Genomic DNA, 221,443 nt, shown 5'->3' with positions numbered 1-221,443 from the left:
GCGGCGCCCGTCACGAGCAGCCCGAGGCAGTCGTCGAGCGACCCCGCGAGCCGATCGGCGAACTCGCCGCCGGCGTACGAGTCGAGGAAGCCGCCGGTGAGCGGGGACTTGGTCACCGCGGCGTAGCGCGTCTCGCCGGGGAGGTAGCCCGCGAGCGGCCCGACGAAGAATCCGAGGCGGTTCGCCGGGGCCGTCGGGTCGGTCCCCGGGGACAGCTCCTCGTAGAGGTAGCGCGCCCCCAGTCCCTTCCCGCCCACGTAGTCGCGTCGCCAGTCGCGGGGGACGCGTTCACGGGCGGTCTCACCCGTCGAGAGGTCGACGCGGAGGACGTGGGTGCGGCGCCGACTCATTTGGATGCCCTGCGCGGCGAGGACGTATCAATCTGTTCGCCGCGGGGGTCGAGCGCCCGCGGGGGTCGAGTCCCTCGCGGTTCCCCCTCCGCCCGAGGGTCCGACCGTTAGAGTGAGGCCGCCGGCGGGCGAACGTCCGGGTATGGACTTCACGACCGCGCTCGACGCCCGCGACGCGACCGTCTGCGTCGTCGGCGCGGGCGGCAAGAAGTCGACGCTGTTCGCGCTCGCCGACCGGCTCGATCGGTCGGTCGTGACCGCGAGCGTGCGGATACCGATATTCGACGACCGGGTCGCCGCGGTCCGCGTGACCGAGGACCCGGTGGGCGCGCTCGACGAGGCGGGAGACGGCGACTGGCCGCTCGGGCTGGTCCCCGAACGCGAGCGCTCGGACCGGTACCTCGGGTACGACACCGAGGCCGTCGCCGAGATCGCCGACGCCGCGCCCGGCGCGACGCTCGTGAAGGCGGACGGGGCGCGGCTCCGGGAGTTCAAGGCGCCCGGCGACCACGAGCCGCAGATCCCGTCGAACGCGGACGTGGTCGTCCCGATCGCGAGCGCGCACGTCGTCGGAGAGCCGCTCACCGAGGAGCTCGTCCACCGGCCGGAGGAGGTCGCCGCGATCACGGGCCGCGAGATCGGCGACGAGATCCGCCCCGCCGACGTCGCGACGGTCCTCGCGAGCCCCGCGGGCGGGCTGAAGGGCGTCCCGGGCGACGCGACCGCGATCCCGGTCGTGAACAAGGTCGACGACGAGGCGGACGCGGACGCGGCCCGAGCGATCGCCGGTGAGATCCTCTTCCGCGCGAACGTGCCGCGCGTCCTCCTCACGCGCCTGATCGCGGACGACCCGGTCGTCGAGGTCGTCGAGTAGATCCCCTACGAGTCCTCCCCCGGAACCTCCTCGAACGAGCGCCACAGCGCCCGGTACAGCGTCCACGCGTCGACGCCGGTCCGGTCCATCACGGCCCGACAGGCCTCGTCGAACCGCCGGTAGTCGGCGACCGAGGGCGGGTCCGGATACGGGTCGTCGAGCTCGCCGGCGGCGGCCAGCACCTCCCAAGTCCGGCGGTCGACCGCGACGAACCGCGAGGGGGCGAGGAACTGGAGGAACCCGGACGCGACCGCGACGTCGACCCCGTCGAGCGCGGTGAGCGCGTCGAGCGCGGCGGCGACGTCCGGCTCCGTCGCGTCCGCGGGGCCGCCCTCGCTTCCCCCGACGCCCACCGCGTCGACGGCGGCGTCGAGGGCGTCGATCACGTCGTCGAACTCGTTGTCGCGGAACGCCTCCTCGCGCTCGCGCCGCTCGCGGTCCGGGTACTCGCCGAGGTACCGGCGGAAGTACCACCGGACGATCCACTGGGCGTCGCGGCGCCCGTACTCGTCGCCGGCGAACGTCTTCGGGACCGTCTCGACGTGCTGGCGCTCCACGTCGTACAGCGGTTCCGTCTCCGCGTACGCTCGGGCGCGGTCCCGGAGGGTCGACTCGCTCAGGTCCATCGCCTCGCGGTACGGCGGTGGGACGGATGAACGTTCGTCTCGATCGTCCCGATCGATCGTTTGATACAGGCGTGGACACTGGTAGCACACATGACAGACGACCGGATCCCGGTCACCGTCCTCAGCGGCTACCTCGGCGCCGGGAAGACGACCATGGTGAACCACCTGCTCGCAAACCCCGGCGACAGGCGGATCGCGGTCATCTTAAACGACATGGGAGAGGTGAACGTCGACGCCGAGCTCGTCGCCCGCGAGAACGACGAGGAGGGCGTCGTCGACCTCTCGAACGGCTGTATCTGCTGCCGGCTCCAGGACGACCTGCTCTCGGAGGCCGCGGCGCTCGCGGAGTCGCGCGAGTTCGACTACCTGCTCGTGGAGTCGTCGGGCATCTCCGAGCCGATCCCGGTCGCGCGGGCGTTCACAGAGGGGACCGAGGACAGCGAGGTCGACCCGACCGAGCGCTTCCGGCTGGACACGATGGTGACCGTCCTCGACACCTACGGGTTCTGGAAGGAGTTCGACGCGGGCGAGAGCCTCCCGGGCGACGGCGAGCCGGCGGCCGACCGCCCCCTCGCGGACGTGCTCGTCGAGGGGATCGAGTTCTGCGACGTGCTCGTGTTGAACAAGACTGACATGGTCCCCGACGACGTGCTCGACGAGATCGAGTCGGTCGCCGACCGGCTGGGGCCGCGTGCGAAGCGGATCCGGACGAGCTACTCCGAGGTCGACCCCGGCGACGTGCTCGACACCGGGCGGTTCGACTTCGAGACGGCCAAGCGGTCACCGGGGTGGAAACGCGAGATCGCCGCGAGCGAGGGCGACGCGGCGGACGAGGGCGACGCGGCGAGCGAGGGCGACGCGGCGGACGAGGGCGATGCGGCGGGCGAGGGCAGAGAAGGAGGAGGCGGCCACGCGCACGACCACGACCACGCCGAGGGGGCCGCCGCGGCCCACGGGGTCGACTCGTTCGTCTACCGCTCGGCCGACGCGCTCGACCCGGAGCCGTTCGCGGACTGGCTCGACGACTGGGACGGCGCGATCGTTCGGGCGAAGGGCGTCGCGAACGTCGCGGGCACCGACGAGGTGATCGGCGTGAGCCAGGCCGGCCCCTCGGTACAGGCGGGTCCCATCGGCGAGTGGGAGCCCGACGACGACAGGCGGACGCGGCTCGTGTTCATCGGCAGCGAGATGGACGAGGCGCGGATCCGCGGCGAGCTCGACGGCCTGACGACGGCCGACGCCGACGGGGAGACCGCGGCCGCCGAGGAGGCGGCTGCGGACGCGTTCCCGCTGTGAGGCCGACGAGTCAGATCCCGAGCTCGGCCTGTAGGTCGTCCCACTCCTCGTGGAACCCGTGGGTGGACTCGGTCTCGGCCCCGACCGCCGACTGGTAGACGTCGTCGTACTTCAGCAGCTGCCCCCACTCGTCGTGGAACGCCCAGTTACAGTACTTACACATACGAGTAGCCACGAGAGGGATCGACATACGGGTTTCGGCGGGAGCGACGGGACGGGCGAGGCGGGACGGACGGGACCGCCGCCGCGCGTCCCGAACGCCGACAGAGTGAACTCCGTTCGTGGCGTACGGTAACTATCGACGCGGACCGGCCGCGGCGGAAATCTCATCATGGTCACATACAGACGCGGCGGACACGTTCAGGGCGACGACGAGGCGGTCGAGCGGGGCTGCGACCACTGCGAGTGGCACTGCGTCGCCGACGGGTATCCGGAGCTGGTCTCGCGGTACCAGTCGCATCTTCGGGCGGAACACCCGAAGGCGTGGCTCCGGGCCTGACGCGTCGGGAGCGAAAAAAGTCGGAACGCCGGCGAGGGGTGGCTCGGGAGTAGCTCGGGAGTCAGGGCTCCAGCAGGACCTTCGTGACGCCCTCCTCGCGGGCGTCGAACGCCTCGTACATCTCGGGCGCCTCCTCCAGGTCGACCCGGTGCGAGACGACCCAGCTCGGGTCCGCCCGGCCCTCGATGATCATGTCGCGGAGGTACCGGTTGTACTCCTTCACGTTACACTGCCCGGTGCCGCACTTGAGCCCCTTCTCGAAGAACTTCCCGAAGTCGATGCCGAGTCGCCCCTGCGCGGCCATGTCGTCGGGCGCGCCGGGGTCCTCAGGGACGTAGAGCCCGGGAATTCCCAGCTCGCCGGTCGGCCGGACGACCCGGATGAGGTTGTTGATCACGACCGCCGGATTCTCCTTGGCCGGCTGGTAGGAGTAGTCCTCCGTCTCGGTGTCGACGTCGTCCGGGTCGGTCGCCTGGTAGCCGACCGCGTCGACGCCCTTGTCGACCATCCCGCCGTGCTCCTCGATGATCTGGTCGACCGGGTCGCCCTCGGAGAAGTCGATGGCGTGGGCGTCGCAGTGCTCCTCCGCGAGCTCAAGTCGGCTCGGCACCTGATCGACGACGTAGATCTCGGCCGCGCCCTTGATCTTCGCGCTGTAGGCGGCCATCAGCCCGACCGGTCCCGCGCCGAAGATGGCGACGGACTCGCCCGACTCGAGGTTCGCCAGCTCGGTGCCGTGCCACCCCGTCGGGAAGATGTCCGCGAGCAGCGAGAACGCGTCCTCGTGTTCGCGGCCCTCCGGCAGCTTCAGCGCGTTGTGGTCGGCGTACGGGACGCGCAGTTTTTCCGCCTGTCCGCCCGGATACGGGCCCATGGCGACGTAACCGTACGCGCCGCCCGCGAAGCCGGGGTTGACGTTGGTACAGAAGCCGGTGTACCCCTCCTCGCAGTTCTGACAGAAGCCGCAGGAGACGTTGAACGGCATCACGACGCGGTCGCCCTCCTCCAGCGTCGATACCGCTTCGCCGACCTCGCTGACGACGCCCATGTTCTCGTGGCCGAAGATGATCCCTTCCTCGGCCGCGGTTCGACCCTCGTACATGTGGAGGTCCGACCCACAGATACAGGACGTAGTGATATCGACGACGACGTCGTTCGGGTGTTCTATCTCCGGTTCGTCTACGTCTTCGACGGCCACGTCGTATGGGCCTTGATAGACAACAGCTCTCATGTTGGTTCCGATTGTATCATGTTAACAAACCATAGTAAATGTTTTTCCATTATATATTACCATTAATAACCCATCTGCTAGCGATGTTAATGCGCTTCGCCAATCTTCAGTTTCGCTAACCTTTTCGCCCGCCTTCCACCTCACCCACCTTCCGTTTCGCCCACCTTCCGCTTCGCGCACTCCCTCGCTGACGGGAACCACCGGTACACTGATGGACGGCGACGATAGATCATGTGGTATGAGCACACAGGGGGGCGGTGAGACGGATGTCCAGTGAGCCGGACGACGCGACGAAGACGATCTGCCCGTACTGCGGCGTCGGGTGCGGGATCCGCGTCCTCGAGGGCGACGAGCCGGGCGAGATGCGGTTCATGCCGTGGGGCGACGCACCGGTGAACGAGGGGAGCGTCTGCATCAAGGGCGGCGCGGCGACGCAGGTCGTCGACCACGAGGACCGGCTGACGGAGCCGCTGATCAAGGAGGACGGGGAGTTCCGCGAGGCGACCTGGTCGGAGGCGCTCGACCGCGTCGTCGACGAGATGGAGGGAATCCACGAGGAGCACGGCCCCGACGGGATGGGATTCTTCGGCTCCTCGAAGACGTTCAACGAGGAGAACTACCTGATCCAGAAGCTGGCGCGGCGGTACGGCACGAATCAGGTCGACAACTGCACGCGGATGTGTCACGCCTCGACCGTCTGGGCGCTGCGGACCAGCCTCGGGATGGGCGCGATGACGAACAGCATGGCCGACCTAGAGGACTCCGCGGACGTGCTGTGGATCCAAGGCGCGAACCCGGGCGAGCAGCACCCGATCGCTAACAGCCAGTACTTCCGGCAGGCCGTGTTGGAGGGCGCGACCGTCATCCAGGTCGACCCGCACGCGAACAAGACCACCCGGTCGTTCGAGATCGACGACACCGACCGGCACATACACCTCCAGCTGAAGCCGGGCACCGACATTCCGCTCCTGAACATCGTCCTCAAGACGATCCTGGAGCGCCACGAGGAAGAGCCGGACGCGGGCTGGATCGACGAGGAGTTCGTCGAAGCGCGCACGAAGGGGTTCGACCACCTGAAGGAGACGCTCGCGGACTTCGACAAGGAGGCGGCCGCCGAGGAGTGCGGGGTGCCGCTGGCGGACATCGAACTCGCCGCCGAGAAGTACGCGATGGCGAACGACGCGGCCATCTTCACCGGGATGGGGATGAGCCAGCACACCTGCGGCGTCGACAACGTTCAAAACGAGATCAACCTCGCGCTCGTCACGGGGAACCTCGGCCGCCCGGGGACGGGCGTCAACCCCCTGCGCGGGCAGAACAACGTCCAGGGCACCTGCGACGTGGGCGCGATGCCGAACGTCCTCCCGGGGTACCAGCTCGTCGACGACGACGAGGCGAGGGAGTCCGTCGAGGACGTGTGGGGCTTCGAGATTCCCTCGGAGCCCGGGCTGACGAACGTCGAGATCTCCCACGCGATCGGCGACACCGTCCACGGGCTCTACGTCATGGGCGAGAACCCGATCATGAGCGAGCCCGACGGCAACGAGACGGAGCGCCGGTTCCGCGAGGAGCTCGACTTCATGGTGGTCCAGGACATCTTCATGACCGAGACCGCCGAGCTCGCGGACGTCGTCCTCCCGGCGACGACGTGGGCCGAGCGCGACGGCACCGTCACCAACACCGACCGGCGCGTCCAGCGCATGCGCGGCGTCCACAAGGTCCACGAGAACACGCGTCACGACCTCGACATCCTCTGTGAGGTCGGCACGCGGCTGTTCGGGGGCGACGAGTTCGCGTTCGACGGCCCCGAGGACGTGTTCGAGGAGCTGCGCGAGGTGTGCCCGATCATGCACGGGATGACCTACGACGCGCTCGGCGAGACGGGGCTCCACTGGCCCTGCTACGAGGAGGGCGACGAGGGCGACCCGTTCCTCTACGAGGACGAGTTCGAGACCGAGGACGGCCTCGGCCGCATCGAGGGGGTCGTCCACCAGGAGCCGAAGGAGGTCCCCGACGAGGAGTACCCGCTCGTGTTGACCACGGCGCGGCTCGAAGAGCACTACAACACCGGGACGATGAGCCGCCGCTCGCCCACGCTCTCGAAGCAGCACCCGGAGAACTTCGTCGACGTCCACCCGAACGACGCCGAGCGGTACGGTATCGAGGACGGCGACGACGTGGTGTTGAAGTCGCGCCGCGGCGAGATCACCGTCCGCGCCGACGTCACCGAGGACATCAAGGAGGGGGTCGTCTGGACCACGCCGCACTTCGCGGCCGCCTCCGCGAACCGCCTCACCAACGACGTGCTCGACGAGCGCTCGAAGATCCCCGAGTACAAGGCCGCGTCGGCCGAGATCGAGGTCGACATCGAGGCCGCGGGCGACGACTCGCCGGCATCGGCGGACGACTGAGCGACGTCGGCCTTTATATCCGTTCCTCAAGCACCGTCTCGTCGCCGTGACGGACTTCGACGCGGTCAGGGACGGGGGCGTCGGCGAACGCGACGGCGACCGAGTACGGATGTGGTTCGGCGACGTCCGAACAGCGGTCGACGTCCGAGTCGGGGTCGTCCTCGGAGACGATCCGGAGACGGAGCGTGCCGTCGTCGAGCGCCGCCTCGAACAGCGTGACCCGATAGCAGCGCCGGGGACCGTCGAGGAGCGACCCGGCCACGACCAGCCGCGGCGGGTCCTCATCGAGGCGTCGACGCACCTCGGCGACGTCGTTCCCGCCGGACCCGGGGACGTCGAGGTCGCCGTCGTACTCGCGGCGGAACGTCAGTTCGGCGCCGTCGATTTCCGTGGGGTCGTCGGTCCACGGCGGGGTGGGGCAGCCGGCGAGCGAGGCGGTCGAGGCGGCGGCCGCGGACGCGAGGAGGGCTCTGCGGCGCATATTGGGGGCGACGCAGAGCGTCGTGAAGTGTCTTTTGCGGGCCCGGTAGGGTGGGCGGCGGTGCGGGGCGGGGCGAGCGGCTCGCGGAGCGCGGTCGGCCGGCACCGCCGCATCCGAAACCACTATCCCCGATCCGGCGAATTCCCCGGTATGGACTGGCCACACGACCCCGACGGCGAGCAGGGGAGCGAGGGCATGCGGCAGTACGGCCACGCCGTGCTCGCGAAGAAGATCGACGAGGAGGAGGACTTCCCGCTCACGGCGGCGGAGTACGTCGAGCAGTACGGCGACCACCCGATCCGGATCGACTTCGAGACGGTCGTCTCCGTCGAGGAGATCTTCGAGGGCGTCGAAAAGGAGGAGTTCGCGGACTTCGTCGAGTTCCACCAGGAACTCGGCCGCGCGATGCGCGAGAACGGCTACTGGTTCTACGAGGGCGCCGAGCAGTTCGTCGACGGCAGCGCTTAATACGCGCTTTTTAATCTCAGTGTCGGTCTTTCTGAGGAATCCCCAGCCGCTCGCTTATAAATAGCTGACAGCGGATCAGCGGCGAACGCCTCCTGAAGGGTCAGCCGCTCGTTTTTAAATGGCTGATCGCGGGTCAACGGCGGACTCCTCCAAAGCCCCAACCGCTCGCTTATAAATAACTAACTGTGGATCGGCAGGGAACTCCTCCAAAGCCCCAGCCGCGAGGGCGGCGCACGCTCGCTGTCGCCCGAAAATCAGAGATTTTCGGGATGACGAGAGAGCTTTGCTCTCTCGAACCACGCTCCTCAGTCGTTCGCTTCGCTCACTCCTTGCGGTGCTTACGTCGCCTGCGCCGCCCTCGCGGCTGCCCCTTTGAGTCCCGCCCCGCACAGCACCGCCCCGCACCTCACTCCTCCCCAGCCTCGTCAATCGGCCTCCGCTACGCTCCGGCCGACTGACTCCCTCGCGCGTGCTGCCTCGCGGCCGCCGGGGGCGGCCGCTCGCAGGCACGCGCCACCGCAGTTCGTTTATAAATGTCGCGTCGATGATCGGAGTCTCGTCGGACGGAATCGCCGCGATCGAGTCGGCCGCTCGTCGAGCGCTCGACTCCTTTAATAACTCCCGGGGCGAGCGACCCACCATGGACCACGAGCGGATCGCCGTCCTCGCCCACGAGAAGTTCCCCGACCGCGCGAAGACCGCGCTCGGCGTGCTGCGCTACGGCGACCAGGAGGTGTGCGGCGTCCTCGACCGCGACCGCGCCGGCGACCGCGTGCGCGACCACGTCGCGGGGGTTTCGGACGCGCCGATCGTCGAGTCGTTCGCCGACGCGCACGCGGCCGCCGACGGCGACCTCGACGCCCTCTACATCGGGATCGCGCCCATCGGCGGCGGCTTCGACGAGTCGTGGCGCGGTGACGTCGAGGCCGCGATCGAGGCCGGCTGCGACGTGGTGAGCGGGCTCCACTACTTTTTAAACGAGGACGCGGAGCTGGCCGCGCTGGCCGGCGAGCACGGCGTCGACCTCGTCGACGTGCGGAAGCCCGACGACGACCTCACGGTCGCTTCCGGGGCGTCGGGCGACGTCGACGCCGACGTGGTGCTCACGGTCGGCACCGACTGCTCGGTGGGGAAGATGACCGCGTCGCTGGAGATCGTCGCGGCCGCCCGCGAGCGCGGGATCGACGCCGCGTTCGTCCCCACCGGACAGACCGGGATCATGATCGCCGGGTGGGGGAACCCGATCGATCGCGTCGTCTCGGACTTCGCGGCGGGCGCCGTCGAGGAGATGCTCGTCGAGGCCGGCGACGACCACGACCTCCTCGTCGTCGAGGGGCAGGGGAGCATCGTCCACCCCGCCTACTCCGCGGTCACCTGCGGCATCCTTCACGGGTCGATGGCGGACGGCCTCGTCCTCTGTCACGCCGCGGGCCGCGAGGCCGTCCACGGCTACGAGTCGTTCGACCTCCCGCCGCTCGCCGACTACGTCGACCTCTACGAGGACCTGGCGGCGCCGGTCCACGAGACGAGCGTCGTTGCGGGCGCGCTCAACACGAAGGACGTGGCCGACGACGCGGCCGCCGCGGACGCCGTGACCGACTTCGGCGACGAGGTCGGGGCCCCCGCCGCCGACCCGGTCCGGGACGGCGCGGACCGCATCGTGGACGCGATCGTCGATGCGGGGCTCGGCGGCGAATGAGCCTCGAAACCGAGTTCGAACGGGTCTCGCTCCCCCTCGAAAATTCCTTCACCATCTCGCGGGGGACCCGGACCGAGGCGGAGAACGTGGTCGTCCGGATCACGGACGACGCGGGGATGACCGGGATCGGCGGCGCGGCGCCGTCGGCCCACTACGGCGAGACGGCCGACACCGTCGCGGCGGTCATGCCGGCCCTCCTCGACGCGGTCGAGCGCGTCGGCGACCCCCACGCGATCCGCGAGATCGAGGGCGAACTGCGGGCGGTCGTGAACGGCAACCCCGCCGCCCGCTGCGCCGTCTCGATCGCCGTCCACGACCTCGCGGCGAAGCGGCTCGGCGTCCCGCTGTACCGCCTGTGGGGGCTCGACCCGAGCGACGCCCCGAAGACCTCCTTCACGATCGGCCTCGACGAGACCGACCGCGTGCGCGAGAAGGCGTCCGACGCCGTCGCGGCGGGCTACTCCGTGCTGAAAATAAAGCTCGGCACCGACCGCGATCGGGAGCTGATCGACGCGGTCCGCGACGCCGCGCCCGACGCGCGGCTCCGCGTCGACGCCAACGAGGCGTGGACGCCGAAGGAGGCGGTCGCGAAGAGCGCGTGGCTCGCCGACCGCGACGTGGAGTTCGTCGAACAGCCGGTTCCGGCCGAGGACCCCGAGGGGCTGCGGTACGTCTACGAGCGCTCCGAGCTGCCGATCGCCGCCGACGAGTCCTGCGTGACGGCCGCGGACGTGCCCGCGATCGCCGATCGCTGTGACATCGCGAACCTGAAGCTGATGAAGGCCGGAAGCCTCTCCGAGGCGAGACGGTTGATCGCCGCCGCGCGGGCGCACGGGCTGGAGGTGATGTGCGGCTGTATGATCGAGTCGAACGCCTCCATCGCGGCGGCCGCGCAGCTCGCGCCGCTCCTCGATTACGCCGACGTCGACGGCTCGCTGCTGCTCGCCGACGACCCGTACGAGGGCGTCGACCTCGCGGACGGGGAGATCCGCCTCGCCGACCAGGACCGCGCGGGGACCGGGGCGCGCCCGGCGTCGGAGTGAGCTAATCGGAAGCGGGGACGGGAAAGACGGGGACCGGGGGGACCGAGCGGGAGGCGGAACGGACCTCAGCGTAATTCAAGGTGGAGCCCCCGACCTCAAGGAGCGACCGAAGGGAGCGAGTAGGTCGGCGAGGAAACCGACATGATACCGTCATTACCACGTTCTACACGTGGCTAACTCTCCTCCAAAAACAGTATTATTACAAAGACTTAGCGTAACGTCTGAATTACGGATGGAGGTACGTCGCACGGTCCCCGTCAAACTCGACGTGGCCGACAGCGACGCCGCCCTCCTCCACGAAACCATCTCCGAGTTCCTGTGGGCCGCCAACTACGTCGTTGACCACGCCTGGCAAGGTGAGTACAAGACGACGAGCAAAGCCCAACTCCAGCGTGAAACCTACAACGACGTGCGGGCCGAAACGAGGCTCCAAGCGAATCTCGTCCAGAACGCTCGCAACAAGGCCGCCGACGCCGTCCAGAGCGTTGTCGCACGCTGGAAACAGGGTGACTACGCGGGAAAGCCGTGCTTCTCCGCCCCGACGCTCGTCTACGACAAGCGATGTGCGACGTTCAACGACGACCACGCGACGCTTTCGACCGTCGAGGGACGTATCACCGCCAGATATGTTCTCCCCGACGAGGATCGCAAGACGCCTCATTCGGAGTATCTGTTCAACGACGACTACGACGTGACGGGCGCAGAACTACACTACCGCGACGGCGAATTCTACCTTCACGTCCGCACAAAGGCGGACGCGGAGTTCGAGACTGCCGACGACGGCAACGACGGGCACAACACAGTCCTCGGCGTTGACCTCGGCATCGAAAACGTCGCCGTCACCTCCACGGGCACGTTCTGGAACGGGGCAGAGCTGAACCACTGGCACCGCGAGTTCGAGAAGCGGCGCGGGTCGCTCCAACGACGTGGAACCCGGGCCGCCCACGAAACCATCCAGTCGGTTGGACGTACCGAGACGGGGCGCTATGACCAGTTCTTACACACCGTCTCGAAAGAACTCGTCGCAGAAGCCGTCGAACACGACTGTGACGTGATCGCGTTCGAGAACCTGACCGGAATTCGTGAGCGGATGCCGAACGCCAAGAAGTTCCACGCATGGGCGTTCCAACGTGTGTTCGAGTACGTCGAGTACAAAGCCGAAGTCGTCGGCATCTCCGTCGAGCAGGTGAGTCCCGCCTACACCTCCCAGCGGTGTTCCAAGTGCGGGACGACACTCCGAGAAAACCGCGAGACACAAGCGCGGTTCTGCTGCCAGAAGTGCGGTTACGAAGTGAACGCCGACTACAACGCGGCGAAGAATATCGGTCTGAAGCATCTCCGCTCGGCGCAAACGTCGTCGGGTGGAGGCGCACCCGTAAACGTGCGCTTGAATCGCGGGACGTTGAACGTGAACGGCGATTACGAGCCTGCCAGCGATGGCCAGAACGGGAGTCCACGCGAAAGCCCTACCCTCAACGAAGCGAACGGCAGCGCCGTGAGCGAGTAGGGTAGGGTAGTTTACTTCCGCTGTTCGTCCGCGTCGGACTCCGACTCCTCGAGCTCGACGTCGAGCTCCTCGTCGAGGTCGGCGTCCCCGGAACCGCCGTCACCATCGAGGTCGGCTTCGAGGTCGTCCGAGTCGATCTCCGACTCGATGTCCTCCAGTTCGGCGTCGACCTCCTCGTCGCTGACGGCGGCGTCGCCGTCGTCGGTCGACTCGCCTTTCCCGAGCTCGCCCTTCAGCGTCTCCAGCTCGGCGTCGACCTCGCTGTCCGTCGAGAGGCTCTCCAGTTCGCGGTCGATGTTGTCCTTGTCGGAGAGCGCGTCCTCGAAGGCGCCGGAGTCCTCCAGCTCGTCCATCGCCTCCGAGCGCGCCTCCATCTCCTCGGTCTGCTCCTCGGCGCGCTCGATCGAGCGGCTCACGTCCTCCATCTCGTCGCCGACGCCGGTCATCGCCTCCGAGACGCGAGTGGACGCCTCGGCCGCCTCGTAGCGGGCCTTCATCGTCTCCTTCTTCGTGCGGAACTCCTCGATGCGGTTTTGGAGCTTGTTCTTCTTCTCGACGAGCTGCTCCTGCGTGTTGTTCAGCTCGGCGATCTGCCCCTCCAGCTCCTCGATCTGGGTCATCTTCGACTTCTTCTTCTCTAAGGCCTTCCGCGCGAGGTCGTCGCGGTCCTGCTGGACCGCCTCGCGGGCCTGGCGGTTGTGCTTCTCGACGTTCTCTTCGAGCTTGCGCTTCTGGATCTCCAGGCGCTTCTTCTGGGTCGTCAGGTCGGCGATCCCCTGCTTGACGTCCTGGAGCTCGTCGCGCATCTGTTCGTACGAGTAGTCGAGCGACTCAGTCGGGTCCTCCGCTCGATTCAGGAGGGCGTTCACCTTCGAGCGGACGACGTAGGAGGCGCGCGAGAGGATTCCCATACCACGTCGTACGCGTTCCACCCGTTAAAACCTCATGCGGTTCGTGGCGCGGAGCGGCCCGGCTCGCGGCGGGAACGCGCGGCCGCGGACCAGCGCCTCGGATCCGCGGGCGATTCGACCGGCGTCGACGCCGACGCTTCCTGAAGGCTTATCCGGAGCGTCGCTGTAGCCCCGCGCATGGACATCGGCGTGCTAACTGTTCCCTTGGGCGACGAACCGCTCGACGACGCGGCCGCGTACCTCGACGGGATCGGCGTCGACGCCGTCGAACTCGGCGTCGGCGGCTGGCCCGGCGAGGACCACGTCGACCGCGAGACGCTCCTCGACGACGAGACGGCGCGAGAGGACCTCCGGGCGCTGCTCGACGGTCACGACCTCCGGATCTCCGCGCTGGCGACGCACAACAACCCGCTTCATCCCGACGAGGAGCGGGCCGCGGCGGCCGACCGAGAACTGCGCGATGCGATAGAGCTGGCCGACCACTTGGGCGTCGACACGGTGACCTGCTTCTCCGGGCTCCCCGCCGGGGCGCCCGGCGACTCGACGCCGAACTGGGTCACTGCGCCGTGGCCGACCGAGCACGCCGACGCGCTGGACTACCAGTGGGACGAGGTGGCGATCCCCTACTGGAGCGACCTGTCGAAGCACGCCGACCACCACGGCGTCGACGTCGCCATCGAGATGCACCCGAACATGCTGGTGTACGAGCCGACCGGGATGCTCGCGCTGCGGGAGGCGACGAGCGACCGGATCGGCGCCAACTTCGACCCTTCGCACCTCTACTGGCAGGGGATCGACGTGACGGAGGCGATCCGATTCCTCGGCGAGCGCGACGCGATCCACCACGTCCACGCGAAGGACACCAAGGTGTACGACGCGAAGGCCCGCGTGAAGGGCGTCCTCGACACGACGGGTTACGCCGAGGAGGCCGACCGCTCGTGGCTGTTCCGCTCGATCGGCTACGGCCACGGCGAGGACCACTGGAAGGACGTGGTCTCGACGCTCCGGATGGTCGGCTACGAGGGCGCGCTGTCGATCGAACACGAGGACTCGCTCACCTCCTCGCGGGAGGGGTTAGAGAAGGCCGTCGACGTGCTCGACCGCGCCGTCTTCGAGACGGAGCCGGGCGACGCCTACTGGGCGTAGTACTCTCGGTCACAGCGAGTCGCTCACGTCCTCGCCGCTCAACACCTCCGGAATGACCACCTCGTCGGCACCGGCCCGACGCGCGACCGAGGTGTAGTCGTCGTCGCCGACGCGGACGACGAGCCGCACGTCGGGGGCGATGCCGCTCGCCGTGATGGCGATCTGGATGTTGGCGTTCGAGTCGTCGATGGCGGCGACCACGGCGTCGGCGTCGCGGATCGCCGCCTCGTGGAGCACGGACTCGTCCCTCGCGTCGCCCTCGACGGCGAACACCGACTCCGTGTCGATGCGTCCGAAGGTGTCCCTGTCGCGCTCGATGGCGACGACCGGTCGCCCCTGTTCGCGAAGCCGTCTGGCGACGGTCCGACCGAACAGGCCGTAGCCGCAGATGATCACGTGGTCGTCGAGTTCGTCGATGGCTCGTTTGGTCTGCATGCGTTCTATTCCCTCTCGCATCCGGCCACCGAACGCTGCCGTCAGGACCGTCTCGCCGATCCACCCCCCCGCGAGGACCAGCGACACGAAGACGACGGTGGCGAACGCCTTCACCTGCCGACCGTCGCCGGCGCGGGCCTGATAGTGGACGCTGATACTCGCCGGGTCGATCAGCCAGAACGCCGCCTCGATCGGACCGATGCCAGCGAGCGAGACGAACCCCGCGATTCCGCTGGCGACGACCAACAGGAGGGCGGTGATCGGCCTGAATGCTCGCCACGCCAACGATTCCCTGACCGTGCGTCCGGTGACTGACACGGCTGTGCGTTCGCGCGATGACATATGAACATCACGCTGCGTGTGAACAATGATCACATTCGTTTCGGCGGTCGTGAGAACAGCTAAACCGGTGCCCGCAGAAACGGGACGCATGACGCTTAATATCGGCGTGCTGGGGTATCGATTCATGGGCAGGGCGCACGCGAACGCGATGGCGCGGCTCCCGATGTTCTTCCCGGACGCGCCCGAGATCGAGCGCCACACGCTCGTCGGGCGCGACGAGGCGGCCCTCGCGGACGCGGCCGAGCGGTTCGGCTTCTCGCACACCGCGACCGACTGGGAGGCGGCGCTCGACGAGGTGGACGTCTTCTACAACCTCGGGCCGAACCACGTCCACGCGGAGCCGTCGATCGCGGCCCTCGAAGCCGGGATCCCGGTCCTCTGTGAGAAGCCGCTCGCGCCCACGCTGGAGGAGGCGGCGGCGATGCGCGACGCCGCGGCCGCGGCGACCGTGCCCGCGGGCACCGCCTTCAACTACCGGTTCGTCCCCGCGATCCGCTACGCGAAGGGGCTGATCGAGGACGGGGGACTGGGGGATATCCGACAGGTCCGCGGGCGGTACCTCCAGGACTGGCTCGTCGACCCCGAGGCGCCGTGGGCGTGGCGGATGGACGCCGAGATGGCCGGATCGGGCGCGCTGGGCGACCTCGGCGCCCACACGGTCGACCTCGCGAACTTCCTCGTCGGCGACGCGGTCGGCGGGATCGACCGCGTCTCCGGGCAGTTGACGACGTTCGTCGACGAGCGGCCCGTCTACGACGACGAGGGGAAAATCGAGGAGTACCGCGACGTGACGGTCGACGACGCGTACAGCGCGCAGGTCGCCTACGGGTCGGGGGCGACCGGAAGCTTCGAGGCTAGCCGCGTCGCCGAGGGGCACAAGAACGACCACACGGTCGCGGTTCACGGGACGAAGGGGAGCCTGAAGTTCTCCTTGGAGCGGCTCAACGAACTGGAGGTCCTCCGGGAGGGGAACCGCGGCTACGAGACGGTGTTGGTGACCGAGGAGTCGGACCCGTACGTCGACCGGTGGTGGCCCCCCGGACACGTGATCGGGTGGGAACACACGTTCGTCCACGAGGACTACGAGTTCCTCTCGGCGGTCGCCGAGGGGCGTTCGTTCGAGCCGTCGTTCGAGGACGGGTACGAGGTTCAGAAGACGCTCGCGGCGATCGAGCGCGCCGACGAGCGCGGCGAGTGGGTCGCCGTCGAGTGAGGGCTCGCGGGGAGACCGCGGTCGGGTGAGCGGCCGTGTTCCTCGACCGCCGCCCGGACCGGCCTCAGACGCCGACGGCGCCGCCCGGGGTGCCGCCGCCGCTCTCCCCGCCCCACTCCCGGATCGCGGAATCCTCGCCGTCGTAGCTGCCGAGCGTCTCGCGGGTGTCGAACGCCACCGGCTCCCAGACGACCTCGAAGTTCTCGTTGCCGGTGGCGTTGGGCACGACGACCTGATCGCCCGGTCTGACGACGCCGTCGCCCGGCCACGCGCCGAACTGGACGTTCCCGTCCGGGTCCTCGCCGCGGACGTACAGCTCCTCGGCGGGAACCGGCTCGGGTCCGAGCGCCACGACGACGAGTTCGCCGTCTTCTATCTGCCCCTCGAACTCGGCGTCCGGGGGGGCGACGCCGTCGATGAGCCCGAACACCGCCGCGCCGACGAGCGCGAGCAGCAGCACGACGACCCCGACGAGCAGCCCCGTCCCCGCCAGCGGGGTGAACCCTCGCTCGTCGTCTCGGAACGCGACCATTCGAGCGACACTCAGCCGGGGTCGATATAAGGGTTTGCGCGCCGCGTATCAGCGATGATAAGTTTGAGGGGCTGGGGCCGAGCGACCGGACCGAATCTCGCGGGGCGAAGCGAACCGGAAACGGGTTATTCCGCGCGGTCGAACTCCGGTTGTGACGTCTCGGATGAGCGATTCGGCGGGCGGTCGACCGCGCGGGCTCCGCGGCATTGCGCGCACGTGGGTCGAGGTGCTCGTCCGGCCGCGGCGGGCGTTCGCGAACGGGATCGCGCCCGGCGACCAGGCGCCCGCGCTGACGTTCGCGGTCGCGGTCGCCGCGGCGTTCACGCTCGGCTGGATCGCCTCCGACCCCGCGGCGATGCCCGTCGTCGTCCCCTCCTCGCGAGTGTTGTCCGAGGTCGTAGTGTTCCTCGTCGTGGTCGCGCTGGCGGCGCCGGTCGGCCTCCACCTGACCGCCGCGGTCGCGACCGTCTCGGTCGTGGCCGCGAGCGTCGAGTTCGACGGCGGGCTGGCGCTCCGCGACCGCGGCGGCGTGAGCGAGACGGTTCAGGTCGTCGCGTACGCGAGCTCGCCGATGGCGCTCGGCGGACCGGCGATTCCAGAGCTCCGCGTCCTCTGTGGTGCGTACGCCGCGGTGCTGCTGTTCGTCGGGTTCCGCGCGGTCCACGGGCTGGGACCGTTCCGGACGGTCGCGGCCGCGCTCCCCCCCGCCGCGCTCGGCTACGGCGTGGGCTACCGCGTCGTGGCCGCGGCGCGGACGCTGTTGAGCGCGTGACGCGCCGAGCGTTCGCAGCGTGACGGCCGAGCGTTCGCAGCGTGACGGCCGAGCGTTCGCAGCGTGACGGCCGAGCGTTCGCAGCGTGACGGCCGAGCGTTCGCCGCGTTCTCGTCGAGTCGGCTAGCGGGCTTTCGACAACCGTTTTAGGCCCGAGACTCTCGGTGTACTCAAATGGGATCCTGTATCATCTGTGGCACCGACGTCGGGGGCGGTCGCGTCTGCGACTCGCACCAAGAAGACGTCGTGTTCGATTTCCGCGGCGACTCTCCCGACGATCTGGTTCCGAGCCGGTTCTACCGAGGCGTCGTCGACGGGTACGCAGAGTTCGGCGTGTTCGTCGACCTCGCGCCGGGCGTCACCGGACTGCTCCACCGCTCCGAACTGGACCGCCGCCTCGACAGCCTCGACTGGGAGCCGGGCGACGACGTGTTCGTCCAGGTGAAGGGCGTCCGCGACAACGGCAACGTCGACCTCGGCTGGTCGATCCGACAGGCCGACCGCGAGTTCCGCGGCGTCCTCGTCCAGGAGTCCTCCGGGGAACACCTCCCCAAAGAGGAGCCGGGCGACGACGGCGACGACGAGCCCGAGGAGACGACAGACGTGGAGACGACAGACGTGGGGACGACGGACGAGGGCAGCACCGAACCCGAAGAATCGACCGACGAAGCCTCCGCGGAAGACGAGAACGAGGAGCCGGCCGCCGACGCCGTCGAAGCCGAAGCGCCTGTCGGCGACGACGTCGTCGAGTCCGACGCCGACCCCGATCCGAGTGGTGAGACGATGTCCGGCGAGGTCAAACCGACCGGCGAAGCCGACGCCTCTGCGGACGCCGAGCCCGACGCCTCTGCGGACGCCGAGCCCGACGCGGAACCCGAGCGCGTGTCCGTCGAGACGCTCGAAGACGCGGTCGGCGAGTCGGTCCGGATCGAGGGCGAGGTCGTCGGCGTCCGTCAGACCGGCGGCCCGACGGTGTTCGAGGTCAGCGACGAGACGGGCGCCGTCGACGTGGCCGCGTTCGTCGATCCGGGCGTCCGGGCGCACCCGGGCGTCGAGGTCGGCGACGCGGTGCGGGTCGACGGCGAGGTCGAGAGCCACCGCGGCGACGTTCAGGTCGAGTCCGAGGCGCTCGTCCTCCTCGACGGCGAGGCGGCCGAGGCGGTCCGCCGCCGCATCGCCGAGGCGCTCACCGACGAGGCGCGCCCCGAGGGGCTCCAGCCGCTGGCCGGCGACGAGACGGTCGCCGAGCTCGCGGACGGCCTCCTCGACGCTGCCGAGGCGGTCCGGCGCGCGATTCTCGAATCGCGGCCGATCGTCGTCCGCCACCCGGCGACCGCCGACGGCTACGTCGCGGGCGCCGCGGTCGAGCGCGCCGTCCTCCCGCTGATCCGCGACGAACATTCGAAGAGCGACGCCGAGTACCACTACTTCACCCGCCGCCCGCTCGACGAGCCGGTGTACGGGATGGACGCGGCCACCAACGACGCGACCCGGATGCTCCAGGACCGCGACCGCCACGACGAGAAGCTCCCGCTGTTCCTGCTCGTCGGGACGGGCTCGACGACCGAGTCGGCGGACGGCATCGACCTGCTGTCGGTGTACGGGGTCGACGCGGTCGTCGTCGACGCCGCGGTCGCCGACCCCGAGACGCGGGACGCGGTCGACACGCTCGTCTCGCCGGAGCTGGCCGACGTCGGCGGCGACGAGACGCTCTCGACGGGCGCGCTCGTCGCCTCGCTGGCGTCCGCGATCAACGGCGAGGTCCGCGCGGACCTGCGGCACCTGCCGGCCGTGAGCTACTGGGCGGACGCCCCCGAGCGGTACGTCGATCTCGCGCGCGACGCGGGCTACGACGCCGAGCGCGTCGCGGAGCTCCGCGAGGCGGTCGCCCTTGAGGCGTACTACCAGTCGTATCAGGACAAGCGCGAGCTGATCGCGGATCTGTTGTTCTCGGACGGCGGCAACCTCGCGGCGCACGTCTCCGAGCAGTTCCGCGAGAAGTTAGAGACCGAGATCGAGACCGCGGACGCGAACGTCGTGACCGAGGCGGTCGACGGCGTCGAGTTCGCGCTGCTCGACACCGACGGCTACACCCACCGGTACGACTTCCCGCCGACGCCGCTCCTCCTCGACGACCTCCACCGGCGCCGCGCGGACGGCGAGCCGTTCGCGACGGTCGGCGTCGGCACCGACGAGCTGTACGTCCGGACGACCGCGGACGTCTCCGTCCGCGACGTGGCCGAGCGCGCGGCCGAGCTCGCGCCGAACGCGGACGTCGCCACCGCGGGCGTCCGCGAGGGGAAGATCGAGTTCCTCTCGGGCGAGCGCGACGCCGTCGAGGACGCCGTCGTCGCGGCCGTCGCCGAGGCGTTCTGATCGGCGGCCGTCGCCGATCGCGGTGCGAAGCCGTTCGAAGGATCTTTTCGCGGACGGTCGGTTTCGACCCGGTCAGCGGCGCTCGGCGCGATTCGCCGATCACCGCCGGGTAAACGGCCCGGGCGGGAGGATGAGGTCGTCGAGCTCCGGTCGCTGTTTCACGTTGAACACGACGGACAGCTCGTCGGTCAACGGGTAGCCGTTACAGGAGAGCCGGAAGCCGCGCTCGGCGAGGTCGTCGGGCATGATGTGGTCGGTCGGCTGCGAGAGCTCGCCCTCCGCGAGGTACACGGCGCAGTTCGCGCAGGCGCCGCCGCGACAGGAGAAGGGCCACGCGAAGCCGCTTCGCTCGGCCGCCTCCAGCAGGCTCTCGTCGGGGTGGACGAGCAGGCGGCCGTGGGCGTCGGGGCCGAGGTCGGCCTGACCGGCCTTTCGGAACAGCTCGTCGTCGTCGAGCGACCAGCCGTAGTCGACGACGGCCTCGTAGTCGAGGAACTCGACGCGGGTCGACTTCGGCTCGCGCGCGTCGTCCCCCTCCGAGAGGTCGACGTCCGCGGGGTCGACTCCGTCGTCGCTCCCGTCGCCGTTCCCGTCGCGCTCGGACAGCTCCCGGTAGGCGCGGCGGACGAGCTGGAACTCCTCGATCGAACCGCCCTGGTCGGGGTGCGCGCGCTTGACGCGCTCGCGGTAGGCCCGTTCGACCGCCTCGTCGTCGGCGTCCTCGTCGACCTCCAACACCTCGAACGGAGAGACCATTCAGACGCGGATACGTACGCGCGTGACGCACATAAACGGCCCAGAAGTCGGCAGGGGGAGCGCGGCGGCCGACGGACCGACCGGCCGGCGCGGGCCGGTGACGGCGGACCCGTCAGCGTTTAAGAGCGGCGCGCCCCACCCACCGGTAATGGGAAACGCCGACCTGCGCGACCTCGCGTCGATCCGCGACGTCGCCTTCGCGGAGTTGGAGGGGAGCGTCGTCGCCGTCGACGCGCACAACTGGCTGTACCGCTACCTCACGACGACGGTCAAGTGGACGAGCGACGAGACGTACACCACCGCCGACGGCGTCGAGGTCGCGAACCTGATCGGGGTCGTCCAGGGGCTCCCGAAGTTCTTCGAGCACGACCTGATCCCGGTGATGGTGTTCGACGGCGCCGTCACCGACCTGAAGGCCGACGAGGTGGCCGAGCGCCGCGAGAAGCGCGAGGAGGCCGAGGAGCGACGGGCCGCCGCCGAGGAGCGCGGCGACGCCGTCGAGGCCGCGCGGCTGGAGGCGCGCACGCAGCGGCTCACCGACACGATCCAGGAGACGACCCGCGAGCTGCTGGAACTGCTCGACGTGCCGATCGTCGAAGCGCCCGCCGAGGGGGAGGCGCAGTGCGCGCACATGGCCGCGACCGGGATCGTCGACCACGCGGGCAGCGAGGACTACGACACCCTGCTGTTCGGCGCGCCGACGACGCTCCGCCAGCTGACGAGCAAGGGCGACCCGGAGCTGATGGACCTGGCCGCGACGCTCGACGACCTCGACCTCGACCGGCAGGGGCTCGTCGACGTGGCGATGCTCTGCGGCACCGACTTCAACGAGGGCGTCCGCGGGGTCGGGCCGAAGACCGCGGTGAAAGCGGTGAAAGCGCACGGCGACCTGTGGGGAGTCCTGGAGGCGCGCGACGCCGAGATCCCGAACGCCGAGGCGGTCCGCGAGCTGTTCATGGACCCGCCGGCAGCGGACGTCGCGGTCGACGCCGACGTGAACCCCGACGTCGAGGCCGCCCGCGCGTACGTCGTCGACGAGTGGGGCGTCGACGCCGACGAGGTCGAGCGCGGGTTCGAGCGCATCGCGGAGTCGCAGGTCCAGACCGGGCTGGATCGGTGGACCTGAGGGGAGGCGTCGAGCGGCGGTCCGGCGGGGCGAGCCGAGTCGGAGTCCGACGGTCGTCCGCCGCCGCGACCGCCGCGAACACACCTTTTATTTCCTCGTCGTCAGAAGGGTGATTCACACGTGTCGCGGGCCGGATCCCGAGCGGCCCGCGGCGACCCTGACCAATGAGCTTCGACGTTCCCGACGACAGACGGTACCTGGAATCGCACGAGTGGGCGACGACCGGCGGCGACACCGTTCGGATCGGCGTCTCCGACTTCGCGCAGGACGAACTGGGCGACGTGGTGTTCGTCGAGCTCCCCGAGGTCGGCGACGAGGTCGCGGCCGGCGAGTCGTTCGGCGTCGTCGAGTCGATCAAGGCCGTCTCAGACCTGTACGCGCCCGTCTCGGGCGAGGTCGTCGCGGTCAACGAGGAGCTGTTCGACCGCCCGGAGCTCGTCAACGAGGACCCGTACGGCGACGGCTGGATGCTCGAGGTCGAGCCCGTCGACGGCGGCGACGCCGAGGGGCTGCTCGACGCCGACGCGTACGACGACCAGATCGCGTGACAGCCGGACCGACGCCGAAAGCGGGCCGCGAGCCCCGGACGACACATCCACCCGACACACGACAATGACCACGCCACCTTCCGACGCCGCTTCACCCGCGAACCGACGAGCAGCGAACCGACGAGCCGCGAATCGACGAGCCGCGAACCGACGGGCCACAGACGAGCGGTCGACCGACCGCGGACGAGGCGAGGCGCAGCGATGAGCCGGGCGAACGGCACGCCGTACGCGCCCCACACCGACGACGAGACCGCGGCGATGCTGGCGGCGATCGGCGTCGACGACGAGGAGGCGCTGTTCGACATCCCCGAGGCGGTCGCCTTCGACGGCGAGTTCGGCATCGACGCGCGCACCGAGCGCGAGATCCGCGACGAGTGCGCGCGGGTCTTCGCGCGCAACGACGACCTGACGGAGTTCCTCGGCCGGGGCCACTACGGCCACTACGTGCCGAGCGTCGTCGACCACCTCGCGGACCGCGCGGAGTTCCTCACGAGTTACACCCAGTACCAGCCGGAAGTGTCGCAGGGGTTCCTCCAAGCGCTCTTCGAGTACCAGTCGATGCTGGTCGAGCTGACCGGCCTCGACGTCGCGAACTGCTCGATGTACGACGCCGCGACCGCCCTCGGCGAGGCCGCGACGCTCGCCGACCGCGTGCGGTCGACCGCGGGCGACACCGTCCTCGTCCCGGAACAGCTGCGCGAGGGGAAGCGGGCGGTGCTGGAGAACTACTGCGACGGCGCCGACCTGACCGTCGAGACGTACCCGATGACCGACGGGACCGCCGACGTCGACGCCCTCGCCGACCGCGCGGGCGACGACGTCGCTATGGTGTACGCCGAGAGCCCGACCGTCCGCGGCTGTATCGAGGAGCGGCTGGCCGCGATCGGCGACCTCGCCGACGAGACGGACGCGCTGTTCGTCCTCGGGTCGGACGTCGTCGCGCTGTCGGTCCTCGAATCGCCCGCCGCGGTCGGCGCCGACGTGGTCGTCGGCGAGGCCGGCTCGCTCGGCCTGCCGACCGCCTACGGGATGGGACTGGGGATATTCGCCTGTAGCGACGAGTTCCTGCGGCAGGTCCCCGGCCGGCTCGTCGGCGCGAGCGAGGAGCGCGCGCCGCCGGAGGGGGCGCGAGACGGAGGCGCCGGAGGCGCCGACGCCGGCGGCACCCGCGCGTACACGCTGACGCTCCAGACCCGCGAACAGCACATCCGCAAGGAGCGGGCCACCTCGAACATCTGTACGAACCAGGCGTGGGTCGCGCTCCGCGCGGCGATCCACGCGGCGACGCTCGGGCCCGACGGGCTCGTCGACCTCGCGAACGACTGCGTCCGCGAGGCCGAGGCGCTGGCGGCGCGGATCGACGAGCTGTCCGGCGCGGCCGCGCCCGTCCACGACCGCCACCACTTCCGGGAGTTCGCGGTGCGCGTCGACCAGCCGGCCGAGGCGATCGCGACCGACCTCGAAGGCGAGGGGTTCGCGGTCCACGCGATCGACGACCACCTGCTTCAGGTGTGCGTCACTGACCTGAACGCCGGACGGACGGACGGCCTCGTCGCGGCCTTCGAGGAGGTGCTGTGAGATGATTCACGACCAAGCGAACTACGAGCGAGAGGGAGAGGGCGTCCGGGAGCCGCTGCTCTCGGAGAAGGGCCAAGAGACCGTCGACGTGCGCGCGGACTCGCCGCTGCCCGACGACCTCACCCGCGAGGAGCTGACGCTGCCGAACCCCTCGGAGCCGGAGACGGCGCGCCACTACACCCGGCTCTCGCAGATGAACTGGGCGATCGACTCGGGGCCGTACCCGCTGGGGAGCTGCACGATGAAGTACAACCCCAAGTTCACCGAGGACGTGGCGGCGGACCCGAACGCGGCGATCCACCCCGACCGCTCCGCGCGCTCGGCGCAGGGGAACCTGGAGCTCCAGCACCGGCTCCAGGAGGCCCTCGCGGACATCGGCGGGATGGACGCCGTCACGCTCCAGCCGCCCGCGGGCGCCGCCGGCGAGCTCACGGGCATCCTCGTCGCGAAGGCGTACCACGCACACCGCGGCAACGACCGCTCGGAGGTGGTGATCCCGGCGTCGGCGCACGGGACGAACTTCGCGACCGCCGCGACCGCGGGCTACGACGTCGTCGAACTCCCCTCGGGCGAGGACGGGCGCGTCGACTTAGAGGCGCTGGAGGCGGCCGTCGGCGACGACACCGCCGCCCTCATGCTCACGAACCCGAACACCGTCGGGCTCTTCGAGCGCGACATTACGGAGATCGCCGACATCGTCCACGACGCGGGCGGACTCCTCTACTACGACGGCGCGAACCTCAACGCGCTGCTCGGCCGCGGCCGCCCGGGCGACATGGGGTTCGACGTGATGCACTACAACGTCCACAAGACGTTCGCGACCCCGCACGGCGGCGGCGGCCCGGGCGCCGGCCCGGTCGGCGTCGTCGACGAGCTGGCGCCGTTCCTCCCGACGCCCCGGGTCCGGGAGACCGAGAAGGGGTCGGGGTACGAGCGCTTCGAACCCGAGCACACGATCGGGAAGGTCCACGGGTTCGTCGGCAACTGGCTCGTGCTGATCAAGGCGTACGCGTACGTCGCCCGCCTCGGCGACGAGGGGCTGGCCGACGCCGCCGCGAAGGCCGTCCTCAACGCGAACTACCTCGCCGAGCGGATCGACCTCGACGTGCCGTTCGGTCCCTTCCACCACGAGTTCGCCGCGACCGCGGGCGACCGCGACGCGGCCGACGTCGCCAAGCGCATGCTCGACTTCGGCGTCCACCCGCCGACGACGAAGTGGCCGGAGATGGTGCCGGAGGCGATGCTGACGGAGCCGACGGAGATCGAAGGGAAGTCCTCCCTCGACGACCTCGCGGAGGCGTTCAACCTCGCGTACGCCGACACCGACGAGGCGCTCGACGCCGCGCCGAACCGGACCGCGGCCGCGCGGATCGACCAGGTCGGCGCCGCGCGGAACCCGCGGCTCTCGTGGCAGGCCCTCGACGGGGAGTAGCGGGGGCCTGAGAGCGGATCCCGGCCGCGTCAGGGCTCGGTGGCCGCGGACCGCGCCGGCTCCTCGCCCTCGGGATCGCTCGCCTCGAACTCCTCGGCGTCGCGCTCGGCGTCGTCGCGTTCCCCGCCGTCGAACTCCTCGTCGTCGAACGCCGCCGTCTCAGGGGGTCCGGTCTCGCCGCTCGCGGCGCCCTCGGCGTCCGACTCCGAGAACGGCCCCTCGCCGTCGACGAACCGGCGCATCACCCGTCCCTCGGCGCGGTGGAGCGTCTCGCTACACGTCGACTTCGCGATCCCGTTCGCCTCGGCCAGCTCCGTGAGCGTACACCGGCGCGGGGTGTCGTAGTACCCCGCTCGGACCGCGTCGAAGACGAGGTCACGCTGCGCCTCCGTGAGCGTGCGACCCGGGCCGTCACCCCCGGTGGCGGCGACGCCGACCGTTATCCCGTCGCCCGCGAGCCGCCGGCCGAACGCCTCGATCCGGTCGCGGTCCCCGAGGACGGTCACCGTCGCGCGGCCGTCGACGACCTCTACCGTCGACGCGAGCGGGAGGCCGACCGCGCGCGCCGCGGGGAGGTACGCGGGGGCGCGGCCGACCACCCGGAGCGTGCGGACGTCGCCGCGGCGCTCGACCGCCGTCGCGCGCGAGACGCGCTCGTGGTCTCGCAGCGCCGTCTCGACCCGGTCCCGGTCGGTGCCGCCGACGCGGACGGTCGCGGCCACCTCCGGATCCCCGTCGGTCGGCCGCTGGACGTCGCCGTCGGCGACACCCGAACCGTCGGCGCTCGCCGCCGAACCGTCGACCGCGATCGTCTCCGCGACCCGGAGCGTCGCCGCGGGGACGCGCCGGGAGACGTCCCCGAGCCACGATCCCGTCGGGAGGTCCAACCGCAGGTCGGTTCGGCTCATCGGTCCCACCTCGGTTCCCCCGGCGGATCGGACGCGGTCGCTGAAACGAGCATCCCGTGCGGTGATACGACGGCGGGCCCCCTCGGCGTACCCCTTCATACGTTTCGAACCTAAGTACCCGCCACGGTCGCGACGCCGAACGAATCGGCGCGGGGGGCGACCGCAGCACCGAATCGCTCGTCGCCCGCCGCGACCGCAGCACCGAAGTCCCCGGCGCGCGAGCGCGGTCGCATGGAGACGACAGACGCGTTCGTCGGCCTGACCTGCGTCGACTGCGGGGAGACGTTCGACGCGGCGGCGGCGACGCACCGCTGTCCCGACTGCGGTGGCATCCTCGACCCCGACTACGACTACGACCGGATCGACCTGACCCCGGAAACGCTCGACGCGCGCCCGGACGGCTCGATGTGGCGGTACGACGAACTGCTCCCGTTCCCGGCCGAGACCGCGGTGTCGCTCGGCGAGGGGGCCACGCCGCTCGTCGAGTGTCCGTCGCTGGCGGACGCGATGGGCGTCGGCCGCGTCCTGCTGAAAGACGAGGGGGCGAACCCCACGGGGACGTTCAAGGACCGCGGGCAGGCGGCCGCGATGACGGCCGCGCGCGAGCACGGCGCGAGCGAGGTGGCGCTGAACAGCGCCGGCAACGCGGGGCAGGCCGCCGCGGCGTACGCGGCCCGCGCGGACTTGGACGCGCACGTGTTCCTCCCCTCGCGGGCGGGGTTCACCCAGAAGGCGATGACGGAGGTCCACGGCGCGGACCTGACGGTCACCGACCCGGTCGACGGCAACTCGCAGATCGGCGACGCCGGGAAGGCGTACGCCGAGGCGATCGAGGAGCACCCGGAGTGGTACTCGACGAAGACGTTCGTCACGCCGTACCGCCACGAGGGGAAGAAGACGATGGCGCTGGAGCTACTGGCGCAGCTCGACTGGGAGGCGCCCGACGGCGTCGTCTACCCGACCGGCGGCGGCGTCGGCCTCGTCGGGATGCACAAGGCCGCCCGGGAGGCGAGGGAGCTGGGGTGGACCGACGAGCCGGTCCCGATGTACGCCGCACAGGCGGCGGGCTGCGCGCCGGTCGTCCGCGCCTACGAGTCGGGCGCGGACCGCCACGAGCCGCTCGCGGACGACGAGGTCGACACCGCGTGTAACGGGATCGCGATCCCGGACCCGGGCGCGAGCCACCTCATCCTGGAGGCGGTCCGCGAGTCCGACGGCGGCGCGGTGGCGACGACGGACCGCGAGATCCTCGACGCCGCGATCGAGGTCGCGCGGAGCGAGGGGCTGGAGGTGGGCGCCACCTGCGCGGCCGCGGTCTCGGGCGCGTTCGCGCTCGCGGAGTCCGGCGAGTTCGGCCCGGACGACACGGTCGTCCTGTTGAACACCGGCGCGGGCAACAAGGACGTGGACGCGCTCCGCGCGCACCTCGGCGAGCGGGAGGTCGAGGCAGCGGCAGGCGAGTAGGCGACGACGGCGCCGGGCGACCGCCGACGCGGCCGAGTTGGCGACCGAGTCGTCGAACCGGAACCACTACGGCGGGGGGTCGCCACCCCTCGCGCATGGAACTCGGCGTCATCGGACTCGGGCGGATGGGGCAGATCGTCGCGAACCGGTCGCTGGAAGCGGGCCACGACGTGGTCGCGTTCGACCTCTCGGCGGAGGCGACCGCGGAGGCGGCGGAGAACGGCGCGGAGCCGGCCGACTCGGTCGCGGACCTGTGCGACCGGCTGGAGGGTTCCGGAGAGGCCGACGGCAAGCGCATCTGGCTGATGGTGCCCGCGGGCGACGCGGTCGACGCCACGCTCGCGGACCTGGAGCCGCACCTCGACGGCGACGACGTCGTCGTCGACGGCGGCAACTCCCACTTCGAGGAGTCGGTCCGGCGGGCCGAGGCGACGGACGCCGCCTACCTCGACTGCGGGACCTCCGGCGGGCCAGCGAGCGCGGAGGCGGGCTTCTCGCTGATGGTCGGCGGCCCCGCGTGGGCCTACGAGGCGCTCGTGCCGGTGTTCGACGCGGTGGCGACCGGCCCGGACGGCCACGACCGCATGGGCGAGTCGGGCGCGGGCCACTACGTGAAGATGGTCCACAACGGCGTCGAGTACGCGCTGATGCAGGCGTACGGCGAGGGGTTCGAACTGCTCACCGACGGCCGCTACGACCTCGACATGGAGTCCGTGGCGCGGACGTGGAACAACGGCGCCGTGATCCGGTCGTGGCTGCTGGAGCTCTGCGAGGAGGCGTTCCGCGAGGAGGGCAACGATCTCGGCGACGTGGCGGACCACGTCGCGGGCGGGTCGACGGGCACGTGGACGGTCCAGGAGGCGCTCGAACAGGAGGTTCCCGTCCCCATCATCTATCAGGCGCTCGCGGAGCGGTTCGACTCGCGCAACGAGGGGCGCTTCTCGCGGCGGCTCGCGAACCGGCTCCGGTACGGGTTCGGGCGCCACGAGGTGGCGCGTCGGAGCGACGGCGACTGAGGTCAGATGGCGGGCGGACGGCGACGGCGACCACGCGGCATCGGTCCCACACGAGGGCGTCGGCGAACGGCTCTCGCGCCGAACCGAGATCAGCCCAATACGGGGAAAGCGACGACCGATCCGCGGTGCGGTGGCGCGTGCCTGCGAGCGCCCGAAGGACGCGAGACAGCACGCGCGAGGGACGCGGCGACCGTAGGGAGCCGCGAGGCTGGGGAGGCGTGAGGTGCGGTCCCGCGAGCGACCAGCGGGAGCGAGCGGGAGCACGGAAGTCGCAGCCCGCGCAGCGAAGTGAGCAGGACCGTCTTCCGGCGGTTGCGGTGCTGTGCGGGGCGGGATTCGAAGGGGCAGCCGCGAGGCGGGCGCAGGCGACGTAAGCACCACAACGAGGGAGCGTTAGCGACCGAGTGAGGAGCGTGGTTCGAAACGGCTCCGCCGTTTCGTCATCACGAGACGCCTTCGGCGTCTCGAACGACAGCGAGCGTGCGCCCGCCTCGCGGCTGGGGCTTCGGGCGTGTCCGTGTCGATCTGCGATTTATAAGCAGATTCGTTCCCCCGGCTGATTCGGATAAAATATTGAACGCGACGTCCAATGGATGTTCCATGGGGCCTACATCTCACCCCGATTATCAGGGTTAATCCCGTCCGAGAAACACTTATGTACAGTCGTGGTAGAGGATACCACGCATAGAATGTTCGAGCGATTCTCGAGCGGCTACTACCTGGGGGAACTGTACGTGGAACCCCGCGACGGCGAGCGCGCCGTCATCCAGCGGGCGGACCACGAACGCGTCAACGAGCAGCTGTACGCGGACGGCGAAGGGGTCGAGCGACTCGACGCCCCGCTCGTGATGAAGGTCGACAGCGGCCACATCCCGGTCGGCGGCGACGACGACGTACCCAGCGGCACGCTCGCGATTCCCCAGGAACTCGCCGACGAGACGCTCCCGGACCGCCGGAACGTGCTGTTGGCGGACGCGGATCGGGCGGAGAAGCTGTTGCGCTGGGAGGGATGGGAGCCAAACGTGAACGCGTAGTACTACGTGATTTCCCCTGTTTTCGGTGGTTTCGTCTCCGTGACCGATTATTTATAAATGGTTGTCGGTGAGTCAGCGGCGAACACCGCCGAAGCCCCAGCCGCTCACTTATAAATAGCCAACAGCAGAGCGGCCGTGAACACCTCCAAAGCCCCAGTCGCGAGGCGGGCGCACGCTCGCTGTGCTCCTCACTCAGTCGCTCGCGCTGCTCGCTCCTTCGTTGCGGTGCTTGCGTCGCCTGCGCCCGCCTCGCGACTGCCCCTTTGAGTCCCGCCCCGCACCGCTCCGCACAGCACCTCACACCTCCCCAGCCTCGTCGGTCGCCGTCGCTTCGCTCGGCGACCGACTCCCTCGCGCGTGTTCCTCACGGCCGCCTTCGGCGGCCGCTCGGAGGCGCGCGCCACCGCACAGCAACCATTTATAAACAGATTCGACCACGTCGCCGCCGCAGACGCACCTTTTAGGTCGCAGGGGGTCGCGGATTCGGTATGATCGACAGGCTGCTCGGGCGCGCCGAGCTGAAGGAACGCATCGAGGAGCTGGAAGAGGAGAAGCGCCACCTCGAACGCCGCGCCGAGGCCGAAGAGGAGCGGCGCTCCGACGCGGTCGCCGACCGACAGCGCGCCGAGGAGCGCGTCAACGAGCTCGAACACCGGATCGAATCCTTGGAGGAGCGGTTGGAGCGCGCCGAGGGCAGCGAGGCGTCCGTCGAGTTTCGGCGCGTGAGCGACCTCCGCGGTCCGGGGCTGACCGACGCGCTCGACCGCTTCCGCGCCGTCGAGAGCGACGACCCCGAGGGGCTGCTCACGGCGTACGTCCCCGACGCGGACTCGGTGCCAGCGACCGTCTCGGACTGGTTCGGCGACCGCACGGAGCTGGTCCGGCGCGCCGCGCCCGCGGTCGTCCTCGCCGACGACACCGGCGCGGTGAGCGCGGCGCTGACGCCGCCGGTCGAGCCCGAGCCGTTCGACCGGTGGAGCGACCGGTTCCGGCTCGATGACGCGTGGTTCCGCCCGACCGGTCGGTTCGCGTTCGCGCTGGTCCGTTCCGACGTCTTCGCCGTCGGCACCTACGAGGGCGCGGAGCGGGTCGCGTTCGAGGGGTTCACCAGCGACGTGAAGGAGGCGCACTCGAAGGGCGGCTTCTCGCAGGGCCGATTCGAGCGCCGCCGCGAGGGACAGATCGACGACCACCTCGACCGGGCGAACGAGGCGCTCGCCGCGGTCGCAGACGCGGAGGACCTCGACCGCGTGATCGCCGTCGGCGAGCGCAGCGTCCTCGGGCGGGTGCGCGACCGCGCCGACGTCACCGACGTCTCGGACGCCACCGGGAAGCCGGAGGGGGCGCTCGACGACGCGTTCCGCGACTTCTGGCGGGTCCGCGTCCGCGCGATCTGAGCCCGATTTAAAAGGAAGCCTCGTCTCAGAACGGCGATTCGGGGCCTTCGTCCGGGTCGGCGTCGGGTTTCTCCGATTCGGTCAGCTCGCCGACCTCCCGCTCCCACGCCTCGATGCCGCCGCGAAGGCTCTCGACGCGCGCGTCCTGCGTGCCCTCGTAGCTGCCGATCAGCTGGGCCGCCTGCTGGCTGGCGACGCCGTGCGGACAGACGGTAACGATCCGCTCTGCCCCCTCTAACTCCGCGATACGACTCGTCAGCTCCGGGAAGGGGATACACTCGCTGTCGGGGAGGTGGCCGCGGTCGAACGCGCGCCGGTCGCGGATGTCGACGACGCGGAGCGATTCGGATTCCTCGGCGAGGCCGTCGGCGCCGTCGACATCGTCCCCGGAGCCGTCGCGCTCATCGAGCAGCGCCGACAGCTCCGCGGGGTCGATTTCGCCGTCCATCAGGGGAGGGGTGCGATGCTGGCCGTGAGCACGGCCCGGTCGTCGGTGTCGTTGCGGGCGCCGTGGACCGCGCCGCGCTCGTTCGGCACCACCGCGGGCGCCGCGAGCGCCGCCTCCTCGCCGTCGCGGACCACGGTCGGCTCCCCCTCCAACACGTGGAACACGTTGGTGGCGTCGGCGTGTTCGTGGGGATCGACCGACGCGTCAGGGCCGAGGACGAACGCCTTCACGAGCACGTCGTCGGTGACCAGGATCTCCGCGGTCTCGACCTCGCCGGGTCCCGGGTCGAGACCGGAGACCGCCGCCGCGTAGCTGTCGAGCGTCATACTCTGCTCCACGCGCGGGACGGGGAAAAGTCGCGCGCTCGGGACTCGTGTCGACCCCGCGGTCGGAACGAAGCGGGCTCAGTACGAGGGCGACTCCTCGGGCTCGCCGTCGCGCGCGTTGACGACCCGACCGAGGGTGAAGAGGAGGTCGGAGAGGCGGTTGAGGTAGGTGACGACGGCCTCGTTTATCGGCTCCGAGCGCGCGAGGTCGACGACGCGCCGCTCCGCGCGTCGGGCCACGGCGCGCGCGTGGTGGAGCGCCGCCCCGGCATCGCCGCCGCCGGGCAGGACGAACGACGTGAGCGGCTCCAGCTCCTCGTCGAACGCGTCGATTTGCTCCTCCAGCTCCTCGGTGTGGCGGCTCTCCACCTGCGGGTCGTCCGGATCGGGGTCGGGGTTGGCGAGGTCGGCCTGGACGATGTGGAGGTGGTTCTGGACCGTCTCCAGCAGATCGTCGACGTCGTCGTGGCCCGTCGGACGGACCGTGCCGAGGAGGGCGTTCGCCTCGTCGACGGAGCCGTACGCCTCGATGCGGTGGCTCGACTTCGACACCCGGCTCATGTCCCGGAGGTCGGTCTCGCCCTCGTCGCCGCGGCCGGTGTAGATGCTCATTGGAGAGTCCTCTCGACGTACTCCACGATGTTCGCGCTCTCGGCCATCGTCACGCCGCGCTCCTCGTCGACGAGGACGGGGACGCCGCGCTGGCCGCTGACGCGCTTCACTTCGTTCCGCCGAGAGTGGAGAGCCTCCACCCACTCCGTCTCGTAGTCGACGCCCGCGTCGTTCAGGGCGTCGGCCGCCTTCTCGCACCACGGACACCCGTCGAGGGCGTAGAGTCGAACGCTCATACCGATCGATCCGTCCGCGCCGTCAAGAAGGTGTGCGTCCGGTGCGGCCCGACCGACCGGGTCCGGTCGTCCCCCTCGACGGCCTCACAGGTCGTGATACGACTCCATCTCGGCCCGGTGTTCCTCGGGCAGCGGCGCCGGTTCCCCGGTCTCCGGGTCGAGGGAGACGAGCGTCGCCTCGGCCTCCGCGGCGACCGCGTCGCCGACCCGGACCTCGTGCGTCATCGTCGCGCTCGACCGCCCGAGGTCGGCCACGTCGACGGTGACGGTGACCTCGCCGTCGGACAGCTCGATCGGCCGCCGGAAGTCGATCGAGATCGACGCCAGCACCGTCGAGACGCGCGCGAGGTCGGCGTCGAGGACGTCGCGGAAGTACCGCGTCCGCGCCTGCTCGACGTACGTCGCGTAGACGGCGTTGTTGACGTGGCCCATCGCGTCGATGTCGCGGAACCGCACGTCGATCGCCGCGGTGTACGTTCCCATATCCGACCCACTGGCGGGCGTCGTATGTAGGCGTCGGGATCGGGACGACCGCGGCCGAAAACGCGGACGCGGCGGCCTCGACAACGTATAAAAACGACACGCGCGTATCGACGAGGCATGGACAACGGCGCGATCGACGACGTCGACAGGGCGATCCTGTACGCGCTACAGGAAGACGCGCGGAACACGTCGTCCGGGGACATCGCGGAGCGGACCGGCACCTCGGACAGCACCGTCCGCAAGCGCATCCGGCGGCTGGAGTCCGACGGCGTGATCAAGGGGTACAGCGCCAGCGTCGACTACCAGCGGTCTGGGTATCCGCTCCGGATGCTGCTGTACTGCACCGCCTCGATACCGGAACGGGGCGAACTCATTCCGGACATCCTCGACATCGACGGCGTCGTGTCGGTCCAAGAGCTGGTGACCGGCGAGCAGAACCTCCTCGTGACCGTCGTCGGCGAGTCGGACGACGACATCACGCCGGTGGCCCAAGAACTCCTCGACATGGGCGTCACCGTCGCCGACGAGGTCCTCGTGCGGACCCACGAGACGACGCCCTTCGGCCGGTTCGACTCGGAGCGGAACGGCGACGGCGGATGACGACCGCTCCGGGCTGAGACGGGGCCCCCGCGCAGCCGACGCCGATCAGCCGAGTGTACGGCGACGCGGAGACCATCGGCCGACGGCACACGCGACGTGGAGGCCGGTCGCCGGTCGGACGATCGATCGAAGGAAGAGAAAACATAATGTTCTATAATACAGGTTATTCGAACAGTTTGTGAATACAGGCAGTTTTAATAGGCGTTGTGTTCTCGAAGACGGATAGATGCGACCGAAATCGGATCCGGACTCCCTCCGGACGCCGGAGGCGGTCGCGTGACGAGTCGAACGATGTCAGGACGCACCTCGAAACCGACGGGCGGAGCGCTCCGGGAGACGGCCGAGTCGTCGGTCGTCCCCGTCGCACTAACGCGGCTCGCGTGGACGCTGTTCGCCGCGAGCGTCGCCGCGCTCGTCGCCCGAGTCCGACTCGGCGGGCCGTGGGAGGTTCCCGGCGCGGTCGCCGTCGACGGGCTCACCGTCCTGCTGTGGGTCGTCGTGACGTTCTTCAGCGGGATCGTCCACAGCTACTCGCGCCGCTACATGGCGGGGAGCGCCCACGAGACCGACTTCTTCCTCGGGGTCTCCGCGTTCACGCTCGCCGTGATGGCGCTCGTCGCGGCCGACCACGTCGCGCTGTTCTGGTGCTTTTGGCTGGCGATGGGGCTCCTGATGGCGCGGCTCATCGGAACCGTCGACGGCTGGCCGCAGGCCCGGGCCGCCGCGGGCGTCGCCCGTAAATACTTCCTCGCCAGCAGCGCGCTGCTCGGCGTCGCCGTGACGGCGCTGTGGTGGGCGACCGGTGCGACGACGATTTCGGGGATCGCCGCGAGCGCCGACTCACTCGGCGGCCCCGCGTGGCTCGTCGCGGGCGCCGCGCTCGTCCTCGCAGCGATGATCCAGTCGGCGCTGGTCCCGTTCCACGGCTGGCTGCTCTCCTCGATGACGGCCCCTACGCCGGCCTCGGCGCTGATGCACGCCGGGTTCGTCAACGCGGGCGGGATACTGCTGACCCGCTTCGCGCCCGTCGTGACCGTCGAGACGTGGCTCATGCTCGGTATCGTGGTCGTCGGCGCCGCGAGCGCGCTGGCCGGGAAACTGCTCAAGACCGTCCGGTCGGACGTCAAGGGCGAACTCGGCTGCTCGACGGTCGGCCAGATGGGATTCATGATCGTCCAAGCCGGGCTCGGCTTCTTCGGCGCCGCCGTCACGCACCTCGTCTTACACGGCTTCTACAAGGCGTACCACTTCCTGAGCGCGGGCGACGAGGTCGAGCGCGTCGCCCCGACGGAGTCCGGCCCCGAGTCCGCCGGAACGGGCGTCGCCGGCGCGGTCGTCGTGCTGGTGACCGGGCTCGCGGGCGGCGCGACGTTCGCGCTCCTGACGGGAAAGGGGACGAGCGTCGACAGCGGGCTGCTGCTCGCGGGGTTCGTGACGCTCACGACGCTCCACGCGGCCCGGAGCGCCGTCCGGCGGACCGCCCTCTCGACGGCGGCCCGCTACGCGGCGGTCCCGCTGGTCGCGCTCCCCGCCATCGCCGTGTACGCGCTCGCGTACCGGGCCGTCTCGGGGCTGCTCGCCGGGCTGCCGCTGGTCTCCGCCCCGACCGAGCTGACCGCGCTCCACGCGCTCGTCGCCGTCGCCTTCCTCGCGGCGTACGTCGCGGTCGAGACCGGCGCCCACGAGCGGAGCGAGCGCCTCTACGTCGCGCTGCTGAACGCGGGCCAACCCGCACCGGACACCGTCCTGACCGCCACGGAGGAGTACGATGACAACTGAAATCGGTATCGACGACGACGCTGACGGCATCGAATCGGAGATCGACGCGGCAGCGACCGCGGTCGGCTCGGTCTGGCCGGTCCACTCGTTCGTGACCGCGAATCCCCTCGCCGGCTTCGAAGACCGGCCGTTCGACGAGGCCGTGAGCCGGGCGGCGGACCTCCTCGGCGGGCGCGGCTACCCGCGCGCGGAGACGTTCCGGGCGGCCCTCGACGAGGGACGTATCGACCCCGACCTGCTCGACGCGGAACTGACCGACCGGGGTTACGATGGCGACCCCGAAGCCCTGCTGGAGCGGCTGGAGAACGCCGAGGAGACGGCGGAATCGAGCGGTTCCGACGACGCGGAGGCGGCGGACTCCGACGCCGAGCGCGTCGACCGCGTGCTGACGAAGTGGCTGTCGGCGTTCCTCGACGAGGGGCAGGCGGAGTGGGCGATGCCGAACCGCGAGGCGGGGTTCTACGACGCGTTCCGGTCGGTCGCCGCCTACGACGACGAGGTCCCGGACGAGGGGCTCGTCGCCGACCTGCCGGCGTCGGCGACCGAAGCGATCGAGGCCGCGCTGGAGCCGTACCCCCGTGACCGGTGGAAGTCGGTCTTCGAGGCGCAGTTCGCCGCGCTCCCCGGGTGGACCGGGCTGCTCAAGCGGCGCGCCGAGGACGGCGGCGCGTGGCAGTCCGCGCACCCGATCACGCCGGAGGGGTACCTCGCGGCCCGGCTGGCGCTGGCGGACTCCCTCGGCGTCGACGTCTCGCCGCCGGAGGGGTCCGACGGTCCGGCGGTCGACGCGAGCGACGAGATCGCCGACGCGTTCCTGAGCGCGTGGGAGGCCACCTACCGCGACGGGCTCGTCGAGCGGGTCGCCGCCGAGAGCGAGGCGCGCGACGGGGAGGAGGTGCGCGACGGGGAGCCCGGGGCCCGCGCCGACGGCGGGGCGTCGGGGCGCCCGGCCGCCCAGCTGGTCTTCTGTATCGACACGCGCTCGGAGGTGATCCGCCGGCACGTCGAGGCGACCGGCGACTACGAGACGCACGGGTACGCCGGCTTCTTCGGCGTCCCGATGGAGTACACCGGGTACGACGCCGACGTGTCCGTCGACGCCTGTCCGCCGATCGTCGACCCGCAACACCGCGTCTCTGAGGTTCCGGCCGAAGACGACGCGCGGGCGAGCCGCGACCGCTTGGGGAACCTCCGCGAGGCCGCCGGCGAGGTGGTCGAGACGCTGCGGTCGAATCCCGCCACCGCGTTCAGCTTCGTCGAGGGCGCCGGGAGCGGGTACGGGCTCGCGCTCGCCGCGCGCACGCTCGTCCCCGGCCGGGTGCGCGACCTGCTCGACGGCGCCGACGACGCGGTGCCGGGGGACCACGAGTTCTGCGAGCCGGGCGTCCACGAGCACGACGACTCCGGCGGGGGGCTTCCGACTGGGCTCACCCGCGACGAGCGGGTCGAGTACGCCGCGACCGCGTTCGAGCTGATGGGCTGGGAGGCGTTCGGTCGCCTGGTCGTCTTCACGGGCCACGCGGCGGAGACGGCGAACAACCCCTACGACTCCAGCCTCGACTGCGGTGCCTGCGCCGGCAACCCGGGCGGCCCGAACGCGCGCGCCCTCGCCGCGATCTGTAACGACCCCGCGGTGAAGGCGGGGCTGCGCGAGCGCGGGATCGACGTGCCCGACGACACCGTCTTCCTCGCCGCCGAACACAACACCACGACCGACGAGATCGAGCTGTACGACGGCGACGTGCCGGAGTCGCACGCCGCGGACCTCGAACGGCTGCGTTCGGACCTCGACGCCGCCCGCGAGCGCGCCGCCGCCGAGCGCACCGGGGAGGAGGCCGGAGGGTCGGCCGTCCGCGAGGCGGAGCGCCGCGCCGGCGACTGGGCCGAGACGCGCCCCGAGTGGGGGTTGGCGGGCAACGCCGGCTTCGTCGTCGGTCCCCGCGAGCTGACGAGCGACCTCGACCTCGACGGGCGCGCCTTCCTCCACTCGTACGACTGGGAGACGGACCCGGACGGCGACGCGCTCGAAGCGATCCTGACCGGCCCGATGGTCGTCACGCAGTGGATCAACGCGCAGTACTACTTCTCGACCGTCGACAACGCGGCGTACGGCAGTGGGTCGAAGGTGACACAGAATCCGGTCGGCAACGTCGGCGTCTACCAGGGCAACGGCGGCGACCTGATGACCGGCCTCCCGCTCCAGTCGCTCATGGCCGACGCCGACACCCCGTACCACCAGCCGCTCCGCCTCTCCACGGTCGTCCACGCGCCGGTCGACCGCGTCACCGAGGTCTTGGCCGACAACGAGGCGGTGACCGGGCTCTTGGACAACGACTGGCTCTCGCTGACGGTGGTCGACCCGACGCGTGACCACCGCGCCTTCCACTACGAGGGGGAACTGGCGTGGGCGCCGACGCCCGAGGCGGCCGAAGCGCACGCGGAGCCGCGCACGGTCCCCGCCGTGGCGGACGACTGAGGTCACAGCCCGTTCAATGGGGGTGCGTCGCCGGTACCCCCCGCGCCGATTCCGACACTTTAGAGCCGTTTGGCCCTGTTGAAACCCTGTTCTTCAAATATAACTTGGAATGAAACACCCGGTCGCTGAATGGTGCTTCTTGGTCGGTTTCGGGAGTGAGTTCCGCAGATCGGTAGCAGCGATTCGATATTTAAATAGTCGCCAGCGGCGCCGACGCCGTTTATAAATAGCCGGCGGTGGCGTCGCCGCCGGCTGCGCCGCCGTCTGCCAGAGGCGCGTCGCGCCTCGCTGCGCCTGCGAGCGGCCGGAGCGAAGCGGAGGCCGCGAGCCAGCCCGCGAGGTCGCCGGCGCTACGCGCCGGCTACCAGAGGGACCTTCGGTCCCTCGCTGGACGCGGTGAGCGCTCGGAGAGCGCGAACCGCGAGGCTGGGGAGGCGTGAGGCTGCGGTCCCGTGAGCGACCGGAGGGAGCGAGCGGGAGTACGGAAGTCGCAGCCCGCGCAGCGAACGGAGTGAGCGAGCAGGACCGTCTTCCGGTGGTGCTGAGCGGTGCGGGGTGGGACTCAAAGGGGCAGCCGTCGAGGCGGGCGGAGGCGACGTAAGTAGCGTGGCGCTACGCGCCACGGAAAGCCGGCGGCGAAGCCGCCGGCGACACCGCAGGAACGAGCGACGCGAGTGACGAGGAGCACAGCGAGTGTCCGCCCGCCTCGACGGCTGGGGCTTTGGAGGCACTCGCCGCAGTAGCGTCGATCACTTATAAACAGCCGACAGCAACACCGCACTCTGGTTTATAAACGACCTCACTCACGATGTACTACACTTACTCCCGTAATCGCTCGTCGGTACGTCTGTACCGACCACGCCCGGTCAGGGTGTAGCACTTCCGAAGGGATTTCAGCAGAACCTGCCGTTTAAATCCCCGATACGGCCGGTTTCGTGGTTCGTAGCCGTAGGTCCACGTCCGGTCCGAAGACGTGCCCGAAGTTTTTATTAATTCGGACAGTTTAGTTATTACTGTACAATAGTGACCGGAGAACATCTCTCCCAAGCTGCGACGGATCGATCGACGGCCGGCCGGGAACGAGCCGTCGGAGCGGCCGGACCGACAGCACTGGTACTCCTGTCGGTGGCGGCGATAGCCGACGGGGTTAATTGGAAGCTCGTGGCGGTCTCTTGGACCGCGTTCGCGGCGATGGCGGTCGGCGCACCGCTCGGAGCGCGTGCGGTGCGGAGCAGCCACCCCTTGGAGCCGGTCTGGGGGTACGGGCTGGCCAGCGGCGCGATGGTGACCAGCGCCGCGCTCTTCCTGATCCCACAGGCGCTCGGCCAGCACGGTCGACTCGGCAGCCTCGGCATAGCGGTCGGCTTCCTGGGCGGGTACGCCGGTCACACGGTCGGCCACCGGTTCACCCATCTGGAGCTACCCGTCGATCGAACGACGGCCGAGCTGACGGTTCACGCGCTCTCGGCCGGTGCGATCATCGGCGCGATATACACGGCGATGCCCTCGCTCACCTCCGTCCTCGGGGTCGCGCTCGTCTCGCACAAAGCGCCCGCCGGGTACGCCGCGGCCCGTCGCCTCGCCGAGCGGGGGCAGTCCGTCGTCACCCTGTCGTTGCCCGCCGCGGCGGTCGGCATCGTGGCCCTCCCGGTCGGCATCGCCGGGCTTTCGCCGGAGAGCGGACCTCGCGGGCTCCTTTTCGGCATCGCCGCCGGCGTGTTCCTTCACGTCGCCGTCGATCTGCTGCCGGAGTGTACCACCGGGAGCGAGACGTGCCCGGTCGACGCCGCGGACCACGACGCCGACGGCCACCAACTCCGGGACCGGCTCCGCCGACACGCCGTCCTGAGCTCAACCCTCGGCGGCGTCGCGGTCGCCGTGGCGTGGTGGGTCGCGGCCTGATGCGCGCCGAGGCCCGAACGGCGGCCGCCGCCGCCGATTGGATCCGGCGGGTCGCGGGCCCGGCCGCGAGGTATCAGACGTGATTTTTGTGGGGGAACGACTTTTTGATCGCCGCCGATAGCGGGGCCATGAACCCCGGCCCTCCGATCGATCTGCTGTACGTCAACGACGACGACCAGCTTCGAGAGCTGGTTTCCACGCGGCTACGCGACGAGTGCGACCGGCTCCGGATCGAGACCGCGGACTCCGCCGCCGAGGGGGAGCGGCTGCTGGCGGAAGCGTCGATCGACTGCGTGCTCTGCGATCACCACATGCCCGAGGTGACGGGCGTCGAGTTTCTGAAGCGGGTCCGCGAGGAGCGGCCGGACCTTCCCTTCCTGCTGTTCACGAACACCGGGACCGAGACCGTCGCGAGCGAGAGCATCGAGGCCGGAGTCACCGACTACGTGATCCAAGACACCATCGAGAACCAGGCGCCGCTGCTCGCGCGCAAGATCGTCACCTACGTCGAACACCGGCGGGCACAGCGGGAGCGAGACCGGACGAACAGGCGGCTCCGCGAGATCGCGGCCGTGACCGACCAAGTGTGGTGGGTCTTCTCGCCGACGTGGGACGAGCTGCGCTTCATCAACGACGGCCACGAGGCGATATTCGGCCAGTCGCCGGCGGAGCTCCGCGAGGACCCGACGACGTTCCTCGACCGGGTCCACGAGGACGACGCCGACCGCGTCCGGCAGGCGATGGCGTCGTGTTCGAAGGGGACGTCGCAGGTCGTCGAGTACCGGGTCGAGAAGTCGGACGCGGTGCGGCTCTGGGTCGAGTCGCGGTGCAAGCCCATCACCGACGAGGACGGCGACGTCACCTCGCTCGTCGGGCTGACGCGCGATATCACGGACCGGAAGCTGTACGAGCGGGAGCTGACCGAGACGGTCGACCAGTTGGAGGAGTTTACCGCGACCGTCTCGCACGACCTTCGGAACCCGCTGAACGTTGCGGCCGGGAACCTCAGCATGGCGGCGTCGGAGGTCGAGAACGAGCGCGTCGACACGGCGCTCGACGCCGTCGCGCGGATGGACGCGCTCATCGACGAGCTACTGGCGCTCGCGAAGGAGGGACAGACGCTCGGCGATCGGCGGGAGGTCCCGTTCGGGGAGGTCGTCGAGAAGAGCTACGAGAACGTCCGGGCGCCGGAGAGCACGCTGCGGATCACCGGCACCGTCCCGCTGTCGTGCGACTCCGCGCGGCTCACGCAGGCGTTCGAGAACATCATCCGCAACGCCGTCGAGCACGGCGGCAGCGACGTCACGCTCACCGCCGGCGTGTTGCCCGACGGCCGCGGCGTGTTCATCGAGGACGACGGCCCCGGAATTCCGCCCGCGGAGCGCGAGCGCGCCTTCGAGAAAGGCCACACGACCCGGGAGGACGGCAGCGGCTTCGGGCTGGCGATCGTCGAGCGGATCGTCGACGCGCACGGCTGGGAGGTCCGCGTCGCCGACGAGGCGGCCGGCGGCGCTCGGTTCGAGATCGCGACCTGATCCGCGCGGATCGATGCGAACGGAGCGGAACCCGACGCTCAGACCCCGGGGACGCCGAACGCGCTGATGTCGAGCCCGAGGAGACCGTTCAGGACGGCGATGACGACCAGGGCGGCCGCCCACGCGACGAGCCCCATGATCGCCGCGTCCGTCCAGCCGCCGGGGTAGCGCCACTTTATGACCCACACCCACGCGACCAGCGCGATCACCGACCCGATCACCGGGATCAGCGATCCGATCGCCCAAGCGAGGGCGCCGAACAGCGCCGTGACCACCGCGTGCGAATAGTCGTCGACGCCCGCGACGACGCGCCCGCTGACGTAGATCCCCAGTCCACCGACCAACAGCGCGACGACGAACGAGACGATTGCTCCGAGAACCATGTGTACGTCGTCGGCGGTCAGGGGAATATAACACGGGGACAGCGTCTCGCTCGGTGACAGGTCCCGCGCGACCCGCAGGCGGGGTGAGCCATCCTCCCCGGTCGGTACAGACCCCGATCAGTACAGCAGCTCGTCGTCGTTCTCGATCATGTACAGCGACCGGGCCGCGATGTTGACCGCGTGGTCGCCGACGCGTTCGAGGTCGCGGATCGTGAGGAGGAGCCGCGAGACGTTCCGCATCGTCGCCTCCACGTCCTCCTCCTCGCGGAGCTCGTCGCGCTCGATGAGGTCGCGCACGACGAGCTCGCTCGCGGCCTCGCAGGCGGCGTCGAGGTCGTCGTCCGACTCGGCGACGGCGTAACAGCGCTCGGGGTCCGACTCCGCGTACGCGTCCATCGCCTCCTGGAGCATCGCGAGCGTGTCGTCGCCGATACGCTGGACGTCGACGTCGGGGAAGACCTCGCGGTCGGCCTGTTTGGCGTACTCTCCGAGGTTCGTCGCGAGGTCCCCGATCCGTTCGAGGTCGGTGATGATCTTGAACGACGCCGCGATGAACCGCAGGTCCCCGGCGACCGGCTGCTGGAGCGCGATGAGGTCCGTACACTGGCCCTCCAGTTCGAGGTACAGGTCGTTGATCTCGGCGTCGCCGGTGATCACTTCCTCGCCTAACTCCTCGTCCTGTCGTTCGAGAGCGTCGAGCCCCATGCGGAGCCGCTCGGCGACCACCTCGCTCATGTAGAGGACGTCGTCGCGGAGGTCCTCCAGTTTCGTCTGGTACTGTTCGCGTGGCATCTTGGCGTATCCGCCTCGCCCGACGCACAAAAACACGTCGGCGACGGCGAAGTAGCGGCGATTGTCTCCGGTTGTCCGGCGTAGGGTCGAACGCTGCCCGTGTGTGCGCTGATTTATATATCGGGGCGAAACGGCAGGCCATGTCAGGTGAACTCGACAGGTCGCGGCGGCGGGTGCTCCGCGGCGTCGCGGCGGGGGTGACGGCGGGGGCCATCGCCGGGTGCGCCGGCCGCGGCTCCGACGGAAACGGAACCGACGGGAGCGGAACCGGCGGAAGCGACGGCAGCGCGACCGACGACGGTGGCGGGGACGAAGACGAGCCCGTGAGCGGCGGCGAGCTGGTGTACTCGCAGCAGGTGTCGCCGATCGAGTTCGACCCGATCGTCGTCAACGACATCTACTCCCAGCAGGTGTGTTCGCAGGTGTTCGAGCCGCTGTACGCCTACGACGAGCGGACGAATCCGGTCCCGCACCTCGCCAGCGAGGAGCCGACCGTCGAGCGCGACGGGACGCGGTACGTCGTGGAGCTGCGCGACGGGCCGCGGTTCCAGAACGGCGACCCGGTCACAGCCGAGGACGTCAAGTACTCGCTGCTCGCGCCGGTCGAGGAGGAGACCGCCAACGCGCCGGACGTCGACATGATCGACACGATCGAGGTCGTCGACGACCGGACCGTCCAGATCGACCTCCAGTACGGGTACGGTCCCTTCTACACGCTCGCGCTGACGCGGAACGTGGTCCCCGAGTCGGTCCGCGAGGAGGACAAGGACGCGTTCAACCTCGAGGATCCGGTCGGGTCGGGACCGTTCGAGTTCGTCGATTGGAAGGAAGGCAACTACGTCGACCTGGAGAAGTGGGACGACTACTGGGGCGACCCGCTCCCGCACCTGGACCGGCTCCGGTTCGAACCGGTCGCGGAGAGCACGACTCGCGTCGTCTCGCTGGAGACCGGTCAGTCGGACGTCGCGGACGGGATCACGCCGCAGACCTGGCAGACGGTCCAGAGCGCGGAGAACATGTCGCTCCAGTCGGAGCCCGGTATCTCCTACTACTACATCGCGTTCAACTGTAACGAGGGGCCGACCGCGGACCCGCAGGTCCGCGAAGCGATCGACTACGCCGTCTCGATGGACCAGGCGGTCTCGAACTTCGTCGAACCGGCCGGCGAGCGCAACTACGGACCGGTGCCGCTCCCGGTCGCGGACTCGTGGGACTTCCCGGTGGACGACTGGGCGGACGTTCCCCACGACCGCGACCCCGACCGCGCCGCCGAGCTGCTCGCCGACGCGGGCGTCCCGGAGGACTACAACTTCCGGATCATCGTGCCGCCGGACGACCTCCGGGAGCAGATCGGGATCTCGGTCTCGAACGGTCTGAACGAGGCCGGCTACGACGCGGAGGTGCGCCGCTACGACTGGGGTACCTTCCTCGACGCGTACAGCACGGGGGACGAGGACGACTACAACATGTACGCGCTGGGGTGGCTCGGCGGTCCCGACCCGGACTCGTACGTGTACAACCTGTTCTACGACGGCCAGATCGGCGCCACCAACGGGACCTACTACGAGAACGACGAGCTGATGGACGAGATCATCGAGGCCCGGCGCGCCAGCGACATCGACGAGCGGCGCGAGCTGTACGAGTCGATCATCCCGACGCTGCTGGAAGACCGGGTCCACCTCCCCAGCTACAGCCTGCGCGTCTCCATCGGCGTCCGCGACTACGTCGAGGACTTCGTCGCGCACCCGCGCTCGCAGTACAATCCGCGGGTCGTGAGCGACTACAACAACGTGTGGATCGACCAGTGACGGAGCGGTTCGGGGAGTAGCGCGGCCTCGGTCGAAGCGTTCAAACCTCGCCGTGACGAGGGCTCGGACATGCAGAACATGGAAGACTTCGCCCTCGACGACAACGAGGAGGCGCTCGCGCCCGCGGTCGTGATCGCGACGGTCGCGCTCATCGCGGTGTTCGTCGTCGGATTCCTGGTCGCCGCGGTCGGACTCGTCGCCTGAGGCCGTCCCGTCGTTCGGGCTGCGACCGCGTTCGGTCCCCGCGCACGGCGTTTTTTGTGCCCGGAGACGGTCGAGACGGTATGCACCGCCGGATACTCGTCGACCTCCTCGACCGCAACGACGATCACGTCGCCGCGCTCCCGTCCGGCTCCTTCGACCGCCACCGCGACGGGCAGCGCCCCGGAGTGGTCTCCGTCTGCTGTTCCGACTCGCGCGTCTCCCAAGAGGGGATGTTCGCCGTCGACGAGCCGGGATTCCTCTTCACCTCCGGCGCCATCGGCAACAGCGTGAGCGCCCTCGTCGACGGCGAGCGCGTCCTCGACGGGAGCGTCGCGTACCCGCTCCGACACACCCGAACCGAGGTGATCGCCGTGGTCGGCCACACCGGGTGTGGCGCCGTCGACGCCGCGCTCACGGCGGCCCGAACCGGCGAGTTCCCGCCCGAGCCCGGCGTCCGCGCCGACGTCGAGGCGCTGTTACCGATCGTCGAGGCGGGGCTGAACGACCCGGCCGTCGTCGGTGAGGCGGTCGACGGCGCGAACGGTGAAGGCGCGAACGGCGACGGCACGGACGGCGGCGGCCCGGCCGACGGCGCGGACGACAGGGATCCGGACAGCCATGCCGATACCTCGGTCCGCGACCGCCTCGTCGAGTACAACGTCCACGAGCAGGTCGCGTTCGCCCGCGAGAGCGAGGAGGCGGCGAACGCGACCGTGTACGGGTTCGTCTACGACCTCCACGGGGTCTACGGCGACCGCGACGGGGCCGTCCACCTGGTGAACGCCGACGGCGAGCGCGACCCCGCGGCGCTGCGCGACCTCGTCGGCGAGGCGCACGCCGACCACGTGGCGACGCTGTTGAAGCCGTAGCAGTCGACCCCGAACGCGTCTCCCGACCGCCGCGGACCGGAGGGGCCGCGTCCGACGACCGTCGGGTCCGCATCCGACAACCGTTTCACGGCGACGCCCGAAGGGGGTTCAAATGGACCGACGCGTCCTGTTCGCGACGCTGATACTGCTGGCCGGCGGCGCGACCGGCGTCGGCGTGGCGCTGTTCGCGTTCGTCGGCGTCGACGACGCCACGACGGAGACAACGGTCGTGTGGGAGTCCGAGCCGGCGGCGGGCGACGACGGCAGCGGCGCCGTGATCGCGACCGTCGACGGCGACCCGCTTCTCCTCCGGCCCGCGGTCGAGAACGGGTCGCGGGTCGTCACCGCGACGGTCGCCGGGACGGACGAGACCCCGTGGACGGTTCCGATCTCCGGGCCGGACGCCGAGCGAGGCGGCGGGGGCGGCACCGGTGACGGCGGGGAGGACGCCGACGGGAACGACTCCGACGGGTCCGGCGAGAGTCCGGTCGCCGTCAGCGGCCTCACCGCGGGCACGCTCGGCGGCGACCCGGTGGTCGCGCTCACGACGGCGTCGGGCGAGCTCGTCGTCGTCGACGCGGCCGACGGGACGGAGCGGTTCGCGGTCGACCTCGGCGGCCCCTCCGGGCTCCGACCGGCCATCGGCGACCTCACCGGCGACGGGAGCCGGGAGGTCGCCGCGGTCACGACGGACGGGGGCGTTCGCGTCGTCGACGGCGAGGGAGATTCGGTCGCCGAGGCTTCGCTGTCGGGAGCGATCGACCGCCGGCCGCTCGTCGTCGAGCCGGACGCCGACGCCGACGTGCGGGGCGGACTGGCGGTGCTGACAGACGCGGGGAACCCCGCGACGGTCCACATGCTCGACGGGAGCGGCGACACGCGCTGGACGACCGAGCCGAACGTGAATCCCCTGAGCTGGAGCGCGGCGGACAGCCGCGACGGGCCGGTGCTGGCGCTCGGCGGCGCGAACGGGAACATCGAGGCCATCGAGGCGAGCGACGGGTCGGACCGGTACGAGGTCAAGCTACAGGACCGCCCGATCGCCGTGGGGGACGCCGACCCCGGCCGGGTGTACGTCGGGGGCCTCGGGAGCGTGTGGGCCGTCGATCTCACCGACGGCGAGGTGATCTGGAAACAGCAGTACGGCGCGTCGACCCGGATCAACGAGCCGCGCATGGCCGACGTCGACGGGAACGGCGAGCGCGCGCCGGTGGTAGTCAACCGGGCCGGCGGGGTGCTCGCGATGACCCAGAGCGGCGAGGTGATCGCCCGGGGCGACGCCGGCGACGTCGTCGCCTACGGCGGCCCCCTGTTCGCCGACGTCACGGGCGACGGCGGCGACGAGGTGATCGTGGTCGCGGACGACGGGACCGCGATCGCGATCGACACCTGAGAGGGCGGGGGCGTTCCTGATCGATTTATAAGTAGGTTCCACACGGAAACCGAGAGACAGCGGCGAGTTACCGCGCGGGATTCACCGGAAACGCGGTGTGTCGGCCGAGCGATGGCTCGGCGGGCGGCGGCAGCCAAAAGTGAGAAACTCCGAGAGCGGCCGCGTCAGTGGTCTTCGTCCTCGTACACCCACGCGGAGGTGTCGAGGTCGTAGTCGACGAGCTCCTCGTCGTCGAAGAACAGGTCGATCTCGCGCTCGTTCGCGCCCTCGTCCTCGTGGTCCGACGCGTGGATCACGTTGTGGCCGAGGTCGAGGCCGAAGTCGCCGCGGATCGTGCCTGGCGGCGACTCCGTCGGGTCGGTCTCGCCGACCATCGCGCGGACCTGTCGGGTCGCGTCCGCGCCCTCCCACACCATCGCGAAGACGGGGCCGGAGGTGATGAAGTCGACCAGGCCGTCGAAGAACGGTTTGTCCTCGTGTTCGCCGTAGTGCTCTTTCGCGAGCTCCTCGTCGAGCCGGACGAACTTCCCGGCGACGAGCTTGAGCCCGCGGTCCTCGAAGCGAGAGACGATCTCGCCGATGAGACCGCGCTGGACGCCGTCGGGCTTCACCATCACGAAGGTGCGCTCGTCGTGGTGGCTCACTGCTCGTCGCCTCCCGCTCGGTGACCCTCCTCGGTCCACTCGACGTCGCGCGCCTCGCGGCCGAGGAGGTAGTTCTTCTCCGCCTTCGAGTCGACGAAGTGGAGGACGGTGCCGTCCTTCTTGACGAACATCGTGCCCGTGCCGGGCTCGATCTCCTCACCGCTGTAGTCGCAGGTACGTGTCTCGACCATTGGTTATCGGCCTCCGATGGAGTCGGCGTCGCGCTGGGTCTCCCGCAGCTGGAGCACGTCGCCCAGGCGGACGGGACCCAGGACGTTCCGGGTGATGATCCGGCCCTGGTTCGATCCCTCCTGGATGCGGCACTTGACCTGCATGGCCTCGCCGTGCATCCCGGTCTTGCCGACGACCTCGATGACCTCCGCGGTCGTCGAGTCGCCGGTGCCCTCTTCTGCGCTCATGGGTGGTTATCGGAGCTCCGCGACCTTCTCGCCGATGTCCTCGACGTCGTCGGCGGCGTCGCCGGCGTCGACGACGGCGGCGGCGGCCGAGCCGACCTCGAGGCCGGCGGCCTGTCCGACCTCGTCCTGCGTGTCGACGAAGGCGACGGGGATCCCCTTCTCCTCGGCGAGCTCGGGGAGGTGCATCACGATCTCCTCGGGGGAGACGTCCTCGGCGACGATGACCAGATCGGCGTTGCCGCGCTCGACGGCCTTGGTGGTCTCGTTGGTTCCTTTCTTCACTGTGCCGGTGTCTCGGGCGACCTCGAGCGCTTCGAGGGATCGCTCCGCGAGGTCCGCCGGGGTGTCGTAGTCTACGTAAACGGGCATATGTTGTTCACCTGTCCTCCGTGCGGGCTCGCGTGCCCGTACCGTGGTCGGTCCCTAACGGCACGGCACATCATCAACCCCACAGAGGCTGTGAAGCGACGTAGTCCGGACATCCATAAAAGCGCTTTCAATGTCGTGCGGGTGTGCGAGCGGGGATCACGGGGTAACGACCGAGAGACCGCAGCGGCGGACCGACTCCGCGCTTTTTAAGCCCGGCTCGCCCCTCCCTTCGCTCAACGAATGGTCCGTCTCGTTCACTACTCCGACATCGAGAACGTCTTCGACGCCCCCGAGCGAGCGGCCCGCCTCGCCGGCCGGATCCGGGCGCTCTCGGGCCCCGACGCCGCGGTCGTCGGCACGGGCGACACGACCGCGCCGGGCGTCCTTTCGCTGGTCGCAACCGGGAGGCAGGTCCTCGACTTCTACGAGGCGACCGACACCGTCTTCGACACGTTCGGCAACCACGAGTTCGACTACGGGCCCGACGCACTCCGCGGCCTCGTCGGCGACTCCCCCGCGACGTTCGTCTCCGCGAACGTCCGCGACGAGGACGGCGAGCCGTTCGGCCGCGCCGAGGGCGTCGTCCCGTGGGCGACCCGCGAGGTCGACGGCGAGACGGTCGGGTTCGTCGGCGTCACCGACCCCGCGACGGACTCGCTGAACCCGATGGCAGCCGACCTCTCCTTCGACGACCCCATGTCGGCCGCCCGCGACGCGCTCGTCGAGATGCGGACCGCGGTCGCCGAGCGCGGGGAGGAAGACATGGGTACAGACCCCCTCGATCACGTCGTCGTCCTCTCGCACCTCGGGGCGGGCGACGACGACCTCGCGCGCGAGCTCGACGTCGACGCGGTCCTCGGCGGGCACGTCCACAGCCGCCGGAACGACCTCGTCGACGGCACCCGCCTCGTCCGGCCGGGGGTCAACGGGGAGACGGTGGCCGAGATCGACCTCGACGCCGACCCCCCGGCGGCGACGCTCCACGAGCCCGACGGGGCCGACCCCGCGCCCGACCTCGCGGACGCGCTCGCGGAGCGGATGGCCGCGGCCGACCTCGACGAGACCGTCGACGTCGTCGAGGAGCCGATCGAGCGGTCGGGCGACGTGGTCCACGGCGGGGAGTGCCGCGTCGGCAACTTCGTCGCGGACGCGTTCCGATGGGTCCACGACGCCGACGTCGGACTGTCGAACGCGGGCGGGCTCCGGCAGGGCGACCCGTGGGCGGGCGACGTGACGAAGGCCGACCTGATCTCGCTGATCCCGTTCGAGGAACCCGTCGCGCTCGCCTCGGTCACCGGCGCGGAGCTCCACGACGTGTTCCGCGAGATGGCCGCGCCCGACGTGGACTTCGGCGAGGACGACTGGTGGCACGGCCACGTCTCGAACGCGCGCGTCGTCTGGGACGACGACGCCGAGCTGATCCTGGAGGCGGCCGTCGGCGGCGAGCCCATCGACCCCGACGCGCGCTACACGGTCGCGGTCTCGGAGTACCTGCTCCACTCCGAACACGAGTACCCGACGCTCGCCCAGCGCCACCGGATCGACGAGGCCGACATCCAGTACGAGGTGCTGGCAGCGTACGCCCGCGAACACGGCATCGACCCCGAAATCGAGGACCGGATCGAGATCCGGAACCGCGCCGCCGCGGCCGACGACGACTGACGCGGTCCGACCACGGCCGCGACCGCGGCAACGACACGCGATCATTTATAAATAAGCGCGCGGTGCGGTGGCGTGCGCCGGTGAGCGCCGCGGAGCGGCGCGAACCGACCGCGCGAGGGAGTCAGTCGCCGGAGCGAAGCGGAGGCGACTGACGAGGTTGGGGAGGTGTGAGGCGCGGTCGCTGTGCGGTGCTGGGTGGGACTCAAAGGGGCAGCGGGCAGGGCGGCGCAGGGGACGTAAGTAGCGTGGCGCTACGCGCCACGGAAAGCCGGCGGCGAAGCCGCCGGCGACACCGCAGGAACGAACGAAGTGAGTGACGAGGAGCGCAACGAGCGTGCGCCGCCCTGCCCGCTGGGGCTTTGGCGGTGTCCGTCGCCGATCCGCTATCGGTTATTTATAAAGGACCATTCAACCATTTATAAAAGCAACCGAGAGAACCGGTCGAGTCCGCAGTCTCTCGGTCTCAGTCCAACTCAACATCAACGTCGCGCTGGAGGCCGGCCGCCTTCACCGTATTATAAAGGAGCATCGCGCGCGTCATCGGCCCGACCCCACCGGGCACGGGCGTAATCGCCCCGGCGACCTCGCTCGCCGACTCGTACTCCACGTCGCCCACCAGCTCGTACCCCTTCTCCGTGTCCGCGTCCACCCGATTTATCCCCACGTCGATCACGGTCGCGCCCGCCTTCAGCATCGAGCCGTCGACGAACTCCGGGATGCCGGCAGCCGCAACGACAATATCGGCGCCCGCCAGCTTCGCCTCCAGGTCCTCCGTCCGGGAGTGACAGACCGTCGTCGTCGCGTTCCCCGTCGGCGACTTCTGGATCAGGAGGTTCGCCATCGGCTTGCCGACGATGTCGGAGCGGCCGACAACGACGGCGTCCGCGCCCTCGGTCTCCACGTCGTAGGCGTCGAGGAGCTTCTGGACGCCGTGCGGCGTACAGGGTTTAAATCGGGCGTCGCCCGCGACGAGGCGGCCGACGTTCTCCGGGTGGAAGCCGTCCACGTCCTTCTCGGGGTCGATCCGCCGGAGGACCGTCCGCTTGTCGACGTGGTCCGGGAGGGGAAGCTGGACGAGGATTCCGTGGACGTCGTCGCGGTCGTTGAGGTCGTCGATGGTCTCGTACAGCTCGCTCGCGGGCGCGTCGGCGTCGATCTCGACGTGGAAGCTCTCGATGCCGACCTCCTCGCAGTCGCGCTGCTTCATCGAGACGTACGTCTCGCTGGCCGGGTCGTCGCTCATCAGCACCGTGGCGAGCCCCGGCTCGACGCCGGCGTCGGACAGCCGCGCCACCTCGTCGGCGACCGCGTCCCGCACGTCGGCCGCGACCGCCTCCCCGTCGATGATCTCTGTCATGTGCGACCGTCGTCGCCCCCGCGATAAAAATGACGCGGGATCGTGGTGATCGAGCGCAGTTTATTCCCAATCTGATCCAAGAATGCGGATCGTCTACTCCGGGAACAGCTCTTCTTCGCGCTCGACCGCGTCGATCGCGGCGACCTCCGCGTCGGTGAGTTCGAGGTCGGCCGCCGCGAGGTTGGCTCGGAGGTGTTCCTCGGTCGACGCCTTCGGGATCGTCACAACCGGTTCCTTCGCGGTCGCCCACGCGATCGCGACCGCCTCGGGCGTCGTCCCGTGCGCGTCTGCGACCTCGACGACCGGATCCACGTCGCGCACTCGCCCGCCGGCCAGCGGCGAGTAGGCGACGACCAGATAGCCGTGTTCGCGGGCGTGATCGAGCAGTTCCGATTTATAAAAGAGCGGATGAAGCTCCGTCTGGTGGGCCGCAGGCGGCCGCCCGAGGACGTCGACCGCGCGGTCGAGGTCCGCGAGCTCGAAGTTCGAGACGCCGACCCCGCCGACGAGCCCCTCGTCGACCAGCCGGTCGAGGGCGGGAAGCGTCGCCTCGGGGTCGTAGTCGCCCCGAGGCCGGTGGACGTACAGCAGGTCGAGCGCGTCGACCCCTAGTCGGTCCGCGCTCTCGCGGGCGGCGGGCGCGACCGCGTCGGCGGCGAGGTCGTCGGTCCACAGCTTCGTCGCGACGGTCACGTCCTCGCGGTCGAGCTCCTCCCCGGCCAGCGCGGCGGCGATCCCCTCGCCGACGACCGCCTCGTTGCCGTAGATCCGGGCGGTGTCGAGGTGGCGGTAGCCGACCGAGAGCGCGGTCGCGACCGGATCGGGGTCGTCGATCCCCATCGTTCCGAGGCCGACGGGCGGCAAGTCCATGATACCCCCTGACTCGCCGGCGGGCAAAAGCCCCCGGCTTCGCCGCCGCTCTCGGCCGCGCCCGGCGAGCGAATTTAAGTGATTCGCGGCGAAAACTCGTATATCCCTCCATGGCGCCGAAACGTTCCGCTCGGTATCCCTCCGCGTCGGACCGCCCGGAGTCGGCGAGACCCCGATGAGCCGCACCGGCGCGTGGTCGTTCGCGACGGTCGGCGGTCGGGTCCGGGTCGCCCCCGACGAGATCCGGGTCCGGCGCGGGGTCGCCGACGCCCTCCGCGGCGTTCCGCGGGCGCTCGCGGCCGGACGGATCCCGCCGACGCTCCGCGAGGTCGGCTGGTCGGGCGTCGGCGCCGCGCTCGCGCTCGGCGGGCTGGTCCCGAATCTGCTGTGGAACGACGTCGGCGCGCTCGGCGCCGGTGACATCCTCGTCGCCGGCGTCGGTCTCCTCGCCGCGGTCGGCGGGGTCGCGGTCGAGGTCGCCCGCAGGCAACGGGTCGCGATCCCGCTCGACGCCGTCGACCACGTCGCGTTCGAGGCCGAGGAACTGGTGGTCGTGTACGACGGCGACGGGGAGGCGGACGGGGACGGCGAAGCCGACGAAAACCGGGAGGCTCTCCGGCCTCGCGACGACGAGGAGCGGGCGGACGCGGCGGTCGCGCTGCGGCTCCGTGGGGTCGATCTCCGCGGCATCGACGACGACGAGCGCGTCTCCCGCACCGTCGTCGACGCGCCGGAGACGGAGTTCGTCCGGTGAGTCACACCGTCAGCGAGACCTCCCGCGCGACGGTCTCGTACCCCTGTGCCCCCATCACGTCGGCGTAGTAGCGCTCGGCGACCAGCGCCTGCGGGACGCTGCGGAGCCCGAACCGCCGCCGCGAGCGCAGTTCGACGTCGACGACCGTCCGGCCCGGCGACCCCTCGCCGGCCTCGCGGACCGCGACCGCGTACGCGCCCCACGGCCGACCGTCGAGCGCCCCCTCTATCAGGAAGCGCGCCGCCCGGTCGCCGTCGGCCGCGCTCGCGCCGGCCGGCGCGGAGGCGTCGATCGACGCGGACGAATCTGTCGGCGCGGAGGCGTCCACCGGTGCGTCGCTCTCGGTTTCGACGGCCAGCGAGTAGGTACGGAGTCCGAGGAGGGACGGGTGTTCGTACGCCGTCCCAGAGTCCCCGGAGGCCGGGCGTACCTCGTCGGCGACCCCCCACTGGAAGGCGAGGACCGGCGGCGTCGCCGACGCGAACGCCTCGATCACCGCCTCGGGGCTCGCGTCCGTCCGGAGCCGGGTCGCCCCGCTCCGGCGGAGAACCGGGGCGCGGAGCGCGACGGCGAGGACGAGGGCGACCGCCGCGCCGCGCCAGAGCGAGAACGCCGCGACCGCGGCGAGGAACGCGCCCACGGCGACCAGCGCGAGGGCCCAACTGGCGGCCCGTTCTGCGCGTCGATACCGCGAGACAGCGGCGTCGAGGGCGGTCTCGTCGACGTGTGGGCGGGCGTCGACGGGAGCGGAGGGCTCGGACATGGCCGTCGACTCGGCGGCACCGCAGTTCAGAATTTCGGTCGACGCGGTCGGCCGCGACGGCGGGCGCCCTCAGGCCGAGTCGTCCGACCCGGGGGCCCGCCCGCAGATGCTCACGAGGTCGTGGAGGTCGTCGATCTCGTAGGTCGGGTGACAGGAGAGCTCCGTCGACCGCCGGTGGGGACGGCGGATGAACGCCGAGTCGATGCCGGCGTTGTCGGCCGCGCGGACGTCCGACTCGTTGTCCCCGACGAACAGCGCCGTCTCGGCGCCGAGGTCTTCGAGGGCGCGCTCGATGTAGTACGGGGAGGGCTTCTTCCGCGAGAGGCTGGCCACCGAGGGCTCGCGGCCGTACGCGACCTCGAAGCGGCCCGCCAGCCCGAAGTGGTCGAGGAGCGCGTCGACGGTCGCCTGCTGGTTCGACGAGACGACGCCGAGCGAGGCGTCCAGCGCGCGCAACGCGTCGACGTCGTCGTACGGCGTCTTCTGGCCCTTCCGGGCGGCGTCGATCTGCGCCGCGGCCGCGGTCTCGTCCCTGACCCGCCAGAACTCCGTCGGATCGACGCCGTAGCGCTCGCAGATGTCCGTCAGGGTCGCGGGGTCGACGCCGACGGCGACGTCGTCGACGTGGGCGAGGTCCGGGTCCTCGACGCCGAGGCTCACGAACGCGTCCCAGGCGGCCTCGCGGAGCGTGTCGAACGGCGTCCGCCCGACCAACACCCCGTCGTTGTCGAGGACGACGGCGTCGTACACGCCTTCCTCTGTGACGGTAACGGGCAAAAAGGTTTCACACCCCGAACAGCCGGAGGAAGAGCCCGGCCAGCAGCGCGAGCGTGCCGGCGATCACGCCGACGAAGGGGATCGGAACGGGGAGCGGGATCACGATCAGCGCGACGCCGACGGCGATCAGCGCGGTCGAGAGCTTCACGCTCAGATTTCGTCGGCGACGCTCAAATACCTTCAGGCGGATTTCGGCGGTCGGACGAGACTCGCCGGCGGGCGCGACGACCCCCGCACTTTCAATACCCGGCCCGTCGAACGTTCGGACTGGACCATGAACATCTCTGATATCGCAGTGCCGGAGTACGTCGAGGTCGACGTCGACGAGCGGCTCGCCAAGGTCCGTTCTATCTTCGAGCGAGAGAACCCCAAAGGGATCGTCGTCGTCGAGGACGGCGAGTACGCCGGCGTCGTCGGCGAGAAGCAGCTCATGCGCTCGCGCATGGAGGACGACACGAAGGTGTCGGCGGTGATGAAGCCGGCGCCCTCCGTCGACCGCCACGAGGACGTCCGCGAGACCGCCCGGCTCCTCGTCGAGGGCGACGTGAAGATCGCCCCCGTCTACGAGGGCGAGAAGCTCTTCGGCATCGTCACGGTCGACCAGATCTTAGAGGCCGTCCTCGACAGCCTCGACGCGATCACCGTCGGCCAGATCGCCACCGAGGACGTGATCGGCATCGGCGAGACGGAGAGCGTCGGCCGCGCGATCAACCGCCTCCGGGAGAACGGCGTCTCCCGCCTCCCCGTGCTCGACGACGACGGCGACCTCGTCGGCGTCGTCACCACGAACGACATCGTGGAGTTCGTCGTCCGCGACCAGGAGCGGCAGGGCAGCGGCGACCGCGCCGGCGACATCGACCGCATGCTCGACATCCCCGTCTACGACATCATGTCGAGCCCCGTCGTCACGGCAGCGCACGACGAGACGGCCCAGACGGTCGTCGGGCGCATGTTCGACAACGAGGTGTCCGGTCTGGTCGTCACCCCCGAGGGTGCGGACACCGTCGCCGGGATGGTGACGAAGACCGACGTGCTGCGCGCGCTCACGTTCACCGAGGAGGACTCGATGGACGTCCAGATCACCAACGTCGACCTGCTGGACACGACCTCCCGCGAGCACATCGTCGAGTCCATCGAGCAGGTCGCGGACAAGTACGCGGACATGCACGTCATCCACGCGCACGTCCGGCTCCACGCCCACAAGGAGAAGCTCCGCGGCACGCCCCTGATCCAGTGTCAGATCCGCCTCCGCACCAACGAGGGCCAGGTCGGCGGCTCCGGCGAGGGGTACGGCGCCGAGCACGCCTTCCACGTCGCGCTCGACAAGTTAGAGCGGAACGTCCTCGAGATCAAGGGCGTCAACGCCGACGAGGAGTACCGCGGCCAGCTCCTCCGCAAGCTCGGCGAGCTGTGAGCCGGTAGGCGCCCGCCGGACCGGGCGCGACCGTCGCCTCGCACTCGACTGGTCTCGTTCGCTTCGCCGCAAGGATTTCGGTCCTCGTCTCCGCCCCCTTCACCGTCCGCTTCGCTCCGTTCCCCGGGACGTTCAGGCGTCGCTTCCCTCGGCGAGCCCGTCGCCGACGATCCGGAACGTCGCGGTGTCGCCCGCGGGCTTCGAGCGGTGTTTTTCCAGAGTCGCCCGACGGTTCCCGCCGCGGAACCGGTCGACGCGGACGATCGCGCCGGTCCAGTGGTTGAGGGTGTTGCCGCCGAGCGCGCGGTCGCGGTCGCCCTCGGGGTCCGTGAACACCTGGTTCGTGATCACGACGGCGACGTCGTGGCGCCGGGCGAGAGAGAGCAGGTGCGTCACCTGCTTGGCGACCTTGCGGAGCGACTCGCCGCCCTCGGTGTCGCCGGCGCGCTCCAGTCGGTAGAAGCCCGTCGCGGAGTCTAACACGATCAGCTCGACCTCCTCGGCGAGTTCCTCCGCGTCGCGGACCGCCTCGCGCTGGTCGTCGAAGTCGTACGCCTCCGAGATGACGAGCCGCGAGGCGAGCGCTTCGAGGGAGTCGTCGGCGTCGCCGCGGTCGAGCCGCCCCTCGGCCATCTGCTCGAACCGGTCGATCGAGAGCCCCTCCGTGTCGATGTAGAGCGCGCGGTCGCCGCCGCCCGCGACCTCGACCGCCGCGGCGAGCGCGAGGTTCGTCTTCCCCGCCGCCGGCGGCCCGTACACCTGCGTGACGACGCCGCGCTCGAAGCCGCCGCCCAACAGCTCGTCGACCGGGCGACAGCCGGTCGGAATCGGGTCGCTCACTGGAGAGGCTTCGCCCGCGCTCGTATTTAAAGGGTCGATCGCGTCGCTCGTCGGCGAACGGCGGTCGGCCGCGGGAGCACGGCCGCCGCTCGTCGGTGTGTGATAAGTGTGAAAGAAGCGGAGATAGGCGTCGATCGCGTCGAGCGACGGCCGAAATCCGGTAGTGCGTGCGGACGCGTCGTCCGCGATTCAGAGATTAGTTGCGGACGAGGTTCGTCGCGCGCGGTCCCTTGGGGGACGATTCGATGTCGAATTCCACTTCCTGACCCTCCTCGAGGTCCGGGCCGCCGACGTCTTCCATGTGGAAGAACACGTCTTCGTCGTCGTCGAGGTCGCCGTCGTCAGTCGAGATGAAACCGTAGCCGCCAGTGTCGTTGAAGAAATCAACCTTACCGTTTGCCATTGCGAATAAACGTACAGCCCGTTCGGGGATAACCCTTGCGAGGGTCACGGTACCACGGAGGTTCCGGACGTTCGTCTATCCGAGAAACCCCGAATACCGCCTCGTCTCTGGCCGCTACGGTCGATGTTCGAACGCTCCCGGTCGTGTTCACTGCGCGCCACCAGCCGCGGGGTTCATTTACGAGCGACCACGTAGGTCGGACAACGATATGGACCGCCGCCGCTTCCTCCGCACGCTCGCCGCCACCGGAGCCGCCGCCGGAACGACCGCCACGGCCGGCTGCGCCGGCGTCCTCGGCGAGTCCGGCGCCGAGGGAACGATCCTCGGCCCGCCGGAGATCGACCTGAGCGAGGCGTCTCACCCGAGCTACGGCGACGAGATGCCCGACTTCACCGTCCCCGACCCGATCGCGGGCGAGGAGATCACCGTCTCGGAGTTCGAGGGCGAACGCGCGGTGCTGTGGACCTCGTTTTACACCAACTGTCCGGACGGCGTCTGTCCGGCGCTCATCCTCCGGCTGCGGCGCGCGCAGGAGGTCGCCGCCGACCCGACGGAACGGAACCCGGGATATCCGTCCCTTCCGCTGCGGGTTCGCGAGTTCGTCGGGCCGGAGCCGTACGGCGACGAGGTCGCGTTCCTCCCCACCACGTTCGACCCCGAGCGCGACACCGAGGAGGCCCTCCGCGAGTACGCCGACCAGCAGAGCGTCGACCTCGACGCGGGCAACTGGCACTTCCTCCGCCCGGAGACCTACGAGCGGGCCCAGGAGATACACGACGAGAAGTTCGGGCTCGTGATCGAGAAGCAGCCGGCCGACGACATCGAGAACCTTGAGTACCGGTTCCCGCACTACGGGCTCATCATCCTCGCGAACAAACAGGGAATCGTCGAGCGCGCGTACCCGAGGGGGCCGGCCACCGACATCGAACGGCTCGTCGACGACGTTCAGCGGGTGGTCACGGCGTGAGGCGCCGACACCTGCTGGCCGGACTCGCGAGCGTCGGGGTCCTCGGCGGAGCGGGCGCTGTCGCGACAGGCGGGGTACCGGACGCGCTCGGCGACGCCCCCGAGCCGGTCGAACCGGTGACGCTCGACACGGTCGACGCCCCGGGCAGCCGCGACGGCGAGGTGACGATCCCGGCGCCCGATCGGCCGACGTTCGTCGACTTCTTCGCGACGTGGTGTGGTCCCTGTGCCGACCAGATGCCTGCCCTCGCCGAGGCACACGACCGGCTCGGCGACGAGGTGCTGTTCGTCTCGGTGACGACGCAGAATGTTGGAGATGTGGTCAGTGAAGAGACGATCGTCGACTGGTGGCAGAAACACGACGGCGACTGGCTCATCGCGGCTGATACCTCGCTCGAACTATTCACGCGGCTGGGTGTCGACGGGTTCCCCAGCGCGCGTGCTATAGACGCGACGGGGCGCATTCGCTGGGCAGATTCAGGGACACACACGGCCGATGAGATCGTCGCTGGAATCGATCAGGCGCTCGACTGATGACGGGGCGACTCGTCCGATGACCGATGTTTCCCTGATCACGAATATCCCGTTCGCGGTGACCGCAGGTGTGACGACGTTCTTCTCGCCGTGCGCGTACCCGCTCCTCCCGGGGTACGTCGGCTTCTACGTGAACTCCGTCGACGCCGACTCCGCGTCGGTACTCGGCGCGGGGGCCCGCGGCGTCGCGGCCGCGGTCGGCGTGCTGGCGACGTTCGCGCTGCTCGCGGGCGCGACCGTCCGAGTCGGCTACTCGACGCTGTCGAACATCACGGTGTTCGAGACGCTCGTCGGCGGGCTGTTAATCGCCTTCGGGCTGCTCGTGGTCTCGGGCCGGATGCCGTCGGTATCGGTTCCCCTGCCCGAGCGGCGGTCGAGCGTGCTCGGCTTCGGGGTCTTCGGCGCGGGGTACGCGCTCGCCGGGGCGGGCTGCGTCGCGCCGGTGTTCCTCGGCGTCGTCGCCCGCGCGATCGCGCTCCCGTCGGAGACGGCGGCGCTCGTCCTCGCCGTCTACGCCGGCACCGTCGCCGTCCTGATGGCCGCGACTACCGTCGCGACCGGCGTCGGACTCGTCAGCAACGCCAACCGGGTGATGGCCCACGCGGGACTGCTGAAGCGGATCGCGGGCGCCGTGATGATCGTCGCGGGGATCGGCCAGCTGTACCTCTCCGTAGTCGTGTACTGACCGACCACGGCGCGGCCGATCGGTGTCGGACGTTCCCGAGTCTCCCGTAGATTCTTAACCGATACCGTGGAAGTTCGAGACAACCGAACCGAACGGTTCGGTCCCCGCACCATGAACCTAGACGAGTTCACCGCCGCGAACGCACCGACCGACAGCGCGGAACCGTTCCAGCGCGAGAACAGCTACACCTTAGACGTCGAGGTCGCCGGCACCGTGATGGCGAAGGCCGGCTCGATGGTGGCGTACACGGGCGACGTGTCGTTCACCGGCAAGGCCTCCGCCGAGGGCGGTATCACCGGCTTCCTCAAGGAGGCCGCCACCGGCGAGGGGACGCCGATCATGGCCGTCGAGGGCGACGGCCACGTCTACTTCGCCGACGACGGCAAGAAGGTCCAGGTGATCGAGCTCGGCGCCGGCGAGTCGATCACGGTCAACGGCGAGGACGTGCTCGCGTTCGAGGAGTCGCTCTCCTACGAGATAAACACCATCGACAGCCTCGCCGGCGCGCTCGCGGGCGGCTTCAGCAACGTCTATCTCGAAGGGCCCGGCTACGTCGCGCTCACCACTCACGGCGACCCGATCGTCCTCGAACCGCCGGTGGCGACCGACCCGAGCGCGACCGTCGCGTGGGGCGGCACCTCGCCCGACGTGGAGGTCAACCGCAGCCTCTCGGACATGATCGGTCAGGAGTCGGGCGAGCGCTACCAGATGCGATTCGACGGCGCCGGCGGCTTCGTCGTGGTCCAACCGCGCGAGGAACACGTCTGAGACCGTCCCGCCCCGACGGACGATGACCGACCGCCTCGATCCCGGCGACCCGGACGGAGGTCCGACCGAAGACCCCGACAGCGACGCGGACGACGACGCCGAGTCGGGGCCGCTCGGTCGGGTCAGGTCGGCAGCCGCGGACGCCGTCGGCGTCGTCGCCGACGTCGTCATCGAGTTCCTTTGAGTCGCGTTTCCGCTCCGGCCGAGGCGTTGCCGCGGCCGGCTCCTACCGCGCCGCCAGCCAGCCTGCGAAGTCGACGGTGAGGAACTCGACGTAGTCGGCGACCCCGAGGAGTAACGAGACGAGAATGACGATAGCGACCGGGAGCCGAACGACCCAGATCCACGCGACATCGAGGCCGCCGACGTCCGCGATTCCTTTCCGGAGCTCCTCGCGGCCGATATCGGGGATGACCCAGCCGACGAACAGCGCGAGCAGCAGCGAGCCGAGGACGAGCAGGATACCGTACGCGAGCCCGTCGTACAGCCCGAGGAAGATCGTGTCAATTGTGACCGGCACCCCGAGCAGGAACACCGCGGCGCCCACTGCGGCCGCGGCCGGTACGCGAGCGACGCCGATCTCGTCCATGAGGTAGGAGACGAGCACTTCGAGGATGCTGATCGCCGAGGAGAGCGCGGCGATCCCGACCATGCCGAAGAAGACGGTTCCGAGGATTCGGCCGCCGGGGATCCCCGCAAACGCCGCGGTGAGACTGACGAATATCGCGCCGGGACCGCCGGTCCCCGGCTCGATGCCGACCGAGAAGAGGACGGGGAAGACGACGAAGCCGACGAGGACCGCGACGAGCGTGTCGAGCGTCGCGATGATCCCGGCGTCGGCCGCGAGGTTCCGGTCCTCGTCGAGGTAGGAGGCGTAGGTGATCATCACGCCCATCCCGAGCGAGAGAGTGAAGAACGCCTGCCCGGCCGCGGCCGGCAGGATCTCCGTCCAGTTCGCGGCGATCGTGCCGAAGTCGGGCGAGAGGTAGTAGCTGTATGCCGCGCTCGCCCCGTCGAGCGTGAAGCCGTACGCAGCGAGGCCGACGAGCAGGACCAGGATGGCGGGGATCATCACCTTCACGCTCAGTTCGATCCCGCGCCGGACGCCCGCGGCGATGATACCGACGACGAGCAGCATGAACAGGGCGTGGAAGACGAGCGTGTCGAGGCCGGTCGACACCGACTCGTACAGCGCGTCCGCGGCCGCCGGGTCGGCGACGGTGAACCCCTCCGTGATCCCGATGAGCGTGTAGCGGAGGAACCAGCCCGCGACGACGCTGTAGTACGAGAGGATGATGAACCCGGTGACGACGAACAGCCACCCGGCGGACGACCAGACGCCGCTGCCCAGCTCGCGCAGCGCGCCGACGGGGTTCCGGTCGGTCCGCCGGCCGATGACGAACTCGACGAGGATCGCCGGGAACCCGATCAGCGCGACGAACGCCAGATAGGTGATCAGAAACGACGATCCGCCGTACTGGCCGGTGATGAACGGGAACCGCCAGACGTTCCCGAGCCCGACCGCGCTGCCGACCGCGGCGAGGATGAACCCCATCCGCGTCGCCCATGTCTCGCGTGCCATTGGTGTCGGAGAGAGATCCTCAACCGTGTAAAAACGTGTCTCTCCGCCACTCTCTCCGGTAATCATCGAACGTGATCAATTGTCCACCAGTATTCCGAAGACGAGTTGGCGCCGAGGAGCCTCGGGGCGATTCCCGATGTCGGTCCGCATCGGGACCGTGAATTTAATAGCCGGACGGCAACCTCACGGGGTATGGAACGCGTAGACGTCGCGATCGTGGGCGGCGGGCCGGCCGGGTCGTCCGCGGCGCACGCGGCGGCGACCGGCGGGGCGGACGCGCTGGTCATCGAGAAGGGCGTCCCGCGGGCCGACCGCGACGGCCTCGGTCCGGACTCGACCGACGCGGCCGGAATACTGGACTACTGGGTGGACATCATGGGGATCCACCCCGACGAGTTCGACGACGGGGTCGTCCAGCGCGAGCTGAACCGCGCGGAGTTCCGCGGCCCCGACGAGGCCGCGACGCTCACCACCACCGGCATCGACTCCTCGTACGACAAGTTCGGGTACACCTTCCAGCGCGCGCGCTTCGACGACTGGCTCCGCGAGCGCGCAGAGGACGCCGGCGCCGAGTACCGCGTCGGGACGTCCGTCCGCGGGGTCGACACCGACCTCTCGGTGGCCCCGGGCGGCGACGACGAGCCGCGTCACACGCTCGAACTCGCCGACGGGGGGACCGTCGGCGCCGACTTCGTCGTCCTCGCCGACGGCCCGCAGCGCACCGTGACGAACCGGGTCCTCGACGAGTACCTCCCCGCGGACGCGCAGGCCTCCGAGCGGCTGGCCTCCCGCACCGCGAACCACATCGCCTACCAGGAGTACCGGCGCGTCCCCGAGGACGTGTTCGAGGCGGTCAACGACGCCATCGTCTTCTGGTGGGGCGTGATGCCGGGCGAGACCGCGTACCCGTGGATCTTCCCGAACGCGGACCGCGTCTGTCGGATCGGGCTGACGATGCCGATCGACCTCGACATCGACGAGGTCGACGCCTCGGAGTACGCGCTGCTCCGCGAGGACGACGAGTCGATCCCGCAGGGCGGCGAGTACATCCGCCGGCTGTTGGAGTGGCAGTACGGCGACGAGTACGACGTCGAGGAGGAGTTCCCGCTCGTCGAGGACGCCGGGAAGCGGAACGGGACGGAGACGTATCCGATCTCGTCGACCCGGCCGATCGATTCGCCGGTGGACGCCGGCATCGCCGTGGCGGGCGGCGCGATGGGCACCACCTCGGCGTTCCACGAGGGCGGCGACCACGTCGCCGTCCGCACCGGCGCGATCGCCGGCGGACTCGCCGCGGAGGGTGACCTGGCCGCGTACAACCGTCGCTGGAAGGAGGCGATCGGGGACGAGGTCGTCCGCAACGTGACGATGGCTGACATGGTCGCGGAGTACGAGCCCGACGACTGGAACCGGGTCATCGGCGCGGCCGACGCGATGCTCGCCGCCGAGACCGGCGACAGCCTCCTCTCGCAGCCGTACCGCTCCGGCTGGGAGTCGCTGAAGCTCATGCTCGGCTACAAGTGGAACAAGCGCCGGGTGAAGAAGGACTACGTCGGCATCGACGAGAGCGAGTACGTCTACTGACGCCGCGTTCGCGCGGCGCGGTGCGGCGTTCGGGCGGCGGCGGCGCGTCCTCCGCCGAGTCCGTCCCGTTACCGGATCACCGGCGCCGCCAGCTCGACGGGCTCGGCCTCGATCCCCGCGACGTCAACCGGTTCGACCTCGTGAGTCGGCCATCGGCCCGTCTTCGTGAGCCGTTCGGTCAGATCGGACGTGACGAGGTGGGTGTCTTCGCTTTTCGTGCCCTGAACCGTCGGATTCCACGCGTAGCCCATCGGCCGCCGGACCGCCTCGTCGCCGTCCGGGGTCGCGAACCACTCCCGGCCGGCGAATCCGGCGGCGCCGCCCTGGTGGTGGTTCTCCCACTCGTCCGCGAAGCCGACCGCGTCGTACGCCGCTTGGATGGCCTCGAAGACGTCGCCGGCGGTGTCGGGGGCGGCGTCCTCGGTACCGCCGTCCCGCGAGAGCGCTCCGGACGCGGCGGCCTCGGTGGCGCGGACCGCGGTCGCCTCGACGCGCGCCGCGGCGCGGTGGCGCTCCTCGAACCAGTCGGGGGCGTCGAACGCGACGGTGCGCGTCATCGAGGCGTACAGCCCCGCGCGCTCGGCGGTGACCGACACGAGCGCGTAGTCGCCGAGGGCGGCGTCAGTCGGCGTGTAATGGCGGAACGCCTGCGCCCGGTCCGCGCCGCCGACGAGCACGACCGGCGTGTCCACGTCGCGGGAGGCGAGCGAGATATCGATGCCCGCCGCGACCTCGTACTCGGGGTCCTCCGGTTCGAGGTTCCGGCAGACGGTCTCGACGGCGGCCGCGACCTCGCGGCCCAGCTCGCGGTAGCGCTCGACATCGTCGTCGGTAAGCGGCTGTCGGAGCCGGCTGCCGTCGACATCCTCGAATCCGGGGACGTCGAAGTCGGCGGCCGCGGGGGCGGGCGAGCGCTCGGCGACCGCCTCGGCGAGCGAGCCGGCGTACCACGGGACCGACTCGACCGCGAACGCGTCCGGGAGCTCCTCGTCGGCGAGTCGGTTCGCCTCGATGTTGTCGGTGATGACGCGGAGTTCGCCGTCGTAGCCGGCGGCCGCGACGCCGGTCGGCGCGTCGGCGTCGACGACGTTGTCGCCGCCGGTGAGCCACGCGAAGCCGTTGGGGCGAGCGAACCAGACCGCTTCGAGCCCGCGCTCGTCGAGGTACGCGTCGAGCCTGTCCGTGCGGGCGGCGAGGTCGACCATACGAACGGACTGTCGGCGAGCGGGTAAAAACGGTCGAAAGCCTCGCGCGCCGTCGGCTTCGGGGGCCCGCCGTCGCCCGATCGGCGGGTGGTGACTCACCCCGCTCGGATCCCCGAAACGAAAGGTTCAATTACGTCCCCCGGATACGACGAGACGCGTCAGTAAGCCCCTGCGGGTTGGTAGTCTAGTCCGGTTATGACACCTCCTTGACATGGAGGAGGCCGGCGGTTCAAATCCGCCCCAACCCATTTTTGTCGACACCGCAACCGCGAGCGACAGCGAGCGGTCCGTGTCGACAAAATGGTGCCGCGGATTTGAAGCAGGGAACGGAGCGAGCGCTAGCGAGCGGAGTGACTGAGGTTCAAATCCGCACCAACCCACTTTTGATTCCTCGCAATTTTGGTAGCATCGCCCGCAGGATATCCGTCTTTTAACAGCGCGTACTGCTGCGCTCTGAGCGTTTCCACTCGGTTATACCGAGTAGTCTGGGTCGAACTCAGCGTGGGCCTGTTTGTACTCTCGAAGGAGATCTCCCACTCCGGTAATCGCAGACTCCATCTCGATGATCGGGTTCTTCCGCATCTCGTGAAGCCCGACTTTCGCCTTTAGCTCGCTGGTGTTCGTCCGGTTCGAGCCCTCGGCGTCGCGGTACTCCCAGTCCTCGTGGTCCATGCTCGCGCACAGGACCTGTGTGACATCGATAGGCGGCGTCTCGTTCGGGGCGGGGGCGTCGTCCGTGGCGGACTTGCTCCGCGCGTTTATCCGATAGTGGATTCCGAGGAGCCACCCCTCGACATTGTGGTGTGCGTAGAACGTGTTCCCCTTCGACGCTTTGACTTCCAAGCCCGGACCGTTGTCGGAATCCTTGACTGCGTAATTGTCCGGCCATTCGTGATCGGTCCCATCGTAGAGCAAGTCCGGGTATCCGTCGTCGAGACGGTTGAGGACGAAGTCCGGAGACTCTTCCGCAAAACGAGTGGTTAGTCGGTGACTGACGAAGCCACCAATCGCGTTGTTCGCTCGGAACTGCTCGTGGAACCGTCCGTACCCTTGTTCGAGGTGCCACTCATTCACCTCGTGCCAGTACTCGTAGAAGCTCTCGATCGCGCTCACGACCTGCGAGACTTCGAGTCCGTAGGGGAGCTCCGCATCGCGGTTGACGAAGCGCTCTCGGACCTCTGGCCGCTTCATGTTTCGTCGAGCCCCATCTGTACGTCCGAGTCCGCGAGATGGTCGAGGACGCGGTTGTCCGGGTCGATGCTCGCAACGAACCGTAAGAGTCGCTGAACGCCGTCTGGATTCTCCTCGATGTTGGCGAAGAAGTGAACCATTCCGTGAAGCGCTCGGTTCTGCTTGTGGTAGTCCCAGAATCGAAGCTGTCGGCTGATGTCCTCGTCATCCAGGACCCGGACATCCGCTTCTTCGAGCGTTTCGCGGGCTTCCGGACTCACCTCTGTACAGATCGCGATGGCGATCGCTGTCGTGTTCTGTGCGACCTTCATCATCGTGCCGAGTTCGGCACTGACGTTCGATTCATCGATAACGCGGTCCTTGACCTCGACCGAGATCATGAGGTCGGGACCGTGGTACCCGTCAATGTCGCCGTACCGCTGCTGACGCGAGGAGCCGGTTCGGACCTTACTCGCGCGGAGAGACAAGTGCGGCCACTCCGCTTTGACGTACCCGTAACAGAGAGCCTGGTACGCCGATCCGCCCTGTTCATTTGGGGCCTTGCGTGTGTAGTCTCGGAGTACCTTCAGGAACGGCTCTTCGAACGGCGGGTCACGCCGTTCGTACTCGCTCGATTCCAACCGCTCTAGCCCGAGGTCGAAGAGTTCCTGTGCGGCGACGAAGCGACCGTCGCGGGAGAGCCGGAACGCGAGTTCGAGCATGTCGTCGTACCGCTCCCACTCGCCGGTGTGGTGTCCCGGCGAACTCGGGAAGTTGGTTCGGTTCAGGTCCTCCCGGAACAGTTCGATCAGCTCGTTGTGGAACGCTCGGATCCCTTCCCGAGTGTCACCGCGTTTCAGTGTCAGCGACGACTTCGCCGTGCTCTCGTAGCGGTCGAGGATGTCGTCGACAGTGATGTCAGGGTTGAAACCGGCCAGCCAGTCGTCGTACTTTGCCAGTTCTTCGGCGAGGACAACAAAGTCGATCGCGAGCCCTAGCGTCCCTTTCGAAGATGCGAACTGCGTCCCCGCCTCAGAAACGAGCGCATCAATCACATTGCGCTCAGCGTCTGAGATCCCATCGTCAAAGCCGTCGGATGCCGACAGATCCGATTGATTCCCGAAATAGGTGGCCGGGAAATGGCTCTGTAAAAACATCTCTATCGCTTCATCGTCGTGGTCGGCACGATCGTCGCTCCATCTACTCATCTGCGTATACTGTCCAGTTAACAGACACGCTTAGAAATGTTGGCATTGGAAAAGGAGAAACTACGCAGAGGAAAACTCACGCTAGACGTTCCCTACTGGGACTGATTCCGATGGCGCTTCCGAGGTTGTTTTTGGGATCTGCCAGAGAACTATTCAAATCCTGTCAGTCAGCGAAGTCAAGCGTGACCTGCTGCGCGTGGCCGCCGATATCTGACTTCTCCTCCTCGAACTCGGCGAGGTCCATCCCACCACAGCGGAGCTTGTAGATGCGCTCTCGCTCCTCGTCGGTCAGCGTCTGGCTGTAGACGCTCTGCTTGAGGTAGTAGCCGACGGACTCCGCGAGGTACGGCGGCACCGCGTTCCCGATCTGCTTCCGGACCGAGACGAGGCCGCCGTCGAAGCGGTACCAGTCGGGGAACGTCTGTAAGCGCGCCCCCTCGCGCGGCGTGAGCCCGCGATGCTGGAACGGGTGGATACACCGGGCGCTGGAGGGCTTCGACATGTTCGAGGTGATCGCGACGGCCGGCTCCCGCGAATCGAGTCGAGAGTAAGAGTTGTGGTAGCCCGAGGACGGCTGGAGCTCGTCCGGGATCTCGGTTCGGTTTCCACCGTCAGAGATGTGCGAAATCATCTCCACCATGTCCTCGGTGTGGTTCGCGGCTTGGTGGTGGGTGAGATCGGTGTTGTCGCCGCGGAGGTCATCCTGAATGACCGTCGTCGGCTCGACGTCGTACTCGGTCTTCTCCTCGCCGGGACTGACTTCGGGGAGGTCGCCGATTCCGGCGATCACGCCGGGGGTCTCGATCGGGTCTAACTCGAAGCCGTCGAAGGGGAACTCGGTCGTCGAGCGCTTCGTCGCGAGCACCAGCAGGCGGTGACGCTGCTGCGGGACGCCGAAGTCGGACGCCTTTACGACGCGGTAGCTGACATCGTAGCCCATCTCGCCGAACGACTCCTCGACGGCGTCGAGAAACTTCCCGTCGGCGGTGTTTTGCATCCCACGGACGTTCTCGAACAGCGCCGCCTTCGGGTCGAGCTCGTTCACCCACGAGATGAAGTTCACGAAGAGGTGGTTCCGGTCGTCGCTCCCGTCGGGACTGACCACCTCGGAGAATCCCTGACAGGGCGGACCGCCGGCGACGAGGTCGACGGTGTCGCGGCCGACGACCTCGGTGACATCTTGGTTGTCGACCTCGCGGATGTCCTGCGTCAGCTCCGCCGGCTCCAGACCCTCGCGATTGTTCGCGAACGAGGCGCGGGCGTCGTCGTCGACCTCGACGGCGTGGACGAGCTCGAAGCCGGCGCGTTCGAGGCCGACGGAGAGTCCGCCCGCTCCCGCGAACAGATCGACGTAGGTCAGGTCCTGCTGACTCATCTATCGGAGAGTGCCGCTCAACCGTATTTAATCGTTGGTACTGGGAGAACCGTTAGAGAGGCGACTCGTCCGGGAGACGCTCGTCACGATGCCGGATCTTCCTGAGCAAATTTCATATCGTGGGGCGGTGAAGTCGACGTATGAGCGGTGACCTCGTTGAATTCCCTGTCGAAGTGGAGGTCACGTCAGAACGGTATGGGACACTTCGATCGGTGAACGTCGTGTCTGGAGACGATATTCCGCCGGAGTTAGATACGCAAGAGTGGCGACTCGAAGAGCTCTCCGTCGAGTCGCACGTTCGAGATCAAATCGATATCGCTGTGATGGATGAAACGGCGAAGGTCGGTGTAGTGCGGGTTGACCCTGATACGCTGGAGTGGGAATTCACCGAGGAATAGATTCTACTCTACATAGTCTGGCACAGAACCAATTCGGCCCGTTCTCATGTTCCAGTCCCAATCAACGTCTGAGCCACATTTTTGACACTCTAGCCGCTCTTCACCAACATACCAGTACCTGCCACAGTTCCGACACTGAACATCATCAAATGTGCCCGGCGGAGGTTCTGGTCCTCCATAATCCGTTTTGAGAGCCAACTCGTGAGGGAGAAGGTACCGATAGTAGTCGTCGGGATCGGCGTCATCGAGAGAAACCAGACGATAGCTGCTCGACCGATCTTTCAGCCTGATCACTCTCTTTGTATCGATTAACCAATCCACAAATGGGAGCGACCCTGTAACGTCCGGTCTCGAATCGGCACCCGTGACACCGGATCGGGGGTGACGGAGAGAGTCGTTGTTCTCGAAAACCGTACCGGAGAAGAACTGCTCCCATGGAACGGAACGCCGGAGGTCAGTGGCCAATTCTTGATAATACTCGGGAGGAAGAATCACCGAAATTGCTACTTCCGGTTGCTCGTCGCTTGCGCTAGCGATCCATCTCTCCAAGCCGTACGAGCCGGGATCGTCGAACCGGAGGTCCCACGGTGCGGTGTCCCAAAGCTCGCGGATATAGCGGTCGTACCACTCGTCCGGGAGACGAACCAATATCGAAGGCGAATCAGGGAACTCAAAGTCCCAAACGTCCCGAGCCGTTTGGCGATGGCGAGTAATGCGATCTGGTTTCAAGTAGGAGCTGAATCCCGGAGAACTGTCCTCGCCAGAAGTGGTCCATGAGCGGAGCGGGAACATATCGAACTCGAATTCGTCTGTCGGCCCCCACTCAGAACGGTCTGGGACTGCGGTGGGCCACACGGGGACGACTTCGCCCTCGAAGAGATCGACATCATCGTCACTCGTGAACTGACCGTCCCAGAGCCAGACAGTGGTGAATCCCTCGTCGAGGTAGTTCTGGGTTGACTCGTCGCGGTTCTTGGAGATGTTCTTGTGTTGGTACTCGATTGCCAGTCCGTGACCGTACTTCGGATGCGGCTCCTCGAACCGGACAAAGGAGTCTGCCCGCTTGGACCCGATCTGCTCTTCAACTCCCCACTCAGCGCAGTTCCCCTCGAACTCAACAAGCGCTTTTGAGAGCGCGATTGTCTTTCGTTTCTCGTGGATGTCGCTCTCGCCGCTGAGGTTACAGTTGCTGTCGTCGACGCCGGGATTATGTCTGAAGTGGCGAGAGACGAGCGCTCCGTTGTTCCGTGTGTGTTCAACAACGACGTACATTGGCCCTTCGCACTCAACACAGTTGAGATTGGGATCTGGCTGATCAACCTCGAACGGTGAAATCGCTTTTTCGCCGTCAAGGAGGGCTATGAAACTCATATACCGGGATCTATGAAATCCGACGAAATAAGTTGATCACAAGTGTGGTGAAAGTGAAACGAGTGAGCAAGATGTTTTTCAATTTGATTTAGCGAGGTGCCTCCCCAGAGTAGATAGTTGTGAAGAATGTACTGACCTATTTCCGAATAGCTAGAGTTTTTCATCCGGGTCGTTTTATCCAACTATCATGAAGTCAGGAGTAATCGGCATTGTTGAGGGTGAGCCGCGGCAGGTGGAATCTTACCATCGAACGGTTGAGCAGGATGGTACACCACTAACCGAGTGTATCGAAGTAACGCAAACTCACAATAACGTGGGGAGTGGATTCACAGTCCAAACTGGCCGCGCAGCTGTTCAATCCATTGTTCAAGAGGAAACCGTACAAATTACTGATCAAGGGGAGATCACAGTTGTCGAAGAGGGTCAACGTCAGACGAAATATACGGAGTTCGTCTTTGTACCCGGAGAATTTGTAGTAGTCGACAGTGGCTCCGGCGTATTCCTCTTCGACATGCTGAGAGACATTGTCGGACTAGAGTCCGTTGAGAGGGCAGAGTTCGACTTGGCTGAGTTCCTGTCGGAACACAGTGAGAGTACACCTTGGCAGGTCGGGTTCTATGGAGTTGGTAGCGAAGCAGAAAAGGGCGTAGTATACGGTGAAAATGTACTTAGCGACGCTCACATTGGAAACACGCTAAAAACCTCGAATAAGAATCAAGTAGGGGTAAACCACCGGAGGGGAGAAGAGAAGGTGAAAGTGAGTCTGACTGAAAGTGGATATATCGACGTATACCAGCCGAGTAATTACGAATCAACTGATTTCGCGGAGTACGTTATTGACGAGATTCTACACCTGAACAAATAATAAGATGGATAAAATTTATACCATACAGACACATCAACTCGAATAATAATCCATGCCAGAGGAAAACGAATTTAGCTATAGCGGGTACCTGATATTCAATTCCGTTCTAGAGTTTGAAGACGACTCTAACATCTATTCAGACGACTCGGTGACTACTGTCGAATCCGAGATCCACGATGATCTACCTGAGTTTGAGCCCGGGTCATTCAGTCAACCTGGAGACGGATTTGAACTACTGAGCATTCGCGATTATATACGCGACGACGAGGATGTTGACGAAGAATTGGAAGCAATCGCCGACAACTTACTCGGAATCCGCTACCAGCACGAAGACTTCATCGAAAAAGAAGCTGAGGTTGATGGCGAACGTAGAATAGTTCATATACCGACTATCAACAATGTAGATGCGTACTGGGTACATCCGGAATTCATTGCGTTGCGGGGCCAAAAGGGCGAAATGGAGTCGGCAAAGGAACGGCTACAGCGAGTCCTCTCTACTGGAGTCCTACTTCGAGAAATTCAATTTGACGCGGACTTTCTGCTGTGGCTCTTTTATAAATATCGCACCGGTGACGATCTTGCTTCGGGGCTTGGAATCAGGAAGTTGACCGACTCGGAAGCGAAAGGCCGTGAGGACTACTTTGGTCGCAGCAACATCGTTAGCGATTCACAAAATTTGGGACAGTCAACCCCTCTTCTTATTGGAATCCTCCGGCAGAAGAGCGTCTCGATGCTTGAGGGCTTCTTTACGATGGACGGGGTACAGATAGCCGCTAAAATAGAAAAAACGAAGATACACGTGAAGGCGTCGAAGGGAGCGATCAGTGAGACCACGAACGATACGCTTCGCATAGCCCTCGCGATAAAATTCGTCAAGGAATTAGTTGAGCTGTATGAACACTGGGAGTCCCTCGATCCTGTGGACAAGTATCCTCCCTTCGAGTTTTTCGAAGGTATCTACGAAGAGTGTATCAACCAAGGAGTGAGGATCGATACGATCCCGGATACACTACTGCGTCGCTTTGCGAACTTGCGTGATGAACCGCCGTCTGAGTGGAACGTCGGAATATGATGGTGAGGTAAAAAGACCCATATATCCCTACTGTAATACGTAGATATGGTCAGTGTCCGTAAAGCTAGCTCGGATATCTCTCAGTGGGAGTCATCCCTACCGGGCTTGTCGAGCGGACAACTATCGATTACCTCGGTTGAGGTAATCGATGTTGAACCCTTAATCGAAGAATATCCATATAGTGATCAGCGAATTCTCGAAGCTCAATTCAAATACGAAACGACGAATCCCTTTGATAAGTCCGTGAAGAGGGTATACTCTGGAGAACTCTCCTATCGAAGCGGGTCTGGCATCATACTAGTGAGTACCGAGTCAGATACACCATCTAGTGGAGAGATCATACAAAAACTAGGGAAAATTCTACCGGAAAATGTCGAAATCTATCCCGGTTTGTTTCCCACTAGACAAGCTATATGGGATTTTATAAAAGAAGCAGATGAGATTCTGGAAGTTGAGATTCTGTATAAGGGGCAGTTACGTTCGCATAGCGAGATTGATGGCCTTGATCTCGCAGATATAGCTGGGAAGTATATCGTAGAGCGGGCAGATATTATATTTGAAAGAAACAAACAGAATATATTGGTCACATATGCCGATGACTCGCTTGACATACAGAATCAGGCAGAAGATGGGGAAATTAATGACGATACTGAGTATATTACCCAGATATTTGAGAGGGAGGTTATCAGTAAATAATGGGTCCTGTCAAATCCATTTCAGTAAGGACACCAGCGATTACCGACGGTGGCTGGGGAGAGGGCAATGACGGAGCCGGAAACGGGGGATTCGGAAACGGGATTAGTATAGGGATTGATCCCTTGATAAATGGGGAAGAAACGAATGAAGATGAATCTGATAGGGATCCAGTCCGTATATATTCTGAAGAGAGCGGACTTATAGGCCGTGCGAAGATCGTATTTGTCGTTCCAAATGCCTGTGGAAATTTACCAATCTATTTCGAATCAGTAGGACCTCTGTATCCAGGTGTTAGAGGTACTGAACATTCAGATTTTGACCCCAGTTCAAGAGTTCTAAACCTACGTACCAACGAATCTCTGTCAGATGATGGACTGTTAGAAATTAAGGCTGATACCGACTACCTGCCAGAAGATCGGTATTTACTCACAATATTTGATCTCAGGGCTGAGGAAGTGCTAGAACAAGTGGAATTGGTCAAGAATGCCGCTATAGAATGATATAGCAAAGTCGATCAATTGATAAAGAAACGCTATCCCATCCAATATTGGACCTATGATAATAGACAATACTGTAAATATAGCTGCCAAGCCGGCGATTATTTTTAACATCGCGCTGTTTTCTTCTTGCCAAGATTTTACATGAAATGAGGATTCCTTGTAATCTTGTCCAATATTTCCTTCTGTATCTTGGTATGTGAAAGTAATTGGAATTGTATAATCACCAGGCCTAGCATCGTCCTTGGTTTTTAATCTCACTAACAGTGGCGGGTTGTATCCATGATTCCTCTCACCGCCAATTCTTCCAAATTCCTCCGGTGAATCTGATGACTCATCATATTCAAAATGAGCGTCACTCAATCGAATAGAGTATCCAACATCTGAAGCACTTTCCCTGTTCACGTTGATGTTGTAGTTGTCTTCCACCGTTTCAACAAATTCACTTCCACCTTGTTTGAATACATCGTCAAGTGGGAACTGAATATGAAGTTTATTATGATCTATTTCCCCATTCCCGGAGAAATAGATACTAAGATACAAATCCTCCCCACGGTCTAACTGGGGATCCTCTATAATAGGGGTGACACTGAATTGAGCTAATTCTGTCATTGAGATACACAACCACAAACAAGTAAATTAATCTTAAGCTCGTCTATCGAATTCATTGTACTGTTTCAGGACACATCTCAGAACCCCGCCCACTCACTCGGCCGCGTAGCGTGCGGCGGCCGCGGACTCGGCACCGGGACGTCGAGACTCGGGTCGACATCCTCACCCAAGAACAGCTCACCCCACGTCGTAATCGACCAATAGACCTCATATCGCCCGTCGACGATCTCGCGCTCGTGCTGTTCGACGAGCTCGGCATCCGCCAGAACCTCGCACCGATCACTCACCCGGCTCTGACTGACACGCCCGCGAATATCGAACGCGATCTCCCATGCGTCGGCGTCACCGTCCTCAGCGAGCCGCTCTAAAATTCGCTCGTCGAGACTGCCCATCCACGGGGCGGAGTCGCGCATTCAGGTCGCCCCTCCGTTCGAGGCTTCGCCGTTCGACGAGTCCTGCGCCTCGACGGCCTCGCTGTCGTCGTCGATGTAGGTCCAATTCTCAGTATCAAGCCGACCGTCGAGGTACGCCTCACCGTCGTCGGTGATAATGTAGACTCCGTTTCCTAGATGTCGTACGAGGCCTTCTTCGGCCAGTCGCTTACACCGGCGATTGATCTGCTGTCGAGAATAACGGATCGGTCCTTCTCTCTTCATTTTGGCGGGCGAACCAGTTTCGTTCTCAGATAGATATTCCAAGATACGGTCGTCTGCCGCAGTCATCCATCCGCCAGCATATCTCATATGGTGAATTGCCACGCCTTTGTCCATATTACGCTCGGTAGGATTCTCTAAGAACCAAAAGAGCGCTGATAAGCGTTCGGTATATTAATGTACCAAGAAAATATAGTGTCGCTCACGGAGCCCGAGTGACGAACCCTCGGCTCGCGATGAAATGTAGGAATCCCGGCCGCGGTGGTGGCACACCCGACCGGGTTGGGTTCTGTGCCGTGACACAGAACCATGCCAACGATGACAACAGCGGGGCTTAAGCCCTGCGCGACGACCGGCGAATCGAGCGAACCCACCGACTGCGCGCGCTGTCCAGCGCCGGCAGACGGCTTCGACGCCGCACGCGGCGTGCCCGTCTGCTACTCCTGCGCGGAGGATGACGCATGAGCGCGGAGTGCGCGCCTGACCGCAATGCGCTCGCCGACCTCACCGCGTTCCAGCGCGACCTCCTCTGGGCGCTCTCCCACGAGAACGCCCGCAAGGGGACGGCCCTGAAGACAGACCTCGCCGACTACTACGGCGAGGCGATCAACCACAGCCGTCTCTACCAGAACCTCGACAGGCTCGTCGAGCGCGACCTCGTCGCCAAGCAGGCACGCGACAGGCGAACCAACGAGTACCGGCTCACCGAGACCGCGCGTCGCGCGCTCGAAGCACGCCGCGCGTGGCAAGCTGGGGGTGAAGCGTAAGAGTCGTCCGCAGCGACCTTCGGATGCGAACTTTCTTTTACCTCTCCCCGGAGGATACCGGTAGATGAGTGACCGAGGCGGCCGAGCGCCGGACCGAACCGAATCCCCCGAATCAAGCGGTGAAACGGCGGATTCGCTCGCTCCGACGCCGTCGGTCTCGGTCGACGGCGACGGCCCCTCAACCGGGCGGCTGGTCGTCGTCTGCGGGCTGCCCGGCGTCGGCAAGACGACCGTCGCCGAGCGGGTCGCGGCCCACGTCGACGGGCGGATCCGCCGGACCGACGTGATACGCAAGGAGCTGTTCGACGACCCCGAGTACACCGAGGCGGAGACCGAGGCCGTCTACGCCGAACTCCTCGACCGCGCCCGCGAGGACGTCAACGACGGCGACGCCGTCGTCCTCGACGCGACGTTCGCGGACGCCCGATTCCGGGCGGACGCCCGCGAGACCGCCGCCGCGGCCGCCGCCGAGTTCGACCTCGTCGAGGTCGCCTGCGACGAGGCCGTCGTCGAGCGCCGGATCGAGCGCCGCGACGGGATCAGCGACGCCGACTTCGAGATCCACCTCCGCTTCAAGGAGCTGTTCGACGAGGTGGCGACCGACCACGTCGTCGTCGACAACTCCGGCACGGAGGCGGAGACGTTCGCGCAGGTCGACGACGCGTTCGGCGGGGGCGAAGCCGCCGAGGACCAGCCTACCGACGGCGGCGACCGCTCGGCCCCGGTCACCGACGCGGAGTGAGCGTCGCCGTCCGCGGCACCAGTTTCGTGCGAACATATCGCGTGACGGGGGCACACACGCGTCTCCAATCACTTATACGGGCGAGCGCACTACTGGAGGTATGAGCGAAGAATCCGGGCGGAAGAATCTCCGCATGCCCAACGACGACGAAGTGTTCGCCGTGGTGACCGAGCACCTCGGCGGTAACCACGTTCAGCTGCGCTGCGCCGACGGCGTCGAGCGGCTCGGTCGAATCCCCGGCCGCATGAAGTACCGAACGTGGATCAGCGAGGGCGACGTGGTTCTCGCGGAGCCGTGGGACTGGCAGGACGAGAAGGCGAACGTCGAGTGGCGATACGAGGACGAGGACGCCGACCAGCTCCGCCGCGAAGGCCACATTCAGTAGTCGAAGTACCGCGCCGCACCGCGTCGCCGCCGACTGTCTCCTTGCGATCTCTCTCCGCTCCGACACCGTCAGGTCCGGGGTTCGCTCGCTCCGACGGAATTTTCGAACGGGGATAGCCACCGCACCGGCTCGTATCGCGGCGCAGCCGGATGGCCGGTGCGCGCCTTTCCACCATAGTATTGTGAATACTATCCAAAACCATTATTACCGCGCGGCGCGTACGTCCGGGTATGAGTTCGACAGAAGCCGCACCCGGAGAGCCGATCCAGCTGACCGACGCCGACGCGTTCGACGAACACGTCGCCGACGGCGTCGTCCTCGTCGACTTCTACGCCGACTGGTGCGGCCCGTGTCAGATGATGGAGCCCGCCGTCGAGGCGGTCGCGGAAGACACCGACGCGACGGTCCTGAAGGTCGACGTCGACGTCCACCAGGCGCTGGCGGGCGAGTACGGCGTTCAGGGCATCCCGACCCTGCTCGTGTTCTCGGACGGCGAGCTCGCAGAGCGCATGGTCGGGGCGCAGAGCGAGCGGGCGCTTGCCGACGCGATCGGCGAGCACACCGCCTGAGCGCACCTTCGGGCATCGCACACGGAATCACCCGGGACGCGGTCGCCGATCGGCCAGTCGCGGCCCGAGTCGCCGAAACCGACACCATGAGAACGATCCAACTCGACGACGACGGTATGACCCCGAGAGAGCTCCGCGCGGACGTCCCGGCCCTCGGCGACGCGGCGTACTTCAACTTCGGCGCGCACGGGCCGAGCCCCGAGTACGTCGTCGAGGCGGCCGGGTCGTTCGTCGCGGACCACGAGTACGGCTCCGCGACGACCGATCCGTACGAACACGCGTTCGACACGTACGACCGGGTGCGCGAGCGGATCGCGGCGTTCGTCGGCGCCGACCCGGAGGAGATCGCGCTCACCGAGAGCACGACCGACGGAATAAATCGGGTCGCCGGCGCGATCGACTGGGAACCGGGCGACGTCGTCGTCCGGACCGACCTCGAACACCCGGCCGGCGTCCTGCCGTGGCAGCGGCTCGAACGCGAGGGCGTCGAGGTGCGCGTTGTCGAGACCGAGGACGGCCGCGTCGACCGCGAGGAGTACGCCGAGGCCGTCGCGGACGCCCGCCTCGTCTGCTTCAGCGCGATCACGTGGACGCACGGCACCCGCCTCCCGGTCGCCGACCTCGTCGAGATCGCCGACGACGCCGGCGCGTTCACGCTCGTCGACGCGGTCCAGTCGCCCGGTCAGGTCCCGATGGACGTACACGAGTGGGGCGCCGACGCGGTCGCCGCGGCCGGCCACAAGTGGACGCTCGGCCCGTGGGGAGCCGGCTTCCTCTACGTCGACCGCGACGCCGCCGCCGACCTCGCGCCGCGCGCGGTCGGCTACCGCGGCGTCGAGGACCCGACCGGCGACGAGATCGAGTTCAAGTCGGCGGCGGGCCGCTTCGAGGTCGGGACGACGACGGCGGCGGCCCACGTCGGCCTCGTCGAGGCGCTCGACGCGATCGACGCCGTCGGCCTCGACGCGATCGAGTCGCGGATCGAGTCGCTCACCGACCGCCTGAAGGCCGGCGTCCCCGACGATCGACTGCTCAGCCCGCGAGACTACGAGTCCGGGCTCGTCACGATCGACGTCGACGACCCGGAGGCGACCGTCGAGCGACTGGCCGACGACGACATCGTCGTCCGGTCGCTACCGCACCCGAACGGGATCCGCGCGTCGGTACACGCGGTCTCGACGGAGGCCGAGATCGATCGTCTCCTCGACGCGCTGGAGTCCGAGTGGTGAGCCGCGGGCGGGGTCGCTCGATCCCGAGGCGGACGCGACCGCGCGCCGCTCGACCGGACGCGTTTTAGCGCTCGACGCACAAGACCGAACATGGGATTCCACACGTTCGACGCCGACGGCGCGGACCGCCTCGAGCGACCGGCGGTGCGGTATCGCTGGGTGTCCGCGGAGGAGGTCGTCGGTCCGTTCGCGGCCGGCGCGTTCGGCGTCCTCGCCGACCTCGGGAGCGGCACCGGTTTCTACACCGACGACGTCGCCGAGCACGCCGAGACGGTCTACGGCGTCGACGTCCAGTCCGAGATGCACGAGTACTACCGCGAGAAGGGCGCTCCAGACAACGTCGACCTCGTCGCGAGCGACGTCGCAGACCTCCCGTTCGCGGACGGCGAGCTCGACGGCGCGTTCTCGACGATGACGTACCACGAGTTCGCGAGCCCGGAAGCGATCGACGAGGTCGCCCGCGTTATCCGCTCGGACGGACGGCTCGTCGTGTTCGACTGGTCGGCCGACGGCGACGGCGACCACGGGCCCCCGGTCGACGAGCGCTTCCCCGTGAGCGACGCGCGCGACGCGCTCGCCGAGGCCGGGTTCGACGTGGAGCGCGCGGAGACGCGGACCGAGACGTTCGCGCTCGTCGCGCGAGCGCCGTAGGCGGCGACCCCCTGACGCGGCTATCGAGCGGCTCGAAGCGGCGCAGAAACGACCTACAGGGTCGGATTCGAACGTTCGTGAAGAAATACCGTTAGGTGCGTTCGGCTCGTACGTGGGGTATGTCCGTTCGTCTCCGATCGGTCGCCGTCGCAGCGTTCGCCCTGTTCGCGACGCTCGTCGCTCGGCCGGCCGCGGCCCACGTCGACTACGTCACCGAGGACTCGGGCGACCCGCTCGACGCGGTGGCGTTCATCGCGGAAGTGCTGTCGGACCCGTTCAACGCGGCGCTGTTCGCGGGCTCCGGGCTCCTCGCGACCGCCGGAATCGGCGCGTACCTCTGGGTGCGCCCGACCGTCGTCGACGTCGTCGTCCTCCGCGAGAAGCTCGCCGGCTACGGCGACCTCGTCCCGTGGATGCTGCGGCTCGCCGTCGGGCTCCCCCTCGTCGGCGCCGGCTTCCAAGGGTACCTGTTCGCGCCGACGCTCTCGTTCGAACCGGCGACCAGCCCGCTGCTCCGCGTCCTCTTCATCGGGCTCGGCTTCTTCACCCTCTTCGGGCTCGCGACGCGGATCACCGCCGCGACCGGCCTGCTGACGTACGCGTGGGTGCTCGTCGCCGTCGACCCGCTCGTCGTTCTCGCCGTGGAGTACGTCCCGGTGCTCCTCGCGCTGCTCGTCCTCGGCGGCGGTCGGCCGAGCGCCGACGACATGCTGCTCGAGGTCGCCAGCACGCCGGGGTCGTACTACGGCCGGATCGACCCGGTCCACCACCTGAAGTCGTTCCTCGACGAGGCGACCGCCCCGCTCAGGCGGTACGTCCCCACTGTGCTCCGGGTCGGCATGGGCGTCTCGTTCGTCTACCTCGGCCTGATCCAGAAGCTCGCCGATCCGGCGAGCGCGCTACAGGTCGTCGAGAAGTACGACCTCACGTCGGTCGTCCCCGTCGACCCGGGGCTGTGGGTCGTCGGCGCCGGCGTTACCGAGGTCGCCGTGGGCCTCGCGCTGATCGCGGGCTTCTTCACGCGCGGCGCGGCCGCGCTCTCGTTCGTCCTGTTCACGACGACGCTGTTCGGGCTCCCGGACGACCCGGTCCTCGCTCACGTCGCGCTGTTCGGCCTCGCGTCGGCCGTCTTCGCGCTCGGCGCCGGCCCGCTCTCCGTCGACCGGCTGATCGGTCGCCCGGCGCTCGACGACGGCGAGGAACCGGTCGCGGCGGCCGACTGACCTTCCGGTCGCCGCGTCCTCGCCGCGGGGGCGGCGCTCGGCCCGGTCGGCGGTTTTTAAGTCGCTCTCGCGCGGTGAGACACGTATGCGCGTGGACCTCGGCAACGCCCTGGAGACGACCCCCGGGCTCACGACGGAAACGCTGGACAGACTCGACGACCGCGTCGCGGCCGCACACGAGCGGATCGCGGGCGGGATGGCCGACGACGAGTTCGGCTACGCCGCCCTGACCCTCCCCGAGACCGCGGACCCGGACGCGATCTACGCCGCGGTCGACGGGTTCGACCGCCCCGAGGCGGTGCTGACGGTCGGCATCGGGGGCAGCGCGCTCGGCGCGGCGACGCTGTCGAACGCGCTCGAAAGCGACGTGGACGCGTACGTCCTCGACAACGTCGACCCCGACGACACGCGGGCGCTGCTCGCCGACCTCCCGCTCGACGACACCGTCGTCAACGTCGTCTCGAAGTCGGGGACGACCGCCGAGACGCTCGCGAACTTCCTCGTCGTCCGCGAGGCGATGGCCGACGCGGGCGTCGACTGGACCGAGCGCACGCTCGTCACCACCGGCGAGGAAGGGAACCTCCGCCAGCTGGCCGACCGCCACGACCTGCCCTCGCTGTCGGTCCCCGATGGCGTTCCGGGACGGTTCTCCGTCCTCTCGACGGTCGGGCTCGCGGTCGCCGCGCTTCAGGGCCGCGACGTGGAGGCCGTCCTCGCCGGGGGGCGCGACGGGATGGACGCGCTCGCGGGGTCGCTGTACGAGTCGCCCGCGTACGCCTACGGCGCGGCGACGTACGCGCTCGCGGAGCGCGGCGCGCGCACCAACGCCGTGATGCCGTACGCGGAGTCGCTGGAGACGTTCGCGGAGTGGTTCGCCCAGCTGTGGGCCGAGAGCCTCGGGAAGGACGGGCTCGGGCAGACGCCGGCGCGCGCGCTCGGCGCGACGGACCAGCACTCCCAGCTCCAGCTCTACCGCGCCGGGCCGCCGGACAAGCTGGTGACGCTCGTGCGCCCGACCGAGCGCGCCGACGTACCGATCCCCGAGACCGACCTCAACGGGCTCGCGTACCTCGGCGGCTCGTCGCTCGGCGGGCTCCTCGACGCCGAGTTCGAGGCGACGGAGGCGAGCCTCGCGGCCGCCGGCGTCCCCAACGTGCGCGTCGAGATCGACCGCGTCGACGAGCGGGCGCTCGGCGAGCTGCTGTACGGGATGGAGGCCGCCTGCGTGCTGTACGGCGAGCTCGCGAGCGTCTCGACGTTCACGCAGCCCGCGGTCGAGTGGGGGAAGAAGGCGGCGCGCGGGCTGCTCGGCGGCGGCGACTTCGCGGAAGCCGAGGCGGTCGAACAGAAGCGCGAACTCCGGATCGACTGACGCCGCGGCCGCCGCCGGCGGGCCATCGCCGGTCCCTCGACGGCGCCGATCCCCTTCCGGTGCGCCTAAAGCCTCCCGAACCGTGGTCCCGGCAATGAGCGATGACCTCTCGGCCTCGGCGGTCGGCGAGCGGCTGTCCCGCGTCGCGAGCGCGCTGTTCGCGATCGTGTTCGCGCTCCTCGTCGCGAGCGCGATCACCGCGCCGGGGGCGGACCTCGCGGCCTCCCTCGGGCTGGTGTCGGAGGGGACGACCGGCCACCAGCTGCTCCGGACGCTGCTCCAGTTCGGCGGGTTCGCGCTCGCGGCCGTCGGCTACCTCGCGATAACCGACGAGTGGGAGATCGCCCGCGTCGCCCGACCCGATCGCCGCGAGGCCGCGATCATCGTCGGCGGCGGGGCCGTCCTCTTCGCGTTCCAGTACGGCGCGCTGTTCGCGCTCGACCAGCTCGGCCTCTCCACCGGACAGAACCAGGCCGTCGTCCCCGCGGGCGACCCCGTGGTCTACTACCTCGCGATGATCGCGGTGTCGCTCGCGGTGGTCGGTCCGGTCGAGGAGCTGCTGTTCCGCGGCGTCGTCCAGGGCGGCGTCCGGCGCGCGTTCGACGCCGTGCCCGCGGTGCTCATCGCGAGCCTCGCGTTCGGCCTGATCCACCTCCCGTCGGTCTCCGGAACGCCCGTCGAGCAGTGGGCGTACGTCGGCGTCGTGGTCGTCCTCGGCTCGGTCCTCGGCGCGCTCTACGAGTGGACGGACAACGTGGTGGTGCCGGGGTTGGTTCACGGCATCTACAACGCGGTCACCTACGCGGTGCTGCTGGCGCAGGCGCTCTGAGTGTGGGCGCGACTGATTCTGAAACGCGAACACTCCAATTGAAACGCTGCGGTGGCGCGTGCCGGCGAGCGCCCGCAGGGCGCGAGTCGCCCGCGCGAGGTCGCCGGCGCTACGCGCCGGCTGCCAGAGGGACCTTCGGTCCCTCGCTGGAGTCGCTGGCTCCCGGAGCGAAGCGGAGGGTGCCAGCGACGAGGCTGGGGAGGCGTGAGGCTGCTGTGCGGAGCGGTGCGGGGTGGGACTCAAAGGGGCAGTCGCCGGCGGCGAAGCCGCCGGCTGCCAGAGACGCGTAGCGTCTCGCTGCCGCGAGGGCGAAGCACGGCGCAGCAAGTACCGCAGCGAGAGAGCGCTAGCGACCGAGCGAGGAACGTGGTTCGAGAGAGCGAAGCTCTCTCGTCATCACGAAAGGCGCGAAGCGCCTTTCGAACGACAGCAAGCCGCGCGATCCCTCGCGGCTGGGGCTTTGGAAGTGTTCGTCGTCGATCCGCAGTCGATCATTTATAAGTGAGTGCCTGGGGCTTTGGAGGAGCTCGCCGCCGATCGGGAATCGGCTATTTATAACCGATCGACGACAGGTTAGTACGTCTCTTTTCCCCACCGCAGGTCGTCGTAGGTGGCCTGCTGGTCGCTGCCGAGGCGCTCCTCGAACTTCCGGCGGAGCGCGGCCTTCTCGGTCGCCGAGATCCGCGCCAGCTCGTCCGCCTTCGCGACCGGCTCCGGCGGGCCGCGCGTCGCCGCCACCTCGGCGACGACCTGCCGGGTGAGCCGCTCGCGGGTCGCCGCGTCGCGGGTGAACGCGTACGGCGCCTCCAGCTTGTACGTCACGTCGGTCCGCGGGTCGTAGACGACCATGAACGTCGGCTCGTACAGCTCGGGGTCGAGCTCGCGCTCGACGCCGAGCGCGTCGCCGTCCGCGGCCATCGGCGCGTCCGCCCCGCCGCGGCTGCGGAACCAGGTGGTGAAGGTGAGGTCGTCGTCGAGGCGGGCGCCGCGGTCGGCGGCGGGGTCGTCACCGTCCGTTCCGACGGGTTCGGCGCCGTCACCCTGTTCCCGACGCTCCAGCAACCGGGTGAACAGCGCGGTGTCGTCGGGCCACGGCGACTCGACGCCGGCGCGCGAGAGCGCCCGGACCGCGGCCCCGCTCGCGGGATTTTTCACGAAGCCGGCGAGCGGCACGCCGCGCTCGGCGAACCGCTCGACGAGGCGCACGTACTTCTCGATCACCGCGCGGGGCTTCGCCTCGCGGGCGAGCGCGCCGAGCTCGGGGTCGCGGTCGGCCCACGTAAAGAGCTCCTTCGGGTAGATCGGGCCGTCGAGGACGAGCAGCTCGTCGACCTCGTCGGCGCGGTCGAGCGCGTGGGTCCCCTCCGCGAGGTACAAGGCGAGCGCGTGGACGACCCGCTCCGCGTAGCGGTTCACCCGCGGGACGTGGAGCACGCGCTGTTTGGTGTGGCCCTCGTCGCGGCGGGTCCACTCGCTGTCGAAGCCGGCGGTCGAGTCGCCGGCGTGGACGGTGGCGACGATGGTGCGGTCGCGGTGGAGGTCCAGGTCCGTCGGCGAGCTCGCCATCGCCGCGTGCGCGACGTCGACGACGAGACCGTTTTTAAAGGTCGTCGGGTTGATCGTCCCCGAGTCGAGGCCGTGGACGGTCTCGAACGGGCGCTCGGCGAGCGCGACGTCGTCGATGGCGGCCCGGCGGCGCTCGTGGTCGCCGAGCGCCTCGATCACGACGCGGCCGTCGCGGCGGAGCTCGGGGAGCCACTCGCGCCACACGCGCTCGGCGAGGTCGTCGTGGTCCGTCGCGTCCACGTCGCCGCCGATGCCGTACGCGAGCTGGGCGATGTTCTCGACGTGGATCGGATCGAGCGTCACGACCGTACGGCGGACCGGACGGTTATAAAAGTCGTCGGCCGCGCGGTCGGCGGCGTCGCCGCCCGTCCGGCCGGGCGAGTTCGGGGAGTCGGCCCTCCGATCGCCGAACTTGTTCGGCTTTTGTCGTGAAAGCAGCAAAATACGCGGGTACTGTGCGCTCCGCGGGTCGGACGCGATCAGTTTATTAGCACTGCTCAGCGCGCTAAACGACGGTATCAGCGATAATAGTTAGAGGCGATGTTCTTTAATAAGATACGACAATCGTCGGGCATGGCAGAGACTGCGACCGGAGTGGACGCGGGCGAATCGGGTGGGGTAGCGGGGAGCGTTCGGGAGGTGATCCGGTACATCCCGGACGGAACCTCGATGCCGGAGGAGATGTGGGCGCCGCGCCACCGGAACATCCTGATCGCGACCGTGATACAGGTGCCGCTGCTGATCGCGATGGGGCTGTACAGCGGGACCGAATCGATCACCGGCGCACGGATTCCGGCGACGCCGCTGTGGATGCTCGGCGGGTTCGTCGCCGTCATCCTCGGCACCGCGGGACTGGCGAACTGGTCGCGGCTCGGCCGCCGCCAGCGGACGGTGCTCACGGCGTTCAGCCTCATGACCGTCTCGATGGCGATGGTGAAGCTGTCGGGCGGGTACATCGAGGCGCACTTCAGCTTCTTCGTGTTCATCGGGGTGCTCGCGCTGTACGAGGACTGGCTCCCGTTCGCCGTCGGCGTCGCGTACGTTGCGATCGGCCACGCCGCGTTCAGCCTCATCGACTCGAGCCTCGTCTACAACCACACCGCGGCGATCGAGAACCCGATCGTCTGGGGCGGTATTCACGCGGTGTTCGTCCTCGCGCTCGCCGGCGCGCTGATGGTCAACTGGTACTCGATCGAGAAGTCGCGCGAGGCGGCGCGCGAGCAGCTGGAGCTGGCCGAGCGGAAGCAGTCGGAGATACAGGACGTCGAGGCGGCGAAGGCGGAGGTCGAACAGCGCCGCGAGGAGGTCGAGCGGCTGAACAGCCACCTCGAGACGAAGGCCGACGACTACAGCGCCGCGATGGACAGAGCGGCCGCCGGGGACCTGACCGTACGGCTCGACGCGGAAAGCGAGAGCGAGGCGATGGCGCAGATCGGCGAGGCGTTCAACGGCATGATGGACGACATCGACGAGGCGATGGGCGAGGTCCGGTCGTTCGCTCAGGAGGTGTCGACCGCGAGCGCGAACACGGTCGACGGCGTCGAGACCGCGGCCGACCGGAGCGAGGCCGTCAGCCAGTCGGTCACGGAGATCGCCGAGGGGGCCGACGAGCAGCGCGAGATGCTCCGGCAGGTGTCCGACGAGATGAACGACCTCTCGGCGACGATCGAGGAGGTCGCCTCCTCGACGGAGACCGTCGTCGAGGTCGCCGAGGGGACCGCCGACATCGCGGACGACGGCGAGGAGACCGCCGAGGCCGCGATCGACCGCGTCGAGGAGTCCCGCGAGGCGCTCGACGACGCCGCGGAGACCGTCCAGGAGCTCGACGAGCGGATGGAGGACATCGGCGAAATCGTCGACCTCATCGGCGACATCGCCGAGCAGACGAACCTGCTCGCGCTCAACGCGAACATCGAGGCGGCCCGCGCCGGCGGCGGTGGCGGCGGGAGCGACGGCTTCGCGGTCGTCGCCGACGAGGTGAAACAGCTCGCGGAGGAGACCCAGGACGCGGCCACGGAGATCGAGGAGCTCATCGGCGCTACGCAGTCGCAGACCGAGGGGACCGTCGACGCGGTCCGGAGCGCCGAGGAGAACATCGCCGCGGGCGCCGACGCCGTCGAGGACGCCGCGGACGCGTTCGCGCGGGTGTCGGACAACGCCGCGGAGGCGGGCGAGGGGATCCGCGAGATCAGCCGCGCCACCGACGACCAGGCGGCCAGCACGGAGGAGACCGTCTCGATGGCCGAGGAGGTCGCGGACATCAGCCAGTCGACCGCCGACGAGGCGGACGCGGTCGCCGAGGCCGCGGACGAGCAGTTGACCGCGATGAACGAGGCGACGGCGGAGGCCGGCTCGCTCGCGGAGCAGGCCGAGCGGCTCGGCGCGCTCGTCCGCGACTTCGACGTTACCGGCGCTGACGCCGACCCCGCGGCCGGTACCGGCCCGAACGTCGCCGTCGGCGACGGCGGGCAGCCCGAGTAGTCGACGACCGCGCGACGGGGCTCTTTTTTAGCGGATCGACGCCGGCCGCCGGCTACTCTTCGCCCGACGCGTTTCCGACCGCTTCGAGGACCGCGAGCGCCCGCTTCACGCCCGCGCCGTCCTCGACGAACACCAGCGTGCGCGGCGGGTGAACCGCCTTCGGACGCGCGCGGAGGTCGACCGCCCTCGCCGCTTCCGCGGCCGCGTCCGGGGCCGCTATCGCCTCGACCCGCACGCGGTCCGGCTGGACGTACACCTCGGCGACCGTTTCGGTCGCGTCCTCGTCCGTTCCGGACTCCTCGCGGGCGATCCGGTACGCCAGCGCGCCGTCGGCCGTCGGCTCGACCTCGCGGTCGGCGTCGACGACCGCCAGCCCGCGGAGGTCGCTCTCGTTGCCGGTCACCTCCGAGGCGAGCAGTTCGGCGATCCGGACGCCGTCGGCGAGGCGGTCCGTGACCATCTCAGGCCGCCTCCGAGTCGTCGGCGGCGCGCTGATCTGCCGTTCCGTCGCCCGCCGCGGCGGCGAGCTCCTCGCGCACGTCGGCGGCGAGGCGGTCGACCGCGGCCCCTTGCTCGCGGGCGTAGAGGACCGCGGCGGCCTCGATGGTAACCGCCAGCGCGCGCTGTCGCTCGTTGATCGCGGCGACCGCGCGCTGCTTCTCGACGCCCGCGGCCACGATGGCGTCGAGCGCGCTCTCGAAGGTGGACTGCTCGCGGAGCACCGATTCGTCCGGGGCGAACCCCTCCGGAACGGTCACCTCGGCCGGGTCGAACTGCGGGACCAGATCGCCGTCCTCCGAGGCCAGCAGCCCGCGACCGACGGCGACGTCGACGAGGCGCTTCGCCTGGTCGGGCGAGAACCACTCCCGCTCCAGCGACAGCGCGACGACGAACTCCCCCTCGCCGAGCCGGTCCTGGGCCCGGGTCTTGAACGGGGCGGCGACGGCGACCTCCAGACTCATGTGGAACGGACGGCGCGGCGGGCGCGTAAACGTGTCGAACGCGGGGGCGCGCTCCCCGGCGAGTCACCGCACTGCGCCCGACCCGCCGCCGTCGACTCGGCGCCCGACGGCGAGCGCGACCGCCGCGCCCGCGATGACGAGCGCGCCGGCGACGCCGAACGCGAGGCGGTAGCCGACCGCCGCGAGCCAGCCGCCGAGGACGCTGCCGATTCCGCCCGCCAGCGCTCCGAGCGCCGCGTACGCGCCGAGCGCCTCGCCCCGGATCGCCGGCGGCGCGAGGCGCGTGACGAGCACGCCGGCGGTGACCGCGATCACCGCCCACGTGAGCCCGACCGCCGCGAACGCGACGCCGACCGCGACGAACCCGAGCGCGCTCGCGCCGAGCGCCGCGCCGACGAGCGCGACCGTGGGGAGCATGACCGCGCGGGCGACCAGCCCGCCGACTTGGAGCCGCACGACGTTCCGCTCGGCCGCGAGGCGGCCGGCGGTCCCGAACGCGACCGCGGCCGCGACGCTGTTCACTAGGTACAGCGCGAACGTGCCGCCGGAGCCGAACCCGATCTCGGTGAGGAACGCCGGCAGCGGCGCGAAAAAGGCCGAGAATCCGGAGAGAAACAGGAGCGCGGCGAGGAAGTACGCCGCGAGCGCGGGCGTGAAGCGCGCGGCGAGGCGTCGCGGATCGAGCCCCCGAAAGTCGGTCCGGGCGAGCGCACCGGGGAGCGTCGCGCCGCGCACGGCGAACCGGTCGGCGCGGCGGATGGCGCGGCGCACGCGGCTCCCCGAGGGCAACGCGGCGGTGCCCTCGGTCAGGTCGCCTGGCGGGTCGGCCGGGAGCGTCCGGGCGGCGGCGACACAGGAGAGCCCGGCGGCGACCGCGAGCGGCGCGAACAGCGTTCGGGTGGCGGCCGCCGGCGACGCGACGGCGGCCCCGCCGACGGTCCACGCGGTCCCGAGGAGGAGCCCCAGCGCCCAGCCGATCCCCTGATACCGGTTGAGGTCGGCGATCCGCTCGCTCCAGGCGGCCTCGGGCGCGTCCGCGACCGCGAGCAGGGTCAGGACGGGCGTCGCGGCCGCGAAGGCGAACCAGACGACGGCGTTGGCCGCGATCACCGCAGCGATCCGGTCGGTGAGCGGGACGGCGGCGACCGCGAGGGTCGCGCCGGCGAGCGCGGCGAGGACGAGCCCTCGCCGCCTGCCGGTGCGGTCGGCGGCGCGACCGAACCAGAGGGCGCCGGGGACGCCGACGAGCGCCGCGACGGCCGCGAGGATGCCGAGGACAAACGGGCCGCCGCCGAGGTCGACGACGTACAGCGGGACGACGAGCGAGGCGCCGCCGAAGGCCACCGAGGCGAGCCCCCACGCGTACAGCCACCGCTCGGACATGGGCCGACTCGGTGTCCCGCGGGACAAAACGGATCCGGTTACGGCGCTCGGTATCGCGAACGGAACAGTCGATATCGCGAACGAGGCGCTCGGTTCCGCGAACGGACCGGTCGGCCCGAGCGGGACCGAGGCGGCCGTCCGGGGCTCAGTCGTCGCTTCCGGGAGTCGGCGCGGCGGTCTCGCCCGGATCGGCGTCGGCCGCGAGCGGTCCCACGTCGATCGTGTAGCCGGTCGCGGCCATGGCGAACAGCACGAGCGGCGAGAGGAACGCGAACAGGTAGTAGGGCGCGTACTCCAGCGTCGGCACGCCGGTGGCGCTCGCCATGAAGACGGCGCCGGCGTGCCACGGGAACAGCGCGCCGGTCGGCGTCCCGGCGGCCTCGACCGCGCGGGAGAGCTGGTCCGTGTCGAGCCCGAACTCGTCGTAGGTGTTCCGGAGCGTGACGCCCGGGAGGACGATGCTCATGTACTGCTGGGAGGTGAGCGCGTTGATGAAGATCGCCGAGACGCCGGTCCCCGCCACCAGCGCGCCCGGGCTCCGCACGGCCGACGTGAACGCGTGGGCGAGCACCGCGAGGACGCCCGTGCGCTCCAGTATTCCGCCGAGCGAGAGCGCGGCGACGACGACCGTGATCGTCCACGCAGAGCCGGTGAGTCCGCCGGTCGCGAGGAGGTCGTTCACCGTCTGGGAGCCCGACTCCGGCGCGGTCCCGTACATGAATATCTCCCACGCGGCGACGAAGCCGGTCCCCTGGAGGAGGATGGTCGTGAACGCGCCGGCGAACACGCCGGCGACGAGCGTCGGGAGCGCCGCGTAGCCGCGCAGCGCCAGCCCGAAGGTGACGACGAGCGGGACGAACGCGACGACCGTGATCGCGTACGTCTCCGTGAGTCCGCCCTGGATCTCGGCGATCCGGCCCGCCGGGATGGCCCCGCTCGTGCGGAGGCCGAGCGCGGCGAAGCCGAGGACCGCGAGCCCGAAGGCGATCGCGGTGCCGGTCCGCATGCGGCGGATGTGACCGTACAGGTCGGTGTTGGTGACGCCGGCCGCGAGGTTCGTGGTGTCGGAGAGCGGCGACTGCTTGTCGCCGGCGTACGCGCCCGAGAGGACCGCGCCGACCGTCATCGGCGCCGGGACGCCGAGCCCCGCGCCGATGCCGACGAAGGCGACGCCGAGCGTCCCGACCGTGGTCCACGAGGAGCCGATCGCGAACGCGACGACCGCGGCGAGGACCGCGGCCGCGGGGAGGAACGTCGTCGGCGAGAGCACCTCCAGCCCTAGTACATCAGGCTCGGGATGGTGCCGGCGCTGACCCACGTGGCGATCAGCCCGTAGATGGTGAAGATGATGAGGATCGCCTGGAGCCCCATCACGAGGCCGTTGGCGATGCCGTCGAACAGGTCGTCCCAGTCGTAGCCGAGCCACAGCCCGAACGCGCCGACGAAGGCGATGCTCCAGAGGAGCGGCGGGTGCGGGTCCAGGCCCAGGAGGGCCGAGCCGATGCCGAGGAACGCGACGACGGCGAGGACCGGAACCAGCGCCGCCGCCAGGCTCGGGCGACGGTCCGGGTCGAGGTCCTCGTACGCCGTCGGCGTGAACGAGCGTGCCATGCGCCGCGATATTCTCTTGAAGCATAAGAACGTCTCGAAATATGCGTGGGGAAGATAACGATCGTTCATCGCCCTCGCAGTCCGCGGCGACGGAACGGCTCCGTTCCCGAGGGTCGGCGCGTTCGACCGTGTGCCGCCGTGTCGCGGGGGTCCGCGAACGGACGGTCTTATACGCGTCGGCGGTCAAGTCGGGGCAACATGATATTTGAGGGCCTCCCGACGACTCCGCGCGCGGAGGAACTCGTCGACAAGGCGTTCTCGCGGGCGGCGCGGGCCGGGCGCGCGAAGCGCGGGCACGACGCCCAGGAGTCGATGCTCCGGACCGCCGGCAACGTGCTCTCGGACAACTTGGAGAACGTCGTCACCTCGTGGCCGGACTTCGGCTTCGACGTCGACCCGTTCTACTACGAGCTCGCCGACGCCATCGTCGACGTCGACCGCCTCCGACAGGCGCTCTCGCAGGTGATGTGGGCCAGCCGCCAGATCGAGGACCTCCGCGACGAGTACACGACGAAGATCCGGAACTCGGACGTCGACACCGCGCGGAAACACCGCAAGCAGGCGTTCGCGCGCATGGCGGACGTGATGGACCAGATCGAGGACGACCTCCGGTACATCGGCGACTCGCGGGACCAGCTGAAGGTGCTCCCGGAGATCGACCCCGACGAGCCGGCCATCGTCGTCGCCGGCTACCCGAACGTCGGGAAGTCCTCGTTCGTCAACCGCGTCACCCGCGCGTCGAACCAGATCGCGGAGTACCCGTTCACCACGAAGGGCGTCCAGATCGGCCACTTCGATCGGGACCGCGTCCGCTACCAGATCGTCGACACGCCCGGGCTGCTCGACCGGCCGGAAGACGAGCGCAACGACATCGAGCGGCAGGCGGTGAGCGCCCTCGAACACCTCGCGGACGCCGTCGTCTTCGTCATCGACCCCTCCGGCGACTGCGGCTACCCCCTCGACGTCCAGCTGGAGCTCCGCGAGGAGGTCCGCGAGCTGTTCGGCGCGGACGTGCCGCTGCTCACCGTGGCGAACAAACACGACCGCTTCGAGGCGGTGAAGGCGGAGTCCGTCGACGCGACGATGAGCGTCACGGAAGGGGAGAACGTCGAGGACGTCCTCGACATGGCGGTCGACGCGGTCGGCTACGAGCCCGACCTCCCGACGCGCGACGGGGAGTAGTCACGGGAGTACGTGTAGTACGTCGTGAGTGAGGCCGTTTATAAGTAGAATAGCGGTGTTGTTGTCGGCTGTTTATAAGTGACTGACACTACCGCGGTGAGTGCCTCCAAAGCCCCAGCCGTCGAGGCGGGCGGACGCTCGCTGTGCTCCTTGTGACTCGCGTCGCTCGTTCCTGCGGTGTCGCCGGCGGCTTCGCCGCCGGATTTCCGTGGCGCGTAGCGCCACGCTACTTACGTCGCCTCCGCCCGCCTCGACGGCTGCCCCTTTGAGTCCCGCCCCGCACAGCACCGCACAGCCTCACGCCTCCCCAGCCTCGTCGCTGGCGCCGTCCCGGCGCCAGCGACTCCCTCGCGGGCTGGCTCGCGGCCTCCGCTTCGCTTCGGCCGCTCGCAGGCGCGCCACCGCACCGCGGTGTTCTTTTATAAGCGATCGTCGCTATCGCTCATCGCCTTTTAAATATACTCCCGCCACCGCTGATCTGCGATACCTACTCCCGCACTCGATCAAGAAGCCGCCCCATCAATTGGATTTTTCAAGTGGTAAACTGTCTAAAAATAGGAGTATAACAGCCTTGAGATCGATACGCCTCCGTACCGCCGTCAGGCCGGCGTCGCCTCGTACACGACGTTCACCGTGACGCGCACGCTCACGTCGCCGGTCTGGACGCTCGTGGAGGCGCCGCCCGCGTCGCCGCCGGCGGCCGCGTTGAAGCTCTCGGCGATGAACGGCGTCGGGTCGGACTGCGCCGTGGAGACGTCGTACACGCCGACCACTTCGAGGTCGCTCGCGTTCGCGAGGACGGCCGCGTCGTCGTCGGCGTTCGCCATCGCCGCCGTGAGCGCCTCCTCGCGGAGTTCGCGCTCGCGCTCGTCGCTCAGCCCGAACTGGATACGCTGGACCTGGTCGGCGCCGGCATCGACCGCGACGTCGATCACCTCTCCGACGGCGTCGACGTCGTCGAGCTCGATCGCGTACTGGTGGACGCCCTCGTACCGCGTCCGGTTCGGGTCGTCCCGGGTCTCGTAGCTCTCGCGCACGTCGTACCGCTCGGTCCGGATCGCGTCCTCGTCGAGCCCCCAGTCGGTCAGCGCCGTCCGGATCTCCTCCTCGCCGGCGGCCAGTTCGTCGCGCACGGCCGCGGCGTCGTCGCCGGTGGCGGTCACCGCGACGCGGAGCGTGGCGCGGTCCGGGGCTGCGGTCGCCTCGCCCGCGGCCGTCACTTCGATGCTCCGTTCCAGTCCCGTCTCGTCGCCGCCGTCCGTCGGGGTGGCCGTCCCCGCGATCCCCGCGCAGCCGGCGAGCGCCACGAGCGCAGCGATGCCGATGAGTGCCGTCAGTCGTCTGTCCATATCCGCCCGATCGACGGCGGGTACCTATAAAACGCCGATAGCGCAAAGAGCCGTTTTCGCTATCGCGCGTCGTCGCCGCGGTCGGCGTCGTCGTCCGCCTCGTCTGCGGCCTCCTCGTCCGCCTCGTCGTGGTCCGCGATGAACGTTTCGTCGAGGTGCGGCTGCTCGTCCTCGGGACCGTCGTCCGCGCTCTCGGCCGTCTCGTCGGCGTCGGCGCCGTCCGCATCGTCCTCGGTCACCTCGTCGACCGCCGCGTCCGCGGCGGCGTCGGACCCGCCGTCGGGAGATCCGTCGTCCGGGTCGCGACCGGCGCCGTCGCGGTCGCCGTCGCGGGTCTCGGCGGACCGTACGTCGGTTCCCTCGGACCGCTCCGGATCGCGCTCGACGCCGCCCGACACGTCGGTCGCGCGGCGGCCGGAGCCGAACAGCCGCTCGCGCAGCGACCGGCTGCTCGGGCGCTCGGTGAGCAGCACCGAGGCGTCGACGTCGTGGATCACGTCGAGGTGCAGCGAGTCCGAGACGAGCCGCGAGAGCAGCCCCTTCTCGGTGGCGCCGATGATGACGAGGGTCTTGTCGGCGGCCGCGTCGCAGATTCCCGCCTCCACGTCGCCGCCGTCGTCGACCACGAGTTCTGCGTTTTCGAGGCCGTGTTCCTCGGCCCAGTTCGCGAGGAACAGCTCACCCTGTCCCCTGTTCTCTGGCCCGTCGACCACGTGGAGCAGCGTCACGTCGGCGTCGGCCGTGTCGGCGAGCACCTTCGCGACCTCCGCGCTCAGGTCCGAGTCCGGACCGCCGGAGGTCGGGATCAGGACCCGCGAGGTGTCGAGCTCGTGCTCGTTGAGGATGAGGAAGTCGCAGGGGAGCTGGTTGGTGAGCTCGTCGATGGGGCGCTCGGCGCGGGCGGCGCTCCACAGCTGGTCGTCGCCCCAGCCCATCAGCACCGCGTCCGGGCGGGTCCGACGGGCCATGTTGAACACCTCCTCGAACGAGCGGTGCGAGACCACCGTCGAGGTCGATACGTCGACGTCGTACTCGGCCGCGGTCGACCGGAGGTCGGCCATTCCCTGCGCGGAGACGTTCGCGATCCGCTGGCCCGCGTCACCGGAGGACAGGGACATGCGCTCCGGCGCCTGAACCACGTGGACGATATGGACGACCCCGTCCTCGTGGCTGCTCGCGAGCCGCGCCGCCAGCCTGACGATCGGGCCGTCCGTCCGGGGGTTCGTGATCGGCACCATGATCCGGTACCCCTCGCCCGCGAACAGCGTCGCCTCGGTGGCGTCCAAGATGGGGACGTACGAGCGACCGGCCGCGCGGCCGAACACCCACTCGGGGACCGTCAGGCGACGGCTGACGCCCTCGAAGCGCGCCTCTTCGAGGCGCTCCTCGCTGGTCTGGAAGTAGTTGACGAGCGTGACTAAGACGACACCGCCGATGGTGTTCCCAAGCAGGACCGGGACCACGAACCCGACCATCCCGGAGTAGAGGCTGATCTCGGCGCCGTACAGCGGAATGCTGTACTCGAAGAACAGGTAGAGGACCTCGGTGAAGGAGACGACCACGTGGAACAGGTCGCCGAGCGGGATCGCGAGGAACGCGAGGTAGACGACGAGCATCCGACTCACGGAGTCGGTGGAGGCGAAGCCGACCCAGACGACGCCGGCGACGACGAGCCCCGCCATCGCGGCCTTGAAGAACAGCGGCACGGTGCCGACGCCGAACCCTCCCTCGGAGATGTACCGCGCCGCGTCGACGGTGTCGCCCGTGAAGACGCCCCCGTACGACAGCACGAGCGCACCGATCCCGCCGCCGACGAAGTTCCCCGCGAGCACAATCGTCCAGTGGCGGAGGAGCGTCGGAAGGCTCGCGAGTCGTTCGAGGGTGAGCGCCACCGGCGGCAGCGTGTTCTCGGTGTACAGCTGGTAGCCGCCGATGATGATGTAGATGAACCCGAGCGGGTACAGCAGCACGCTCAAGACGGGATGGGAGTCGGTCGCCGCGGTCAGCGACGCGTACAGCATGAACGTGATCGTGATCGCCAACCCGGCGGCGAGCCCGCTGAAGAACAGCTCGCGGCTCCCCGAGGTCACCTCCTCGTCCGCGGCCGCGATGATCCGCTGGAACACCTCGTCCGAGGAGAACCGGTCCCGGACGGCCTCGCCGACCGCGGGCGCGCCGCTCCGGGACCGCTCGACGACCTCACGCATCGAGTCGTCGTCGGGTTGCTCTGAGTCCGTCACTGGCGGAGGCCACGGCGGCCCGGTAAAAGTCACTTGCTCTTCCGGTCACGCGGGGAAAACCGAGCGAACGGCTGGCGATCGGCGGAACCCGCCGGCGGGGCGCTCAGGCCCGTTCGACGGTCACCGTGCGGACCTCGACGGCGACCTCGCGGTCGACGGCCGCCTCGATCCGGCCGTCGAGCGCGGGCGCGATTCCCTCCACGGTGCTGCCGGGCGGTACCCCCACGGTGACCACCACCCGGTCCGTTTCGAGCGGCGGGACGGTCCCGGTGCGCTCGACGCTCAGTTCGAGGAGCTCGAACTCCGAGTCGATCGCCGTCAGCTCGTCGGTCGCGGCGGCGCGGATGTCGGCCTCGGTGGTCGAGGCGACGTACGACTCGTAGGTCACGCCGCCGAGGAACACCGAGAGCAGCGCGATGGCGACGGCCAGGACGGCGGCGCGCTTGAGGAACGCGGCGCGCGCCTCGTCCTCGCGGAACCACCGCTGGGGCCGGTACCCCTCGTACCACAGCACCACGAGCGCCGAGAGGTTGATCGAGAGGACGTTCACCGCGACGATGACGCCGGCGCCGATCACGAGCCGCGGAATCTGGAACGCGATCCCGATGCCGACCGCGGCCGCGGGCGGGATGAGCGCCACCGCGATCATCACGCCCACGAGCGTCGCCGAGACGCCGGTCATCAGCGAGACGATGCCCGCGACGCCGGCCCCGATCGCGACGACCAGAACGAGGACGTTCGGCGCGACCCGCTCCGACACCTCCGCGAGTTCGAGCGGGTCGAGCCCGGGCGGGACCAAGGCGAGCGAGCGCAGCGCGAACGCGAACAGCGTCGCCGCGAGGATCGCGACCGTCACGCCCAGTATCTGCATCCGCACGCCGCGCCGGAACAGCGCCTCGTCGTCGACGACGGTGCCGATCGCGGCCGACATCGCCGGCCCGATGAGCGGCGCGATCACCATCGAGCCGACCACGGTCGCGGGCGAGTCGAGCAGGAGCCCCGCGGTGGCGATCACCGCCGAGATGACCGTCATCAGCACGTACGTCCCGAGTCCGGAGGCGAGCCCCTCCGCCTTCGCCTGGAGCTCCTCGCGCGAGATGCGGTCGCCCCCGTGGTCGGCCTCCTCCTCGTACTGCGCTTCGAGCGCCTCGAACCGCCGCGAGATGACCGTCTCGGCCGCGACGATGACGGTGTAGGTGCTCTCGTCGATCCCCGCCTCCCGCAGTCGGTCGAGGACCGGCTCGACGGCGGCGGTCGGGAGCGGGAACGTCGCGACCGCGGTGTACTCCCGACCGCTCGTCTCGTCGGTGACGACGTAGTCGACCCCCTCGTCGTCGAGCGCGCGGACGACCGCCGCCCGCTTGCCCGCCGGAATCATGACCTGAACGAGTCGCACGGTCCCCGGTCGCGCCGACGCCCCTTATAAGATCGGCACGCGGCGGGCCGGCCGAGCCGCGAGAAACGGAACTTTAATGCGCGAATCGCTCACACCTCCAGCCAAGAATGCTCTCGCCGCTGGTCATCGACACGTTCCTGCTCGACTACCACCTCGGGCACATCGTCCTGTTCGGGCTCCTCGTGTCGCTTCTAGGGGCTGCGCCGCTGAAGTCACAGAAGGTCATCGCGTCGATCCTGGCCGTCTTCGGGGTCGTCTTCCTGATGGCGCCGTACACGACGATGCCGCCGACGTTCATCCTCCTCGGCATCCCGCTCGTCCTGGTCGGGACGCTGCTGTGGACGATGGCCCGCTGACGCGGCCGAACGGAACGCCCGACCGAACCGTCCTCGACGCCCCTCCTTCTCTCCCCTCTCCCTCCGCCGGCCGCGACCGCGTTCGTCGTTCTGTTCGATCCCGCTCCTTTTTGCCCCCCGGGAGACACTCCCCGCCATGGTAACGGTACGGGCCCCCGCGACGAGCGCGAACCTCGGGAGCGGCTTCGACGTGTTCGGGGCCGCGCTCTCGCGGCCGGCGGACGTCGTCACCGTCGAGAAGGCGGCCGAGACGACGATCGAGGTCACGGGCGTCGGCGCGCAGTACATCCCGGAGGACCCCGAGAAGAACACCGTCGGCGCCGTCGTCGAGGCGCTCGACGCGCCGGCACGGATCCACATCGACAAGGGCGTGCGCCCGGCCTCCGGGCTCGGCTCCTCGGCCGCGAGCGCCGCGGGCGCCGCGGTCGCGCTCAACCGGCTGTACGACCGCGGACACTCCCGGGAGGAGTTGGTCCCGATCGCCGCCGAGGGCGAGGCCGTCGTCTCCGGGGTCGCGCACGCCGACAACGTCGCTCCCTCGATCCTCGGCGGGTTCACCGTGACGACCGCGGAGGGAACCCGTTCGGTCGACGCCGCGATCCCGCTGGTCGTCTGCCTCCCCGACGTGGCGGTCTCGACCCGCGACGCGCGCCGGGTCGTCCCCGAGAGCGCCTCGATGGAGGAGCTGGTCGAGACGGTCGGAAACGCCGCGACGCTCGCGATCGGCATGTGTCGCTCGGACCCCGACCTCGTCGGCCTCGGCATGAGCGACCCCGTGGTCACGCCCGAGCGCGCCCGCCTGATCACCGGCTACGACGACGTGCGCGACCGCGCCTTCGACGCCGGCGCGACCGGCGTCACCGTCAGCGGCGCCGGCCCCGCGGTGATCGCGGCCTGCCGCGAGCGCGACCGCCGCGGCGTCGCCGCCGAGATGCTCGACGCCTTCGCCGGCGCCGGCATCGAAGCGCGCGCCTACCAGACTCGAATCGGCCGCGGTACGACGTTCCTCACGGAGTGAGCGACGGTCACTCGTTCTGGACGAACTGACCGGAGCAGTCGTACTCGATCAGCCCGAACCGACCGTCGGCCAGCACGGTCCCGTTGTACGGGTCGGTCCGCTCGTAGAAGTGGTAGACGGTGACGTTCTCGACGCCGATCGCGTGCGTCCGGTTCCACTCCCCGCAGAGGTAGTTCGCGAAGTACGAGCGGTGCTTCTCGTTGCTCGTCGACTCGACGTTCGTGAGGTACTTCCGCCAGCGCGCGGTGGGGTACGTCGCGTCGACGTCCGGCGGTCGGTCCAGCGAGACCGCGGCGTCCCGGAACACGTCCCGCTCGCTCCCGTTCTCGAGGACGCCGGGAGCGGCGAACCAGTGGGTCGTGCGGATCGGCTCGGGCGCGAACATCTGCCAGTGCTGATCCATCTCGACCGTCTCTAAGACCTCCTCGCCGGGGTCCGGAACCTCCCCGTAGCCGACCGACTGCGCGCTCGAGAGGACGATCAACACGACGAAGAAGACGGGAATGACCGTCGAGAAGAGCGGGCGGCCGCGCTCGACTCCCGCGCGGATGCCCGCCGCGAGGCCGGCGAGGCGGTCGTTTCGCGTCGGTCGCGGAACCGACGCGTCGAGCGAAGCGATCGCTCTCCCCGCGGATTCGAGGCGCTCACGCCAATGGTCGATGGCCGCGGCCGGGCCGTACCGGTCGACCGCGCGCGCCGCGGCGTCCCAGACCGGCGTCTGGTAGAAGGGGACGAAGCCGACGACGGAAATGAGGGGGAACAGGTCGATCCGCATCGTGACCGCCATTCCGAGGTGCATACCGACGAACAGCGAGGCGACCGCCGCGCGCGCGTATCCCGTGAGAAGGATCAAAAGCGGCGAGGCGAAAAGCAGCGCGACCCACGCGTACGTGGCCGCTCGCAACAGGGCCGGGAACGCGGCGACGTGGTCGCCGAGGAGGTAGGTGAAGTGGTCCGCCTGCATGACGTACGCGACCGCCTCGCCGCCCATCCAGAGCTCCCCCTCGAGCTTGTGGAGGCCGTTCGTCACGTACATCACCAGCATCTGGAGGAGCACGCCCAGCGAGGCGACCGTCGCCACGGCGGTCCCGTGCGGGCCCCCCGGCGAGGGGGCGGTTTCCGGCGCCGAGTCGTCCTCGTCGCCGTCTTCGGCGTCAGGTGTCGCGTCGCCGCCGGCGTCGTCAGGTGCCGCGTCGTCGCCGGGGCTCTCGGCCTCCGCTCGTCGGATCGCGTCGACCGACCAGCGCGCGTCGAGCGGGAGGAAGACGCCCCAGAAGAGCAGCATCGCCAGGAGGGCGTCGCCCGCGTTCAACACCATCGGGTTCCGGGCCTGGAGAGAGAGCAACAGCAGCCACGAGACGGCCGTCGCGAGCCGCGTCCGGTACCCGACGGCCAGCGCGAGGGCGACGACGCCCGCGACTGCGAACAGCGACGCGACGGCCCAGGGCTCGCCGGAGAGCGCGTGGAGCGAGTACGTCCCCGAGTAGTCGGCGAACAGCGCGCGTCGCGGGAGTACGCCGTCGTCGGTGTAAAACGCCGTCAGCGAGCGAGAGCGACGGAGCAGGTCGGCGATCAGCAGCGTTCCGAGCCCGATCCGGAAGGCGGCGAGCGCGCGCAGGTCCACCGAGCTTCGCGCGGCGACGATCGCTGAGAGACGACGAACGGCGGCCGAGAGCCGCGATCTGAGCGTTACGAGGGAGGGACTTCGATTCATAGTGCTGTACCCGTTTTGTTGGACCAACTCTGAAAACGGCATAAGCCTTCGGTACGGTGAAACGGTGGCTCACGTCTCGGTGGCCGTCCGACCGGAATCCTGAACTTCGCGGCCGCCCAAGCGTGACCGGTAATGGAGCGGGAGATTCCGGACGACGCGGCGATAATTCTCTTCGACGGCGTCTGTAACCTCTGTAGCGGGTTCGTCCAGTTCGTCGTCCCCCGCGACCCGGAGGGGAAGTACCGGTTCGCCTCGCTGCAGTCCGACGTCGGGCGGGAACTGCTGGCCGAACACGACCTCCCGACCGACGAGCTGGAGTCGATCGTCCTGATCGAGGACGGCGAGAGCTACGTGAAGTCGTCGGCGGTGATCCGGATCGCGACGGGGCTCGGCGGCCGCTACCGGCTGCTCTCGCCGTTCCGGTACGTCCCCGCCGCGCTCCGCGACCGCGTCTACGACTTCGTCGCCGACAACCGGTACCGCTGGTTCGGGAAGAAGGACCAGTGTCTGATGCCGTCCGGCGACATGGAGTCGCGGTTCATCGAGTGAGCGCGGTCGGGATCGGGGTGGTGGGCCGCTGCGCGCCACTCCCTCCGCGCCGCGGCATTCACTTCGCCCGCGCCCCTGCGCTCAGTCCTCGTCGCGCCGCTCGTAGGTGACGAACGCGAGGTCGCCGTCGGTCTCGCGCTCGCGCTCGGCCCACGCCTCGGGGTCCCAGTCGGGAAAGCGCGTGTCGCCCTCGGGGCGCTCGGGGATTTCGGTGAGGACCATCCGGTCGGCGCGGTCGAGGTACGCCTCGTACACCGTCGCGCCGCCGATGACGTAGACGGCGTCGACGCCGCGGTCGGCGGCGTCCGCGGTCGCGCGTTCGAGCGCGGTCTCGGGGTCGCCCGCGACGACCGCGCCCTCGGAGAGGTCGTCGTCGCCGATCGGGCGGGTCGTCAACACGACGCTCGTCCGGTCGGGGAGCGGGCCCCCGATCCGGTCGGCGATGCGCTCGTACGTCTTCCGGCCGACGATCACCGGGTGGCCGGTCGTCAGCCGCTTGAAGTGCGCCAGGTCCGCGGGGTAGTGCCACGGCATCCCGCCGCCGTCGCCGATCACGCCGTTCTCCGCGACCGCGGCGACGAGGACGAGGTCGGGATCGGCGGAGTCGGTCGCGTCGGAATCGGCGCCCGGCATCACTCCGCGACCGCGAACGAGATGCCGTCCGCTGAGTCGTAGTCCACGACTTCGACGTCCTCGTACGTCAGCTCGTCGAGCGGCCTGTCCGCGATCTCGATCCGCGGGCGGTCGCGGGGCGTCCGCGAGAGCTGTTCGAGGAGGCCGGGCACGTGGTCGTACCCCTCCTGGCCGTTCGGCTCGTCGGGGGCGGTGCGCTCGACCCAGCTCTTCACGTCGAGGTAGTCGCCCTTGCGCTCGACGTTCGCGAGCCGCTCCTGAACGTAGCGGAGGTTGTTGGCGTACCACTTCCCGCGGTCGCCGCGGCCGCAGTAGACGTGCGCGTCGACGACGGTGTGGCCGAACTCGCCGACCTCGAAGTCGGTCCGCTGGGCCAATGCGTTCGCGAGCAGCGCGTACGCCGCGATGTTGAACGGGACGCCGAGCGCGATGTCGCCGGAGCGCTGCGTGAGGTGGAGGTTGAGCCGACCGTCCTGGACGTTCACCACGAAGGTGTAGTGGCACGGCGGCAGCGTCGAGACGGCGGCGTTCGCCGGGTGCCACGCGTTCACGACCATCCGGCGGGAGTGCGGGTTCTCCTCGAGCGTGTCGAGGACGTACCCGATCTGGTCGAAGGTGCGCCGCGTCGTCCCGTCGGCGTCCTCCTCGACGGTGACCCAGCGGTCGGCGTCGTCGGGCCACGTCTCGCCGGGGAGTGCGGCGTCCTCGTCCGGCACCGGGTACCGGCGCCAGAAGCGGCCGTACGCGGTGTCGAGCTTCCCCTCCTCGTCGGCCCACGCGTCCCAGATCTTCGTCTCCTCGCGGAGGTTCCGGATGTGCTCCTCGCCGGAGAGGTACCACAGCACCTCGTGGATGAGCGAGTTCCACCGGTAGCCGTCCATCTTCTTCGTGGTCAGGAGCGGGAACCCCTCCGCGAGGTCGACGGTGTACTGCCCGCTGAACGTCGCGATGGTGTCGACGCCGGTTCGGTTCGGCTTGTACGTGCCCGTCGAGAGCGCGTCGTCGACGAGGTCGAGGTACTGTTGCATGGTGGGTTCGGCGCGCCGGGATCGGATCGGCCGCCGGCGCGGACTGTTGTCTGGTCAAACGAGGCGGGAAAAGTAAGCGCGTCGGTCCGATGGTCGGGTGGCGCTCGTCCGCCGCGGCCTCACCGGTACCGCTCGGGGAGGTACGGGTCGAACGCTGCGGGAAGCAACGGGATCACGGCCGCCGCGATCTCCGCGAGCCGGCGGCGGAGGACGGTGTAGACGACCGCGATCGCGAGCGTGCCGAACACGACCGCACGGATCGGGGGGTCGACCAGCACGAGCAGCGGGACCGACAGCCCGACGCAGAGCGCGAGGTCCTCGACGGCGCCGTCGTACCGGACGCCGCGCCGGGGCGGGATCCACGTCCCGCGGTGGTGGTCGTACACCGCGCGGTCGGAGTTCCCCTCCCACGGTCTGAGCTCCAAGCCGCCGCCGTACATGTCCGAGACGCTGTGGAGCGCCGCGCCGAGGAGAAAGAGCGCGACGCCGACGGTGAGCGCCGACGGCGCGGCCACGGCCGCGACGAGCGCCGGGACGGCGAGGACGGAGTAGTAGACCGGGTAGTGGAGCGTCCGCCGGTGGCCGGTGTACATGTCGAGGTCGGGGAGGAGTCCGCCCAGGAAGCCGGCGGCGAACCCGACCGGCGCGAGTTCCGGCGCCGCCCGCGCCAGCGGGGCCGCGAGCAGCATCCCCGCCAGCACGTGGGTCGGAAGCATCATCGTACCGGAACGCAGGCGACAGAAATATATGAGGATGTCGGCCCGCCCGTCGCGGGCCGGGGCTCTCGACCGCCCCGTCCCGAGACCGTTGACCGGTCCGCCCGCGGACCGTTTATATATCGCCGGCCGAACCGAGGCGTATGCTCATGACGCCGGGACCGACGGCGGTCCCCGAGCCGGTGCGCGACGCGATGTCCCGCGAGCTGATCAACCCCGACGTGGACCCGCGGTTCCGGGAGATATACGACCGACTCACGGAGCGGCTGGCGACGGTCTACGGCGTCGATTCGGGCGGTTCCGGCGACGCGGGCGGTGCCGGCGACGCGGGCGGCGCCGGCGACGCGGCCCGCGACGTCGTCGCCCTCGGCGGCGAGGGAATCTTAGGGCTGGAGGCCGCGGTCGCCTCGCTCGTCGAACCGGGAACCGAGGTGTTGTGTCTCTCGAACGGGCCCTACGGCGAGGGGTTCGCCGACTTCGTCGAGTCGTACGGCGGCGAGGCGACCCTCGTCGCGGCGGGGCACGACGAGCCGCTCCCGCTCGACGCGCTCGACGACGCGCTGGCGGCCGACGGCGCCGACTTCGACCTCGCGACGATGGTCCACTGCGAGACGCCGACGGGGACGCTCAACGACGTCGGGAGCGCGCTCGACCGGATCGAGGCGGCGGACCCGGAGCTCCTGACGGTCGTCGACGCGGTCTCCTCGCTCGGCGGCGTCGAGGTCCCGACCGATCGGATCGACGTGTGTCTCGGCGCCTCCCAGAAGTGTTTCAGCGCGCCGCCGGGCCTCGCGACGGCCGCGGTGAGCGACCGCGCGTGGGCCGCGATGGAAGAGCGCGACCCGCACGAACTGTACGCGAACTTCCTCCCGTTCCGCGACGTGCGCGACGGGTTCCCGTACACGCACCTGACGACCGAGGTCGTCGCGCTCGACGCGGCCCTCGGGCTCCTGCTCGACGAGGGGCTCGACGCGGTCCGCGAGCGACACGCGACGGCCGCGGCGCGCTGTCGCGAGCGCGGCGCGGAGCTGGGGCTGGAACCGGTTCCCGACCCGGAGCGCAGTTCGCCGACGGTGACCGCCTTCGAGGTTCCCGGGCGGGCCGAGGCGCTCCAGGAGCGACTGCGCGAGGAGCACGATATTACTCTCGCGACGGGGCTCGGTGACGGCGCCGGGGACGTGCTTCGGGTCGGCCACATGGGCCACAACGCTCGCGTCGAGCGCGTCGAGGAGACGATGGACGCGCTCGCCGACGTTTTATAAATAGTCCTCGGCGAATCGACGGCAGACGATTTTAAATCCCCAGTCGCTTGTATTTAAATGATTGCTGGTAGATCTGCGGCGAACACCGCCAAAGCCCCAGCCGGGAGGGCGGCGCACGCTCGCTGCGCTCCTCACTCAGTCGCTCACTTCGTTCGCTCCTTCGCTGTGGTGCTTGCGTCGCCTGCGCCGCCCTCCCGGCTGCCCCTTTGAGTCCCGTCCCGCACAGCACCGCCCCGCTCCTCACTCCTCCCCAGCCTCGTCGGCCTCCCTCCGGTCGGCCGACTCCCTCGCGCGGTGCTGCCTCGCGGCCGCCGGTGGCGGCCGCTCGCAGGCACGCGCCACCGCAGCTTTATTTATAAGCGTTGGTCGGCCCAGTCACGCCGATCGCACGACGCCGTCTCCGGAACGCCCTTGCGTTCGCCCGGGTAACGTCCAGGCGACATGAACCATCGCGAACTCGGCGACGTCGGCGCGGTCAGCGAGGTCGGCTACGGCGCCTGGCAGATCGGCGGCGACTGGGGCGAGGTCACCGAAGACGAGGCGGTCGCGGCGGTCGAGGCCGCCCGCGACGCCGGGATCGACTTCTTCGACACGGCGGACGTGTACGGCGACGGCCGCTCCGAGCGGATCGTCGGCGAGGTTCTGGCCGAGGAGATCGCGAGCGACGACGTCACCGTCGCCACGAAGGCCGGCCGCCGGCTCGACCCGCACGAGGCCGGCGGCTACGCGGAGGCGAACCTCCGGCGGTTCGTCGACCGCTCGCGGGAGAATCTCGGCATGGAGACGCTCGATCTGGTCCAGCTCCACTGCCCGCCGACGGACGTGTACTACCGGCCGGAGACGTTCGACGCGCTCGAAACGCTCGCGGACGAGGGGCGAATCGCGAGCTACGGCGTCAGCGTCGAGCGCGTCGAGGAGGGGCTGAAGGCGATCGAGTACCCGGGCGTCGAGACCGTCCAGATCATCTTCAACCCCTTCCGGCAGCGGCCCGCCGAGCTGTTCTTGGAGGAGGCCGCGGCCCGCGACGTGGGCGTGATCTGCCGGGTGCCGCTCGCGTCCGGGCTCCTGACGGGCGCGCTCTCGCGCGACGCGGAGTTCCCCGAGGACGATCACCGCAACTACAACCGCGAGGGCGACGCCTTCGACGTCGGCGAGACGTTCGCGGGCGTCCCGTTCGAGGCCGGGCTCGACGCGGTCGACGCGCTCGACGAGCGCCTGCCGGACGACCGCCCGCTGCCCGAGTTCGCGCTGCGCTGGATCCTCGACCACGACGCCGTCACGACCGTGATCCCGGGGTCGACGACGCCCGAACACGTCCGAGCGAACGCGGCCGCGAGCGAGGCGCCCCCGCTCTCCGACGCCGAGCGCGACGCCGCGACCGAGGTGTACGACGAACACGTGCGCGAACACGTCCACCAGCGCTGGTGAGGCGGGCGGACGGGGCGAGGCGAGAGCGGGGCGCGGCGAGGCGAGAGCGGGGCGAGGCGAGAGCGAGGCGCCTCGCTCGCGGTCCCTCACTCGTCGAGCGCGGCCGCTAGCTTCTCGATCGGGTGCGGCGGCGTCTCGGCCCCCTCGCGGTCGCCGAGCTGCGACCGGCAGGAGGCGCCGGGCGCCGTCACCGCGTCGCCGTCGCTGTCGTCGACCTGCCCGAAGAGGATCCGCCCGATCGCCTGCGAGAGGTCGTAGTGTTCGCTCTCGTAGCCGAACGAGCCCGCCATGCCGCAACAGGAGGAGTCGAGCGGGTCGACGCCGTAGCCGGCTCGTCGGAGGACGCCGACCGCGTGGTGGTCCGTGTTCGTCGCCTTCTGGTTGCAGTGGCCGTGGTAGGTGAGCGTCTCCGCGGGCGCGTCGAACGACAGCCGCTCGTCGACCCGACGCGCGTCGAGGTACTCGCAGACGCCCGCCGCGGCCGCCGATACCGCCGCGGCGTCGTCGCCGTCGAGGAGGTCCAGGTACTCGTCCTGGAACATCACCGCGTCCGAGGGTTCGACGAAGAGAATCGACTGCCCGGCGCGGACGCGGGGCGCGAGCGCGGAGACGTTGTCGGCCGCGCGCTCCCGAGCCGTATCGAGGAACCCGGTCGAGAAGGCGGCGCGGCCGGAGGGCGCGAGGTCGTCGGGGACCTCGACGCGGACGTCGGCGGCCTCCAGCACGCGCACCGCCGCCTTCCCGGCCGCCGGGTAGCTGTAGTCGGTGTACGTGTCGGGGAACAGCGCGACCGTGTCGACCGCGTCGCTCTCGTCGACCGCGGGCCCGCCGCGGGCCGCGAACCACTCCTCGAAGCTCGTCGACCTGAACGTCGGCAGTTCGCGCTCGGGGGCGATTCCCGCGAGCGCGTCCATCGCGGTCCGGGCCCCGGGGACCTTCGCCGCCGCGTTCGACAGCGGCGCGAGCTTGCTCCCGAGCGCCGAGAGCCGGTCGATGTCCCGGAACAGTCGCTCGCGCAGCCCGGCGCCCTCCCGCTCGTGGTGGTCGTGTTTCACCTCCGCCTTCAGCTTCGCGAGGTCGACGCCCGTCGGACAGTCGCTCTGACACCCCTTACAGCCGACGCAGAGGTCGAGCACCTCCGCCTGGAACCGGTCGGAGTGGATCTCCTCGTCGTCGAGCTCGCCGCTTATCGCGGCCCGGAGCATGTTCGCCCGGCCGCGGGTCGTCTGGATCTCCTCGCCGGAGGCGCGGTAGGTCGGACACATCGTTCCGGAGTCGGTCTCGCGACAGGTGCCGCAGCCGTTACACAGCTCGACGAGCTCGGAGAAGCCGCCCTCGTCGGAGAAGTCCAACGTCGTCTGCGGCTCTATCGACCGGTACGTCGGCCCGTACCGGAGGTTCTCGCGCATGTCGGTGTCGGCGGCGGCCTCGGGATAGCCGCGCTCCGCGGCGGTTTCGCCGTCGACGTAGACGACCTTCCCCGGGTTCATGCGCCACTCGGGGTCGAACGCGGACTTCAGCTCCTGGAACGCCGCCCACAGCTCCTCGCCGTACATCTTCGGGTTGAACTCGGTGCGCGCGAGCCCGTCGCCGTGCTCGCCGGAGAAGGCGCCGTGGTGCTCCAAGACGAGGTCGGTGACGTCGTCGGCGATGGCGTGCATCGTCTCGACCCCCTCGGACTCCTTCAGCGAGAGGATCGGTCGGATGTGGAGCGTCCCGACCCCGGCGTGCGCGAAGTACGCGGCCGAGGTGCCGTGGTCGTCGAGCACCTCCTCGAAGGCGGCGACGTAGTCGGCGAGCTCGTCGGGCGGCACCGACGCGTCCTCGATGAACGGGTACGGCTTCGCGTCGCCTTCCAGGCCCATCAGGAGGGGGATCGCCGCCTTCCGGAGGCTCCAGAGGTCCTCTTGGGTCCCCTCGTCGTACGCCTCGATGACGTCGAACGCGTCGCGGTCGCCGCCGAGGAAGCGGTCGTTCGCGTCGGCGACCGCCGCCTCGAACCCGTCGACCAGCTCCGAGTCCCACTCCAGCATGAGCGCGGCCGCCGCCCGGTCGGGTATCGGCTCCGCGTACTCGGCGTACTCCGGCGAGCCCGCCGCCAGTTCGACGACCGCGTCGTCCATCAGCTCGACCGCGCTCACGGGGAGTTCGAGCGCCTCGGGGACCGCGCGCATGGCCGCGTCGAGCGAGTCGAAGGCGTACAGCGCCAGCGCGGTCTCCTCGGGGCGGGTGACGAGCGAGAGGGTGGCCTCGACGACGACGCCGAGCGTCCCCTCGGCGCCGACGAACAGCTTCGAGAGGTTGATCACCTCCTCGCCGTCGTCGTTCTCGTAGATCGCCTTGTGGAGGTTGTAGCCCGAGACCGACCGCTTGAGCGTCGGGTAGCGGTCCTCGATCTCGTCCGCGTTCTCCTCGACGAGCGCGCGGACCGTCTCGTACAGCGCGGCCTCGCGCTCGCCGCCCGCCTCCCCCGCGACGATCGCCTCGTACTCGGGGGAGTCGAGGACGACCTCTCGGGTGTGTATCAGCGAGCCGTCCGCCAGCACCACCCGGAGCTCTTCGGTGTAGGCGTCGGTGATCCCGTACCGCACGGAGTGGGCGCCGGTGGAGTTGTTGCCGATCCCGCCGCCCACGGTCGCGCGCGCCGAGGAGGCGGGGTCGGGCGCGAACTTCAGGCCGTCGTCCGCCAGCCGGTCGTCGAGGTCGTCCTGGACGACGCCCGGTTGGACCGTCGCGCGGCGCGCGTCGGGGTCGACCGACAGGATCGAGTCCATGTGGCGCGAGCAGTCGAGGACGACGCAGCCGGGCCCGACGGTCTGTCCCGCGAGCGACGACCCCGCGCCGCGCGGGAGGACCGGGACGCCGTGGTCGGCCGCGACCCGCATCGCCGACCGCACGTCGTCGACCCCGCGGGGGTAGACGACGCCCGCCGGCCGGGCCTGGTAGACGCTCCCGTCGGTCGCGTACAGCACCTGCGCGTACTCGTCGAACTCGACGCCGCCGGCGACCGCGTCGCGCAGGTCGGCCGCGAGCGACCGGTACGCCTCGACGTCCGGCCGGTCGTGGCCTAGCGCGGCGGCGGAGGCGGCCGACCGGTCCGGGTCCGTCTTCGCCTCCGATACCTCGCCAGCCGTTCCGCGCGCGCCCTCCGCGGCGACCCCGCCGTCCGACGCTACCCGCGGTGATCGGTCGCTCTCGGCGTCCCCGCTCAATTCCCCCGGGCCGCCGTCGCCGGCGAGTTCTCCTCCGTCCATGGGGAAGGTGGACGGGATGAGCGGCATAAATCCTTTGTGAACGATAATTATATTCATTTAGGGTGCCCGCGAAGCGGGCCGCTTTTTCGGCGGGGGCGCGACCGACCGACGGAGACTGTGGAACACGAACGCGACGAGGACGGCAGCGACTCGGACGCCGGGAGCCGCGAGCGCGACGAGCGCTCAGAAGACGAGCGCGACGCACGTCCCGGCGGAAAGGGCGACGCGATTCCGGACGACGAGCGCGAGGCGCTGGAGACGATCGCGCACGGCGCGGTACTCACCTCGGGCGGGGTCACCGGCCAGCGCGCGCTGATCGCAGCGACCGAGTTCGCGTTGACCCGCGGGCTCGGTCCGACCGCCTACGGCGTGTACGCGCTGGCGTGGCGGATCGCCCAGCTGTGCTCGCGGCTCGTGACGTTCGGCAGCGTCCCCGCGATCCAGCGCTACCTCCCGGAGTACGCGGCGGATCCGGACCGACAGGGCGCGGTCGCCGGCCTCGCGTACGCGACGACGCTCGGGTTCGGGGTCGCGATCGCGGCCGGCGTCTGGCTCGCGGCGCCGGCGATAAACGCCCGCACCGTCACGGAGCCGGCGTTCGCGGGAACGATGCGGGCGTTCGGCGGGCTCGTCGGCCTCCTCGGCGTCGTGATGGTCGCGTCCGCGCTCTTCCGCGCGGTCGGGTCGGCCCGCGGCGAGATCCTGTTCAACAAGCTGTTGCGCCCGGGCGTCAGGCTCGTCGGCGCGCTCGGCGCGCTCGCGCTCGGCTACTCCGTCGTCGGCGTCGCCGGCGCGATCGTCGCCGCGACCGGGGTCCTCGCCGCGGCCGCGGTCCCCCTCTCCGCGTCCGTCACGGGGGTTCGGCCGACGCTCCGGGGTGCCCGCACGGAGGCGCGCCGCTTCTACGACCACGCGGCGCCGGTGGCGATGAGCAGCCTCGGGAAGGTGTTCCAGAACCGCGTCGACGTGCTGCTCGTCGGTGCGCTGCTGACGGCGACCGCGGCGGGCGTGTACAACGTCGTCCTCGTGGTGATCGCGGTCGCGTGGATCCCCCTCTTATCCTTCAATCAACTCCTCCCGCCGGTCGCCTCGGAGCTGTACGCGAACGACCGGACGGCGACGCTCAACGCGGTGTACGGCTCCGTCACGCGACAGATCGTCACCGCGGTCGTCCCGATCCTCGCCGTGCTGGCGGTGTACGGCCGGGAGATCCTCGGGCTGTTCGGCGCGGCGTACGTCGACGGCTACCTCCCGCTCGTCGTCTACCTCGGCGGCGTCTTCGTCGGGAGCGCCGTGGGCGCGACCGGCTGGCTCCTGATGATGACCGACCACCAGTACGCGCGGATGGCGCTCGACTGGCTGCTCGCGGTCCTCAACGTCGGGCTGACCTACGCGTTCGTCGTCCGGTACGGGCTCGTCGGCGCCGCGCTCGGCACGTCGCTCGCGATCGCGGTCCAGAACGGGATCCAGGTCGTCCTCCTCCGTCACTTCGAGGGGCTGTGGCCGTTCGACCGGACCTTCCTCACCCCGCTCGCGGCGGGCGGCGTCGCCGCGGCCGTCATGTACGGCGTCCGCTCGCTCCTGACCGGACCCTCGGCGGTCCTCGCGGGGAGTGCGGTCGGAATCGCGGCGTACGCCGCCTCGCTCCGACTCGTGGGCGTGGACCCCCGCGATCGCTTCGTCGCGCGACGGCTGGCGCGGCGGTACCGGGCCGCGCTCGCGGAGCGGTTCGACCGCTGAGCCGCGCGCCCCCGAAGCGGCTCGGCCGCTGGCTCCCCGCGAGCGGATCGCGACGGTTTATTGGCGGACCGCGACGTACCGACGGTATGCAAACGATCGACCGCGAGTCGGCGGGGTCGGCTCGCGTCGCGATCGTCGGCGGGATCCACGGCGACGAGCCCGCCGGCGTGCGGATCGTAGAGCGGCTCGCGGCGGAACTCTCACCGCTCGACCCGACCGACGGCGGCGGGGTCGACGGAGGGAGGAACGGCGACGACGCGGAGCCCGAGGGGCTCGTCAGGCTCATCCTCGCCAACGAACCGGCGATCGAGGCCGAGACGCGCTACACGGACGCGGACCTGAACCGGGCGTTCCCGGGCGACGCCGACAGCGAGGAGTACGAGCGGGCGCTGGCGCCGCGGCTCGCCGCCGAGCTGGAGGGGTTCGACGCCGTGCTCGCGCTCCACACCTCCCACAGCGCGCCGCCGCCGTTCGCCATCTTCAGCGACCTGACCGAGTCGGTCCGCCGCACCGTCACCGGGCTCCCGGTCGACCACGTGGTCGACGCGAGCGGGCTCCGGTCGACGACGCTCGACTCCACGATCCCACATACCGTCTCGATCGAGGTGGGCCGACAGGGGAGCGAGGCGGCCGTCGAGTTCGGCCACGAGGCGTGTCACGCGTTCCTCCGCGTCCACGACGCGCTGGCGGACGAGCCGCCGACGTTCTCGGAGACGGTCGTGGTGAAGGGCAGCGAGGAGGTGCCGAAGGGCGGCGGGGAGCCGCGCGTCCACTTCGCGAACTTCGAGGCCATCCCGGAGGGCGCGGTGTTCGCCGAGGACGACGTGTACACGCACCGCGTCGAGGAGCCGGGCGTGGTCCCGATCCTCGCGAGCGAGCGCGGGTACGACGACATCTTCGGCATGTACGGCCGCGTCACCGGGGCCGTAAAGCCGCCAGGCGAGGGGGAGCTGCGGGTGTATCCGCGCGGCGACCGCGACGAGCGTCGCGACTCCGGAGCGGGCGGGGACGACGGCGAGAACGGGTCGGAACGGTCGGGGCGCTCGAACTGACTACGCTTCGGCCGGGACGGTCACTTCGCGGTCGGCGTGATATCGCCGACGGCGTCCATCACCTGGACAGCCGCGCTGGCGGCGAGGCCGCGGGCGACCTCGTCGGTGTCGGACTCGGCGATGCCGGCGTCCAGGTCCTCGGGGTCGGGGGTGAAGCCGGCCGAGACGGGGTGGCCGGCCGGCGGGTTGACCGCGACGGTCGCCTGCGGGCCCTCGGCGCCGACGGAGAGCTCGGAGCCGACGGCGTAGCTGTCGGGGAGATACGATTGCGTGCGCGATACGATTCCGGCGACCGCGCGCCGGAGCTGTCGTTCCTGGTCCGGAGAGAGGTCGACGGCCGCGGGCGAGCCCGCGTCCGTCACACCCGGTGCCCCGGCGTACGGGTTGTTGCCGTTCATTCGAAGCTACGTTCTATACGCGGAGCCGAGTCAAAAAGGCGTCGGCGGCGGCGACCGCGGCTCCGCCGCGTCGCCGGACCGGCTCCGTCCGCGCGAGCCCGCTACAGGATCGGCTCGGACTCCCCGTACGCGGCGATCACGACCGCGGTCGCGTACCGGTCCGGCTCAGCGGCGACCGTCTCGACGCGCGTCTCGCGCTCCGGGAGCTCCCAGTCGCGGAGGTCGGACCCCGCGTCGAGCCCCGCCTCGATCCGCTCGCGGACGCCCTCGGGGTCCTCCCCGGTCACCTCGTAGAAGAGCCCCGGGCCCGGGCCGGTCGCCCAGCCGAGCCCCGCGACCGCGTCGGGGTGTCGGCGCGGCGCGCGCTTCGACTCGGCGCCCTCGGCGCCCGAGCGCCCGCCCTCGCGGAAGTCGACCTCGTCGCCCGGTCCGATCGTCCTGCGCGCCTCGACGACGGTGAGTCGGTTGCCGGCGGGGCCCAAGTCAGGGACCGCCGACACCGCTTCGACGGTCGCCTCGGCGGGGACGACGGAGGAGACCGCCACGAGGTTGTAGTTGTGGAGGTTCGCGTCCGCGAGCGCGGCGTCGTAAGAGGCCATCGCCGTGTCGGCGACTCCGACGCCGCCGGCGACGTGAATGGTGTTCATTGACGGCGAATCGGCGGCGAGCGCGGTAAGGGGTTACGAACCCGACTGCCGCCGCGGACGACATCAACCGCATTTAAAAGGGCGGTGGCGCGTGCCTGCGAGCGGCCGCCCCCGGCGGCCGCGAGGCAGCACGCGCGAGGGAGTCAGTCGCCGGAGCGAAGCGGAGGCGACTGACGAGGCTGGGGAGGCGCGAGGTGCGGTTGCGGTGCCGTGCGGGGCGGGACTCAAAGGGGCAGTCGCGAGGCGGGCGCAGGCGACGCAAGCACTGGAGGGAGTGAGCGAAGCGAACGACCGAAGCGCGCAGCGAGCGTGCGCCCGCCTCGCGGCTGGGGCTTTGGAGGTGTTCGCCGCCGATCTGCGATCAGCCATTTATAAGCGAGCGGCTAGGGCTTTGGAGGTGACCTCTGACGATCCATAATCAACTGTTTATAAGCGAGCGGCTGGGGTTCTGAAGTTGGTTGCCGCCGATCCGCTGTCAACTATTTATAAACGAACCGCTAGAATTTCAGCCGAAGTAATGGGCGTTAAAGCACCTCGCCAAAACCGACCGTCGATCACGTAGTCGTCGCCTCAGTACTGGTAGTTGATGACCCGCTCGTCCTCTTTGTCCGCGTCCTGAAGCTTGTCGCGAGCCTGCTCGAAGTCCGCCTGCGAGACCTCGGTGCGGCCGTCGCGGATGGCGAACATCCCGGCCTCGGTGGCGAGCGAGGCGATGTCCGCGCCGCTGTACCCGTCGAGGTCGCGGGCGACGGAACCGAGGTCGACGCCGTCGGCGACGTTCATGTCTTGCGTGTGGATCTCCAGGATGCGCTCGCGGCCCTCGGGACCGGGCTCGGGCACCTCGATGAGGCGGTCGAACCGCCCCGGACGGAGGATCGCCTCGTCGAGCATGTCGAAGCGGTTGGTCGCGGCCATGATCCGGACCTCGCCGCGGTCGTCGAAGCCGTCCATCTCGGAGAGCAGCTGCATCATCGTCCGCTGGACCTCCGCGTCGCCCGAGGTCTTCGAGTCCGTGCGCTTGGCCGCGACGGCGTCGATCTCGTCGATGAAGATGACGGCGGGCTCGCGCTCGGCGGCGAGCTCGAACAGGTCGCGGACGAGCCGCGCGCCCTCGCCGATGAACTTCCGGACGAGCTCGGAGCCGGCCATCTTGATGAACGTCGCGTCCGACTCGTTGGCGACGGCCTTCGCGAGCATCGTCTTCCCGGTGCCCGGCGGGCCGTGGAGCAGGACGCCGCTCGGCGGCTCGACGCCCACCGTCTCGAACTGCTCGGGGTTTTCGAGGGGGTCCTCGACGGCCTCGCGGACCTCCCGGATCTGGTCGTCGATGCCGCCGATGTCGGCGTACTCGACGTCCGGCGACTCGGTGACCTCCATCGCCTGCGCCCGGGAGTCGGTCTCGTCGTCAAGCACCTGCTGGACCGCGAAGGAGTCGTTGATCGCGACGCGGTCGCCGGGCCGAAGGTCCTCGTCGAGCCGCGAGGCGGCCTGCGTGAGCACCTCCTGGTTGTTGCCGTGCTGTTTGATGACGACGCCGTCGTCGGTGATCTCCTCGACGGAGGCGATGTACAGCGAGGAGGTCTTCAGCACCTCGTTCTCGCGTTTCAGCTGCTCGACGTCGTCTTTCAGCTCGCCGCGGCGCCCCTCGGCGTCCGCGAGCCGGTCTTCCAGTTCCTCGTTCACCTGAACGATCCGCCGGTAGTGCTGGCGGATCGCCTCCAGCCGCTCCGCGTCGCTCATCTCGGGGTCGAGCTCCAACCGCGGGCGGTCGGGCAGTGAGGGGCTGTGAGACATTCGTTGTTCCCGAGTAAGATACGGGCGTAAATGTGCCTTTGGGTCACGGAGAGACCGTTGGATCGGCGGCGCGGACGCGCGGCCGCCGAGGCCGTGAACCCCGGCGGCGACCGCGCGGCTCCCGGAAGGTATCAGGATCGATAACCGGAGGTCAACGTTTTAACGCGGAGCGAACGAAGCCGCTCGTATGGACGCACGAACGGCGGGCGGACGCGCCGGTTCGGCGCTCGCAGACCGCGAGACCCGGACGGGGAGGCGCCGCCGATGACCGAAGCCCCGGACGCGACCGTCCTCGCGGTCGACGACGAGCCGGACCTCGCGGAACTGTACCGGGTGTACCTCGACCCGGTCTACGACGTGCGGATCGCCACCGGCGGCGAGGCGGCGCTCGATGCGATGGACGACGATGTCGACGTCGTCCTCTTAGACCGCCGGATGCCCGACATGTCGGGCCACGAGGTGTTGAACGCGATCCGCGGCGACGGGTACGACGCCCGCGTGGCGATGCTGACCGCGGTCGAGCCCGACGTCGACATCGTCGACATGCCGTTCGACGACTACAAGACGAAGCCGGTCACCAAGGAGGACCTGCTCACGCTCGTCGAGGTGCTCCTCCACCGGGCCGCGTTCGACGAGCGGAGCCAGGAGTTCTTCGCGCTCGCCTCGAAGAAGGCGGCGCTGGAGGCCGCGGGCACGACCGGCACCGAGGAGTACGAGGAGCTCGTCGAGCGGATGGAGTCCGTCCGGCTCGAAGTCGACGACACGCTCGATCGCCTCTCCGCGCGGGACGCGTTCGTCGAGGTTCCCGGCGAAGTGCCGTAGACGGACCCTTCCTCCCCCGACTACTCTATCTCCAACTCGCCGCCCGCGCCCTCCTCACCGCCGTCCTCGTCCCACTCCAGCTCGAACTCGACGCTCAGCTCGCCCGGCCCGCCCGCCGGTCCCTCGCGCTCCGCCTTCACCTCGAAGGTCGGCCTCGCGGGCGGCTCCAGCGTCGTCGACTCGTCGCCGCGTTTGAGCGTGATCGCGTTTCCGTCGTCCAGCGAGTCCGCGACCGTCCGCAGGTACGCGGCGATCTCCTCGCGGCTCCGACGGCTCTCCGACTCGAAGAGGACTTCTTCGGGCATGCGGGGTCGTACGCCGTCTCGTAACTTAAATACCGACGCGGCGCTGCGCCGTCGCTCCCCCGATCGTTTTGTGCCGTCCGACCGAACGCTCACCCCGTGTCAATCCCCGACTCGCTTCGCACGGTCGTCGCCGTCGCCGTCTACTGGACGGCGATCGCCCTCGGCGGGAGCGTCCTCCTCCCGGACCCGACGAGCCCGCTCGCCGCTGTCCCGATCCTCGGCGGCGGCGCGGTCGTCGCGCACGCCGCACGCGCCGACCGCCTCGTCGAACTCGGCTACGCGGTGGGGACGATGTGGCTCGCCGTGCTGGCGCTGTCGATCGGCACCGGCGTCGTCGACGTGTTCGTCCTGCCGGCGGGAGAGATCGCGCCGCTCGCCGGCTACCCGGGGATCGCGGCGATCGGGACGGTCGGGCTGTTCGGCGTCCTCCTCGTCGCGTACGGGGCGTTCGTCCGCCGGAGCGCGGAGCGCGACGCGGGCGAAGCCGAGTGAGACTGACCGCCGACCCGCCCCCGACCGCCTTAGAACCCGTCCTCGAAGACGAACGTCCCAGTTACACCTTTTTCCCGGCCTCGCTCCGCTCGGCCGGCAAAAATCTGTACCAAAAAACCGCACGTCCGAGGACGGCCGCCGACCCGCCCCCCGACCACCTTAGAACCCGTCCTCGAAGACGAACGTCCCGTTCCGCTGAACGACCTCGCCGTCGACCTCGATGACGGAGTCCTCGCTCATGTCGACGATCATGTCGACGTGTTCGGCCGACTCGTTGACCTCGTTGTCTCCCCCCACCGTCTCCGGGTACGCGGAGCCGACCGCCATGTGGACGGTGTCGCCCATCTTCTCGTCGAACAGCATGTTGTAGGTGAAGCGGTCGATCTGTCGGTTCATCCCGATACCCAGCTCGCCGAGGCGCCGCGAGCCCTCGTCGGTGTCGAGGATGCCGGAGAGGAGGTCCTCGTTGCGCTCGGCCGAGTGGGAGACGACCTCGCCGTCCTCGAACCGGAGCCGGACCCCGTCGATCTCGCGGCCGTAGCGGTACAGCGGCAGGTCGAAGTGGACCTCGCCGTCGACGCCGTCGCGGGTCGGCGCGGTGAACACCTCGCCGCCGGGGAGGTTCGCCTCGCCGTCGTCGTTGAGCGTGGAGTTGCCCGACACGTCGAGCGTGAGGTCGGTCTCCTCGCCCGATCGGATCCGGACCTCGTCGGCGTCGTCGAGGATCTCGACCATCTCCGCCTGGAACTCGCGCTGTTCGTCCCAGTCCAGCGAGACGGCGTCCCAGACGAAGTTCTCGTACGCCTCGGTGCTCATCCCGGCGAGCTGGGCGTGGCTGGCGGTCGGGTACTGCGTGAGGCACCACGTCTTCGACAGGCGCGTTCGCTTGACTTCTTCCATCGCGCGGTTGTACGCGGCGTTGGTCTCGGGGTCGACGTCGGCGTCCTCGGTGGCGTTCGCGCCGCCGCGCGCGATGACGAAGACGTCGGCCGCCTCGTAGAGCGCGCGCCGGTGGCTCGGCTCGGTGAACTCCTCGGAAGAGCGCTTGAACGCGCGCTGGGCGCGCTTCGAGTAGTTGAGGTAGACGGGGTTCGCCCCGCGGTCGCCGCAGACCTCGTGGAGCGCGACGGCGAGGTCCTCGGCCTCCTTGGGCATCTGGATGACCACGTCGTCGCCCGACTCGATGCCGGTAGAGTGGTCGGCGATGATCTCCGCGTGTTCGCGAACGCGTGCGTCCATACAGCCGATTTCGCGGCCGGGGAATTACCGCTTTTCCTTCCGGCGGGCCGGGTGGGGGAGCCCGAGGCGCGAGCGTCCGGCGCAGGAACGCCGCCGATCCACGGGTGAGACGACCGGCCAGTTCGCCGGCCGCAACGCGTTTGCCCCGCCGTCGCGTACGATCGGACGATGTCTCGGCTCGCGTTCCGCGCGGCCGCGGCGGTCGTCGGCGTCGCGCTGCTCGCCGCCTACCTGACCGCGGCGCTGTTCGTCGCCGACCTGCTGCGCGCGGTCTGGGCCGCCCGCCCCGACCTCCCGGTCCTCCTCGCGCTGCTGGCCGCCGGCGCGCTCGGGTCGGCGTACCTCAGCTACCGGCTCGGCACCGCGCAGGTCCTCGCGAACCTGGAGGGGGACCGGGTTCCCCGCGAGCGGGCGCCGGACCTCCACCGTCGGATCGACTCGCTCGCGGCGCGGATGGCGGTCGAGCGCCCAACGCTGTACGTCACCGACGCCCGCGCCCCGAACGCGTTCGCGGTCGAGGGCGGGAGCGACGGCGGCGCCTTGGTGATCGACCGGTCGCTGTTCCGGCTGCTCTCCCCGCGGGAAATCGAGGCGATCCTCGCGCACGAGCTTGCGCACTTAGAGGGGAACGACGGGTTCGCGATCGCGATGGCCGACGGGGTCGGCCGCGCCCTCGTCGGGGTCGCCACCGTGGTCGCGCTGCCGGCGCTGCTCGCGCTGTCGGGGCTCGCCGCCGCCTCGGCGTGGATTCGCGGTCGACCGGGCGACCGGTCGGGTCCCTTCGCGCGGCTCCACCGCGCTCTCGCCGGCGCGCTGTTCGGCGGGTTCGTCCTCGCGACGCTCGTCTCCCGGTCGCGGTCGCGCAAGCGCGAGTTCGCGGCCGACGATCGCGCCGCCGAGGTGACCGGCGATCCGATCGCGCTCGCGCGGGCGCTCCGTCGAATCGAGCGCGCGGCGGAGCCTGCGTGGCCGTTCGCGCCGTTCTCGACGCACAAGCGCACCGAGGACGCGGCCGAGCGCTGGCTGTCGACCCACCCCTCGACCGACGAGCGCGTCGAGCGCCTGCGCGAGAAGGCGGAGTCGCAGGGACCGACGCGGCGGATTCCGGCGGGGCCATCGGGGGCGAGCGGCGGACGCGGATCGTCGTGGCGGTAATAGGGGCCACGACGCGAGATCCGACCCGAACTGCGGTGGCGCGTGCCTGCGAGCGGCCCTTGGCCGCGAGCAGCACGCGCGAGCGACGCGGTGAGCGCTCGAAGAGCGCGAACCGCGAGGTTGGGGAGGTGTGAGGCGCGGTGCCGTGCGGTGCGGGGCGGGACTCAAAGGGGCAGCCGCGAGGGCGGCTCAGGCGACGTAAGTAGCGTGGCGCGACGCGCCACGGAAAGCCGGCGGCGGAGCCGCCGGCGACACCGCAAGGAGCGAGCGACGCGAGCGACTGAAGCGCGCAACGAGCGTGCTTCGTCCTCGCGGCTGGGGCTTTGGAGGTGTTCGTCGCCGATCCGGCAGTAGTCGTTTATAAGCGAGCGGCTGGGGCTTTGGAGGTGTTCGTCGTCGGTCCGCTGGCAGCAATAGATAGGTGATCGACCGGAATGACGGACGTCCAGCCTTACAGCCCGTATTGTTCGCGCGTCACGTCGTCGAGCCCGGATTCCTCCAGCACGTCCGCGGGCACGAGCATGTCGAGCTGGACGACGCCCGGGAGCCGGCCGATCTGGACGCCGCCGGTGAACGTACACCGGCCGCGGACCTCGCCCTCGCTCATGCCGAGCAGGGTCCCGGCGCGGTCGAACGCGTTCTGGGTGGCGTCGTTGACGGTCGCGCCGGAGCCGATCACCTGGAGCGGGGCGGCGTCGGTGTCGACGTCGACGCCGTGTTCGTCTCCGAGACCCTCACCCGCCGCGACCTCCTCGTCGCTGTACGGCTTGCTGATAAAGGGCAGGTCCTCCTCGTTCGGCAGCAGGACGGGCCCGTCGAGGTCGACGTCCTCGATCACCTCGACGTCCATCGTGACGGTGCCGCTCACGTCGGTGGTGTGTAAGGATAGCTCGCCGTCGCCCTGGTTCGCGTGGAGGTCGCCGACGTAGATCCCGCCGCCGTCGACGACGACCGGGCAGATCAGCGTCGCGCCCGCGCGGACCTCGGGCACGTCCATGTGGCCGTCGGTGCGCAGGTCGAGGTCTTCCTCGGTCTCGACGCCGTAGTCGTGGTCGGCGCCGATGAGGTTCTGCCCGAAGTCGCCCGCGTTGTGCGAGTCGGGCATCGTCACCGGCGGCGTGGTGCCGATGTTGCCGATGAACGGGCGGAGCCGGCCGAGCGTGCCGGGCATCCCGTCGGGCTCGTACAGCAGGATCGGGTGCTGGCGGGCGTTCTCGGGGATGTCCATCACCTCGTCGGCGTCGAGGGCGAGCTCGTGGGCGCCCTCCTCGTCGAGGGTGATCCCGACCGCGTTCTCGTGGTCGAACGCGACGGTGTAGCCGTACTCGAAGCCGAACGAGGAGGCGTTCGCGCCGCACTCGGCGCAGCGGATCGCGTCCTCGCCGGTGCCCTCCACGACGGAGTCCGGCCACGCCGTCCTGCACTCCGGACAGCGGTGGTCGACGAAGGGGTCGTCGCCGAACGCCTCGTCGCGCTCCGCCATCGACCCCGTGCTGGTGGCCATGCTCGTCACCTCCACGTCGCGGATGTGGATCGCGACGGCGTCGCCGACCTCGGCGCCCTCGACGCGGATCGGCCGCGTCACCTCGTGGCCGCCGCGGAACGAGGGCGTCACCATCGGCCCCCAACAGCCCGGCGGCGTGTACGTCTGCACCGTGCCGCCGTCCGCGACCGTGCCGGCCCACTCCTGATCCGGTCCGACCAGCCCGAGCGTGTACTGGTCGACGTACAGCTCCTCTTGAACGCCTTGCTGTGACATACCGTGTCAGCGTACGGCGCTGACCGAGATAATCCTACTGCTCGCGGAGGGGGACCGGGGATAGTTGCCGTCATTGCGGCCGCGAGACCGAGTCGATCCGACGCCCCGCGCGACCCGATGCCCCGCGTCGCTCACCACGCGACCCGACGGCCCAGCACGAAGACGACGAGCGCGACGAGGAGTGCGCCGAGGAACGCCTCGAGCCCGGCGAGCGCGCGCGCCGTCGACCCGACCGGCTGGACGTCCCCGTAGCCGAGCGTGGTGAACGTCACCATGCTGAAGTACATGTTCTTGCCGAGGACGACCGCTCCCTCCGGCGAGAAGAGGTTCGAGAGACCGCCGATCCCCTGCGTCGTGAGCTCGCTGCTGCCGGTCGTGCCCTGCGTCGTCGTGGTGTACAACACGCCCCAGATGAACACCGTCACCGCGGAGACGTACACGACCCGCCAGAGCCGCTCGCCGTACCCGCACGTCTGGTGGAGCACCTTGTTCCCGACCCACTTGCCGAGCGCCTTCGTGCGGTTGGCCGGCGACACCGCTTCCTCCCGGGTGAAGGCGGCGCGCCAGTTCTTCCGGCGCCGGTACACCATCTCCTTGATGAAGAACTCGGCCGCGGCCTTACGGTCGCCGAAGTCGCTCGCGCAGTTCTTCGCCTTCAGATACGTGTTCTCCAGCCTCGCGGGCGTGAACTCCGACTCGGTCTCCGATCGGTCGGCCGCCTCAGAGGCGGCGAAGGTGTGGATCTCCCAGTTGTTGCGCGCGAGGTACGTCTTGTGGGCGGTGAAGTCGAAGCCGTGGAAGTCGGTGTTACAGAACCGGAAGTGGTTGAACAGGCCGTGCGTACAGTGCTCGTCATCGAGCGTGACCTCCCGGACCTCCGCGTGCGTACAGTCGTAGAAGGCGTCGCCCTGCTCCGGCTGGCCGAGCGTCCCGCCGCGCACGACCGCGCCGCTCAGGTCGACGAGCGTCTCGGACTCGGCGGGCCGCGGGCGGAAGGCGACCGAGTGTTCGAACTCTGCCTCGGTGAACGCGGCGTCCCGGGCGAACGTCGTGTGCGCGAAGTTCGCGTAGAGGAACGACGCCTTGTCGAAGTCCGCCGTGCCGCGGAACGTCGCCGTCTCGAAGCTGGCGTCGTCGTTGTGCATGTTCGCGCTCCCCTCGAACTCCGCCGAGCGAAACGTCGCGTCGCCGCCGAACTCGGCGTCGGCGAACGTGCTGTCCTTCTCGAAGCGAAGCTCGTCGAAGTGCGCCTCGTCCTCGAAGCGGCAGCTGGAGAAGTCGGACTCCTCGAGGAACCGGGAGCGCGAGAAGACGGCCGACGCGCCGAACGCCGCGTTCCGGAAGGTGGCGTCGTCTTCGAAGACGGTGCGCTCGAACAGCGCCGTCCCCTCGAACTCCGCGCCGGAGAAGTCCGCGACGCGGAACTCGGCGAGCTTGAAGTCGGCGCTGTCCGCGAACGTCGCGGCCTCGAAGTTCGCGTCGGTGACCGTGTGGGCGCCCCCCTGAAACTCGACGCCGCGGAACGTCGCTCCCTCCTCGAACGACGACTCGGCGAAGCTCGCGTCGCTCTCGAACCGCGCCTCGTCGGCGGTGACGCCGGACTCGAACGCGATGCCGTCGAACGAGACCGGCTCGGTGAACCGGGTGTACGACAGGTCGACCGACTCCGCACAGACCGCGTCCTCGAAGCGCGCGCGACCGAACAGCGACTCGCGGAACGACACCGGCCCCCGGAAGCGCGCGTCGTCGAAGCCGGCCTGACCGAACTCGATCTCGCGGAAGTCGGCCTCGTCGGCGAAGACGGCGCCCGAGAACGCGGCGTCGTCGTCCTCGTGGTAGTCGCCGACGAACTCGACGCCGAGGAACGAGGCGGCGTCGCGGAACGCCGCGTCCTCGAACGTCGCGTCGTCGTCGAACCGCGCCTCGGCGAACGTCGTCTCGCCGCGGAACGCCGCGTCGCGGAAGTCGCCCTCGCCGGCGAAGTGGGTCGCCTCGAAGTTCGCGGGCCGCTCGAACGCCGCGGCCTCGAAGTTGGCGTACTCGAACTCCGCGCGGTAGAAGTCGGCCTCGTCGGCGAACGCGGCGTCGGCGAACGTCACGTCGTCGTCGCGGACGTTGTCGCCGCCGTCGAACTCCGCGCCGCGGAAGCTGGCCGCGCCGGCGAAGGTCGCCCGCTCGAAGGCGGCGTCGTCGTCGAACCGGCACTCGTCGAAGCTCGCTCGGTCGTCGAAGGCCGCGTCGGAGAACGCGAGGTCGTCGTCGAAGCGCGACTCGTCGAAGACGGCCGCCCCGCCGAACGCGGCGCCGGAGAAGTCGCTGTACCCGAACCGGGCGCTGAGGAAGTCGACGTCGCCGCCGAACACCGCGTCCGCGAACGAGAGGTCGTCGTCGTCGACGTTGTCACCGCCCTCGAACTCCGCGCCCCTGAACGTCGCGTCCCCGTCGACCGCGACGCCCTCGAAGCTCGCGTCGCTTTCGAACCGCGCCTCGTCACAGGAGAGCGACGACAGCGTCGCGTCCTCGAAGCTGACCTCCTCGGTGAAACGCGTCTCGTCGAATACCAGCTCCTCTGCGGCCGTCAGCCGCGACAAGTCGGCGAAGCCGACGACCGCGCGCCGGAACGTCGCTTCCCCCTCGAACGTCGCGTCCGCGAACGAGAGGTCGTCGTCTTCGAGGTTGTCCCGGCCGCGGAACTCCGCGCCCGCGAACGTCGCCGGCGCCTCGAACAGCGCCCCCGAGAACGCGGTGTCGCCGTCGAACCGGGCCTCCGCGAAGTCGGCGTAGTCGCCGAACGTCGCGTCCGCGAACTCGGCGTCGCCGCCGAAGGTCGCCCGGTCGAACGCCGCCGCGTCGCGGAACTCGCAGCCGACGAAATCCGCGTACCGGAAACCGGCCTTCGTGAACGAGGCGGGGGCGTCGAAGCGGGCGTCCTCGAAGCACGCGTCGTCGTCCAAGAGGTTCGCGTCGCCGCGGAACTCGGCGCCGTCAAACGCCGCCGCGCCGCGGAACCGCGCCTCGCGCAGCGAGGTGTCGCCGTTGAACCTGGCCTCCCGGGCGTCGACCGGCCCCTCGAACGTCGCGCCCGAGAGGTCCACGTCGCCCTCGAAGACGGCGCCGGTGAGGGTCGTCTCGCCGCGGACGACGGCGCCGGAGAGGTCGACCGGCGCGTCGAATTCCGACTCCGTCCAGTCGATCGCGCCGATCTCCGCGCCGGAGAGGTCGATCCGGCCCTCGAACTCCGACGCGGTCAGATCTAGGGTGCCGGTCACCGTCGCGCCCCGGAGGTCGAGGGGGTGCTTGTCGACGGCGTCGACGATCTCGTGGCGGATCGAGACGCCGTCGAGGCGGGCGCCGAGCAGGCGTTTCGCGGCCTTCCCCCGTTCGCCGGCCACGTCTCGGAGGCGCTCGGCGACGGCGTCTGCGTCGACGCCGAGGTCGTCGCGGGCGTCGCTCGACAGGTGGAACACGCAGCGGTCGGCCTCCGGGTGCGCGTCGTGCGGGCAGCGCCACTCCTCGTCTATCTCCGCGGCGACCTCCGCCGTCGCCGCGCCGGCCTCCTCGGGGTCGAGTCGAAACGTACACCGGCTCGTCATCGGTATGTTGACACGTCATCGTAACGACAGTGACTTTAATTTTGGTACTCGGCCGCACGTTTGCCGGCTGGTATCCGAAGGTGGCGTCCCAAAATATACCACATAGAGGGACTACGAGCCGACGGATGGGATTCACGGATTCTCTCCTGTGTGAGATTCTCGGGGCAAGGTGGGAATGCGACCGGTGTGGCGAGCGGTATCGAAATGAGCCGAACCGGTGTGACAACTGCGGGAACACGATTTATAACAGAATTAATAGCTGATCACGATGGCTGTATCCACACAGCGGGTTGGGACACAACGGGTCTTCTAGAGTGGGCTTTCACGAAGGTCGTAGTCAGATTCCCCTCTTGCCGAAACCCCCCGACCCACTGGAGAGCGGTGTGGTCGGTGTTCAGTTGAACGATGAGGGAACTGGTTCTTTTTATAAACGGCACCGTTACGTCCCGCGTATGCAGACCCACGTCGTGCCCGTCGGGTTCGACTACGACCGGATGATCGCCCCCCTCATCCGGGACCAGTTCGACGTCGACCGGGTGATCCTGTTGGAGGGCACCGTCGGCAGCGAGGCCAACGTCGAGTACTCGCGCAACATCGCGCGCAAGTTGGAGCAGGACTTCACGAACCTGCTCGGCGCCGAGACGGTCCGCGAGCGGCTGGACGACGTGTACGACTACGACGCCGCCTTCGAGCGCGCGTTCGACCTGATCAACGCCGAACTCGACCGGGACGAGGGGGTCGACGGGGCAGACGACGAACCGGGAGCGGGCGACGCCGTCGACGACCGCGAGGTGTGGGTGAACCTCTGTTCGATGCCCCGCCCCGTCTCCTTCGCGTTCGCGACCGCGGCCCACTCGATCATGGTCGAGCGGCAGGCGGACCGCGACCGGATTCACACCTACTACACGGCCCCCGAGAAGTACTTGGAGACCGAACTCGCGGAGGAGTTGCGCGCGACGCGGGACCTCCTGCGCGACCTCGACGAGGGGAGCGGCGGGAGCGAGAGCGACGAGGCGCTCGCCGAGGCGGGCGTCGACCCCGACCGCGTCGCCGACCGGCTGGCGAGCACCACGGACCTCCTCGCGGAGTTCGACGAGCGCGGCACCACCATCGGGGCGAAGAAAATCGGCGACCGCCACGTGATCGAGCTCCCGGTCGCCTCCTTCCAGAACGTCAAGCCGTTCGAGGAGCTGGTCCTGTTCACGCTGGGCGAACACGGCGAGTTCGAGTCCGTCTCCGAGCTGGCGGAGACGCTCGCGGCCGAGCTCAACGAGGAGTACACGGACTCGTTCCGCTCGAAGGTCATTTATAACGTTGATCGGTTGGGGCCCGGCGGCAAGGGGTACATCGAGCGCGAGGAACACGGGAAGTCCTACCGGACGAGCCTCTCGCGGATCGGCGAGCTGTGGGTCCGCGCACACGCCGACGAAGAGCGGGACTACCGGGATTTAGCGTGAACTGACGGGGGCGAATTAGTCGCTTCTTTATAAATTGGCACTGGCAGATCGACGGCGAACGCCGCCAAAGCCCCAGCCGCTCGCTTATAAATGGCTGATTGCGGATCGACGGCGAACGCCGCCAAAGCCCCAGCCGCGAGGGCTCGCGCGGCTCGCTGTCGCCCGAAAATCTCCGATTTTCGGGATGACGAGACGCCGGAGGCGTCTCGAACCACGCGCTTCAGTCGCTCGCGTTGCTCGCTCCTTCCAGTGCTTGCGTCGCCGTGCTTCGCCCTCGCGGCTGCCCCTTTGAGTCCCAGCCTGCCCAGCACAGCACCGCAGCCTCACGCCTCCCCAACCTCGTCGGCCGGCCTCCGCTTCGCTCCGGCCGGCCGACTCCCTCGCGCGGTGCTGTTCGCGCCCTCCGGGCGCTCACAGGCACGCGCCACCGCAGTTATTTATAAATAAACGTCGCGGCCCTCGGATCTATTTATAAATAGACGTTCGCGATCGGCGTCGTCTGTCCGACCCGATCGGTGTCGCGACCCGCCCGTTTATCAGGGTGGAACCGGGAGGGTTACGGGATGAGTTCGGGGGGTAGTTCCGGCGCGAGCGGAACGGACGAGGCCGGCGGCGGCGAGTCGGAGAGCGGCGCGAACGAGTTCGACTTCGCGGCGCCCGCGACCGACCAGTCGTTCGAGAACGCGCTCGCGAAGGCCCGCGACGGCGCCCGGCTGACGGTCGCCGACGCGACCGAGCTGCTCGCGACCGGCACGGCGTCGTCGGGGATCGACCCCGTCCGCAAGGAGGCGGTGTTAGAGGCCGCGGACCGGCGCCGGGCCGAGGAGGTCGGCGACGAGGTCACCTTCGTCGCCAACCTCAACAACAACGTCACCACGGCCTGCAACACCGGCTGCCTGTTCTGTAACTTCAAGGACTCCGCGCACGCGTTCGAGGCCGACAGCGACGTCGAGCACGCGGGCTTCACCAAGCCGCCGGCGGAGTCGCGCGCGGTCGTCGAGGACGCCCTCGACATGGGAATTTACGAGGTGTGCTCCGTCTCGGGGCTCCACCCGGCGTTCGCGCTGAACGAGGAGCACCACGAGGTCCTCGCCGCGCACGACGACCCCGCGAGCGAGGTGAACTACAAGCCGCCCGAGCGGTACGCGACCGACCCGGGGACGTACGTCGAGCAGATGGCGGCGATGTCGGTCGGCGGCGTCCACCTCCACTCGATGACCCCGGAGGAGGCGTACCACGCCAAGCGCGGCACGGACTGGGAGTACGAGTCAGTCTACCGCGAGCTGGCCGAGGCCGGGCTCGACTCCGCGCCGGGCACCGCCGCCGAGATCCTCGTCGACGAGGTCCGCGACGTGATCTGCCCGGGGAAGATCCGCACCGACGACTGGGTGGCCGCGATGGAGGGCGCGGCCGCCGCCGGCCTCGACGTGACCTCCACGATGATGTACGGCCACGTCGAGACGGTCGCCCACCGCGCGCAACACCTGAAGGTGATCCGCGACCTCCAGGACCGCACGGGCGCGATCACGGAGTTCGTCCCGCTCTCCTTCATCCATCAGAACACCCCGCTGTACCGCCGGGGAGTCGTCGACTCCGGGCCCTCGCGCGCCGAGGACGAGCTGGTGGTCGCGGTCGCGCGGCTCTTCTTGGACAACGTCGACCACGTCCAGGCCTCGTGGGTGAAGTCGGGCGACGCCCACGGGCTCAAGCTGCTCAACTGCGGCGCCGACGACTTCATGGGCACCATCCTCTCGGAGGAGATCACCAGCCGCGCGGGCGGCGAGTACGGCGAGTACCGCTCGTTCGACGACTACGTCGAGATGATCGCGGCGATCGGCCGGACCCCGGTCGAGCGCTCGACGGACTACCGGACTCGGCGCCGCATCGACCCCGACGACGGTCCGCACGGCCCGCGGCTCGGCCCGCGCGCCGACGGGACCCCGATGCTCCCGGACCGCCCGTCCGGCGGCGAGGGGGCCGGGAGCGACGCCGCCGGGACGCCGCCCGCCGACGCCGACGACTGAGTCGGGGAGGTCGACGGGACGCCCCCGGTCGGACCGGTCGGCGACCGAACAGGTTCGTCCGATCGGCGCCGGCTCCCAGCGAGTGGGAACCGCCGGTGTCTCCTTTATCGTGGTACACGTTCCCACGTGTGAGATGCCCGCACCAGACGCACAGCCGGCCGACCGCTCGGCGGAGAGTTCCGAGGCTGCCGACGAGAAGGCGCTCGACCCGGACCGCCCGTCCCTCACGCGCTCCGACGAGCGGCTGCTCTCGTACCTCGCCGACGTCGGCGCCGACTATCAGGCGTTCGTCGCCGGGAACACGGGCCTCTACGACGACCACGCCGAGTCGCGGCTGACCGCGCTGGCGGACGCCGGGCTCGTCGAGCGCGTCTCGGGGGAGGCGGTGTTCCGGATCACCGACGCGGGGCGGGCGGCGCTCCGCGACGACTGTCCCCGCTGGTCGGACTGAGAAGGGTCTGCGGGGTCGAACCCGACGTCCGTCTATCGACCGAGCTCCTCGTGCGCCGACGAGAGGTGTCGCGAGCCGAGCGCCGCGAGCAGGGAGAGCTCGCCCGCGAGCGCGCAGACCGCGATCGACTCCGCGAGCGCGTCGGCGTTGCTCCCGGCCGGGTCGCCGCCGCCGGCGACGCCGAGTATCTCCAGGCTCGCCCGCTGGGTCGGGAGCTTCGTCCCGCCGCCGACCGTCCCCACTTCGAGGCTCGCCAGCGAGACGGAGACGTAGAGGTCGCCGTCGGCGGTCGTCTCGGCGGTCGTGATCGCGTTCGCCCCCTCCACGACCTGCGCCTCGTCCTGCCCGGTCGCGAGGAACATCGCCGCGACCGCGTTGGCGACGTGGGCGTTGAACCCGAGCGCGCCCGCCTTCGCGGAGCCGACGAGGTTCTTCCGGGTGTTGATCTCGGCGATCGCCTCGGGGGTCGTGTGGAGGCGCTCCTCGACGACCTCGCGGGGGACCGTCGCGTCCGCGACGACCGAGCGCCCGCGCCCCTCGACCGCGTTGATGGCGGCCGGCTTCTTGTCCGAGCAGAGGTTCCCCGACAGCGCGACGAGCGAGGCGTCCGTCTCGTCCTCGACGGCGTCGCAGGCCTCGCGCGTCGCGATGGTGGCCATGTTCATCCCCATCGCGTCCTTCGTGTCGTAGCGGAAGCGCAGGAAGACGTTGTTGCCGACGACGTACGGCGTCACGTCCAGCAGCTCGCCGTGGCTCGTCGTCGACTCCGCGGCCTCGCGCAGCGCGGGGACGTTGTCGCGCACCCAGTCGACGAGCGCCTCGGCCTCGGCGACGCCCGCGACCCGGAAGACGGGCGCGCGGGTCATCCCGCTCTTCGTCACCCGTGCGGTCGCGCCGCCGGCGTCCTCGACGACGGAGCAGCCGCGGTTGATCGACGCGACCAGGGCGCCCTCGGTGGTCGCCAGCGGCAGGTAGCGCTCGCCCGAACTCGCGCCGCCGTCGATCGTCACCGGGCCGGCGACGCCGACCGGGACCTGAACGCCCCCGAGGGTGTTCTCGATGTTCGAGCCGTGGACCGCGTCGGCGTCGAACGCGTACTCGCCGAGCGGGTCGAGGTCGGCGTCCGTCGCCTCCGCGACGAGCAGCCGGCGCGCGGCGGCCGCGGCGTCGGCGTCCGCGTGGTCTTCCAGCTCGTGGAAGCGGAGGTCGCCGTCGCGGACCCGAGTCGCGAGGTCCGCGGGAGTCGGTTGCGACATGCCGCGTTCTCCTCGCGGCTGGCGCTAATTACTGTCGGTTCGGTGGCCTTCGAGGGCCGCGCGGAGCCGACCGGGCGGCGAGGAACGACCGCCTACCGGCCGACGAACCCGGAGAGCCGCTCGCGGAGCGACTCGCCGCCGAGCTTGAGGTAGTAGGCGTCGCCGCCGTCCTCGTAGTAGTCGTCGATGCGGCGTATCACCTCGAAGCCGAGGTGTTCGTAGAAGCCCAGTGCCTGCCGATTGGTCGTGCGGGCGTGGCAGGTGACCGAGCGATGGTTCTCCGCGATGTCGGCGACCAGCCGCTCCGCGTGGCCGCGGCCGCGGTGGTCGGGATGGACGGCGAGAAAGAGGATGTAGCCGTCGCGGCGCACTGAGGCGAACGCGACGAGCCGGTCGTTCTCGACGAGCAGGTGCGCGGTCGACCGGCGGTACGCGTCGACGAAGAAGCCGCGTCGCTGTCGGAGGACGCCCTCGGCGGACCGAATTTGCTCTTTGAGTTCCCACGCGGCGGTCGCGTAGTCGGACTCGCCGGGGGGGTCGGTCCGCTTCTCGACGTTGACGCTCACTGCGATGACCTAACACGCGGGCGGAATATAACTCCACCGCCAGCGGGGACCGTTGCGGCCGGCAACGCCGCCGGAGAGATCCGTTGCGGGCGGTTAACTCTCTCTCGACGGGTCGGCGCCCGCGCTCGCCGAACGAGACCGTCACGGGTCGAGCCCGACGGAAACGATTTTGTCGCGGTCGCGCGTGACACCGAGTAATGACCGACGAGTCGTCGGGAGTCGAGCTGCTCCGACGGGCCTTCCTGACCGGCATCGCCGTCATCGTTCCCGCCGTCATCACGCTGGCCGTCCTCGCGTTCGCGTTCAACGCGGTGTACGACTATCTCGACGCCTTCTCGTCGGCGATCGTCGCCGTGTCGCCGGGGGACGGGCTGCCGGTGGTCGGCGCCGTCTCTCGCGAGGTCGCGATCGAGATCGCGACGCCGGTCGTGTTCGTGGCCGCAATCCTCCTCATCGGCGCGGCCGTCGAATCCTCGCGGTACGGAGAGCAAGCCGTCGCCTACGTCGACTACGCCGTCGAGCGGGTTCCGGGCGTCGGCTCCGTCTACCAGGGGTTCCGGCAGATGAGCGACGCCATGCTGGAGTCGGACGGCGGGAACTTCCGCGAGGTCGTCCTCGTGGAGTTCCCGACGGCGGAGGCGTACACGCTCGCGTTCGTCACGAGCGAGACGCCGGCGGCCATCGCGGACCACGCGGACAGCGGGGGCGAGGGGATGCGGACGCTGTTCATGCCGATGGCGCCGAACCCGGTGATGGGCGGCCACGTCGTCTTCGTCCCGGAGCGCCGGATCGTCGACGTCGAGCTGACCGTCGACGAGGGGATCCGCGCGCTGGTGACGAGCGGCGTCGCACTGGAGGAGGTCGCCGCCGACATCGACGACGTCGACCCGGAGGACCTCCGAACCGAGGCGCCGGAGCGGACCATCGACGCCCGGTTCCAGACCGACGAGCGATCGGAGAGCGCCGAGGGGTCCCGTGACGGGACCCACGAAGGGAACGGCGAGCGATGAGCTACGAGCTCCGCGACCACACGGCCGACGTCGCCGTCGAGGCGACGGCCGACACCCTCTCGGGGCTGTTCGCGGCGGTCGCGGACGGGCTCGCGGCCGCGAGCGCGGAGTCGGTGCCGGAGACGGGAGGTGACCGGTTCGAGTTCGAAGTCGCCGCCGAGGGCCGCGAGGCCTTGCTGTTCGACTACCTCGACCGCCTGATCTACGAGCGCGACGTGCGGCTCGTCCTCCCGGCGGACCACCGCTGTTCGGTCGTCGAACCGGACTCCGCGGCTCCTCAGAACCGGACTGCGGACCCCGGTGAGTGGCGACTCACGGCCAGCGCGCGCGGCGTCCCCCTCGACGCGGTGGCCGCCCGGGAGGTCAAGGCGGTCACGTACTCGGAGATGGCGCTTGAACGGAGGAGAGACGAGTGGTACGCGTACGTCGTCTTCGACGTGTGAGGGCGCGACGACAGTCCGAACGGCGGTTGTGATAAACCGTTATGTTTGTCGAGTGCGTTGGTAGCGTATGTCACACTCAGACCGAAGCGACGGGAGCGAACCGGCGGTCGCGGGTCGTCGCTGGCGGGCAGGGGCGGGCTCCGGGCTCGCCGCCGGCGCGGCGATGGGCGCCGTGTTACACTTCGGGCTCGGGCTCATGCCGACGATCGGCGCGCTGATCGGGGTCGAGACGGTCCTCGCGGGCTGGGCCGTCCACCTGTTCAACAGCACGCTGTTCGGCGCGCTGTTCGTCGCGCTCTTCGACCGGCCCTTCTTCGCGGAGCTTCGCGGGGACGTCGGCGGGTGCCTCTCGCTCGGCATCATCCACTCCGCGCTGCTCGGCGTGCTCACCGGCGGGCTGCTGTTGCCGGCCGCGATCGCGATCGAGGGCGCCACCTCGCTGCCGGTACCGACGCTCCCGGTGCCGGGGCTCACCGCGGGCTTCGAGTTCGGCGTCGTCATCGCGGTCGCCCACCTCGTGTACGGCGTCGTATTGGGCCGAGTCTTCGCCGCGTTCACCCTCGCTGAGGGCGCAATCGACTGGCTCCCGATCGACGCGGTCGACCGGTAGGAATCGGCCGAGAGCGGTCCCGGAGACTCCTCCCGTCCCCCGCCCGCTGACGCAACGCCCTTGCCGCCTCGTGTCGAAGTGCGTCGCATGACCACGCGCGAGTTCGACGGGATCCGGTTAGAGAAGGTACGCGAACACGTCTGGGAGATCCCCCGCGAGGGCGAGATGAACGTCCCCGCGCGGGTCCTCGCCAGCGAGAACCTGCTGGAAGAGATCGGCGACGACGACTCGCTCCAGCAGCTGAAGAACGCGACCCACCTGCCCGGGATGGTCGAGCCCGCGCTCTGTATGCCCGACGGCCACCAGGGGTACGGGTTCCCCGTCGGCGGCGTCGGAGCGATCGACGCCCGAACCGGCTGTATTTCGCCCGGAGCGGTCGGATACGACATAAATTGTGGTGTAAGAATGGTGAAAACTAACCTCACCTACGACGACGTCCGCGGCCGCGAGGAGGAGCTCGTCGACGCGCTGTTCGAGGCCGTTCCCTCGGGGCTCGGCGGCGGCGGCGTGATCGACGGCACCGCCGACGCGATCGAAGGCGCCCTCGAACGCGGCGTCGAGTGGGCGGTCGAGGAGGGGTACGGGATCGAGAGCGACCTCGCGCGCTGCGAGGACGAGGGGCGACGCCCCGACGCGCGCCCGGAGTACGTGAGCCAGAAGGCGATGGACCGCGGGCGCAACCAGATGGGGTCGCTCGGCTCGGGCAACCACTTCCTCGAAGTTCAGCGCGTCACGGACGTGTTCCGCGAGGACGTCGCCGAGTCGTACGGGCTCGAAGAGGACGGGATCGTCGTCCTGATCCACTGCGGGAGCCGCGGGCTCGGCCACCAGACCTGCAACGACTACCTCCGGCGGATCGAGCAGGAACACGCCGACCTCCTCGACGAGCTGCCCGACAAGGAGCTGGCGGCCGCGCCCGCCGGCTCCGAGCTGGCCGAGGAGTACTACGGCGCGATGGGCGCGTGTATCAACTTCGCGTGGGTGAACCGTCAGCTGATCACCCACCAGGCCCGGAAGACGTTCGGCGAGGTGTTCGACGCCGACCCGATCGAGGACCTCGGGATGGAGCTGCTGTACGACGTGGCGCACAACATCGCGAAGAAGGAGACCCACGAGGTCGGCGTCGACGCCGAGGGGCGGCCCGCCGTCGGCGACGAGGCCGTCGACCGCGCGGAGCGCGAACTGTACGTCCACCGCAAGGGCGCGACGCGGGCGTTTCCCGCGGGCCACGAGGACGTGCCGGAGACCTACCGCGGGGTGGGCCAGCCCGTCATCATCCCCGGGAGCATGGGCTCGGGCTCGTACGTCCTCCGCGGCGGCGACGAGTCGATGTCGGTGTCGTTCGGCTCGACCGCCCACGGCGCCGGGCGGCTGATGAGCCGGACGCGGGCGAAACAGGAGTTCTGGGGCGGCGACGTCCAAGACGACCTCGCCGACGGTCAGCAGATATACGTGAAAGCGCAGTCCGGCGCCACGATCGCTGAGGAGGCGCCCGGCGTCTACAAGGACATCGACGAGGTGATCCGCGTCAGCGACGAGCTGGGGATCGGCGACAAGGTGGCGCGCACCTTCCCCGTCTGTAACATCAAGGGGTGACCACGCCCCTCGCTCCGCGCCGAGCCCGTCTCCGCCGAGCGCTTATATCGGATGCCGCGGCCACGTCGCACCGAGATGGCCGACCACTCGCGGAACGGTAGCTCGTCCGAAACGGTCTCCAGACGCTCGGTCCTCGGCGGGGCCGCCGCCGTCACGGGCGCCGGCCTCACCGGCCTCGGCGGCCTCGTCGCGTCGAGCCGGCCGGCGGCGGCGATCGACGGCGACCCGGCGGCGTTCGAGGCGGGCGACGCGCCGACGGTCACGAGCAACGACGGACGGATCGAGTCGGTGTACCTCTCGCCCGTCGTCGAGGTGTCGTGGAGCGACTTCTCCGACGGCGTCGAGCGCGTGACGCTCATCCTCGCCGTCGGGAGCGACGCCGGCGTCGACGAGGTGTATCGGGAGACCCTGACGGCCGCCGACCCCGACGCGACGCCCGGCGACGTCGCGTCGGTCGGGCGGCCCGAGAGCGACCGGTCCGACGCCGGGCCGGACGCGCCGCCCGACTTCGGCGCGGTCGACGGCGCCCTCACCGCGCGGTTCGAGCGCGCAGACGCGACGGAGCGCGGGGACGCCGTGACGAGCGAGTCGCTGAGCGCGCCCGAGATCGGCGGCGGCGAGACGGCGACGACGACGCTCGACGTCGTGTTCCGCGCGGACGTCGCCGGCGGCGGCGACGAGGCGACCGTCGTCCGCACGACGACCGTCGACGTCGCGGTCGAGAATCCCGACGGGGACGCGACCGCGGGCGGCAGCGTGGGAGTCGACGCCGCGTGACGCGAAGCGCCGCGGCGGGGCGGCGACCCGCTACCGCTCCCGTTTCGCTTCGCGGCCGAGGTGTTCCTCGACGGCCGCGACCTTCTCCGCGGCGGTCCCGTCGCTCGTCCGCTTGTCGTCGACCTTGAGGAACGTCGAGATGCGGTCGCCGTCGACCGCCTCGTGGGCGGCCGCCGCGGCCGCGAACAGCGTCTCCGCGTCGTCGGCCTCGATCACGGTGCCCATCGGGTTCGTCTCGTAGCTCACGTCGAGGTCGTCGAGCGCGGCGACCGCCTTCGCCACCTCCTCGGCCATGCTCCCCTCGATCACCGGCGCGACGCTCAACAGTGCGATGGCTGTCATACGCGCGAGTGCGCCGCGAGGCCACTTAAGCGGTCGCGGGGACGGCGGCCCCGCGGCCGCGGCCGGCGCCGCGAGGCGTCACTCAAGCGCGTCGCGCAGGAAGGAGAGCTGGTGGCCGACCGCGCCCTCGAAGTCGTCGCCGAGCACCGAGAAGTGGTCGGCGGGCATCGTGACGACGGTGCCGCGCGAGAGCCGCTCGCCGGCGGCCGCGACCGAGTCGGCGTCGACGATGGCGTCGTCGGTCCCCGCGAGCAGCAGCGTCGGGGCGTCGATCTCGTCGAGCCGCGTGACCGGGCGGTAGCCGACGAGTCCGAGCAGCGAGCGCGCGGGGGTCTCGTTGCGCCACGCCGACTCGCGGTCGACGAGGTCGATGTACTTCCGCTTCGTCCCCGGCTCGGTGATCGCCGCGCACTCCTCCGCGCCGCCGACGATGGGGACCGTGCGGCCGCGACCGATCCGGTGGCCGAGCAGGTCGCGGAACCCGGCGGCACCGGAACGGAGGAGGTACCGCCCGCCGCGACGGGCGGCGATGGCGCGGCCGTCGAGCATCGGGACGAGCCCCACGACCGCGTCGACGTCGCGGCGCTCCGCGGCGAGCGTCAGGACGTGCGCGGCCGACAGCGACGCCCCCCATAACACGAGGTCGTCGCCGGCGTCGTCGACGCGGGCCGCGCGGTCGATCGCTCCCTCGTACGCCGCGCGCTGACGGGCGAGGTCGACGACCTGCGAGTCGCCGTCGGAGTCGCCGAACTCCGGGTGATCGAAGAGGAGCGCGGCGTGGCCCGCGTCCGCGAACCGCTCCGCGACGGCGGGGTAGCCGAAGGTCCGCTCCGCGCCGAGCCCGGGCGCCATCACGACGACCGGGGAGTCGTCCGCGTCGCCGCCGGGCAGGTACAGCGTCCCGCGACAGGTCTCGCCGTCGACGTCGAACGCGACCGCGCGGGTGGCGAACCGCTCGCGGGCCGGGCGGGCGAGGCGGCGCTGCGCGCGGTTGACCGGGTCGCGGCGGGTCACCGGTCGGCCTCCGGGTCGGGTTCGGACCTGTCATCGCCCTCGTCGCCGTTCTCGGCCTCGTGGCTGACGGTCTCCAGCACGCGGGTCGAGAACTCGGTCTCGGAGATCTCGTAGCTCATGAGCGCCTCGAACCACTCGGCCTCGGCGCGCCAGGTGCCGAGGACATCGCCGGGGGCCCGGACGACCGTCCCCTCGACGCGCACGGGCTCCCACTCGTCGGCCTCGGCCTGGTCGATGAGCGCGTTGAGCGCGCGCCCGATCTCGCCGCGGTGGATCTCGCGGCCGGGGAACGCGGTCATGTACGTCAGCTCCAGCGGGTCGCCCTCGTCGATCGCCTCGACGCTGACGCCGTAGCTCCTGAGTTCCGGCTCCAGATCGGCCGTCCGCTCGTCGCCGGTCATACCCGATCCGTCGGCGGGGCGGGATAAATCGGTACCGGCACGCGACGGCACCGCGGCTGGCGGGAGAGAACGCGATCGAAAGCCGCGGACGGGGAGCGACCGCCGAGTGGCGGCCGCGGTTGGGTTGTCAGAGGCACACGATTGTCCCGCGCGGCCGGTCGATAGTAATCCGCGGAGTGATATAAACGCTCGGGCCCGGGTATCATTTATGCGGCTCCCGTTCCTGTGTCGAGTCACATGCTCACCGCGGCCGCGACGGCGCTGACGCGAACCGACGACACCGCGGGCGTCGTCCTCGTCGGCGGGTCCGTGACCCTGTTGGGGTGGACCCTCACGGCGCTGTGGCTCGGCGGTGTCCTCTTCGTCAGCCCCGCGGTCGCCGTCGCGGCCCCGGTCGCGCTCGCCCCGTCGCTCGTCGCGCGCGGCTACTACGTCCGGGTGACGCGGGCGGCGATCCAGACGAGGGACTCGGCCGGCACGCCGTCGCTCGTCGCCTGGGGCGAACTGGTCAGGGACGGCCTTAAGTCGGCGCTGCTGTCGGCGGCGCTGCTCGCCCCGCTCGCGGGCGGCCTCGCGGTCGCCGGCGGCGCCGTCGCCGCGCTCGTCGCCGGTCCCGTCGATCCGGAGTCGACCGCGACCGCCGTCGAATCTGCTCTCGGTCCGAACGGCCCGGCCGCCGTCGCGGTCGTCGCCGCCGGGGTCGTCGCCGCGCTCGTCGGCGCGTACCTCCTCGCGTTCGCGTACGTCCGTCCCGCCGCGCTCGCCGCGTTCGCCGCGTCCGGGCGGCTGAGGGATGGACTGAACCCGCGGACCGTGGCCCGCGTCGCCGCGACGGGCCCGTACGCCACCGGCTGGACGCTCGCCGTCGGAGCGCTCGCGGTCGGGTACGCCGTCGCGGCGCCGACGGCGCCGCTGGTCGTCGGCGTCGCGCTCGCCTTCCTCGTCCGGGTCGTCTCGCACGGCCTCTACGGACGCGGAGCGGCGGACGCGCTGCGAGAGGGTTCGACGCGGGACGCCGCGGCGCGGCCGTCGGTCCGGACGGACCGCGACGCCGCGCGCTCCGGGAGCCGAGCGGCTCGCCGCGCGGATGCGACTCGCCGCGAGGACGCGAATCGCGGCGCGGGCGCCGCTCGTGCCGTCGACGCGACCCGGGAGATCGGTCGCGCGAGAAACGACCCGCCGGCACCCGTCGTGTCGGGCGACGGCGGGCGGCCGATGCGGAGCGAGCCGCCGGCCGCGGTTCAGGTCGGCCGCGACGTTCCGGTCGCTGACCGGCGAGACCGGAGCGACGCTGCCGCCGCCACCATCGAGGACGGCAGCGATCCGGCCGGCGGCTTCGAGTGGGGGCCGTCGCTCGCCGACGCGGAAGGCAAGCGTTGATACGGCCGCGAGCGAACGCCCGGGCATGCGCATCTCCGAGCGGGGGTACGGCGAGGAGGGCCGGGAACGGCTCACGCTGGTCCCCGAGAACGTCGACGACCTCTGGCACCTCGCGCACGTCCTCGAACCGGGGGACCTGGTCGAGGGCGACACCACCCGACGGATCCAGCGGAACGACGACCAGATGCGAGACACCGGCGGACAGCGCGAGCACATCTTCGTCACGCTGGAGGTGGAGGACGTCGAGTTCGCGCGGTTCGCCAACCGGCTCCGGGTCTCCGGGATCATCGTCGGCTGCTCGCGGGAGGACCAGCTCAACGCCCACCACACGCTCAACGTCGAGGAACACGACGAGATCACCGTCGAGAAGCACTTCAAGCCGGACCAGACCGAGCGGCTCCAGGAGGCGACGGAGGCCGCGGAGAATCCCGACGTGGCCATCGCGACCGTCGAGGAGGGCGCGGCCTACGTCCACACGGTCCAGCAGTACGGCACCGAGGAGTACGCCTCGTTCACGAAGCCGACCGGGAAAGGCGAGTTCTCGCGGCCGCGCGAGGAGCTGTTCGCGGAGCTGGGCGAGGCGCTCGCGCACCTCGACGCCGACGCCGTGATCCTCGCCGGGCCGGGGTTCACCAAACAGGACGCGCGCGACTACATCGACGAGGAGTACCGTGACCTCGCCGACCGGGTCACCACGGTCGACACCTCCGCCGCGGGCGACCGCGGCGTCCACGAGGTCCTCAAGCGCGGCGCGGTCGACGAGGTCCAGAAGGAGACGCGCATCTCGAAGGAGGCGAGCCTCATCGACGAGCTGACCGAGAACATCGCCAAAGAGGAGAAGGCGACGTACGGCCCGGACGACACCGCCGAGGCCGCCGAGTTCGGCGCGGTCGAGACGCTGCTCGTCGTCGACGAGCGCCTCCGCACGGAGCGGCAGGGCGACGGCGACTGGGACATCGACGTCAACGAGGTGATCGAGTCGGTCGAGCGGCAGGGCGGCGACGTGGTCGTCTTCTCCTCGGAGTTCGCTCCCGGCGAGCAGCTCGCCAACCTCGGCGGCATCGCCGCAATCTTACGCTACCGACTCCAGTGAGCGGCTGACAGTCGACGTGCGGTGGCGCGTGCCTGCGAGCGGCCGCCATCGGCGGCCGCGAGTCAGCACCGCGCGAGGGAGTCGGTGGCGGTCGAGCGAAGCGAAGACCGCCACCGACGAGGCTGGGGAGGCGTGAGGTGCTGTGCGGAGCGGTGTGGGGCGGGACTCGAAGGGGCAGCCGCGTGGGCGGCGCAGGCGACGTAAGCACTGGAAGGAGCGAACGGAGTGAGCGACTGAAGCGCGCAGCGAGCGTGCGCCGCCCACGCGGCTGGGGCTTCGGCGGTCGTGTTCGTGTCGATCGCTGGTTTATAAGGAGCGTTGTCATACAGCCGAGCGGCTGGAGTTCCGGCGATCGTGTTCAAGTCGGTGATCGCGTATCGTCAGGAGTCTGGGGCTTCGGCGGGCTCGGCCCGCGGGCCGTCCGCAACGAAACCGGTCACGTATCGCGGCCGTGACCTTATCAGAGCGCGTCGCCAACTCCGGATCGATGGCGGACCGATCCGGCGGTGACGAGCGCGTCTCGACGACCGCCGACCGCGAACGCGCCAATGACGCCGACGACGATCCGATCTCGGACGCCGACCCCCTCCCCGACGACCTCGACGACGCGGGCGTCGACGAGGAAGTGAAGCGCCGCCTCCGCGAGGCGTATCTCAACGACGAGGAGAACGCGCTGATCGTCACCCGGGTGCGCTCCGTCGGCGACCGCGTCGCCGTCGAGATGCGACCGCCGCACGGCGACGCCACCCACACCGAGCGGTTCGACGCTCCTCGGGACGGATCCCTTCAGGAGTCCGAGGAATTCCTCGAATTCTTGGAGGCCGCGGGCGTCTCGCCGCTCGACGTCGACGAGCTGGTCGGGACCCGCGTGCCCGCGACGTACGACCCGGAAACGGGCTGGAAGGTCGACGCCGCGTACCGCGGCGAGTCCGAGGTGGAAAGCGAAAACCGGCTCGCGGCGGCCCGCGACTGGCTGTGGACCTACCGCGCGTGGCTGCTCGCCGCGCTGCTCGTCGGCGGGGAGCTGGCGTTCGTGGCCGTGATCATTCTGTTGTACGGGTGACCACGGGCGGCGCCGGAAGTTGAAGTGACGGGGAACTCTATCGAACCGCATGGTCCGACGCTCCGAGACCTGCCCGAACTGCGGACACAGCTTCAGCTACAACGCGGCGACCGGCACGGGCCCGACGGAGTTCTTAAACGAGGGGCAGTGTCCGAACTGCGGCCACCACGTCAGGACGCCGCCGGGGACGTGAGCCTGCGGCGGCGCCAGTGACGTGAGCGGGCGACGGCGGAATGCGGACCGGCTCAGTAGACCGGGTCGTAGTCGTCGCACACCTCGGCCATGAACGCCTGGTGGACGGTGTCGACGTGCTTGCTCGCGGTGCTCTCGTGGTCGCGAGTCCGCCAGATCCGCGCGACCGCCTCGGCGTGGGTCGTGAGCGACTCGTAGTCGACCGCGTGGGCGTTCAGGACGTGGTCGAGGACCGCGGCGAACTCGCTCTGTAGCTGCGGGTCGGGCTCGCCGTCTGCCTCGCTCTCCGCGAGGCGGATCGCGGCGTTCTCCAAGTGCTCGACGTCGGACTCGAACGCGGCGGTACGGTCCATGCCCGTCGAGTGCGGGGCCGAGGGTTACTTCCCCCAGAACGGGTCCCGCTTCCGGCGCGTCTCCAAGTAGCCCTGAAGCGCCTCGCGCTCGTCGGCGGTGATCTCCTCTTTTAACTCCTGTTCGAGGATCTTCGCGTGCTTCTCGGGCACCTCGGTCCAGAGCGTGTCGCCCTCCTCGATGTCCCGGCCGACGGTCGGCCCGTCGATGGCGATGCTGACGCGCTCGCCGGAGCGCGCCTCGTCGACGTCCTCGCCCTGCTTTTGAATCCCGGAGAGGCCGCCGACGCGCTCGAACTCGTTGCCCTCGAAGTAGCCGACGTTGCGGTTGTTCTGGAGCGTGCCGGAGATGATCTCGACGCCGACGACCGCAGGGTCGTTCTGCCGGAACGTGTGGTCGGGGAGGATGCGGAAGCGGGCGGGGCGCACGACCTTGTCCAGCACCGTCTCCTGTTGCGCGCGCTGCTTCTCCTCGACGTAGCGCTCGTAGTCCTCGACCAGCTGGTAGATGACCTCGTTCTTGAACAGCTTCACGTCGGCGTTCTCCAGGTCCGACTCCGCGTTCTGCAGGAGGTCGACGTTGAAGCCCAAAATCGCCTTGTGTTCGTCCTGGTTCGCGGTCTCGGCGACCGCGATGTCGCGCGGCGCGATGTCGCCGACCTCGGCGCGGAGGATCGGGACCTCCGCCTCGCGGAGTGCGTTCGCCATCGCCTCCAGCGAGCCGAGGGTGTCCGCCTTGACGACGACGCCGTTGTCGGCGGTCTCGACCTCGATCTCCGCGAGCTCCGCCTTCACCTCCTCGACGACCTGGTCGACGGTGCGGTCGCGGACGACGCGCACCGGCGCGCCCGCCATCGCCTGATCGAGGTCGGGCGCGGCGATCTTCACGCCGGCCGCGGCGGCGACCTCGCCGACCTTCTCGAACTCCTTCTCCGTGCGGATCTCCGCGAGCGGCCGCGGGCGGAGCAGCGCGCGGATCTCGGTGACGATCGGCTCGTCCTGCCCGCCGACGACGACCGTGTCGCCGTTGCGGATCACGCCGTCGTAGACGACGGTGTCGACGGTGGCGCCGAAGCCCCGCTCGTCTTTCACTTCGAGGACCGTCCCCTCGCCCGGGCCGGTGACGTCGATCGCCATCTCCTCTTTCATGAACCGCTGGGAGAGGCCCATCAGGACGGTGAGCAGGTCCGGGACGCCCTCGCCGGTGAGCGCCGACAGCGGGACGACGCCGATGTTCTTCTGGAAGTCCTGGACGCGCCAGTAGAGGTCGGCGGAGAAGCCGGCGTCGGAGAGCTGGCCGATGATCTCGTAGAGGTTCTCGTCGAGCATCGACTTCGCGCGCTCGGACTGCGCCTCCATGCTCCGCTGGATCGGCTCGCCGTCCTGCGGGTTCCAGCCGGGCGTCGTGTCCACCTTGTTGGCGGCGACGACGAAGGGGGTCCCCGTCCGGCGGAGGATGTCGATCGCCTCCTCCGTCTGCGGCTGGAAGCCGTCGTTGACGTCGACGACGAGCACCGCGATGTCGGCGAGCGCGCCGCCGCGGGCGCGCAGCGTCGAGAAGGAGTGGTGCCCCGGCGTGTCGATGAACAGCAGGCCGGGGAGGTCGAAGTCCGACGGGTCGATCAGCTCGCCCGCCATCCCGGAGATGGTGTCGAGCGGGATGTCCGTCGCCCCGATGTGTTGGGTGATCGCGCCGGCCTCGCCCTCGCTGACGGCGGAGCCGCGGATCGTGTCGAGCAGGCTCGTCTTGCCGTGGTCGACGTGGCCCAGCACGGCGACGATGGGGGTTCGCAGGGTGTCCGCGTGTGTGTGGTCGGTCATATGTGATCGCCCCGAGAAGGTTATACCGACTGTTCCGCCCGGGCGTCAGTTAAGCCTTTCAAAATGCCGCGACGAACCCGAACGGCGAGCGCGCGATCCGCGGCGGCGAGCGCGATGTCCGCGTCCGTCGTCCGTCCGGTGACGAACGCGCAACCGCGTCCGTCACCCGTCCGACGCCCCGTGGCGTTTAATACCGTCGCCCGGGACCGTGGGGGTATGGTCGACATCCTCGCGGAGAACCTCTCCGGGAAGGCGGTGATGAGCTCCGACGGCACGGAGCTCGGGGACCTGTACAACATCACGATGAATCTCGAGTCCGGGGAGCTGAACCACCTCCTCGTCAGCCCGCACGAGCAGCTCAGGCCCGAGCGCGTCGACTTCGACGTCGACGAGATGGGCCGGCTCCGCGTCCCGGTCGCGAACGTCCAGGCGGTGAAAGACTACATCGTCGTCGCCCGCTGATGCAAGTCCTCGACTCGTCCGCGTTCATCCACGAGTACACGACGAACGACGACGTGGTCTCCATCCCGGCGGTCCACGACGAGCTCACCGGCGAGGTCGCGCTCCGGTTCGACGCGATGGAGGGCTCCGGGATGACCGTCCACGTGCCGGCGCCGGAGGCGGTCGACCGCGTCCGCCGCGCCGCGAAGGGGTCGGGCGACGCCGCGGAGCTGTCCGACACCGACGTCCGGCTGATCGCGACCGCGCTGGAGCTCCACGCGACGCTCGTCACCGACGACTACGCGATGCAGAACGTCGCCGAGCGGCTCGACCTCCCGGTCGAGGCCATCGCCCGCGACGGCATCTCCGAGGAGCGGGAGTGGCGCTTCCAGTGCGTCGGCTGTAACCGCACCTTCGACGAGGACAAGGAGCGGTGTCCGATCTGCGGCAGCGACCTGACGCGGAAGAATCCCGCCTGAACCCTTTCTCGACGCTTCCCGCGGAACGCGTCCCGAGTGAGAGCGGTTCACGCCCCACCGACCGATTGAACAGGCGCCCCGCGGATCCTCCGGCATGAACGCCTTCGAGGAGCTGTCGCCGGACGCGCTCCGGGCCGGACGGGCGGACGCGCTCGACGACGCCGTCGCGGCGGCGCTGGCCGCCCACCCGCTCGACGGGGTCGAGACCGAGTACCCGCACTACCGGGGGACCGTCGAGCGGCCGGAGGCACCGCCGCGCCCCGCGGAGGAGCACCCCGTCTTCTACGGGTGTTTCGACTGGCACTCGGCCGTCCACAGCCACTGGGCGCTCGTCCGCGCGCTGCGGCTCGTCCCGGACCACCCGGACGAGGCCGCGATCGCAACCGGCATCGACGAGCGGCTGACCCCCGAGAACGTCGCTAGCGAGGTCGCGTATCTGGATGAGAACCCCGGCTTCGAGGAGCCGTACGGCTGGTCGTGGCTGCTGCGGCTCGCCGCCGAGCTCGCCCTGTGGGACGACCCGCGCGCCGACGCGTGGCGCGAGACCCTCCGCCCGCTCGAAGACCGGGTCCGCCGCGGGACCCGCGAGTCGTTCCTCGAGGTCGACCGCCCGCACCGCGTCGGCGCCCACGGCAACACCGCGTTCGCGCTCGCCGGCGTCCTCGACTACGCGCGGGTCGTCGGCGACGCCGACCTCGAATCGGCGGCGGCGTCGACCGCGCGCCGCCTCTACGTCGACGACGACGCCGCGGTCGTCGGCGCGGAGCCGGTCGGCTGGGACTTCCTCTCGCCCGCGCTGACGGAGGCGGACCTCATGCGCCGCGTCCTCGACCCCGACCCGTTCGCGGCGTGGCTCGACGGCTTCCTCCCGGACCTCGCCGCGCCGCCGCACGACGCGCTGCGGTCGCCGGTCGACGTCGAACCGGAGGCGGGCGACGGCGCCGCGATGCATCTGATCGGCCTCAACGTCTCCCGCGCGTGGTGTCTCGCCGGGCTGGCCGACGCGCTGGCGGGGCGAAACGGCCCGGCGGCGACCCGGCTTCGCGAGCCGCTGGAGGCGGCGGCGCGCCGCCACGCCGAGGCGGGGGCCGCGGATGTGCTCACCGACGACTACGCGGGCTCGCACTGGCTCTCGTCGTTCGCCCTGTACCTGTTGACGCGGAACGAGGGCGGGATCGCGCCGGGTGCGGTCTAATCGGCTCCCGGCGAGTCCCGCGCGTCGCCGTCCACCAGGTCGGGCGCGTCGCGCTCGGCCGGGGCGGCCCCGTCGCCCTCCGCGATGCCGAGCGCGTCGTCGGAGAGGTCGCTCCCGTCGAGCCGCGGGACGCGCTCGCGGAGCCGGGCGGCCGCGGCGCGGGCCTCCGCGAACTCCACCTCGGCGAGCGCGCGCACTAAGGCGGCGGCCCGCTCCGCCCGGGCGCGCTGCCACGACTCCTCGCGCGACTCGTAGGTGCGGATCGCGCGCAGGAAGTCGGCCTCGGAGAACTCCGGCCAGTAGGGCGCACAGAAGTAGACGGCGGCCTCGTTGCCGTTCGCGTGCCACGGAAGGAAGTTCGAGGTCCGCTCGTCGCCGCCGGTGCGGACGATCAGGTCCACGTCCCGGATCGGGCGGTCGTACAGCCGGGACTCGACGGTCTCGACGTCGACGTCGTCGGGGTCCATCTCGCCGGCGTCGACGTCGCGGGCGATGGCGCGCGCGGCGTCGAGCAGCTCGGTCCGGCCGCCGTACGCCAGGGCGACGTTCAGCGTGAAGCGGTCGTTGCCGGCGGTGCGCCGCTCCGCGTACTCGACCGCGTCGCGGACGCGCGGCGGGAGGCGAGGCACGTCGCCGATCGCCCGGACGCGGACGCCCTGCTCGTGGACGCGGTCGGCGTCGGCGAACTCGCGCAGCTTGCGTTCCAGCAGATCGAAGAGCGGTTCCAGCTCCTCGTCCGGGCGTTCGAAGTTCTCGGTGGAGAAGGCGTAGAGGGTGAGCTCGGAGACCCCGAGGTCGGCGCACCAGTCGAGGACGCGCTCGGTGGTGTCCGCGCCGGCGCGGTGGCCCTCGGGCGCGTCGTCGCCCTGCTCGCGGGCGTACCGCCGGTTCCCGTCCTGGATGACGGCGACGTGGTCGGGCACGTCGTCGATCTCGCGGCGGAGGTGTCGCCGGTACGCGCGCCCGACGAGGCCGCGGAGTCGGTTCAGCATCTTCCCTGACTCAGACGGCCGAGCGGTATGTACTTTTATCCTCCGGCCGGTCCTCCGGCCCGCAGATGGAGGCCGCCTACGTCTTCCGCGTCGCCGTCCGGCTCGACCCGCCGGAGGCCGCGAGCGTCGACCCCGCTCGCTTCGAGACGACGATGGAACTCGCGGCGAGCGAGCCCGGAGCCGGCGGCTGGCTCTTCTTCCGCGACCGCCTGTGGCGCGGCGAGATCGGCGACGAACCGGCGTTCCGGCGACTGGCCGAAGAGCGGCTGGGCATCGAGGACGCCGCGAACGTCGAGGTCGCCGCCGCCGACTTCCGAGAACTCCGCACCGACGAGGCCTACCTCGACGCGCTGAAAGACGCGATCGCCGCGGATCTCGACCGGTTCAACGCCGACTCGGTCGACGAGGCCCTCCGCAAGTACCTCGGCTCGTCGGTCCACGTCCGGGACTGAGTGGGCGGCCTCGGAGCCGGACGATCGGCACGCTCCGAACCCGCAACGCACTTGCCCGCCGCCGGCGTACGGGGCGGTCCATGACCGTCGCCGACTACGATTTCCACCTGTTCGACCTCGACGGGACGCTGGTCGACGCCGAGTGGGAGTACACCCGTGCGGTGTTCGACCGCGTCGGCGACAGGTTGGACCGCGAGTTCTCGGACCGCGAGGCGCGCGTCCTCTGGCACGGGCTCGGCGGCTCTCGCGCCGAGAAGCTCCGTGAGATGGGCGTCGACCCCGACGCGTTCTGGCCGGCGTTCCACGCCGTGGAGGACCCCGCGGCCCGCGCGGAGGCGACGTACCTCCACGACGACGCCGCGCGCCTGCTCGACCGCGTGAGCGAGGTCGGCGGGCCGACCGGCCTCGTCACCCACTGCCAGGAGTTCCTCGCGGAGCCGGTCCTCGATCACGTCGACCTCGACGGCCGCTTCGACGCGGTCGTCTGCTGCACCGACGAGACGGGGTGGAAGCCGGAGCCCGACCCGATCGAGGCCGCGATGGGCGAGCTCGGCGTCGATCCGAACCGGGCCCGCGGCTACTACGTCGGCGACGGCGAGAGCGACGTGGCGGCCGCCTGGAACGCCGGCCTCGACGCGGTCCACGTCGAACGCGTCGGCCACGACGAGCGCGGGCGATGCGTCCTCGGCGACCGACGCGTGAGCCGGCTCGACGAACTGGTCGGCGCCGGCGGGCCGGCCGACGCGTCGTGAGCGATTTATCCGCCCGCGGGGCGAGGCGCAACCCATGACCAAGTGGTTCCACAGCGGCCGGCGCCGCGACCTCTGCGCGCTCCTGTACGAGCACGGCGAGCTGCGCGCGCAGTCGCTGAAGAGCCGGCTCGAATCGCACTACGACGAGCGGATCGACCCGGGTTCCTTCTACGGGACCCTCTCCGCGCTCGTCGAGGCCGGCCACCTCGACCGGCGGACCGAGGGCATCGCCGACGTGTACGCGCTCACCGACGCGGGCGAGACGGCGCTGCTCGATCACCACGCGTGGCTCGGCGAGCGGGTCGAGGGGGGCGGCGACCGCCCGGACCTCAAGGATTAACAACTCCGCCGGCGTGAGTTAATATATGACCGTCGTCAGCGTCTCCATGCCGGAGGAGTTACTCGAACGGATCGACAGCTTCGCGGACGAACACGGGTACACCGGCCGCAGCGAGGTCGTCCGCGAGGCCTCCCGGAACCTCCTCGGCGAGTTCGAGGACGCGAAGCTGGAGGACCGGGCGCTGATGGCCGTGGTGACCGTCCTCTTCAACTACGAGACGACGAGCGTCGAGGAGCGGATGATGCGGCTGCGACACGAACACGAGGGGATCGTCGCCTCGAACTTCCACAGCCACGTCGGCTCGCAGTACTGTATGGAGCTGTTCGTGTTGGAGGGCGGCCTCGAAGAGATCTCGGCGTTCGTGGGGAAGGTCCGCGCGACGAAGGACACGCTCACGGTCGATTACAGCGTCACGCCGGTCGACGAGTTCGGCGCCGGCGCGCTCGGCGACGCCCACGCGCACGCCGGGTACGGGAGCGGCGAGGCCGGCGAAGACGCGTCTGAGGAGGACGAGACGGAAGCGGGCGCGACCGCCGAGGACGACTGAGGCCGGACCGAACCGTCGTTCTGCCCCGCTCAGGCGGTCTCGGGGCGGACGGACTCGAGCGCGGCGTCGAAGTCCTCGTCGGTGACCCCGACCTCGTCGGCGTGGTCGTTGGCGGCCTCGCCGTGCTCGTCGGCGACGCGCTCGATGGCGCGCATCGCGGCCGCCCGGGTCAGCGAGGCGATCTCCGCGCCGGAGTACCCCTCCGTCTCGTCGGCGACCCGTTCCAGGTCGACGTCGTCGGTCAGCGGCTTCCCGCGGGTGTGGACATCGAGGATCTTGCGGCGCGCCTCGCGGTCCGGTTCGGGCACCTCGACGTGGGTCTCCAGGCGCCCGGGGCGGAGCAGCGCCGGGTCGAGCGCGTCCCGCCGGTTGGTCGCCGCGAGGACGACGAGGTTCGGGTTGTCGCTGGCGCGGTCGAGCTCGGTCAGCAGCTGGGAGACGACGCGCTCGCTCACGCCGGAGCCGTCGCCGCCGGCCGCGTCGCGGTCGGTCGCGACCGCGTCGATCTCGTCGAAGAAGACGATCGCGGGCGCCGCCTGCCGGGCGCGGTCGAACAGCTCGCGGACCGCCTTCTCCGACTCGCCGACGTACCGGTCGAGCAGCTCCGGCCCCGCGACCTGAATGTAGTTGACGCCGCTCTCGCCGGCGATGGCGCGCGCGAGCAGCGTCTTCCCGGTCCCCGGCGGACCGTACAGCAGGACGCCGGTCGGCGGGTCGGCGCCCGCGGCGTCGAAGAGGGGCCCGTACGACAGCGGCCACGTCACGGCGCGTTCGAGCTCCTCCTTCGCGTCGTCTAAGCCGCCCACGTCGGCGAAGTCGGTGGTCGGCTGCTCGGCGACGTACTCGCGCATCGCGCTCGGCTCGACGCTCGCGTGGGCGGCCTCGAAGTCCGCCTTGCCGACCGTCACCTCGTTCAGCGCACGCGAGTCCGACTCGCGGGCCCGGCGCAGCGCGGTCATCGCCGCCTCCTGCGCGAGCCCCTCGATGTCGGCGCCGACGAACCCGTGCGTCCGGCCCGCGATCCGGTCGAGGTCCACGTCGTCCGCGAGCGGCATCCGGCGCGTGTGGACGTCGAGGATCTGGCGGCGACCCGCCTCGCCGGGGACGCCGATCTCGATCTCGCGGTCGAACCGGCCGCCGCGCCGGAGCGCGGGGTCGATGGTGTCGACGCGGTTGGTCGCGCCGATGACGATCACGTCGCCGCGGGCGTCGAGCCCGTCCATCAGCGAGAGCAGCTGGCCGACGACGCGGTTCTCCACGTCGCCGCCGTCGTCCCTTTTTCCCGCGATCGAGTCGATCTCGTCGAAGAAGACGATCGCCGGGGCGTCCTCGCTCGCGCGCTCGAACACCTCGCGCAGCCGCTCCTCCGACTCCCCCTTGTACTTCGACATGATCTCCGGGCCGTCGACCGTGATGAACGTCGCGTCGACCTCGTTGGCGACGGCGCGGGCGATGAGCGTCTTCCCGGTCCCCGGCGGCCCGTGGAGGAGGACCCCCTTCGGCGGGTCGATCCCGAGCCGCGTGAACACCTCCGGCTCGGAGAGCGGGAGCTCGATCGTCTCCCGGACCAGCTCCAGCTCCTCGTCTAACCCGCCGATGTCCTCGTAGGTCGCGCCCGCGGTGTGCTCGGCGGGCGGAGTGCCGCCGGCCTTCGGGCGCGCGTCGTCGCCGGGCGGGTCGGTCCCCGAGTCGGCGCCGGTCGCAGGCCGGTCGGCGTCGGCTCGGTCGCTTCCCGCGTCCGTCGGCGCGTCAACGGAGTCGCTCGCGGCCCCCGCGTCGCCCTCGTACTCGACCGATACGTCGGTAGAGGCGGTGACCCGGACGGTCCCCGCGGGCGACGTCCGGGAGACCAAAAAGCGGAGGCCGCCGAGCCGCTCGACGTGGACGGCCTCGCCCTCGGTGACGGGGCGGTCGCGGAGCTCGCGGGAGAGCGCGCGCTCGACCACCTCGCGGCTCACGTCCACCTCGGCGAGGCGGCCGGGCGCGGTCAGCGTCACGCGGTCGGCGTCGGAGACGTCGACGGGGGCGATGGTGACGGTGTCGCCGACCTTCACGCCGGCGTTCGCGCGGGTGTCGGCGTCGATGAGGACGGAGCCGTCGGGGGCGTCGGGGCCGCCCGGCCACACCTTCGCGACGGCGGTGCGCTCGCCGCGCACCTCGACCGTGTCGCCGCTGAGGAGGGCGAGCCGCTTGCGGGCCGACTCGGGGAGCCTGGCGATGCCCCGGCCCGCGTCCCGCTTCTCGGCGGCACGCACCGTGAGCCGGAGCCCTGCGGTGTCGTTCATACCACGTCGTTCTCGCCGCCGGCTCTTTACGCTTGTCCGGCGCCGTGGTGAGCGGGTTCCCGACCGTGGGCGTGGAGCGAAAACGGTGTGCGGGGAAGCAGCGATTGCTTATAAATAGCGGTCGCGGTGGCGTGCGCCTGCGAGCGGCCGCCTTCGGCGGCCGCGAGCCAGCACGCGCGAGGGAGTCAGTCGCCGGAGCGAAGCGAAGGCGACTGACGAGGCTGGGGAGGCGTGAGGCGCGGTTGCGGTGCGGTCGGGTGGGACTCAAAGGGGCAGTCGCGAGGGCCGCGCAGACGACGTAAGTAGCGTGGCGCTACGCGCCACGGAAAGCCGGCGGCGAAGCCGCCGGCGACACCGCAGGGAGCGAACGGAGTGAGCGACCGAGGAGCGCAGCGAGTGTGCGCGGCCCTCGCGACTGGGGCTTTGGAGGTGTTCACTGTAGCGTCGCCGATATCTTATAAACAGTCGTTGAGCGCGTATCGACCGCAACCCCCTTCCCTCGGCCGGACGGCCTGACGCGTATGCAACCGACGGGACACCTGCGGGGCGACGCGGTCCGCGTGGGCGGGGACGCCCGCCAGCGCTTCTACGACGCCCGGGGGTACGGGCGGCCGCTCGACGGCAACGAGATCGCGCTCTCGCGGGTCGAGGCCGCGCACCTGCTGTTCCGCGGCGACCTCTCCGGGATCGAACTCGACGATGAGTCAGATCCCGTCGACTTCGAGCACTTCTTCGTCGCGAGCGCGGCCGCGGCCGACCGCTTCGCGGTGCGCTTCCTCGTCTACTCGGACCTCCGCGACCGCGGCTTCTACCTCTCGCCCGCCCGCGATCCGTGGCCCGGGGGGAGCGACGCGCCGAGCGACGCGGTCGACTTCGTCGCCTACGAGCGCGGCGAGACGCCCGACACGGGCAACGTGAAGTACCCGATCCAGGTCGTCGGCGAGCGCGAATCCGTCGCGACCGCGGGGCTCGCCGGGCGCACGCTCGCGGTCGTCGACGAGGAGTCCGACATCACCTACTTCGCGGCCGAAGCGGGCGGGATCGACGGCGCGACCGGCTACGAGCCGCCGAGCGACCTGACCGGCGTGCTCCTCGCCGACCGCGTCGTCGTCTGGGACGCCCCCGAGGACCTCTACGAGCGCGGCTTCTACGGGCGGCCGCTCACCGGCCGCGCGGCCGACGTGGAGGGCGCGCTCCAGCTCTCGCTCGTCGAGGCCGCGTCGCTCGCGGCAGACGGCCGGCTGTCGCTGTCGGCGTCGGTGGAAGGCGAGAGAACTGAGGACGCGGACGCGAACGCCGGTGACGCCGCCGCCAGAGTCGTCGCCCGCGGCCGCGACGTGGAGGGCGAGCGGTTCGACCGCCGGCTCGCGGTTTATAAGCGCCTCCGCGCGGCCGACGCGGTGCCGAAAACCGGCTTCAAGTTCGGCGCCGACTTCCGGACGTACCTCGACGTGGAGACGGTCGACGACCTCCCGCACTCCGAGCACCTCGTGCGCGTGGTGGGGCCGGACCACGAGTTCTCGCCGCGCGAGCTCTCGCTCGACGTGCGGCTCGCGGGCGGCGTCCGCAAGGAGATGGCGTTCGCGCTGACCGCGGTCGGCGGCGAGCGCTCCAGCGACGGCGCCGCCGGCGCGACCCTCGACGCCGACGTGGAGTGGCTCTCGGTCGACCGGCTGACGCCGTAGCCGACCGGAGCCGGTCCCGCGGACAGCTACGACACCGTGACGGCGTCGTCGAACAGCGCGGCGAACAGCTTGTTCTCGGCCGCCCGGAGGTGCTGTGTGAACGTCGTCTGTGAGATGTCCATCATCGACGCAACCTCCTCGCCCGTGTGCTCGCGGGGCCACTCGAAGAACCCGGCGTAGTGCGCGGTGCGCGCCGCCTCGCGCTGTCGGTCCGTCAGCGCCCCCGCTAACTGCTTCCGGAACCCGGCCTCGGTCTGGACGTCCCGCTCGCGCTCGCGCTGCGCGACGAGCGTCAGCCCGTCGTACGCCGTCTGAAGTGCGTCGACGACGGAGCGGATGTCGTTCGAGCTGGCGACGTGCGCGACCAGCGTCCCGCTCGTCCCGGCGACCGAGAGCGACTCGACGCCCGCGCCGTACTGCGCCAGCGTCGCGACGATCGACCGCTCGCCGAGCGAGAACCGGAACAGCGAGCGTCCCTCGTGGGTGTAGACGTGCTGTGCCGCGTCGACGCCGTCGGCGCCGGCGGCGTACTCGGAGACGGCATCCGGTTCGGCGTCCGCGACCGTGACGTACTGGACGCGGTCGTCTTCGCCGCCGCCGACGTGCTCGACGTCGACCGTACAGTCCAGCTCCGCCGCCATGGTCGCCAGCGGCTCGTCGATCCCGGTCAGCTGGAACTCCAGCTCGGTGACGCTGTCCGCGGCGAGCGTCCGCTTGCTCTCGACGGCGCTGATCGCGTCGGCGACGGTGCGGCCCAGTTCTGCGAAGATGTCGCGCTCGATCAGGTCGAACGCGTCGGCGTTGCGGGTCATCACGACGAGTACGCCGTATTCCGCGCCGCGGTACGCGAGCGGCACCACGACGCAGTGCGACTCACCGGGACATCCGGCGAGGTCGTCGTCGTCGACCTCGGTGAACACCGGACGGGAGGCGTCGAGCGCCGCCTCGATCGGCGTCGGGTCGGTGGCGCACAGCGTCTCGATGTGGCCGTCGAGCGCGTCGACGTCGGCCCCCGAACACGAGCGCGGACTGACGGTGCCGTCGACGAGCCCGCGTCCGCCGGTCCAGGCCACGTCGAAGAGCTCGGCGGAGGCGAACTGCTCGCAGACGGCGGCCTCGATCTCGGCTCTCGTCGACGCGGCGACGAGCTCCCGGTTGACGTCTCGCAGCACCTCGTTCGTGTTGTTCAGGAGGGCCAACCGCTCGTTCTGGTCCTCGATGCGCAGCTCGCGTTCCTTCCGTTCGGTGACGTCGCGTTCGATCGCGACGTAGCGGTCCACCTCGCCGTCCTCGGTGATCGGCGCGATCGTCGCGTCGATCCAGCAGAGCTCCCCCGACTTCCGGCGGTTCGTCAGCTCGCCCTCCCACACCGACCCCGACTCGATCTGCTCCCAGAGCCCCTCGTAAAACTCGTCGTCGTGTTTCCCCGACTGCCAGAGTCGGGGATTCTCGCCGACCACCTCGTCCGGTCCGTACCCCGTGACCGTTTCGACGGCCGGGTTCGCGTACTCGATGGTGCCCTCCGGGTCCGTGAGGAAGATCGCGTGCCCGGCGTGTTCGATGGCCTTCCGGAAGCCCCGAAGCCGCTCGTTCGCCCGCTCTAGCCGCGCTTTGACGGCGTCCTCCTCGTCGACGTACTCGGAGAGGTAGTACACCGTCAGGAGGGTGAGCCCGCTCACGACGAGCCCGGGGAGCTCCTCGACCCCCGTGGTCGCCGTCCGGACGGTGAGCAGCTGCCGGAGCGTCATGAAGGTCAAAAGCAGCGTCAGGAAGCCGAACCGCCGATCGCGGGTGCTCGCGAGCAGCAGGACCGAGTAGCCGACGCCGAGCAGCCGAAGCCCGATCGAGAGCGCGATGATCCAGTTCATCCGCTCCGTTCCCTCCCTCGGCGGACCGTCGTCTCTGCCCCGCCGGTCGTTCGTCCGCTTCGGTACGGTGCGTTCATGTCCGGGGGGTGTCCGTTCTCGGTGATAATATCGGCGGTCGCCGTCGCGGGGCGCGAAACGGTCGATCCGGCCGACCGATCCCCCCGATCCAAACAGTATTGGTACCCGGAATATGGGGTGTTCCCTCGGAGAGCGGCCGGGGCAAACTGTATTGGTATCACCCTTTCCACCGGGGTCTGCGTACGTTCACGCGTATGACCTCCAGGACTAACCGGCCGGCGCGGAACCGAGCGCCCGTCGGCGAGACGACCGGCGACGGGTGGTGGCGATGAGCACCGCTGACGACGGGGACACCCTCCCCGGCATCCCGAACGTCGGGAAAGCCGACCTCGACGCGATGGTGGAAGCGGAGCGGCCCGACCCGCGGGAGGAGCTCGCGGACGTCGAGGCGGACACCGACCTCGGCGTCGCGATGGCCGAGGACGCGCAGCGCGTCGCTCGCGGCGAGATCACCGGCGACGATTACTGGGAGAAGTACGACGAGGCCGCCGCCGCGGAGTTCGGCGAGGCGTACCGCGAGACGCCGAACCCGGCGGTCGACTCGGGCGACCAGACGGTCTCGACCGAGACGGCCGAGTCGCTCAGCTGTGCCGTCGGGTCAATGGACACGTTCTCGACGGAGACGGCGCAGGTCGAGGACGAGGCGGGAGACGAGTCGGACGGGGGGATCGGCGCGGGCGACGAGAAGTGGGGGATGGTGATCGACCTCCAGAAGTGCGTCGGCTGCGACTCGTGTACGGTCGCGTGCAAGTCCGAGAACCGAACCCCGCCCGGGGTCTCGTACAACGTCGTGATGGAGGAGGAACACGGCGAGTTCCCGAACGTCACGCGGACGAACGTGCCGCGCCCGTGCATGCAGTGCGACAACCCGCCGTGCGTTCAGGTGTGTCCCGTCTCGGCGACGTACAAGATGGACGACGGCGTGGTCAACATCGACTACGACCGCTGTATCGGCTGTCGGTACTGCAACATCGCCTGCCCGTACGGCGCGCGGTACTTCGACTTCGGCGAGAACTACGACGACGAGGTCGAGGGGGCGGGCGAGGTCACGAGCCCGGAGTACGGCGTTGACCGCGGCCCGCGCGAGGAGGGCGAGTCGCCGATCGGCAACATCCGCAAGTGTAGCTTCTGTACGCACCGCCTCGAACGCGGCGAGGAGCCGGCCTGCGTCGAGACGTGCGTCGGCGACGCCCGGAACATGGGCGACCTCGAGAACCCCGACAGCGAGGTCGCGAAGATGGCCGACTCGTCGCGCGCGTTCCAACTGAAAGAAGACGAAGGGACCGACCCCAACGTCTACTACCTCAAATAGACCCATGGCGACACAGAGTCCACACGTCGAGTTCGACCCGGGGTTCGAGGACGACCGGCTGCGCGTCGCCTGGTACGCGGTCATCGGCGTCCTCGTCGCCGTCGGCGCGTACGCGACGTACTTCCGGCTCACGGAGGGGATGGCGAGCACGAACCTCACGAGCATCGTCCCGTGGGGCGCGTGGGTCGCGTTCTACATCTACTTCGTCGGCCTCTCGGCCGGCGCCTTCCTCGTGAGCACGATGGCCAACGTCTTCGAGGTCGAGGGGATGCACCGGATCGACCGCGACGCGCTGTTCGCGGCCGTCATCAGCATGGCGGTGGCGCTGCTGTTCGTCTGGATCGACCTCGGGCGGATGGACCGGATGTACTTCCCGTTCCTCTGGCGCCAGCTGACCTCGGCGCTCTCGTGGGAGGTCCACGCCTACGTGGCCTACATCGGGATCTTGATCACGGAGCTGTACTTCTCGATGCGGATCGACCTCGCGCGGGTCGCCGAGCGCACGTCGGGGCTCAAAAGGCGGTTCTACGCCGCGCTCGCGCTCGGCCGGCTCGACACGAGCGAGGCGTCGCAGGCGTTCGACCGACGCTGGCTCAAGCGGGCCGGCGTCGTCGGGATCCCGCTGGCGATCTTCATGGTCCACGGCGGCACCGGCGTGCTGTTCGCCGTCTCGAAGGCCCGTCCGTACTGGAACAGCGGACTGTTCCCGGTGATATTCGTCGTCTCGGCGCTGCTCAGCGGGACCGCCTTGGTGATGCTGATCTACGTGCTTCGGACCCGGCTGTTCGACGGCGAGTCGGTCGACCCGGACCTGCTGGATCGACTCGCACAGCTCGTGATCGGCTTCATCGTCATCGACGCCGCGCTGACCGCCATCGAGACGTTCATCGCGATCGCCAGCCTCCACCCCCACGAGATCGAGACCTGGCAGGTGATCATGTACGGCCCGATGTCGTGGTCGTTCTGGTGGTTCATGGTCGGCTTCAGCTGGGTGTTCCCCATGGTGTTGCTGAGCAAGCGGTCATGGCGGCGCTCGCCCTCGGTGATGGTTCTGGCCGGGCTGAGCGTCGTCGTCGGAATCGTCGCGGTGCGGTTCAACATCGTCGTTCCGGCGCAGGTCATGCCCGTGATGGAGGGGCTCCCTCACGGGTCGTACTTCCCGACCCTCGTCGAGTGGGGAACGAGCGTCGGCATGATCGGCGTCGGGCTGCTGTTGTACACGCTGGGCGCGGAGACGCTTCCGTTGACCCCGCTTTCCGGAGGTGACCACGAATGAGTTCCGACGATTCGAGCGAGGGCGGCGCGGGGGTTTCGCGTCGCGACTTCGTCAAGGCGGCCGGGAGTATCGGAGTTATCGCGGCGGCGAGCAACGCCGCGGTCGACGTGGACGTCGACGACCTGTGGACGGACGACGAACACCACTACGTCGGCGACGAGTACGGCGAGTACGGCGCGAGCGACGTGATACACACAACCTGCGGCCAGTGTAACACGTTCTGTCCGATCAAGGTCAGGCTCGCGGACGGGAGCGGCACCGGCGAGTACAGCTCGCTCGTCCGGAAGCTCGCCGGGAACCCGTACTCGTTCCTCACCACGCAGCCGTTCTCGCAGGTCCCCTACGGCAGCGACCCGGAAGACGTGGCGATGGGCGACGTCAAGGGGAGCGGCGACGTTGACACCGACCGCTGGTCGCTCTCCGGCGGTCGGATCTGCCTAAAGGGACAGGCGGGCATTCAGACGGCCTTCGACAGCTACCGCGTCCGCCAGCCGATGAAGCGGGTCGGCCCGCGGGGCTCGGGCGAGTGGAAGACCGTCTCGTGGGACGAGGCGATCCGGGACATCGTCGAGGGCGACGACGAGCTCGGCCACCCCGGGCTCGAAGACATCTGGGGATACGCCCCGCAGGAGGCGGTGATGAGCGACTGGGAGGCCGTTCAGAGCGGCGAGCTGTCCAAGTCAGCGTTCGACGAGAAGTACGCGGACGACCTCATCGACACCGACCACCCCGACCTCGGCCCGAAGTCCAACCAGATCGTCGACGTCGGCGGGTTCCGGCGGAACTTCATCCGCAACCGGCTCTGGCATCAGGGGCTCGGGTCGATCAACAGCATCCACCACGCGGGGACCTGCGGCGTCTCGAGCGTGATGGGCAACGTTCGGTCGCACGCCGCCCAGAAGAAGCGGCAGTACCCGGACGTCGAGAACTGCGAGTACCTCATCGCGTGGGGGACCAACCCGATGGTCGCCAACAAGGGCCCGACGTGGCTCGCGCCGAAGCTGACGAACGCCATCGAGGACGGGATGCGGATGGACGTCGTCGACCCGCGCCTGTCGAAGACGGCCGAGAAGGCCGACACGTGGGTGCCCGTCGAACCCGGCGCGGACGGGGCGCTCGCGCTCGGGATGGCGCGGTGGATCATCGAGAACGACCGCCACGACCTGACGTACCTCCAGAACCCCTCGCGGTCGGCCGCGAGCGACGACGACGAGCCGACGTGGAGCGACGCGACACACCTCGTCCTCGTCGACGAGCCGGCGGGGCCGAAGGCGCACGCCGCCGACCTAGGACTCGTCGACGAGGACGACGAGGCCGCCGACGACTTCGTCGCCGTCGACGCGGCGACGGGCGAGCCGCGCCCCGCGAGCGAGGTCGACACGGCGGTCCTCGACGTCGACGTGACAATCGACGGGACGGCGGTCCGGAGCGTCTGGAGCCAGTACCGCGAGCGCGTCTTCGAACACACCGTCGAGGAGTACGCCGAGATGGCCGGCGTACCGGCCGAGCAGATCGCCGAGATCGCCGACGAGTTCACCAGCCACGGCAAGCGGGCGGCGATCATGGCCTACCGCGGGCCGGCGAAGCACACCAACGGCTTCTACAACACGCGGGCGATCGCCACCCTCCAGCACCTCATCGGGAACTACGACTGGAAGGGCGGCCAGATCACGCCGTACGCCGGCTACGACACCATGTCGGGCCGGTACGAGCTCGGTTCGGTCCCGGACGGCCACTCGCCGTGGGGGATCCCCCTGCTCCGCGGCGGCGTCAACTACGAGGACACCTCGCTTTTCGACCGCGACGACGGCTACCCGGCGAAGCGGCCGTGGTTCCCCGTCGCGCCGCCGCAGGCGACCCAGGAGCTCTACGGCAGCGCCGCCGACGAGTACCCGTACGGCGTCGAGGCGCTGTTCATCCGGCCGTACTCGAACAACCACGTGATGGCGGTCGCCGGCGGCGACGAGATCCCGGCGATACTGAAGGACACCGACACGATCCCGCTGATCGTCGCCTCGGACACGGTCATCGGCGAGACGAGCCAGTACGCCGACTACATCCTGCCGGAGCCGACCTACCTCGAACGGTGGGAGAACTTCGGGACGTACCCGAACAAGCGGCTGGCCGACGAGAAGATCAGCCAGCCGGCGGTGTCGGTCGTCCCGAACGCGCGTCCGTTCGAGGACGTCCTCGTCGAGCTGTGGTCGGAGATGGACCTGCCGGGCGTCGGCGAGAACGCTGTCCCCGACGCGGACGGAGAGCTGTGGCCCCTCGAACGGGCCGAGGACTTCTACCTGAAGCTCGCCGCCAACATCGCGTACAGCCGCGACCCGGTCGAAGACGCGAGCGAGGACGAGCGACGGGTGTTCCGCGAGAGCCACGAGAACGGCCTCGGCGAGGCGTTCGACCTCGACCGCTGGAAGGCCGCGGTCACCGACGAGGAGTGGCCGAAGGTCGTCACCGTGTTGAACCGGGGCGGCCGCTTCGAGGAGCCGACCGAGGGGTACGACGAGGCGTTCGCCGAGCACGGTCACGACTACGACTACGCCGAGCGCGCGGACGACTCGAACGCCTACGACGGCGACCACATGCGGTACAAGCTCGAGTCGCGCGTCGACTTCTACAGCGAGGTCGTCCCGAACGGGAAACACTCCTTCACCGGCGAACGCTTCGACCCGCTGCCGCGGGTCGACGACGTCGAACACTACGACGGCACCGTCCAGGCCGCGGTGAGCGGCGACGATGACCGGGAGCGCCCGCTCCGGCTGATCAACTGGAAGCCGCGGACGCAGGGCATGCACCGCACCCAGAACAGCCCGTGGCTCCGCGAGACGCGCCCCGAGAACCCGCTGTGGATCAACCCCCGAGACGCCGAGGAGCGGGGCATCGAGAACGGCGACGAGATCGCTATCGACGCCGGTCGCGAGACCGTCGACGGGGTCGCGATGGTCACGAGCGGCATCCGGCCGGGCGTCGTCGGGGCGATGTGGGGCTGGGGTCGGACCGGCGACGGGGCGACGGCCCAGACAGTTGACGGCGAGACGCGGCCGGCGGTCGAGGCCGACGGCCACAGCGACTACCAGTTCGACGAGCCGATGAGCGAGGAGGCCGGGTACGCGAAGGGCCGCGACGCCGGCTTCGCGATCAACCACGTCCAGCCGTTAGACGCGCGACTCGGCGACACCGGTCTCTCGGACCTGGTCGGCGGGAGCAACGCGCAGTACGACGCCTTCGTCGACGTGGAGCGGCGGTGATCAGCATGTCCGAAACCGCTCACGAGGACTTCGACGAGACGGCGACCGCAACGGCCCGCGCGCGGCTGTACGGGCTGCTGGCGGCGACCTTCGACGGCGAGGCCGAGACGACCGCGGCCGCGATCGACGAGGGAGCCTTCGCCGCCGTCGCCGAGGCGTTCCCGATCGACATCGAGACGGCGCCCCTGCGCGGCGACGAGTACGACGCGGACGCGCTGAAGATCGGGTACGACAACCTGTTCGTCGTGCCCGGGAGCCACTACGTCCCGCCGTTCGCGTCCGCCCACGCGGTCGACCCGAGCGAGGAGTTCGAGTCTGACTCGCGGTACCACACCGCCGGGGAGGCCGGCGAGCTGCTCGGAGACCCGGCCGCCGACATGGCTGAACTGTACGCCGTCGGCGGGTTCTCGCCCGAGCGGGGCGACGACATCCCCGATCACGTCGCCGCCTGCTTCGAGTTCATGCGCGCCCTCTGCGAGCGGGAGGCGGCGCTCCGCGACGGCGACGGAACCGAGTCGGACCTCGACGCGGTCCGCGAACTCCAGGCCCGGACGCTCTCGCGGCTGGGCTGGATCGACCGGTTCGAGGAGGCCGTCGCGAGCCGCGACACCGCGGAGGGCGTCTTCGCCGCGATCGCCCGGCTCGCGCGGACGTTCACCGCGTGGGACGCGCGAGAAGTCGTCGACGCCGACGCGCAGCCGTCCGAGAACATGACCGCGTAACCACGCCACCGTAACCACACCACCGATGACAACTACCACCATCTCAGACGCAGACTTCCGTGATCGCCTCCGCGCCGTCGACGACCCGGCGCTCGGGACGGACATCGTCAGCGCCGGCCTCGTCACCGACGTGACCGTCGACGACGGGACCGCCGCCGTCGAGCTCGCGCTCGGTGCGCCCCACGCGCCGGACGAGGCCGCCATCGCGGACCGCGTCCGCGAGGTCGCCGCCGACGCGGGGATCGACGTCGAGCTCTCGGCGAACGTGCCGCTGTTCGACGCCGCCGAGTCGTCGGTCCTGCCGGGCGTCAAGAACGTGATCGCCGTCGCCTCCGGGAAGGGCGGCGTCGGGAAGAGCACCGTCGCCGTCAACCTCGCCGCCGGCCTCGCGGACCGCGGGGCGAACGTCGGGCTGTTCGACGCCGACGTGTACGGCCCGAACGTCCCGCAGATGCTCGGCGCCGACGCCGAGCCGGACGTGGCGACCGTCGACGGCGAGGAGCGGATCGAGCCGCCGACCGCGCACGGGCTCGAACTGATGAGCGTCGGCCTGCTGATCGACGAGGACGACCCGGTCGTCTGGCGCGGCCCGGTCGCACAGAACACGCTCACCGACCTCTTCGACGACGTGTCGTGGGGGTCGCTCGACTACCTCGTCGTCGATCTGCCGCCGGGGACCGGCGACGTCCAACTGACGGTGCTTCAAAATCTCCCCGTCACTGGGACGGTCGTCGTCACGACCCCCCAGTCCGTCGCGGTGGGAGACACCCGCCGGGGCGTCCAGATGTTCGGGGAGTACCGGACCAACGTGTTGGGCGTCGTCGAGAACATGAGCGGGTTCGTCTGCCCCAGCTGCGGGGACACGCACGAGATCTTCGGCGAGGACGGCGGCCGGACGCTGGCCGACGCGGTCGACGTCCCGTACCTCGGATCGCTGCCGCTGGACCCGGCCGTCCGCGCGGGGGCCGACGACGGCGAGCCGATCGTGTTCGGTGACGACGGCGACACCGCGGCGGCGTTCCGGGAGTTGGCGGCGACGGTCGCGAACAAGGTCGGCGTCCTCCGGCGTCACCACCGACAGCGGGAGAGCGAGGGGCCGACCTGAAGCGGGAGGCGCCGCCGGCGCCGACGACGACGAAGCGTTCGCGTGGGCGGTATAGCGCGAAGCCGGCCCTGAGACGCCGCCGAGCGGAGATGAATCGGCCCGCCATCGGCCGGCTGACGCCGTCGTTCACGCCTCCGCTATCCGGAAGGAGACGACGTAGGTCCGACCGTCCGCCCCGAGCGAGAAGACGTACTCGCCCGGTCGGTCGAGCACCGCGTCGCGGCGGTCCGACGCGTCCGGCGCGGTCGGGTCGTAGCGGACCTCCCACGTCTCCGTCTCGCCCGGGGGCAGCTCCCGCACGGTCAGGTTGTGGGTGCCCGCCGGGGCGTTCGCGGCCGTCTCCCACTCGGGGGCGTCCGCTCCCCGCTCCGCGGCGTTCCGGAAGACGACCCATTGGTCCGGGTTGACCGGCACCGTTCCGTCCCCGACGTTCGTGGCGGTGACGCGGACGGTCTCGGCGTCTCGTTCGAGGGACAGCGAGAGCCCGCCCGCCCGTTCGTCCGGACACACCGGGTCGTCGACCCGCTCGCCGTCCGGTCCGATCGCGGGACAGGCGGGCGAGCCGGCGGACAGGCAGCTGGCGAGGACGACGAGGCAAGCGACCGCGACGAGTGCGAACCGAGACATACCCGGGACGACCGCTCGCCGTTCAAAAGGGGTGCCGGAGGCTACGACGATCGCTTGAGCCACCGCGTCCGGGCGCGAGCGCCGTCAGAGAGCGGGAGCTTTTTCCGGCGGTGACGCCCTTCGCAACCCATGGACGATCCCTCCATGTTCCCGTCCGAGTCGGACGAGTACGACATCTCGACCGTCGACCTCAGCGACGACCGCTACGAGGTCAAACAGTCGCTGGTCCGGAACAAGTACACCGTCCGCGACAGCGCCGGAAACGTGGTCCTCCGCGGGAAACAGAAGATGTTCAAGCTGAAAGAGGAGTTCCCGTTCGTCACCGGCGACGACGAGGACGCCTTCTCGGTGAAGGCGGGCGGCATTATCGACGTCGGCGGCAACTACGCCATCGTCGACGCGGGCACCGGCGAGGAGGTCGTCGTCTTGGACGAGGACTACTCGCTGTTCGTCGAGAACTGGACGATCCGCGACCCCGACACGGGCGAGGCGCTGGCGACGATCGAATCGAAGAACAAGCTGCTCTCGGGGCTCCGCCACCTCGTCGGGGCCGCGAACCTGATCCCGAACAAGTACGAGATATTCGACGCGGACGGCGGCCACGTCGGCGACATCGAGGGACAGTTCTCGATGCGCGACGCCTACACGGTCACCGTCGACGACGCGAGCGACGTGCCGAAGGAGGCGGTCGTCGCCGCGGCGTGCATCCTCGACGCTCTAGAGAACCAGTAGCGGCGGTCGGGGCAGCCGGTCGGTAGCGGCGACACGATTTTTACTGCGTACATACAACGTGTGTACATGAGCACGAAGCGCGTCAACTTCCGGCTCCCCGAGGAGCTGGTGGAGCAAGCGGACGTCGCCGCGGAGGTGACGCACAAGGACCGGACGGAGATACTCATCGAGGCCCTCCGGCGGTACTTAGCCGAGATAGAAGACGACGAGGAGTTCCGCGAGGCGGTCGTCGAACTGTACCTCGACGGCACCGTCGGATTCGATACGCTCGCCGAAATCGTCGGACGGCAGGATGCGGAGGCGGTCCGCGCCTCGAAGGAACTCCTCGACGACGGCGAGACGCTCGCCGACGACCTCGCGGACCTGTGAATGCTGGTCGCAGACACGAGCGCGTTCGTCTCGCTCGCGGTCGGCGACGTCCTTCGCGTCGTGGTCGCCGAGTTTGAGGTCGTCACCACGGAGACCGTTCTCGACGAGCTCCGAGAGACCGCCGAGTACGACGACAGACACGGTGACGCCGCCGGTCGGGCACTGGAACTGATCGAAGAGATCGACGTGCGCTCCGTCGTCGACGAGAGCGAGGGGATCATCACGAGCCGAATCGACGAGGGCGAGGCGAGCTGCGTCGCCATCGCCCGCGAGACGGGCGCAGAATTCCTGATCACCGACGACTACAGGGCGCTCCCGGAGCTGCGGGCGGCGGTCGACGCTCGGGTCGCGCTGTCGCCGATCGTGCTCCGCGCGTTGGTCAAACGCGACGCGCTCAGCGAAGACGAGGCACGGGCGGCGTTCGAGACGATCGCAGAGCAGCGGGACTGGCTTGAGGCACCGATCCACCGGTACACGCGCGAGCTGTTCGAATGAGACTCGCCGACCGCGCGTCGGATTCGGTGGACCGTCACCCCGGCCCGCGCTACGCGCGGAACTCGTCGGCGTAGTCCGCGACGAACTCGCGGACCGTTCTCGGCGGTCGCCCCAGCAGCGTCTCGATGTCGTCGGTCGTCCGTCCGGAGAATCCTAGTCGAACGACCGAATACTCCGCGACCATGAACACGACGAATCCCGGAGAGAACCCGCGTCGATACATCTGCCGCGCGAACGTCAGCCGGGACGGGTCGGCGTACTCGATCGGCCTGTCGAGCACGTCCGAGAACACCCCGGCGACCTCGTGAAAGTCGAGCGCGGCCGGGCCGGTAAGGTCGTACGCCCGGTTCCGGTGTCCGGGGTCGGTGAGGACGGTCGCGGCCACCGCGGCCACGTCCCGCGCGTCGGTGAAGCTCAACACGCCGTCGCCCGCCGGGACGAATATCTCGTCGCGCTCGACGATCTCCGCGCGGTGGATCTCGCTCAGATTCTGGGCGAACCACGAGGCCCGGAGGAAGGTGTGCGCGAGGTCCGTCGCCGCGAGGTGCGTCTCGATCCGGCGATGCGGGAGGACCGGGAGCTTCTCCGCGCCCAGGATCGACAGGAAGGCCACGCGGTCGACGCCCATCCGGTCGGCGGCGTCGGCGAACTCGCAGACGTCGCTCACGCCGCTTCCCGGCGGGTACAGGAGGAAGAGTCGGTCGACGTCCGCCAGCGCCGCTCCCCACGTTTCGGGGCGACCGAGATCGAACTCGACGCACTCCGGCCCCTCACCGAACCGTTCGCGTGCGTCGTCCGGGCTCCGAGTCGCGACGCGGACCGCCGCCTCCCCGTCGGAGAGTTCTCGGACGAGCGGCTCTCCGACGGTCCCCGTCGCGCCGGTAACGAGGACGCGGTCCGCGGTCGGTCGTCCTGAGTCCGCCTCGTCGATGGAGGCGCGTTCCATACGTCCCGTTCGCGGTTCGCGTATAAGAGATTCAGCCTCCGTCCGGGCACGAAGGCCTCAGGCGGCGTCGCCGCCGCACCGCCCGGCTACTCCCCGCCCAGCTTCGACTCGCCGACCGCGTCGTGGCCCTCGATGACCTCGGTGCCGCCCATGTACGGGCGCAGCGCCTCGGGGACGGTGACGGTGCCGTCGTCGTTCTGGTAGTACTCCAAGATAGCGACGACGACCCGCGGCACCGCGAGCCCGGAGCCGTTGAGGGTGTGGAGGTACTCCGCGGACTCGTGGTGCTCCTCGCGGTATCGGATTCCGGCGCGGCGCGCCTGGAAGTCCTCGAAGTTCGACACCGAGGAGACCTCCAGCCAGCGGCCGCCCTGCTCCGGTCCCTCGTCCATGTCGTCGGCGGGCGCCCACACCTCGACGTCGTACTTCTTCGCCTGCGTGAACCCGAGGTCGCCGGTACACATCTCCAGAATGCGGTAGGGGAGCTTCAGCCGTCGGAGGACCTCCTCGGCCTCGTCGACGAGCCCCTCGAAGCGCTCGTCGCTCTCCTCTGGCCGGACGAAGTTCACCATCTCCACCTTGTTGAACTGGTGGACGCGGACGATGCCGCGCGTCTCGGTGCCGTGTTCGCCCGCCTCCTGCCGGAAGTTCGGCGTGTACGCCTGGTACTTGAGCGGGAGGTCCTCGCCGAGCAGGATCTCGTCGCGGTGGAGGTTCGTGACGGGTACCTCCGCGGTCGGGAGCAGCCAGAGGTCGTCGTCGTCGTACGCCTCCTCGTTCGACCCCTCGACGCGGTAGGCGTCCTCGGTGAACTTCGGGAGCTGGCCGGTGCCCCGCATCGACGCGGAGTTGACCGGGATCGGCGGGAACACGTCCTCGTACCCCTGCTCGCGGTGGACGTCGAGCATGAACTGGATCAGCGCGTGCTCCAGCCGGGCGCCGTCGCCCTTCGCGACGTAGAACCCGCCGCCCGCGACCTTCGCGCCGCGCTCGAAGTCGAGAATTTCGAGGTCCTCGCCGAGGTCGTAGTGCGGCTCGATCTCGTCCGGGACGTCACGGAGGTCGTCGAACCCCTCGCGACGCACCTCGACGTTCTCCGACTCGTCTTCGCCCACGGGGACCGAGTCCTGCGGGATCTGGGGGAGTTCGAGTAAGGACTCCTCCAGTTCGGCCTCCAGTTCGTCGGCGCGCTCCTCGATCTCCTGAAGCTCCGACTTGAGCTCCTGCGAGCGCTCGATCGCCTCTTGGGCCGCCTCCTCCTCGCCGGCCCCCTTCAGCTCGCCGATCTTCGAGGAGACCTCGTTGCGCTCGTGGCGCAGGTCGTCGCCGCGCTGTTTCAGCTCCCGCCACTCCTCGTCGACGTCAAGTATCCGGTCGAGGTCCACGTCGACGCCCTTGTTCGCGAGCGCCTCGCGGACGACCTCGGGGTTCTCCCGGACGAACTGTCGAGACAGCATTTGTCGGGGGTTCCGCGGGGCGACCCAAAACCGTATCGGAGCGTCGGTAACGTCTCACAGCGTCTTCTTTTAGTTAGCACTCGGTGATCGGCAGTGAACACTGCCGAAGCCCCAGTCGCTCGCTTATAAATAGTTGACAGCTGATCGGCGGCGAACACCTCCAAAGCCCCAGTCGCTCGCTTATAAATAGTTGACAGCTGATCGGCGGCGAACACCTCCAAAGCCCCAGTCGCGAGGACGGCGCACGCTCGTTGCGCGCTTCAGTCGTTCACTCCGTTCGCTCCTTCCAGTGCTTACGTCGCCTGCGCCGTCCTCGCGACTGCCCCTTTGAGTCCCGCCCCGTCCCGCACCGCGACCGCACCTCTCACCTCCCCAGCCTCGTCGCCGGCGGCGAAGCCGCCGGCTGCCAGAGGCGCGTCGCGCCTCGCTGCCGCTCACTCCCTTCGGTCGTTCGCGGCGTCCCTCGCGCGTGCTCCTCGCGGCCGCCGATGGCGGCCACTCGGAGGCACGCGCCGACCGCCTCGTCTATTTATAAATCGACGACCGGTGACTGAATCGTCAGTACCCGCCCGGCAGCGCCATCCCGACGGCGAGCGCGACGAGCGGGACCGCGGCGACGAGCGCGTACCACAGGCCGGCGCCGACGAGGAGGAGCCACGTCGAGTAGCCGTACCCCGTCGGATCCCAGTCGACGCCGAGCCGCGGCAGGCCGATCACGGCGACCGCCGGCGCGACGAGGGCGACGAGGACCGCGCCGAACAGCGCCGTCGTGAGGAACCCCTCGCTCCAGGCGGGACCCGCCTCGCCGGCGTACGCGACGGTGAGCGCGACGCCGGCGACGTACGGGACCGAGAGCCCCACGGACACTCCGAGGTACGAGGGCAAGACGCGTCCCGCCGGCGGGAGCGCGTCGAACAGCGCCCGGATCCGGTCGGCGGCGAGGAACGGCGCGCACAGTCCGGCGGCGACGAGACCGGGGAAGAGGAGCAGCGCGACCGTCCACAGCCAGCCGACCGCGGTGTCGACGAGCGCAGGGACCATGCCCGGTCGATTCGCCGGTACCGGCAAACGTCTTGTGGTGGCGCGGGACGGGTCGCCGGTCGCGGTCGCCGCCCCGCAGCTCCGCCGCCTCCCAGCCGATCCCGCGGCCGGGAACCACCAGCGTTTATCCCGCGCGCCGCGACCGGCCGACAACGATGCTCATCACGGGCGCGACGCTGGCCGACGGCCGGGTTCGAGACGTGCGGATCGGCGACGACGGACGGATCGCCGCGGTCGCCGAGGGGCTCGGCGCCGACGCCGGCGAGCGCGTCGTCGAGGCCCGCGGCAGACACCTCCTGCCGGGCGCGGTCGACGTTCACGTCCACTTCCGCGAGCCGGGCGGGAGCCACAAGGAGACGTGGGCGTCGGGCTCGCGGAGCGCCGCCGCGGGCGGCGTCACCACTGTCGTCGACCAGCCGAACACCTCGCCGCCCACCGTCGACGGCGCGGCGTTCGACGAGAAGGCCGCGCTCGCCGCGGAGTCGCTCGTCGACTACGGGATCAACGGCGGCGTGACCCCCGACTGGGACCCGGAGAGCCTCTTCGAGCGCCCCCTGTTCGCGCTCGGCGAGGTGTTCCTCGCGGACTCGACCGGCGACATGGGGATCGACGCCGACCTCTTCGCCGACGCGCTCGACGCGGCCGCGGCGCGCGACGTGCCCGTCACCGTCCACGCCGAGGACGCGACGCTGTTCGACGAGTCGGCGCTCGACGGCGACCTCGGCGGCGTCGGCACGGCGGCGACCGTCGACGCGTGGTCCGCCTACCGGACGGCCGACGCGGAGATCGCCGCGGTCGAGCGCGCGCTCGCGGCGGCCGCCGACCGCGACGCGCGGGTCCACGTCGCGCACACCTCGACGCCGGAGGCGGTCGACGCCGTGAGCGAGGCCCGCGAGGGCGAGTCGGAGGAGAGCGACGGCGACGAGGCCCAGACCGACGACGCGCCCCGCGTCACCTGCGAGGTGACGCCCCACCACCTGTACCTGTCCCGCGAGCGGGCGCGGTCGCTCGGAACCTTCGGTCGCATGAACCCGCCGCTCCGCTCGGAAGGGCGCCGCGAGGCGCTGTTCGCCCGGCTCGCCGAGGGCGACGTCGACGTCGTCGCGACCGACCACGCGCCGCACACCGTCGGAGAGAAGCGCCGGGGGCTCGTCGACGCGCCGAGCGGCGTCCCGGGCGTCGAGACGCTGTACCCGCTGCTGCTCGAATCGGCCCGGAAGGGGGAGCTGTCGCTCGAACGCGTCCGCGACGTCGTCGCCGCGAACCCCGCGGAGATATTCGGCCTCGACCGGAAGGGACGGGTCGCGGAGGGGCGCGACGCCGACCTCGTCTTAGTCGACACCGCCGACCCGCGGGAGATAGAGGCCGCCGCGCTCCACAGCGCCCCCGCGTGGACTCCCTTCGAGGGGCTCCGCGGCGTCTTCCCCGAGCTCACGCTCGTCCGCGGCGAGGTCGTCTACGAGCGCGACCCGGCGACCGGGGCGGCGTCGTTCGGCGAGCCGGTCGGACGGAACGTCAGGGAACAGTAGCCGCGGACCGCGAGGAGCCCGTGGGGTCACCGCCGGAGCGGCGAAGCCCCGAAACGCCGAATTCGCCCGCGAGGGACGGACCGCCGGCGGCGGAACGCATATGACGCTTCCCGCCGTAACCGTGTCATATCCATGATCACGGGGAGCATTCGCACGGTCGTCTCCGGACGGGAACCCGGCCCGGACGAGGCCGACCGAACATGACGGCCCCCGGGGAGTCGGGACCGGTGGGGGCCGGTCCGGCGGAGTCGGCGGACGGCGAGGCGGAATCGACCGGCCGCGAGGGGGCGGGAACGGGAGCCGCGGCCGCCGCGGCGGTCGAGCCCGAGACCCCCGCCGACGTCGCCGCGCTCGCGGACCGGATCGTCGACGAGGTCGAGGACGTGATCGTCGGCAAGCGCGACGCCGTCGAACACGTCCTCGTCACCGTGCTGGCGCGCGGCCACCTCCTCGTGGAGGACGTGCCGGGCGTCGGGAAGACGACGCTCGCGAAGTCGGTCGCGCGCTCGATCGACGGCTCGTTCAAGCGCGTCCAGTTCACCCCGGACCTGTTACCCTCCGATGTCACCGGCGTCAACGTGTTCAATCGCCGCACCGACGAGTTCGACTTCCAGCCCGGCCCGGTGTTCGCGAACGTCGTCCTCGGCGACGAGATCAACCGCGCCCCGCCGAAGACGCAGTCGGCGCTGCTGGAGGCGATGGAGGAGAACCAGGTGACGACCGACGGGACGACCCGCGACCTGCCGGACCCGTTCTGCGTGATCGCGACCCAGAACGACGTGGAGCCCGGACAGACCTACGAGCTGCCGGTCGCCGAGGTCGACCGCTTCACGAAGAAGATCCGGCTCGGCTACCCGGACACGGAGGAGGAGGCCGCGATCCTCGGGCGGCTGGCCGGCGACCACCCGGTGGACGCGGTCGAGCCCGTGGCCACGATCGCGGACGTCCGGCGGGCCCGCCGGATCGTCGGCGAGATCGAGGCCTCGGAGGCGGTCCGGGAGTACGTGGCCCGGCTCGCGGTGTTCACCCGACGGAACGCGAAGCTCGGGGCGAGCCCGCGCGGGAGCCTCGCGCTGGTCCGCGCGTCGCAGGCCCGCGCCGCGCTCGACGGCCGCGGCTACGTGGTCCCCGACGACGTCCAGGCGGAGGCGCCGACCGTGCTCTCGCATCGCATCCGAACCGAGTCGGGCGGGACCGACGGCGCGGACGTCGTCGACGACGCGCTCGACCGGATCCGCGTGGAGTGACGAGATGACGCCGACGCCGCCCTCGTCCCGATGACGCCCGAACTCACCCGCCGCGGACGCGTCGCCGGCCTCGTCGGCCTCGTCGCGGCCGCCAGCGCGCTCGCCGCCGGCGGGCGCGCGCTCGACGCGATCGTGATCCCGGTCGCCATCGCGCTCGCGGCCGGCTACGTTCAGGTGTCGCGCGTCGACGTCCCCGCGGTCCGACACGTGACGCCCCCCGACGGGTTCGTCGGGGAGACGAGGGAGGTCCGCCTGGAGTTCGGCCCCGAGGCGGCGCGGGACGGCGACGCGGACGACCCCTCGTTCCTCGCCGACGTTCTAGTCCGAGTCGACGAGGGGCTCGACGGGCCGACGGCGCCGATCCGAGCGGCGGTCGGCACGGAGCCGGTGTCGTATCACGTCACGTACCGCGAGCGCGGCGAGCGGACGCTCGGCCCGGTCGATCTCACCGCCACCGACGTGTTCGGACTGTTCGAACGCGAGATTCGCGTCGACGAGACCGCCGCGGTGACCGTCTATCCGCCCCGAGACCCGGTCCCGACGCGGTTCCGCCGGGCGCTGTACGCGGCCGACGCGGTGGACGTGAGCCGCCAACGCGAGGAGTTCGACCGCCTCCGCGAGTACACCCGCGGCGACGCGGTCCGGGACGTCCACTGGGCGACGACCGCCAAGCGCGACGAGATCGTCGTCAAGGAGTTCGCGGCCGAGACCGCTCGGAACCGGGTGACGATCGCGGGCGGCACGGAGGTCAGCGGCGGCGAGGCGCGCGGTCGCGGCGGTCGCAGCGGCGGGGAGCGCTCGGGATTCGGCGCCGCCGGGCGCGGCGACGACGCGGACGAGCGCTCCGCGGGCGCGGCCGCGGCCGACGAGCTCGCGCGGGCGACGGCGAGCCTCGCGCTGGCCCTGCTCGACGACGGCGTCCCGGTCGACGTGCGGCTGCCCGGCGGGCGCGTCTCGGCGGCCCCGGGCGGCCGCGGCCGGCGCGAGGTGCTGGAACTCGCGGCACTGACCGGTCCGGGAGCGGCGACCGACGACGAGGTCGACGTGACGGTCGTCGCCGACGCCGACGGCGCTCGGTTCCACACGGGCGACCGGTCCGAATCCTTCGCCGACCTGCGCCGCGAGGCGGAGGGAGAGCGTACCGCGAACGACGACGCCGAGCGGGGACGGGCCGACGGGGCGGCGGACGGACGGGAGGTGGCGTCGCCGTGAGCCCGGACTCGTCCGTCCGCGCGCGCCTCTCGCAGAGCGGTTCCGGCGAGGGCGACCGACGGCCGACCGACCCGGCGGTCGTCGGCGTCGCGGTCGTCGCCGCGGCGTACCTCGCCGTGTTCTTCGAGGTGACGAACGTCGTCGGCGGGACGGGGCGGACCGCGGCGGTCGTCGCGCTCGCGGGGGTCGGCGGGGTCGCGCTGGCGCGGGCCGTCGGCGAGCGGACCGCGCTGTGGCTAGCGGGACTGCTGTTCGCCGCGGGGCTCGCGGGCTACTTCCTCGCGATCCCCGCGAGCCAGCGCGCGCTGTTCACGGTCCGGAGCGTCGCCTTGGACCTCCTCGCGCTGTCGACCGGACTCTCCGTGCTGCGGCTGGCGCTCGCGGACGTCTGGGTGCTCGCGGTGGCGCCGGTGCCGACGTTCCTCGTCGGCTACTTCGCGGGGCGCGGGCGCCACGTCGCGGCCGCGACGGTGGCGGGCGGGACGCTCGGCTTCCTCGTGCTCACCGGCGACGCCGGGACGGGCGCCGCGGTCGCCGGCGTCGTCGGCCTCGCGCTCGCGGTGGGGCTCTCCACGCTGTCGACGCCGAGCCGTCGCCGCGGCCACGCGGGCACCTTCGCGCTGGTGGTGGCGGCGATGGTCGTCGCGAGCGCGACCGTCACCGTGATCCCGGCGGGCGCGGCGGCGCCGCTGGGGCTCGACCGCGGCACGACGACGCTGGAGTCGAGCCTGAGCGGCGACGACGAGCTGGAGGTGGTCGGCTCGACGCGGCTCTCCCCGGAGGTGCGGTACACGATCGAGAGCCCCGTCGAGCGGAACTGGCACACCGGGGCGTACGACACCTACACCGGCGACGGCTGGGTCAGGAGCGGCGACCGGTCCGCGGTCAACGGCACGCTGTCCGGGCCGCCGGGGGAGGCGGAGGCGATCGACGTGACGATCACCGCGGAGACCGAGTCGAGCGCGCTCCCGGCGCCGTGGAAGCCGGTCGCGGCCTCCGGCGGTGGCGCGGTCGAGGTCGACGAGCGCGGCAGCCTCCGGCTCGCGGAACCGCTCGAAGCGGGCGAGACGGTGACCGTCGAGAGCCGCGTGCTCGACGCCGACCCCGCGGCGCTCCGGAACGCTAGCACCGACTACCCGGCGGCGATCGAGGAGCGGTACACCCAGCTGCCCGAGAGCACGCCGGACCGGGTCGGCGAGCGGACCGAGGAGATCGTGGCCGCGGCGGACGCGGTGTCGCCCTACGAGCAGGCGGCCGCGGTCGAGGCGTACCTGCGCTCGGAGTACGACTACTCGCTGACCGTCGAGCGGCCCGAGGGCGACGTCGCCGACGCGTTCCTCTTCGAGATGGACGCCGGCTACTGCGTCTACTTCGCGACGACGATGGCGGCGATGCTCCGGTCGCAGGGGATCCCGACCCGGATGGAGACCGGCTATACCTCCGGCGAGCGGGTTGGCGACGACGAGTACGTCGTCCGCGGGCAGAACGCCCACGCCTGGGTGTCGATATACGTGCCCGACCACGGCTGGGTGGCGTTCGACCCGACTCCCTCGGGCCCGCGCGACGAGGCGCGCGACACCCGGCTCGCGGAGGCGCGCGCCGACGGCGCCGAAGACGTCGACACCGAGGCGTCCGCGCCCGATCGGACGCCTGAGACTGACGCCGACTCGGACGAGACCGATCCGGAGGCGACCGACGACGGCGCGCAGACGACCGAGGGAGCGAACGACTCGACGGCGGGGAACGCGAGCGGCGGCGGGACGCTCGGTCCCGGCGGCATCGCGCGGCTCGACGGGACCCAGACGGGCACCGCGCCGTCGACGGCCACCGGTCCGGCGGCGGGGTCCGAAGCGAGCGGGAGCGACGGCGGTCCGCTCGGATCGCTGCCCGACCCGGAGACCGCGCTCTACTGGCTGCTCGTCGCGGGGCTCGGCGTCGCGGGCGCTCGGCGGACCGGACTCGCGGGCCGGGCGAGCCGGCGTATCGGGCCGGTGCTTCCGCGCCGGCGAGGGGACCCGAAGGCGGACGCCGAGCGGGCGTTCGCCGACCTCGAACGGCTGCTCGCCGGGCGCTACCGCGAGCGGCGACCGGGGGAGACCCCGCGGCGCTACGTCGACGCGGTCCGGACGCTCGGCGCCGACGAGCGCGTCGAGACCGTCGCGGCGGCGTACGAGCGCGCCGCGTACGCCGAGTCGGTGACCCGCGACGAGGCCGACGCGGCCCGCCGGACCGTCCGCCGGCTCGCGCTCGAACGACTACCGCTCATCGGGCGGTTCGTCCGCTGATGGGGGGCTTCCCGACACTATTTAATACGGGCGTCCTGTAGATTCGGGCTGTAATGTCGGAAGTCTGCTCGACGTGCGGACTGCCCCAGGAACTCTGCGTCTGCGAGGACGTCGCGAAGGAGTCCCAGCAGATCAGCATCCGCATCGACGAGCGCAGGTACGGTAAGGAGGTAACGGTCATCGAAGGATTCGACCCGAAGGACGTGGACCTGAGCTCCCTCTCGTCGGATCTCAAGTCGAAGTTCGCCTGCGGGGGCACCGTCGAGGACGGCGCCATCGAACTCCAGGGGAACCACTCGGGTCGCGTGGAGGACTTCCTCCGCGACAAGGGCTTCAACGTCGCGTGACCGTCACCTGACCGTCCGGCGTCGAGCGTCGCTTCGAGCCGAGACCGCTTTTTCAGACCGATTAGCCGACGAGCGGCCGCCGCGTCCGCCGAGCGCCATCGCCGCGGGATCGCCCGCTCACGCGACCACGGCGGCCCGCCCGAGGACGAACGCCGCCGCCGCGAGGAAGGTGCCGTATTTAAACCGTCGCTGCGCGGCGGCGGGGTCGGAGAAGCTCTCGTAGGTCGCGTACAGCATGACCGCGTCGGCGACCGCGACGACCGCGAGGTACGCCGCGCCGAGCGTCCCGGAGCGGTACGGAAGGGGACTGACGGCGACGGCGACGACGAGCGCGGCGGCGCCGATCCACAGCGCCGTGCGCTCGCCGACCGCGATGGGCAGCGTCGCGAGCCCCTCCTCGCGGTCGCCGGCCACGTCCTCGACGTCTTTGATCACCTCGCGGGTGAACGTCGAGAGGCCGGCGAGCGCGGCGAGGACGAGGACCGCGCGGGGGTTGCCCACGGCGGCCCCGCCGAACAGGAACGTCGAGCCGACGAGGTAGGCGACTAAGGCATTGCCGAGCCCGGGCGTTCCCTTAAAAAGGCTCGTGTAGGTGACCAAGGCGACGAGGTTCACCGCGGCGATGGCGATCGCGAGCGGCGGGAGGAAGACCGCGGCCGCGACGGCGACAGCGAACCAGACGGTCGCGGTCGCGAGCGCTCCTCGCGGCGAGACGGCGCCCCGCGGGATCGGCCGGTCTGGGCGGTTGACCGCGTCGATCTCGCGGTCGAAGTAGTCGTTTATCGCGTTGCCCGCGGCGACCGCGAAGGCGGTCGTCGCGGCCGCGAGCGCGGTTGGGAGGGCGGCGCCGCTCGCGCCCGCGACGAACGCGCCGGTGGCCGTGAGCACCCCGGCGGCGACGCAGTTCCCGAGGCGCGCGAGCTCGACGATGCCGCGGAGCGTGTCTCGCACGTCGTCCGCGTACTCCCGCCCGCGAGGAATAAACGGTGCGGGATCGGTCGGGGACTCGACGGGCGATGGGAGGCCAATCGTCTCGTCGTCGAGGGGATGGCTCGTCGGTGTGAGGGCCGCTCGTTCCCTCCCGAAGGTGTTCGTCCGGCCCCGACCGGATCCCGGTCGATCTGCCACGAACGTTTATCAGGTCCGAAATGAAACGGTAGGGCATGGCTAAAGGGTTAGACGTCGGTACGATGAACATCCTCTCCGGGCGGCAGGAGGGCGCGGAGACGGTGTTCGTACAGCAGCGGAACTCGTTCGTCGAGATCGAGTACAGCGACATGGCGGAGCAGATGCTCTCGCGCAGCGAGGTCCTCCACATCCGGAAGGACGACAAGGTGTACGTCGTCGGCGACGACGCCCTGAACTTCGCGAACATCTTCAACAAGGAGACGCGGCGGCCGATGCAACACGGCATCCTCTCCAGCGAGGAGGCGTCGGCCATCCCGATGATCAAGCTGATCACCGAACAGGTGGTCGGCGAGCCCTCGAAGCCGAACGAGCGGCTGTTCTACTCCAGCCCCGCGGACCCGATCGACTCCGGGCTGACGACGCTGTACCACGAGAAGACGCTCGAATCGATGCTCGGCGACATGGGGTATGACCCCGAGCCGATCAACGAGGGGATGGCGGTCATCTACTCCGAGCTCGCCGACAACAACTTCACCGGCCTCGGGATCTCCTTCGGCGCGGGGATGACGAACGTCTGTCTCGCCTACTACGCGGTCCCCGTGATGAAGTTCTCCATCGCCCGCGGGGGCGACTGGATCGACGAGCAGACCTCGCAGGCGACGGGCACGCCCGTCGACAAGGTGACGAGCATCAAGGAGGACGACTTCGAGCTCGACTTCCGCACCGACGTGGGCGGCGTTGAGGGCGCGCTCGCCATCTACTACGAGAACCTGCTCGACTACGTCATCGAGAACATCACCCGCGAGGTCGACGAGGAGGACGTCGAGGAGGGGCTTGACGTACCCGTCGTCGTCACCGGCGGCACCTCCAGTCCGAAGGGGTTCGAGGACCTGTTCGCCGACCACCTCGCGGACGCGAACATCCCGTTCTCGATCAGCGGCGTGCGCTCGGCCGACGAACCGATGTACAGCGTCGCCAGCGGCGCCCTCGTCGCCGCCCGCTCCGAGGAGGGAGAGGAGGCCGACTCCGGCGGTACCCCCGACGAACCCGCCGAGGAGGCCGCCCCCGAGCCCGAGGACTGAGGCGCGGGCGCGGTCGCGGTCGCGTCCGTTCACTCGCTTTTTCGGAACCGACTCGAACCGCCGCGTCGGATCGCGGGAATCCGCCGAAAAGTAAAACCGACGCCGTCCGTAGCGACTGACATGTCCGACGCCGCCGGCGCCGAGGGGGACCGTCGCCTGCGGGTCGACCTCGACGTCGACCCGACCGGTGACCGCGGCTGTCCGATCGTCGCCGAGGCCGACGAGGCCGCCGCGGTCGCGGTCAACGCGGTCGGCGACGAGTGCGTCGTCGACGTGACGACGCCGGACGGCGAGGTGCGTCGCGGGACCGGCGAGGTCGACGCGGACTGCCTCTGTCACGCGTTCTCCCGGCTCGGCTGCGTCCCGCACTTCCGGCGCGTCGAGGACGGGACGATCCTCGTCACCGCGTACGTCGACGACCGGGCCGCGGTCCGCCGGCTCGTCGAGGAGCTCCGCGGGGTCGTCGACCGAGTGCGGCTCGTCCGGCTCGCGGTCGTCGAGGGGCCGGACGCGACCGAGCAGGTCACCTTCGACCTCTCCGCGCTGACGCCGAAGCAGCGCCGCGGGCTCGAACTCGCGGTCGTTCGCGGCTACTTCGACGACGACCGCGACGTGCGCCTGAGCGAGCTCGCCGACGAGCTCGGGATCAGTAAGTCCGCGCTCTCGCAGCGGCTCCGCACCGCGCAGGCGAAGCTGGTGACGGACGTCTTCGACGGCGCCGAGCGCTGACTGACTCCTCTTGAAGCGGTGTACCGGTAAAGCGGGACGCCGAGGGGGCGCGGCCGCCTCCGTTCGGCCATGAGCAACGACGACCCGCCGGCCGTCGAGCCGGTCCGAGACGACGCCACCGTCGAACTCGTGCGCGACGCGATCGGCGTCGCCCGCGGCGAGGTGCCCGCGGAGCACTTCTCGGCGAAGTACGGCACGGCAGGAGAGTCCGAGACAGTCGGCGACGAGGAGTAGGCGACCGCGACGGCCGCGGTCCGGGGCGGCTCAGTCGTCGGCGGGCGCGGACGGCCCGGCGCCGTCGATCCGCGCGAGCGCCTCCTCGCCGGCGCGCTCCGACTCCGTGAGGTAGCACTTCGGGTCGGGCGCGAACGGGTCGCCGTGCGCCGAGAGCGCGCGGAGCCGCGAGCCGCCGCGACAGATCGACTGGTACGCGCAGTCGGCGCAGCGGCCGGAGAGGCGCTCCTCTCGCTCGCGGAGCCCGGCGAGGAGCGGATTCGACTCGTCGGTCCAGATGGCGCCGAACGAGCGGTCGCGGACGTTGCCCGGCGAGTATCCCTGCCAGAACTGCGTGAGGTGGACATTGCCGACGGGGTCGACGTCGGCGACGCGCTCGCCGGTCGGGTCGCCGCCGTTGCGCCGGAGGTACCGATAAATGAGCCGGGCGCGGTCGGTGCCCATCTCGCGGTCGGCGTACTCGACGAGGTGGCCGGCGTCGGCGTAGTTGCCGACGAGCAGCGTCTCGATCTCCTCGCCCCGCTCGTGGTACTCGCGGGTGAGGTCACAGAGGTCGGTGACCGCCTGGCGGGTCGCCTCCGGACTCAGGTCGACGTTCGAGATGTCGGCGCCGCGGCCGCCGTAGTCGAGGTGGTAAAAGCAGAAGCGGTCGACGCCCACGTCGACGAGGAGGTCGACGACGCCCGCCAGGTCGTCGACGTTGTGCTCGGTGATCGTGTAGCGTAGTCCCGTCTTGAGCCCCACGTCGAGGCAGGCCTCGATCCCCCGGACCGCGGCGTCGAACGCCCCCTCCTCGCCGCGGATGCGGTCGTTGCGCTCGGGGAGCCCGTCGACGGAGACGCCGGCGTACTTGAGCCCAGCTTCCTTCAGTTCGCGGGCGCGTTCGCGGGTGAGCAGCGTGCCGTTCGTCGAGAGGACCGGTCTGATTCCGCTGTCGTCGGCGTACGCGACGAGCTCCGGGAGGTCCTCGCGGACGAGGGGTTCGCCGCCGGAAAAGAGGAGGACCGGGACGCCGAACTCCGCGAGGTCGTCGACGAGCGCCTTCCCCTCCGCGGTCGACAGCTCGTTCGGGGCGCCCTCGGCGTCGGCGCCCGCGTAGCAGTGCTCGCAGTAGAGGTTGCACCGCTTGGTGGTGTTCCAGACGACGACCGGCCGCCGCTGTTTCTCCTCCGTGATCTGCGGCTCCTTCGAGCCGTCGGCCGCGTCGTAGCGGAGCCCGTCGCTCTCGGCGTCGAGCCCGCACAGCAGCTTGCTGACGGAGATCATCGCGACCCCTCCGCGGACGGCTCCGCGGCGTCTTCCTCCCCGTCGACCGACGCGCTGCCGGACGCGACCGTCGGCGTCCCCTCGGTCTCTTCGTAGACGCGCGGCTCGTCGGGGTTCTCGGACGACTCGGAATCACCGTCCGCCCCGTCCGCGTCGCCAGCGAGCGACTCGGCGGAGTACCGGGACACCTCCCCGGCCGGACACACCCACACGTCGCGGGCGTACCACGCGAAGAGCTTGCTCGCCTCCTCGTGGGCGGCGTCCGGCGTCGGCGCGGCGACGGTGCCGACGTGGCGGAGCGGGTCCGACTCCGCCTCGCGGACGAACACCTCGAACCGGCGACCGTCGGCCGACCGGGGCCCGTTCGCGTCCTCGCCTCGGTCCGTCTTCTCGACCATACCCCCGATACGGACGGTCCCCCGAACGGGGTTTCGCGCGTTCTCACGGCCGCGAAACTCGCCCGAACAGGTTCGGGCGATGAGGGGCGGCGCGGTTACCGGCCGGGAGGAGTGAGCAGAGACCGGCGGATCGACCGCTGCCGAAACGGGGAGAGATGCGAGGACCGCGAGCGGCGCGATCCCGCGTGAGAACGGCCTGTCACCGCAGGAGAGACCCGTTTAGATGACGCGGTTCTGCAGGTAGTCGAGGTGTTTCGCGTTGTAGACGATCTTGACCTCGTCGGTGGCCGGGCTCCCGATACAGGTCAGGCGGACGTTCTTCTCCTCGACCTCCTCGTCGGAGAGGATCTGCTGCATGTCCATCTCGATGTCGCCCTCCTTGACGATGGAGGCGCAGTTCGCGCAGGCGCCGGCGCGGCACGAGAAGGGCCAGTCGTAGCCCTGCGCCTCGGCCGATTCGAGGATGTACTCGCCCTGGTTCACTTCGAGGGTGCCGTAGTCCTCGGCGTCGAGGTCGGCGTCGGCGGCCTCCTCGAAGAGGTTGTCGTCGTCCATCGACCAGCCGTGGTCGTCGAGCACTTCGTAGTTGAGGTATTCTACTGTGGGCATCACCTGCCGATTTGATGCCCACCTCATTAGGCTTTGCTGTTCCCCACCCGATCGCTTCGAGATCGGACGCCGCCGACCGAACACGTTCGACTCGTTTCGGCGGCGACGGCGGGGTTCGGAGCGCCCGATCCTCGCCTCCGCTGCGGGGATCCGTCCGCGACCGCTCGCGTGACAAACAGTTATCACGACTGATACAAGGTGAGTAACAATAAATAGCGTACGGCGCTCAGTAACCGTTGATGGAGGAGTCCGTCGTCGCCGACTTCGTCGGCCGCGTCCACGCGGCGAGTTTCGGAACCGACGAGCCGGTGACGGGCCGCATTCTGCTGAGCCAGCGGCGGTTGGTCATCGCGACGGACGACGGGAAGGAGACGGTCCCGCTCTCGCGGGTGTTCGACGTCGTCGTCGGGAGCGTCCCGGGCGACCTGCGCTCGTTTTTCAACGACAGCGTCACCGTCGCGTACGAGCGCGACGGGTCGCGGCGAACCGCGCTCGTGGAGGGCGAGCCCGAGGACATGGACAAGTTCGTCAGGCTCCTGTTCAAGGCCCTGCTGCGGAACGTCACCGTCACAGTGCGGCACCCGGCGAAGGTCGGCGGGCGCGTCACGGACGCGAGCGACCACCGCGCCTCGGTGTCGGTGTCGCCGGGCGAGATCCGGTTCGAGAACTGCCCGGAACCGTTCGTCGTCGACCTCTCGGCCGTGATCGACTACGAGCGCACCGACCGCACCCTCGGCGGGAAGAAGCGGCCCGCGCTCGTCTTCCGCCACGTCGCCGACGGCCGGACGGTCACGTCGATCGCGACCGTGCCGAACGAGCGCGCGCTCAACGTCCTCGGCCGGTACATCAAGATCGAGTACGACGAGGCGATGGAGGAGCTCGACTCGTTCGACCCGACCGAAGAGCAACTGGAGATTCTCGTCTCCATCTACTCCGCGGGCGGCGAGGCGAACATCGCGGACGTGGTCACCGGCGACGTCACCCAGACGTCGATGATCCTCGACACGCTCCGAGAGGCCGAGCTCGTCGCCGACGGCGAGAGCGGGGCCGCGCTCACCCGCAAGGGACAGATGATCGTGAGCTCCTACCTCGAATCGGTGAACGCCTGACGGCCGGACGCGGCGCGGTCGAGGGTCGGGCCTGCCGCGGTCGAAGGCCGGGTCCGTCGCGTTCGAGGCCGAACGCGACGCATCGGCCCGGGGGGAAGTTTCAAGCTCCTGTAACCGTAGGTATCTCTCATGCGAGACAGTGACCACCGCGGCGGCGAGACGCCGCTCGACGCCGTGGTCCGCGAACGGGGAATCGACGCGCCCGGGGGGACGGGAGAGGCCGAGGCGGCCGGCTGTGAGACCGTCCCGAGCGACGGCGTCGACTCGGGACCGCGAACGGCCCGCGTGCCGGCGGACCACGACCACGACACGTTCTCGGTCGACGGGATCGACACCGACCGCCGCGAGGGGCTGTTGGAGGCGGTCCTGCGCGATGTCGACGGCGTCAGCGACGCCTCGGCGACCCGGCGCAACGGGACGGTGGGCGTTCACCACGACCCGTCGCTGTCGCGCGACGCGCTCCGCGGGACCCTCGAATCGTGCGGGCTCGTCGTCGCGCCCGGCGACCAGGCGTTCGAGGCGCGGCGGGCGTCGCAGTTCGCGTCGGCCCGCGTCGCTGTCGCGGTCCTCTTCGGACTGATGGTCGCGACGCCGTACGTCGCGGTGTTGTACCCGACCCGCGTCGAGTGGCTGTTCTACGACCCCGTGACGGTCCAGTACCTCCAGTCGATCCTCGCCTCGTCGATGACGACGCACTTCTTCGTCAACCTCGGCGCGCTCACCGGGATCGCGTTCCTCGTCGCCTGCGGGCCGACGATCCGCCGCGCGACCGCCGCCGTGCGCGACGGCCGGTTCACCAACGAGGTCGCGTTCGTCGGGGGCGTCGTCGCGCTGTACGGATACAGCACGCTCACCGCGTTCACGGGGCTGGCGGGGGCGGTCCACTACGACCTGGTCGCGTACGCGGTCGTCGTCGCCACGCTCTGGACGGAGTTCGGCGTCGCCGACACCGCGACCGACCCCGCGTCGAGCGACGAGTCCGCGGCGGAGGCGCCCGGCGACGTCGACGCCGACGAACCGGTCGCGATGACCGACGGCGGGCGCTGAGGCGGTCGCGGCCCCGCTCGGACCCCGCACACGTTTCGATCGACGACGCTTTCTCGCTCGCCAATCGGCGGCACGCCACAGGTCCGGGCGAACGGGTCGCTGGCCGCGAAAACGGCGCGGGGACCAGCGGTCGAACGCAGTTCGACGAGGCGGCGTCTGTCGCGTCCGGCCGGCTGAACGGTCAGGAAATGCGGAGGCGGTCTGCTCGGGCGCCGGCGGCACGACGTCGCTGTCGGCGGCTGCGTCGGGAGGATCCGGAGCGCCCCCCCCGGTGTTCGACGACGCGGTCCACCTCCAGTTCGGTGTCGGCTCGCTCGGCGACGCCCTGATGGGCGAGCTACAGGCGCTCGACTTCGGCGACCGCGAGGGGGTGTACTTCGGGGGGCTCATCCAAGACGGCCTCTTCGACATGCTCGACGCCGGCGGGCCGGAAGCCGCGAGCGAGTCCGAGAGAATCGAGTGGCGGGGCGGCAACTACAGGCTGACGCCGCCGCCGAAGAAGTAGAGGTACACCCACCAGACGTAGCCGACGGCCAGCGCGGTCGCCGTCAGTACCTCCAAGACCGTGACGTAGGTGTTCCCGTGGGTCTTCCGGAATTCCTGAATCAGCTCGATGCGGCGCCAGACCGGCATCAGCGGCTTCGGAATGACTTCTTCGAGGCCGCCCACGCTTGACGTGTCGACCTGGTCTTCCGGGGCTTCTTTGCTCGGGCTCATTGTTTCACCTCACTGACGAACGGGCTCTCGAGACCGCGAACCATCACCTTCTCGGCGACGAAGACGGCGACGAAGACGGCGATGCCTGCGACCTTCACGATCATCATCGGGTACGTCATAATGAGTACGCCGAGCACCGTGAGCGCACTCCGGGTGAGGATTATGCGCCCGACGGACATCTCGAACGGGTAGTTCAGTCCGTAGATTATGGAGATGGCGCCAATCACGACCAGGAGGCCGACCAAGAGCGTGTTGAGGCCGGGAGACATCGAAATCAGACCGGGGTTGTAGACGAACGCGACGGGGAGGACGAACAGCGGGGCGGCGATCTTCAGCGCCGCTCCGCAGGTCCGCCAGAAGTTCGCCTCCGCGATGCCCGCCGCGACGACGGCCGCCGTCGCCACCGGCGGTGTGATGCCCGCCAAGATGGCCGCGTAGAACATCGTGTAGTGAGCGGTGATCTCCGCCACGCCGAACTCGGAGACGAACGTCGGGACGATGAGGATGGCGACGATGACGTACGCCGCGACCGTCGGCATCCCGACGCCCATCACGATGGCGACGGCCATGCCGAGCAGCACCGCGAACAGCAGCACGCCGCCGGAGAGGTTGATCATCAGCAGCGCGATCTTCGCGGGAACGCCGGTCGTCGAGAACAGGTTCACGACGCCGCTGATGACCACGAGGATGATGGCGATGGGCGCGAGGATGATGGCCCCTCGCCGGAAGCCGTGAATCGTGTTCTTGACCTGCGTGACGAACTCCGAGACCGGCGAGACGCCCGAACCGTCGACGAGTCGCTGGAGCGGCGGCATCAGAACGCCCGTGAGCATCATCGCGAACACGGTGTACATCGCCGACGTCATCACCGTGTACTGGGCGAAGCCGAGGTAGTAGATCAGGACGCCGAACGGGACGCCGAACCGGAGCGCCTCGGCGACCTTTTCGTTGCGCGAGAGCGTCTCGTCGAAGAACTCCGAGAACTCCATGTCCTGGTCGCTGGAGTCGCTGATCGCGGTGTAGTGGACCGCGATGGCGATCGACGCGACCAGGATCGCCGCGGGAACCAGCCCCGCGACGACGATGTTGAGGTACGCCACGCCGAGGTACGACGCCATCACGAACGCGGAGGCCCCCATAACCGGCGGGAGCACCTGCCCCGCGGTCGAGGCGACGGCCTCGATGCCGGCCGCGCGGTGGCCGGACATCCCGCTCTCCTTCATCGTCGGAATCGTGAACGACCCAGTCATGGCGGCGTTCGCGGTGTACGAGCCGTTGATGGAGCCGATGACCGCCGAGGAGAGCACGGCCGTCTGTGCCACGCCCGATCGGATGCGTCCGGCCGCGACGATGGCGAGCCGGAGAATCAGATCGAACGCGCCGTACGCGAACAGCAGCCCGGCGTACAGGAGGAACGGTGCGATCCAGGACGCGGTCAGCTGCGTGAGCGAGCCGTAGAACCCGTACAGGTCCGTGACCGTCGCCTGTAGGAGGGTTAGCTGGCTCATCCCGGCGTGCCCGAGGACGCCGGGGACGGCGTCGCCGAACATCGCGTACAGCATCACGCCGATGACGAGCCCGAGGAACAGGTTCCCGAACTCGCGCCACGTGAGGTACAGCAGCGAGATGATGATGAGCCGCGCGAGCATGTACTCGTGTTCGCTGGCGAACCCCTGACGCAGGAGATAGACCGTCTCGAAGTTCAGGAAGAAGTAGAAGGACGCTGTGATGAGCACGCCGGCCGACGGTAGCAACACTAAGGCGTCTATCCGACTGCCTTCTTCGAGCGATTCGCGGGTTTCGTTGAGGGCGTACACCGTCATGATGCCGCCGACGAACAGCACGGCGTACTTGACCGGCGACCACTGTTGGGTGTACGCCCACCAGAGGACGGTCACCCAGAACAGGACGGCTATGAGCGTGACACCGACGTCGAGGCCTCGTAGCCACCCCGTGGGATCGGTCTGTTGTTCGGATTGTGTATCCATGTTTGGGTGTGGGTTTGTTTGTGGTAAAATAGTAGTTGGATTTCGGTTCGCGAACCGGAACTACGTCGCGCCGAGAGGGTTTACGCCGTGTCGCCCTCTTGGAGGCTGTCGTCCCAGGCGTCGTTGTCCTTGTAGTACTGGACTGCACCGGGATGGACGGGGATGCGCTCCTGCGCGTAGGCGAGCATCTCCTCGGCGGAGTCGTAGTCGTTGAACTGCGCTTCCCCGTTGTTGACGACGTCGTTGTGCTCGTGGACGACGCGGCAGAGCTCGTAGACGGCGTCCGGGTTGGCCTCGGGGTTAAACGTGTAGTTGACCTCGAGGTCCCAGGTGAACACCTCGTCGGTGCCGATGTCGGTGCCCGCGATCTGCCAGTCGCTGTAGGGTGTTCGGGTCGTGCCGGCGCCGGAGTACGACTCCGCGGACTCGATGAGCGCGTCCGTCGGTTCGACGTAGCTGAGGTCGACGCGGGAGGCCATCTCCTGAACGAAGCCGGTGTAGCGAACGCCCGGCGCGCCGTACGCGATGGACGCGTCGATGGTGCCCTCCTCCATCGCGCCGGGCGCGTCACCGACGCCCATGTTCTGGATGTTCATCTGGTCGTAGACGTCCGCGGTCGGATCCTGCGACCAGACGTCGAGGGTCGTCGCGCGCGTCGAGTACCCCGGCTCGGCGGGGTAGACGTTCTTCCCGGCGAGGTCGTCGAACGTCTCGATGTCCGTGTCGGCGCGGGCGACGACGTAGATGCTGTACGGGAACGCGCCGAACCCGTACTGAGGGATGCGGGAAACCGACTGCTCGGAGAACCGGCCGCGGTCGTCGAGCGCCTTGTTGAGGGAGTTGTTGTCGGTGATACCGGCGTTGAACTGGTTCTGGGCCATCCGATAGATGGTCCCGATGTAGCCGGGGCTCTCGATGGTCGAGTAGTCGAGAGTGTCGCTCTCCTGGCTGACGGCACGTTCGACGGCGAGCCCGACGTCCTGGGTCCCGCCGGCGGACGTGCCGACGCGGAGCGAGAGTTCCTCGCTGCCGCCGTCGGAGCCGTCCGAACCGTCAGACCCGTCGGATCCGTCGGAGCCGTCTCCTCCGTCACCGCCGTCTCCTCCGTCACCGCCGTTGCCGCTACAGCCGGCCAGTCCGGTGATGCCTACTGCGCCGGTACCGTACAGGAACTTCCGCCGATCGATTGAGTTCTCAGACATACTCAACAGAGTACTCCCGGTCGATCATTAACAATGTGTCTGTTTATTTCAGTTCAAACCTGAGGAATATCCATTATAATGATCTTCAGGGTACATGTCGCCGGATCGAGCTACTCGTCGCAGGCCGGCGTCGTCGGAACGAGTCACTCGTCGAGGATCACCGTCACCGGACGGTCGGCCGCGAGCAGCACCGACTGCGTCGTGCTCCCGAACAGCATCTTGCCGGTCGGGCTCCGGCGCCGCCCGCTCATCGTGATGTTGTCGACGTCGAGCTCCTCGGCGACCTCGATGATCGTCTCCGCGGGGTCGCCGTGCTCGCGCCGCTTCGACGTCGCGACCCCGGTCTCCGCCAGTCGGGCTTCGACGGCGGCGACGGCCTCTGGGTAGTTCTCCTCGTCCCACACGTCCTCGGAGTCGACGCGGCCCCCCTCGCCGCTGACCTCGAACCCCTCGTAGACGTTGAGCAGCACCGCCTCGACCTCCTCGGCGGCGTTCGGAAGCGACGCGACCGCGTCCGCGGCGGCCGGCGCGTGTTCTGTCTCTCCCCCGACCGGCAGCAGTACCCGGTACATACCCGCCACTACCCGAAAGCAGGTAATAAAAGTAGCTGCCGGGGAGGGGCGGCCGCCTACCGCGTCACCGGCGCGCTGACGGTCCCGATCGACTCGACGACCGCCCGCACCTCGTCGCCGGGGTCGATCGGCGCCGCGCCGGGCGTCCCGGTGCTGAACAGGTCGCCCGGCGCCAGCGTCATCACGTCGGAGTGGAACGAGACGATCTCCGCCGGCGGGAACAGCATGTTCCGGATCTCGTTTTCGGCCCGCACGTCCCCGTTGACCTCCGTCCGCACGGAGAGCCCCTCGAGGTCGAGCGGCCCTTCCGGCACCGCGATGGCGGCGCCTGGGACGAGGAACGTGTCGTAGCTCTTCGCCCGCGTGAGGAAGCGCGGGTTCCGCTGAAGCACGTCCTCGGCGGTCATGTCGATCACGGGGAGGAACCCCGCGACCACGTCGTCGACGTTGCCCTCGTCGACGTTCCGACAGGTTCGGCCCATCACGACCGCCAGCTCGGCCTCGGCGGTCACCCGCTCGCTCTGCGACTCCGGCGGCAGCCGGATCGGCCCGCCCGGCCCCGTGAGCACCGACGACGGCTTCATGAAGCTCGCCGGCTCCTCGGGGCGCTGCTCGTCGAGGTCTCCGGCGTGCTCCTCGTAGTTCAGGCCGATCCCCCACAGCTTCCCGAACGACTCCAGGGGCGCGCCGAACGACACGTCCGCCGCCGGGACGGGGTCCGCGGGCGCGTCGGCCGCGTCCCCCAGGTCGCCCGCGGCCGCCCGCGGGAGCGCGTCGCGGACCGTCTCCAGGTCCGGCTCGACGGCGCCGAGCGGAACGTATCCGTCCTCGCCGCCGAGGAGGGGCTCGCCGGTCGCCGTGCGCGCGAGGTACTTCATCGCCCGGTCACCCCGTCCGCCGTCCGCTCGTTCGCTCCGTTCATCTCACTCCTCCCGGTCCGTCCAGAAGTCGAACGAGCGCCCGGGCGCGAACACGTCGAGGCCGACCGCGCGCTCGTCGCCGGTGTTCTCGACCCTGTGAGGCTCGTTCGACTCCAAGAGCACGGAGTCGTTCTTCTGAAGGGTCACTTCGTCGTCCTCGGAGACGACGGTCAGCTCGCCCTCCAAGCAGAGGCACACCTGCTCGTTCTCGTGGTCGTGCATCGGGGAGCTGTGACCCGGCGGCTTCTCGAACCACTCGAAGGAGAAGCGGTCGCTGCCCGCCATCGACACGCGCCGCCAGCCCTCGTCGGGCTCGTACGTCTCCGCCTCGTCGAACGCGACCGGCTTCATAGGTTCGCTCCGGTCGATCCCCCGTCGATCGGGAGGGCGGTGCCGTTGACGTACCCCGACTTCGGCGACGAGAGGAACGCGACCGTGTTACCGAGCTCCATCGGGTCGCCGATGCGTTCGAGCGGATTCCCCGCCCAGTCGTCGAGCCCCTCCTCGTAGGAGTCGTAGTCGCCGCGCTCGACGGCGGCCTCGACGAGGTCGCGGATCCGGCTCGTCTCGTGGGGACCCGGCAGGACGGCGTTCGCGCGCACCTCCGGCGCGAACTCCTTCGAGAGGGTCTTCTCCAGCCCGATGACGCTCATCCGGACCGAGTTCGACAGCACGAGGCTGTCGATCGCCTCCTTCACGCTGCGGGAGGTGATGTTGACGATGGTGCCGCCGTCGCCCTCCTTGAGGTGCGGGTACGACTCCCGGGCGAGGCGGACGACGCTCATCACGAGCAGGTCGTAGGCGTGCTGCCAGTCCTCGTCGTCGGTGTCGAGGAACGCGCCCGAGGGCGGGCCCCCCGCGCTCGTCACGAGGTGGTCGATCGTGCCGAACTCGTCGACGGTCGCCTCCACCAAGGCCGCGACCTCGTCCGCGTCGGTGAGGTCGGCGGAGTGGGCGACGACCTCGCCGGTCGCGACGGCCTCGACCTCCTCCTTCGCGTCCGCCAGCCGCTCCTCGTCGCGACCGTTGATGACGACGTCGACGCCCTCCCGGGCGAGCGCCTTCGCCGATGCCTTGCCGAGTCCGCTGGACGATGCGGTGACGAGCGCCGCGTTCCCGTCGATCTGTAGGTCCATGTCTCACCCATCCCGAGTATGGCGTGAAAACGTTTCCCTACAGGCAACCGGGCGTCTCAGCCGACGACGCGGCGGGTCAGACCGGACGACTCGACGGGGCGACCGGACGACGCGACCGCTACGCGTCCGAGTCGCCGTCGGCCGCCGCCTCGAACCCCGCCGTCCCCGCGTCGAACGCCACCGCCTCGCGGTCGGTCACCGCCGCCGCCTCGGGGAGGTCCTCGACCACGGCCTCGGAGACGCGGAACTCGCCGAGGTCCTGCGTGTTCCGGATCCAGACGATCCGGACCGTCTCGGGGTCGTAGCCGCCCAGCGCCGCCAGCGCGGTCCGGAGCGCGAACTCGTCGTCGGGCGCCACCACTGGGAGCTTCGACTTCGCGAGCGACCCGCTCGTGAGCGCGTTCGCGTACGTCTTCTTCAGGTCGAGCTGGTCGACCGCGCGCTTCCGGGTGAGGTCCGCGAGCCCGATCCCGTTGCCGTTCCCCTTCGTCGCCTCCGTGAGCCCCCGCACGTAGATGAGATCGACGTCCGGCGTCTCCGGGTCGGGCGCGTTCAGGACGCGGTAGCGACCGATGACGTTCGTGTCCATGCCGGCGCCCGAGATCTCCTTGCCGATCTCGTCGACGACGAGCAGGTCGACGTCGTCGACCGGGAGCGTCGGCATCTCGTCGTAGGCGCGCTCCAGCAGCTCCGGCTCGCGGTCGAGGAACGACCCCGCGGGGACGGCCTCCACGTGGCCGATCTCCTCCTCGAAGTTCTCGACGAGCGCGACGCCGCCGACGATCGGGGTCTCCCGCTCGATCACGTCGAGGGCGGCCGTCAGCGTCTCGACGTACCCCTCGGCGATCGCCGTCGAGTGGAACGACTTCGCGCCGCGCTGCTTGCCGAGGCCGACGACGGTCATCTTCGCGAGCCCGCTCTCGATCGGCCCGGTGAAGTTGGTGTGGGCCTTCACGCGGTTCACGACGAGCACGGCGTCGGCCTCGAGGGCCGCCTCGGAGAAGTACACGGGGAGGTCGGCGTCGCCCACGCTCACCGTCGCCAGCTCCGCGGCCGCCATGCGCGCGTCGATCGGCGCGCCGACGGACTCCTCGGTGATCCCGAGCGCCGCCAGCACCTCGCGCTGCCCCTCGGGGGTCGCGCCGCCGTGGCTGCCCATCGCGGGCACGACGACCGGGTCGAAGCCGCGCTCGTCGAGACGGTCGACGACCCCCGCCGCGACCTCGTCGATGCGGTCGATGCCGCGGCTGCCGACCCCGACGGCCACCGTCGCGCCCGCCGGGAGGTCGTCGAGGTCGAGCGCGTCGAGCGACTCGCGCGCCGTCCCGACGGGGTCGTCGAGGCGCTCCGTCCGCGGCTCGTATCGCACCCGCGCGAACCCCGGGAGCGGCTGCGGGTCGATGAGTCCGTCGACGTCGGATCGCTCGGGGAACTCCATGTGCGGCCCCTCGCGGCGACGATACAAAAGCTGCCGGTGGCCGGGCGTCGTCGGAGCCGGATCCCTCGACACCGTGTCGACGGCCGGTGCCGGCCGAGGCCCCCGCGTCCGCCGCGGCCGAGAGCATTGCCGATACAGCGGTCTACTTGTATCCGTGTGACGCCGCACCACCCATGGAGATAACCGAAGTCGAGTCGTTCCCGATCAAGCTGCCGCTGGAGTCTCCCGTCTCCTTCTCCAACCGGACGCTGACCTACCGGGACCACGCGATCACGTACGTGCGGACCGACACCGGCCACGAGGGAGTCGGCTACTCGCTGGGGTACGAGGGGGCCGGCCTCATCGCCGACGCGGTCGAGTCGCTGCTCGAACCGCTCCTCGTCGGCGAGGACCCCCGCGACACCGAGCGCCTGTGGCACGAGATGTACGAGGGGAACGTCCAGATCGGCCGGACCGGGCTCTTCTTACGCGCCATCTCCACCGTCGACATCGCGCTCTGGGACGTGAAGGCGAAGGCCGCGGGGATGCCGCTTCACAAGCTGCTCGGCGGCCACTCCGAGTCGGTGCCGTCGTACGCCAGCGGCGGCTACTACCGCGACGAGAAGGGCCACGAGGCGCTCCGCGGCGAGATGCGGCGCTACCTCGACGAGGGCCACGACGTCGTGAAGATGAAGGTCGGCCGCCTCTCGGCCGACGAGGAGGCCGAGCGCGTCGCCGCCGTGCGCGACGAGATCGGCGACGACCGCACGCTGCTGCTCGACGCCAACGGCGTCTGGGAGTCCAGCACCGAGGCGCTCCGCAACTGCCGGGCGTTCGCGCCGTACGACCCGTACTTCATCGAGGAGCCGGTGATGATCGACCGCGTCGACACGATGGCCGAGGTGAACGACGGGCTCGACTACCCGGTCGCCACCGGCGAACTGGAGGGGACGCGGCACAACTTCGCCCGGCTCGCCGACACGGGTGCGGCGACGATCCTCCAGCCCGACGTCACCGTCTGCGGCGGCGTCACGGAGTGGCTGAAGATCGCGAACCACGCCTCGGCGTACGACGTCCAGATCGCGCCCCACTACAACTGGAACATCCACGCCTCCCTGCTCGGGGCCATCGAGAACGGCCTCTGGGTGGAGTACTTCTACCGCGACATGGACGTGAAGGCGTTCGACGACGTGGTCGCCGACCCGGTCGAGCCCGGGGACGACGGGACCATCGACCTCCCCGACCGCCCCGGCCACGGCGTCCCGCTCGACAAAGACGCGCTCCAGCGGTTCAAAGACGAATGAGAGACTACTCAGACCAGATCGACACCCGCGACCCGGACCGAGACGTACAGATCACCGGCCTCGACGCCTGCGTCGTCGAGGGGAACTTCGAGTGGAACCTGATCAGAGTGGAGACCGACGCCGGCGTCACCGGGATCGGCGAGGCGTACCGCGGCGGCGGCGTCCCGGAGCTCGTCGAGTACACGAACCGGTTCCTCGTCGGCGAGAACCCGCTCGACGTCGAGCGGCTCGTGCGGTACATCTTCCAGGAGATGTCGGGCCACGGCGGCACGACCGGAAAGGTCGTCACCGCGGCCTCCGGCATCGAGATCGCGCTGCTGGACGCGGCCGGGAAGATCCTCGGGCTCCCCGTCTACCAGCTGCTCGGCTCGAAGTACCGCGACGAGGTGCGGCTCTACTGCGACTGCCACGCCGGCGAGGCGTACGCGGTCGAGGACGGCGCGACCGCCTACGCCGACGCCGAGGCGTACTCCCCGAGGCGTACGCCGCCGAGGCCGCCCGCGTCACCGACATGGGATTCGACGCGCTGAAGTTCGACCTCGACCTCCCGGCCGACAACGAGAACGACCCGTACAACGGGCGCCTGACGAACGCGGCGATCCGCGAGAAACGGGAGATCGTCGCGGCCGTGCGCGAGGAGATCGGGTACGACGTCGACCTCGCCTTCGACTGCCACTGGGACTACTCCGTCGAGAGCGCGAAGCGGCTCGCCGACGAGCTCGCGGAGTTCGACCTGATGTGGCTGGAGGACCTGATCCCGCCGGAGAACACCGACGCTCAGAAGGAGGTGACGCGGGCGACGCGGACCCCGGTCGCGACCGGCGAGAACCGCTTCCGCGTGTTCGAGCTGTCGGACCTGATCTACGACCACGGCGTCGACATCGTCACCCCGGACCCGACGACCGTCGGCGGCCTCACGGAGACGATGCGGATCGCCGACCGCGCCGAGGAGAACTACATGCCGATGTCGCCGCACAACGTCTGTAGCCCGGTGGGGACGATGGCCTGCGTCCACCTCGGCGCGGCGACGCCGAACTTCGACCTGCTGGAGTACCACGCGCTGGAGGTCGACTGGTGGGACGACCTGCTGGCGCGCGACGAGCCGCTGATCGAGGACGGCCGCATCGCGGTGCCGGAGGCGCCCGGGCTCGGGATCGAACTCGACGAGGCCGTCGTCGAGGAACACCTGCTCGACGGGACCGACGGCTGGGCCTGAGACGCGGGGGCCGTTCCCCTGGTCGGCGGAATCGGCGGTTTCGGTCGGAGAGCGGACACAACTATACTTATTTATCCTTGGGATCGCAAGCGATCCTATGCTGGATTACTTCGACATGGAGTCGACGCTGTCAGAGGAGGAGCGGCTGCTCGTCGACTCCGCCCGTTCGTTCGTCGACGGCGAGGTGCCGGACATGGGCGACCACTGGATCGAGGGCACGTTCCCCACGGAGCTCATCCCGAAGATGGGCGAGATGGGATTTTATGCGCCGAACCTCGACGGGTACGGCCTCCCGAACGTCAGCGAGACGGCCTACGGGCTCCTGATGCGCGAGCTGGAGGCGTGCGACTCCGGGCTCCGCTCGATGGCGAGCGTCCAGGGCGCGCTGGTGATGTACCCGATCCACGCGTTCGGCAGCGACGAGCAGAAAGAGGAGTGGCTCCCGAAGCTCGGCGCCGGCGAGGCCGTCGGCTGCTTCGGGCTCACGGAGCCGGAGCACGGGTCGAACCCGTCCGCGATGGAGACGATGGCCGAGCCGGACGGCGACGAGTACGTCCTGAACGGCTCGAAGACGTGGATCACGAACTCCCCGATCGCCGACGTCGCGGTCGTGTGGGCGAAGGACCACGGAGAGGAGGGGACGCCCGTCCGCGGGTTCCTCGTCGAGACCGACCGCGACGGCGTCACGACGAACAAGATCGACGAGAAGCTCAGCCTCCGGGCGTCGATCACCGGCGAGATCAGCCTCCAGAACGTCCGCGTCCCGGCCGAGAACCGCCTCCCCGACGTGGAGGGGATGAAGGGCCCGCTGTCGTGTCTGACGCAGGCCCGCTACGGCATCGCGTGGGGCGCGGTCGGCGCCGCGCGGGACTGCTTCGAGGTGGCCCGCGAGTACGCCACCGACCGCGAGCAGTTCGGCAAGCCGATCGGCGGCTTCCAGATGCAACAGGAGAAGCTCGCGGAGATGGCGACGCAGATCACGCTGGCCCAACTGCTCGCCCACCGGCTCGCCGACCTCAAGGAGGCGGGCGAGATGCGGCCGCAACACGTCTCGATGGCCAAGCGCAACAACGTCCGCACCGCCCGCGACCAGTCGCGGATCGCCCGCGAGATGCTCGGCGGCAACGGGATCACGGCCGACTACTCGCCGATGCGCCACATGACGAACATGGAGACGGTGTACACCTACGAGGGCACCCACGACATCCACACCCTGATCCTCGGCGAGGACCTCACCGGGATCCAGGCGTACCAGTAGCGCTCGCTCCGCGTTTTCGACGGGCCGTCCGAACCGCTTTTCACGCCACCCGATTCCGCAGCCCCTCGTACGCGCCGGTCTCGGCGATCCGTTCGAGGTTCTCGACGAGGACCTCCGCGCGCCGCTCCCAGTAGCGCGGCGTGTGGCCCGCGACGTGGGGAGTCAGGAAGACGTTCTCGAACCCCCACAGGTCGTGATCGCTCGGGAGCGGCTCCGGGTCGGTGACGTCTAAGGCGGCCCCGTGGAGGGCGTTCGACCGCAGCGAGGCCACGAGCGCCGGCGTGTCGATCACCGCACCGCGCGCCACGTTGACGACGACCGCGTCGGTCGGCAGCGCGTCGAGCTCCGCAGCACCCACCAGCCCCTCAGTCGTCTCCGTCAGGGGACAGGCGAGGACGAGCACGTCCGTCCCCGGCAGCACGTCCGGGAGGTCGTCGTAGCCGACCACCTCGTCGGTCGGGCCGCCCTTCTCCGGCGAGTAGCGGACGCCGATCGTCTCGACGTCGAACCCCTCCAAGCGGGCGACGATCGCCTCGCCGATGGCGCCGAGGCCGACGACCGTGACCGAGCTGCCGGCGAGCTCGATGGACGACTGGAAGCGGCGCCACTCCCGGCGTCGCTGGCGGCGGCGCCCCTCGTCGAGCCGGCGGGCGAACGTCAGCACCCAGCCGAGCACGTGTTCGGCGACGTTCGGGCCGTGGACGCCAGAGGCGTTCGTCACCGCGACGCCGCGCTCGGCGAGCGCGTCCAGCGGGAGGTGGTCGACGCCGGCGGAGTTACACGCGAACAGCCGGAGGTTCTCGGCGGCCGCGACCGCGGAGGCGTCGATGTATTTCCCCGCGACGACCGTCGCCGCGCGGAGGTAGCGCTCGTGTTCGTCCGGCGTCGCCGCGAGGCGCACCTCGCGGTCGGGGAGCCGCCGGGCGAGTAGATCCGCGTAGTCGGCCGCTGGGATGCCGTGCGCGTCGTGGTCGAGGACGGCGACGTCGATGGCGGACATGGTCGCCGCGTCGCGGCCGGCCGACAAAGCTCTCGGGGGTCGCGGCCATCGAAGCGGGCGGACCGCCCTACCCCTCGGTCCGGATCGGCGGCGACGCGCTCATCAGGAGCAGACAGCCGATCCCGACGCCGGCGCCGACGACGCCGGCGCCGACGCCGACCGCGCGGACGGCCGTCTCGAACCCGAGCGGACGGGTCGCCAGCGCGACGGCGACGCCCATCACCACCGGGGTCACCGTCGCGGCCGCGCGCCCGCTCCCCTCGCCGAGGCTCACGAGCCCGCCGCGCAGGTCTGGGGGCGGGAGGGCCGTGATGACGCTCCGGTAGATTGAGAGGACGAGCCCGAACCCGATCCCCATGAGCGCGACGCCGACGGCGGCGACCGAGAGCGACCGAGCGAGGAAGGCGAGCGCGAGTCCGGCGCCCATCGACAGGTTCGTCGCCACGAGCGGGTAGAGCCGATCGTCGAAGGCGTCGGCGATCCGGCCCGCCTGCGTCGCCGCGAGCGCGTACGTGAGGCTCGCGAGCGCCGCGAGCGCCCCCGCCTCCGCCGGGGTGTAACCGAGCACGTCGACGACGAGGATCGAGTTGTAGGTGAGGAAGCCGAACCACGCGACGTTCGCGCTCCCGCGGGCGACGACCATGGTCCACGCGCGGCGCTGCGCGACGAGCCTGCGCATGTCGGCGAGCTGCGTCCGGACTCCCGCCTCGCCGCCCTCCTCACCCGCCTCGTCCGCCTCCTCACCCGCCTCGCCGCCCTCCTCACCCGCGTCGCCTCCCATCCCGCCGGACTGGTCGAGCGGCTCCTCGAAGTGGACGTAGACGACGGCGGCGATCGGGAAGGCGACGGCGTACAGCAGGAACGGGTACTGCCACGCCATCCCGACGAGCACCCCCGCGGCGAGCGGGAACGCCGTCTGGGAGAGCCCCGAGCCCGTGAACCGGAGTCCCTGGGCGGTCGCCTCCTTCGTGCCCGCGTACAGGTCGCCGAGGCTGGTGATGATGATCGGCGTGAGCGCGGCGAAGCCGATCCCTTGGAGCGCGCGCAAGGCGAGCGCCGCGCCGAACGTCGAGACGAAGGCGATGGCGGTGCCGGTGAGCCCGAACCAGACCAGCCCGAACAGCAGGACGGGCCGCCGGCCGTACCGGTCGGAGACGACGCCGGCGATCGGGATCACGAATATCGACGGCGCGGTGAACGCCGACATCATGAGGCCGATGTTCGCCGTCGAGGCGCCGAGCGGCTCGACGAGGCTGCCGAGCACCGGCGAGAGGAGTGCGGTGCCGAGCGGCGGCAGGACGTTGATGAGCAACAGCAGCTGGAAGGGTCGCTCTCGGACGATCCCCGAGTCGGCACCCGCGAACGACGAGAGCGATGCCACGACCGGCCGCACGCCGTCGCCCGTGGTAAATCTACGTGTCGGCGAAGGGGGCAGCGCGCCGGCGACGGCCCGATCCGACGCCGTGGACCGCGCCGAGCGGGACGGCGCCGGCGAGCGGCCCGAACAGGTCGATTGAGAGCGTCGTCGCTCGACGGTCGGGACGGGACCGCTCAGTGGGCGGTAGTACCGAACCGGTGGAATCGTCACGACGACACTCTTGTGGCCGCGGGTTCGACGCCGAGGTGATGCGAACGAGTTTCAACGTCCCAGAAGGGCTGATCGAGGAGTTCGACCGAGCGTGGCGAGACGAGGGGATCGAGAACCGGTCGCGGGCGGTCCGGGAGGCGATGCAGGAGTTCGTCGAGTCGCACTCGCGGCTCGAGGACATCGACGGCGAGGTCGTCGCGCTCGTCGGCTTCGACTACCGCCACCACGAGGTGATCCGAGAGCTCCACGGCACCCAACACGAGTACCAGGACGTGATCCTCAACACGAGCCACACCCACCAGGGCGAGTGGTGTCTCGAATCGCTGTTCTGCCGCGGGGACGCCGAGCGCGTCCGCGAACTGACGTACCGACTCCGGGACTTCGACGCCGTTCGCAGAGTGAAGGTGATGCTGATCCGCGACGGCGACTGACTCCGGAGTTTCCGGACGAACGCGTCTCGACGCGGAACGGATCCGGCCGACAGATTGATGTCTGTCGTCTATCCAACTTGGTTCGGTGTTCGAAGTCGTCGCGTTCGCCGTCGCGGCGGGCTGCCTCTTCGGGCTCTCGACGCTGATGGTCGTCTCTCTGCTCGCGCCCGAGCGTCGGCCCTGGCCCGCCGGCGACGACGACCGGAAGCGCTGCGTCTACCTCGCGCTCAGCCGCCCGCTGCTGCCCACGGTGTTCGCGACCGGCGTCCTCGACTGGAACGCCGGCCCGCTCGCCGCCCCGTGGCGTCTCGCCGTCGGCGCCGTCGGGATTCTGATCGCGTTCGCCGTCCTCAGCAAGTCCGCCGTCGATCTCGGCGAGGACGCGACCGAGGGCCGCGAGGACGAACTCCGGACAGACGGCCTCTACCGGTACACCCGCAACCCCCAGAACGTCGGCTACGGCCTCCTGTTCGCGGCGTACGCCGTCCTCGCAAATTCCCCGCTCGTCGGGGCACTCGCCGTCGCGGTCGCCGTCTTCGGCGTCCTCCAAGTGCTCGCCGAAGAGGCCTGGCTCCGCGACACCTACGGCGACGCCTACGAGGCCTACTGCGAGCGCGTCCCCCGATTCGTCGGGGTCAGGACGTTCGCACGCGCGCTCAACGACGACGACTGACCTCGGACGCGATCCGACGCGCCGAGGCGCACCGATGAGTCGGAAGCGCTCGCCGAGGAGATGGCCGAGGCGTCTCGCGAGGCGAACGAGTACCTCGACGACGCTCCGGAGTGGTAATCCGATGGAGGTTCGCCGCGGCGACGTCGTCATCGTCGACCTCGACCCCACGGAGGTGTCCGAGCAGCGCGGGACGCGACCGTGTCTCGTCGTCCAGAACGACGTCGGGAACGAGAACGCACCGACGACCATCGCCGTACCCTTCACCGCCGCGCGAGGCGACGATCTGTATCCGTTCGAAGTGCTGGTCGAGGAGGCGGAGTCGCCGCTCCGGGAGGAGTCGGTCGCGCTCTGTAGTCAGGTTCGGACGGTGTCGATCCGACGCCGGATCAGGGACAACATCGGCTCCGTGCCGGCGTCCCGTATGGAGGAAGTCGACGAGGCGCTCAGATACAGCCTCGGGCTGCGAGAGCTTTAGCGGTTCTCCCGCTGTTCGACCTTGTTCAGTTCGATCAGCAGCCGGAAGATGGCCTTCACGAGGTTGGCGTCCACGTCGAAGCGCTCGGCGTTCTCGCCGGCGCGCTCCATCACGCGCTCCTCTTGGCCCTCGTCAGTCGTCGGGAGGTCGCGTTCGTCTTTCACGGCCGCGACCGTGTCTGCGACGTAGGTGCGGCGAGCGATCAGTTCGACGATCTCGCGGTCGATGTCCTCGATTTCGCGTCGCAGTTCGTCGAGGCTTCGGTCCTCGGTGTTGGGTGTGTCGCTCATTGGTAGGTGATGGGGTCGGTGGGTGGTGTGCCAGCGGGTGCTTACTCGACGGCCGCGCCGTCGTTCCTGGTCGTCGTTCGTCGCAGCGTTCCGGGGCGGTCGCCCCACGCGTCGGCGACCGCGTCGAGGTCGGCCTCGGGGTCGGCGGGGTCGGCGACGGCGACGACGCTCGGGCCGGTCCCTGACAGCGACACCGCGGTGGCGTGCGGCATCGCCTCGACGGCGGGGTCGGCGTCGAAGCCGAGCGCGGCCGAGAAGGCGAGCCCGTTCACGGTCATCGCCTCGCCGTACCGCCCGTCGAGCGCGAGGTCGGCGACGAGGTCGGCCATCGGCGCCACGGCCTCGCAGCGCGCCACGTCGGCGTCGGCCGAGTAGGCCCGTTCCGGTGGCGTCCAGACGAGGGCGTTCCAGTCGACGGGCTCGCGAACGCGCAGTTCGTCCGCGGCGTTGTCGGTGACGGTGACGCCGCCGAGCATCGACGCGGTCGCGTCGTCGAACGCGCCCGTGACCGTGACGCCGGTCTCGCGGGCCGCCCGCACGCCGAGCCGGCAGGCCGCCAAACGGGTGACGTCGACCGCGGGGTCGTCTGGGTCGTCGCCGACCGCGTCGTCAGTTGCGCGGCCGTCGTCGCCGACCGCGTCGTCAGTTGCGCGGCCGCCGTCGCCGACCGCGAGCCCGAGCGCGTCGCAGGTCGCGAGGACGGTCGCGTTGGCGGCCGCGCTGGAGCTCTTGAGGCCGGCCGCCAGCGGCACGTCGCTGTCGGTCCGGACGCGGCCCCCCTCGCCGTCGCCCCAGCGCTCCGTCGCGAGCGCGACGCAGCGCTCGATCAGGGCGGTGTCTGCGTCGGCGTCCTCGGCGATCTCCCCGTCGACGCCGTCGGCCGCGGGGTCGAGTTCGACCGTCGCGCGCGTCTCGACGTCGATGCCGAACGCCGCGCCCGTCCCGGTCGCGAGCGCGTTCAACACCGTCCCGGCGCCGAGCGCCGCCGCCCGTCCCTCCATGGGTTCACGGCTCGCGAGCGCGGACAAAGAGGTAGCGATCACGGCGAGTCTCTCTGCCGGGAACTCACACCGATCGCGGCCGCCGCACCGCCTCAGATCGGCTCGGCGCGCCTGACCGCCGCGTCGACTGCGTACCGGTCCGGTTCGGGCCGGACGCCGGTCCGTCGGCTCGGGAACGTGATCTCGACGGTGAACCGTCGGGGCCGCGAGCCGTCGAACCGGTCGTCGCCCGTGAACCGCCGCGTGACGTAGTCGAACCCGACCGCCCCGCGCTCGTCCGATCCCGCCGGGGTCGCGTACGCGTCGACGCGGAACTCGACGACACCGTACTCGAACCGTCCCGCGTTCTCGACGGTCAAGCGAGCCCGGACGGTCGTGCGTCCCCCGCCGTCGCTCACTCCCAGGACCGTCGCGTCGGTGACGACGAGCCCCGATCCGTCCGGCTCGACCTCGTCGGGGGTCGTTTCGCCGCCGCCCGCGTCGTCGTCGGACTCCCCACCGCCGTCGCCGTCTGCGTCGTCGCCGTCCGTGTCGTTACCGCTCGCGCCGTCGCCGTCCGTGTCGTTACCGCTCGCGCCGTCGCCCGCCTGTCGGGCGTCGGAGCCCTCCTCCTCCGAGGTGACGAGGCAGCCGGCCAGTAGCCCGGCGGCGCCGGCCGCGAGGACGCCTCGCCGCGACGCGCGTCGGATCCGCCCGTCGGGTCGCTCGCTGTCGGCGGGGTCCCGCCCGCCTCGGTCGGGGGTCATCGCATCACCGTCCCGAGGACACCGGTCGACGCGCCGACGGCGCCGGCGACGAACGCCGTCGCGAGCGTCGGCAGGGCCGCGTCCGCGAGCCCGTGCGCCTGCGCGGCGGCGTCGCCCTGCGAGACGACGATCACCGTGACCGCGATCAGCCCGTACGCCAGCGCGCCGAGGCCGGTCCCGAGCCCGCAAGTCGTCGCCGCGGCGACGACGCCGCGGGCCCGCGAGCCGACGAGGACGCCGAGGACGCCGGCCAGCGGGACGGCGGAGACGAGGACGGTCGCGGTCGCCGCGAGGTACGACTGCGCGACGAACACCGGCCCGAACCGCGCGGTCTCGCCGGTCGCGGCGGTCGCCAGCGCCGCCTCCGCCCAGCCCGTCGCGGCCGCGGCGACGATTCCGACGCCGACGCCGACCAGGGCGAACGCCGCGGCCACGAGGCCGATCGCGTTCGCGTTCACGCGCCGGTCACCCACCCGTGCCGTAGTCGGCCGTGCCAGCCGACCCGCTCCTCCCACGCGTCGCCGGAGAAGCCGGTCGCGAGCAGGAACTCGCCCGCCCGGACGACGTAGCCGTACTGGACGCCGGCGTGCTCGTCGAAGCCGTACCGCTCGCCCTCCGCCTCGCGGTGGTAGAACCGGTGCCAGGCGGTCGGGCCGGCGTCGGTTTCGGGCGTCGCTCCGCCGTCCGTCTCGGACCCGTTCCCGTCGTCGGACGAATTCCCGCCAAAGTCGGAGCCGGCGAGGGTCGCCTCGGGGTCGATCGGCGCGCGACCTTCCGTCGCGCCCTCGTCGAGGGCCGCGGACAGCCGCGCCTGTGCGGTCTCGGCGTCAGGGTACCGCTGGACGTGGACCGGGACGCCGTCGAGTTCGCGGGCCCAGCCCTCGAACGCTTCCCGGCGGCGGTTCCCCAGCGGCGGGCGGTCGGCGAACGCGACGAACAGCTCCTCGACGCGGTCTTCCGGCCGGGGGATCGGGCCGAGCCGGGCCCGTAGTTCCCGCTGACGCTCGGGGCCGAACGCGTCGCCGTAGATCCGCGGGATCCGGTCGCGGTCGACCCCGTCGCGGTCGTACGGCCGGTGCGCGAACGTCGAGAAGCCGCGGCTCGCGACCGCGAGCTCGACGAGCGTTCCGGTCGTGACGCGTCCGCGCTCGGGGTCGTCCGGCGGCAGCGGCGCCAACAGCCGGCGGAACAACCGGTTGTGAATCGGGTTCCGAGAGAACTCTTCCTCGACGTAGATGGAGGTGCCAATGCTGGCGAGGTCGGTCCGCATCCGGTCGAGTTCCTCCAGCGCGCGGTCGACGTCGCCGCGGGGCGCGAACTCCCGCAGGACCGCGACGTGTCGGTCGATCCGGGCGCGGATCCGGGGGCCGGGCGAGAAGTGCGGTTCGAGGGCCTCGGCCGCGCGGTCGGCCGCGGTCTCGCCGGCGGCCGCGACCGCGTCGACCTGTTCGGCCGTGATTTCCGCCTCCTCGTCGACGGTCCGGCGGACCGACCGGACCGTCGAGACCGCGTCGGCTATCGCGTCGCGGTAGGTCGCGACCGCGTCCGGGTACTCGGTCGCGAACCACACCGCGTCGTCGACGACCGCGCGAGTCGCGTCCGCGAGCGCGGCGTTCGTCGTCGGCGGGTCGCCGTCGGCCTGCTCGGGCGGGTCGTCGGGAGGGCCGTCCTCGGGCGGGTCGCCGCCGGGGTCGTCCCCGTCGCCCGGCGCGTCGGCCCCCTCCGGGGCGTCGGGGTACTCGACGCCCTCGACGCCGAGACACCCGGCGGTCCCGACGAGGGCGGCGCCGACGCCCAGAAGCGTCCGTCGCGTCCGTTGCATGACACGCACTCCCCGCGGCAGGAACTTAAATGTGGTACGCCGATTCTCGCGGCTGAGGCCGCCCCGTCACGCACTCCTTCGGTCGGGCCGTCTGCGGGCGCTGTCCGGCGCGTTCCGGCGCACTCCGGCGCGACGGCCGAGCGCGTCCCTTTTGAGGCCGGCACTCCGAGCGTCGCGTATGTCCGCGCCAACGCGCAGCGACGTGCCGCCGACGTCGATCGGCGTCGACCTCCGCGAGGAGGGCGTCGTCGTCGAGTACCTCGACGGCCGGACGACCCTCTACCGGGGCGTCCCCGAGTCGGCCGAGGGATCGGTGACCGCCGGCCCCGGCAAGGAGACCCACGTCCTCGTCACCGACCCCACGGAGACGGAGGGCGTGATGACGTACGTGAACGACTACAAGACCGACGACGAGATCCTCGAGGAGTCCGGCGTCGGCCGCGTCATCGTCGAGGACGGCGAGCGCGACGAGGTGTTCCCCGGCGTGATCGTCGGCCGGGACGGCCAGCGCAACGAGGTCGTCGCCGACCCGGAGGTCGCCGGCGGGCGCGTGTTCGTCTTCGTCGAGGACGGCTGGACCGAGGGGAGCTACGAGATCGTCGAGGGCCCCGAGGACGGGCTCGACGCGCACCGGTGACCGCGCCGCAGTCACGGAAATGAGCCTCGCGAAACCCTGGCGCGACCTCGACCGCTCGACGGTCGGGAGCGCCCCGGAGCGGTACGCGCTGTACGAGCTCGGCGACGCCGACGGCGAAACGGTGGGGTTCGGCGCGGGCGTCCTCCGCGACGAGCTGAAGGAGGCGCTCGCGTACGGCGACGCCGCGAAGGTGCGCTGGGAGCTGGCCGACTCGGTCGATCACGCCGAGCGACTGCTCGCGGACCACGTCGAGGAGTGACCGACTCGTCCGCCCCGGTCGTCCCGAGCGAGCGGGAACGACCGACAGACGAAAGTCCCGCGACCGCCGAGGAGGCGACATGAGCGACGAGGCCGACGGCGGCGAGGCCGCGACCGAGGACGACAGGGCCGCGACCGAGGACAACGGGGGCGTGACCGACGGCGGCGACGAGGTGCTCCGCGCCAGCGACATCGGCGGCGAGGGACCGCCGGTCGAGGAGAAGCCGTACAAGATCGTCTTCGAGGCGAACAAGTGCTTCGGGGCGGGGAAGTGCGCGGAGGTCGCGGACAACTGGGTGATGGACGTCGTGAGCGGCATGGCGAAGCCGGAGGCGTACTACATCGGCGAGGAGGACCTCGAGGAGAACGTCCGCGCGGCCGAGGCGTGCCCCGCCAAGAAGGACGCGGGCGTGATCCACGTCGTCGACCGCCGGACGGACGAGGAGATAGCGCCGGACCCGCACGGCGACGGGACGCTCTCGGTCGACTGGTAGGGATTTCCGAAAGGGGTTTCACCCCGCCGCCGGTAGCCGAATCCGCGCGGGGGTGGCTGAGCCTGGCCAAAAGCGGCGGACTTAAGATCCGCTCCTGTAGAGGTTCGAGGGTTCGAATCCCTTCCCCCGCATGTCGCGGCGCTCACACACCGTGAGCGCCGCGTCTCGGATTGGAAGGGATTCGAACCAGGGAACGGAGCGAGCGCAGCGAGCGGAGTGAGTGAGGTTCGAATCCCTTCCCCCGCATGCTGTCGCGAACACTTCGCGAGCGACAGTCGCGGCCATTTATAAATCCGATGCGGTGGCGCGTGCCTGCGAGCGGCCGCCCTCGGCGGCCGCGAGGAGCACGCGCGAGGTCGCCGGCGCTACGCGCCGGCTGTCACCGGGCGAAGCCCGGTTGCCCGATGGACTGTGTCCCTCGCTGCCAGAGAATCTCCGATTCTCGCTGGAGTCGCTGGCGGCTAGCGCCGCCAGCGACGAGGCTGGGGAGGTGAGGGGTGCGGTGTCGTGCGGGGCGCGACTGGGGCTTTGGAGGTGTTCGCGGTCGATTTTCGCTCGATCATTTATAAGCGAGCCGCTGAGTCCTCGGCGGTGTTCGCCGTCGATCTGTATCCCGTCGTTTATAAGCGAATCATCGGCACGATAGCGATGCCCGCTGTCGGGCTACGATAAGTTACTTATAAACAAATAGTAGAGGCGTCGGTGGCGTTTACCGTCGATCCGCGGTCCGTCGTTTATAAATAGGGAACCGAGTCGTCGACGGCGTTCGCCGCGGCCTCGATACCGCGATCAACAGCAGAACATGAACGGGTAGACCAGGGCGACGCGGTCGCCCGCCTCCAGCTTCGTGTCGAAGCCGTTCTCGTTCTCGTTGAAGTGGCCGTTGACGAGGATCCGGGCGTACGCGATGGTCTGCTCGCCGACCGGGTTCTTCGACCACGTGCCCGGCAGCTCCTCCGGCGTCGGCGCCCAGCCGCTGTGGGTCGCGTCGGACTCAGACTCGGCGATCAGCATGTCCTGAAGCTGCGGGTACTCCTCGAACAGGTCGTCGAGGAACGCGCGCAGCGTGTCGCCCTCGAAGGTGTACTCGAACTCGTACACGTCGAGTTCGGTGCGCACGTGACCGGTACACCGCACGGTGACGGTCGTCTCCGCCTCGGTCGCGGTCGCCTCCGAGTCGTCCGGGCTCGCCTCGGTCTCCGCTTCGGCCGGGGACGGCTCGGCCATCTCGCTGGATCGGGCCATGCGCGTACGTACGGCACCGTTCCGGGTAAGCCGGGGGACGAACATGTTCGCGAGAGCCCGCCCGACTGGAGCGCTTCCGAGCGGCGGGAATTCGACCGAACATGTTGCCGCTAAACGCATAGGACGTCTCGACGGGACGTTCGCACATGCGACTCACGAGAAAGACGATCGCGAAGGTGATCGTCGCGGCGTTCCTGCTCAACCTGGTCGTGATGGGCGCCGGGGCGTGGTTCGCGTATCAGGAGGCGCCGCCGATACCCGACGAGGTCGTCGGTCCCGACGGCGAGACGGTCGTCACGGGGGCCGAGGTCCAAGACGGGAAGGAGGCGTTCCAACAGTACGGGCTGATGAACCACGGGTCGATACTCGGTAACGGCGCGTACTACGGCGAGGACTACACCGCCGAGACGCTGGAGGTGAAGACCCGGCACATGCGCGAGTACTACGCCGACGCCGAGTACGGCGCGGCGTACGACGCCCTCGACTCGGGAGAGCAGTCGCGCGTCGACGCCTTGGTGCGCGACGAGCTCGACCAGTCGCACGACGGCGGCGACGTCGTGGAGTACTCCGCCGCGGAGCTGTACGCCCACGAGCGGGTGCGCGAGACGTACGTCGAGCGCTACCACGAGGGCGACCACGACCGGGGCGTCCCGGTCGGGATGATCGGCTCGGAGGAGGAGGCCGAGGACTTCGCCGACTTCGCGCTGTGGACCGCGTGGTTCTCGCACACCGACCGGCCGAACGCCGACCACTCGTACACCAACGAGTGGCCGTACGCGCCCGGCGCCGGCAACGACGCGACCGGCTCGGCGATGATCTGGAGCGTGATCGCCATGGTGCTGCTCGTCGGCGCCGCGGGCGCCGCGATCCTCCTTTATAAATCGGTGAAGCTCCCCGAGCCGTCCGCGGCGGGGATCTCGGTGCCCGAGCCGGGCGACGTGAGCGTCTTCCCGAGCCAGCGCGCCGCGCTCCGGTTCGTCCCCGTCGCCGCGGGGCTGTTCATGGCGCAGGTGTTGCTCGGCGGCCTGCTCGCGCACTTCTACATCGAGCGGGCCGGCTTCTTCGGGATCGAGCAGATCTTCGGGATACACATCCTCCAGATTCTCCCCTTCTCCATCGCGAAGACGTGGCACATCGACCTCGGCATCCTCTGGATCGCGTCGACGTGGCTCGGCGCCGGGCTGTTCCTCCCGCCGCTGCTCACCGGCCACGAGCCGAAGCGGCAGGGGACGTACGTGAGCGTCCTGCTGGGCGCGCTCGTCGTCGTCGTGGTCGGCGGGATGGGCGGCATCTGGCTCGGCGCGAACGGCTACCTCCCGGGCGAGCTCTGGTGGCTGCTCGGCAACGAGGGGTTAGAGTACCTCGAAGTCGGGAAGGTGTGGCAGGCCGGCCTGCTCGCCGGGTTCGTCCTCTGGGCGATTCTCGCGATCCGCGGGCTCAAGCCGCTGCTCGACCGCGAGCCGGCCTACGGGCTCGCGCACATGATCCTCTACGCCGGCGGCTCGATCACGCTGCTGTTCGTCGCCGGGTTCATGTTCACGCCCTCGACGAACATCGCCGTCACGGAGTTCTGGCGCTGGTGGGTCGTCCACATGTGGGTCGAGGGCGCCTTCGAGTTCTTCATCGTCGCCATCATCGGGCTGACGCTGGTGTCGATGAACCTCCTCACGCGACGCAGCGCGGAGAAGGCGGTGATGCTACAGGCCCTCCTCGTGATGGGCACCGGCGTCATCGGCGTCTCGCACCACTACTGGTGGATCGGGCTGCCCGACTACTGGGTGCCGATCGGCAGCGTCTTCTCGACGCTGGAGCTGCTGCCGCTGATCTTCATCCTCTACGAGGCGATCGGCCAGTACCGCGCGATGACGGAGAGCGGCGGGTTCCCGTACAAACTGCCGTTCATGTTCATCGTCGCCAGCGGGATCTGGAACTTCGTCGGCGCGGGGGTGCTCGGCTTCTTCATCAACCTCCCGCTTATCAACTACTACGAGCACGGGACGTACCTCACCGTCGGCCACGCGCACGCCGCGATGTTCGGCGCGTTCGGCTTCCTCGCGCTCGGGATGGTGACGTACATGCTCCAGCTGTCGATCGACCCCGAGCGCTGGGACGGCTCGTGGCTCCGGGCGTCGTTCTGGTGTTGGAACGTCGGGCTCGCGCTGATGGTGTTCGTCTCCGTCCTCCCGGTCGGCTTCCTCCAGCTCGACGTCGCGTTCACGGAGAGCTACGCCGCGGCCCGCAGCCTCGCGTTCTACGAGCGGGACATCGTCCAGACGCTGTTCTGGGCGCGGCTCCCCGGCGACACGCTGATCATCGCCGGGACCGCGATCTACGTCGCCGACCTGATCCGGAAGCGGTTCGTCCTGCGGGCGTCCGAGGACGACCCCACCGTCGACGACATGGCGGTCGCGGAGGGGATCGTCGGCGACGACGACTGATCCGTCGGCGTCGGTCCGAGCCGGCGGCCGGCGCGTCGGTCGGGTCCAGCGTCCGTCGACGCCGGTCGAGTCCGACGACCGTCGGCGCCCGTGGATCGGGTCTGCGCCGAGACCACTGGGGTTTAACAGAGACCGTAGTTTACGGGACGGCAGACTGAACGGCGTCGGGAGGGACCGCCGGGCGCTCCTCTCGCGGATCGGGATCATGAACAGCAACTCATCGTCACGGGAGTGGTCGTCGTGGTAGAGCACACTCGAACGCTCGATTTCAAGATCGCCTTCGCGATCGGGCTCGGAACGATGATCGCGGCGGGGATCTTCTCGCTTTCGGGCGCCGCCGTCGCCCGGATCGGGTCGAGCGCCGTGATCTCCTTCGTCATCGCCGCGGTGATCGCCGGGATCACGGCCGCCGCCTACTCGGAGTTCGCCTCGATCTACTCGGAGAACGGCGGCGGCTACCTGTTCGCCTCCCGGACGTTCGAGGGCCGGGACCTCCTCACGTACGGGATCGGGGCGTCGCTGTTCCTCGGCTACACCGGGACGACGGCCTTCTACCTCGCGACGATGGACGAGTGGTTCGTCCGGTTCATCATCCCCGAGTCGCTCGGTTGGCTGCCGCACGGGACCGCGGGCGTGGCCGCGGCGGTCCTCCTCGGCGTCCTGAACAGCCGGGGGACGGAGGAGTCCGGAACCTTCCAGCTCCTCGTCTCGGGCGCGAAGGTCGCCGTGCTCTTCGCGTTCATCGCCGGGGCGTTCGCGTTCCGCGGCCCCACGGCCGCCGTGGGCACCTTCGCGGCGCAGTTCTCGACGGACGTCGTCGGCATCCTCTCGGTCGCGGCGCTGGCGTTCATCACCTTCTTCGGGTTCTCGGCGATCGCGGCGAGCGCCGGGGAGATAATCGAACCCCGCAAGACCGTCCCGCGGGCCATCGCGGCGAGCATCGTCACGGTCACCGTCCTGTACGCGCTGGTGATCATCGCGATGACCAACTCGCCGGTGCCGCCGGAGGTGATCGCGCGGGAGGGCGAGACGGCCATGGGACGGGTCGCTGAGGGCTTCCTCGGCCCCGTCGGGCAGTCGCTGATCGTCGCGGGAGCGGTCTTCTCGATGGTGTCCGCGTCGAACGCGTCGATCCTCGCGGCGTCGTCGATCGGGTCGCTGATGGGCCGGCAGGGGCAGGCCCCGCGGCCGTTCGCCCGCATCCATCCGGAGTACAGCACGCCGTTCTGGAGCGTGGCCACCGCGACGGGGGTGATCGTCGCGCTGATCGTCGCGTTCATCGCGGTGTTCCCCGCCGAGGACGGGCTGGCGGGTATCGACCTCGGGCTCAACGCGCTCACCGGATTCGCGACGCTGAACCTGCTGCTCCCGCTCGCGGTCGTCAACGTCGCGCTCATCGTCCATCGGCGGCGGTTCGAGGACGTCGAACGCGGCTTCCGGGTTCCGGGCGTCCCCCTCGTGCCGCTGGTCGGGGTCGCCGCGAACCTCGGGCTGGTGTACAACCTCCCGAGGCGGGGCGTCGCGATCGGACTGCTGCTGTCGGGGCTGCTGGTCGTCGCCTACCTCGTCTGGGGCGGCGCCCCCGCGGTCGAAGACCTCATTCAGGAGGTTCCGGGGTCCGACACCGCGGCGGCGCCCGACGAGGCGGCATCCGACGAGCCGGCACCCGACGAGGCGACATCCGACGAGTTGGCGCCCGACGAGACCGTCGCCTCCGGCGGGACGGCGGCCGGCGAAGGTGAGTCGGGGCCGTTCCGGGTGTTGATCCCGGTCGCGCGGCCGGAGAACGCCGCGAAGTACCTCCAACTGGCGGACGTACTCGCGTCCGGCAGCGACCGGGACGTGGCGGTCACGGTCCTCACGGTGACGCAGATCCCGGAGCAGACGCCTCACGAGGTCGTCAGCGACATCGCCACCGACCGAGCGGACCGCATCACGGAGGAGCTGGCGGCCGACGACCACCCCGTGGAGTACACGGTGACCGCCCACACCTGCCGGAACATCGCGTTCGACATCAACAACACCGCCCGGAACCAGGGATCCGACCTGATCTTGATGGGGTACCCCGAGGAGAGCGAGGAGATCACCAGAGAGGTCGAGTACGGCGCGCCGTGCGACGTCGTCTTCACGAGCGGGTACGAGGGCGAGACGGTCGAGACGGTGAACGTGGGCGCCGGCGGCGGCCCGCACCACCGCGCCGCGCTGTCGGTCGTTCGAGTGCTGGGCCGACAGGGAACGAACGTGAACGTCATCACGGTCGACCCCGCGGGCGAGGAGCCGCCGGAGGACCCGGCGACGACCGTGTCCGAGCTGAACGGCGTCGAGGACCTCCGCGTCATGAGCGTCGAGGCCGGGACGATCGCCGACGGCCTCGTCGACACGGCCGCCGAGGCCGGCGGGCTCCTCGTGATCGGGGCGTCGCGCGACCGGCGGTTCCGCCAGTGGGTGTTCGGGAGCACGCCCGACGCGGTGATTCGGACCGCGCGGGCGGCGGACGTCCCGGTGATCGTCTACGCGAGCCGGAGCGGCGTCTACGAGCGGTTCGAGGACTACCTCTTCCCGGTCTATCGGTTCCTGCGACGGCTGGCTCGGCGTCGCGGGGCGACGCCCGACCGAAGCCCGCTCGAACAGTGACTCCTCCGCTCGGCCGTCAGTAACAGTGACTCCTCCGCTCTGCCGTCAGTAACAGTGACTCCTCCGCTCTGCCGTCAGTAGTGCCAAGGGTAGTCGCGGAACTCCGGTTCGCGGCCCTCTAAGAACGCGTCGCGGCCCTCCTGGGCCTCCTCGGTCATGTACGCGAGCCGGGTGGCCTCGCCGGCGAACACCTGCTGGCCGACCATCCCGTCGTCGGCCATGTTGAACGCGTACTTCAGCATCCGCATCGCGGTCGGCGACTTCCGGGTCATCTCGTCGGCCCACTCCAGCGCCACGTCCTCTAACTCCTCGTGCGGAATCACCTCGTTGACCATCCCCATGTCGGCGGCCTCCTCGGCGGAGTAGGTCTTCCCGCGGAAGAACACCTCGCGGGCCTTCTTCTGGCCGATCTGCTTCGCGAGATACGCGGAGCCGAACCCGCCGTCGAACGAGCCCACGTCGGGGTCGGTCTGGAGGAACTTCCCGTGCTCCTCGCTGGCGAGGGTCATGTCGCAGACGACGTGCAGCGAGTGGCCGCCGCCGACCGCCCAGCCGGGGACGACCGCGACGACGGGCTTGGGCATGAAGCGGATCAGCCGCTGCACTTCGAGGATGTGGAGCCGACCCGCGCGCGCCTCGCGGACGAGGTCGTCGTCGTCGTCGCCCGCCTCGTCGTCGTCGCGGTACTCGTAGCCGGAGCCGCCACGGACCGACTGGTCGCCGCCGGAGCAGAACGCCCAGCCGCCGTCCTTCTCGGAGGGGCCGTTGCCGGTGAGGAGGACGGTCCCCACGTCGGCCTGCTTGCGCGCGTGATCGAGCGCGGCGTACAGCTCGTCGACCGTGCCGGGCCGGAACGCGTTGCGGACCGCGGGCCGGTCGAAGGCGATCCGGACCGCGGGGACGTCGACGGCGCGGTGGTAGGTGATGTCGTCGAACTCGTCGGTGACGGGTTCCCACGCGTCGGGATCGAAGATCTCCGAGACCATGCCGGCTCCTACGTCCGGCCCGCTCATAAACGGCGTCGGATCGGTGCCGGATCGGCACTCGGAGCGGGAGGAGAACGCGGCTCAGCGGGGCGACTCCTCGTGGCGCCCCGCAGAGAGGACGGGAAGCCGCTCCCAGCGTCTGGGACGGACGCCGGAGTCGCGGCCCGCCCGTCGGGACTCGTCAGTCGTTCTGCGCGTACGCACCCTTCGGGTGCCCCTTGTGCTGGAGATTGCGGTTGTCGCGCTTCCGCGTCGCGGTCGCGGGGATGACCTCGCGGGTCGGGTCGATCTCCGACCGCGGCATCCCGGTGTAGCCGTGGTCCGGATGCTCGGAGCAGTGTGCCATCGCGTCGTGCGAGCCCTCCCACGGGCCCTCGTCACAGCCGTCCGCCGTACAGACGAACACTATCTCCTCTGACATGCTAACCGGGGGTTCCCGGCGGGTGTATAAAAACCCCGCACCGAAATTATCGGATTTGATTCTGCCGTTCGGCACCGCGAAACCGACCGACTCCGCGGCCGGTCCGGCTAATCGCTGACCGCGGGCGCGCCGAACAGCTCGACGCTCGTCCCGTCGTGTCGACAGTCTTCGAGCGCGTGTTTGGCCGCGAAGCCGGCCTCGTGGGCGGAGGCACCGCGGCCGACGCCGACCTGAAGCTCGATGTCGACGTCGTCCGCGACGTGGGCGACCGCCGACGAGAACGCCGACTCGGGGAGGTCGGGGCAGACGGCCACGACGTTGTCGCCGCCGACGAAGAAGGAGAGGGCGCCGTGCGCCTCGCGGAGGTGGCGCATCAGCGAGCCGTACGCCCGTTCGATGTTGATGAACGTATCGAACTCGTTGAGGCGGTCGGTGTACTTGCCGGTCGCGTTGACCACGTCGAAGTGCGCGACCTGGAGGTCCGACCGGTCCGTCTCCGAGAGGTACTCCCCGGCGAGCACCTCGGTCCGACTCTCGTCTTGGGCGCTCCCCTCCGTCTGAAGCCGCCGGTTCGCCGCTTCGAGCGCGTCCACGGGGCGCTCGGCGACGGCGGTCCCGAGGCTCACGCTGACCGGGTAGCGGTTGCCGATCGACTCCTGAAGGGTCGCGTGGGCCGCGCCGTCGACGCCGTTCGTCACCGCGATCATGTTGTCGAAGCGGGTGAAGAAGACGTAGGCGTCGCGGTGGCCGAGGAACTGGGCGACGTCGGCGAACAGCCGCGACTGGAGCGTCTGGAGGTCCATCTCTCGGCGCGGCTCCGGCGTCGTCGTCCACGGCCCGTAGTTGTCGATCTGGACGAGGGTCACCTGAGTCGTCGTCACAGTGAACATCGATACGGAACGCTGCCGCTTTACCCTTCCGTTATACCGAAGGTGGAACCGGTACCGGGTTCGTGATCCTTGACCCGCCCGGCCATCCCGTCCTCGCTCCGTCCCCGAGCCCGGGCGCAACCCCTACGGCCGTGGCGCCCGCACTCGAGGTATGACATACAGCGGCGCCGTCATCGACGTCGACGGCACGGTCGTGCGCGGCGACGATCCGATCCCGGGCGCCCCGGCGGGGTACCGGCGGCTCCGCGAGGCCGGAATCGAGCCCCTGTTCGTCTCGAACAACCCGACGAAGGCGCCGCCGGCGTACGTCGACCGCCTCGGCGCGGCGGGGTACGACGTCGACGCCGACCGCGTCTTCACCGCGGGCAGCGTGACGACGCGGTACCTCCGAGCGCGCCACGCTGACGACGACCTGCTCTGTATCGCCGCCCCGGGACTGCTCGACCAGTTCGCAGAGGCCGGGCTCTCGACGACCGACGACGTCGACGCCGCCGACGCCCTGGTCGCCTCCATCGACCACGAGTTCGACTACGACGACCTCTGTACCGCGCTGTGGGCCTTAGAGCGCGACATCCCGTTCATCGGCACCGATCCGGACGTAGTGATCCCGGCGCCCGAGCGCGACGTACCCGGGTCCGGCGCCGTGATCAACGCGATCGCGGGCGTCGCCGAGCGCGAGCCCGACGCCGTCCTCGGCAAGCCCTCGGACACCGCGATCGAGATGGTGCGCGAGCGGCTCCCCTACCCCGCCGAGGAGTGTCTCGTCGTCGGCGATCGGCTCGACACGGACGTCGCGCTCGGCGAGCGCGCCGGGATGACGACCGTCCTCGTCCGCTCGGGCGTCACCGACGACGACGACCTCGCGGCCTCGGAGATCGAACCGGATCACGTGATCGACCATCTCGGCGAGATCGACCGCGTCATCGGCTGAGCCGCGCCGCGACCGCCGCCGACAACCTCCGCCGCGTGGGTAACAGTTATGTGGGAGCGACCGCTCGGCTCGCGTATGGGAGTGCTTGACTCACACGAGGACCGGACCGGCGACGACGAGGAGGACCCGGAGGAGTCCGTCCGCGTGCTGGAGGGACACGCGGTCCGGTTCAACGAGTACCGGTACTGAGAGCGGCGTCGCGGCCGCTTCGGTCCGCGAGCGACCGCCCGACGGCTGTCGGGACCGTTAAGTGGTCGTCGGGGGTAGCCGAGGGTGTGATACGGAGGCTCCGACGCGCGAGCGTCTTCGCCGCGGTGGCCGCGCTCGCGGTCCTCGCGCCGTCGCTCGAGACCGCCGCCGCCGTCCCCTTCTTCGCCGTCGCCGGCGCGGCCTTCTTCGGCGTCCGCGACGGGGAGTGGTTCGAGACGCTCGCGCTGCCCGGCGACCGCGAGGAAGAGCGCCTCTACGGGTTCGTCTCCTTCGCGCTCGCCGGCGCGGGCCTCGCGCTGTTCGCCTCGCTGCCGCGCGCGCCGCTGCCGTACGAGGCGTTCGCGGCCGCGGCGCTCGCCGTCGGCGTCGGTCGCCTCGGTCGGTCGCTCGTCTCCCGCCGAACGACCGACGAGTTCCCGCTCGTCGCCGGCTACGTCGCCGCCGGGACGGCCGCCGCCCTCGCCGGACAGGTCGGGGTGCGGCTCCAGACCGGCGCCCCCGTCGACGCGGAGACGGTTCCCCTCCTCGTCTTCCTCGCCGCGGCGGCCGCGCTGACGGCGGCGTTGGTCCGCTCGCTCGTGTTCTCCCGGGACGCGCACATCACGACGATCCTCGTCGCGTTCGCGACGTGGGGGTTCCTCGCTTTAGAGCCGACCGTCGACGCCCCGCTCATCGTCGCCGGCCTCGCGGTGACCGGCGCGCTCGGCTACGTCTCCTTCGCCATCGGCACCGCCTCGGTGGCGGGGATGCTCACCGGCGTCGTCTCGGCGCTGCTCGCCGTCGTCCTCGGCGGCGTCGGCTGGTTCCTCACCCTCATGTCCTTCTACGCGGTCGGCGGCCTCGCCTCGAAGTACCGGTTCGACGAGAAGGCGGCCCGGGGGGTCGCCCAGGAGAACGAGGGGGCCCGCGGCACCGGCAACGTGCTGGCGAACTCCGCGGTCGCGCTCGCGGCCGTGGTCGGCTACGCGGCCGCGCCGCACCTCGCCGTCCCGGCCGCCCCCTTCGGGTTCGCGTTCGCGGGCGCGACGGCGACCGCGATGGCCGACACGCTCTCCTCGGAGATCGGCGGCCTCTACGACGGGCCGCGGCTGGTGACGACGCTCCGCCGCGTCGAGCCCGGCACCGACGGCGCGATCACCTGGCAGGGCGAGCTGGCGGGCCTCTCCGGCGCCCTCCTCGTCGGCGCCCTCGCCGCCGGCGGGGCGCCGGTGCTCGACCCGGTCGCCGCGGGCGGCGTCGCCGCGGGCGGGGCCGTCGTCGCCGCGGGCGTCGCCGGGATGACCGTCGACAGCCTCCTCGGCGCTCTGATCGAGGGCGACCGGGTCGGCAATCAGGCCGTGAACTTCCTCGCGACGCTCGGCGGCGCGGTCGTCGCCGTCGCGTGCTGGGCGGTGGTGTGAATGGCGGGCGGAGACCCCCGAGTCCGCCAGGGACGGACCGCCGACGCCGACCGGATCCGCGAGCTCCAGTCGCACCTCCGGCAGCCGAGCCCTGACCTGTTGGAGTACGGGCTCGCGGTGGGCGCCGCCCGCGTGAGCGTCGCCGACGGCCGCGTCGTCGGCTACCTGCTCCCGGTGGACGCGCCGAACCGACCGGGCGTTCACCTCGCCGAACTCGTCGTCGCGCCCCCCTTCCGCCGGGAGGGGCGCGCTCGCGGGCTCCTCCGCGCGGCCATCGCCGACGCCGACGGCCCGGTAACGCTCCAGGCGCACCCGGACAACGACGCGGCGCTCTCCCTCTACGAATCGCTCGGCTTCGAGGTCGTCGAGCGGCGGCCGGACGCGTACGCCGACGGCGACGCGCTCGTCCTGCGGCTGGGATAGCGCACCCGAGGCGCCCGCGACGGGTAGCGCGCCCGAGGCGGCTCGCGGCAGGCGCTCCCGCGCGGTGACCGCAGACACAAGGACTATTCGAGCGCCACGCCTCCGGACAGGCATGAGTGACGCCGACGCGGAGGCCGAGCCGATCGACGTCGACTTCGGCGAGGACGGGCTGGTCCCGGCGGTCGCCCAGGACGCCGACTCCGGCGAGGTGCTGATGCTCGCGTACGTCTCGCCCGAGGCGCTCTCGCGGACCCGCGAGACCGGCGAGGCCCACTACTACTCCCGGTCCCGCGAGGAGCTATGGCACAAGGGAGGCACCTCCGGCCACACCCAGTCGGTCCGTGAGGTCCGGGTCGACTGCGACGCCGACACCCTCCTGTACCTCGTCGACCAGGCGGGCGGCGCCTGTCACACCGGCCACCGGTCGTGTTTCCACCGGACGATAGACGGCGAACACGTCGGTGAGCGCGTCTTCGACCCGGACGAGGTGTACTGACCGATGGCCGAGGGTGCCGGCGGGACGGCGCGGCGAGGCGACGAGGGGCGCGGAGCGGACGCCGCGGACGACCCCGTCGCCGAGGCGGGCGAGGCGGCCGCGCGGCTCCGCGAGCGCTACGACGAGCTCCGGCGTATCGAGGAGCGGATCGACGGCTACGGGCGCGACCGCGTCGAGGCGACGGCCGACGCCTACCGCCGCGCCCACCGGATCCTCGATCGGTACGAGGAGGACGCGGTCGGCTCCGGCGACTTCGAGTCGTACGTCCGGTTCCGGGGCGAGTTCGACGACGCGGCCGACGTCGACGACGACCTCCCGGCCGCCGACGCCTTCGAGGCGGCCGACGAGGCGGTCGACAAGCGCCGGCTCTCGGAGTCGGACTTCGCGGCCGCCCGCGAGGCGCTGGAGCCGGCCGGGGAGTTCGTCGACCTGCTTGAGGCGCACGACGACGCGGTCGACGACTACCGGGCGGCCCGGAAGGACGCCCGCGAGGCCCGCAAACGCCTCGACTCGCGGCTCGACGAGCTCCGCGAGGTCGCGGAGATGGCCGACGCCGACCTCGACGCCGACCTCGACCGCCTCCGCGACCCGATCGAGGCGTACGACGAGTCGGTCCGGGAGGCGTTCCGCGAGTTCTTCAAGTCGGCGTCCGCCCGCGAGGTGTTCGACTTCCTCGACCGCGCGGACTCGACCCCGTTCGTCGACGTCGACGTGCCGCCGACCGACCTCGCGGAGTACGTCGAGACGCACGCGGCCGGCGAGGAGCCGCCCGCGACGCTGCTGGAGTACGCCGACTACACGAACTCCAAGCTGGAGCACTACGTCGACGACCCGGGGGCGCTCCGCACCGCGGTCGCGGTCCACCGGACGTACCTCGAACGGCTCGACGGCGAGCCGCTGACGCTCGACTGGCCGCCGAAGCCGGGCGACGAGCTCGCCTACGAGATCGACGAGCTGGTTCCCCTAGTCGGTCGGATCGCGGACGACGAGGTCGTCGCGACCCTGCGCTCCGTCCGGGAGCTCGCGCGGAGCGACGAGTACGAGCGGCTCCGCCGGGCCGCGGAGGTCCGCCACGAGCTCGACGGCGACGACCTCGCCCTGATCGAGCGCGGCGAGGCCGACGGGCGCCTCGCCGAGGCCGAGCGGACGCGCTCGCTCGTCGACGACGTGCTGGCGGAAACGGAGCGAGAGTAGGTTCCACTCGACGCGGTCGGTGGCGGGACGCCGCGCCGGCCCGGAGTGCGGATTTTTAAGCCCCGTCGCGGCCGAGCGGTGGTATGACCAGATTCGACGCCGCGACGGAAGCGGAGCGGCTGAAGCTGTTCGCCGACGCCGCGGCCGCGCACCGCGCGCGCTCCGGTGACGTGATGACCGTCGACGTCGACCCCGACAGCGACGACACCGAGGGCGGCGAGGTGCCCCCGTGGATCCAGCTCGCGGGGACGGAGCTCATCATGGACTGCACCGACGAGGAGTTAGACCGCCTGAAGGACCTGCTCTCCGAGTTCCCCGAGTTCCGGATCGACGAGCTCGTCAGCCCGGAGGAGGCGGAGGGGACGAACGCCGTCGTCACCGCGCGGTCGGACGCGAACCGCGTCGCGGGGTTCATCGAGCGCGCGTTCCGCGAGGTGTACGAGCTCGACGAAGAGTACCGCGCCTGGGTGACAGCGATCTGAGGAGAACTGAGAGCGCCGTCACGGGACCGCCGGCGACGGTCCACGCGGCGCCGCTCCGCGCGTCACTTCGCGAAGTAGCTCGTGAAGAAGCCCGAGAGGAACGAGCTGATCGCGACCGCGACGAGGAGGTCCGCCGTGTCGTGGTCGCCGTCGCCGGCGGTGAGCCAGGTGACCGCGACGCCGATGCCGAGCGATATTACGCCGTTCGCCGTGTCTTCTTTGAGTCCCATACCCGGTGTTGACGGCGGAGCGACAAAACCGGTTCGCCGGCGTTCGGCGCGACTCGGTCCGTACGGGCCGAGCGGTCGGGTCGGTTGCGGCGGTCGCCCGGGAGTCAGTGGAAGCCGCGGTCCACGTCGTCGTCCTCGATCAGGTCGTCGAGCTCGCTCGTGAGCAGCTCCTCGGCCGCCTCGAAGGCCTCGGAGAGCTCGTCGAGCTCGTCGGGCCGGCCGTCGAACTCGTACTCCATCGGACCGAACGCGGGCGACTCGACCGCCTCCATCACGTCCTCGAAGAGGTGGTCCGGGTCGGTGGGCGCCTCGGCGTGGACCTTCAGCGTCTCCGTGAGCCGGGTGGCCATCTCCTCGGCGTGCTCCTCGTCTTCGGGCGCCGACCGAACCGCGAACCGCCCGTCGCTGTCGGCGTCCGGGAGGAGCGGGTCGAGGTCGTCGTCGACCTTGCGGGCGACCTGTGCGCCGACGCCGCGGAGGTCGCGGGGGTTCTTCGCGTACGTCTTCAGGTGGTAGAGGCCGACGCTCGGGTGGCCGAAGTAGAGGTCCTCGCCGAGCCCGCCCTCGCGGGAGCCGGCGACCGCGCGCCAGCCGTCGGGGTCGGTCGAGTCGCTCGCGACGTCCGCGAGGATGTCGTCCCAGTCTCGTACGCGCATGTCGGTCGAGAGTTCGGGACGGCGAGCGCAAGAGCGTGTCGGTGCCGGCGGAGCGGTCGGGCGCGATCGATCCGACGGTCACGGCGACCGCCGACCGCGACCACCGACAGCGTTTTTCGGTGCCGCCGCCGAGCGGGGACGTGAACGTTCGCGGGCCGATCGTCTCCGTCGGAGAGGCGCGGACGGTGTCGACGTCGTACGGCGAGCGCGACCTCCGTGAGCTGCGGGTCCGGCCCGACCGCGGCGCGGGCGACCCGGTCGACGTGACGCTGTGGGGGAAGTGGACGGAGACGGCCGAGCACGCGGAGCCGGGAATGGAGCTGCTCGTCACCGACCCCGAGGAAGAGGAGTACCGCGGCGAGACGGGGTACGCGACGACCGACGAGTCGTGGGTCGTCTTAGAGCCCGACTTCCTCGTCGACGTGACCGGGATCCGGTCGTGGGTCCAGTGCCCGCGGATGTACTATTTAAATAAGCTCTCCGGGATCCCGCTCAACTACCCCGTGGTCAAGGGGACCATCGTCCACGAGGTGTTCGGGGACCTGCTCCGGGGGATGGAGCTGGAGGAGTCCGTCAAGGACCGCGTCGCCGAGGCGGGGCTCGAGCTCGGCCTCCTCGGCTACGAGACGGAGGAGGTGGAAGACGAGGTGCGCCGCAACGCCGCCGCCGTCGAGGGGTGGCTCGCGCAGGGAACCCTGAGCGACGAGGACACGTGGCGGTCGGAGTTCACCCTCATCTCGCCCACCTTCGGTTTAAAAGGGCGCGCGGACGCGCTCCGGCGCGGCACCCCGGTCGAGCTGAAGACCGGGAAGAACACCAAGCGCGAGCCGCGGTTCCACGACAAGGTCCAGGCCGCCTGCTACGCGCTGATGCTCGACGAGCGCGGCGTCGACCCCGACATCGGCACCCTGCTGTACACGAAGAACACCGCCCTCGACCGCAACGAGGAGTCGGGCGACCTCGCGCCCGCCAAGGAGTTCACCGTCGGACGCGGGTTCCTGGAGTTCGTCGTGCGCGAGCGCAACGCCCTCGCGGCGATGGAGTGGCGCGCGCTCAACGACCCCGGCGAGCGGCCGACGGTGCCGACGGGGTACGAGGCGGACGCGACGTGTAGCTACTGCTTCGAGCAGGACACGTGTATGGTCGTCTCCGGCCGCCTCGATCAGGAGTCGAAGGCGGGACAGGTCGGGACGCCGGTGCCCGACGCGGAGCGCGACTACTTCGACCGCTTCTACGTCGCCTTAGAGGAGGAGCGCCGCGAGACCCACGCCGAGTACCGGAAGCTGTGGGAGCAGACCCCCGAGGAGCGGGCGGCCGACGACCGCGCGCTGATCGACTTAGAGCCCGTCGCGCAGACCGAGATCGACGACGCCCGGTGGGAGCTCCGCGCCCGGAAGCCCGGCGACGCCGTCTCGAAGCTCCGCGAGGGCGACGTTGCGCTCGCGAGCGACGGCGACCCGGTCTCGGGGCACGCGGAGCTCGGACGGATCACCGAACTCGGGAAAGACGAGGTCGTCGTCGAGACGGACGAGCCGGTCGAGGTGCGCCGGCTCGACGTCTACCCCTCCGAGATCTCCGTCGACCGCTCGCTCACCGCGCTCCACGACGCGGTCCTGAAGGGCGAGTCCGACCGCAAGGACGTGATCTTCGGCCGGCGAGAGCCCGAGTTCCGGGACCCGGCCGAGCGACCGCCGGGCAGCCCCGGCAACCCCGGGAGCGGCGACGTCGACGACCCGGACGTCCCCGACGCGTACATCGGCAACAACGCGGCCCAGAACGAGGCGGTCGAGCTCGCGGTCGACGCCGAGGACCTGGCGCTGATCCACGGGCCGCCCGGCACCGGGAAGACGTACACCATCGCGCGGACGATCCGCGCCTTGGTCGAGGAGGGGAACCGCGTGCTCCTCTCCGCGTTCACGAACCGCGCGGTCGACAACGCCCTCGAAGCCCTCCGCGATCAGGGCTTTGACGACGTGCTCCGCGTGGGCACCGAGACCGGCGTCCGCGGCGACATGCAGGACGTGCGGCTCGTTCAGCGCGGCGAGCCGAACGCGAAGGCCGCCGAGCTGCGGGACGCGCCGGTCGTCGCCGCCACGACCGCGGCCTGCGGCTCCCGCGTCATGCGCGAGTGCGAGTTCGACGTGGCCCTCGTCGACGAGGCCTCCCAGCTCACGGAGCCGGGGACCCACGCAGCGATCAACCGCGCCGACCGGTTCGTGCTCGTCGGCGACCACGAGCAGCTCCCGCCGGTCGTCCGCGCGGAGAACGACCTCCAGACCTCCCTCTTCCAGCGGCTCATCGAGACGTACCCGGACGCGAGCGTCATGCTCGACCGCCAGTACCGGATGAGCCAGCGCATCCAGGCGTTCGCCTCCGCGGAGTTCTACGACGGCGCGCTCCGCCCCGCGACCCCCGAGGTGGCCGGGCAGACGCTCGCGGACCTCGGCGTCGACCCGGACGCGCTCGCGCCGGAGCTGACCGGGGGCGTGGGGTTCGTCGACCCCGACGGCGAGCGCGACGGCAACCGGAACGTCCGCGAGGCCGAGCGCGTCGCCGCGACCGTCGACGCCTACGTCGCCGCGGGCGTCGACCCGGACGACATCGGCGTGATCGCCCCGTTCCGCGCGCAGGTCGCGGAGATCGGTCGCCGGACCGACGTGACCGTCGACACCGTCGACCGCTTCCAGGGCTCCTCGAAGGAGGTGGTCCTCGTTTCCTTCGTGGCGACCGGCGACCTCGACGGCCCCATCTTCGAGGACCACCGCCGCGTGAACGTCGCGCTCACCCGGGCGAAAAAGCAGCTGACGATCGTCGGCGACGCCGACGCGCTCGGCTCCGACCCCTTCTACGCGCGGATGCTCGACTGGGCACGGCGCTGACGGGGTCGTCGTCTCGACTCGTTCAGACCGGTGAGCGACGGCGTTGTTCATTTATAAACCGTAGGTGCGGTGGCGCGTGCCTGCGAGGCCGCCCCGCGGCCGAGCAGCACCGCGCGAGGGAGTCAGTCGCCGGAGCGAAGCGGAGGCGACTGACGAGGCTGGGGAGGTGTGAGGTGCGGTGCGGTCGCGGTCGGGTGGGACTCAAAGGGGCAGTCGCGAGGCGGGCGCAGGCGACGCAAGGACCGCAGGGCGGGAGCGAGCGAAGCGAGCGACCGACCGAGGACCGCAGCGAGCGTGCGCCCGCCTCGCGGCTGGGGCTTTGGAGGCGTTCGCCGTCGATCCACCATCTGCCATTTATAAATGAGCGACTGGGGCTTTGGAGGTGTTCGCCGCGGTGTCAGCGGTCGCGTTCTCTTATAAATCGTCGACCGAATCCAGCGCCGCCTCGATGTCGGGGACGTCGAACCACTCGCGGCCGGTGTAGGCGTTCGTCCCGGCGGCGTACAGGTCCGAGACGGCGTCGACGACCGCGGGCGGCAGCGGGTCGGGCGACTCGTCGCAGAGCTCGCGCCAGTCGTCGATGTCGCGGCCCGCGACCGACTCCTTCGCCGTCTTCACGGCCTCGACCCAGTCGGGATCGTTCGCCTTGTACCACTGGCGGACGACCTCCTTCGAGATCCCGCGGCCGCCGTAGGAGAACCGGTTCTCGTCGAAGGTGCCGACCACGTCGGCGACCCTGAGCTCGCCGTCGCGGTAGAGGCACTCGATCTTCCCGTCCTCGTGGACGAAGCCGGCCGCCTCGGCGCGCTCGGTGACGACGCGGTTCACGTCGCGCGCGAGCGACTCCAGCGCATCGACGTCGGCGACGCCCGCGATCTCGTCGGCCTCGGCGCGGGTCAGGTAGCGGTCCTGCTGCTCGTACTTCGTCGAGAACTCCACGACGGGCTCCGGGAGGTCGACCGGCTCGTCCGGCCACTCGCCGTCGGCCCCGGCGAGGTCGTCGAGGCCGAAGTCCGCGGGGTCGGCCCGCCTTCGCAGACTCGACCCGACTGGAACCCGGTTGCGGAACACCACTTCGAGCGGGACGAGGTAGTTCTCCCCGCCCGCCGCGTGGAAGGCGTCGTAGTCGTAGCCGGCGTGGGGCCCCTCGTACGGGAGGTCCGGCACCTGCGCCAGGTCGATGGCCATCTCGGTCGGCGGGGCGGTCGCCTCGTCGAGGGGGACGATGTCGGGCTCGCCCTCGCCGGCCGCGTCGGCGTCCCGATTCGGATCCGCGACCCCTCGGTAGTGGGTCGGAATCCCCTCGCGTTCCAGCAGCTCGAAGTTGAACGCGCCCATCGCGCAGAGGCTCGCGCCCTTGTTCGGGATCGCGTCGGGCATCTGCCCCCAGTCGAACACCGAGTAGGCGTCCGTGAAGACGAACCGCCCCCGGCCGAGCCCGTCGGCGGTCGCCGGCTCGTCGACGCGGAACTCCTTGACGCTCGTCATGGCGCATACCGCGACCGCCTCCCACAAGAAGGTTTCAGTTACGTGGTCACCTCGGACTGTCTCGACCCGCTTCGATCCACGAGTACGGATCGGACCGACCGCGTCGCCGCATCGAAAGCGACACCCGACTCGCCCCCGCACTCCGTGGCATGAACGATGCGCGCGAGGTCGTCGTCCTCCGGTACGGCCACCGGCCGGGGCGCGACGACCGCATGACGACGCACGTCGGGCTCACGGCGCGGGCGCTCGGCGCGGACCGGGTGATCTTCCCCGACAACGCCGGTCAGTCGGCGGAGACCGTCCGCGACATCACTGGTCGGTTCGGCGGGCCGTTCGCGGTCGAGCTCCGCGACGACCAGAAGGCGATCGTCCGGAACTTCGAGGGGGTCGTCGTCCACCTCACGATGTACGGCGAGCGCGTCCAAGACGTCGAGGCGGACGTCCGCGAGGCGGTCGGCCTCGACGAGCCCGAGGTTGTCGGAGAGGCGTCGCCGCCGCGCGACCTCCTCGTCGTGGTCGGCGGCGAGAAGGTGCCGTGGGCGCTGTACGAGCGCGCCGACTTCAACGTCGGCGTGACGAACCAGCCGCACTCCGAGGTCGCCGGGCTCGCCGTCTTCCTCGACCGCCTGTTCGAGGGCGCGGAACTCGACCGCGAGTGGGCGGACGCCGACCGCCGGGTGGTGCCCGAGGCGACCGGAAAGACGGTCGTCGACGCGGAGGGAGGGGCCGCAGACGATGACGGCTCCGACCCCGCCGATCCGAACTGATACGCGCTACTCGTCGCGGTCGTCGCGCTCCGCCCCGCGCCGCTCCCGGTCGACGATCTCGGGCGCGCCGCTCAGGATGCCGCGGAGCCCGGACATCGGCTCGCCGACGGTGATCCCGTGTTCCGTGATCTTGAACTCGCGGATCGTGCGCTCGAAGTCGCTCGTCCGCTTTTTTAAGACGCCGATCGCCTTGCGGATCTCGCCGTCGACCTCCAGGTGCCGGAGGAAGACGATGTTGTCCGCGAGGTAGCTGATGTTCTCCATCGTCGCGTGGAACTCGCCCGTGACG

218 protein-coding genes, 2 tRNA genes and 2 pseudogenes (2 of these 222 running past the window's edge) are annotated in these 221,443 nt (G+C 69.8%); 124 read left to right on the top strand and 98 right to left on the bottom strand.

All coding sequences use genetic code 11. The annotated features are described in order from the left end of the window. Nucleotides 1-350 carry the start of an aldehyde ferredoxin oxidoreductase family protein gene (locus CPZ01_RS12440; protein ID WP_096395548.1) on the bottom strand. Its footprint begins 1,558 nt before the window's first position, so 350 of the gene's 1,908 nt are visible here — the first part of the coding sequence; its start codon is at nt 348-350; its stop codon lies off the left edge, out of view. 142 nt (nt 351-492) lie between these two features. Here CPZ01_RS12440 and yqeC point away from each other — a divergent pair, with 142 nt between their 5' ends. Then, on the top strand, nt 493-1,224 hold the full coding sequence (gene yqeC, locus CPZ01_RS12435; RefSeq protein WP_096395546.1) for a selenium cofactor biosynthesis protein YqeC: 732 nt from the start codon (nt 493-495) through the stop codon (nt 1,222-1,224). A gap of 5 nt (nt 1,225-1,229) precedes the next feature. Here yqeC and CPZ01_RS12430 read toward each other — a convergent pair whose 3' ends face one another. After that, nucleotides 1,230-1,850, bottom strand: coding sequence for a hypothetical protein (locus CPZ01_RS12430; protein WP_096395544.1), 621 nt, complete (start codon nt 1,848-1,850; stop codon nt 1,230-1,232). Between the two features lie 90 nt (nt 1,851-1,940). Between CPZ01_RS12430 and CPZ01_RS12425 the strand changes: the two genes are divergently transcribed. After that, the gene (locus CPZ01_RS12425; RefSeq protein ID WP_096395542.1) at nt 1,941-3,146 is read left to right on the top strand and encodes a CobW family GTP-binding protein; all 1,206 of its coding nucleotides are present in this window, start codon (nt 1,941-1,943) and stop codon (nt 3,144-3,146) included. A 10-nt stretch (nt 3,147-3,156) separates the two neighbouring features. Here the strand turns inward: CPZ01_RS12425 and CPZ01_RS15490 are convergent, their stop codons facing one another. After that, nucleotides 3,157-3,309, bottom strand: coding sequence for a hypothetical protein (locus CPZ01_RS15490; protein ID WP_172863967.1), 153 nt, complete (start codon nt 3,307-3,309; stop codon nt 3,157-3,159). Between the two features lie 168 nt (nt 3,310-3,477). Here CPZ01_RS15490 and CPZ01_RS15485 point away from each other — a divergent pair, with 168 nt between their 5' ends. Continuing rightward, complete coding sequence (locus CPZ01_RS15485) at nt 3,478-3,645, top strand: hypothetical protein (protein ID WP_172863966.1); 168 nt, start codon at nt 3,478-3,480, stop codon at nt 3,643-3,645. A gap of 61 nt (nt 3,646-3,706) precedes the next feature. Here CPZ01_RS15485 and CPZ01_RS12420 read toward each other — a convergent pair whose 3' ends face one another. Continuing rightward, nucleotides 3,707-4,876, bottom strand: a complete 1,170-nt coding sequence (locus tag CPZ01_RS12420) for a glutathione-independent formaldehyde dehydrogenase (RefSeq protein ID WP_096395540.1) — start codon at nt 4,874-4,876, stop codon at nt 3,707-3,709. 266 nt (nt 4,877-5,142) lie between these two features. Between CPZ01_RS12420 and fdhF the strand changes: the two genes are divergently transcribed. After that, nucleotides 5,143-7,287 (top strand): formate dehydrogenase subunit alpha, encoded by a 2,145-nt coding sequence (fdhF, locus tag CPZ01_RS12415; RefSeq protein ID WP_096395538.1) that lies wholly within the window; start codon nt 5,143-5,145, stop codon nt 7,285-7,287. Nucleotides 7,288-7,300: 13 nt separating this feature from the next. On the opposite strand, the gene CPZ01_RS12410 is transcribed toward fdhF, so the two are convergent. Beyond that, nucleotides 7,301-7,768, bottom strand: a complete 468-nt coding sequence (locus tag CPZ01_RS12410) for a hypothetical protein (RefSeq protein WP_096395536.1) — start codon at nt 7,766-7,768, stop codon at nt 7,301-7,303. Between the two features lie 150 nt (nt 7,769-7,918). On the opposite strand from CPZ01_RS12410, the gene CPZ01_RS12405 reads away from it, so the two are divergent. From CPZ01_RS12405 to CPZ01_RS12390, 4 genes are all read left to right on the top strand, one after another. After that, entirely contained in the window at nt 7,919-8,236 is a 318-nt protein-coding gene (locus CPZ01_RS12405; protein ID WP_096395534.1) for a DUF5785 family protein, read from the top strand. 640 nt (nt 8,237-8,876) lie between these two features. Continuing rightward, nucleotides 8,877-9,935 carry a DUF1611 domain-containing protein gene (locus CPZ01_RS12400; protein ID WP_096395532.1) on the top strand — a complete coding sequence of 353 codons (1,059 nt, stop codon included), beginning with the start codon at nt 8,877-8,879 and terminating at the stop codon, nt 9,933-9,935. Then, entirely contained in the window at nt 9,932-10,978 is a 1,047-nt protein-coding gene (locus tag CPZ01_RS12395; RefSeq protein ID WP_096395530.1) for a dipeptide epimerase, read from the top strand. Before CPZ01_RS12400 ends, CPZ01_RS12395 begins: the two co-directional genes overlap by 4 nt. Before the next feature lie 232 nt (nt 10,979-11,210). Beyond that, a complete protein-coding gene (locus CPZ01_RS12390) occupies nt 11,211-12,485 on the top strand; it encodes an RNA-guided endonuclease InsQ/TnpB family protein (RefSeq protein ID WP_096395528.1) in 1,275 nt (424 codons plus the stop codon). Between the two features lie 11 nt (nt 12,486-12,496). On the opposite strand, the gene CPZ01_RS12385 is transcribed toward CPZ01_RS12390, so the two are convergent. Then, nucleotides 12,497-13,396, bottom strand: a complete 900-nt coding sequence (locus tag CPZ01_RS12385) for a PspA/IM30 family protein (RefSeq protein ID WP_096395526.1) — start codon at nt 13,394-13,396, stop codon at nt 12,497-12,499. Nucleotides 13,397-13,573: 177 nt separating this feature from the next. On the opposite strand from CPZ01_RS12385, the gene CPZ01_RS12380 reads away from it, so the two are divergent. Next, nucleotides 13,574-14,542 (top strand): sugar phosphate isomerase/epimerase family protein, encoded by a 969-nt coding sequence (locus CPZ01_RS12380; RefSeq protein ID WP_096395524.1) that lies wholly within the window; start codon nt 13,574-13,576, stop codon nt 14,540-14,542. 9 nt (nt 14,543-14,551) lie between these two features. On the opposite strand, the gene CPZ01_RS12375 is transcribed toward CPZ01_RS12380, so the two are convergent. Continuing rightward, nucleotides 14,552-15,295, bottom strand: coding sequence for a potassium channel family protein (locus CPZ01_RS12375; protein ID WP_172863965.1), 744 nt, complete (start codon nt 15,293-15,295; stop codon nt 14,552-14,554). Between the two features lie 112 nt (nt 15,296-15,407). On the opposite strand from CPZ01_RS12375, the gene CPZ01_RS12370 reads away from it, so the two are divergent. Continuing rightward, a complete protein-coding gene (locus CPZ01_RS12370) occupies nt 15,408-16,532 on the top strand; it encodes a Gfo/Idh/MocA family protein (RefSeq protein ID WP_096395520.1) in 1,125 nt (374 codons plus the stop codon). Between the two features lie 64 nt (nt 16,533-16,596). On the opposite strand, the gene CPZ01_RS12365 is transcribed toward CPZ01_RS12370, so the two are convergent. Further along, nucleotides 16,597-17,064 (bottom strand): type IV pilin domain-containing protein, encoded by a 468-nt coding sequence (locus CPZ01_RS12365; protein WP_096395518.1) that lies wholly within the window; start codon nt 17,062-17,064, stop codon nt 16,597-16,599. Between the two features lie 163 nt (nt 17,065-17,227). On the opposite strand from CPZ01_RS12365, the gene CPZ01_RS12360 reads away from it, so the two are divergent. Then, the gene (locus tag CPZ01_RS12360; RefSeq protein WP_096395516.1) at nt 17,228-17,836 is read left to right on the top strand and encodes a YIP1 family protein; all 609 of its coding nucleotides are present in this window, start codon (nt 17,228-17,230) and stop codon (nt 17,834-17,836) included. Nucleotides 17,837-18,010: 174 nt separating this feature from the next. Further along, nucleotides 18,011-20,212 carry a DHH family phosphoesterase gene (locus CPZ01_RS12355; protein WP_096395514.1) on the top strand — a complete coding sequence of 734 codons (2,202 nt, stop codon included), beginning with the start codon at nt 18,011-18,013 and terminating at the stop codon, nt 20,210-20,212. Between the two features lie 99 nt (nt 20,213-20,311). On the opposite strand, the gene fer (CPZ01_RS12350) is transcribed toward CPZ01_RS12355, so the two are convergent. Further along, a complete protein-coding gene (fer, locus tag CPZ01_RS12350; protein ID WP_096395512.1) occupies nt 20,312-20,968 on the bottom strand; it encodes a ferredoxin Fer in 657 nt (218 codons plus the stop codon). A 148-nt stretch (nt 20,969-21,116) separates the two neighbouring features. Here fer (CPZ01_RS12350) and fen point away from each other — a divergent pair, with 148 nt between their 5' ends. The 4 genes from fen to gcvPB all read left to right on the top strand — a co-directional run bounded on the left by fen (nt 21,117) and on the right by gcvPB (nt 25,652). Continuing rightward, nucleotides 21,117-22,094, top strand: a complete 978-nt coding sequence (gene fen, locus CPZ01_RS12345; protein ID WP_096395510.1) for a flap endonuclease-1 — start codon at nt 21,117-21,119, stop codon at nt 22,092-22,094. A 164-nt stretch (nt 22,095-22,258) separates the two neighbouring features. Then, entirely contained in the window at nt 22,259-22,642 is a 384-nt protein-coding gene (gene gcvH, locus CPZ01_RS12340) for a glycine cleavage system protein GcvH (RefSeq protein ID WP_096395508.1), read from the top strand. Between the two features lie 201 nt (nt 22,643-22,843). Further along, a complete protein-coding gene (gcvPA, locus tag CPZ01_RS12335) occupies nt 22,844-24,220 on the top strand; it encodes an aminomethyl-transferring glycine dehydrogenase subunit GcvPA (RefSeq protein ID WP_096395505.1) in 1,377 nt (458 codons plus the stop codon). Nucleotide 24,221: 1 nt separating this feature from the next. Further along, entirely contained in the window at nt 24,222-25,652 is a 1,431-nt protein-coding gene (gene gcvPB, locus CPZ01_RS12330; RefSeq protein ID WP_096395503.1) for an aminomethyl-transferring glycine dehydrogenase subunit GcvPB, read from the top strand. 29 nt (nt 25,653-25,681) lie between these two features. Here the strand turns inward: gcvPB and CPZ01_RS12325 are convergent, their stop codons facing one another. Beyond that, the gene (locus CPZ01_RS12325) at nt 25,682-26,560 is read right to left on the bottom strand and encodes a helix-turn-helix domain-containing protein (RefSeq protein WP_096396273.1); all 879 of its coding nucleotides are present in this window, start codon (nt 26,558-26,560) and stop codon (nt 25,682-25,684) included. Nucleotides 26,561-26,791: 231 nt separating this feature from the next. Here CPZ01_RS12325 and CPZ01_RS12320 point away from each other — a divergent pair, with 231 nt between their 5' ends. The 4 genes from CPZ01_RS12320 to CPZ01_RS12305 all read left to right on the top strand — a co-directional run bounded on the left by CPZ01_RS12320 (nt 26,792) and on the right by CPZ01_RS12305 (nt 31,471). Continuing rightward, nucleotides 26,792-28,024, top strand: coding sequence for a threonine synthase (locus CPZ01_RS12320; protein ID WP_096395502.1), 1,233 nt, complete (start codon nt 26,792-26,794; stop codon nt 28,022-28,024). A 95-nt stretch (nt 28,025-28,119) separates the two neighbouring features. Next, nucleotides 28,120-29,040 carry an NADP-dependent phosphogluconate dehydrogenase gene (locus CPZ01_RS12315; protein WP_096395500.1) on the top strand — a complete coding sequence of 307 codons (921 nt, stop codon included), beginning with the start codon at nt 28,120-28,122 and terminating at the stop codon, nt 29,038-29,040. Between the two features lie 689 nt (nt 29,041-29,729). Beyond that, nucleotides 29,730-30,074: a DUF5802 family protein gene (locus tag CPZ01_RS12310; protein WP_096395498.1), complete on the top strand. Its 345-nt coding sequence runs from the start codon at nt 29,730-29,732 to the stop codon at nt 30,072-30,074. Between the two features lie 488 nt (nt 30,075-30,562). Then, nucleotides 30,563-31,471: a Vms1/Ankzf1 family peptidyl-tRNA hydrolase gene (locus CPZ01_RS12305; RefSeq protein WP_096395496.1), complete on the top strand. Its 909-nt coding sequence runs from the start codon at nt 30,563-30,565 to the stop codon at nt 31,469-31,471. Nucleotides 31,472-31,496: 25 nt separating this feature from the next. Here CPZ01_RS12305 and CPZ01_RS12300 read toward each other — a convergent pair whose 3' ends face one another. From CPZ01_RS12300 to CPZ01_RS12280, 5 genes are all read right to left on the bottom strand, one after another. Next, nucleotides 31,497-31,919, bottom strand: coding sequence for a rhodanese-like domain-containing protein (locus CPZ01_RS12300; protein WP_096395494.1), 423 nt, complete (start codon nt 31,917-31,919; stop codon nt 31,497-31,499). After that, nucleotides 31,919-32,245, bottom strand: a complete 327-nt coding sequence (locus tag CPZ01_RS12295; protein WP_096395492.1) for a cupin domain-containing protein — start codon at nt 32,243-32,245, stop codon at nt 31,919-31,921. The genes CPZ01_RS12300 and CPZ01_RS12295 overlap by 1 nt, the downstream gene beginning before the upstream one ends. A gap of 78 nt (nt 32,246-32,323) precedes the next feature. Beyond that, the gene (locus CPZ01_RS12290) at nt 32,324-32,857 is read right to left on the bottom strand and encodes a cob(I)yrinic acid a,c-diamide adenosyltransferase (protein ID WP_096395490.1); all 534 of its coding nucleotides are present in this window, start codon (nt 32,855-32,857) and stop codon (nt 32,324-32,326) included. Continuing rightward, nucleotides 32,854-33,093 (bottom strand): glutaredoxin family protein, encoded by a 240-nt coding sequence (locus tag CPZ01_RS12285; protein ID WP_096395488.1) that lies wholly within the window; start codon nt 33,091-33,093, stop codon nt 32,854-32,856. Before CPZ01_RS12285 ends, CPZ01_RS12290 begins: the two co-directional genes overlap by 4 nt. Before the next feature lie 84 nt (nt 33,094-33,177). After that, entirely contained in the window at nt 33,178-33,576 is a 399-nt protein-coding gene (locus CPZ01_RS12280; RefSeq protein WP_096395486.1) for an acyl-CoA thioesterase, read from the bottom strand. Nucleotides 33,577-33,693: 117 nt separating this feature from the next. Here CPZ01_RS12280 and CPZ01_RS12275 point away from each other — a divergent pair, with 117 nt between their 5' ends. The 5 genes from CPZ01_RS12275 to CPZ01_RS12255 all read left to right on the top strand — a co-directional run bounded on the left by CPZ01_RS12275 (nt 33,694) and on the right by CPZ01_RS12255 (nt 41,868). Further along, nucleotides 33,694-34,176 (top strand): Lrp/AsnC family transcriptional regulator, encoded by a 483-nt coding sequence (locus CPZ01_RS12275; protein ID WP_096395484.1) that lies wholly within the window; start codon nt 33,694-33,696, stop codon nt 34,174-34,176. A 291-nt stretch (nt 34,177-34,467) separates the two neighbouring features. Next, entirely contained in the window at nt 34,468-35,955 is a 1,488-nt protein-coding gene (locus CPZ01_RS12270; RefSeq protein ID WP_096395482.1) for a proton-conducting transporter transmembrane domain-containing protein, read from the top strand. Next, nucleotides 35,945-38,431 carry a DUF2309 domain-containing protein gene (locus tag CPZ01_RS12265; RefSeq protein WP_096395480.1) on the top strand — a complete coding sequence of 829 codons (2,487 nt, stop codon included), beginning with the start codon at nt 35,945-35,947 and terminating at the stop codon, nt 38,429-38,431. The genes CPZ01_RS12270 and CPZ01_RS12265 overlap by 11 nt, the downstream gene beginning before the upstream one ends. A 1,191-nt stretch (nt 38,432-39,622) precedes the next feature. Continuing rightward, nucleotides 39,623-40,333: a ZIP family metal transporter gene (locus CPZ01_RS12260; protein WP_321167229.1), complete on the top strand. Its 711-nt coding sequence runs from the start codon at nt 39,623-39,625 to the stop codon at nt 40,331-40,333. Nucleotides 40,334-40,461: 128 nt separating this feature from the next. Further along, complete coding sequence (locus tag CPZ01_RS12255; RefSeq protein ID WP_096395476.1) at nt 40,462-41,868, top strand: sensor histidine kinase; 1,407 nt, start codon at nt 40,462-40,464, stop codon at nt 41,866-41,868. 38 nt (nt 41,869-41,906) lie between these two features. On the opposite strand, the gene CPZ01_RS12250 is transcribed toward CPZ01_RS12255, so the two are convergent. Both CPZ01_RS12250 and phoU read right to left on the bottom strand, forming a co-directional pair. Beyond that, nucleotides 41,907-42,251 (bottom strand): hypothetical protein, encoded by a 345-nt coding sequence (locus CPZ01_RS12250; RefSeq protein WP_096395474.1) that lies wholly within the window; start codon nt 42,249-42,251, stop codon nt 41,907-41,909. Between the two features lie 117 nt (nt 42,252-42,368). Then, a complete protein-coding gene (gene phoU, locus CPZ01_RS12245; RefSeq protein ID WP_096395472.1) occupies nt 42,369-43,043 on the bottom strand; it encodes a phosphate signaling complex protein PhoU in 675 nt (224 codons plus the stop codon). Nucleotides 43,044-43,183: 140 nt separating this feature from the next. Here phoU and CPZ01_RS12240 point away from each other — a divergent pair, with 140 nt between their 5' ends. The 4 genes from CPZ01_RS12240 to CPZ01_RS12230 all read left to right on the top strand — a co-directional run bounded on the left by CPZ01_RS12240 (nt 43,184) and on the right by CPZ01_RS12230 (nt 47,317). After that, nucleotides 43,184-44,851 (top strand): ABC transporter substrate-binding protein, encoded by a 1,668-nt coding sequence (locus CPZ01_RS12240; RefSeq protein ID WP_096395469.1) that lies wholly within the window; start codon nt 43,184-43,186, stop codon nt 44,849-44,851. A 69-nt stretch (nt 44,852-44,920) separates the two neighbouring features. Continuing rightward, entirely contained in the window at nt 44,921-45,055 is a 135-nt protein-coding gene (locus tag CPZ01_RS15700; protein WP_269459579.1) for a hypothetical protein, read from the top strand. Between the two features lie 80 nt (nt 45,056-45,135). Further along, a complete protein-coding gene (locus CPZ01_RS12235) occupies nt 45,136-45,924 on the top strand; it encodes a carbonic anhydrase (protein WP_096395467.1) in 789 nt (262 codons plus the stop codon). Nucleotides 45,925-46,036: 112 nt separating this feature from the next. After that, the gene (locus CPZ01_RS12230; RefSeq protein WP_096395466.1) at nt 46,037-47,317 is read left to right on the top strand and encodes an outer membrane protein assembly factor BamB family protein; all 1,281 of its coding nucleotides are present in this window, start codon (nt 46,037-46,039) and stop codon (nt 47,315-47,317) included. 164 nt (nt 47,318-47,481) lie between these two features. Here CPZ01_RS12230 and ndk read toward each other — a convergent pair whose 3' ends face one another. The 4 genes from ndk to rpl7ae are packed head-to-tail and all read right to left on the bottom strand — an operon-like array spanning nt 47,482 to nt 48,749. Further along, complete coding sequence (gene ndk, locus CPZ01_RS12225) at nt 47,482-47,961, bottom strand: nucleoside-diphosphate kinase (RefSeq protein ID WP_096395464.1); 480 nt, start codon at nt 47,959-47,961, stop codon at nt 47,482-47,484. Next, entirely contained in the window at nt 47,958-48,152 is a 195-nt protein-coding gene (locus CPZ01_RS12220) for a 50S ribosomal protein L24e (RefSeq protein WP_096395462.1), read from the bottom strand. The genes ndk and CPZ01_RS12220 overlap by 4 nt, the downstream gene beginning before the upstream one ends. A 3-nt stretch (nt 48,153-48,155) precedes the next feature. After that, on the bottom strand, nt 48,156-48,380 hold the full coding sequence (locus CPZ01_RS12215) for a 30S ribosomal protein S28e (RefSeq protein ID WP_004595321.1): 225 nt from the start codon (nt 48,378-48,380) through the stop codon (nt 48,156-48,158). 6 nt (nt 48,381-48,386) lie between these two features. Continuing rightward, nucleotides 48,387-48,749 (bottom strand): 50S ribosomal protein L7Ae, encoded by a 363-nt coding sequence (gene rpl7ae, locus CPZ01_RS12210; RefSeq protein WP_004595322.1) that lies wholly within the window; start codon nt 48,747-48,749, stop codon nt 48,387-48,389. 240 nt (nt 48,750-48,989) lie between these two features. On the opposite strand from rpl7ae, the gene CPZ01_RS12205 reads away from it, so the two are divergent. Next, on the top strand, nt 48,990-50,411 hold the full coding sequence (locus CPZ01_RS12205; protein ID WP_096395460.1) for a bifunctional metallophosphatase/5'-nucleotidase: 1,422 nt from the start codon (nt 48,990-48,992) through the stop codon (nt 50,409-50,411). Between the two features lie 463 nt (nt 50,412-50,874). Here the strand turns inward: CPZ01_RS12205 and CPZ01_RS12200 are convergent, their stop codons facing one another. Then, a complete protein-coding gene (locus tag CPZ01_RS12200; RefSeq protein WP_096395458.1) occupies nt 50,875-51,768 on the bottom strand; it encodes a bifunctional methylenetetrahydrofolate dehydrogenase/methenyltetrahydrofolate cyclohydrolase in 894 nt (297 codons plus the stop codon). Nucleotides 51,769-51,861: 93 nt separating this feature from the next. Next, nucleotides 51,862-52,638, bottom strand: coding sequence for an aldo/keto reductase (locus tag CPZ01_RS12195; protein WP_096395456.1), 777 nt, complete (start codon nt 52,636-52,638; stop codon nt 51,862-51,864). A 175-nt stretch (nt 52,639-52,813) separates the two neighbouring features. Here CPZ01_RS12195 and CPZ01_RS12190 point away from each other — a divergent pair, with 175 nt between their 5' ends. Continuing rightward, nucleotides 52,814-53,392 carry a hypothetical protein gene (locus CPZ01_RS12190; RefSeq protein ID WP_096395453.1) on the top strand — a complete coding sequence of 193 codons (579 nt, stop codon included), beginning with the start codon at nt 52,814-52,816 and terminating at the stop codon, nt 53,390-53,392. Between the two features lies 1 nt (nt 53,393). Here CPZ01_RS12190 and CPZ01_RS12185 read toward each other — a convergent pair whose 3' ends face one another. The 3 genes from CPZ01_RS12185 to CPZ01_RS15480 all read right to left on the bottom strand — a co-directional run bounded on the left by CPZ01_RS12185 (nt 53,394) and on the right by CPZ01_RS15480 (nt 55,080). Then, entirely contained in the window at nt 53,394-54,155 is a 762-nt protein-coding gene (locus CPZ01_RS12185; RefSeq protein ID WP_096395451.1) for a hypothetical protein, read from the bottom strand. Nucleotides 54,156-54,224: 69 nt separating this feature from the next. After that, the gene (locus tag CPZ01_RS12180) at nt 54,225-54,905 is read right to left on the bottom strand and encodes an HAD family hydrolase (RefSeq protein ID WP_096395449.1); all 681 of its coding nucleotides are present in this window, start codon (nt 54,903-54,905) and stop codon (nt 54,225-54,227) included. A gap of 34 nt (nt 54,906-54,939) precedes the next feature. Further along, nucleotides 54,940-55,080 (bottom strand): hypothetical protein, encoded by a 141-nt coding sequence (locus CPZ01_RS15480; protein WP_172863964.1) that lies wholly within the window; start codon nt 55,078-55,080, stop codon nt 54,940-54,942. A 126-nt stretch (nt 55,081-55,206) separates the two neighbouring features. Here CPZ01_RS15480 and CPZ01_RS12175 point away from each other — a divergent pair, with 126 nt between their 5' ends. Then, entirely contained in the window at nt 55,207-56,346 is a 1,140-nt protein-coding gene (locus CPZ01_RS12175) for a CBS domain-containing protein (RefSeq protein WP_096395447.1), read from the top strand. A 132-nt stretch (nt 56,347-56,478) separates the two neighbouring features. Here the strand turns inward: CPZ01_RS12175 and radB are convergent, their stop codons facing one another. Together radB and CPZ01_RS12165 are read right to left on the bottom strand one after the other, a co-directional pair. Beyond that, complete coding sequence (gene radB, locus CPZ01_RS12170; protein ID WP_096395445.1) at nt 56,479-57,186, bottom strand: DNA repair and recombination protein RadB; 708 nt, start codon at nt 57,184-57,186, stop codon at nt 56,479-56,481. Nucleotides 57,187-57,382: 196 nt separating this feature from the next. Further along, nucleotides 57,383-57,589: a cold-shock protein gene (locus CPZ01_RS12165; RefSeq protein WP_004595330.1), complete on the bottom strand. Its 207-nt coding sequence runs from the start codon at nt 57,587-57,589 to the stop codon at nt 57,383-57,385. Between the two features lie 208 nt (nt 57,590-57,797). On the opposite strand from CPZ01_RS12165, the gene CPZ01_RS12160 reads away from it, so the two are divergent. From CPZ01_RS12160 to CPZ01_RS15085, 5 genes are all read left to right on the top strand, one after another. After that, nucleotides 57,798-58,556, top strand: coding sequence for an SCO family protein (locus CPZ01_RS12160; protein WP_096395443.1), 759 nt, complete (start codon nt 57,798-57,800; stop codon nt 58,554-58,556). After that, nucleotides 58,553-59,089, top strand: coding sequence for a TlpA family protein disulfide reductase (locus CPZ01_RS12155; protein WP_096395441.1), 537 nt, complete (start codon nt 58,553-58,555; stop codon nt 59,087-59,089). The genes CPZ01_RS12160 and CPZ01_RS12155 overlap by 4 nt, the downstream gene beginning before the upstream one ends. Nucleotides 59,090-59,108: 19 nt before the next feature. Next, nucleotides 59,109-59,774: a cytochrome c biogenesis protein CcdA gene (locus CPZ01_RS12150; protein ID WP_096395439.1), complete on the top strand. Its 666-nt coding sequence runs from the start codon at nt 59,109-59,111 to the stop codon at nt 59,772-59,774. A gap of 111 nt (nt 59,775-59,885) precedes the next feature. After that, nucleotides 59,886-60,542, top strand: coding sequence for an AIM24 family protein (locus CPZ01_RS12145; RefSeq protein ID WP_096395437.1), 657 nt, complete (start codon nt 59,886-59,888; stop codon nt 60,540-60,542). A gap of 22 nt (nt 60,543-60,564) precedes the next feature. Then, nucleotides 60,565-60,726: a hypothetical protein gene (locus tag CPZ01_RS15085; protein WP_157745982.1), complete on the top strand. Its 162-nt coding sequence runs from the start codon at nt 60,565-60,567 to the stop codon at nt 60,724-60,726. Between the two features lie 42 nt (nt 60,727-60,768). On the opposite strand, the gene CPZ01_RS12140 is transcribed toward CPZ01_RS15085, so the two are convergent. Beyond that, complete coding sequence (locus CPZ01_RS12140) at nt 60,769-62,124, bottom strand: sodium-dependent transporter (RefSeq protein WP_096395435.1); 1,356 nt, start codon at nt 62,122-62,124, stop codon at nt 60,769-60,771. Nucleotides 62,125-62,316: 192 nt separating this feature from the next. On the opposite strand from CPZ01_RS12140, the gene CPZ01_RS12135 reads away from it, so the two are divergent. Then, complete coding sequence (locus CPZ01_RS12135; RefSeq protein ID WP_096395433.1) at nt 62,317-63,708, top strand: NAD(P)/FAD-dependent oxidoreductase; 1,392 nt, start codon at nt 62,317-62,319, stop codon at nt 63,706-63,708. A 68-nt stretch (nt 63,709-63,776) separates the two neighbouring features. Here CPZ01_RS12135 and CPZ01_RS12130 read toward each other — a convergent pair whose 3' ends face one another. Beyond that, nucleotides 63,777-64,913, bottom strand: coding sequence for a M24 family metallopeptidase (locus tag CPZ01_RS12130; RefSeq protein ID WP_096395431.1), 1,137 nt, complete (start codon nt 64,911-64,913; stop codon nt 63,777-63,779). 173 nt (nt 64,914-65,086) lie between these two features. Here CPZ01_RS12130 and CPZ01_RS12125 point away from each other — a divergent pair. Then, a tRNA-Val gene (locus CPZ01_RS12125) sits at nt 65,087-65,161 on the top strand. Nucleotides 65,162-65,384: 223 nt separating this feature from the next. Here the strand turns inward: CPZ01_RS12125 and CPZ01_RS12120 are convergent. The 3 genes from CPZ01_RS12120 to CPZ01_RS12110 all read right to left on the bottom strand — a co-directional run bounded on the left by CPZ01_RS12120 (nt 65,385) and on the right by CPZ01_RS12110 (nt 68,666). Beyond that, nucleotides 65,385-66,104: a hypothetical protein gene (locus CPZ01_RS12120; protein ID WP_096395429.1), complete on the bottom strand. Its 720-nt coding sequence runs from the start codon at nt 66,102-66,104 to the stop codon at nt 65,385-65,387. Beyond that, nucleotides 66,101-67,291, bottom strand: coding sequence for a hypothetical protein (locus CPZ01_RS12115; protein ID WP_096395427.1), 1,191 nt, complete (start codon nt 67,289-67,291; stop codon nt 66,101-66,103). The genes CPZ01_RS12120 and CPZ01_RS12115 overlap by 4 nt, the downstream gene beginning before the upstream one ends. 163 nt (nt 67,292-67,454) lie before the next feature. After that, nucleotides 67,455-68,666, bottom strand: a complete 1,212-nt coding sequence (locus CPZ01_RS12110) for a DNA cytosine methyltransferase (protein WP_096395425.1) — start codon at nt 68,664-68,666, stop codon at nt 67,455-67,457. 140 nt (nt 68,667-68,806) lie between these two features. Between CPZ01_RS12110 and CPZ01_RS12105 the strand changes: the two genes are divergently transcribed. Further along, nucleotides 68,807-69,064 (top strand): hypothetical protein, encoded by a 258-nt coding sequence (locus tag CPZ01_RS12105; protein WP_096395423.1) that lies wholly within the window; start codon nt 68,807-68,809, stop codon nt 69,062-69,064. A gap of 3 nt (nt 69,065-69,067) precedes the next feature. Here CPZ01_RS12105 and CPZ01_RS15080 read toward each other — a convergent pair whose 3' ends face one another. Continuing rightward, nucleotides 69,068-70,435, bottom strand: a complete 1,368-nt coding sequence (locus CPZ01_RS15080; RefSeq protein ID WP_157745980.1) for a hypothetical protein — start codon at nt 70,433-70,435, stop codon at nt 69,068-69,070. A gap of 187 nt (nt 70,436-70,622) precedes the next feature. Here CPZ01_RS15080 and CPZ01_RS15075 point away from each other — a divergent pair, with 187 nt between their 5' ends. The 4 genes from CPZ01_RS15075 to CPZ01_RS15060 are packed head-to-tail and all read left to right on the top strand — an operon-like array spanning nt 70,623 to nt 73,568. After that, nucleotides 70,623-71,300 (top strand): hypothetical protein, encoded by a 678-nt coding sequence (locus CPZ01_RS15075; RefSeq protein WP_157745978.1) that lies wholly within the window; start codon nt 70,623-70,625, stop codon nt 71,298-71,300. Between the two features lie 52 nt (nt 71,301-71,352). After that, entirely contained in the window at nt 71,353-72,372 is a 1,020-nt protein-coding gene (locus CPZ01_RS15070) for a hypothetical protein (RefSeq protein WP_157745976.1), read from the top strand. A 45-nt stretch (nt 72,373-72,417) separates the two neighbouring features. Further along, the gene (locus CPZ01_RS15065) at nt 72,418-73,068 is read left to right on the top strand and encodes a hypothetical protein (protein WP_157745974.1); all 651 of its coding nucleotides are present in this window, start codon (nt 72,418-72,420) and stop codon (nt 73,066-73,068) included. Beyond that, nucleotides 73,068-73,568, top strand: coding sequence for a hypothetical protein (locus CPZ01_RS15060; RefSeq protein WP_157745972.1), 501 nt, complete (start codon nt 73,068-73,070; stop codon nt 73,566-73,568). The genes CPZ01_RS15065 and CPZ01_RS15060 overlap by 1 nt, the downstream gene beginning before the upstream one ends. Here the strand turns inward: CPZ01_RS15060 and CPZ01_RS15055 are convergent. The 3 genes from CPZ01_RS15055 to CPZ01_RS12090 form a co-directional block, all read right to left on the bottom strand. Then, the gene (locus CPZ01_RS15055) at nt 73,527-74,177 is read right to left on the bottom strand and encodes a hypothetical protein (protein WP_157745970.1); all 651 of its coding nucleotides are present in this window, start codon (nt 74,175-74,177) and stop codon (nt 73,527-73,529) included. The genes CPZ01_RS15060 and CPZ01_RS15055 overlap by 42 nt on opposite strands. A gap of 77 nt (nt 74,178-74,254) precedes the next feature. After that, nucleotides 74,255-74,590 carry a repressor phrH2 gene (locus CPZ01_RS12095; RefSeq protein WP_096395419.1) on the bottom strand — a complete coding sequence of 112 codons (336 nt, stop codon included), beginning with the start codon at nt 74,588-74,590 and terminating at the stop codon, nt 74,255-74,257. After that, nucleotides 74,591-74,920 carry a MarR family transcriptional regulator gene (locus CPZ01_RS12090; RefSeq protein ID WP_096395417.1) on the bottom strand — a complete coding sequence of 110 codons (330 nt, stop codon included), beginning with the start codon at nt 74,918-74,920 and terminating at the stop codon, nt 74,591-74,593. 371 nt (nt 74,921-75,291) lie between these two features. Between CPZ01_RS12090 and CPZ01_RS12085 the strand changes: the two genes are divergently transcribed. From CPZ01_RS12085 to CPZ01_RS12045, 9 genes are all read left to right on the top strand, one after another. Then, nucleotides 75,292-75,597, top strand: a complete 306-nt coding sequence (locus CPZ01_RS12085) for a helix-turn-helix transcriptional regulator (protein WP_096395415.1) — start codon at nt 75,292-75,294, stop codon at nt 75,595-75,597. A gap of 64 nt (nt 75,598-75,661) precedes the next feature. Continuing rightward, entirely contained in the window at nt 75,662-76,339 is a 678-nt protein-coding gene (locus tag CPZ01_RS12080) for a P-loop nucleotide/nucleoside kinase family protein (protein WP_096395413.1), read from the top strand. A gap of 100 nt (nt 76,340-76,439) precedes the next feature. Next, nucleotides 76,440-76,724 carry a translation initiation factor eIF-1A gene (locus CPZ01_RS12075; protein ID WP_006628131.1) on the top strand — a complete coding sequence of 95 codons (285 nt, stop codon included), beginning with the start codon at nt 76,440-76,442 and terminating at the stop codon, nt 76,722-76,724. A gap of 230 nt (nt 76,725-76,954) precedes the next feature. Then, nucleotides 76,955-77,293: a thioredoxin gene (gene trxA / locus CPZ01_RS12070; protein WP_092920344.1), complete on the top strand. Its 339-nt coding sequence runs from the start codon at nt 76,955-76,957 to the stop codon at nt 77,291-77,293. Between the two features lie 86 nt (nt 77,294-77,379). Beyond that, a complete protein-coding gene (locus CPZ01_RS12065) occupies nt 77,380-78,522 on the top strand; it encodes an aminotransferase class V-fold PLP-dependent enzyme (RefSeq protein WP_096395411.1) in 1,143 nt (380 codons plus the stop codon). A 90-nt stretch (nt 78,523-78,612) separates the two neighbouring features. Then, nucleotides 78,613-79,173, top strand: a complete 561-nt coding sequence (locus CPZ01_RS12060) for a class I SAM-dependent methyltransferase (protein WP_096395409.1) — start codon at nt 78,613-78,615, stop codon at nt 79,171-79,173. Between the two features lie 119 nt (nt 79,174-79,292). After that, complete coding sequence (locus CPZ01_RS12055; protein WP_096395407.1) at nt 79,293-80,396, top strand: DoxX family protein; 1,104 nt, start codon at nt 79,293-79,295, stop codon at nt 80,394-80,396. 85 nt (nt 80,397-80,481) lie between these two features. Then, nucleotides 80,482-81,768, top strand: a complete 1,287-nt coding sequence (locus CPZ01_RS12050; RefSeq protein ID WP_096395405.1) for a glucose-6-phosphate isomerase — start codon at nt 80,482-80,484, stop codon at nt 81,766-81,768. 94 nt (nt 81,769-81,862) lie between these two features. Then, nucleotides 81,863-82,597, top strand: a complete 735-nt coding sequence (locus CPZ01_RS12045; protein ID WP_096395403.1) for a CPBP family intramembrane glutamic endopeptidase — start codon at nt 81,863-81,865, stop codon at nt 82,595-82,597. A gap of 573 nt (nt 82,598-83,170) precedes the next feature. Here CPZ01_RS12045 and CPZ01_RS12040 read toward each other — a convergent pair. Continuing rightward, nucleotides 83,171-84,466 carry a DNA double-strand break repair nuclease NurA gene (locus CPZ01_RS12040; RefSeq protein ID WP_096395401.1) on the bottom strand — a complete coding sequence of 432 codons (1,296 nt, stop codon included), beginning with the start codon at nt 84,464-84,466 and terminating at the stop codon, nt 83,171-83,173. A 270-nt stretch (nt 84,467-84,736) separates the two neighbouring features. Here CPZ01_RS12040 and CPZ01_RS12035 point away from each other — a divergent pair, with 270 nt between their 5' ends. Further along, on the top strand, nt 84,737-86,644 hold the full coding sequence (locus CPZ01_RS12035; protein WP_096395399.1) for a methyl-accepting chemotaxis protein: 1,908 nt from the start codon (nt 84,737-84,739) through the stop codon (nt 86,642-86,644). A gap of 52 nt (nt 86,645-86,696) precedes the next feature. On the opposite strand, the gene CPZ01_RS12030 is transcribed toward CPZ01_RS12035, so the two are convergent. From CPZ01_RS12030 to arcD, 4 genes and pseudogenes are all read right to left on the bottom strand, one after another. Beyond that, nucleotides 86,697-87,104 (bottom strand): hypothetical protein, encoded by a 408-nt coding sequence (locus CPZ01_RS12030; protein WP_096395397.1) that lies wholly within the window; start codon nt 87,102-87,104, stop codon nt 86,697-86,699. Between the two features lies 1 nt (nt 87,105). Further along, complete coding sequence (locus CPZ01_RS12025; protein ID WP_172863963.1) at nt 87,106-87,606, bottom strand: DUF2240 family protein; 501 nt, start codon at nt 87,604-87,606, stop codon at nt 87,106-87,108. 63 nt (nt 87,607-87,669) lie between these two features. After that, complete coding sequence (locus CPZ01_RS12020; protein ID WP_096395395.1) at nt 87,670-88,989, bottom strand: MFS transporter; 1,320 nt, start codon at nt 88,987-88,989, stop codon at nt 87,670-87,672. Between the two features lie 145 nt (nt 88,990-89,134). Further along, nucleotides 89,135-90,600, bottom strand: a pseudogene (gene arcD / locus CPZ01_RS12015) (arginine/ornithine antiporter ArcD). 198 nt (nt 90,601-90,798) lie between these two features. On the opposite strand from arcD, the gene CPZ01_RS12010 reads away from it, so the two are divergent. After that, nucleotides 90,799-91,782, top strand: coding sequence for an NOG1 family protein (locus CPZ01_RS12010; protein WP_096395393.1), 984 nt, complete (start codon nt 90,799-90,801; stop codon nt 91,780-91,782). A gap of 599 nt (nt 91,783-92,381) precedes the next feature. On the opposite strand, the gene CPZ01_RS12005 is transcribed toward CPZ01_RS12010, so the two are convergent. The 3 genes from CPZ01_RS12005 to CPZ01_RS11995 form a co-directional block, all read right to left on the bottom strand. Next, complete coding sequence (locus CPZ01_RS12005; RefSeq protein ID WP_096395391.1) at nt 92,382-93,131, bottom strand: SIMPL domain-containing protein; 750 nt, start codon at nt 93,129-93,131, stop codon at nt 92,382-92,384. Nucleotides 93,132-93,190: 59 nt separating this feature from the next. Next, a complete protein-coding gene (locus tag CPZ01_RS12000; RefSeq protein WP_096395389.1) occupies nt 93,191-95,371 on the bottom strand; it encodes a formate/nitrite transporter family protein in 2,181 nt (726 codons plus the stop codon). Between the two features lie 103 nt (nt 95,372-95,474). Beyond that, entirely contained in the window at nt 95,475-96,749 is a 1,275-nt protein-coding gene (locus CPZ01_RS11995) for a TIGR00341 family protein (RefSeq protein ID WP_096396269.1), read from the bottom strand. 125 nt (nt 96,750-96,874) lie between these two features. On the opposite strand from CPZ01_RS11995, the gene CPZ01_RS11990 reads away from it, so the two are divergent. Both CPZ01_RS11990 and CPZ01_RS11985 read left to right on the top strand, forming a co-directional pair. Further along, complete coding sequence (locus CPZ01_RS11990) at nt 96,875-97,123, top strand: hypothetical protein (protein WP_096395387.1); 249 nt, start codon at nt 96,875-96,877, stop codon at nt 97,121-97,123. Nucleotides 97,124-97,259: 136 nt separating this feature from the next. Then, nucleotides 97,260-98,141 (top strand): homoserine kinase, encoded by an 882-nt coding sequence (locus tag CPZ01_RS11985; RefSeq protein ID WP_096395385.1) that lies wholly within the window; start codon nt 97,260-97,262, stop codon nt 98,139-98,141. 7 nt (nt 98,142-98,148) lie between these two features. Here the strand turns inward: CPZ01_RS11985 and CPZ01_RS11980 are convergent, their stop codons facing one another. Continuing rightward, on the bottom strand, nt 98,149-99,855 hold the full coding sequence (locus CPZ01_RS11980; RefSeq protein ID WP_096395383.1) for an HTTM domain-containing protein: 1,707 nt from the start codon (nt 99,853-99,855) through the stop codon (nt 98,149-98,151). 132 nt (nt 99,856-99,987) lie between these two features. On the opposite strand from CPZ01_RS11980, the gene CPZ01_RS11975 reads away from it, so the two are divergent. After that, nucleotides 99,988-100,404, top strand: a complete 417-nt coding sequence (locus CPZ01_RS11975) for a thiol-disulfide oxidoreductase DCC family protein (protein ID WP_096395381.1) — start codon at nt 99,988-99,990, stop codon at nt 100,402-100,404. Between the two features lie 81 nt (nt 100,405-100,485). Here CPZ01_RS11975 and CPZ01_RS11970 read toward each other — a convergent pair whose 3' ends face one another. The 3 genes from CPZ01_RS11970 to CPZ01_RS11960 all read right to left on the bottom strand — a co-directional run bounded on the left by CPZ01_RS11970 (nt 100,486) and on the right by CPZ01_RS11960 (nt 102,781). Beyond that, complete coding sequence (locus CPZ01_RS11970) at nt 100,486-101,037, bottom strand: dihydrofolate reductase (protein ID WP_096395379.1); 552 nt, start codon at nt 101,035-101,037, stop codon at nt 100,486-100,488. Further along, a complete protein-coding gene (gene thyA / locus CPZ01_RS11965; RefSeq protein ID WP_096395377.1) occupies nt 101,037-102,065 on the bottom strand; it encodes a thymidylate synthase in 1,029 nt (342 codons plus the stop codon). The genes CPZ01_RS11970 and thyA overlap by 1 nt, the downstream gene beginning before the upstream one ends. 119 nt (nt 102,066-102,184) lie before the next feature. Continuing rightward, nucleotides 102,185-102,781 carry a metal-dependent hydrolase gene (locus CPZ01_RS11960; protein WP_172863980.1) on the bottom strand — a complete coding sequence of 199 codons (597 nt, stop codon included), beginning with the start codon at nt 102,779-102,781 and terminating at the stop codon, nt 102,185-102,187. Nucleotides 102,782-102,924: 143 nt separating this feature from the next. Here CPZ01_RS11960 and CPZ01_RS11955 point away from each other — a divergent pair, with 143 nt between their 5' ends. Then, a complete protein-coding gene (locus tag CPZ01_RS11955) occupies nt 102,925-104,043 on the top strand; it encodes a pyridoxal-phosphate-dependent aminotransferase family protein (protein WP_096395373.1) in 1,119 nt (372 codons plus the stop codon). A gap of 441 nt (nt 104,044-104,484) precedes the next feature. Further along, complete coding sequence (locus CPZ01_RS11950) at nt 104,485-105,471, top strand: aldo/keto reductase (protein ID WP_096395371.1); 987 nt, start codon at nt 104,485-104,487, stop codon at nt 105,469-105,471. 86 nt (nt 105,472-105,557) lie between these two features. Here CPZ01_RS11950 and CPZ01_RS11945 read toward each other — a convergent pair whose 3' ends face one another. After that, on the bottom strand, nt 105,558-108,725 hold the full coding sequence (locus CPZ01_RS11945) for an FAD-binding and (Fe-S)-binding domain-containing protein (protein ID WP_096395369.1): 3,168 nt from the start codon (nt 108,723-108,725) through the stop codon (nt 105,558-105,560). Nucleotides 108,726-108,842: 117 nt separating this feature from the next. On the opposite strand from CPZ01_RS11945, the gene CPZ01_RS11940 reads away from it, so the two are divergent. Next, nucleotides 108,843-110,465, top strand: coding sequence for a lipopolysaccharide biosynthesis protein (locus CPZ01_RS11940; RefSeq protein WP_096395367.1), 1,623 nt, complete (start codon nt 108,843-108,845; stop codon nt 110,463-110,465). Nucleotides 110,466-110,551: 86 nt separating this feature from the next. Next, nucleotides 110,552-111,517: a M14 family metallopeptidase gene (locus CPZ01_RS11935; protein ID WP_096395365.1), complete on the top strand. Its 966-nt coding sequence runs from the start codon at nt 110,552-110,554 to the stop codon at nt 111,515-111,517. Nucleotides 111,518-111,537: 20 nt separating this feature from the next. Here CPZ01_RS11935 and CPZ01_RS11930 read toward each other — a convergent pair whose 3' ends face one another. From CPZ01_RS11930 to pan2, 3 genes are all read right to left on the bottom strand, one after another. Then, nucleotides 111,538-111,915, bottom strand: a complete 378-nt coding sequence (locus tag CPZ01_RS11930; RefSeq protein ID WP_096395363.1) for a DUF5811 family protein — start codon at nt 111,913-111,915, stop codon at nt 111,538-111,540. A gap of 101 nt (nt 111,916-112,016) precedes the next feature. Then, on the bottom strand, nt 112,017-112,562 hold the full coding sequence (locus CPZ01_RS11925; RefSeq protein WP_096395361.1) for a pyruvoyl-dependent arginine decarboxylase: 546 nt from the start codon (nt 112,560-112,562) through the stop codon (nt 112,017-112,019). Nucleotides 112,563-113,132: 570 nt separating this feature from the next. After that, the gene (gene pan2, locus CPZ01_RS11920; RefSeq protein ID WP_096395359.1) at nt 113,133-114,356 is read right to left on the bottom strand and encodes a proteasome-activating nucleotidase Pan2; all 1,224 of its coding nucleotides are present in this window, start codon (nt 114,354-114,356) and stop codon (nt 113,133-113,135) included. Nucleotides 114,357-114,620: 264 nt separating this feature from the next. On the opposite strand from pan2, the gene CPZ01_RS11915 reads away from it, so the two are divergent. Continuing rightward, complete coding sequence (locus CPZ01_RS11915) at nt 114,621-115,178, top strand: response regulator (RefSeq protein ID WP_096395357.1); 558 nt, start codon at nt 114,621-114,623, stop codon at nt 115,176-115,178. A gap of 20 nt (nt 115,179-115,198) precedes the next feature. Here CPZ01_RS11915 and CPZ01_RS11910 read toward each other — a convergent pair whose 3' ends face one another. Next, entirely contained in the window at nt 115,199-115,483 is a 285-nt protein-coding gene (locus CPZ01_RS11910; RefSeq protein ID WP_096395355.1) for an amphi-Trp domain-containing protein, read from the bottom strand. A 96-nt stretch (nt 115,484-115,579) separates the two neighbouring features. On the opposite strand from CPZ01_RS11910, the gene CPZ01_RS11905 reads away from it, so the two are divergent. Then, nucleotides 115,580-115,975, top strand: a complete 396-nt coding sequence (locus CPZ01_RS11905) for a hypothetical protein (RefSeq protein WP_096395353.1) — start codon at nt 115,580-115,582, stop codon at nt 115,973-115,975. Nucleotides 115,976-116,134: 159 nt separating this feature from the next. Here CPZ01_RS11905 and CPZ01_RS11900 read toward each other — a convergent pair whose 3' ends face one another. After that, on the bottom strand, nt 116,135-117,214 hold the full coding sequence (locus CPZ01_RS11900) for an aminopeptidase (RefSeq protein ID WP_096395351.1): 1,080 nt from the start codon (nt 117,212-117,214) through the stop codon (nt 116,135-116,137). Between the two features lie 168 nt (nt 117,215-117,382). On the opposite strand from CPZ01_RS11900, the gene CPZ01_RS11895 reads away from it, so the two are divergent. Then, the gene (locus CPZ01_RS11895) at nt 117,383-118,369 is read left to right on the top strand and encodes a M48 family metallopeptidase (RefSeq protein ID WP_096395349.1); all 987 of its coding nucleotides are present in this window, start codon (nt 117,383-117,385) and stop codon (nt 118,367-118,369) included. Nucleotides 118,370-118,820: 451 nt separating this feature from the next. Here CPZ01_RS11895 and CPZ01_RS11890 read toward each other — a convergent pair whose 3' ends face one another. Continuing rightward, nucleotides 118,821-120,128, bottom strand: a complete 1,308-nt coding sequence (locus CPZ01_RS11890; RefSeq protein WP_096395347.1) for an acetamidase/formamidase family protein — start codon at nt 120,126-120,128, stop codon at nt 118,821-118,823. A gap of 131 nt (nt 120,129-120,259) precedes the next feature. After that, the gene (locus CPZ01_RS11885; RefSeq protein WP_096395345.1) at nt 120,260-123,721 is read right to left on the bottom strand and encodes a pentapeptide repeat-containing protein; all 3,462 of its coding nucleotides are present in this window, start codon (nt 123,719-123,721) and stop codon (nt 120,260-120,262) included. A 452-nt stretch (nt 123,722-124,173) separates the two neighbouring features. Here CPZ01_RS11885 and CPZ01_RS11880 point away from each other — a divergent pair, with 452 nt between their 5' ends. The 3 genes from CPZ01_RS11880 (at nt 124,174) to CPZ01_RS11865 (ending at nt 127,653) form a co-directional block, all read left to right on the top strand. Then, nucleotides 124,174-125,178 (top strand): HFX_2341 family transcriptional regulator, encoded by a 1,005-nt coding sequence (locus CPZ01_RS11880; RefSeq protein ID WP_096395343.1) that lies wholly within the window; start codon nt 124,174-124,176, stop codon nt 125,176-125,178. Between the two features lie 563 nt (nt 125,179-125,741). Then, entirely contained in the window at nt 125,742-127,202 is a 1,461-nt protein-coding gene (cofH, locus tag CPZ01_RS11870; protein WP_096395341.1) for a 7,8-didemethyl-8-hydroxy-5-deazariboflavin synthase subunit CofH, read from the top strand. Between the two features lie 133 nt (nt 127,203-127,335). Continuing rightward, nucleotides 127,336-127,653, top strand: coding sequence for a DUF2250 domain-containing protein (locus CPZ01_RS11865; RefSeq protein WP_096395339.1), 318 nt, complete (start codon nt 127,336-127,338; stop codon nt 127,651-127,653). Nucleotides 127,654-127,685: 32 nt separating this feature from the next. Here the strand turns inward: CPZ01_RS11865 and hmgA are convergent, their stop codons facing one another. Both hmgA and CPZ01_RS11855 read right to left on the bottom strand, forming a co-directional pair. Continuing rightward, nucleotides 127,686-128,909 (bottom strand): hydroxymethylglutaryl-CoA reductase (NADPH), encoded by a 1,224-nt coding sequence (gene hmgA / locus CPZ01_RS11860; RefSeq protein ID WP_096395337.1) that lies wholly within the window; start codon nt 128,907-128,909, stop codon nt 127,686-127,688. A 92-nt stretch (nt 128,910-129,001) separates the two neighbouring features. Continuing rightward, entirely contained in the window at nt 129,002-129,475 is a 474-nt protein-coding gene (locus CPZ01_RS11855; protein ID WP_096395335.1) for a GNAT family N-acetyltransferase, read from the bottom strand. Between the two features lie 197 nt (nt 129,476-129,672). On the opposite strand from CPZ01_RS11855, the gene CPZ01_RS11850 reads away from it, so the two are divergent. From CPZ01_RS11850 to CPZ01_RS11830, 5 genes are all read left to right on the top strand, one after another. Then, nucleotides 129,673-130,485, top strand: a complete 813-nt coding sequence (locus CPZ01_RS11850; RefSeq protein WP_096395333.1) for a DUF502 domain-containing protein — start codon at nt 129,673-129,675, stop codon at nt 130,483-130,485. Then, nucleotides 130,482-130,928 carry an archease gene (locus CPZ01_RS11845; RefSeq protein ID WP_096395331.1) on the top strand — a complete coding sequence of 149 codons (447 nt, stop codon included), beginning with the start codon at nt 130,482-130,484 and terminating at the stop codon, nt 130,926-130,928. The genes CPZ01_RS11850 and CPZ01_RS11845 overlap by 4 nt, the downstream gene beginning before the upstream one ends. Nucleotides 130,929-130,995: 67 nt before the next feature. Continuing rightward, nucleotides 130,996-131,538: a hypothetical protein gene (locus CPZ01_RS11840; RefSeq protein ID WP_096395329.1), complete on the top strand. Its 543-nt coding sequence runs from the start codon at nt 130,996-130,998 to the stop codon at nt 131,536-131,538. An 87-nt stretch (nt 131,539-131,625) separates the two neighbouring features. Next, nucleotides 131,626-133,134, top strand: coding sequence for an RtcB family protein (locus CPZ01_RS11835; RefSeq protein WP_096395327.1), 1,509 nt, complete (start codon nt 131,626-131,628; stop codon nt 133,132-133,134). Nucleotides 133,135-133,209: 75 nt separating this feature from the next. After that, nucleotides 133,210-133,911: a hypothetical protein gene (locus CPZ01_RS11830; protein ID WP_096395324.1), complete on the top strand. Its 702-nt coding sequence runs from the start codon at nt 133,210-133,212 to the stop codon at nt 133,909-133,911. 30 nt (nt 133,912-133,941) lie between these two features. On the opposite strand, the gene CPZ01_RS11825 is transcribed toward CPZ01_RS11830, so the two are convergent. The 3 genes from CPZ01_RS11825 to CPZ01_RS11815 all read right to left on the bottom strand — a co-directional run bounded on the left by CPZ01_RS11825 (nt 133,942) and on the right by CPZ01_RS11815 (nt 135,668). Then, nucleotides 133,942-134,253 carry a thiamine-binding protein gene (locus CPZ01_RS11825; RefSeq protein ID WP_096395322.1) on the bottom strand — a complete coding sequence of 104 codons (312 nt, stop codon included), beginning with the start codon at nt 134,251-134,253 and terminating at the stop codon, nt 133,942-133,944. A 78-nt stretch (nt 134,254-134,331) separates the two neighbouring features. Next, nucleotides 134,332-135,267, bottom strand: coding sequence for an alpha/beta hydrolase (locus CPZ01_RS11820; RefSeq protein WP_096395320.1), 936 nt, complete (start codon nt 135,265-135,267; stop codon nt 134,332-134,334). Beyond that, nucleotides 135,264-135,668 (bottom strand): hypothetical protein, encoded by a 405-nt coding sequence (locus CPZ01_RS11815; protein ID WP_096395317.1) that lies wholly within the window; start codon nt 135,666-135,668, stop codon nt 135,264-135,266. The genes CPZ01_RS11820 and CPZ01_RS11815 overlap by 4 nt, the downstream gene beginning before the upstream one ends. A 237-nt stretch (nt 135,669-135,905) precedes the next feature. Here CPZ01_RS11815 and CPZ01_RS11810 point away from each other — a divergent pair, with 237 nt between their 5' ends. The 4 genes from CPZ01_RS11810 (at nt 135,906) to CPZ01_RS15050 (ending at nt 139,397) form a co-directional block, all read left to right on the top strand. Further along, nucleotides 135,906-137,048, top strand: coding sequence for a DUF4013 domain-containing protein (locus CPZ01_RS11810; RefSeq protein WP_096395315.1), 1,143 nt, complete (start codon nt 135,906-135,908; stop codon nt 137,046-137,048). Nucleotides 137,049-137,073: 25 nt separating this feature from the next. Next, nucleotides 137,074-138,141 carry an mRNA surveillance protein pelota gene (locus CPZ01_RS11805; RefSeq protein WP_096395313.1) on the top strand — a complete coding sequence of 356 codons (1,068 nt, stop codon included), beginning with the start codon at nt 137,074-137,076 and terminating at the stop codon, nt 138,139-138,141. Nucleotides 138,142-138,628: 487 nt separating this feature from the next. Then, nucleotides 138,629-139,204, top strand: coding sequence for a hypothetical protein (locus CPZ01_RS11800; protein WP_096395311.1), 576 nt, complete (start codon nt 138,629-138,631; stop codon nt 139,202-139,204). Between the two features lie 49 nt (nt 139,205-139,253). Beyond that, a complete protein-coding gene (locus CPZ01_RS15050) occupies nt 139,254-139,397 on the top strand; it encodes a CpXC domain-containing protein (RefSeq protein WP_017344249.1) in 144 nt (47 codons plus the stop codon). A gap of 52 nt (nt 139,398-139,449) precedes the next feature. Here CPZ01_RS15050 and CPZ01_RS11795 read toward each other — a convergent pair whose 3' ends face one another. Both CPZ01_RS11795 and infB read right to left on the bottom strand, forming a co-directional pair. After that, nucleotides 139,450-139,749 (bottom strand): hypothetical protein, encoded by a 300-nt coding sequence (locus CPZ01_RS11795; RefSeq protein ID WP_096395309.1) that lies wholly within the window; start codon nt 139,747-139,749, stop codon nt 139,450-139,452. Between the two features lie 24 nt (nt 139,750-139,773). Further along, on the bottom strand, nt 139,774-141,567 hold the full coding sequence (infB, locus tag CPZ01_RS11790) for a translation initiation factor IF-2 (RefSeq protein ID WP_096395307.1): 1,794 nt from the start codon (nt 141,565-141,567) through the stop codon (nt 139,774-139,776). Nucleotides 141,568-141,783: 216 nt separating this feature from the next. Here infB and CPZ01_RS11785 point away from each other — a divergent pair, with 216 nt between their 5' ends. From CPZ01_RS11785 to CPZ01_RS11775, 3 genes are all read left to right on the top strand, one after another. Then, nucleotides 141,784-142,029: a PRC-barrel domain-containing protein gene (locus CPZ01_RS11785; RefSeq protein ID WP_017344246.1), complete on the top strand. Its 246-nt coding sequence runs from the start codon at nt 141,784-141,786 to the stop codon at nt 142,027-142,029. Beyond that, the gene (locus CPZ01_RS11780; protein ID WP_096395305.1) at nt 142,029-142,487 is read left to right on the top strand and encodes an NOB1 family endonuclease; all 459 of its coding nucleotides are present in this window, start codon (nt 142,029-142,031) and stop codon (nt 142,485-142,487) included. Before CPZ01_RS11785 ends, CPZ01_RS11780 begins: the two co-directional genes overlap by 1 nt. 94 nt (nt 142,488-142,581) lie before the next feature. Further along, a complete protein-coding gene (locus CPZ01_RS11775) occupies nt 142,582-143,682 on the top strand; it encodes a DUF2891 domain-containing protein (RefSeq protein ID WP_096395303.1) in 1,101 nt (366 codons plus the stop codon). Here the strand turns inward: CPZ01_RS11775 and uppS are convergent. Then, nucleotides 143,679-144,674, bottom strand: a complete 996-nt coding sequence (gene uppS, locus CPZ01_RS11770) for a polyprenyl diphosphate synthase (RefSeq protein WP_096395301.1) — start codon at nt 144,672-144,674, stop codon at nt 143,679-143,681. The genes CPZ01_RS11775 and uppS overlap by 4 nt on opposite strands. Before the next feature lie 65 nt (nt 144,675-144,739). Here uppS and lwrS point away from each other — a divergent pair, with 65 nt between their 5' ends. From lwrS to CPZ01_RS11750, 4 genes are all read left to right on the top strand, one after another. Next, on the top strand, nt 144,740-145,126 hold the full coding sequence (lwrS, locus tag CPZ01_RS11765) for an LWR-salt protein (RefSeq protein WP_096395299.1): 387 nt from the start codon (nt 144,740-144,742) through the stop codon (nt 145,124-145,126). Nucleotides 145,127-145,206: 80 nt separating this feature from the next. Beyond that, on the top strand, nt 145,207-145,878 hold the full coding sequence (locus CPZ01_RS11760; RefSeq protein WP_096395297.1) for an HAD family hydrolase: 672 nt from the start codon (nt 145,207-145,209) through the stop codon (nt 145,876-145,878). Between the two features lie 34 nt (nt 145,879-145,912). After that, nucleotides 145,913-146,218, top strand: a complete 306-nt coding sequence (locus CPZ01_RS11755) for a PadR family transcriptional regulator (protein ID WP_096395295.1) — start codon at nt 145,913-145,915, stop codon at nt 146,216-146,218. Nucleotides 146,219-146,243: 25 nt separating this feature from the next. Further along, nucleotides 146,244-146,765 carry a CopG family ribbon-helix-helix protein gene (locus CPZ01_RS11750; RefSeq protein ID WP_096395293.1) on the top strand — a complete coding sequence of 174 codons (522 nt, stop codon included), beginning with the start codon at nt 146,244-146,246 and terminating at the stop codon, nt 146,763-146,765. 29 nt (nt 146,766-146,794) lie between these two features. On the opposite strand, the gene CPZ01_RS11745 is transcribed toward CPZ01_RS11750, so the two are convergent. Beyond that, complete coding sequence (locus tag CPZ01_RS11745) at nt 146,795-149,050, bottom strand: AAA family ATPase (protein ID WP_096395291.1); 2,256 nt, start codon at nt 149,048-149,050, stop codon at nt 146,795-146,797. Nucleotides 149,051-149,571: 521 nt separating this feature from the next. On the opposite strand from CPZ01_RS11745, the gene endA reads away from it, so the two are divergent. Continuing rightward, nucleotides 149,572-150,735, top strand: coding sequence for a tRNA-intron lyase (gene endA / locus CPZ01_RS11740; RefSeq protein WP_096395289.1), 1,164 nt, complete (start codon nt 149,572-149,574; stop codon nt 150,733-150,735). Between the two features lie 26 nt (nt 150,736-150,761). Here endA and CPZ01_RS11735 read toward each other — a convergent pair whose 3' ends face one another. Beyond that, nucleotides 150,762-152,603: a bacterio-opsin activator domain-containing protein gene (locus CPZ01_RS11735; RefSeq protein ID WP_026046292.1), complete on the bottom strand. Its 1,842-nt coding sequence runs from the start codon at nt 152,601-152,603 to the stop codon at nt 150,762-150,764. A gap of 346 nt (nt 152,604-152,949) precedes the next feature. Between CPZ01_RS11735 and CPZ01_RS11730 the strand changes: the two genes are divergently transcribed. Genes CPZ01_RS11730 through CPZ01_RS11710 form a run of 5 tightly spaced genes read left to right on the top strand, consistent with a single transcriptional unit; the run spans nt 152,950 to nt 160,350 of the window. After that, nucleotides 152,950-153,993: a 4Fe-4S dicluster domain-containing protein gene (locus CPZ01_RS11730; RefSeq protein ID WP_017344235.1), complete on the top strand. Its 1,044-nt coding sequence runs from the start codon at nt 152,950-152,952 to the stop codon at nt 153,991-153,993. 4 nt (nt 153,994-153,997) lie between these two features. Next, complete coding sequence (nrfD, locus tag CPZ01_RS11725) at nt 153,998-155,269, top strand: NrfD/PsrC family molybdoenzyme membrane anchor subunit (protein WP_017344234.1); 1,272 nt, start codon at nt 153,998-154,000, stop codon at nt 155,267-155,269. Further along, nucleotides 155,266-158,523, top strand: coding sequence for a molybdopterin-dependent oxidoreductase (locus CPZ01_RS11720; protein WP_096395287.1), 3,258 nt, complete (start codon nt 155,266-155,268; stop codon nt 158,521-158,523). The genes nrfD and CPZ01_RS11720 overlap by 4 nt, the downstream gene beginning before the upstream one ends. 5 nt (nt 158,524-158,528) lie before the next feature. Beyond that, nucleotides 158,529-159,245: a TorD/DmsD family molecular chaperone gene (locus CPZ01_RS11715; protein WP_017344232.1), complete on the top strand. Its 717-nt coding sequence runs from the start codon at nt 158,529-158,531 to the stop codon at nt 159,243-159,245. A gap of 25 nt (nt 159,246-159,270) precedes the next feature. Continuing rightward, nucleotides 159,271-160,350 carry an Mrp/NBP35 family ATP-binding protein gene (locus CPZ01_RS11710; protein ID WP_017344231.1) on the top strand — a complete coding sequence of 360 codons (1,080 nt, stop codon included), beginning with the start codon at nt 159,271-159,273 and terminating at the stop codon, nt 160,348-160,350. A gap of 126 nt (nt 160,351-160,476) precedes the next feature. On the opposite strand, the gene CPZ01_RS11705 is transcribed toward CPZ01_RS11710, so the two are convergent. Continuing rightward, on the bottom strand, nt 160,477-160,977 hold the full coding sequence (locus CPZ01_RS11705; RefSeq protein WP_096395285.1) for a hypothetical protein: 501 nt from the start codon (nt 160,975-160,977) through the stop codon (nt 160,477-160,479). Between the two features lie 129 nt (nt 160,978-161,106). On the opposite strand from CPZ01_RS11705, the gene CPZ01_RS11700 reads away from it, so the two are divergent. The 3 genes from CPZ01_RS11700 (at nt 161,107) to CPZ01_RS11690 (ending at nt 162,573) form a co-directional block, all read left to right on the top strand. Beyond that, complete coding sequence (locus CPZ01_RS11700) at nt 161,107-161,709, top strand: LURP-one-related/scramblase family protein (protein WP_017344229.1); 603 nt, start codon at nt 161,107-161,109, stop codon at nt 161,707-161,709. 66 nt (nt 161,710-161,775) lie between these two features. Continuing rightward, a complete protein-coding gene (locus tag CPZ01_RS11695) occupies nt 161,776-162,078 on the top strand; it encodes a ribbon-helix-helix protein, CopG family (RefSeq protein WP_017344228.1) in 303 nt (100 codons plus the stop codon). Beyond that, entirely contained in the window at nt 162,079-162,573 is a 495-nt protein-coding gene (locus CPZ01_RS11690; protein WP_096395283.1) for a hypothetical protein, read from the top strand. It abuts the gene before it with no gap. Nucleotides 162,574-162,622: 49 nt separating this feature from the next. Here CPZ01_RS11690 and CPZ01_RS11685 read toward each other — a convergent pair whose 3' ends face one another. From CPZ01_RS11685 to CPZ01_RS11675, 3 genes are all read right to left on the bottom strand, one after another. After that, complete coding sequence (locus CPZ01_RS11685; RefSeq protein WP_096395281.1) at nt 162,623-163,519, bottom strand: NAD(P)H-binding protein; 897 nt, start codon at nt 163,517-163,519, stop codon at nt 162,623-162,625. Between the two features lie 86 nt (nt 163,520-163,605). Continuing rightward, on the bottom strand, nt 163,606-164,976 hold the full coding sequence (gene serS, locus CPZ01_RS11680) for a serine--tRNA ligase (protein ID WP_096395279.1): 1,371 nt from the start codon (nt 164,974-164,976) through the stop codon (nt 163,606-163,608). 558 nt (nt 164,977-165,534) lie between these two features. After that, the gene (locus CPZ01_RS11675) at nt 165,535-166,017 is read right to left on the bottom strand and encodes a hypothetical protein (RefSeq protein WP_096395277.1); all 483 of its coding nucleotides are present in this window, start codon (nt 166,015-166,017) and stop codon (nt 165,535-165,537) included. A gap of 155 nt (nt 166,018-166,172) precedes the next feature. On the opposite strand from CPZ01_RS11675, the gene CPZ01_RS11670 reads away from it, so the two are divergent. The 5 genes from CPZ01_RS11670 to yciH all read left to right on the top strand — a co-directional run bounded on the left by CPZ01_RS11670 (nt 166,173) and on the right by yciH (nt 172,637). Next, nucleotides 166,173-167,546 (top strand): dihydroorotase, encoded by a 1,374-nt coding sequence (locus tag CPZ01_RS11670; RefSeq protein ID WP_096395275.1) that lies wholly within the window; start codon nt 166,173-166,175, stop codon nt 167,544-167,546. A gap of 200 nt (nt 167,547-167,746) precedes the next feature. Beyond that, nucleotides 167,747-168,793, top strand: coding sequence for an AAA family ATPase (locus tag CPZ01_RS11665; RefSeq protein WP_096395273.1), 1,047 nt, complete (start codon nt 167,747-167,749; stop codon nt 168,791-168,793). A 30-nt stretch (nt 168,794-168,823) separates the two neighbouring features. Then, a complete protein-coding gene (locus CPZ01_RS11660; protein ID WP_096395271.1) occupies nt 168,824-170,005 on the top strand; it encodes a DUF58 domain-containing protein in 1,182 nt (393 codons plus the stop codon). Further along, complete coding sequence (locus CPZ01_RS11655) at nt 170,002-172,290, top strand: transglutaminase TgpA family protein (protein ID WP_096395269.1); 2,289 nt, start codon at nt 170,002-170,004, stop codon at nt 172,288-172,290. The genes CPZ01_RS11660 and CPZ01_RS11655 overlap by 4 nt, the downstream gene beginning before the upstream one ends. Before the next feature lie 53 nt (nt 172,291-172,343). Next, on the top strand, nt 172,344-172,637 hold the full coding sequence (gene yciH / locus CPZ01_RS11650; RefSeq protein WP_004596695.1) for a stress response translation initiation inhibitor YciH: 294 nt from the start codon (nt 172,344-172,346) through the stop codon (nt 172,635-172,637). 117 nt (nt 172,638-172,754) lie between these two features. Here the strand turns inward: yciH and CPZ01_RS11645 are convergent, their stop codons facing one another. Continuing rightward, nucleotides 172,755-173,588 carry a geranylgeranylglycerol-phosphate geranylgeranyltransferase gene (locus CPZ01_RS11645; protein WP_096395267.1) on the bottom strand — a complete coding sequence of 278 codons (834 nt, stop codon included), beginning with the start codon at nt 173,586-173,588 and terminating at the stop codon, nt 172,755-172,757. A gap of 212 nt (nt 173,589-173,800) precedes the next feature. Between CPZ01_RS11645 and CPZ01_RS11640 the strand changes: the two genes are divergently transcribed. From CPZ01_RS11640 to CPZ01_RS15045, 3 genes are all read left to right on the top strand, one after another. Then, nucleotides 173,801-174,847: a disk-shape morphogenesis protein volactin gene (locus tag CPZ01_RS11640; RefSeq protein WP_463605023.1), complete on the top strand. Its 1,047-nt coding sequence runs from the start codon at nt 173,801-173,803 to the stop codon at nt 174,845-174,847. 120 nt (nt 174,848-174,967) lie between these two features. Further along, the gene (locus CPZ01_RS11635; protein ID WP_096395265.1) at nt 174,968-175,576 is read left to right on the top strand and encodes a helix-turn-helix domain-containing protein; all 609 of its coding nucleotides are present in this window, start codon (nt 174,968-174,970) and stop codon (nt 175,574-175,576) included. Between the two features lie 69 nt (nt 175,577-175,645). Beyond that, nucleotides 175,646-175,810: a hypothetical protein gene (locus CPZ01_RS15045; protein WP_157745968.1), complete on the top strand. Its 165-nt coding sequence runs from the start codon at nt 175,646-175,648 to the stop codon at nt 175,808-175,810. A 30-nt stretch (nt 175,811-175,840) separates the two neighbouring features. Here CPZ01_RS15045 and CPZ01_RS11630 read toward each other — a convergent pair whose 3' ends face one another. The 3 genes from CPZ01_RS11630 to fer (CPZ01_RS11620) form a co-directional block, all read right to left on the bottom strand. Beyond that, on the bottom strand, nt 175,841-177,076 hold the full coding sequence (locus CPZ01_RS11630) for a TIGR04347 family pseudo-SAM/SPASM protein (RefSeq protein WP_096395263.1): 1,236 nt from the start codon (nt 177,074-177,076) through the stop codon (nt 175,841-175,843). Beyond that, nucleotides 177,073-177,474, bottom strand: coding sequence for an Htur_1727 family rSAM-partnered candidate RiPP (locus CPZ01_RS11625; protein WP_096395261.1), 402 nt, complete (start codon nt 177,472-177,474; stop codon nt 177,073-177,075). Before CPZ01_RS11625 ends, CPZ01_RS11630 begins: the two co-directional genes overlap by 4 nt. 219 nt (nt 177,475-177,693) lie before the next feature. Continuing rightward, on the bottom strand, nt 177,694-178,083 hold the full coding sequence (gene fer / locus CPZ01_RS11620; RefSeq protein ID WP_004596710.1) for a ferredoxin Fer: 390 nt from the start codon (nt 178,081-178,083) through the stop codon (nt 177,694-177,696). A 239-nt stretch (nt 178,084-178,322) separates the two neighbouring features. Here fer (CPZ01_RS11620) and CPZ01_RS11615 point away from each other — a divergent pair, with 239 nt between their 5' ends. The 3 genes from CPZ01_RS11615 (at nt 178,323) to CPZ01_RS11605 (ending at nt 180,744) form a co-directional block, all read left to right on the top strand. Next, complete coding sequence (locus tag CPZ01_RS11615) at nt 178,323-179,192, top strand: CheF family chemotaxis protein (RefSeq protein ID WP_096395259.1); 870 nt, start codon at nt 178,323-178,325, stop codon at nt 179,190-179,192. 129 nt (nt 179,193-179,321) lie between these two features. Continuing rightward, complete coding sequence (locus CPZ01_RS11610; RefSeq protein WP_096395257.1) at nt 179,322-180,239, top strand: hypothetical protein; 918 nt, start codon at nt 179,322-179,324, stop codon at nt 180,237-180,239. Nucleotides 180,240-180,510: 271 nt separating this feature from the next. Further along, nucleotides 180,511-180,744, top strand: coding sequence for a hypothetical protein (locus CPZ01_RS11605; protein WP_394338331.1), 234 nt, complete (start codon nt 180,511-180,513; stop codon nt 180,742-180,744). Here CPZ01_RS11605 and CPZ01_RS11600 read toward each other — a convergent pair. From CPZ01_RS11600 to CPZ01_RS11565, 8 genes are all read right to left on the bottom strand, one after another. Further along, a complete protein-coding gene (locus tag CPZ01_RS11600) occupies nt 180,714-180,956 on the bottom strand; it encodes a hypothetical protein (protein ID WP_096395255.1) in 243 nt (80 codons plus the stop codon). The genes CPZ01_RS11605 and CPZ01_RS11600 overlap by 31 nt on opposite strands. Next, on the bottom strand, nt 180,953-182,944 hold the full coding sequence (locus tag CPZ01_RS11595) for a TRAP transporter permease (protein ID WP_096395253.1): 1,992 nt from the start codon (nt 182,942-182,944) through the stop codon (nt 180,953-180,955). The genes CPZ01_RS11600 and CPZ01_RS11595 overlap by 4 nt, the downstream gene beginning before the upstream one ends. A gap of 80 nt (nt 182,945-183,024) precedes the next feature. Then, on the bottom strand, nt 183,025-184,146 hold the full coding sequence (locus CPZ01_RS11590) for a TAXI family TRAP transporter solute-binding subunit (RefSeq protein ID WP_096395251.1): 1,122 nt from the start codon (nt 184,144-184,146) through the stop codon (nt 183,025-183,027). Nucleotides 184,147-184,289: 143 nt separating this feature from the next. Continuing rightward, nucleotides 184,290-184,718: a universal stress protein gene (locus tag CPZ01_RS11585; protein ID WP_096395249.1), complete on the bottom strand. Its 429-nt coding sequence runs from the start codon at nt 184,716-184,718 to the stop codon at nt 184,290-184,292. A gap of 56 nt (nt 184,719-184,774) precedes the next feature. Continuing rightward, nucleotides 184,775-185,596, bottom strand: coding sequence for a fumarylacetoacetate hydrolase family protein (locus CPZ01_RS11580; RefSeq protein ID WP_096395247.1), 822 nt, complete (start codon nt 185,594-185,596; stop codon nt 184,775-184,777). Between the two features lie 45 nt (nt 185,597-185,641). Then, a complete protein-coding gene (locus tag CPZ01_RS11575; protein ID WP_017344206.1) occupies nt 185,642-185,989 on the bottom strand; it encodes a cupin domain-containing protein in 348 nt (115 codons plus the stop codon). Next, nucleotides 185,986-186,774, bottom strand: coding sequence for an SDR family oxidoreductase (locus tag CPZ01_RS11570; RefSeq protein WP_096395245.1), 789 nt, complete (start codon nt 186,772-186,774; stop codon nt 185,986-185,988). The genes CPZ01_RS11575 and CPZ01_RS11570 overlap by 4 nt, the downstream gene beginning before the upstream one ends. A 118-nt stretch (nt 186,775-186,892) precedes the next feature. Next, the gene (locus CPZ01_RS11565) at nt 186,893-188,212 is read right to left on the bottom strand and encodes a nickel pincer cofactor-dependent isomerase, group 22 (RefSeq protein WP_096395243.1); all 1,320 of its coding nucleotides are present in this window, start codon (nt 188,210-188,212) and stop codon (nt 186,893-186,895) included. Between the two features lie 173 nt (nt 188,213-188,385). Here CPZ01_RS11565 and CPZ01_RS11560 point away from each other — a divergent pair, with 173 nt between their 5' ends. From CPZ01_RS11560 to CPZ01_RS11550, 3 genes and pseudogenes are all read left to right on the top strand, one after another. Further along, on the top strand, nt 188,386-189,495 hold the full coding sequence (locus CPZ01_RS11560) for a mandelate racemase/muconate lactonizing enzyme family protein (RefSeq protein ID WP_096395241.1): 1,110 nt from the start codon (nt 188,386-188,388) through the stop codon (nt 189,493-189,495). After that, nucleotides 189,492-190,711, top strand: a pseudogene (locus CPZ01_RS11555) (mandelate racemase/muconate lactonizing enzyme family protein). Before CPZ01_RS11560 ends, CPZ01_RS11555 begins: the two are co-directional and overlap by 4 nt. A gap of 97 nt (nt 190,712-190,808) precedes the next feature. Further along, nucleotides 190,809-191,969, top strand: a complete 1,161-nt coding sequence (locus CPZ01_RS11550; protein ID WP_096395239.1) for an acyl-CoA dehydrogenase family protein — start codon at nt 190,809-190,811, stop codon at nt 191,967-191,969. A 40-nt stretch (nt 191,970-192,009) separates the two neighbouring features. Here CPZ01_RS11550 and CPZ01_RS11545 read toward each other — a convergent pair whose 3' ends face one another. Beyond that, complete coding sequence (locus tag CPZ01_RS11545) at nt 192,010-192,969, bottom strand: D-2-hydroxyacid dehydrogenase (RefSeq protein WP_096395237.1); 960 nt, start codon at nt 192,967-192,969, stop codon at nt 192,010-192,012. Nucleotides 192,970-193,036: 67 nt separating this feature from the next. Next, nucleotides 193,037-194,350 (bottom strand): MFS transporter, encoded by a 1,314-nt coding sequence (locus CPZ01_RS11540; protein ID WP_096395235.1) that lies wholly within the window; start codon nt 194,348-194,350, stop codon nt 193,037-193,039. 245 nt (nt 194,351-194,595) lie between these two features. On the opposite strand from CPZ01_RS11540, the gene CPZ01_RS11535 reads away from it, so the two are divergent. The 3 genes from CPZ01_RS11535 to CPZ01_RS11520 all read left to right on the top strand — a co-directional run bounded on the left by CPZ01_RS11535 (nt 194,596) and on the right by CPZ01_RS11520 (nt 196,136). Then, on the top strand, nt 194,596-194,988 hold the full coding sequence (locus CPZ01_RS11535; protein WP_096395233.1) for a CopG family ribbon-helix-helix protein: 393 nt from the start codon (nt 194,596-194,598) through the stop codon (nt 194,986-194,988). A gap of 85 nt (nt 194,989-195,073) precedes the next feature. Beyond that, nucleotides 195,074-195,661, top strand: a complete 588-nt coding sequence (locus CPZ01_RS11530; protein ID WP_096395231.1) for a methyltransferase family protein — start codon at nt 195,074-195,076, stop codon at nt 195,659-195,661. Between the two features lie 121 nt (nt 195,662-195,782). Continuing rightward, the gene (locus CPZ01_RS11520; RefSeq protein WP_096395229.1) at nt 195,783-196,136 is read left to right on the top strand and encodes a type II toxin-antitoxin system PemK/MazF family toxin; all 354 of its coding nucleotides are present in this window, start codon (nt 195,783-195,785) and stop codon (nt 196,134-196,136) included. On the opposite strand, the gene CPZ01_RS11515 is transcribed toward CPZ01_RS11520, so the two are convergent. The 5 genes from CPZ01_RS11515 to CPZ01_RS11495 form a co-directional block, all read right to left on the bottom strand. Then, nucleotides 196,133-196,426, bottom strand: a complete 294-nt coding sequence (locus tag CPZ01_RS11515) for a chorismate mutase (RefSeq protein WP_096395227.1) — start codon at nt 196,424-196,426, stop codon at nt 196,133-196,135. The genes CPZ01_RS11520 and CPZ01_RS11515 overlap by 4 nt on opposite strands. A 41-nt stretch (nt 196,427-196,467) precedes the next feature. Beyond that, nucleotides 196,468-197,427, bottom strand: coding sequence for a shikimate kinase (locus CPZ01_RS11510; RefSeq protein WP_096395225.1), 960 nt, complete (start codon nt 197,425-197,427; stop codon nt 196,468-196,470). Between the two features lie 92 nt (nt 197,428-197,519). Continuing rightward, nucleotides 197,520-198,173: a hypothetical protein gene (locus tag CPZ01_RS11505; protein ID WP_096395223.1), complete on the bottom strand. Its 654-nt coding sequence runs from the start codon at nt 198,171-198,173 to the stop codon at nt 197,520-197,522. Continuing rightward, the gene (locus CPZ01_RS11500; RefSeq protein ID WP_096395221.1) at nt 198,170-198,631 is read right to left on the bottom strand and encodes a hypothetical protein; all 462 of its coding nucleotides are present in this window, start codon (nt 198,629-198,631) and stop codon (nt 198,170-198,172) included. Before CPZ01_RS11500 ends, CPZ01_RS11505 begins: the two co-directional genes overlap by 4 nt. Then, the gene (locus CPZ01_RS11495) at nt 198,628-199,995 is read right to left on the bottom strand and encodes a hypothetical protein (protein WP_096395219.1); all 1,368 of its coding nucleotides are present in this window, start codon (nt 199,993-199,995) and stop codon (nt 198,628-198,630) included. The genes CPZ01_RS11500 and CPZ01_RS11495 overlap by 4 nt, the downstream gene beginning before the upstream one ends. Before the next feature lie 178 nt (nt 199,996-200,173). Between CPZ01_RS11495 and CPZ01_RS11490 the strand changes: the two genes are divergently transcribed. From CPZ01_RS11490 to CPZ01_RS11475, 4 genes are all read left to right on the top strand, one after another. After that, nucleotides 200,174-200,632 carry a DUF5796 family protein gene (locus tag CPZ01_RS11490; RefSeq protein ID WP_017344187.1) on the top strand — a complete coding sequence of 153 codons (459 nt, stop codon included), beginning with the start codon at nt 200,174-200,176 and terminating at the stop codon, nt 200,630-200,632. A gap of 19 nt (nt 200,633-200,651) precedes the next feature. Continuing rightward, on the top strand, nt 200,652-200,891 hold the full coding sequence (locus CPZ01_RS11485) for a DUF7508 domain-containing protein (protein ID WP_096395217.1): 240 nt from the start codon (nt 200,652-200,654) through the stop codon (nt 200,889-200,891). 79 nt (nt 200,892-200,970) lie between these two features. Next, complete coding sequence (locus tag CPZ01_RS11480) at nt 200,971-201,384, top strand: ferredoxin (RefSeq protein ID WP_096395215.1); 414 nt, start codon at nt 200,971-200,973, stop codon at nt 201,382-201,384. Nucleotides 201,385-201,430: 46 nt separating this feature from the next. Continuing rightward, nucleotides 201,431-201,515 (top strand) — tRNA-Leu (locus CPZ01_RS11475). A 658-nt stretch (nt 201,516-202,173) separates the two neighbouring features. Here CPZ01_RS11475 and CPZ01_RS11470 read toward each other — a convergent pair. Next, complete coding sequence (locus CPZ01_RS11470) at nt 202,174-202,629, bottom strand: ubiquitin family protein (RefSeq protein ID WP_096395213.1); 456 nt, start codon at nt 202,627-202,629, stop codon at nt 202,174-202,176. A gap of 146 nt (nt 202,630-202,775) precedes the next feature. Between CPZ01_RS11470 and CPZ01_RS11465 the strand changes: the two genes are divergently transcribed. Next, nucleotides 202,776-205,067 carry a nitric-oxide reductase large subunit gene (locus CPZ01_RS11465; protein WP_096395211.1) on the top strand — a complete coding sequence of 764 codons (2,292 nt, stop codon included), beginning with the start codon at nt 202,776-202,778 and terminating at the stop codon, nt 205,065-205,067. Between the two features lie 240 nt (nt 205,068-205,307). Further along, nucleotides 205,308-207,701 (top strand): amino acid permease, encoded by a 2,394-nt coding sequence (locus CPZ01_RS11460; protein WP_096396263.1) that lies wholly within the window; start codon nt 205,308-205,310, stop codon nt 207,699-207,701. A gap of 74 nt (nt 207,702-207,775) precedes the next feature. On the opposite strand, the gene CPZ01_RS11455 is transcribed toward CPZ01_RS11460, so the two are convergent. The 3 genes from CPZ01_RS11455 to CPZ01_RS11445 form a co-directional block, all read right to left on the bottom strand. Then, entirely contained in the window at nt 207,776-208,687 is a 912-nt protein-coding gene (locus tag CPZ01_RS11455; protein WP_096395209.1) for a 1,4-dihydroxy-2-naphthoyl-CoA synthase, read from the bottom strand. Nucleotides 208,688-208,868: 181 nt separating this feature from the next. Then, nucleotides 208,869-209,108: a hypothetical protein gene (locus CPZ01_RS11450; RefSeq protein WP_004596760.1), complete on the bottom strand. Its 240-nt coding sequence runs from the start codon at nt 209,106-209,108 to the stop codon at nt 208,869-208,871. A gap of 107 nt (nt 209,109-209,215) precedes the next feature. Continuing rightward, nucleotides 209,216-209,989 carry a GTP cyclohydrolase III gene (locus tag CPZ01_RS11445; RefSeq protein ID WP_096396261.1) on the bottom strand — a complete coding sequence of 258 codons (774 nt, stop codon included), beginning with the start codon at nt 209,987-209,989 and terminating at the stop codon, nt 209,216-209,218. 160 nt (nt 209,990-210,149) lie between these two features. Between CPZ01_RS11445 and CPZ01_RS11440 the strand changes: the two genes are divergently transcribed. The 6 genes from CPZ01_RS11440 (at nt 210,150) to CPZ01_RS11415 (ending at nt 215,134) form a co-directional block, all read left to right on the top strand. Then, nucleotides 210,150-210,929, top strand: coding sequence for an HAD-IIA family hydrolase (locus tag CPZ01_RS11440; RefSeq protein ID WP_096395207.1), 780 nt, complete (start codon nt 210,150-210,152; stop codon nt 210,927-210,929). A 275-nt stretch (nt 210,930-211,204) separates the two neighbouring features. Continuing rightward, nucleotides 211,205-212,539, top strand: a complete 1,335-nt coding sequence (locus tag CPZ01_RS11435; protein ID WP_096395205.1) for a DUF92 domain-containing protein — start codon at nt 211,205-211,207, stop codon at nt 212,537-212,539. Further along, nucleotides 212,540-212,962 carry a GNAT family N-acetyltransferase gene (locus tag CPZ01_RS11430; protein ID WP_096395203.1) on the top strand — a complete coding sequence of 141 codons (423 nt, stop codon included), beginning with the start codon at nt 212,540-212,542 and terminating at the stop codon, nt 212,960-212,962. Between the two features lie 112 nt (nt 212,963-213,074). Further along, the gene (gene hisI, locus CPZ01_RS11425; protein ID WP_096395201.1) at nt 213,075-213,458 is read left to right on the top strand and encodes a phosphoribosyl-AMP cyclohydrolase; all 384 of its coding nucleotides are present in this window, start codon (nt 213,075-213,077) and stop codon (nt 213,456-213,458) included. A 3-nt stretch (nt 213,459-213,461) separates the two neighbouring features. Beyond that, entirely contained in the window at nt 213,462-214,652 is a 1,191-nt protein-coding gene (locus CPZ01_RS11420; protein WP_096395199.1) for a DUF7118 family protein, read from the top strand. Between the two features lie 83 nt (nt 214,653-214,735). Continuing rightward, nucleotides 214,736-215,134: a hypothetical protein gene (locus CPZ01_RS11415; protein ID WP_096395197.1), complete on the top strand. Its 399-nt coding sequence runs from the start codon at nt 214,736-214,738 to the stop codon at nt 215,132-215,134. Nucleotides 215,135-215,196: 62 nt separating this feature from the next. Here CPZ01_RS11415 and CPZ01_RS15475 read toward each other — a convergent pair whose 3' ends face one another. Beyond that, nucleotides 215,197-215,364: a hypothetical protein gene (locus tag CPZ01_RS15475; RefSeq protein ID WP_172863962.1), complete on the bottom strand. Its 168-nt coding sequence runs from the start codon at nt 215,362-215,364 to the stop codon at nt 215,197-215,199. A 104-nt stretch (nt 215,365-215,468) separates the two neighbouring features. Next, the gene (locus tag CPZ01_RS11410; protein WP_096395195.1) at nt 215,469-216,020 is read right to left on the bottom strand and encodes a hypothetical protein; all 552 of its coding nucleotides are present in this window, start codon (nt 216,018-216,020) and stop codon (nt 215,469-215,471) included. 140 nt (nt 216,021-216,160) lie between these two features. On the opposite strand from CPZ01_RS11410, the gene CPZ01_RS11405 reads away from it, so the two are divergent. After that, the gene (locus CPZ01_RS11405; protein WP_096396259.1) at nt 216,161-218,899 is read left to right on the top strand and encodes an AAA domain-containing protein; all 2,739 of its coding nucleotides are present in this window, start codon (nt 216,161-216,163) and stop codon (nt 218,897-218,899) included. Nucleotides 218,900-219,313: 414 nt separating this feature from the next. Here the strand turns inward: CPZ01_RS11405 and CPZ01_RS11395 are convergent, their stop codons facing one another. Further along, the gene (locus CPZ01_RS11395) at nt 219,314-220,387 is read right to left on the bottom strand and encodes a phosphoribosylaminoimidazolesuccinocarboxamide synthase (protein WP_096395191.1); all 1,074 of its coding nucleotides are present in this window, start codon (nt 220,385-220,387) and stop codon (nt 219,314-219,316) included. A gap of 149 nt (nt 220,388-220,536) precedes the next feature. Between CPZ01_RS11395 and CPZ01_RS11390 the strand changes: the two genes are divergently transcribed. After that, nucleotides 220,537-221,154, top strand: coding sequence for a tRNA (cytidine(56)-2'-O)-methyltransferase (locus CPZ01_RS11390; RefSeq protein WP_096395189.1), 618 nt, complete (start codon nt 220,537-220,539; stop codon nt 221,152-221,154). A 6-nt stretch (nt 221,155-221,160) separates the two neighbouring features. Here the strand turns inward: CPZ01_RS11390 and CPZ01_RS11385 are convergent, their stop codons facing one another. After that, on the bottom strand, nt 221,161-221,443 hold the 3' portion of the coding sequence (locus tag CPZ01_RS11385; protein ID WP_096395187.1) for an ATPase domain-containing protein. 1,205 nt of this gene lie beyond the right edge of the window; only the last 283 of its 1,488 coding nucleotides appear in the window; its start codon lies off the right edge, out of view; the stop codon is at nt 221,161-221,163.

The organism is Halorubrum trapanicum (genome assembly GCF_002355655.1).
GTDB classification, from domain to species: Archaea; Halobacteriota; Halobacteria; order Halobacteriales; family Haloferacaceae; genus Halorubrum; species Halorubrum trapanicum_A.
This window is presented reverse-complemented; position numbering and strand designations above follow the sequence as displayed.

Excerpts from the sequence above, each read along its gene's own strand:
- CPZ01_RS12365 (WP_096395518.1), bottom strand. The coding sequence starts at position 17,064 with ATGGTCGCGTTCCGAGACGACGAGCGAGGGTTCACCCCGCTGGCGGGG.
- yqeC (WP_096395546.1), top strand. The coding sequence starts at position 493 with ATGGACTTCACGACCGCGCTCGACGCCCGCGACGCGACCGTCTGCGTC.
- CPZ01_RS11535 (WP_096395233.1), top strand. The coding sequence starts at position 194,596 with ATGCGAACGAGTTTCAACGTCCCAGAAGGGCTGATCGAGGAGTTCGAC.
- CPZ01_RS11810 (WP_096395315.1), top strand. The coding sequence starts at position 135,906 with ATGCTCACCGCGGCCGCGACGGCGCTGACGCGAACCGACGACACCGCG.
- CPZ01_RS12140 (WP_096395435.1), bottom strand. The coding sequence starts at position 62,124 with ATGGCACGCGAGACATGGGCGACGCGGATGGGGTTCATCCTCGCCGCG.
- CPZ01_RS11990 (WP_096395387.1), top strand. The coding sequence starts at position 96,875 with ATGCTCTCGCCGCTGGTCATCGACACGTTCCTGCTCGACTACCACCTC.
- CPZ01_RS11850 (WP_096395333.1), top strand. The coding sequence starts at position 129,673 with ATGACCGACGAGTCGTCGGGAGTCGAGCTGCTCCGACGGGCCTTCCTG.
- CPZ01_RS11690 (WP_096395283.1), top strand. The coding sequence starts at position 162,079 with ATGCTGGTCGCAGACACGAGCGCGTTCGTCTCGCTCGCGGTCGGCGAC.
- CPZ01_RS12085 (WP_096395415.1), top strand. The coding sequence starts at position 75,292 with ATGAGCGCGGAGTGCGCGCCTGACCGCAATGCGCTCGCCGACCTCACC.
- CPZ01_RS11565 (WP_096395243.1), bottom strand. The coding sequence starts at position 188,212 with ATGGAGTTCCCCGAGCGATCCGACGTCGACGGACTCATCGACCCGCAG.
- CPZ01_RS15490 (WP_172863967.1), bottom strand. The coding sequence starts at position 3,309 with ATGTGTAAGTACTGTAACTGGGCGTTCCACGACGAGTGGGGGCAGCTG.
- CPZ01_RS15050 (WP_017344249.1), top strand. The coding sequence starts at position 139,254 with ATGGTCCGACGCTCCGAGACCTGCCCGAACTGCGGACACAGCTTCAGC.
- CPZ01_RS12270 (WP_096395482.1), top strand. The coding sequence starts at position 34,468 with ATGTCAGGACGCACCTCGAAACCGACGGGCGGAGCGCTCCGGGAGACG.
- CPZ01_RS15070 (WP_157745976.1), top strand. The coding sequence starts at position 71,353 with ATGCCAGAGGAAAACGAATTTAGCTATAGCGGGTACCTGATATTCAAT.
- CPZ01_RS11495 (WP_096395219.1), bottom strand. The coding sequence starts at position 199,995 with ATGCAACGGACGCGACGGACGCTTCTGGGCGTCGGCGCCGCCCTCGTC.
- CPZ01_RS12205 (WP_096395460.1), top strand. The coding sequence starts at position 48,990 with ATGGTCCGTCTCGTTCACTACTCCGACATCGAGAACGTCTTCGACGCC.
- infB (WP_096395307.1), bottom strand. The coding sequence starts at position 141,567 with ATGACCGACCACACACACGCGGACACCCTGCGAACCCCCATCGTCGCC.
- CPZ01_RS15475 (WP_172863962.1), bottom strand. The coding sequence starts at position 215,364 with ATGGGACTCAAAGAAGACACGGCGAACGGCGTAATATCGCTCGGCATC.
- CPZ01_RS11720 (WP_096395287.1), top strand. The coding sequence starts at position 155,266 with ATGAGTTCCGACGATTCGAGCGAGGGCGGCGCGGGGGTTTCGCGTCGC.
- CPZ01_RS12145 (WP_096395437.1), top strand. The coding sequence starts at position 59,886 with ATGAACCTAGACGAGTTCACCGCCGCGAACGCACCGACCGACAGCGCG.
- CPZ01_RS12195 (WP_096395456.1), bottom strand. The coding sequence starts at position 52,638 with ATGGACTTGCCGCCCGTCGGCCTCGGAACGATGGGGATCGACGACCCC.
- CPZ01_RS12300 (WP_096395494.1), bottom strand. The coding sequence starts at position 31,919 with ATGGACGGCGAAATCGACCCCGCGGAGCTGTCGGCGCTGCTCGATGAG.
- CPZ01_RS12385 (WP_096395526.1), bottom strand. The coding sequence starts at position 13,396 with ATGGGAATCCTCTCGCGCGCCTCCTACGTCGTCCGCTCGAAGGTGAAC.
- CPZ01_RS12160 (WP_096395443.1), top strand. The coding sequence starts at position 57,798 with ATGGACCGCCGCCGCTTCCTCCGCACGCTCGCCGCCACCGGAGCCGCC.
- CPZ01_RS11455 (WP_096395209.1), bottom strand. The coding sequence starts at position 208,687 with ATGGTCTCGGAGATCTTCGATCCCGACGCGTGGGAACCCGTCACCGAC.
- CPZ01_RS11975 (WP_096395381.1), top strand. The coding sequence starts at position 99,988 with ATGGAGCGGGAGATTCCGGACGACGCGGCGATAATTCTCTTCGACGGC.
- CPZ01_RS11995 (WP_096396269.1), bottom strand. The coding sequence starts at position 96,749 with ATGATTCCGGCGGGCAAGCGGGCGGCGGTCGTCCGCGCGCTCGACGAC.
- CPZ01_RS12120 (WP_096395429.1), bottom strand. The coding sequence starts at position 66,104 with ATGAAGCGGCCAGAGGTCCGAGAGCGCTTCGTCAACCGCGATGCGGAG.
- CPZ01_RS11515 (WP_096395227.1), bottom strand. The coding sequence starts at position 196,426 with ATGAGCGACACACCCAACACCGAGGACCGAAGCCTCGACGAACTGCGA.
- CPZ01_RS11510 (WP_096395225.1), bottom strand. The coding sequence starts at position 197,427 with ATGGAGGGACGGGCGGCGGCGCTCGGCGCCGGGACGGTGTTGAACGCG.
- CPZ01_RS12360 (WP_096395516.1), top strand. The coding sequence starts at position 17,228 with ATGAGCGATTCGGCGGGCGGTCGACCGCGCGGGCTCCGCGGCATTGCG.
- lwrS (WP_096395299.1), top strand. The coding sequence starts at position 144,740 with ATGGAGGCCGCCTACGTCTTCCGCGTCGCCGTCCGGCTCGACCCGCCG.
- CPZ01_RS12065 (WP_096395411.1), top strand. The coding sequence starts at position 77,380 with ATGAGAACGATCCAACTCGACGACGACGGTATGACCCCGAGAGAGCTC.
- gcvPA (WP_096395505.1), top strand. The coding sequence starts at position 22,844 with ATGAGCCGGGCGAACGGCACGCCGTACGCGCCCCACACCGACGACGAG.
- CPZ01_RS12240 (WP_096395469.1), top strand. The coding sequence starts at position 43,184 with ATGTCAGGTGAACTCGACAGGTCGCGGCGGCGGGTGCTCCGCGGCGTC.
- CPZ01_RS11915 (WP_096395357.1), top strand. The coding sequence starts at position 114,621 with ATGACCGAAGCCCCGGACGCGACCGTCCTCGCGGTCGACGACGAGCCG.
- fer (WP_096395512.1), bottom strand. The coding sequence starts at position 20,968 with ATGGTCTCTCCGTTCGAGGTGTTGGAGGTCGACGAGGACGCCGACGAC.
- CPZ01_RS12010 (WP_096395393.1), top strand. The coding sequence starts at position 90,799 with ATGATATTTGAGGGCCTCCCGACGACTCCGCGCGCGGAGGAACTCGTC.
- CPZ01_RS11600 (WP_096395255.1), bottom strand. The coding sequence starts at position 180,956 with ATGAGCCCGAGCAAAGAAGCCCCGGAAGACCAGGTCGACACGTCAAGC.
- CPZ01_RS12230 (WP_096395466.1), top strand. The coding sequence starts at position 46,037 with ATGGACCGACGCGTCCTGTTCGCGACGCTGATACTGCTGGCCGGCGGC.
- CPZ01_RS12165 (WP_004595330.1), bottom strand. The coding sequence starts at position 57,589 with ATGGCAAACGGTAAGGTTGATTTCTTCAACGACACTGGCGGCTACGGT.
- CPZ01_RS12190 (WP_096395453.1), top strand. The coding sequence starts at position 52,814 with ATGAGCCGCACCGGCGCGTGGTCGTTCGCGACGGTCGGCGGTCGGGTC.
- CPZ01_RS11950 (WP_096395371.1), top strand. The coding sequence starts at position 104,485 with ATGAACCATCGCGAACTCGGCGACGTCGGCGCGGTCAGCGAGGTCGGC.
- CPZ01_RS12255 (WP_096395476.1), top strand. The coding sequence starts at position 40,462 with ATGAACCCCGGCCCTCCGATCGATCTGCTGTACGTCAACGACGACGAC.
- CPZ01_RS12315 (WP_096395500.1), top strand. The coding sequence starts at position 28,120 with ATGGAACTCGGCGTCATCGGACTCGGGCGGATGGGGCAGATCGTCGCG.
- CPZ01_RS12075 (WP_006628131.1), top strand. The coding sequence starts at position 76,440 with ATGAGCGAAGAATCCGGGCGGAAGAATCTCCGCATGCCCAACGACGAC.
- CPZ01_RS11465 (WP_096395211.1), top strand. The coding sequence starts at position 202,776 with ATGCGACTCACGAGAAAGACGATCGCGAAGGTGATCGTCGCGGCGTTC.
- trxA (WP_092920344.1), top strand. The coding sequence starts at position 76,955 with ATGAGTTCGACAGAAGCCGCACCCGGAGAGCCGATCCAGCTGACCGAC.
- CPZ01_RS12260 (WP_321167229.1), top strand. The coding sequence starts at position 39,623 with ATGGCGGTCGGCGCACCGCTCGGAGCGCGTGCGGTGCGGAGCAGCCAC.
- CPZ01_RS12080 (WP_096395413.1), top strand. The coding sequence starts at position 75,662 with ATGAGTGACCGAGGCGGCCGAGCGCCGGACCGAACCGAATCCCCCGAA.
- CPZ01_RS12425 (WP_096395542.1), top strand. The coding sequence starts at position 1,941 with ATGACAGACGACCGGATCCCGGTCACCGTCCTCAGCGGCTACCTCGGC.
- fer (WP_004596710.1), bottom strand. The coding sequence starts at position 178,083 with ATGCCCACAGTAGAATACCTCAACTACGAAGTGCTCGACGACCACGGC.
- CPZ01_RS12355 (WP_096395514.1), top strand. The coding sequence starts at position 18,011 with ATGGGATCCTGTATCATCTGTGGCACCGACGTCGGGGGCGGTCGCGTC.
- CPZ01_RS11900 (WP_096395351.1), bottom strand. The coding sequence starts at position 117,214 with ATGGACGCACGCGTTCGCGAACACGCGGAGATCATCGCCGACCACTCT.
- fdhF (WP_096395538.1), top strand. The coding sequence starts at position 5,143 with ATGTCCAGTGAGCCGGACGACGCGACGAAGACGATCTGCCCGTACTGC.
- CPZ01_RS12185 (WP_096395451.1), bottom strand. The coding sequence starts at position 54,155 with ATGTCCGAGCCCTCCGCTCCCGTCGACGCCCGCCCACACGTCGACGAG.
- CPZ01_RS12005 (WP_096395391.1), bottom strand. The coding sequence starts at position 93,131 with ATGGACAGACGACTGACGGCACTCATCGGCATCGCTGCGCTCGTGGCG.
- CPZ01_RS12410 (WP_096395536.1), bottom strand. The coding sequence starts at position 7,768 with ATGCGCCGCAGAGCCCTCCTCGCGTCCGCGGCCGCCGCCTCGACCGCC.
- CPZ01_RS12030 (WP_096395397.1), bottom strand. The coding sequence starts at position 87,104 with ATGGTCACGGACCGCCTCGCCGACGGCGTCCGGATCGCCGAACTGCTC.
- CPZ01_RS11785 (WP_017344246.1), top strand. The coding sequence starts at position 141,784 with ATGGTCGACATCCTCGCGGAGAACCTCTCCGGGAAGGCGGTGATGAGC.
- CPZ01_RS11935 (WP_096395365.1), top strand. The coding sequence starts at position 110,552 with ATGCAAACGATCGACCGCGAGTCGGCGGGGTCGGCTCGCGTCGCGATC.
- CPZ01_RS11670 (WP_096395275.1), top strand. The coding sequence starts at position 166,173 with ATGCTCATCACGGGCGCGACGCTGGCCGACGGCCGGGTTCGAGACGTG.
- gcvH (WP_096395508.1), top strand. The coding sequence starts at position 22,259 with ATGAGCTTCGACGTTCCCGACGACAGACGGTACCTGGAATCGCACGAG.
- CPZ01_RS11910 (WP_096395355.1), bottom strand. The coding sequence starts at position 115,483 with ATGCCCGAAGAAGTCCTCTTCGAGTCGGAGAGCCGTCGGAGCCGCGAG.
- CPZ01_RS12105 (WP_096395423.1), top strand. The coding sequence starts at position 68,807 with ATGAGCGGTGACCTCGTTGAATTCCCTGTCGAAGTGGAGGTCACGTCA.
- CPZ01_RS11570 (WP_096395245.1), bottom strand. The coding sequence starts at position 186,774 with ATGGACCTACAGATCGACGGGAACGCGGCGCTCGTCACCGCATCGTCC.
- CPZ01_RS12400 (WP_096395532.1), top strand. The coding sequence starts at position 8,877 with ATGGACCACGAGCGGATCGCCGTCCTCGCCCACGAGAAGTTCCCCGAC.
- CPZ01_RS12020 (WP_096395395.1), bottom strand. The coding sequence starts at position 88,989 with ATGTCCGAGCGGTGGCTGTACGCGTGGGGGCTCGCCTCGGTGGCCTTC.
- CPZ01_RS11625 (WP_096395261.1), bottom strand. The coding sequence starts at position 177,474 with ATGGTCGAGAAGACGGACCGAGGCGAGGACGCGAACGGGCCCCGGTCG.
- CPZ01_RS12405 (WP_096395534.1), top strand. The coding sequence starts at position 7,919 with ATGGACTGGCCACACGACCCCGACGGCGAGCAGGGGAGCGAGGGCATG.
- CPZ01_RS11735 (WP_026046292.1), bottom strand. The coding sequence starts at position 152,603 with ATGAACTGGATCATCGCGCTCTCGATCGGGCTTCGGCTGCTCGGCGTC.
- CPZ01_RS12215 (WP_004595321.1), bottom strand. The coding sequence starts at position 48,380 with ATGAGCGCAGAAGAGGGCACCGGCGACTCGACGACCGCGGAGGTCATC.
- CPZ01_RS15485 (WP_172863966.1), top strand. The coding sequence starts at position 3,478 with ATGGTCACATACAGACGCGGCGGACACGTTCAGGGCGACGACGAGGCG.
- CPZ01_RS11660 (WP_096395271.1), top strand. The coding sequence starts at position 168,824 with ATGACGCCCGAACTCACCCGCCGCGGACGCGTCGCCGGCCTCGTCGGC.
- CPZ01_RS11825 (WP_096395322.1), bottom strand. The coding sequence starts at position 134,253 with ATGACAGCCATCGCACTGTTGAGCGTCGCGCCGGTGATCGAGGGGAGC.
- CPZ01_RS11835 (WP_096395327.1), top strand. The coding sequence starts at position 131,626 with ATGACCACGCGCGAGTTCGACGGGATCCGGTTAGAGAAGGTACGCGAA.
- CPZ01_RS11745 (WP_096395291.1), bottom strand. The coding sequence starts at position 149,050 with ATGAACGACACCGCAGGGCTCCGGCTCACGGTGCGTGCCGCCGAGAAG.
- CPZ01_RS11695 (WP_017344228.1), top strand. The coding sequence starts at position 161,776 with ATGAGCACGAAGCGCGTCAACTTCCGGCTCCCCGAGGAGCTGGTGGAG.
- CPZ01_RS11700 (WP_017344229.1), top strand. The coding sequence starts at position 161,107 with ATGGACGATCCCTCCATGTTCCCGTCCGAGTCGGACGAGTACGACATC.
- CPZ01_RS11450 (WP_004596760.1), bottom strand. The coding sequence starts at position 209,108 with ATGTCAGAGGAGATAGTGTTCGTCTGTACGGCGGACGGCTGTGACGAG.
- fen (WP_096395510.1), top strand. The coding sequence starts at position 21,117 with ATGGGAAACGCCGACCTGCGCGACCTCGCGTCGATCCGCGACGTCGCC.
- CPZ01_RS11800 (WP_096395311.1), top strand. The coding sequence starts at position 138,629 with ATGGCGGACCGATCCGGCGGTGACGAGCGCGTCTCGACGACCGCCGAC.
- CPZ01_RS11615 (WP_096395259.1), top strand. The coding sequence starts at position 178,323 with ATGGAGGAGTCCGTCGTCGCCGACTTCGTCGGCCGCGTCCACGCGGCG.
- CPZ01_RS15085 (WP_157745982.1), top strand. The coding sequence starts at position 60,565 with ATGACCGACCGCCTCGATCCCGGCGACCCGGACGGAGGTCCGACCGAA.
- CPZ01_RS11430 (WP_096395203.1), top strand. The coding sequence starts at position 212,540 with ATGGCGGGCGGAGACCCCCGAGTCCGCCAGGGACGGACCGCCGACGCC.
- CPZ01_RS11880 (WP_096395343.1), top strand. The coding sequence starts at position 124,174 with ATGCAGACCCACGTCGTGCCCGTCGGGTTCGACTACGACCGGATGATC.
- phoU (WP_096395472.1), bottom strand. The coding sequence starts at position 43,043 with ATGCCACGCGAACAGTACCAGACGAAACTGGAGGACCTCCGCGACGAC.
- CPZ01_RS11505 (WP_096395223.1), bottom strand. The coding sequence starts at position 198,173 with ATGACCCCCGACCGAGGCGGGCGGGACCCCGCCGACAGCGAGCGACCC.
- CPZ01_RS12280 (WP_096395486.1), bottom strand. The coding sequence starts at position 33,576 with ATGGGAACGTACACCGCGGCGATCGACGTGCGGTTCCGCGACATCGAC.
- CPZ01_RS12390 (WP_096395528.1), top strand. The coding sequence starts at position 11,211 with ATGGAGGTACGTCGCACGGTCCCCGTCAAACTCGACGTGGCCGACAGC.
- CPZ01_RS11410 (WP_096395195.1), bottom strand. The coding sequence starts at position 216,020 with ATGCGCGTACGAGACTGGGACGACATCCTCGCGGACGTCGCGAGCGAC.
- CPZ01_RS11705 (WP_096395285.1), bottom strand. The coding sequence starts at position 160,977 with ATGTCTCGGTTCGCACTCGTCGCGGTCGCTTGCCTCGTCGTCCTCGCC.
- CPZ01_RS11960 (WP_172863980.1), bottom strand. The coding sequence starts at position 102,781 with ATGCTTCCGACCCACGTGCTGGCGGGGATGCTGCTCGCGGCCCCGCTG.
- CPZ01_RS12250 (WP_096395474.1), bottom strand. The coding sequence starts at position 42,251 with ATGGTTCTCGGAGCAATCGTCTCGTTCGTCGTCGCGCTGTTGGTCGGT.
- CPZ01_RS12290 (WP_096395490.1), bottom strand. The coding sequence starts at position 32,857 with ATGAGCATCTACACCGGCCGCGGCGACGAGGGCGAGACCGACCTCCGG.
- CPZ01_RS12295 (WP_096395492.1), bottom strand. The coding sequence starts at position 32,245 with ATGACGCTCGACAGCTACGCGGCGGCGGTCTCCGGTCTCGACCCGGGA.
- CPZ01_RS11760 (WP_096395297.1), top strand. The coding sequence starts at position 145,207 with ATGACCGTCGCCGACTACGATTTCCACCTGTTCGACCTCGACGGGACG.
- CPZ01_RS11415 (WP_096395197.1), top strand. The coding sequence starts at position 214,736 with ATGACCAGATTCGACGCCGCGACGGAAGCGGAGCGGCTGAAGCTGTTC.
- CPZ01_RS15700 (WP_269459579.1), top strand. The coding sequence starts at position 44,921 with ATGCAGAACATGGAAGACTTCGCCCTCGACGACAACGAGGAGGCGCTC.
- CPZ01_RS11550 (WP_096395239.1), top strand. The coding sequence starts at position 190,809 with ATGCTGGATTACTTCGACATGGAGTCGACGCTGTCAGAGGAGGAGCGG.
- CPZ01_RS11985 (WP_096395385.1), top strand. The coding sequence starts at position 97,260 with ATGGTAACGGTACGGGCCCCCGCGACGAGCGCGAACCTCGGGAGCGGC.
- CPZ01_RS11945 (WP_096395369.1), bottom strand. The coding sequence starts at position 108,725 with ATGGACGGAGGAGAACTCGCCGGCGACGGCGGCCCGGGGGAATTGAGC.
- CPZ01_RS11485 (WP_096395217.1), top strand. The coding sequence starts at position 200,652 with ATGAGCCTCGCGAAACCCTGGCGCGACCTCGACCGCTCGACGGTCGGG.
- CPZ01_RS11480 (WP_096395215.1), top strand. The coding sequence starts at position 200,971 with ATGAGCGACGAGGCCGACGGCGGCGAGGCCGCGACCGAGGACGACAGG.
- CPZ01_RS12175 (WP_096395447.1), top strand. The coding sequence starts at position 55,207 with ATGAACATCTCTGATATCGCAGTGCCGGAGTACGTCGAGGTCGACGTC.
- CPZ01_RS12130 (WP_096395431.1), bottom strand. The coding sequence starts at position 64,913 with ATGGTCGACCTCGCCGCCCGCACGGACAGGCTCGACGCGTACCTCGAC.
- CPZ01_RS12420 (WP_096395540.1), bottom strand. The coding sequence starts at position 4,876 with ATGAGAGCTGTTGTCTATCAAGGCCCATACGACGTGGCCGTCGAAGAC.
- CPZ01_RS12380 (WP_096395524.1), top strand. The coding sequence starts at position 13,574 with ATGGACATCGGCGTGCTAACTGTTCCCTTGGGCGACGAACCGCTCGAC.
- CPZ01_RS11885 (WP_096395345.1), bottom strand. The coding sequence starts at position 123,721 with ATGACGAGCCGGTGTACGTTTCGACTCGACCCCGAGGAGGCCGGCGCG.
- CPZ01_RS12115 (WP_096395427.1), bottom strand. The coding sequence starts at position 67,291 with ATGAGTAGATGGAGCGACGATCGTGCCGACCACGACGATGAAGCGATA.
- hisI (WP_096395201.1), top strand. The coding sequence starts at position 213,075 with ATGAGTGACGCCGACGCGGAGGCCGAGCCGATCGACGTCGACTTCGGC.
- CPZ01_RS11840 (WP_096395329.1), top strand. The coding sequence starts at position 130,996 with ATGTCACACTCAGACCGAAGCGACGGGAGCGAACCGGCGGTCGCGGGT.
- CPZ01_RS12095 (WP_096395419.1), bottom strand. The coding sequence starts at position 74,590 with ATGCGCGACTCCGCCCCGTGGATGGGCAGTCTCGACGAGCGAATTTTA.
- CPZ01_RS11585 (WP_096395249.1), bottom strand. The coding sequence starts at position 184,718 with ATGTACCGGGTACTGCTGCCGGTCGGGGGAGAGACAGAACACGCGCCG.
- CPZ01_RS11520 (WP_096395229.1), top strand. The coding sequence starts at position 195,783 with ATGGAGGTTCGCCGCGGCGACGTCGTCATCGTCGACCTCGACCCCACG.
- CPZ01_RS11560 (WP_096395241.1), top strand. The coding sequence starts at position 188,386 with ATGGAGATAACCGAAGTCGAGTCGTTCCCGATCAAGCTGCCGCTGGAG.
- CPZ01_RS12325 (WP_096396273.1), bottom strand. The coding sequence starts at position 26,560 with ATGAGCCGAACCGACCTGCGGTTGGACCTCCCGACGGGATCGTGGCTC.
- CPZ01_RS11890 (WP_096395347.1), bottom strand. The coding sequence starts at position 120,128 with ATGTCACAGCAAGGCGTTCAAGAGGAGCTGTACGTCGACCAGTACACG.
- CPZ01_RS11390 (WP_096395189.1), top strand. The coding sequence starts at position 220,537 with ATGAACGATGCGCGCGAGGTCGTCGTCCTCCGGTACGGCCACCGGCCG.
- CPZ01_RS11710 (WP_017344231.1), top strand. The coding sequence starts at position 159,271 with ATGACAACTACCACCATCTCAGACGCAGACTTCCGTGATCGCCTCCGC.
- CPZ01_RS11420 (WP_096395199.1), top strand. The coding sequence starts at position 213,462 with ATGGCCGAGGGTGCCGGCGGGACGGCGCGGCGAGGCGACGAGGGGCGC.
- CPZ01_RS12430 (WP_096395544.1), bottom strand. The coding sequence starts at position 1,850 with ATGGACCTGAGCGAGTCGACCCTCCGGGACCGCGCCCGAGCGTACGCG.
- gcvPB (WP_096395503.1), top strand. The coding sequence starts at position 24,222 with ATGATTCACGACCAAGCGAACTACGAGCGAGAGGGAGAGGGCGTCCGG.
- CPZ01_RS12395 (WP_096395530.1), top strand. The coding sequence starts at position 9,932 with ATGAGCCTCGAAACCGAGTTCGAACGGGTCTCGCTCCCCCTCGAAAAT.
- CPZ01_RS11490 (WP_017344187.1), top strand. The coding sequence starts at position 200,174 with ATGTCCGCGCCAACGCGCAGCGACGTGCCGCCGACGTCGATCGGCGTC.
- CPZ01_RS12090 (WP_096395417.1), bottom strand. The coding sequence starts at position 74,920 with ATGAGATATGCTGGCGGATGGATGACTGCGGCAGACGACCGTATCTTG.
- CPZ01_RS11635 (WP_096395265.1), top strand. The coding sequence starts at position 174,968 with ATGTCCGACGCCGCCGGCGCCGAGGGGGACCGTCGCCTGCGGGTCGAC.
- CPZ01_RS11675 (WP_096395277.1), bottom strand. The coding sequence starts at position 166,017 with ATGGTCCCTGCGCTCGTCGACACCGCGGTCGGCTGGCTGTGGACGGTC.
- CPZ01_RS11610 (WP_096395257.1), top strand. The coding sequence starts at position 179,322 with ATGCGAGACAGTGACCACCGCGGCGGCGAGACGCCGCTCGACGCCGTG.
- CPZ01_RS11580 (WP_096395247.1), bottom strand. The coding sequence starts at position 185,596 with ATGAAGTACCTCGCGCGCACGGCGACCGGCGAGCCCCTCCTCGGCGGC.
- CPZ01_RS15055 (WP_157745970.1), bottom strand. The coding sequence starts at position 74,177 with ATGACAGAATTAGCTCAATTCAGTGTCACCCCTATTATAGAGGATCCC.
- CPZ01_RS11980 (WP_096395383.1), bottom strand. The coding sequence starts at position 99,855 with ATGAATCGAAGTCCCTCCCTCGTAACGCTCAGATCGCGGCTCTCGGCC.
- CPZ01_RS11955 (WP_096395373.1), top strand. The coding sequence starts at position 102,925 with ATGCTCATGACGCCGGGACCGACGGCGGTCCCCGAGCCGGTGCGCGAC.
- CPZ01_RS11470 (WP_096395213.1), bottom strand. The coding sequence starts at position 202,629 with ATGGCCCGATCCAGCGAGATGGCCGAGCCGTCCCCGGCCGAAGCGGAG.
- CPZ01_RS11665 (WP_096395273.1), top strand. The coding sequence starts at position 167,747 with ATGACGGCCCCCGGGGAGTCGGGACCGGTGGGGGCCGGTCCGGCGGAG.
- CPZ01_RS11780 (WP_096395305.1), top strand. The coding sequence starts at position 142,029 with ATGCAAGTCCTCGACTCGTCCGCGTTCATCCACGAGTACACGACGAAC.
- CPZ01_RS11895 (WP_096395349.1), top strand. The coding sequence starts at position 117,383 with ATGTCTCGGCTCGCGTTCCGCGCGGCCGCGGCGGTCGTCGGCGTCGCG.
- CPZ01_RS12275 (WP_096395484.1), top strand. The coding sequence starts at position 33,694 with ATGGACAACGGCGCGATCGACGACGTCGACAGGGCGATCCTGTACGCG.
- CPZ01_RS11930 (WP_096395363.1), bottom strand. The coding sequence starts at position 111,915 with ATGAACGGCAACAACCCGTACGCCGGGGCACCGGGTGTGACGGACGCG.
- CPZ01_RS12060 (WP_096395409.1), top strand. The coding sequence starts at position 78,613 with ATGGGATTCCACACGTTCGACGCCGACGGCGCGGACCGCCTCGAGCGA.
- CPZ01_RS15075 (WP_157745978.1), top strand. The coding sequence starts at position 70,623 with ATGAAGTCAGGAGTAATCGGCATTGTTGAGGGTGAGCCGCGGCAGGTG.
- CPZ01_RS11865 (WP_096395339.1), top strand. The coding sequence starts at position 127,336 with ATGCCCGCACCAGACGCACAGCCGGCCGACCGCTCGGCGGAGAGTTCC.
- CPZ01_RS12055 (WP_096395407.1), top strand. The coding sequence starts at position 79,293 with ATGTCCGTTCGTCTCCGATCGGTCGCCGTCGCAGCGTTCGCCCTGTTC.
- CPZ01_RS11590 (WP_096395251.1), bottom strand. The coding sequence starts at position 184,146 with ATGTCTGAGAACTCAATCGATCGGCGGAAGTTCCTGTACGGTACCGGC.
- CPZ01_RS11575 (WP_017344206.1), bottom strand. The coding sequence starts at position 185,989 with ATGAAGCCGGTCGCGTTCGACGAGGCGGAGACGTACGAGCCCGACGAG.
- CPZ01_RS11440 (WP_096395207.1), top strand. The coding sequence starts at position 210,150 with ATGACATACAGCGGCGCCGTCATCGACGTCGACGGCACGGTCGTGCGC.
- CPZ01_RS12135 (WP_096395433.1), top strand. The coding sequence starts at position 62,317 with ATGGAACGCGTAGACGTCGCGATCGTGGGCGGCGGGCCGGCCGGGTCG.
- CPZ01_RS12305 (WP_096395496.1), top strand. The coding sequence starts at position 30,563 with ATGATCGACAGGCTGCTCGGGCGCGCCGAGCTGAAGGAACGCATCGAG.
- CPZ01_RS12285 (WP_096395488.1), bottom strand. The coding sequence starts at position 33,093 with ATGAGCGTTCGACTCTACGCCCTCGACGGGTGTCCGTGGTGCGAGAAG.
- CPZ01_RS11730 (WP_017344235.1), top strand. The coding sequence starts at position 152,950 with ATGAGCACCGCTGACGACGGGGACACCCTCCCCGGCATCCCGAACGTC.
- CPZ01_RS12025 (WP_172863963.1), bottom strand. The coding sequence starts at position 87,606 with ATGAGTCTGGAGGTCGCCGTCGCCGCCCCGTTCAAGACCCGGGCCCAG.
- uppS (WP_096395301.1), bottom strand. The coding sequence starts at position 144,674 with ATGCTGAACCGACTCCGCGGCCTCGTCGGGCGCGCGTACCGGCGACAC.
- CPZ01_RS12310 (WP_096395498.1), top strand. The coding sequence starts at position 29,730 with ATGTTCGAGCGATTCTCGAGCGGCTACTACCTGGGGGAACTGTACGTG.
- CPZ01_RS15045 (WP_157745968.1), top strand. The coding sequence starts at position 175,646 with ATGAGCAACGACGACCCGCCGGCCGTCGAGCCGGTCCGAGACGACGCC.
- CPZ01_RS12220 (WP_096395462.1), bottom strand. The coding sequence starts at position 48,152 with ATGGTCGAGACACGTACCTGCGACTACAGCGGTGAGGAGATCGAGCCC.
- CPZ01_RS11970 (WP_096395379.1), bottom strand. The coding sequence starts at position 101,037 with ATGCCGGGCGCCGATTCCGACGCGACCGACTCCGCCGATCCCGACCTC.
- endA (WP_096395289.1), top strand. The coding sequence starts at position 149,572 with ATGCAACCGACGGGACACCTGCGGGGCGACGCGGTCCGCGTGGGCGGG.
- CPZ01_RS15080 (WP_157745980.1), bottom strand. The coding sequence starts at position 70,435 with ATGAGTTTCATAGCCCTCCTTGACGGCGAAAAAGCGATTTCACCGTTC.
- CPZ01_RS11775 (WP_096395303.1), top strand. The coding sequence starts at position 142,582 with ATGAACGCCTTCGAGGAGCTGTCGCCGGACGCGCTCCGGGCCGGACGG.
- CPZ01_RS11595 (WP_096395253.1), bottom strand. The coding sequence starts at position 182,944 with ATGGATACACAATCCGAACAACAGACCGATCCCACGGGGTGGCTACGA.
- rpl7ae (WP_004595322.1), bottom strand. The coding sequence starts at position 48,749 with ATGCCCGTTTACGTAGACTACGACACCCCGGCGGACCTCGCGGAGCGA.
- CPZ01_RS12035 (WP_096395399.1), top strand. The coding sequence starts at position 84,737 with ATGGCAGAGACTGCGACCGGAGTGGACGCGGGCGAATCGGGTGGGGTA.
- cofH (WP_096395341.1), top strand. The coding sequence starts at position 125,742 with ATGAGTTCGGGGGGTAGTTCCGGCGCGAGCGGAACGGACGAGGCCGGC.
- CPZ01_RS12200 (WP_096395458.1), bottom strand. The coding sequence starts at position 51,768 with ATGACAGAGATCATCGACGGGGAGGCGGTCGCGGCCGACGTGCGGGAC.
- CPZ01_RS12265 (WP_096395480.1), top strand. The coding sequence starts at position 35,945 with ATGACAACTGAAATCGGTATCGACGACGACGCTGACGGCATCGAATCG.
- CPZ01_RS11715 (WP_017344232.1), top strand. The coding sequence starts at position 158,529 with ATGTCCGAAACCGCTCACGAGGACTTCGACGAGACGGCGACCGCAACG.
- thyA (WP_096395377.1), bottom strand. The coding sequence starts at position 102,065 with ATGCAACAGTACCTCGACCTCGTCGACGACGCGCTCTCGACGGGCACG.
- yciH (WP_004596695.1), top strand. The coding sequence starts at position 172,344 with ATGTCGGAAGTCTGCTCGACGTGCGGACTGCCCCAGGAACTCTGCGTC.
- CPZ01_RS15060 (WP_157745972.1), top strand. The coding sequence starts at position 73,068 with ATGGGTCCTGTCAAATCCATTTCAGTAAGGACACCAGCGATTACCGAC.
- CPZ01_RS12110 (WP_096395425.1), bottom strand. The coding sequence starts at position 68,666 with ATGAGTCAGCAGGACCTGACCTACGTCGATCTGTTCGCGGGAGCGGGC.
- CPZ01_RS11795 (WP_096395309.1), bottom strand. The coding sequence starts at position 139,749 with ATGGACCGTACCGCCGCGTTCGAGTCCGACGTCGAGCACTTGGAGAAC.
- CPZ01_RS11630 (WP_096395263.1), bottom strand. The coding sequence starts at position 177,076 with ATGATCTCCGTCAGCAAGCTGCTGTGCGGGCTCGACGCCGAGAGCGAC.
- CPZ01_RS15065 (WP_157745974.1), top strand. The coding sequence starts at position 72,418 with ATGGTCAGTGTCCGTAAAGCTAGCTCGGATATCTCTCAGTGGGAGTCA.
- CPZ01_RS11395 (WP_096395191.1), bottom strand. The coding sequence starts at position 220,387 with ATGACGAGCGTCAAGGAGTTCCGCGTCGACGAGCCGGCGACCGCCGAC.
- CPZ01_RS11640 (WP_463605023.1), top strand. The coding sequence starts at position 173,801 with ATGGCTAAAGGGTTAGACGTCGGTACGATGAACATCCTCTCCGGGCGG.
- pan2 (WP_096395359.1), bottom strand. The coding sequence starts at position 114,356 with ATGTCTCACAGCCCCTCACTGCCCGACCGCCCGCGGTTGGAGCTCGAC.
- CPZ01_RS12045 (WP_096395403.1), top strand. The coding sequence starts at position 81,863 with ATGAGCGATGACCTCTCGGCCTCGGCGGTCGGCGAGCGGCTGTCCCGC.
- CPZ01_RS12050 (WP_096395405.1), top strand. The coding sequence starts at position 80,482 with ATGCGCGTGGACCTCGGCAACGCCCTGGAGACGACCCCCGGGCTCACG.
- CPZ01_RS11805 (WP_096395313.1), top strand. The coding sequence starts at position 137,074 with ATGCGCATCTCCGAGCGGGGGTACGGCGAGGAGGGCCGGGAACGGCTC.
- CPZ01_RS11755 (WP_096395295.1), top strand. The coding sequence starts at position 145,913 with ATGACCAAGTGGTTCCACAGCGGCCGGCGCCGCGACCTCTGCGCGCTC.
- CPZ01_RS11845 (WP_096395331.1), top strand. The coding sequence starts at position 130,482 with ATGAGCTACGAGCTCCGCGACCACACGGCCGACGTCGCCGTCGAGGCG.
- CPZ01_RS11925 (WP_096395361.1), bottom strand. The coding sequence starts at position 112,562 with ATGAACACCATTCACGTCGCCGGCGGCGTCGGAGTCGCCGACACGGCG.
- nrfD (WP_017344234.1), top strand. The coding sequence starts at position 153,998 with ATGGCGACACAGAGTCCACACGTCGAGTTCGACCCGGGGTTCGAGGAC.
- CPZ01_RS11830 (WP_096395324.1), top strand. The coding sequence starts at position 133,210 with ATGGCCGACCACTCGCGGAACGGTAGCTCGTCCGAAACGGTCTCCAGA.
- CPZ01_RS12150 (WP_096395439.1), top strand. The coding sequence starts at position 59,109 with ATGACCGATGTTTCCCTGATCACGAATATCCCGTTCGCGGTGACCGCA.
- CPZ01_RS12320 (WP_096395502.1), top strand. The coding sequence starts at position 26,792 with ATGGAGACGACAGACGCGTTCGTCGGCCTGACCTGCGTCGACTGCGGG.
- hmgA (WP_096395337.1), bottom strand. The coding sequence starts at position 128,909 with ATGTCGCAACCGACTCCCGCGGACCTCGCGACTCGGGTCCGCGACGGC.
- CPZ01_RS11815 (WP_096395317.1), bottom strand. The coding sequence starts at position 135,668 with ATGACCGGCGACGAGCGGACGGCCGATCTGGAGCCGGAACTCAGGAGC.
- CPZ01_RS11545 (WP_096395237.1), bottom strand. The coding sequence starts at position 192,969 with ATGTCCGCCATCGACGTCGCCGTCCTCGACCACGACGCGCACGGCATC.
- CPZ01_RS12370 (WP_096395520.1), top strand. The coding sequence starts at position 15,408 with ATGACGCTTAATATCGGCGTGCTGGGGTATCGATTCATGGGCAGGGCG.
- CPZ01_RS12235 (WP_096395467.1), top strand. The coding sequence starts at position 45,136 with ATGCACCGCCGGATACTCGTCGACCTCCTCGACCGCAACGACGATCAC.
- CPZ01_RS11750 (WP_096395293.1), top strand. The coding sequence starts at position 146,244 with ATGACCGTCGTCAGCGTCTCCATGCCGGAGGAGTTACTCGAACGGATC.
- CPZ01_RS11685 (WP_096395281.1), bottom strand. The coding sequence starts at position 163,519 with ATGGAACGCGCCTCCATCGACGAGGCGGACTCAGGACGACCGACCGCG.
- serS (WP_096395279.1), bottom strand. The coding sequence starts at position 164,976 with ATGCTGTCTCGACAGTTCGTCCGGGAGAACCCCGAGGTCGTCCGCGAG.